The organism is Pseudomonas acericola (SeqCode), assembly GCF_053456465.1.
Genome location: NZ_JBRFJB010000004.1, coordinates 1 through 228930, shown reverse-complemented (window position 1 = coordinate 228930; position 228930 = coordinate 1). Strand labels below are relative to the sequence as shown.

Genomic DNA, 228930 nt, shown 5'->3' with positions numbered 1-228930 from the left:
CCGCGTCGGCGTGAGCGCCAACCGCCTCGGCGTGGACTTTTGCCTGGGCAGCCATGTGTGGGACCGCCAGCATAAATTCCGCATCCGCCTCGGTCCGCTCAGCCTCGACGACTACATGGGCATGTTGCCCGGCCAACAACCGTTCAACGAGCTGGTGGCGTGGGTCGCCGAGTACCTGGGCCATGAACTGGACTGGGACTTGAACCTGGTTCTGCAACAACCCGAAGTACCGGCGCTGCAACTCAATGGGCAGTTCCGCCTGGGCTTCAACACCTGGCTCGGTCAGCCCGAGCGAGACGCCAACGACCTAATCCTGGCCCGGCATTACGCCGATCACGCCACCACCTCAAGGAATCCAGAGCATGGGTGAAATCAGTCGCGCCGCGCTGTTCGGCAAACTCAACAGCGTGGCCTACAAGGCCATCGAAGCCGCCACGGTGTTCTGCAAATTGCGCGGTAACCCGTATGTGGAATTGGCCCACTGGTTTCACCAGTTGCTGCAACTGCAGGACTCGGACCTGCACCGCATCATCCGCCAGTTCAACGTGGAACCGGCGCGCCTGGCCCGCGACCTCACCGAAGCCCTGGACCGCTTGCCGCGCGGCTCGACTTCGATTACCGACCTGTCGTCCCATGTGGAAGAAGCCGTGGAGCGCGGCTGGGTCTACGGCAGCCTGATGTTTGGCGAAAGCCAGGTGCGCACCGGCTACTTGGTGCTGGGCATCTTGAAGACGCCGAGCCTGCGCCATGCGCTGCTGGGCTTGTCCGCCGAGTTCGATAAGATCAAGGCCGAAGCCCTCAGCGAGCGTTTTGACGAATACGTCGGCGACTCACCGGAAAACGCCCTGAGCGCCAGCGACGGTTTTAATGCCGGTGTTCCCGGCGAAGCCAGCGGCGCCATGGCGCCGAGTGCCATGGGCAAGCAGGAAGCCCTCAAGCGCTTCACCGTTGACCTGACCGAACAGGCGCGCAGCGGCAAGCTCGACCCGATTGTCGGCCGCGATGAAGAGATCCGCCAACTGGTGGACATCCTCATGCGTCGCCGCCAGAACAACCCGATCCTCACCGGCGAAGCGGGCGTGGGCAAGACCGCCGTAGTCGAAGGCTTTGCCCTGCGCATCGTCGCCGGTGACGTGCCGCCAGCGCTCAAGGACGTGGAACTGCGCAGCCTGGACGTCGGCCTTTTGCAAGCCGGCGCGAGCATGAAAGGCGAGTTCGAACAGCGCCTGCGCCAGGTCATCGAAGATGTGCAGTCGTCGCCCAAGCCGATCATCCTGTTTATCGACGAAGCCCATACGTTGGTTGGTGCCGGTGGCGCTGCCGGCACGGGTGACGCGGCCAACCTGCTCAAGCCCGCGTTGGCCCGTGGCACCTTGCGTACCGTGGCCGCCACCACCTGGGCCGAGTACAAGAAACACATCGAGAAAGACCCGGCGCTGACCCGCCGTTTCCAGGTGGTGCAAGTCGCCGAACCGTCGGAAGACAAGGCGCTGCTGATGATGCGCGGCGTGGCCTCGACCATGGAAAAACACCATCAGGTGCAGATCCTCGACGAAGCCCTGGAAGCCTCGGTGAAGCTGTCCCACCGCTACATCCCCGCGCGCCAGTTGCCGGACAAATCCGTCAGCCTGTTGGACACCGCCTGCGCCCGCGTCGCCATCAGCCTGCACGCGGTGCCGGCGGAAGTGGACGACAGCCGCCGCCGCATCGAAGCGCTGGAAACCGAGCTGCAAATCATCGCCCGCGAGCATGCCATCGGCATTGCGATTGGTGCGCGCCAGACCAACACCGAAGCGTTGTTGAGCGCCGAACGTGAGCGTCTTGCCACCCTGGAAAGCCGCTGGGCCGAAGAAAAAGCCCTGGTGGACGAACTGCTCGCCACCCGCGCGACCCTGCGCGAAACCGCAGGCGTGGTCGACAGCGGCAACGATGAATTGCGCGCCCAACTGGTGGACCTGCAACAACGCCTCAGCGCCCTGCAAGGCGAAACCCCGCTGATCCTGCCCACCGTGGATTACCAGGCCGTGGCCTCGGTGGTCGCCGACTGGACCGGCATCCCGGTGGGCCGCATGGCGCGCAACGAACTGGAGACGGTGCTCAACCTCGACCAGCACCTGAAAAAACGCATCATCGGCCAGGACCATGCGTTGCAGATGATCGCCAAGCGCATCCAGACCTCTCGCGCCGGCCTCGACAACCCGAGCAAGCCGATTGGCGTGTTCATGCTGGCCGGCACCTCTGGCGTGGGCAAGACCGAAACCGCCTTGGCTCTGGCCGAAGCCATGTACGGCGGCGAGCAGAACGTCATCACCATCAACATGAGCGAGTTCCAGGAAGCCCACACCGTGTCGACCCTCAAGGGCGCGCCACCGGGTTACATCGGCTACGGCGAAGGCGGCGTGCTGACCGAAGCGGTAAGGCGCAAACCCTACAGCGTGGTGCTGCTGGACGAGGTGGAAAAAGCCCACCCGGACGTGCATGAGATCTTCTTCCAAGTGTTCGACAAAGGCGTGATGGAAGACGGCGAAGGCCGGGTGATCGACTTCAAGAACACCTTGATCCTGTTGACCACCAACGCCGGTACCGAGCTGATTTCCCGCGTGTGCAAAGACCCGGCGAACGTGCCAGAGCCGGAAGAGATCGCCAAGGCCTTGCGCCAGCCGCTGCTGGAAATTTTCCCACCCGCATTGCTCGGCCGTTTGGTGACGATCCCGTACTACCCGCTGAGCGACGAGATGCTCAAGGCGATCACCCGCCTGCAACTGAACCGCATCAAGAAGCGTGTGGAGAGCACCCACAAGGTGGCGTTCGACTACGACGACGCGGTGGTCGACCTGATCGTCTCGCGCTGCACCGAGACTGAGAGCGGCGGGCGCATGATCGATACGATCCTGACCAACAGTTTGCTGCCGGACATGAGCCGTGAATTCCTCACGCGCATGCTGGAGGGCAAGGCGTTGGCGGGGGTGCGGATCAGTAGTCGGGATAACGAATTGCACTACGCCTTCAGCGACAACGAATAAAGAAGGGTGGAATGCGGTCAGTGTGGGAGCTGGCTTGTGTGGGAGCTGGCTTGCCTGCGATAGCATCACCGCGGTGTGACTGACACACCGAGGTGCCTGCATCGCGGGCAAGCCAGCTCCCACACAAGCCAGCTCCCACATTTGATCCAGTTCCGTCAGTGAAAAAGGTATTACAGGACAACCGATGCTATTCAACCAAGCCTCACGCCTGGCCAAGATCACCAGCCCCCTCGGGCCGGATGTGCTGCTGCTCAATGCCATGGGCGGCGGTGAGGAGCTGGGCCGGCTGTTCACCTATGAGCTGCAACTGACGTCCCTGGACGCCAACATCGACCTCAACCAGTTGCTCGGCAAACCCATGAGCGTCGGCTTGCAACTGGCGGACGGCGGTGAGCGGCACTTCCACGGTATCGTCGCGCGGTGCAGCCAGGACATCGACCAGGGCCAGTTCGCCAGTTACCAGGTGGTACTGCGTCCGTGGTTCTGGCTGTTGAGTCGCACCTCGGACTGCCGGATTTTCCAGAACCTGAGCATCCCGCAGATCATCAAGCAGGTGTTTCGCGACCTCGGTTTTTCCGATTTCGAAGACGCCCTGAGCCGCCCGTACCGCGAGTGGGAATACTGCGTGCAGTACCGCGAGACCAGCTTCGATTTCGTCAGCCGCCTGATGGAACAGGAAGGCATCTACTACTTCTTCCGCCATGAACAGGACCGCCATGTGCTGGTGCTGGCCGACGCCTATGGCGCCCACACCACGGTGCCGGGCTACGCGTCGATCCCGTATTACCCCAAGGACGAGCAGCAGCGCGAACGCGACCATATGCACAACTGGCACCTGGCGCAGCAAGTGCAGCCGGGCTCGCTGGAGCTCAATGACTACGACTTCCAGCGCCCCAGCGCGAGCATCGACGTGCGATCGGCGATGCCGCGCCCGCACACCGCCGGCGACTATCCGCTGTACGACTACCCCGGCACCTACGTGCAAAGCCAGGACGGCGAACACTACGCGCGCACCCGCATCGAGGCCCTGCAAACCCTGCATGAACAGATCGAGTTCAGCGGCAATGCGCGGGGCCTGGGCTCGGGGCATTTGTTCAGCCTCACCGGCTTCAGTCGCCAGGACCAGAACCGCGAATACCTGATCGTCGGCATCCGCTACCACATCACCCAGGAGAGCCTGGAAAGCGGCGGCGGCTCGGGCGCGGCGCAGTTCAGCAGCAGCCTGAACTGCATCGATGCCCAGCAAAGCTTCCGCCCGCTGGCCAGCACCCATCGGCCCATCGTCAAAGGCCCGCAGACCGCGCTGGTGGTGGGGCCCAAGGGCGAGGAAATCTGGACCGACCAGTACGGCCGCGTGAAGGTGCACTTCTACTGGGACCGTCACGACCAATCCAACGAAAACAGCTCGTGCTGGATTCGGGTGTCGCAATCCTGGGCCGGCAAGAACTGGGGTTCGATGCAGATCCCACGAATCGGCCAAGAAGTGATTGTGAGTTTTCTTGAGGGCGATCCCGACCGCCCGATCATCACCGGGCGCGTGTACAACGCCGAGCAGGCCGTGCCTTACGACTTACCGGAAAACGCCACGCAAAGCGGTATGAAAAGCCGCTCCAGCAAGGGCGGCACGCCAGCCAACTTCAATGAAATCCGCATGGAGGACAAGAAGGGCTTGGAGCAGTTGTACATCCATGCCGAGCGCAACCAGGACATCGTGGTGGAGGTGGATGAAAGCCATTCGGTGGGGCATGACCGCAACAAGAGCATCGGCCACAACGAGACGGTGACCATCGGCAACAACCGCCTGCGCATCGTCAAGCAGGAAGACATCCTCTCGGTGGGCCAGCGCAAGACCGACAGCATCAGCCAGAGCTACGTCATCGAAGTGGGCGAAAACCTGCGCCTGGTCTGCGGTGAAAGCATCCTGGAGTTGAACGCCAGCGGGCAGATCAACCTGACGGGCGTGCAGATCAGCTTCTACGCCAGCGGCGATGCCGAGTTCAACACCGGCGGCGTGCTGCACCTGAACAACGGCGGCGGCGCGGGCGCGACCCCCGATGGCCAGGGCGTGAAAGCCAGCATCGACGCCAATATCAACGCCGCGTTTCCAACGCCTAAAAGCTCCTGACGAGACCTGTTTTCCATGACGTACCGAATCAACGAATTCCAGTTCCAACTGCCGGCCGCCGAGTTGCAGGACGCGACGATCAATATCCTCAAGTTCCCCGAGTTGGGCACCTCCTTGATCATCAGCCGCAGCTTGCTGGCCGAGGGCGAAACCCTGCACGGCAACTTCGCCGACCAACTCAAGCGCCTGGAACAACAGGTGCAGGATCTGCGCTGCCAGCCGAGCACTGTCGTGCGTTTGGGCGCGGCGCAAGAGATCGAAGGCATCGAGTTGCGCAGCCAGTTCAACAAGGGCAATGACAAGGTGTTCCAGTACCAATTGGCGCTGGTGTTGCCGGGCACGCGCAAGATGCTCGCGTTGAGCTATGTGAAGGCCGAAAAGCTCGGCGATGCCGAGGCGGCGCACTGGGCATTGATCAAAAACTCATTGTCGTTCGACGCCCTGTGATGAGCCGCCTGCATGTCTGACGCACTTTGGGCGGCCCGCATGGGCGACGCCCTCGCCCACACTTCGATGATGGCCGACATCCTCGGCGGTGTGCTGGAGGTGGCGGCCAATATTGCGATCACCGCCGTGGCAACCGCTGCGGTGGTGGCCGCCACCGGCATCACCGTGGCCACAGGCGGGCTTGGCTGCTTCCTGCTGGGCGCGGTGGTGGGCACGATTGTCGGGCTGGCCATGAGCAAGACGGGGGCGGACAAAGGCCTGTCGAATTTATGCGAGAGCTTTAGCAACGCCCTGTTTCCGCCCACGGTGCAGGCGAACATTCTCACCGGTTCCACCAACACCCTGACCAATAACATCCCCGCCGCGCGCGCTGCCGGGGCGATCAGCTCCCACGTCGCGCCGGCCGGCACCGAGCTGGAAGAACCCGCGCCAGAGCCCGGTTACCTGGACATGGCCGAGAGTTTCTTCTCGCAGATGTGGCGCCCCACCGTCGCCACGCCAGCGCCAGGCGCGGTGCCCAAACCGCTGGACCTGGTGGTGTGCATGAAGCACCCGCCCATGCCGCCGCAGTTTCTGGCCGAGGGCTCGGACAAGGTCACGGTCAACGGCCAGCCGGCGGTGCGCAGCGGTGACCGCAGTACGTGCGATGCGACGGTGGTGTCGTCGGGGCTGATCTCCTCCAACGTGACGATTGGCGGCGGTTCGGTGGTGGTGCGTGAGATTCGCAGCGGCAAGACCCCGGGCGTCGGGCTGGCGGTGACGGCGCTGTTGATGCTCAAGGGTGGCAAGGGCAAGTTCTTCAGCAAGCTGCCGTGCATGCTGATCAGCGGCGCGACGTCGATGGCCGTCAGCAGCGCGATGGGGGCGATGGCGAATGCGGCGATGGGTTCGCCGAACCCCGTCCACGCCGCCACGGGCGCGAAAGTGTTGGGGGGTGTCGAAGAACTGGATTTTGTACTGCCCGGCATCCTGCCGATTGCCTGGCAACGGGCCTACAACAGCCGCGATGAACGCTCGGGCAGCCTGTTCGGCAAAGGCTGGAGCGTGGCTTATGAAGTGTGCGTCGAGAGCCTGCCCCATCCCGGTGGCGGTGAGACATTGGTCTACACCGACGAGCAGGGTCGGCCGATCGACATGGGCTCGATTCCTTTGGGCGGCGCGGTATTCAGCGCCGGTGAAGGGCTCGCGGTGCGCCGCCACCTCAATGGGCAGTTGCTGATCGAAAGCGACGATGGCCTGTACCGCTTGTTCGAGCCTACGGCCAACCCGTCGCGGCTGCGCCTGAGCCAACTGGGTGATCGTAACGACAACCGTATCTACCTCGACTACGACGAAGCCGGGCATCTGGTACGGCTGCGCGATACGTTCGATCTGGTGCAGGTTGAGCTGATGCGTGAGCAAGGCCAATTGGCACGTATCGAGCGGGTGTATCCCGATCAACGCCGGGAAGTGTTGGTCAGCTACGCCTACGACATGGCCGGGAGCCTGGCTGAAGTGCGCGACGCGACCAGCCAGGTGCAACGCCGCTTTGCCTACGACAACGGCCAGCGGATGGTCGAACATCAACTGCCCACCGGGTTGCGCTGCTTCTATGAGTGGGCATGCGTTGAAAACCTGGAATGGCGTGTGGTCCGGCATTGGACCGATGAAGGCGACGCTTACCAGTTCGACTATGACTTGCAGGCCGGTCTCACGCGCATCACCGATGGCTTGCAGCGCGTCAGCACCCGTTTGTGGAACACGCAGCACCAGATCATCCAGTACAGCGACAACCTCGGCCAGACCTGGCTGTTCGAGTGGAACGACGAACGCCAATTGCTCAGCGCCACCGATCCGCAGGGCGGGCGCTACGAATACAGCTATGACGAAGCCGGGAATCTGATCGGCGAGAGTGACCCGTTGGGGCGCAGTGATTCGACGTTGTGGCTGGAACATTGGGCGTTGCCGCAGGTGGAAACCGACGCGGCCGACAACAGCTGGCAGTATCGCTACGACCCGCGTGGCAACTGCATCGCCGAAACCGATCCGCTGGGCTACGTCACCCGCTACCGCTATGACGACCATGGCCAACCGGTGGAAATCATCGACGCCACCGGCAAGATTAAAAAACTGCGCTGGAACCCGTTCGGGCAGTTGGTGGAACACGTTGATTGCTCGGGCTATCCAACCCGCTTTGGCTACGACGCGCGCGGCAACTTGCAGGTGATCACTGACGCCCTCGGCGAGCGCACCTTGTTCAGCTATGACGCCCATGGCCGCCTGCTCGGCAGCCAACTGCCGGACGGGCGCACCGAGCAGTACCAGCGTGACGTCAGTGGGCAACTGGTGGGTTACACCGACCCGGCCGGGCACACCACGCTCTATCAACACAACCGTCGCGGCCAGGTCCGCCAGCGTACCGACGCCCACGGCCGACAGGTGCAGTTCGGTTATGACAGCTATGGGCGGCTGCAAGCGCTGATCAACGAAAACGGTGAGCGCTACCGGTTTGCCTGGGATGCCGGGGACAGGCTGACAGAACAGCAAGACCTCGACGGCAGCGCCAAGCGTTACGGTTACGACCCACTGAACAATGTGATCGCAGTGACCGCTGTTCCGGCCCCTCACGGCAACGGTCTGGCGGTAGTCCCCGAAACCCCGCCCGCCCCCATCGTCCATGCGCTGGAACGCGATGCAGTTGGCCGCCTGATCGCCAAGACTACCGACGATGGCCGTAGCGACTACGCCTACGATGCGGTGGATCAACTCACCGCCGTGACCTTCACCGACGTGAACGGCAACACCCAAGCCTTGGGCTTTGCCTACGATGCCCTCGGCCAACTGCTGTGCGAACAAAGCGCAGCGGGCGACCTGAACCACCATTACGACGAGCTGGGCAACCTGGTCCAGAGCCAACTACCCGACGGTCGCTGGCTCAATCGCCTGCGCTACGGCAGCGGCCACCTGCACCAGATCAACCTCGACGGCCAGGTCATCAGCGACTTCGAACGCGATCGCCTGCACCGCGAAGTGCTGCGCACCCAAGGCCAGCTCAATACCCGCAGTGAATACGACCGCAGCGGCCGCCTGCGCGCGCGCCAACGCCGCCACGCCAGCCAGCCGTCCCTGCTGCCCGCTGCGGCGCAAAAGCAGTTCGAGTACGACCCTGCCGATAACCTGATCGGCAAGCTCGACCAGCAACCCGCCGCGCAACATCGCCAACTGCTGCATTACGACGCCACCGGCCGCATCATCGCCAGCCAGGACAGCCTGCACGGCCAGCGCGAAACCTTCGCCTACGACGCCGCCGCCAACCTGCTCGACGGCCCGCAGGCGGGCGCCGGGTTGGTGGTGCATAACAAACTGCTGACCTATCAGGACAAGCGCTATCGCTACGATGCGTTCGGCCGCACGATTGAAAAACGCAGCGCCGCGCGGGGCGTGCAACGCTTTGCCTATGATGCTGAAAGCCGACTGATCGAAGTACGCAATGACAACGGCAGCGTGGTCAGAATGGCCTACGACCCGTTGGGCCGGCGTATCGGGAAAACCGAACACGGCAGCGATGGCTATCCGCTGGGGGAAACGCGGTTCGTGTGGGATGGCCTGCGGTTGTTGCAGGAGCACAGGCACAGCCAGACCAGTCTGTATGTCTATCAGGACGAAGGCTACGAACCCTTGGCCCGCGTTGACGGCACGGGGCCGTTGCAGAAGATCCGCTACTACCATAATGACCTGAATGGGTTGCCGGAACAGCTCACCGAAGCGGATGGGCATGACGTCTGGCGGGCGACTTATCGGGTGTGGGGCAACACGCTGGAGGAAGTGCGCGAGCCGTATTACATCGAGGAACAGAACCTGCGGTTTCAGGGGCAGTATCTGGACCGGGAGACGGGGCTGCATTTCAATACGTTCAGATTTTATGATCCGGATGTGGGGCGGTTTACTACGCCGGATCCGATTGGGTTGGCGGGGGGGATGAATGCCTACACCTACTCACCCAATCCAATATCTTGGTTTGACCCTCTGGGGTTAACACCCGTTACATTTACAGATAGCCGTGGACTGACGCTAACAGTCAACGGCTACACAGACCTGAGTCATTTGACCCCTTCCGAACTGAAGACTGTGATTTTCATGAACGGACCTGAAGCACCTCATCCATTCGGAAAATCACCTGTTGATAAGCGCCGAAATACGATTGTGCTGCATCATGACAAACAGCAAACGCAAGGACCTCTCAGCGCAATGCCCGACAAGCATCATGGCAGCCCTGAACACAACGCGGCGCAACATCCGAACGGCAACAAGAAGGGAACAGGTATCACAAACCGGGCAGCGTTCAACCTTTGGAAAAAAGAGTTCTGGACGTCCCAAGCCAAAAAAGCTCTGAAAGGCGGATGCATGAAATGAAAGAAGACCTGTTGAAAAAAATAAGCGCCCTATTCAGCACTCAGGATGGCCTTTGTGGACAACCCGCAACCGATGCTGAGATCAATGCAGCTGAAAAAAAACTTAACGTTAAATTCAATGAGCAATACGTTGAGTTCATCAAGCTCTTTGGTGGTGCGTTCGGTGGCATCGACATTCACGCATTCCAGAACGGGTCACTGATCGGCAAAGCGACCGTTACCGAGATGACGGAGAAATTCTGGAGTGTCTACGCTGACAAACTTCCAGAGAACTTAGTCGGGGCTGTAGTGATTTCAGACGATGGCTCAGGAAACCCGATCCTGATCAACACAGCGGGAGAAATCTATATCTACTTCCACGAAGAAGATGAAGCGGAGCTTTTGTATGACTCGCTTGAAGCGTTGCTGACACAGTCTTTCCCGTAAAACCCCGGGATAAATGCGGGATAAACGGGACTGATTTATTTACCATCTACCGATCTTTACAGCCCAAATAAATCCGTCCCCTTTTATCGGGCGGTGGTAAGCCAGTTATCGCTGTGACCGACATGCCAGGCACACCGGTATTGGCGAGCTACGATGCCGTAGCACCGTTCAAGATTGCCGACTCTCTCGCTGACTTCCTTCTCGCGTTCGCCAAGACTGTCGAGATCGTCCATGGAAAATTCGACATCTTTGATATCTACAATGACGACGATGAGCTTTCCAGCAAGTTCGTGAAGTTACTCAACAAGGAGGTCAGCCCGTTGTTGGGCGCAGACAATTACGCACGCTTTTTTGACTACTTCTACGGCTGAGGCAAGGCCAGCAGACAGCCACAAAAAATGGGCACCCGACGCAGTCGGCGTGCCCATTTTTTCTACCACCCCGCCTCCCTTCGAGGCGATACCGCTCTTACGGGTTGACGCTGTCTTTGAGCGACTTACCCGGCTTGAACGCAACGGTGTTGCTGGCCTTGATCTTCACCGGCTCGCCGGTTTGCGGGTTCTTGCCGGTGCGGGCGCCGCGATGGCGTTGCAGGAAGGTGCCGAAGCCAACCAGGGTGACGCTGTCCTTGCGGTGCAGGGCGCCGGTGATTTCTTCGAGAACGGCGTTGAGGACGCGGTTGGCCTGTTCTTTGGTGAGATCCGCTTTTTCAGCGATGGCGGCTGCGAGTTCTGGTTTACGCATGAGTGAAGCCTCTTTGACGGTTTTTTGTTGTTATGTCCGTGCTGCTCTCTAACGGAGCAGCGCCCAAGGCGCCGCAGGCTCTACTCTGCGGCAGACGGGAGTGAGGATGGCATGCCCTCCGACGCTGCGCCAGTGTCGCGGCGACCTTTCTGGGGGTAGGAACGTGCTGATTCCGACAGAACGACCGCTATTTACGCCAGCAACGGTGGAAGTTCTTTGTTCAGGGCCAGTTTGTCCATGACAGCGCCGCCGGTCAGCGCGTAACCCAGCAAGCGACCGCTGGTATCGCGGCACAGGGCCTTGATATCGGCGCCCTGCCCCTCGACGCTCCACACGCCTTCGCTGCCCCGTGGCGGCGGCGACACCACCAGCGGGCAGATCGGGGTTTTCACGGTGATGGGCATCGGCCCGTAGCTGACCGCCGTCGCATTGCCGGCCAACGTCTGGGCCAGGGCGCGGGCGCAGCTCATCAGTGGCATCACGTACAGCAGGTTCAAGCCATCGACCTCGGCGCAATCGCCCAGGGCGTAGATATTCGCGTGGGAGGTCTTGAGGTGGCGGTCGACCGTGACCCCGCGGCTGGTCTGCAAACCGGCAGCGGCAGCGAGGTCGACCCGTGGACGCAGGCCGATGGCCGAGACCACCAGGTCGCAGTGGATCACTTCGCCGTCCGACAGATGCGCTTCCAGGCCATCAGCGCTGCGCTGCAAGCGGTTGAGCACCGGGCCCAGGTGGAAACGCGCGCCGAGGCCTTCCAGGCCAGCCTGGACCGCAGCGGCAGCGGCCGGATGCAGCAGGGTTGGCATGACTTGCTCGCACGGTGCCACCAGGTCGATCTCGTAGCCGCCGAGGATCAGGTCGTTGGCGAACTCGCAACCGATCAGGCCGGCACCGAGCAGCAGCACGCGGCGCTTGCCGGCCGCTGCAGCGCGAAAGCGCGCGTAGTCTTCCAGGTCATTGATCGGGAAAATCAGCTCAGCCGCATCGCCTTCCACCGGTACGCGCACGGTTTCGGCGCCCCAGGCCAGGATCAGGTCGCGATAGGCCACCGCCTCCTCGCCGATCCACAGCCGCTTGTGGCCCGGGTCGATGCCGCTGATGCGGGTGTGGGTGCGCACTTCGGCCTTGAGTTGCTCGGCCATGGCGCCAGGTTCAGCCATGCTCAGGCCATCGGCGTCCTTGTTCTTGCCAAAACCGGTGGAGAGCATGGGCTTGGAGTAGGAGCGGCCGTCATCCGCAGTGATCAGCAGCAATGGGGTCTCGCTGTCGAGCTTGCGAAACTCCCGGGCCAGGTTGTAGCCGGCCAATCCGGTGCCGATGATCACGACAGGTGCGTTCATTCCCTTCTCCTTGTAGTACGTTTCTTTGCTTAAAAATTAACCGATTTCGATCATTTCGAAATCCATTTTGCCCACGCCGCAGTCCGGGCACAGCCAGTCTTCCGGGACGTCTTCCCAACGGGTGCCAGGCAGGATTCCGTCATCCGGCCAGCCGTCTTTCTCGTCGTAGATCAGGCCGCAAACTACACATTGCCACTTCTTCATTACTTGCTTCCTCAGGGTCCAGGCAGGTTGGCCGACGGTCGATAGATCCCGCGTTGCCGTACGGCTCAGGGCGTTTTGTACTGATCGGGGCGTGCAGATGCAAGCATGATCGACGCAAACGGCGACCCCACCCCGGCAAAAGGCCAGGGTGCCATGGTAAGCTCGCCGCCTCTTTTGCTGCCAATATTGACTCACCGTGCCGCACTCAATCGCCCTTCCCGATGCTTGCCAATGGCTGACCCAGAGCCTTCTGCGCCCAATGCCTGCGCCCCTGGCCGTCAATTGGCTGTTCAACGAAGACTCGCTGACGCGCCGGCTGACGTGGCTGTCCCGGGACGGTTTCAGCGTGACGCCGCTGTTCGAAGGCTGGCAGCCGCTGCGGGACGACGAATGCGCCGCCCTGGGGCTCGCCCCGGCCACCGTCGGTTGGGTGCGCGAAGTGTATTTGCGCGGCCAAGGCCAGCCCTGGGTGTTTGCCCGCAGCGTAGCGTCGCGCAGTGCGTTGCAAGGTGATGGGCTGCACATGGATGAACTGGGCAGCCGCTCCCTGGGCGAGTTGCTGTTCTGCGACCAGGCGTTCACCCGCCAGGCGATCGAGGTGTGCCATTACCCGCGCCACTGGCTGCCAACCGCCGATCAGGCCGACGGGCTGTGGGGCCGCCGCTCGCGTTTCGATCGCGGGGCCTTGAGCGTATTGGTCGCGGAAATCTTCTTGCCGAGCTTCTGGCATGCCTTGCATGCCCACCCGGAGAACTGCTGATGTATCAACGTCTGCTCAAGTCCTTGAACCACCTGAACCCCAGGGCGTGGGATTTCATCCAGTTGACGCGAATGGACAAGCCGATCGGCATCTACCTGCTGCTGTGGCCGACGTTGTGGGCGTTGTGGATCGCCGGCAAGGGCTCGCCGTCCCTGCTCAACATCGTGATTTTCGTGCTCGGCGTGGTGCTCACCCGTGCCGGCGGCTGCGTGATCAATGACTGGGCCGACCGCAAGGTCGATGGCCATGTGAAGCGCACCGAGCAGCGCCCGCTGGTGAGCGGCAAGATCAGCTCGAAAGAGGCCCTGGTGTTTTTCGCCGTGCTGATGGGCATCAGTTTCCTGCTGGTGCTGCTGACCAACGCCAGCACCATCCTGCTGTCCCTCGGCGGCCTAGCGCTGGCGGCGAGCTACCCGTTCATGAAGCGCTACACCTATTACCCGCAGGTGGTGTTGGGTGCGGCGTTTTCCTGGGGCATGCCGATGGCGTTTACCGCCGAGACCGGCAGCCTGCCTGCCACTGCGTGGCTGCTGTATATCGCCAACCTGCTGTGGACGGTGGGTTATGACACCTATTACGCCATGACCGACCGCGACGACGACTTGAAGATCGGCGTGAAGTCCACGGCCATCCTGTTTGGCGATGCGGACCGCGTGATCATCCTGACCCTGCAAGGGCTGGCGCTGGTATGCCTGTTGCTGGCGGGCGCGCGGTTTGAGCTGGGGGGCTGGTTCCACTTGGGATTGGTTGCAGCGGCGGGCTGTTTTGCCTGGGAGTTCTGGTATACGCGGGACAGGGATCGGATGAAGTGCTTTAAGGCGTTCCTGCACAACCATTGGGCAGGGTTGGCGATTTTTGTCGGGATTGTGTTGGATTACGGGTTGCGGTGATTGTTCTGACGCCATCGCGGGCAAGCCCGCTCCCACAGTTTGAATTGCGAACACCTTCAAATGTGGGAGCGGGCTTGCCCGCGATGCTTTTAGCCGCGCCGAGGGCTCAAGGTTTGATGACGTGCCACGCCCCACCCTTGCCATCCCCGGCCTTGTCCCCAGCCTTCATGTCATCCTTATAGGTGTACACCGGCTTGCCTTTGTAAGCCCACTGGCTGGTCTGGTCATCGCGGGTGATCACGGTCCAATCGCCCATCGGTTTGTCGGTGGACTCAGCCTTCAGCGGCGGCCAGTTCGTCGCGCACTGGTCCTTGCACACGGACTTGCCGTCGGCATCCTTGTCGAAGGTGTAGAGCGTCATCCCTTTGTGATCCACCAACATCCCGTCTTTCGTCATTGCCGGGTCCATCGCGAAGGCCAGGGTCGGCAGCGTCAACGCTGCCGTTACCAACAGGGCTTTCCAGGAAACAGTACGGTAAGTCATCGGAACCTTCCTTTTTTGGTTGTCAGGATTCGGACCCAAAGCGTAGTCCAGAGAGACGCGGATTGCCCAAGCGACTAAATTACTGTCACACGACTGCAATAATTCCGTTATCTAATGCGGCGCAAGACAGTTAAATGACAAGAGGATTTAGGCATGGTTGGCAGGAGCATTCTGATCGTTGACGACGAAGCGCCCATCCGCGAGATGATCGCCGTTGCGTTGGAAATGGCCGGCTACGACTGCCTGGAGGCAGAGAACTCCCAGCAGGCCCATGCCATTATCGTCGACCGCAAGCCGGACCTGATCCTGCTCGACTGGATGCTGCCCGGCACTTCCGGCATCGAGTTGGCCCGCCGCCTCAAGCGTGACGAACTGACCGGGGATATCCCGATCATCATGCTCACCGCCAAGGGCGAAGAGGACAACAAGATCCAGGGCCTGGAAGTCGGCGCCGATGACTACATCACCAAGCCGTTTTCCCCACGTGAGCTGGTTGCGCGCCTGAAAGCCGTACTGCGCCGCGCCGGCCCGACCGATGGCGAGGCGCCGATTGAAGTCGGCGGCCTGATCCTCGACCCCATCAGCCACCGCGTGACCATCGACGGCACACCGGCCGAGATGGGCCCCACCGAATACCGCCTGCTGCAATTCTTCATGACCCACCAAGAGCGCGCCTACACCCGCGGCCAGCTGCTCGACCAGGTCTGGGGCGGCAACGTGTATGTGGAAGAGCGCACCGTGGACGTGCATATCCGTCGCCTGCGCAAAGCCTTGGGCGATGCCTACGAGAATCTGGTACAAACCGTGCGCGGCACTGGCTACCGGTTTTCCACCAAGGGCTGAGCCAGCCGCTTTTTTTGACTTAAACAGCTGACAAGGACGCATGTTCAAGTGAACCAAAACTGGCATGGCACCCTGATCCGCCACATGCTCCTGTTGGTCACCGGCTGCCTGCTGGTAGGCCTGATCAGCGGCTACTACGGCTGGAGCCTGGCCATCGGCCTCGGCCTGTACCTGGGCTGGACCCTCAAGCAATTGCTGCGCCTGCATGAATGGCTGCGCCAGCACAAACCCGACGAAGCGCCACCCGACGGCTACGGCCTGTGGGGCGAGGTGTTCGACAGCATCTACCACCTGCAACGCCGCGACCAACGGGTACGCGGGCGGCTGCAGGCGGTGATCGACCGGGTGCAGGAGTCCACCGCCGCGCTGAAAGACGCAGTGATCATGCTCGACAGCGACGGCAACCTGGAATGGTGGAACCGCGCCGCCGAAACCCTGCTGGGCCTGAAGACGCCCCAGGACAGCGGCCAGCCGGTGACCAACCTGGTGCGCCACCCGCGCTTCAAGGAGTACTTCGAACAGGAGAACTACGAAGAGGCCCTGGAAATCCCCTCGCCCACCAACGACCGCGTGCGCATCCAGCTGTACCTGACGCGCTACGGCAACAACGAGCACCTGATGCTGGTGCGCGACGTGACCCGCATCCACCAGTTGGAACAGATGCGCAAAGACTTCGTCGCCAACGTCTCCCACGAGTTGCGCACGCCGCTGACGGTGATCTGCGGCTACCTGGAGACGCTGCTGGACAACGTCGACGAGATCAACCCGCGCTGGAGCCGCGCGCTGCAACAAATGCAGCAGCAGGGTTCACGCATGCAGACCCTGCTCAACGACCTGTTGCTGTTGGCCAAGCTGGAAGCCACGGATTACCCGTCGGACAACCAACCGGTGGCCGCGCAAAGCCTGTTGCAGACCATCAAGAACGACGCCCAGGCCCTGTCCGGCCAGCGTGGCCAGCAGATCACCCTGGAAGCCGACCCGCAGGTCTTGCTCAAGGGCAGCGAAGGCGAATTGCGCAGCGCGTTCTCCAACCTGGTGTTCAACGCCGTCAAGTACACCCAGGACAAGGGCACCATCCGCATCCGCTGGTGGGCCGACGACCAGGGCGCGCATTTGAGCGTGCAGGACTCCGGCATCGGCATCGACGCCAAGCACCTACCGCGCCTGACCGAGCGTTTCTACCGCGTCGATTCGAGCCGCAACTCCAACACCGGCGGCACCGGGCTCGGCCTGGCGATCGTCAAACACGTGCTGCTACGCCACCGCGCGCGCCTGGAGATCAGCAGCGTGCTGGGCCATGGCAGTACGTTTACCTGCCATTTCCCGCCGTCACAGGTGACCCGCTCGCGCGTTCTCAGCACTGACGAATAACCCCGAAGACACCACTGGGCTAAATGTGGGAGCTGGCTTTTGTGGGAGCGGCTTGCTCGCGAATGCTGTGTATCAGTCAGCACATCCTTTTCTGACAAACCGCCTTCGCGAGCAAGCCCGCTCCCACACAAGCCCGCTCCCACAGTGGATTTGCGACGTATCGGACTAGGCAAGCGCCCCATCAGCCGCTACATTGGCCGACTTGCGCCCGCTTTAGCGGCTCACCTGCCACCCCTCAATTGAACACACGGAACCTGCAAAACCCCATCATGGACCCTTCCCCTGGTATCACCCTCGCCACACTCTTCGCCGACTTCGGCATGATTCTTTTTGCACTGGTCCTGGTACTGCTCAACGGTTTCTTCGTTGCGGCGGAATTTGCCATGGTCAAACTGCGCTCCACGCGGGTCGAGGCCATCGCCCACACCAACGGCTGGCGCGGGCAGATCCTGCGCACCGTACACAGCCAGCTCGACGCCTACCTGTCGGCCTGTCAGCTGGGTATCACCCTCGCCTCCCTGGGCCTGGGCTGGGTCGGTGAGCCGGCGTTTGCGCACATCCTGGAGCCATTGCTGGGCGCCGTGGGCGTCGAGTCGCCGGAAGTGATCAAGGGCGTGTCGTTCTTTGCGGCGTTCTTCGTGATTTCTTACCTGCACATCGTGGTCGGTGAGCTGGCGCCCAAGTCCTGGGCCATCCGCAAACCCGAGCTGTTGTCGCTGTGGACGGCGGTGCCGCTGTACCTGTTCTACTGGGCGATGTACCCGGCGATCTACCTGCTCAACGCCAGCGCCAACGCCATCCTGCGGATCGCCGGCCAAGGCGAGCCTGGCCCGCACCATGAGCACCATTACAGCCGCGAAGAACTCAAGCTGATCCTGCACTCCAGCCGTGGCCAGGACCCCAGCGACCAAGGCATGCGCGTACTGGCCTCGGCCGTGGAAATGGGCGAGCTGGAAGTGGTGGACTGGGCCAACTCCCGCGAAGACCTGGTCACCCTGGACTTCAACGCCCCGCTCAAGGAAATCCTCGCGCTGTTCCGCCGCCACAAATTCAGCCGCTACCCGGTGTATGACGCGGTGCGCAACGAATTCGTCGGCCTGCTGCACATCAAGGATCTGCTGCTGGAGCTGGCAGCCCTGGACCACATCCCCGAGTCGTTCAACCTGGCCGAGCTGACCCGCCCGCTGGAGCGCGTGTCGCGGCACATGCCGTTGTCGCAGTTGCTGGAGCAGTTCCGCAAAGGCGGCGCGCACTTCGCCCTGGTGGAAGAAGCCGACGGCAAGATCATCGGCTACCTGACCATGGAAGACGTGCTGGAAGTGCTGGTGGGCGACATCCAGGACGAACACCGCAAGGCCGAGCGCGGCATCCTCGCCTACCAGCCGGGCAAGCTCTTGGTGCGTGGCGACACGCCGCTGTTCAAGGTGGAACGCCTGCTGGGCGTGGACCTGGACCACATCGAAGCGGAAACCCTGGCCGGCCTGATCTACGACACCCTCAAGCGGGTGCCGGAAGAAGAGGAAGTGCTGGAAGTTGAAGGCTTGCGGATCATCATCAAGAAGATGAAAGGGCCGAAGATCGTCCTGGCCAAGGTCCTGCTGCTGGACTGACCCTCAATTGCCCAACGCAAAGTTGGGCAAGGCGCCCACCGGCTGGTTGAACTCATACGGGATCGACACCAGCCCCGCCTCGGTGGCGCGCTGCACCACGAAATGCAAGTGTGGCCCGCTGCTGTTGCCGGTATTGCCCGACAGCGCCAGCGGGCTTCCCACCGCCACACGTTGCCCCACCCGCACGCTGACCGACCCTTTCTGGAGGTGCAGGTACACGCCCTCGGTGCCGTCATCATGGCGCACCCGCACAAAATTCCCCGACGCATCACTGCCGCGCCCGGCCTGCGCGTTCTCGGTTTTCACCACCACACCGCTGCGCGCCGCAATGATCGGCGTGCCCTCGGGCATGGCGATGTCCATGGCGTAGCGGCTTTTGCTGTCGGTGTGGCTGAAACTGCCGTTGGGCCCTTGGCTCAGGCGGAACGGACCACCGCGCCAGGGCAGCGGGTAGCGGTAGGCTTGTTGTGGATAAGTGAGCGTGGGCCTGTCGAGCAACGGGCGCGCGGGCTTGCGCTCCTGGATCACGAACGCCTGCGCGCCGGGGGTTTGCCGGTCGCTGTAGAACACGTTGCCGTTGGCATCAACGGATTTGTAGACGGTCATGGCCTGGGCCGACATGGCAACCGTGGCCAGCCCGCAGCACAGCAAGCAGCGCATGAGCATGGTGTGAACCTGCCGAGATGAAACGGCAGGCTAGCAAGGGATCATGACAAAGCTGAGTGAACCTCAGGCAGGGAGCCCGGTGAAACAAATATCTACATTCATCTGGGCTGCCGCCGACAGGTTGACCAAGGCATCCAGAGAGAGCTTGTCGATCTTGCCGGTGAGGACGTCGTTAAGTCGGGGCTGACTGATGCCCAATCTGTGTGCCGCATCTTTCTGAGAAAGCTCCCAACTGCGAATGGTCTGGCACAGCTCCAAGAGCAATTTTGAACGCAGCCGCATATTGGCGGCCTGCTGGGGCGTATCTTCCAGCGCGTCCCAAACACAGCTGAAACGTTCACCGTAAACTTTTTGATGGGTCATGGCTCAACTTAACTCCTGCAATCTGGCGCGAGCCAGTTCGATGTCCCGTGCTTCGGTTTTCTGTGTGGTCTTGCGCAACGCATGCAGCACATAAACAGCCTCAGGCCGGTTGACCACATAGAACACCCGAAACGCTCCCGACTCCTCCGTAATCCGAATCTCGCTGACGCCCCTACCAATGGTTTTCATCGGCTTGCAATCAAAAGGCTGCTCACCCTGTTGCAAGAGATCCAACTGAAAACCTGCTGCCCTTCTGGCATCGAGAGGGAACGCTTTCAGATCTTTGAGCGAGCTTCCTAAAAACACCACATCCTTGTGCCTTGGCATTGGCTTCTCCTTTCCTGGAAAGAAAAAGCGTAATCGACGATTCAGCCAGAGCTAATGATGGTTTGTTTCAAGGCATAGCAAAGGCTCGATATCGCGGAGGCGTTATCGAGAGACTATATCGAAACAGATATAAATCAAGCCAAGTACCGGGAATCAGACCGCCGGTCGATTCCCAATATTCAGGGGATTACGCACCCGGCACAAAATGCTTCTGTGCAGTACCACGGGCGATCAGCCGGGAGATGTAGTCGAGCTTCTGTGCGTCCTGGTCGATAAACCGGAAGGTCAGTTGCAGCCAGTCGCTATCGGGCTTTGGCTCGTGGGCAACGACGGCGTGCAGGTAGCCGTTGAGGCGCGCGACTTCGGCGTTGTCGCCTTGCTCCAGGTCGAGTACGGCGCTTTCCAGTACCTGAGGCAGGACTTCACCGCGACGCACCACCAGCAGCGCTTCCTTGATGCTCAAGCCCTTGATCACGCATTGCTGGGTGCCGCTGGACAGGCGCAGCTGGCCCTGGCCACGGCCGCCCGCTGGCGCGGCGGCGGGTGCTTGTACCGGCGGGCTGTTGAGCAGGCCTTTGCTGGGCGCAGGGGCCGCTGCGGCAACCGGGGCCGCACGTACGGTCTCGGCTTTGCCGCCGGTCAGGGCGCTCAGGGAGTCGTTGCCAAAGGCTGAGTTCATCTTGGTCGGCGCGCTGGCGACCAGGGCGTCGAGGCGGCCGATCTTGTGCAGGGCCTGCTTGACCTTGTTCAGCAGTTGCTCGTTGGTGAACGGCTTGCTGACATAACCGGAAACCCCGGCCTGGATCGCCTGGACCACGTTTTCCTTGTCGCCACGGCTGGTCACCATCACAAACGGCATGGCTTTGAGGTGCGGTTGCTCACGGCACCAAGTCAGCAACTCCAGGCCGGACATCTCGGGCATTTCCCAGTCGCACAGCACCAGGTCGAACGTCTCGCGCATCAGGATGGCCTGGGCCTTTTTGCCGTTCACCGCGTCTTCAAGCTTGATCCCGGGGAAGTAGTTGCGCAGGCACTTCTTCACCAGATCGCGGATAAACGAGGCGTCATCCACCACCAATACACTGACTTTACTCATCGACCCTTCATCCTATAAAAACTTCGGCACGCAAGACGCCTGACTGGTGGCATTTTGCCAAAACTCGGTAGTCACAGTCGGACTTTATTGCTTCCGCTGCGCAAAAAATTCGGAGGCCACAAACGAAAACGCCCGGCCAAAGGCCGGGCGTTTATTTCTCGGGCAATCTTACTTATCGTCAGCTTCGCCCGGAACATTAGGGATTTGATCGACCGAACCTTCAACTTCAGCCTTCATGCGCTTGAGGCCCATGTGCCGCACGTCGGTGCCACGGACCAGGTAGATCACCAGCTCCGAGATGTTGCGCGCGTGGTCGCCGATGCGTTCCAGCGAGCGCAGCACCCAGATGATGCTCAAGACCCGCGAGATAGAGCGCGGGTCTTCCATCATGTAGGTGGCCAGCTCACGCAGCGCGGTCTTGTATTCGCGGTCGATGATCTTGTCGTACTGGGCCACCGACAACGCCAGCTCGGCGTCGAAGCGGGCAAAGGCGTCCAGTGCGTCGCGCACCATATTGCGCACCTGGTCGCCGATGTGGCGCACTTCCACGTAACCGCGCGGGGCTTCGCCTTCTTCGCACAGCTGGATGGCGCGGCGGGCGATCTTGGTGGCTTCGTCGCCGATGCGCTCCAGGTCGATCACCGACTTGGAGATGCTGATGATCAAACGCAGGTCGGACGCCGCCGGTTGGCGACGGGCCAGAATGCGCAGGCACTCTTCGTCGATATTGCGTTCCATCTGGTTGATCTGGTCATCGATCTCCCGCACTTGCTGGGCCAGGCCCGAGTCGGCCTCGATCAGCGCGGTCACGGCGTCGTTGACTTGCTTCTCTACCAGACCGCCCATCGCCAGGAGGTGGCTGCGCACTTCCTCAAGCTCGGCGTTGAACTGCGCGGAGATGTGGTGGGTAAGGCCTTCTTTGCTAATCATGTTGGCGTCCTTGGAGCGTCCGGTAAGGTGCGGAGAACCGCAGCATCAGTGCAATGAGAACCACGGCTGACTAGCCGTAGCGACCGGTGATGTAGTCTTCGGTCTGCTTCTTCGCCGGATTGGTGAACAGAGTATCGGTATCACCGAATTCCACCAGCTTGCCCATGTACATGAACGCGGTGTAGTCGGAAACCCGAGCCGCCTGTTGCATGTTGTGGGTCACGATGACGATGGTGAATTTGGATTTGAGCTCGTAGATCAGCTCTTCGACTTTCAGCGTCGAGATCGGGTCAAGTGCCGAGCACGGTTCGTCGAGCAGCAGCACTTCCGGTTCCACGGCGATGGTGCGCGCGATCACCAGACGTTGTTGCTGGCCGCCGGACAAGCCGAGGGCCGAGTCGTGCAGACGGTCTTTCACTTCGTCCCACAGCGCCGCGCCTTTCAAGGCCCACTCAACGGCTTCGTCGAGAATGCGTTTCTTGTTGATGCCTTGGATGCGCAGGCCGTAGACCACGTTTTCGTAGATGGTCTTGGGGAACGGGTTCGGCTTCTGGAACACCATGCCCACACGGCGACGCAGCTCGGCCACGTCTTCGCCCTTGCGGTAAATGTTGGTGCCGTAGAGGTTGATGGCGCCATCAACGCGGCAGCCGTCCACCAGGTCGTTCATGCGGTTGAAGGTACGCAGCAGCGTGGACTTGCCGCAGCCCGACGGGCCGATGAAGGCGGTCACGCGCTGCTTGGGGATGTTCATGCTGACGTCGAACAGCGCCTGTTTTTCACCGTAGTACAGGCTCAGGCCCGGCACTTCGATGGCCACGGTTTCCTGGGCCAGGCTCAGGCTCTGCTTGTCGCGACCCAGGGCAGACATGTTGATGCCGTGGGTGTGGGTTTCATGTTGCATGGGATGCTCCCTGTGCTACCAATTCGTTGTGTTGGACCGCCGAGGCGATCTACCCAAATTCTGTGTCTGACGCTGGCCCCTGTGGGAGCTGGCTTGCCTGCGATGCAGGCGGCGCGGTGTTTCAGTCAAACCGCGGCGATGCCATCGCAGGCAAGCCAGCTCCCACAGGGGGCCGTGTTAACTATCCAACGCTTTGTATTTTTCACGCAGGTGGTTACGAATCCACACTGCCGACAAATTGAGCGTGGCGATCACCAGCACCAGCAGCAAGGCGGTGGCGTACACCAGTGGCCGTGCCGCTTCGACGTTGGGGCTCTGGAAGCCGACGTCATAAATATGGAAGCCCAGGTGCATGATCTTCTGGTCCAGGTGCAAGTACGGGTAGTTGCCATCCAGCGGCAGCGACGGCGCCAGTTTCACTACACCTACCAGCATCAGCGGCGCCACTTCACCGGCGGCGCGGGCCACGGCGAGGATCATGCCGGTCATCATCGCCGGGCTGGCCATGGGCAGCACGATCTTCCACAGCGTTTCCGCCTTGGTCGCGCCCAGTGCCAGGGAGCCTTCACGTACGGTGCGTGGGATGCGCGCCAGGCCTTCTTCGGTGGCCACGATCACCACCGGCACCGCCAGCAGCGCCAGGGTCAGCGAGGCCCACAGCAGGCCCGGCGTACCGAAGGTCGGTGCCGGCAGGGCTTCGGCGAAGAACAGGCGGTCCACCGAACCACCCAGTACATACACGAAGAAGCCCAGGCCGAACACACCGTAGACGATGGCCGGGACGCCGGCCAGGTTGTTCACGGCGATACGGATGATGCGCGTCAGGGTGTTCTGCTTGGCGTATTCACGCAGGTACACAGCCGCCAGTACGCCGAACGGGGTCACGATCATCGCCATGATCAGGGTCATCATCACGGTGCCGAAGATGGCCGGGAAGATCCCGCCTTCGGTGTTGGCTTCCCGTGGGTCATCGCTGAGGAATTCCCAGACCTTGCTGAAGTAGAAGCCGATCTTGGTAAAGGTGCCCATGGCGTTCGGCTGGTAGGCGTGCACCACTTTGCCGATGCCGATCTCCACTTCCTTGCCGTTGCCGTCACGGGCGGTCAGCGCGTCACGGTTGAACTGGGTGTGCAGGTCGGACAGGCGTGCCTCGATGTCCTGGTAACGGGCATTCAGCTCGGCGCGGTCGGCGTCCATGTCGGCCTGGGCGGCAGCGTCGAGCTTGCCTTCCAGTTCCAGCTTGCGGCCGTGCAGGCGGATGCGTTCGAGACCTGCGTTGATTGCGCCGATATCGGTTTTTTCCAGGCTCTTGAGCTGGGCAGCCAGCTTGTTCACACGGTCGACGCGGGCTTGCAGCTCCGGCCATGCGGCCTCGCCTTCGGCGATGACCTTGCCATCCTGCTTGACGTTGACCAGGGTGCCGTAGAAGTTACCCCACTCGCGACGCTCGATAGCCATCAGCTCGACCGGCTTGGTCTGGTCCTTCAACCACTCGCCGACGATCCAGGTGAAGTCGTTGCCGTTCAAGTCCCGGTTGCCGACCTTGATCAGCTCGCGGGTCATGAATTCCGGGCCTTGGTCCGGCACGGGCAGGCCAGCGCTTTTCAGGCGCTCGCGGGGCACTTCTTCCTTCTGCACCACTTCGCCGATGACGATATGGTTTTCCTGGCCAGGCACGCTGTAGTTGGCCTGGATCAGGTCGGCCGGCCAGAAGTGGCCCAGGCCACGTACGGCAATCACGGCCAGCAAACCAATGGTCATGATGACCGCGATGGACACCGCGCCACCGCTGATCCAGACGCCTGGGGCGCCGCTCTTGAACCATCCATTCAGGGAGTTCTGTTTCACAGACTTCTACCTTTCTTAAAGCGACGAGTATTTCTTGCGCAGACGCTGACGGATCAGCTCGGCGAGGGTGTTCATGATGAAGGTGAACAGCAGCAGCACCAGTGCCGAGAGGAACAGCACACGGTAGTGACTACCGCCCACCTCCGACTCCGGCATCTCCACCGCGACGTTGGCCGCCAGGGTGCGCAGGCCTTCGAACAGGTTCATCTCCATCACCGGGGTGTTGCCGGTGGCCATCAGCACGATCATGGTCTCGCCGACGGCGCGGCCCATGCCGATCATCAGGGCCGAGAAAATGCCCGGGCTGGCGGTGAGGATCACCACGCGAGTCATGGTCTGCCACGGCGTGGCACCCAGGGCCAACGAGCCCAGGGTCAGGCCGCGCGGTACGCTGAACACGGCGTCTTCGGCGATGGAGTAGATGTTCGGGATCACCGCGAAACCCATGGCCAGGCCGACTACCAGGGCGTTGCGCTGGTCGTAGGTGATGCCCAGGTCGTGGGAGATCCACATGCGCATGTCGCCGCCGAAGAACCAGGTTTCCAGGTACGGGCTCATGTACAGCGAGAGCCAGCCCACAAACAGGATCACCGGGATCAGGATCGCGCTTTCCCAGCCATCGGGAACACGCAGGCGGATCGACTCAGGCAAGCGGCTGAAGATAAAGCCGGCCACCAGAATGCCAATCGGCAACAGCATCAACAGGCTGAAAATCCCCGGTAGATGCCCCTCGACATACGGCGCGAGGAACAGGCCGGCGAAGAAGCCGAGGATCACCGTCGGCATCGCTTCCATCAGTTCGATCACCGGCTTGACCTTGCGGCGCAGGCTCGGGGCCATGAAGTAAGCGGTGTAGATGGCAGCGGCAACGGCCAGCGGTGCGGCCAGCAGCATGGCGTAGAACGCCGCCTTCAGCGTACCGAAGGTCAGTGGCGCCAGGCTCATCTTGGGTTCGAAGTCGGTGTTGGCAGCGGTCGATTGCCAGACGTATTTAGGCTCGTCGTAGTTTTCGTACCAGACCTTGCTCCACAGCGCGCTCCACGAGACTTCCGGGTGCGGGTTGTCGAGCAGCAGCGGTTGCAGCTTGCCGCCGGCCTCCACGATCACGCGGTTGGCCCGTGGCGACAGGCCGAATACGCCTTGGCCATCGACCACCGGGTCCACCAGCAAGGTGCGGTGGGCGGTGCTGTGGAACACGCCGAACTTACCGGAGGCGTCGAGGGCGGTGAAGCCTTTGCGACGTTCTTCGGCGGTGATTTCAACGATAGGCGCGGTGCCCATCTGGAAGGTGCGGATCTGCTTGAGGTGCTGCTCGCCATCCGGGTCGCGGGCCATGAACCACTGGGCCAGGCCGCCTTTGGAGTTACCGACGATCAGCGAGATACCGCCCACCAGCTGGGTGCTGGCGGTGATTTCGGCATCACCACTTTCCAATAACTTGTATCGACCGTTGAGGCTCTTGTCCCGTAGGTTGAACACATCGGCCAGGGCACGGCCGTTGATCACGTACAACCATTGCTGGCGCGGGTCGATGAAGATCGCCTTCACCGGCTCGGTCATCTGCGGCAGCTCGATACGCTTCTGCTCGCTGGTGACTTCGCCAGTCATCATGTTTTCTTCGCGGCTCAGGGACAGCACGTTCAGGTGCGAACCGGCGGAGCCAGCGACCACCAGGGTGGAATCCGTGGCGTTGAGGGCGACGTGCTCCAGCGGGCGACCGGCGTCATCGAGGACGATCGGTGTTTCACCGTAGGGGTATTCGATCGCAGGCGAAATGGTTTTCTTGCCGTCCGGGTAGGACACCTTATAGGTGTGGCGGAACACCATGGACTGGCCATTGGACAGACCCAGGATCACCAGCGGGCTGCCGGGCTGGTCTTCACCGATGGAGACGACTTGGCTACCGGCCGGCAACGGCAGGTCAACACGCTTGAGCTCGGCGCCGGTGTCCACATTGAAGAACAGTGCCTGGCCCTTGTCGGAAACCCGCATGGCGACCTGGTTCTGCTCTTCGAGCGAGATCATCAACGGCTTGCCGGCGTCCTGGATCCAGGCCGGGGTCAGTGCGTCTTCCTTGGTCAGCGAGGCGCCTTGGAACAGCGGCGCAACCACGTAGGCGAGGAAGAAGAAGATCAGTGTGATCGCACCGAGGACGGCGAGACCGCCGATCAATACATACCAACGGGTCAGGCGATCTTTGAGCGCGCGAATGCGGCGCTTGCGTTGCAGCTCAGGCGTATTGAAATCAATGCGCTTGGGAGGAGAAGTCGTCGTCATGGTGGAATTGGCCAGATCATTCATGCGCACACCCTAGCGATCCTGTATGACAGAAAGATGACAATGCAGTGACGCAAGAAATCCGCCGCGTAGCAGAGCTGGCAGCGGACTAAAAATTAGGAGGCGAGGTCCAGGTCCTGCAGACCCCGCCCGGGCCTTGAGCCATGGTGCAAACCCGGCTCAAGGCAGCTTTACCGAAGGCTTACTTGCCGCCTTCTTTCAAACCCAGGTCAGCCAGGGCCTTGGCGGCAACTTTGGCTGGCAGTGGGATGTAGCCGTCTTTCACCACAACTTCCTGGCCCTGTTTGGACAGAACCAGTTTCACGAACTCAGCTTCCAGCGGGGCCAGAGGCTTGTTCGGGGCTTTGTTGACGTAAACGTAGAGGAAACGCGACAGCGGGTATTTGCCGTTCAGGGCGTTTTCTTCGCTGTCTTCGATGAAGTCAGTGCTGCCTTTCTTAGCCAGGGCAACAGTCTTCACGCTTGCAGTCTTGTAGCCGATGCCCGAGTAACCGATGCCGTTCAGCGAGGAGCTGATCGACTGCACGACCGAAGCCGAGCCTGGTTGTTCGTTCACGTTTGGCTTGTAGTCGCCTTTGCACAGGGCTTCTTCTTTGAAGTAGCCGTAGGTGCCGGATACCGAGTTACGACCGAACAGTTGCACTGGCTTGTTGGCCAGGTCGCCGGTCACACCCAGGTCGCCCCAGGTTTTAACGTCAGCTTTGCCGCCGCACAGACGAGTCGAGGAGAAGATCGCGTCGACTTGTTCCATGGTCAGGTGCTGGATCGGGTTGTCTTTGTGTACGAACACAGCCAGGGCGTCCACGGCAACCGGGATAGCGGTTGGCTTGTAGCCGTACTTCTGTTCGAAGGCAGCCAGTTCGGTGTCCTTCATCTTGCGGCTCATCGGGCCCAGGTTGGAGGTGCCTTCAGTCAACGCAGGTGGCGCGGTGGCGGAGCCAGCGGCCTGAATCTGGATGTTTACGTTCGGGTATTCTTTTTTGTAGGACTCGGCCCACAGGGTCATCAGGTTGGCCAGGGTGTCAGAACCAACGCTGGACAAGTTGCCCGATACACCGGTGGTTTTGGTGTAGCTCGGGATAGCTGGGTCAACAGCGGCGAACGCGTTAGCAGTCGCAACGCCAGCAGCGACAAAAGTCATGGCCGCCATCAAACGCTTCAGTTTCATGCCTTACTCCTAGCAGATAGGGATAGTTGGATCGGGGCCAAGTATCGGTAGGCCGTGTGAACACTCTATGTCTGGAATATGACAATTAGATGAAAGGCCAGTATTGGTTTTAAACGCGGCAAGGCGGGGAGAGGTTCGCAAACACGGGGGTTTGGGGCAGGAGCGGCGGTGTTTCAGAAATACTCTGTAATGTGATCGTTCCTACGCTCCGCTTAGGAATGCATCCTGTGACGCTCCGCGTCACGACGTTAAGAGCGGACGCAGAGCGTCCAGTGGGGCGTTCCCACGCGGAGCGTGGGAACGATCATCAAGGCCTTAGCGGGAACGCTTCCACAGATACCCACCCACCAACATCCCCATCACGCACAGCGCGGCGACATAGTAAGCAGGGCCCATCGGGCTTTCCTTCATCAGCAACGACACCGCCAGCGGCGTCAGGCCACCAAAGATGGCGTAGGCCACGTTGTAGGAAAACGACAAGCCGCTGAAGCGCACCACCGGTGGGAAGGCTTTCACCATCACGTAAGGCACCACGCCGATGGTGCCGACGAACAATCCGGTCAGGGCGTACAGCGGGAACAGCCAGTCCGGGTGCTGGACCAGGCTGTGGTACAGCGTCCACGAGCTGCACAGCAGCAACAGGCAACCGCCGACCAGCACGCGGCCAGCGCCGAAGCGGTCAGCCAGGGCGCCGGAAAGAATGCAGCCCAGGCTCAGGGTGACGATGGCCAGGCTGTTGGCTTGCAGGGCAACGGTCGGCGCGAAGTGATAAACGGTTTGCAGCACGGTCGGGGTCATCAGGATGACCACGACGATGCCGGCCGACAGCAGCCAGGTCAGCAGCATCGACAACACGATGGCGCCACGATGGTCACGCAACACGGCGCGCAACGGCAGCTCGGCGGCCAGAGTTTTGCGTTGCTGCATCTCGGCGAAGATCGGCGTTTCATGCAACCAACGGCGCAGGTACACCGACAACAGGCCAAACACGCCGCCGAGCAGGAACGGGATGCGCCAGGCGAAATCCGAAACCTCTACCGGGGTGTACAGGGTATTGATGGCCGTCGCCACCAGCGAACCCAGGAGGATGCCGGCGGTGAGGCCGCTGGTCAGGGTGCCGCAGGCGTAGCCGATGTGGCGCGGCGGGACGTGTTCGGAGACGAACACCCACGCGCCCGGCACTTCGCCACCAATCGCCGCGCCCTGGATGACGCGCATCAGCAGCAACAGGATCGGCGCCCACAGGCCGATCTGCGCATAGGTCGGCAGCAGGCCCATGATCAGGGTCGGTACGGCCATCATGAAGATGCTCAGGGTGAACATCTTCTTGCGGCCCAGCAGGTCACCGAAGTGCGCCATGATGATGCCGCCCAGCGGGCGCGCCAGGTAGCCGGCGGCGAAGATGCCGAAAGTCTGCATCATGCGCAGCCATTCGGGCATATCCACCGGGAAGAAGAGTTTTCCGACCACGGTGGCGAAAAACACGAAAATGATGAAATCATAAAATTCCAGCGCCCCGCCCAAGGCAGACAGCGACAGGGTTTTGTAGTCGTTGCGGGTCAGCGGGCGCGAAGGTTGCGCACTGCTTGCGGGCACGGAGGACATGGCAAGGCTTCTCTTATAGTAGTCAGGACGGCAGAACCGCTGTGCTGGCAGGGCCAGGACGGGTTGGGAAAGATAGCAAATCGCTTGCAAAAGCACACCACAAGCACAGTTGCGGTAAAAAGCCGCGATACAGCGGTGAATAGCCGACCAAATCAACTACAGACGGTCGTCGCGACGCAAGGGTGTCGATATACTCGGGCCACGCACGCGCCAGACACGCAGTCTTGAGAGGCATACCCGGCATGATCGAACTCGAACAAGAAGACCCTATCCCGCAAGGCGACCTCGCCCTGCAAATCACCGCGCTTCCGCGTGAAACCAACGGTTTTGGCGATATCTTCGGCGGCTGGCTGGTCGCGCAGATGGACCTCGCCGGCACCGCCATGGCCAGCAAGGTCGCGGGTGGACGCGTGGCCACCGTGGCCATCGACCGCATGGCGTTCCTGGTGCCGGTCGCCGTGGGCGCGCAGCTGTCCTTTTATACCCAGGCCCTGGAAATCGGCCGCAGCTCGATCCAGATGATGGTTGAAGTGTGGAGCGACGACCCGCTGTCCAGCGAGTGGCGCAAGGTGACCGAGGCGGTGTTCGTGTTCGTCGCCATCGACGGTAGCGGCCGTACGCGCTCGGTTCCATCGCGCGCCCGTTAAACCTCGCCGGGTTTTAACGGTCAATTGCCCCATTGCCTGCCATTTGAGAGTGCTGTTATGCCGACGCCCCACGTTGAAACCGTGACACTGGATGAGCTGGACTGCTGGCGCATCCGCCACAACGGCGCTGAGTTGATGGTGGCCCGACAGGGCGCGCACATCTTCAGTTACCAGCGTGATGGCGAGCAGCCGCTGATCTGGCCGAACCCCGAAGCGGTGTTCAAGAAGGGCAAGGGCATTCGTACCGGCGTACCGGTGTGCTGGCCGTGGTTTGGCGTGTTTGAGCGCAACCCGCAAAGCGTCAAGGCGATGCGCCAGAGCGAGCAGCCTGCGGGCGCCCATGGCTTCGTGCGTACTGCGCTGTGGGAGTTGGCCGCGACCGCGCTTGAAGGCGACGCCTTGCGTATCGATCTGGTATTGCCTGTGCCTGCGGGCGGCTTCCCCGACTGGCCCCATCAGGTTGACCTGACCCTGAGCCTGCTGCTGGACGAGCAACTGCACATCCGCCTGACCAGCCACAACCGTGGCACCGACACCGTGACCCTCAGCCAGGCACTGCACACCTACTTCGCCGTGAGCGATGTGCGCAATGTGCAGGTCGACGGGCTGGACGGGACGGCGTATATCGACACCGCTGACGGCTGGACCGAGAAAAACCAATCCGGCTTGCTGCACTTCACCGCCGAGACGGATCGCATCTACCTCGATACGCCGGCGCAGTTGAGCATCGTCGATCAAGACTGGCAGCGTCGTATTCAGCTCAACAGCGAGGGCTCGAAGTCCACCGTGATCTGGAACCCATGGACCGAACGCGCCAAGGCCTTCGATGACATGGCCGATGATGGTTGGCAGGGGATGCTGTGCATCGAGACGGCGAATGTGCTGGATGATGTGGTGAGCCTGGCACCCGGCCAAAGCCACACCCTGGGTGTGAGCATCACCGCTACTGCCCTGTAAACCCAATCGAAACTGTGGGAGCTGGCTTGCCTGCGATAGCAATGGTGAATTCACTACCGCTATCGCAGGCAAGCCAGCTCCCACATTGATTAGTGCTCGGCGTTAGAGATCGGACTCCTTCACTACCCGCACTTTCCCCGCATCCAGCGCATACGCTGCGTCCGCCAGGTCATTGTTGACCTTCTCTACCTTCAACGTCCCTGTGACCCACAGCGGCGTATAGATATCATCCAGCTTCAACCCCTTGGGATAACGCACCAGCACCAACTGGTTGGGCGGCGGTGGCGGCACGTGGATGCACGCGCCTGGGTACGGCACCAGGAAGAACAGCGTGCTGCGGCCCTTGGCATCGGTTTCCAGCGGCACCGGGTAGCCGCCGATGCGGATGTTCTTGCCGTTCATGGCGGCCACGGTCTTGGTCGAATACATCACCGCCGGCAAGCCTTTGCTCTGCTTCAAGCCACCTTTGTCGGTGAACGTGCCTTGGGCTTCGGGGGAGTTGTGGTCGATCTCGGGCATGGTTTCGAGGGCTTTCTGGTCCGACAACGGCATCAGGTCGAGCCAGTCGGTTTCCGGCAGTTCGCCGGCGTGCGCAAGGCCTGAGCCGAGCAAGAGGAGAGTCAACAGAAGACGGCGCATGGGGAGCAGCTCGGCAAGGAAAACAGTGCCGGCATTCTAGCCCTCTGCGCCTGCGCAGCGCAGAGGGCTTTGTCGCTTAGATCATTTCTTTTTGATCAGGCCGTAGATCACCAGCAGGATGATCGCGCCGATCAGCGCGCCGATGAAGCCCGCGCCTTGACCGGCTTGGTAGATACCCAGCGCCTGGCCACCGTAGGTCGCCGCCAGGGAGCCGGCGATACCCAGCAGGATGGTCATGATCCAGCCCATGCTGTCGTCGCCAGGCTTGAGGAAACGCGCCAGCAGGCCGACGATCAGGCCGATAAAGATGGTTCCGATGATACCCATGGCATTTCCCTCTGAATGTAGGTGAGCTATGCCAAAGCCTAGTCAGGCTTTGGCATCCTGCAATCAGAGAGACGACGATCACCAATGGTTCCCGTCGGACTTGGCTTATTGCTCGGCGATCAGCGCTTCAACCTTGAGGATCTGCGCTTGCAGCGTCGCACGGTCCTTGCAACGCAGGTTGGCGTGGCCGACCTTGCGCCCGACCTTGAACGCCTTGCCGTAGTGATGCAGGTGGCAGTCGTCGATGGCGATGACTTGCTCTACCGGCGGTACAACACCGATGAAGTTGAGCATGGCGCTCTCGCCGACCTTGGCCGTGGAGCCCAGCGGCAAGCCCGCCACCGCCCGCAGGTGGTTTTCGAACTGGCTGCACTGGGCGCCTTCGGTGGTCCAGTGCCCGGAGTTGTGTACGCGCGGGGCGATTTCGTTGGCCTTGAGGCCACCGTCGACTTCAAAGAACTCGAACGCCATCACGCCGACGTAATCCAGCTGCTTGAGCACACGGCTGGAATAATCTTCCGCCAGGGCCTGCAACGGGTGGTCGGTGCTGGCTACGGACAGCTTGAGGATGCCGCTGTCGTGGGTGTTGTGCACCAAGGGGTAGAAGCGGGTTTCGCCATCACGGGCACGCACGGCGATCAGCGAGACTTCGCCGGTGAACGGTACGAAGCCTTCCAGCAGGCAGGCGACGCTGCCCAGCTCGGCGAAGGTGCCGACCACGTCAGCAGCCGTGCGCAGGACTTTCTGGCCCTTGCCGTCGTAACCCAGGGTGCGGGTTTTCAGCACGGCTGGCAGGCCGATGCTGGCGACGGCGGCGTCCAGGTCCGCCTGGGACTGGATGTCGGCGAAGGCCGGGGTCGGAATGCCCAGGTCCTTGAACATGCTTTTCTCGAACCAGCGGTCGCGAGCGATGCGCAAGGCTTCGGCGCTCGGGTACACCGGCACAAACTGCGACAGGAAGGCCACGGTTTCCGCCGGCACGCTCTCGAACTCGAAGGTCACCAGGTCAACTTCGTCAGCCAGTTGGCGCAGGTGGTCCGGGTCGCTGTAGTCAGCCCGCAGGTGTTCACCCAACGCAGCCGCGCAAGCGTCCGGCGCCGGGTCCAGGAAAGCGAAGTTCATCCCCAGCGGGGTTCCCGCCAAGGCCAGCATGCGACCCAGTTGGCCGCCACCGATTACACCGATTTTCATCGTCAACAACCTCAGGCGATGCGTGGGTCTGGATTGTCCAGCACGCTGTCTGTCTGCTCAGCACGGAATTTTTTCAGCACCGCGTGGAACTGCGGGTGCTTGGCGCCCAGGATACTGGCGGACAGCAGCGCGGCGTTGATCGCGCCGGCCTTGCCGATCGCCAGGGTCGCCACCGGAATGCCCGCCGGCATCTGCACGATGGACAACAGCGAATCCACGCCTGAGAGCATCGCCGACTGCACCGGCACGCCAAGTACCGGCAGGTGGGTCTTGGCTGCACACATGCCTGGCAAGTGCGCTGCACCGCCGGCACCGGCGATGATCACCTCGATGCCACGGGATTCTGCTTCATCGGCATACTGGAACAGCAAATCCGGGGTGCGGTGGGCAGAGACCACTTTCACTTCATACGGAATGCCGAGTTTTTCCAGCATATCGGCGGTGTGGCTAAGGGTGGACCAATCGGACTTGGAGCCCATGATCACGCCAACCAATGCACTCATCGTCGTGCCTCTTCTCTCTGGGCGCCCGCAGGCGCGTCAAAAAACAACAAGCCACGCGGGAAATCCGGCGTGGCTTGTTGTACGAAATTAGGCCGGTTGGACCGGCCGAAGGCCGCGCAGTATACCGTAATAATGCAGATAAACAGCCCCTTGGATGACCATCTGTCTAGCGGGGCAAAGTGGCGGTTTTATTGACTTTCGGGTCAGCGAAACCAACACCCACTCCCCATGGGAACTGGGTCAATGTGGGAGCTGGCTTGCCTGCGATAGCGATGGTGAATTCACTACACCTATCGCAGGCAAGCCAGCTCCCACATTGATCTTCGGCGCACTCAAGCGCCCTGCGCCGCCCCACCCTCCAACTTGCGCCACAACAACCGCACATTCGCCTTGCGCACCAACGCACAGCGATACAAACGAATCTCCAGCGGCACATGCCATTGCGGGCCTCCGCACACCACCAATTCACCACGCGCCAACTCTGCGCGCACGCTCAGTTGCGGCACCCAGGCAATGCCCAGCCCTTCCAGCGCCATGCTCTTGAGGCTGTCGGCCATGGCGGTTTCGTACACCGTGGTAAAGCGCAGCGCCCGCTGGCGCAGCAGCAGATGCACCGAGCGGCCAAGGAACGCCCCGGCGCTGTAGGCCAGCAACGGCACACTGCCCTCGCCTTCCAGATCAAACAGCGGCTTGCCATCGGCATCGGCAGCGCACACCGGGAGCATTTCGGTGTTGCCCAGGTGCAGGGAGGGGAAGATTTCCGCGTCCATCTGCATGGCCGCGTCCGGGTCGTAGAACGCCAGCATCAAGTCGCAACCGCCTTCGCGCAGGGCGTGCACGGCGTCACCGACGTTGGTGGCCACCAGCCGCGTGGCGATGTTCAGGCCTTCATTGCGCAGTTGAGCAATCCAACGCGGGAAGAAGCCCAGCGCCAGGGAGTGCGCCGCCGCCACTTGCATGACTTCGCCCTGCCCGCCTTCCAGGTGATGCAAATGGCGCAGCACTTCACCGAGCTGTTCGACCACGGTGCGCGCGGTCACCAGGAACAACTGCCCCGCCGCCGTCAATTCCACCGGCGTACGCGAGCGGTTGACCAGGGTCAGGCCCAGCGCGGCCTCCAGGCTACGGATGCGGCGGCTGAACGCCGGCTGGGTGACAAAGCGCCGTTCCGCCGCCTGGGAAAAGCTGCGGGTGGCCGCCAGGGCGCTGAAGTCTTCCAGCCATTTGCTCTCAAGGTTCATCACTTCCCTCCACGGGTACGCACCATTTTGGTACACACGCCCGCCATGATAGCCGGGTCACACCTGCATTATGCCGTTTATGCATAGCCCAGTGCTGAACAGCATTGGCCCAAAAACTCACACAAGCCTAGCATTCGCAGCGTTCCGGCCAGTTCCGGGTCCATATCGAGATGATTTCCGTCATGTCCTCCGCTGCATCTTTCCGTACCGAAAAAGACCTGCTTGGCGTACTCGAAGTACCGGCTCAAGCGTATTACGGCATCCAGACCCTGCGAGCGGTGAACAACTTCCGCCTCTCGGGCGTTCCGATTTCGCATTACCCGAAATTGGTGGTCGGTCTGGCAATGGTCAAGCAAGCGGCGGCAGACGCCAACCGCGAACTGGGTCAGCTCAGTGAAGCCAAGCACGCTGCCATCAGCGAAGCTTGTGCCCGTCTGATCCGCGGCGATTTCCACGAAGAGTTCGTGGTGGACATGATTCAAGGCGGCGCTGGCACTTCAACCAACATGAATGCCAACGAAGTGATCGCCAACATCGCGCTGGAGGCCATGGGTCACCAGAAGGGCGAGTACCAGTACCTGCACCCGAACAACGACGTGAACATGGCGCAGTCGACCAACGACGCCTACCCGACCGCGATCCGCCTGGGTCTGCTGCTGGGCCATGACGCGCTGCTGGCCAGCCTCGACAGCCTGATCCAAGCCTTCGCCGCCAAAGGCGTCGAGTTCGGCCACGTGCTGAAAATGGGCCGCACCCAATTGCAAGACGCCGTGCCGATGACCCTCGGCCAGGAATTCCGTGCCTTCGCCACCACCCTCGGTGAAGACCTGGCCCGCCTGAAAACCCTGGCGCCAGAGCTGCTGACCGAAGTAAACCTGGGCGGCACCGCCATCGGTACCGGCATCAACGCCGACCCGCGCTACCAGGCCCTGGCCGTACAACGCCTGGCCACTATCAGCGGCCAGCCGCTGGTACCGGCTGCCGACCTGATCGAAGCCACCTCCGACATGGGCGCCTTCGTCCTGTTCTCCGGCATGCTCAAGCGTACCGCCGTAAAACTGTCGAAGATCTGCAACGACCTGCGCCTGCTGTCCAGCGGCCCACGCACCGGGATCAACGAGATCAACCTGCCAGCGCGTCAGCCAGGCAGCTCGATCATGCCCGGCAAGGTCAACCCGGTGATCCCGGAAGCCGTGAACCAGGTAGCGTTCCAAGTCATCGGCAACGACCTGGCGCTGACCATGGCAGCCGAAGGCGGCCAACTGCAACTGAACGTGATGGAGCCTTTGATCGCCTTCAAGATCTTCGACTCGATCCGCCTGCTGCAACGCGCCATGGACATGCTGCGCGAACACTGCATCGTCGGCATCACCGCCAACGAAGCGCGCTGCCGCGAACTGGTGGAGCACTCCATCGGCCTGGTCACCGCACTGAACCCGTACATCGGCTATGAAAACGCCACCCGCATCGCCCGTATCGCCCTTGAAAGCGGCCGCGGCGTGCTGGAACTGGTGCGCGAAGAAGGCTTGCTCGACGACGCCATGCTCGACGACATCCTGCGCCCCGAAAACATGATCGCTCCACGTTTGGTCCCGCTGAAGGCCTAAGCGTTTGTTGCACCGCTCACCAGGTTGAGGGACTAGACACCTCTCACCTTTTGAGGGCCTGAAGGCTCGTTCTTCAGGCCCTTTTTTTTGCCTCAAGGTTGTGAAATGACGCCCATAAAAACTCCAATATCGCCCTGCAAGCCCGCCACCCTGCTGAAACCTTTAATCGCCCCGTGCAGACGGATCACGCGCTCCTAGGTATAGTGCCGCCCCTCTTCGCGCCGCGGCCGTCGGTAACGAGGCCCGGGTACACACGCGAAACCGCATGAATAACAACCCGCAAAAGGATTGGGGTCGAACTGTCGCGCACTGCCTGGTGCTAAGCGACGGCGTCGCACCGTCCTGCGTTTGCCATTAGAAAAATCAGCGAGGAACACTCCATGCTCGAAGTCATCAACGACTTCCTCTCAGGGAAAGTACTGATCGTGCTCATTGTCGGGCTCGGCGGTTATTTCACGATTCGCTCGCGTTTCGTACAGCTGCGTCACTTTTTCCACATGTTCTCGGTGTTTAAAGACAGCCTGAAGAGCAGCTCCGATCAACTCAGCTCGTTCCAGGCGCTGATGCTCAGCCTGGCCGGCCGCGTCGGTGCCGGTAACATCGCCGGCGTCGGCATTGCCGTGACCCTGGGTGGCCCGGGTGCCGTGTTCTGGATGTGGGTCACCGCGCTGGTGGGCATGTCTTCGAGCTTTATCGAATGCTCCCTCGGCCAGCTGTACAAGCGTACCGACGCTGAAGGCACCTACCGTGGCGGCCCGGCGTATTACATCCAGCACGGCCTGCACAAGCGCTGGCTGGGCATGGTCATGGCATTCCTGCTGCTGGTGACCTTCGGCTTCGCCTTCAATGGCCTGCAAGCCCACGCCGTGACCCATTCGCTGAACAACGCCTTTGGCCTCGACACCACCTACACCGGCCTGGCCCTCGCAGCATTGCTGGGCCTGGTGTTCATCGGCGGGATCAAGCGCATCGCGTCGATTGCCGACCTGCTGGTGCCGGTCAAGACCCTGGTCTACATCGCCGTGACCCTGTACGTGATCGTGCTGCAATTCGACCACGTCCCGGCCATGCTCATGACCATCGTCAAGAGCGCTTTCGGCCTCGACCAAGCCTTCGGTGGCCTGGTGGGCAGCGCGATCATCATGGGTGTGAAACGCGGCGTGTTCGCCAACGAAGCCGGTCTGGGCAGTGCGCCTAACGTGGCGGCGGTGGCTTCGGTAGAACACCCGATTGCCCAGGGCGTGGTCCAGGCGTTCAGCGTGTTCCTCGACACCTTCGTGATCTGCACCTGCACCGCGCTGCTGATCCTGCTCTCCGGTTTCTACACCCCAGGCTTTGAAGGCGACGGCATTGCCCTGACCCAGAACTCCCTGGCGGCTGTGGTCGGCGACTGGGGCCGCATGTTCATCTCCGTGGCCCTGGCGTTGTTCGTGTTCACCTCGATCATGTACAACTACTACCTCGGCGAGAGCAACCTGCGCTTCCTGGTGGGCAACAACCGCAAGGTGCTGATCGGCTACCGCACGCTGGTGCTGGTACTGATCTTCTGGGGCTCGATCGAGAACCTGAGCACCGTGTTCGCGTTTGCCGACATCACCATGACCATGCTCGCCTTCGTCAACCTGTTCGCCCTGGCGTTCCTGTTCAAGATCGCCATGCGCATCCTGAACGACTACGACAACCAGCGCGCAGCGGGTATCAAGACCCCGGTGTTCGATTCCAGCCAGTTCCCTGACCTGGACCTGGACCGCAAGGCCTGGCCGGCCAATCCGGTAAAACCGGATGCAGCGCCATCGGCTGAACTCAACGCCCAAGCCCAGCGCTAAGCGTAGAGAGATGACACGCCGCACGACCTTGGGCATGCTCGGGGCCGTGCGGCGTTTTTCGTTCAGGAGAAAATTCGATGTCCCCATCTAGCAACGTCATGGTGCTCTACACCGGCGGCACCATCGGCATGCAGGCCAGCGCCAATGGCCTGGCTCCGGCATCCGGCTTTGAAGCCCGTATGCGTGAACAGCTTGCCGGCCAGCCTGTGCCCGCGTGGCAATTCCAGGAAATGGCCCCGCTGATCGACAGCGCCAACATGACTCCCGCCTATTGGCAGCGCCTGCGCACGGCGGTGATCGATGCCGTGGACCAAGGCTGCGACGGCGTGCTGATCCTGCACGGCACCGACACCCTGGCCTACAGCGCGGCAGCCATGAGCTTCCAACTGCTGGGCTTGCCGGCGCCGGTGGTGTTCACCGGTTCCATGCTGCCGGCCGGCGTGCCGGACAGCGATGCCTGGGAAAACGTCAGCGGCGCCTTGCGGGCCTTGGGCGCAGGCCTGGCGCCGGGTGTGCACCTGCACTTCCATGGCGCGCTGATCGCACCAACCCGCTGCGCGAAAATCCGCAGCTTTGGCCGCAACCCGTTTGCCGCGTTGAACCGCCAGGGCGGCGTCGCGCGTGCCGAGTCCATTCCCCAGGCCCTGGACTATCGCCAGCCCAAGGCCCTGGCCAACGTCGGCGCACTGCCGCTGGTGCCGGGCATCGGCGCGGCGCAGTTGGACGCGATCATCGCCAGCGGCATCCAGGCGCTGATCCTCGAATGCTTTGGCAGCGGCACCGGCCCCAGCGACAACCCCGAATTCCTCGCCAGCCTCCAGCGTGCGCAGGAACGTGGGATTGTGGTGGTGGCAATCACCCAATGCCATGAAGGCGGCGTGGAGCTGGATGTCTACGAAGCCGGCAGCCGCCTGCGTGCCGTCGGCGTGTTGTCCGGCGGCGGCATGACCCGTGAAGCGGCATTCGGCAAGCTCAACGCGCTGCTCGGCGCCGGGCTCGACACCGAGGAAATCCGCCGCCTGGTGGAGCTGGACCTGTGCGGCGAGCTGCACTGAGTACCCACCGTACATAAGCACCACCGGGTCTGACCCGACGCTTCCTAGCATGGCAACGCCCCGGGGTTTCTCTGGGGCCGTTGCCATTCTTTCGTGCCAGGAAGCGCCATGACCTCATCACCGTCAACCGACCCTCACCAAAGCCTCACCGACGCGCTGATCGCGCAAATGTCCACCGGCCCCGCGTTTCGCGAAGTGGCCGCCACCTTACTGCGCGAACAACTGCAGGATCTCTATCCCACGCTGGACATCGACCCCAATACCGCCGTGGTCGGCACGCCGCAGTGGGACATTGAGGACGGCCACGTCGTACCCGTTGGCCGCCATTACCAGGTGCTCACCGATATCCTCGCCGTGCAGTCGGTCTTGGCGGTGCCGACGCTGTACATCGAAGGCGAACACTTTCTGACCCGACTGCCGATCATTGAGCCGGCGGTACACCTGCCGGTGCGCATCCTCGACATCGCCAGCATCCTCAACACCCTGGCGCCGGTGATGTTACGCGGCTATCAACAGACCCAACTGGAGTACTGGAACGGCTCCGAAGGTGACAGCGGCCCGCGCTGGCACGCGCTGTCGGCGGTGCTGCGCGACTTCTGGAACGTGCAGCAGGTGCCCGGCTGGACCGATGATGATTGCCGCATGGCGCGCCAGCTGTTTCATGCGCCGGATGCCGCGATGCGCAAGCTCGACGACCCGGAATCGGTGCGCGCCTATGTGGTCGATATCGACCACGTCGACGACACAGGCCGCATCACCCACCTGGATGAAAACCTGATCAGCGTGCTGATCGGCAAACCCAACGGCCACGAGGTGATCCTCACCCACTCGCTGCTCGCCGGCTTCAAGAAGTACAGCAGCTTGGACCAGTTGGGCCAGAACCTGCCGCTGCTGGCACAACACCAGAAGGTGCAGTGGCGCCTGGTAGAGCCTGAAGGCGACTTTTTCGATTACCTGGCCAGCGCCTTCATCGGTATCCAGATCAAGGCGATCGGAGCCATCGACTTTTCCGACCTGCGCCAGCCAGATGCCTCGCAACACAGCTTGGCCGAACCACCAACGCCCCGCTCCAAACGGAATACGCCAGCCTTGCACCACTATGTCCAGGCCCTCCCCGACTGGCTGATCAACGCCTCTGCCGCAGACCAGGATGCCTATTCACGGCACCTCAAGGACCTGGCCACCTTGCACAGCACCAACGAAGGCCGCACCTATGACGAAGGCATCAGCCCCCTCCCGCAATACGCCCTCGAACGGCTCACCGCCGAACTGCTCAAGGACCACCCCGACGCCACCCCGCAGTGGTTGGGTGACCTCGACATCGTGGTCCGCAGTCCCGTGGTCTGGGGCGCGTTCGTCGTGCCCGGGCAAATCGACACCACCGTATTCAGCCTGACGGAGCTGGCCCTGCAAAACCTGATCGCCCTGCCACTGGGTATCAAGTCCCTGCGTCTGCGCAACCCTCACACGCTGCCGGACTGGCTGACCGTCGAGTACCTGGAAGGCCTGATCAGCCGCGTGGACATCGGCAGCACCTACCCGGCACTGATTCAGCAGACCTTGCTGGAAGACCCGCAAGAGTCCGCGCGCCGCCGCTTGCTCTACGCCCAGCACCTGCGCATTCAACTGCCCTTGTTGGCGTTGCAGTGCAAGATCCGCGACGAGGATGGCATCAACGAGCAGGGTTATGCGTACGTGAAGGCCGTGATGCAGGCCGAGCCCGCCGAACGCCAGGTACAAGGCCAGGTCATTGTGCTGCGCCCGTTGGCGTTCTTGCCGACCCGGCGGCAGGACATCACCCCAGACAAGGTCACCAATATGTTTGTCATCGGGCCGCAAGACCCGGCCACCGGACCTTGCCTGCTCTACCGACCGTTGTTGGACAAACCCCTGTCCCAGTTCCCGTCCTTCAGCAACCTGCTCTATGCCTTGCAACAATCCAGAAGCCTGCGCGATTCGGTACTGGCATGGCTACCCGATGACGTGCGCAATGATTACGCTCAATACGTGTTTCCAGGCGATCTGCCGTCGCCCTGGGCGGTCGTCGACTTCCTGGTCGATCCCTTCAAGTTATGGATCATGAGCGGGCCTTTGCTGCTGAGCCAGGATGCACTGCAAGGTGATCTGCTCAGCGCACTGTACGACGCCAACGCCAATGCCCTGGTAACCCTCGCCGACCGCCAGTCGGTGTCCAACGCCGAAGCACGATGGGCCACGTTCAAGCGCGCCGGCTGGCTGATCTTCAATAGCGCGCTGCCGTTTCTGGGGCGTACCGTCGGTATTGCGGCCTGGATCTGGCAGATCATGGACCAGTTGCAGAACGTGGTTGATGCCCAGGAACATCCCGAGCAGCAATCCACTTGGGCTGCATTCGCCGAACTGCTGCTCAACCTCGGCACAGCGCTGACCCTGCACAGCGTCACCCGCAGCACGCCGCGCCGGCCCCCTCAGACCAAGCCCCTGGCGCCGCCAAGGCAGCCCTCACACTCAGCCCCCATCAGCATCATCAAATTGCCACCGATTGCCGCAGATGCACTGACCACCCACGACCGGCCGTTGTATGCCAGCGGCGCGATCAACCGCACGCCGCTGCGCCTGGCCACCGTGCTGGACAGCTTCAAGGTGAACAAGCCCGACACGCTGGGAGAGGCCAACAGCGAAGCCGGGTCTTATCAATACCTGTATCGCAGCGGACCAGACTGGTACGCGCCGGTGGGGCAGCGCTGGTTCAAAGTGCGGGTGGACGAGAACGAAGACGTGCAGATTGTCGACCCCATGCGTGCCGAACGCACCGGCCCGTTGCTGATTCACAACAACGCCGGCCAGTGGTTTATTGATACGCGCCTGCGCCTGCGAGGCGGCGGGCCCAAGCTCCTGACCGCCAAAGCCCGGGCGCAGGCCAAGCAGAAGGCACAACAACTGCGCGAACGCCTGGAAGCCTTTGAAAGCGGGAAAAAGGCCGCCCAAAACCAGTTGCAACAGGCGCGTCAGGCGTTGGACGCCGGGCCTTCCCTCTCCGCCGACGCCCTTCGGCAGACCTACATCCAGACCCTGGAGACCCAGCGCACGGAGTACGAGTCGGCCCTGCAAATGCTCAAGGAAATGAATGCTCACGAGCCCAGTGCGGAATACACGCCAAAGGCCCTCAATTACATCAAGGCCCAGGCCAAGCTGACCCAGGCGGCACTCAGTGAGATCCTCTCGCGCTTCACCCCCAAGTGGCGCACGGTCCACGAGCAATTGCAGCGCCAGACCGAAGCCCCCCAAGTGCGCCATATCGAAGACTTCCGCGAAATGCGCGAGCTGGCCGGCAAGCTGCTGATCCAGCTGGAATACATGCACGGCCGCTTCCGTGAGCTCAAGAGCCTGGCCAGAGATGGCGCGTTACTGCTCAACACCCTCAAAGGCTCAATGCCGGTTTATACCGCCGATGATCTGAAGGCGATCCGCGTGTCGCTCAACCGCAACCTGTGCCTGCCCGGCGGCACCCTTGCCACGGTGCCAGACGCCTGGATGGCGATTGACCAGATTGTCGACACCGCCGACATCGCGATCCAGTGCCTGCGCGACACCCTGGAAGAACGCAGCGACCGGCGCCTCGATGAGCGCATCGACAGCCTGAGCAGCCTGATCGAACAGTTTCAATTGCTCGACGAGCGCCTCCAGGACTTCCCTGTGGAGTTCTCCGAACAAGCCATCACCGATCAATTGCAGGAGTTGCGCCGAGAACTGACGGAATTCAAGCACCGTGCCACCAGTAACCTGGGTGTACTGAGCCTCGAAAGAACCGCCATCAGAAGCCGCCCCACACCGCCATCGACCCCGCCACGGCCCAAGAAACAATTTATCCACACCCGCTACAACGGCTTACTCATCGGCGAACCGCGCTTGAGCACCGTGGGCCTGGAAACCGGCCTGGTGGATATTCGTTCACCGCTGACTCATCAGGTATTGGCCACTTACCACGAGAAAACCAAGGGCGTCTGGGTCGTGCGCGACCGCACCCCGCCCACCTCCGCCGAGCCGGTACCCGTGGACGTGCAGCGCAGCATCACCCAAGGCCAGGCATTGCTCGATGGCTTGCCCGCGTTTCTTGGCCGCGCCCGCACCCATGCCAACCTCGTCGACCGCGCGCCCTTTGGCATCGAGTACCTGTATCACCAGCACGCCCGTCGACTGGAGCAGGCCCGCCAAGCGATCGAACACGCGCTGACGCAACGCAACATCACCGAAAGCGACGCCTTGTCCGGCCCGGCCAGTACCGTGACCAAAGCCCTCGACAGCGCCCTGGCCGACCTCTACCAGCAGAGCAACCAGTTGGTGCAACGCACACTCAAGCTACATGCGCCCACCGTGCCTGGGGTGGAATGGCTCAAGCGGCACAATGTGATTGTCATCAAGAAAACCGTGTCCCGCCGTCGAATAAAATCCGCGAAGCCAGACTACTTGGATGAGTACAGCATCTGCGATCGCGTCACGGGCCAAGTGCTGTGGTACGCGCACTTTCACTACAGCACCCACTGGACCCCAGACAAGGCTTACGTCTCTGCGCGCCTGAAAACCACGACTGAACATAGCCTGGGTGCGGCCGCCGACACGCCAAAAGGCCTGGACCCCGGGCAAACCGTCGACTTCTATCGCAGCGAAATCAGCCTGGCGCAGGCACGCGAGCTGTTTTTCGAGCGGCCCAAATCCGAGTCCGGCAGCTAACGGACGGCATGCAACTTGCTGCAAGCGGGGCACACCCTACGCAGGTTTGCCCATGCTGCATTCACACCTGACCACCCTCAATGCCGTGTCCCTGGTCCTGGCCACCTTCAAGGAGCAGGGCCTGGCGAGCGAGGTGCTGCTGGCCGGCAGCGGTATCGGCGTGGCCGACCTGAGCCACGCCGACACCCGCATCACCACCTGCCAGGAAATGCGCGTGTGCGCCAACGCCGTGGCGTTGCGCCAGGACATCGGCCTGGAACTGGGCCAGCGCATGCATGTGTCGAGCTATGGCCTGCTCGGCTATGCGCTGCTGACCAGTGCCACCTTAGGTGACGCTTTACGCCTTGCGCTGCGCTATCCGGCGCTATTGGGAACACTTTTCGACCTGAGCCTGGTGGAGGACGGCGAACAGGTCTGGCTGACCGCTGGCGACTATCGGGAAAACCCGGCGCTGGAAGCCTTCAATGTGGAGTTTTGCCTGGTCTCGATGAAAGTCATCTGTGACGACCTGCTGGGTCGCGCCCTGCCTCTGCGTGAAGCGCGCTTCAACTACCCGGCGCCGGGTTATCACGCCCGTTATGCCGAACGCTTCGATTGCCCGTTGCGGTTCGCCGCGCAGGCCAGCGGGTTTGCCTTCGACCGCGCATGCCTGCAACAGCCTCTGCCCCTGGCGGACGCCATCACCCACCGGGCCATGGCCGAACGCTGCCGCAAGCAAAACTCCGAGTTCACCGGGCGCCAGGCCTGGCTCAATCGCGTGCGCCAGTTGCTCGCCGATCAGTTGCACGCGGCGCCAGGCCTCGAAGGCTTGGCGGCACAAATGAACTGCTCGCCGCGCACCCTGCGGCGGCACTTGCACGCGCTGGGGTGCAGCTATCAGCAATTGCTCGACGAACTGCGCTTCGAGCAGGCCAAGCAGTGGCTGGCGGAGGATCGACTGCCCATTTACCGGATCGCCGAACAACTGGGCTTCAGCGAAACCGCCAGTTTCAGGCATGCGTTTGTGCGCTGGAGTGGTGTGGCGCCCAGCCTCATGCGCCATTAACAGGCGAATTACGGTCAAAGTCTTTGGCCACATTTATCCCCTTCTGGCCGCTCCTGCCATTCTCTTGCATCCCCCGCGCCGCAACACTTGAGGCACAACAACGAGCCTGCGGGGAGCACCCATGCTGACGATCTACTCCGACGATCACCACCTGCACCACGGACGCTGCGAATTGATGGACGGGCAACTGATGCCCTGCTTTGAAATGCCATCGCGCGCCGACCATGTACTGCAACGGGTCAAGGACCGCGACCTCGGCCCCGTGCAGGCGCCGCAGGATTTTGGCCTGGCGCCGCTGCAACGTATCCACAGCCGTGACTACCTCGATTTCTTCAAAGGTGCCTGGGACCGTTGGACTGAATTTGCCACGGACGGTGACTTGCTGCCCTACACCTGGCCGGCCCGCACCCTGCGCCGTGTCTTGCCCACCAGCCTGCACGGCCAACTCGGTTACTACAGCTTCGACGGCGGCGCACCGATCACCGCCGGCACCTGGCAAGCCGCGTACAGCGCAGCCCAAGTGGCGCTCACCGCACAGCAGGCGATCCAACAAGGCGCCCACAGTGCCTTCGCCCTCTGCCGCCCACCGGGGCACCACGCCGCCAGCGACTTGATGGGCGGTTATTGCTACCTCAACAACGCCGCCATCGCGGCCCAGGCGTTTCTCGACCAGGGCCACAAAAAGGTCGCGATCATCGACGTCGACTACCATCACGGCAACGGTACGCAGTCGATTTTCTATGAACGCAGCGACGTGCTGTTCACCTCGATCCACGGTCACCCGGAGGCGGAATTTCCGTTCTTCCTCGGCTATGCCGATGAGCTGGGCGAAGGTGCTGGGGAAGGGTTCAACTTCAACTACCCGTTGCCAGCAGGCTGCGGCTGGGATCAGTGGAGCGCGGCGCTGGATCAGGCATGCAAGGAAACCGAACGCTACGACGCCGACATCATCGTGGTCTCCCTGGGCGTGGACACCTTCAAGGACGACCCCATCTCGCAATTCAAGCTCGACAGCCCGGATTACCTGGCCATGGGCCGCCGCCTCGCGCGCCTGGGCAAACCGACACTGTTCGTGATGGAAGGCGGTTACGCGGTAGAAGAAATCGGCATCAACGCCGTCAACGTGCTCGAAGGTTTCGAACAACAAGGAGCTACCCGATGAAGCTGCTCACTACCCTCGCCCTCTGCACCGCTGTCGTGAGCGGCGTAGCCCAGGCCGAACAGAAACCCCTCAAGGTCTACAACTGGTTCGACTACATCACGCCCAAGGCGCTGGAAGATTTCAAGGCGCAGAACCCGCAGATCAAACTGGTCTACGACATCTTCGACACCAACGAAGCCCTGGAAGCCAAGCTGCTCACCGGCAACTCCGGCTATGACGTGGTGGTGCCGTCCAACGTGTTCCTCGCCAAGCAGATCGAAGCCGGCGTGTTCCAGCCGCTGGACCGCAGCCAGCTGCCCAACTGGAACCACCTCGACCCCAAGCTGATGAAGTTGATCGAGGCCAACGACCCCGGCAACAAATTCGCCGTGCCCTACATGTACGGCACCATCCTCATCGGCTTCAACCCGGACAAGGTCAAGGCCGCGCTGGGGCCGAATGCGCCAGTGGACAGCTGGGACCTGATCTTCAAGGAAGAGAACATCAGCAAGCTCAAGCAATGCGGCGTGGCCTTGCTTGATTCACCCTCGGAGATCCTGCCACTGGCCTTGCAGCACCTGGGCCTGGACCCCAACAGCAGCAACCCCAAGGACTACGTCAAGGCTGAAGCGCTGCTGATGAAGATCCGCCCGTACATCACCTACTTCCACTCTTCCAAGTACATGGCAGATATCGCCAATGGCGACATCTGCGTGGCCGTGGGTTACTCGGGCAGCTTCTCCCAGGCCGCCAACCGCGCCAAGGAAGCCAAGAACGGCGTAACCGTGGACATGCGCCTGCCTAAAGAAGGCGCGCCGATCTGGTTCGACATGCTCGCCATCCCCAAAGGTGCGCAAAACCCGCAGGACGCCTACACCTTCATCAACTACCTGCTGCAACCCCAGGTGATCGCACCGATCAGCGATTTTGTCGGCTACCCCAACCCTAACAAGGACGCGACCGAGCACGTAGACCCGGCGATTCGTAACAACCCCAATCTGTACCCGACCGAGGCGGCGATGGCCACGTTGTATACGTTGAAACCGCTGGGGCGTGATGCGGAACGCGCACGCACGCGCGCCTGGACCAAGATCAAGTCGGGCACCTGATCAGCCTTGCCAAGCCTGGCGCAACCGCGCCAGCGCTGTGGCGATATCGGCTTCGGGCACCGCCGCAAAACCCAGCACCAAGCCGGCACGCTGGTCCTCGGGCGTGGTCGATTGCGCCAGCCAATAGCTGCTCAAGCCGTTGATCTCGACTCCCGCCGCGTGGGCCTGCGCCAGCAACTGCTGCTCGCGGGCCAGGCTGTCCACGCGCACGGTCATATGCAGCCCTGCCGCAACGTTGGGCAGTTCGCCCATACCGGGCAAGCCGCAAGGCCAATCGGCGAGCAAGGCATTGCGTCGGCTCAACGCCGCACGGCGCATGCGCCGGATATGCCGCTGGAAGTGCCCGGCCGCCATGAATTCGGCCATCACCGCCTGGGTGCTGACTTCGGAGTGGCGCATGTCCACGGCACGCCGCCGGGAAAACGCATCCACCAACCCCGGCGGCAACACCAGGTAGCCCAGGCGCAGCGCCGGAAACGCCACCTTGCCGAAAGTGCCGACGTAGAGCACCCGGCCGCTGCGATCCAACGCCGCCAACGGTGACAGCGGCGCACCGCTGTAACGGTACTCGCCGTCGTAGTCGTCCTCGATGACCCAGCCGCCCGTGCGCTCGGCCCAGGCCAGCAACTCCAGGCGCCGCGCCAGGCTCATCACCACACCCAACGGGTACTGGTGGGACGGTGTGACGTAAGCCACACGACAGTCCTCCAGGGTGTTGAGCACCTGACAGTCGATGCCCTCGCCGTCCACCGGTACGCCGTGCAATTTCCCCCCGGCCAGGGCGAACGCATGGCCTGCCGCGCGGTAGCCCGGGTTTTCCACAGCGACGCCGTCGTCGGGCTCCACCAGCAACTGTGCACAAAGGCTAATCGCTTGCTGTGCGCCACTGGTGATTACAATTTGTTCAGCCGCGCACTGCATACCTCGCGAGCTGCGCAAATAGGCAGCGATCAAACTGCGCAGCCGTGCGTCTCCCGCGGGGTCGCCATAACACAGGAGCTGCAGGTCTGGTTTACGCCAGAAAGCCCCATTCAGCTTGGCCCACACCTCAAACGGGAACAGATCGAACGCCGGCACGCCCACGCGAAAGGCCCGTGGCGGCCCCGCGGGAGGCTGTGACAAATGGTTGGTTTTTATCCGCGCCAAACCGCCGCTGTGGATAACTTCGTTGTCCAGGTCTTCCGGCAAATTGGCCAATTTTGTGGATAAAGCTGGGGATAAGCCTGTGTGTAACCCTGTGGATACTTTTGTGGATAGTTTTTTTGCCGTCGGCAGTTGCGCAACATAAGTGCCATCACCGACCCGGCTTTCGGTAAAGCCTTCGGCATACAGCTGATCGTAGGCACGCACCACGCTGTTGCGCGAGATCGATAGCGCCGCCGCCAAGTCGCGGCTGGCGGGCAAGCGCGTGCCGCTGACCAACCGTCCGTCCAGCACCCGTTGGCGTAAGGCTTCGTACAGCTGGCGCGTCAGTCCCTGACGGCGATCCAGTTCGATGCCCGCAGGGTTAAAGGACAGCGGCGGCGTAATGGGCGACATATTGGACCTATGAAATGGGTGCCAGATGGATCTTTCAACGAACCATTAGCCTGCCTAGGATGCGGGCATTCGCCAAGGAATATTTCCATGTACACACCCCGCGCCTTTGCCCTCGATGACTTGCCCGCACTGCATCAGTTGATCCAGCACACGCGCCTGGCGCAGTTGGTGACATTTGGCGAACAGGGCCTGCTGGCCAGCCATTTGCCGCTGCTGCTCCACCCCTCCGAAGGCCCGAATGGCACGCTTCACGGGCACCTGTCGAAGGCCAATCCGCAGTGGAAAGACTTGCAGAACGGCAGCGAAGCCCTGGTGATCTTTGCCGGCGCCGACGCTTACATCAGCCCGGCGTTCTACCCGGCCAAGGCCGAGCACGGCAAAGTCGTGCCCACCTGGAACTACATCGCCGTGCACGCCTACGGCACCGCCGACGTGTTCACCGATACCGAGCGTTTGCTGGCACTGGTCAGCGCCCTCACCGAGCGTCACGAAGGCAACCGCGCCGAGCCGTGGAAAGTCAGCGACGCCCCGGCCGACTACATTGACGGCATGCTCAAGGCTATTGTCGGCTTTGCCCTGCCAATGGATCGCCTGATCGGCAAGCGCAAGCTCAGCCAAAACCGAAGCCCCGCCGACATGGCCGGAGTGCGCGCAGGCCTCGCCGCCAGCCAGGACGTGCGCGACCAGGCCCTCGGCCAATTGATACCCCAAGGAGTTGCGCAATGAGCCAGATCGATATCCGCCCAGTCACCGCCGCCGACCATGCCGCGTGGCTGCCGTTATGGCAGGCGTACTTGAAGTTCTACAACACCGAACTGCCGGACGCGGTGAACCAAAGCACCTGGCAACGCCTGATCGACGCCAGCGAGCCGACCCATTCAGCACTGGCCTGGCAGGATGGCAAGGCGGTGGGCATGGTCAACTTCATCTATCACCGGTCCAACTGGAGCATCGAGAACTCCTGCTACCTGCAGGACCTGCTGGTAGACCCGAGCCAGCGCGGCACCGGCGTGGGCCGCAAGCTGATCGAGTTCGTCTACGCCACCGCCAAGGCCGATGGCTGCTGCAAAGTGCACTGGCTGACCCACGAAACCAATGCCACGGCGATCCAACTGTACGAACGCATCGCCGAACGCCCGGGTTTCATCCAATTTCGCAAAGGCCTTTAAGGAGCACAGCATGTCCATATCTCTCGTCGACTGGAAAGGCGTCCCGGCCCCCACCGTGCAGCTGCTTGAAGGGCGCTTTATCCGCCTGGAAAAACTCGACCCGGCGCGTCACGGCGACGACCTGTTCCAGGCACTCCAAGGCCCTGGCGCCGACCCCAAGCTGTGGGACTACCTGCCTTACGGACCTTTCCCCGAGCGCAGCGCGTTCAATGACTGGCTCAACAACCACGCAGCCCACAACGACCCGTACTTTTTCAGCGTGATCGACCGCGCCACCGGCCAGGTACAAGGCATCCTCAGCCTGATGTCCATCGTGCCCGAACAAGGCCGCATCGAAATCGGCCACGTGACCTTTGGCGCACCGATGCAACGCTCGCCGAAAAGCACCGAGGCGGTGTACCTGCTGGCCAAGCATGCGTTTGATCAGGGTTATCGTCGCCTGGAATGGAAGTGCAACAACGCCAATGACCGCTCCAAGTACGCGGCCGAACGGTTGGGGTTCAGTTTCGAGGGCGTGTTCCGCCAGCACACGGTGGTGAAGGGCAAGAACCGCGATACGGCGTGGTATTCGATCATCGACGCGGAATGGCCGACGGTTGGGGCGGGGTTTGAGGCGTGGTTGTCGGACGGCAATCAAACTGCCTCAGGCCAGCTGAAAACCCTGGCCGAGTGCCGCCTCCCAGCCAACACATGACCCCTGTGGGAGCGGACTTGCTCGCAATAGCCGTGTGTCAGCTTGCACATCGGGTACTGACACACCGCTATCGCAGGCAAGCCAGCTCCCACACAAGCCCGCTCCCACATTTGGATCTCTGCGGGCTGGACTACCCCAGCTTCTGCGCCAACACTGCAATATGCTCCGGCCCAATCCCACAGCAACCACCCAGATGGCTGGCACCACGCGCCTGCCAATCAGCCGCCCAATGCAGGTAACCCGGTGGATCCAAGTCATCGCGCAACGGGTCCAGGCCATCGTTGGCCGTGGCTTCCTTGGGCTGCGGCGGGAAAGCGTTGGCGTAGGCGCCTACCTCAATCTGCACACCTAGCTTTTCGAACGTCTGGCGCGCGGCATCAATTGCATCGCCGATCACTTCGGGCTGGCTGCAGTTGAACAACAACACCTGCACACCCAACTGCGCCGCCGCTTCGGCCGCGTCCGCCACCGGCTCGCCGGAGCGTAGTCGCGGCACGTCGTCGGTGTCTTCATCCTTCAACGTAAACGACAGCCAGAACGGTTTGCCGTCCTTTGGCAGCCCGGCCTGGATGGCGCGCGCCTCGGCGATGGAGCTCTGGGTTTCCGCCAGCCACAGGTCGACAAACGGCGCCAGACCTTGCACCAGCGGCGTCAGTAACTCGGCGACGCGCTGCGGCTCGAACAGGTCGGGACGGTACGAGCCAAACAGCGGCGGCAGCGAGCCGGCCACCCGTACGGCCCTGCCGGACGCGTCCACGGCACGCCGTGCCAACTCACCGGCCAGCGCCGCCAGGGCCTGGCCTTCGGCGGCGAAACGCGCCTCGCCAATATGAAACGGCACCACCGCATAGCTGTTGCTGGTGATGACGTTGGCACCACTTTCGATATAAGCCGCGTGCACCGCTTCCACCGCCTGCGGCGCTTCGCTCAACGCCAGCGCCGACCACTCCGGCTGCCGGAATGGCGCGCCACGGCGTTGCAGTTCACGGCCCATGCCGCCATCGAGAATTACTGTTGCGTTGGCCATATGCTTTTTACTCATAAGCTTATGAAAATAACTCACTATGAGAGTCGTTCTTATAACTATTTAATACGTTCAATTCAGTACATAACAACTCTTTTTTCTAACGGTGTTCTTCATGAAACTCAAACCGCTGCTGGCCCTGGGCCTGACGATTCTGGCTGCTTCTACCCAAGCCTTCGGCGGCACCACGCTGGACCGCATCGAGCAAAAGAAAGAGTTGGTGGGCGTGCTGATGGAAAGCTACCCACCGTTTTCCTTCTTGAACGAGCAAAACCAACTGGATGGTTTCGACGTTGATGTCGCCAAAGCCGTGGCGCAAAAACTCGGCGTGAAACTGCGCCTGGAAACCCCGTCCTGGGACGTGATCGCCGCCGGCCGCTGGAGCGGGCGCTATGACATCTGCATCTGCTCCATGACCCCGAGCAAGGCCCGCGCCGAAGTGTTCGATTTCCCGGTGGAGTACTACGCGTCGCCTGCGGTGATCGTGGTCAACGCCACGGATGAGCGCATCCACGGCGCCAAGGACTTGAGCGGCAAGAAAGTCGGCCTGACCAGCGCCTCCAGCTATGAAAGCTACCTGAACAAAAACCTGGTGATCGAAGGCGCCGAAGACACCCAGTTGCAGTACCCGTTCGAGAACGTGCAGATTGCCCCGTACGACACCGACAACGTCGCCTTCCAGGACCTCGGCCTCGGTGCCGGCAAGCGCCTGGATGCAATTCTCACCAACCTGGTGACCGCTCAACCGCGCCTGAACGAAGACAAGCGCTTCAAACTCGCTGGCGAGGCGCTGTATTCGGAACCCAACTCGGTGGCCATCGAAAAAGGCGACCCGCAGTGGGACAGCAAGGTGCGTGAAGTCTTCGCCCAGCTGAAACAGGACGGCACCTTGCGCCAGCTGTCGCAAAAATGGATCGGCGCCGACATCAGCCAATGACCGCATTCCCTACACCGCCAAAGGTCAGCGAATCGCGGGTGCAGCGCCTGTTTGGCTTTCGCACCCGCCTGTACCTGACCTGGGCCGCGCTGCTGTGCCTGTTCGCCAGTTTCTTCCTGAGCTTTGACCTGAAGTTCTCGATCATCCTCGACAAGCTGCCCAACCTGGTTGGCCTGCATCTGGCGCCCAACGGTTTCCTGCAAGGCGCGGCGCTGACGCTGTTCCTGTGCCTGTGCTCCATCGGGATTTCGTCGGTACTGGGCTTCGTCACCGCGCTGGGACGCCTGTCGAAAAGCGCCGTGGCCTTTGGCATCGCCAGCTTCTACGCGTCGTTCTTTCGCGGCACGCCGTTGCTGATCCAGATCCTGCTGATCTACCTCGGCCTGCCGCAGTTGGGTTTGGTGCCGGGCGCCATCGTCGCCGGGATCATCGCGCTGTCCCTGAACTACGGCGCTTACCTGAGCGAAATCTTCCGCGCCGGCATCCTCGGCGTCGCCCACGGCCAACGGGAAGCGGCCCTGGCGCTGGGCATGCGCGACAGTGCGATCTTCTGGCACGTGACCCTGCCCCAGGCCATGCGCACCATCATCCCGCCGGCGACCAACCAGTTCATCTCGATGCTCAAGGACTCGTCGCTGATCTCGGTGATGGGCGTGTGGGAAGTGATGTTCCTGGCACAGTCCTATGGCCGGTCGAGTTATCGCTATATCGAGATGCTGACCACCGCTGCGATTATCTACTGGGTGCTGTCCCTGGGCCTGGAACTGATCCAGGCGCGGATGGAACGGCATTATGGCAAAGGCTATGTGCGCCGCAGTTGAGGGCCAGCTGTACTGACGGTGCAGCTTGACCACGCCCATTTTCACACCGAGCAACTGCCATAAAATGCAGATAAATGACGGCTGTGTGATTTTGTACGCAATAAAATGCAGATCCTATTTGAACGCGTGCCAATAGAGACAACTCCCGCACACCAGGAGCCCTTGCCCTGACAGTTATCCCCCCGCCATCTCGCTAAATTCCCGGCCTCATCCACAAGAGGTCGGGAATTCATGCCCATAACACCCCGCAGAATCGTACTTTTCATCAGCCTTGCGGTAGCCGCCAGCCTTCCCCATGCGCAAGCACGCGACGACATCAAGTACATGCCCTATTGGGCTCACCCTTACGACGCGCTGGATGACGAATGGGCGTATGAGCCCGAAATTGAAGCCGCGCCCATCGACGGCTATTTCACCCGGCAAGCCACCACGTACAACGGCTTGCAGGTCGCGAAAGTCCTGGAGCCCGCCGTGATTCGCCTGCTGGAATCCGGCAGGCTGACCTCCGAGCAACTCAAGGCCTTGCAAACACTCAACGCCGAACTTGCACAGCAACCGAATGGCTTCGGCGCGGCTTTCGAACAGTTGGCCGGTAGCCAGAATGCCAACCTCGCCGCGGCAACACAGAGCACCACCCAGCAGCTCAGCAGCCGCGTGCTCTCGGCCTTGCGCGAGCTGCCCAGCGACACCGACGGTCACTTCTGGGTCAAGAACCTCGGCAGTGAAGGCGGCCTCGATGGCCAGCGCGGCACCGCCGGCCTGAACACGGCCAACCAGGGCGTGCTCATGGGCGCAGATTGGGCCGTCGATCATGCATGGCAAGTCGGTGTGCTGGGGGCCAAGTCCAGCAGTCGTTTCGACACCCAACGCTTTGCCGCCGACCTGGACAGCTGGCACCTGGGCGGCTACGCCGTGCGCCAGGACGGCCCATTGGCGCTGCGCCTGGGGGCGATCTACAGCAGCCATGCCGGGAAGAACCGCCGCGACGTCGAGATCCTCAGTTACAAGGACACCCTCCAGGGCAACTACGACGCCACAAGCCAGACTGTGTTTGGTGAGGTGGGCTACCAACTGGGCAACGCCGGCCTCAGCATCGAGCCGTTTGCCGGGCTTGGTTACCAGCGCTACAGCCGCGACAGCTTCAAGGAAACAGGTGGGCCGGCCGCGCTGAAGGTCGAGGCGCAAACCCAGCAAAATCTGAGCAGCACTTTTGGCCTACGCCTGGCGAAGCAGATTCGGTTCGATAACCAGATGAGCCTCACGCCACACTTGAGTGCGGGCTGGAAGCACCTCTACGGCGATGTCGAGAGCAGCGTGCGTCAGTCCTTTCGCCATGGCGGCGTTGACGACTTCACCATCCAAGGCACATCCCTGGACCGCAATAGCCTCAGCTTACAGGCAGGATTGGACCTGGCGCTGTCCTCGAACCACACCGTCGGCCTGGCCTACCTCGGCGAAAACGGCACCCACAGCAGCAACCAAGGCTTGATGGGCCAGTGGCGAATGAGGTTCTAGTCCTTATTTCAGGCAAAAAAAAGGAGGGCACCTGCCCCCCCGAGGATTAAGCGGTAGTGTCGAAGGCTGGATCAGCCTTCGATTTCAATCAGGATTTCGCCCGGGTTGACCCGGTCGCCCTTGGCTACGTGAACGGCGGTCACCTTGCCGGCAATCGCGGCCTGTACTTCGGTTTCCATCTTCATCGCTTCGGTAATCAGCACGGCCTGGCCGGCCTTGACCACGTCGCCTTCCTTGACCAGCACATCGACGATATTGCCCGGCATCGCCGTGCTGACATGGCCCGGCGCAGTGGCTTGCTTGCGCTTGCTGCTGCCGCCGCCGACAAACTCGTTGAGCGGTTCGAACACCACTTCTTCCGGCATGCCGTCGATGGACAGGTAGAAGTGACGCTTGCCTTCGGCCTTCACGCCGACACCGGTGATGTCCACGCGGTAGCTTTCGCCGTGCACGTCGATGACGAATTCGGTCGGCACACCTTCGCCACCGGCACGCGCCACGCCGCCCGCCTCGGGAATCGGCAACAGCACTTCCGGCGCCAAGGTGCCGGCGTCGCGTTCTTCGAGGAACTTGCGGCCGATGTCCGGGAACATGGCGTAAGTCAGCACGTCTTCTTCGGACTTGGCCAACGCGCCGATCTCGCCGCGCAGCTTGGTCATTTCCGGCTTGAGCAGGTCAGCCGGGCGCACGTCGATCACTTCTTCGCTGCCGATGGCCTGGCGACGCAGTTGCTCGTTGACGGTGCCCGGCGCCTTGCCGTAGCCGCCTTGCAGGTAGAGCTTCACTTCGTTGGTGATGGTCTTGTAGCGCTCGCCGGCCAGCACGTTGAAGAACGCCTGGGTGCCGACGATCTGCGACGTCGGCGTGACCAGCGGCGGGAAGCCGAGGTCTTCACGCACACGCGGGATCTCCGCCAGCACTTCGCTCATGCGGTTGAGGGCGCCCTGCTCTTTCAACTGGTTGGCCAGGTTGGAAATCATCCCGCCCGGCACCTGGTTGACTTGCACACGGGTGTCGACGGCGGTGAATTCGCTTTCGAATTGGTGATATTTCTTACGCACCGCGTAGAAGTACAGGCCGATCTCTTGCAGCAGCTCCAGGCTCAGGCCGGTGTCGAATTCGCTGCCTTTAAGGGCGGCGACCATCGACTCGGTCCCCGGGTGGCTGGTGCCCCAGGCGAAGCTGGAGATGGCGGTGTCGATGTGGCTGGCACCGTTTTCGATGGCCTTGAGTTGGCACATCGCGGCCAAACCAGCGGTGTCATGGGAGTGGATGAAAATCGGCAGGGTCTGCTCGGCTTTCAGCGCCTTGACCAGTTCGCCGGTGGCGTACGGGGTCAGCAGGCCCGCCATGTCCTTGATCGCGATGGAATCGCAACCCATGGCTTCCAACTGCTTGGCCTGGGCCACGAACGCCTCGACGGTATGCACCGGGCTGGTGGTGTAGGCGATGGTGCCCTGGGCGTGTTTGCCCGCCGCTTTTACCGCTTCGATGGCCACGCGCAGGTTACGCACGTCGTTCATCGCGTCGAAGATGCGGAACACGTCGATGCCATTTACCGCAGCCTTGGCGACGAAGGCTTTGACCACGTCGTCGCTGTAGTGGCGGTAGCCCAGCAGGTTCTGGCCACGCAGCAACATTTGCAGGCGGGTGTTAGGCAAAGCAGCGCGCAGTTTGCGCAGGCGCTCCCACGGGTCTTCCTTGAGGAAACGTACGCAAGCGTCGAAGGTCGCGCCGCCCCAGACTTCCAGGGACCAGTAGCCGACTTTGTCGAGCTTGTCGCAGATCGGCAGCATGTCGTCGGTGCGCATGCGGGTCGCGAGCAACGATTGGTGGGCGTCGCGCAGGATGGTGTCAGTGACAAAGATTTTCTTGGACATTGTTGTATTCCTCACAGGCCTGCGTGGGCGGCGATGGCGGCGGCGATGGCCAGGGCCAGCTCTTCGGGTTTGCGCTTGATCGAGTAGTTGGTCAGTTCAGGGTGGGCTTCAACGAAGCTGGTATTGAACTGGCCGCTGCGGAATTCCGGGTTGCGCAGGATTTCCTGGTAGTAGGCGGCGGTGGTCTTCACGCCTTGCAGGCGCATGTCGTCCAGGGCCCGCAGGCCGCGGTCCATGGCTTCTTCCCAGGTCAACGCCCACACCACCAGTTTCAGGCACATGGAGTCGTAGAACGGCGGGATGGTGTAGCCGGTGTAGATCGCCGTGTCGGTACGCACGCCGGGACCGCCGGGGGCGTAGTAACGGGTGATCTTGCCGAAGCTGGGCAGGAAGTTGTTCTTCGGGTCTTCGGCGTTGATGCGGAACTGCAACGCAAAACCACGGTGCTGGATGTCTTCCTGTTTCACCGACAGCGGCAGGCCCGAGGCAATGCGGATCTGCTCACGAACGATGTCGATCCCGGTGATTTCTTCGGTGATGGTGTGTTCCACCTGCACCCGGGTATTCATCTCCATGAAGTACACCTCGCCCTCGGCGAGCAGGAACTCCACGGTGCCGGCATTCTCGTAGCCCACGGCCTTGGCGGCACGCACCGACAGGTCGCCGATGTAGGCGCGCTGTTCCGGGGTCAGTTGCGGGCTGGGGGCGATTTCGATGAGCTTCTGGTTGCGGCGCTGGATCGAGCAATCGCGCTCGAACAGATGCACCACGTTGCCAAAGCTGTCACCAAGGATCTGCGCCTCGATGTGCTTGGGATTGACGATGCATTTTTCCAGGAATACTTCCGCCGAACCGAAGGCCTTGGTGGCTTCGGAGATAACGCGGGGGAAGGCTTGTTCAAGTTCTTCACGGCTGTTGCAACGACGGATGCCGCGACCGCCACCACCGGAGGTGGCCTTGAGCATCACCGGGTAACCAATCCGGTCGCCTTCGGTGAGGGCCTCGGCGATGTCGGCGACGTTGCCTTCGGTGCCGGGGGTAACCGGTACACCGGCCTTGATCATGCTGCGGCGCGCTTCGGTCTTGTCGCCCATGCGGCGGATCACTTCAGCGGACGGGCCGATGAATTTGATCCCACGTTCGGCGCAGATGTCCGCCAGTTCGGCGTTTTCCGACAGGAAGCCGTAGCCGGGGTGCAACGCATCACAGCCGGTTTCCACCGCCAGGTTCACCAGCTTGCGCGGGTTCAGGTAGCCGGCCAGGGGCTCGGCACCAATGCTGTGGGCTTCGTCGGCACGCTTGACGTGCAACGCGTGGCGGTCGGCGTCGGAGTAGACCGCGACCGAGCGAATGCCCATCTCGGCGCAGGCACGCACGATTCGTACGGCAATTTCACCACGGTTGGCGATCAGGATCTTTTTTATCACTTGGAAATTCCCTTGAGCCGATTGCTGCGTTCTTCGACCCGCTAGACCCGGGTCGGCGCGTGACCAAATGTTTCATGACAGTCGCGAGACACACACTAAGCCCGTGGAGGGATTAACAAAAATCAATAATTATTGGGTCGTGCATAAGTAAAGACTTATAGTTGGCCGGACAGCCTCGGGCGAAAGGACGGTAAAAATGCGTAAGTCATTGATGCGTATGACATTGCGTCAATTGCAGATCTTCAATGAAGTGTGCGATTTACGCTCGTATAGCCGCGCCGCCGAGGAAATGTCCCTCACACAACCGGCCGTAAGCCTACAAATTCGCCAGCTGGAAGAGCTGATCGGCCAACCATTGTTCGACTACGTCGGCAAAAAGCTCTACATGACCGAGGCCGCCGAAGCCTTGCAGCGCGCCAGCCGGGACATTTTCGGGCGCCTGGAAAACCTCGACATGCAGCTGTCGGACATGCAGGGCTCATTGCAAGGCCAGTTGAAGCTGGCGATTGAATCCAGCGCCAAATACTTCGTGCCGCACCTGTTTGCCGCGTTCAAGCGCCAGCATCCCGAAGTGCAACTGCACCTGACGGTGGTCAACCGCGCCCAGGTGATTCGCAGGCTTTCGGACAACCGCGACGACCTGGTGATCATGTCCATGGTGCCCCAGGACATGGGCCTGGAGTTCTTGCCGTTCCTCAACAACCCGATCGTGGCCGTGGCGCCCCCTGATCATCCCTTGAGCCTGCAAGGCCCGCTGCGCCTGCAAGACCTGGAGCCTTACACGCTGCTGGTGCGCGAGCAGGGTTCCGGCACGCGGATGGCCTGCGAGGAGTACTTCAAGGAGAAGCGCGTGCACTTCACCCAGACGGTGGAAGTGTCATCGGCCGAGGCCCAGCGCGAATGCGTGAGCGCAGGTTTAGGCGTGGCCTTGCTGACGCGCCACGCCGTGAACCTGGAACTGGCCAGCGGCGGGCTCAAGGAGCTGCCGGTGGAAGAGCTGCCGCTGTACCGCAGTTGGTGCTTGGTGCAGGCCAAGGCCAAGCGCCTGTCACCGGTGGCCCATGCGTTCCTGGGCTTTATCCGCAGCGAACGGGCACAGATCAGCGTGTTGGCTGAGCGTTTCGCTGGGCTGCCACGGGTGCCTGCCAATGCAGTTCCGGGTAGTCACTGATGCTCTGGAGCAATTGGCGTTCTTCACAACGGTCTTCGATTGCGCGACGGAACGCCATGCGGCGCTGGTCTTCCTGCTGACGACGGGTTTTTACGGCGCTGTTGCTGTCTTCGTAGGGACGGGCCATTTCGAGTCTCCCAATGCGAGTACGGGAGTTCAGGATGGCCCTGGGCGGTTACGGTTTGGCGGCGAGCGCATGACAGGAAGATGAACATTCTCTCTGTGGGAGCTGGCTTGCCTGCGATGACGGCGGACCAGTCACTGCTGTGGCAGCTGACAGACCGCCATCGCAGGCAAGCCAGCTCCCACATTTTGATCGAGTAGGGCCTTGAGTCAGTCGTCGAGGGCTTTGACGGACTTGGGCGACAACCGCAGGCTGCGCAAGCTGCGCTTCACGCTCTTGAGGTGGTTGACCAGGCTCGGCCCGCGCGCCATGGCCACGCCCATCGCCAGCACATCGATCACCACCAGGTGGGCGATGCGCGAGGTCAGCGGCGTGTAGATCTCGGTGTCTTCATGCACATCAATCGCCAGGTTGACGGTGGACAGCTCCGCCAACGGCGTCTGGCTCGGGCACAGGGTGATCAGGGTCGCGCCGCTTTCACGCACCAGGTTGGCGGTGATCAGCAGGTCTTTGGAACGCCCCGACTGGGAAATGCAGATCGCCACGTCGGTGGGTTTCAACGTCACCGCCGACATCGCCTGCATATGCGGGTCGCTGTAGGCCGCTGCCGTAAGCAACAGTCGGAAGAATTTATGCTGGGCGTCGGCTGCCACCGCACCCGATGCGCCGAAACCGTAGAACTCGACACGCTGGGCCTGGGACATCGCGGTCACGGCTTTTTGCAGCTCGATCGGGTCGAGCTTCTCGCGCACTTCCATCAGGGTGTGCAGCGTGGTGTCGAAAATTTTCAGGCTGTAGTCGGCGACGGAATCGTCTTCGTGGATCGCAAACTGCCCGAAACTCGCACCGGCGGCCAGGCTTTGGGCCAGCTTGAGTTTCAGGTCCTGGAACCCGGAGCAACCGATGGCGCGACAGAAGCGCACGATGGTCGGCTCGCTGATGCCCACGCTGTGGGCCAGGTCGGCCATGGAACTGTGCATCACGGCCGCAGGATCAAGCAGCACGTGGTCGGCAACCTTGAGTTCCGATTTACGTAACAGGTGGCGCGACTGGGCGATATGTTGCAACAGGTTCAAAGGGCAGGACTCTTGTTATTGGCAGGTGCCAGGGATGTAGCAAGCTTGTAGTTATACTACAAGAATTGTCGTTTTGCCCGTCTGATGCATCGCTAAATCGCCCTGCTGCCCTCTGATTCAAAGGGCAGGCGCTTTGTAGCCATCGGGGCGGCCCAGCCGTCATTAAGGAAAATCTGCATTTTTCCGTAACAAATCTGCCAGCCCTTCTGCCTGCATCGGCCGGCTGATCAGATAGCCCTGCACTTCGTCACAACGCTCCTGCCGCAAGAAGTCCAACTGCTGCTGATCTTCCACACCTTCGGCCACCACTTTCAGCGCCAGGCCATGGGCCATGGCGATGATTGCCCGGGTGATGGCCGCGTCTTCACGGCCCTGACCGAGACCACGGATGAAGGTCTGGTCGATCTTCACGTAATCCACGGGGATGCGCTTGAGGTAGCTGAGGGACGAATAGCCAGTGCCGAAGTCGTCGATGGCCAGCTTCACCCCGAGGTCGCGCAACTGCTGGAAGGTGGCGATGATGTGTTCAACGCTGTCGAGCAGCTGGCTTTCCGTCAGCTCCAGCTCCAGGTATTGCGGGTCCAGCCCGGTTTCTTCGAGAACCTGGCGCACCAGGCTGACCAACTTGCCCTGACGCAACTGATGCACCGACAGGTTCACCGACACCCGGATCGGCGCCAGCCCCTGGCGCTGCCATTCGCACGCCTGCCAACAGGCCTGGCGCAGCACAAATTCGCCCAGCGGCACGATCAGGCCGGTCTCTTCGGCCAGGCCGATAAACTCGCCTGGCGGCACCATGCCCCACTGCGGATGCTCCCAGCGCACCAGCGCCTCGGCGGCGTTCAGTTTGCCAGTGGCCAGGCACAGTTTCGGTTGGTAGAACACCGTCAGCTGGCGGTCATCGATGGCTTTGCGCAGTTGGTTTTCCAGCTGCAAGCGCTCCAGGGTGCTGGCTTGCAGGCTGTCGGTGTAGAACTGGAAATTATTGCCGCCCAGGTGCTTGGCGTGTTGCATGGCCATGTTCGATTGGCTGACCAGCGCGGAAATTTCCCGCGCATTGTCCGGCAGCAGGCTGACCCCCATCGAGGCGCTGACCACCAGCTCATGCCCGTCCACCGTCACCGGCACGCGCAGCTTGGCCAGCAGCCGCGTGGCCACGCGTGCCAAGCTCGACAGGCTGCCGTAGGCGTCGAACAGCACGGCAAATTCGTCGCCGGACAAGCGCGCAATGGTGTCCGCCTCGGGCAAGGCATTGATCAAGCGCCGCGCCATTTTCTGCAACAGTTGGTCGGCGACTTCATGGCCCAGGCTGTCATTGAGCAGCTTGAAACGGTCGAGGTTGATATGCAGCAGTGCCAGGCTGCGCCCGCCCTGGCGCACCCGCGCATGGGCTTCGCGCAGGCGCTCACGGAACAGCGAACGGTTGGCCAGGCCGGTCAGCTCGTCGTAATGGGTGAGGTAGCGCATGCGCTCTTCGGATTCGCGACGCGCGGAGAGATCGGCGAAGAAGCCTACGATATGGCTGACCTTTCCCCGAACATCACGCACCACATTCAATTGCAGCCACTGCGGGTACAACTCGCCGTTCTTGCGCGTCTCCACCAGTTCGCCCTGCCAGGTGCCATGGCTGAGCAGCGCCTGGCGGATCACCGGGAAGTGGCGGCGCGCGTCGCGGCTGCTGGGCAGTTCGACGACGTTGCGCCCGAGCATGTCATCGATGTCAAAACCGGTGACGCGGCTGAAGGCCTGGTTCACCGCGATCAGCTTGTAGTCCGGGTCGAGAATCACGATACCTTCGCTGGCCGCCTCGAAGACCGTCGACGCCAGGCGCTGTTGCTCTTCCAGGACTTTACTGGCGCTGATATCGCGACGGGTGCCAAGCATGCGCGTGACCCGGCCGCTGGGCGCGCGCTCCACGGCGCGGCCACGGTCCTCGATCCAGACCCAGTGGCCGTCGCCGTGACGCACGCGGTATTCGACCTGATAGTCCTCGCTGCGGCCCTTGAGATGCTCGACCAGCGCACGCTTGAGCAGCGGCAAGTCGTCGGGGTGCAGGCGTGGCTTGAGGTGACTGAGCATCACCGTGACGTATTCGGGCTCCAGGCCGAACAACTCCTTGAGCTGGGTGTGGTGGACCTCATCGGTTTGCAGGTTCCAGTCCCACAGGCCCAGTTCGCTGGCTTGCAGCGCCATGGCCAGGCGCGCTTCGCTTTTGTTCAGGGCGAGGCTGGCAGCGTCGAGTTCCTGGCTGCGCTGGGCCACGCGGTCTTGCAGGCCGGTCTGGGCTTCGCGCAATTCCTGCTCGATCTGGCGGCGTTGCTCGACTTCGCGCACCAGCTCTTGATTCAACTGCTCGCTGCGCTGCTGCGCCTGCTGCAAGTGTTCGATCAGCGCCTGGTTCTGGAAGCGCCGCAACAGCCCGCGCTGGATCAGGCGGTTGACCTGCCACGCCACCACGCTCAAGGACGCCAGCAGGATCAGGCCGAGCACACCCCAGCCTTGTTGCTGCGGCGCGCCGTTCCAGAACAGATAGAGGATCGCCGGCACCAGGCACGGCAACGCAAACGACAGGAACGCCGGCAAGCTCACGGCGTAGGCGACGCTGGCCGACAGCGTCGCGGCGCCGATCAGGCCGAACACCCAGGCCTGCTGCATAAAGCTGTCTGCCGGCACCAGGGCGATGGCGGCGGTGGCCAGGGTCAGGCCGCTGACCGCCGAGCCGAGCATGAACATGCGCCGCCACACCGGCTGGGCCTGGCGGCTGGGCATGGCCGAATCAAAGGCCGCCACCTGGATCACGCGCATCGCTACCAGCGCCAGCAGCCAGACCAGCCAGATGCTGTCCAGCAGGTATTGTTTGGGGTTCCACAGCAGCCAGGCGCAGACCAGGCCGTTGACCAACATTAATAAGGTAGGCAACAACGAGCCCTGATACAGCAGGCGTGTGCGTTCGACCGCCATCTCAGTGGCGTAGTGCTTGCGGATAACCTGCGCGGGCGCCGCCGAGGGGCTGAGCAGGTCGGTGCTGAGGGTCATAGGCAGTGTTCTTATAATGGTGAGCCCGAAACGTGCACGGAGCATACACAAGCCGGCGCGTGGGCCAAACTGCTCTGCGTCATAAAAACCAGCGGATATTTACCCGCAAACCTCGGTGCCAGACAGCTCGGGCAAGGCGGTGCGGGGGCTGCCCCCTCTGACCGACCGGTCATCAGCCCCGACAGAATTATCGACCATCCGGCATTGGGGTTTGCCCCACTCCCCCGAGGGCCATAGAATGCGCCGATGCGCGATGATCTCTCCCTTTTGCTGAACTCCCTCAACGATGCCCAACGCCAGGCCGTAGCCGCCCCCGTTGGCCGTCAGTTGGTCCTGGCCGGTGCTGGCTCCGGTAAAACCCGAGTGCTGGTGCACCGTATCGCCTGGTTGATCCAGGTCGAAAACGCGTCCCCCCACTCCATCCTGTCGGTGACCTTCACCAACAAGGCCGCTGCCGAGATGCGCCATCGCATCGAGCAGCTGATGGGCATCAGCCCGGCCGGCATGTGGGTGGGCACCTTCCACGGCCTGGCGCACCGTCTGTTGCGGGCGCATTGGCAGGAAGCGGGCCTGGCCCAGACCTTCCAGATTCTCGACAGCGACGACCAGCAACGCCTGGTCAAGCGGGTGATCCGCGAGCTGGGGCTGGACGAGCAACGCTGGCCGGCGCGCCAGGCGCAGTGGTTTATCAACGGCCAGAAAGACGAAGGCCTGCGCCCGCAGCATATCCAGGCCAGTGGCGATCTGTTCCTGGCTACCATGCGCAGCATCTATGAAGCATACGAAGCGGCCTGCGCACGCGCCGGAGTGATCGACTTCTCCGAGCTGCTGCTGCGCGCCCTCGACCTGTGGCGTGACAATCCAGGCTTGCTGGCCCATTACCAGAAACGCTTCCGGCACATCCTGGTGGACGAGTTCCAGGACACCAACGCCGTGCAATACGCCTGGTTGCGCCTGCTGGCCAAGGGCGGCGACAGCTTGATGGTGGTGGGCGATGACGACCAGTCGATCTACGGCTGGCGTGGCGCGAAAATCGAGAACATCTACCAGTATTCCGAAGACTTCCCGGACGCGATCACCATCCGCCTGGAACAGAACTACCGCTCCACCGCCGGCATCCTCAAGGCTGCCAACGCCTTGATCGCCAACAACACCGGGCGCCTGGGCAAAGAGCTGTGGACCGACGGCGGCGAAGGCGAGGCGATCAACCTGTACGCCGCGTTCAACGAGCACGATGAAGCGCGCTACGTGGTGGAAACCATTGAAAGCGCGCTGAAGACCGGCCTGGCGCGCAGCGATATCGCCATTCTGTACCGCTCCAACGCCCAATCGCGGGTATTGGAAGAAGCCTTGCTGCGCGAACGCATCCCGTACCGCATCTATGGCGGCCAGCGCTTCTTCGAGCGCGCCGAAATCAAGAACGCCATGGCCTACCTGCGTTTGCTGGAAGGTCGCGGCAACGATGCGGCGCTGGAACGGGTGATCAACATCCCGGCCCGTGGCATCGGCGAAAAAACCGTCGAGGCGATCCGCGATCACGCGCGCCACGCCGATGTGTCGATGTGGGAAGCCATGCGCCTGCTCATCGCCAATAAAGGCCTGACCGGTCGTGCAGCCGGGGCGTTGGGGGTGTTTGTCGAGCTGATCGAGAACCTCGCCGCCAAGTGTTCGGAAATGCCCCTGCATTTAATGACGCAGACGGTGATCGAGCAGTCCGGGTTGATTGCCTACCACGAAGCGGAAAAAGGCGAGAAAGGCCAGGCTCGGGTAGAAAACCTTGAGGAACTGGTCAGCGCCGCCCGCGCGTTCGAAAACACCGAGAACGAAGAGGAGCTGACCCCGCTCGCCGCCTTCCTCGGCCATGCCTCGCTGGAAGCCGGTGACACCCAGGCTGACGAGCATGAAGACAGCATCCAGCTGATGACCTTGCACAGCGCCAAGGGCCTGGAGTTTCCGTATGTGTTCCTGGTGGGCATGGAAGAAGGCCTGTTCCCCCACAAGATGAGCCTGGAAGAACCCGGCCGCCTTGAGGAAGAACGTCGCCTGGCCTACGTGGGCATTACCCGGGCGATGCAGAACCTGGTGATGACCTATGCCGAGACCCGACGTCTGTACGGCAGCGAGACCTACAACAAGGTGTCGCGCTTCGTACGTGAAGTGCCGAAGGGGCTGATCCAGGAAGTGCGCCTGTCCAACAGCGTCAGCCGCCCGTTCGGCGGCGGCCAGCAGCAGAGCGCCAGCAGCCTGTTTGCCGGCTCCGCGATCCCGGAAACCGCGTTCAGCCTCGGCCAGCAGGTCAAGCATGCGATCTTCGGCGAAGGCGTGATCCTCAACTTCGAAGGCGCCGGCGCCCAGGCACGGGTGCAGGTGAACTTCGCCGAAGGCAGCAAGTGGCTGATGATGGGTTACGCGAAGCTTGAAGCCATCTGACACGCCTCCCTGCAGGAGCCGACTTCTGTGGCGAGGGAGCTTGCTCCCGCTGGCCTGCGCAGCAGGCCTATCTTTTGGGGCCGCTTCGCGCCCCAGCGGGAGCAAGCTCCCTCGCCACAACGACAGCGTGCCCTTGTATTCCGACAAGACGGGCCAATATCTGTAATACGTCCTACAGACCATTCAGATTTCGTCTTACGCAAAAGCCCGAAACATTATGTCGCTAGCCACTGTCACGACACCTGTGCAACATGGCGCGCGTGCAATCCACAAATGGGAATTCCCTTTATGAAACGTTTTCTTAGCATCGCCATGGCGTTGTGCATCGGCCTGACGATGAGCCTCGACGCCAACGCCAAGCGCTTCGGTGGCGGCAAAAGTTCGGGCGCAGCACCGACTCACCAAACCAGCCAGATGGCTCCATCCGCTGGCGGCATGGGCGGTGCAGCCGCTACCGCAGGCGCGGCCGGTGCTGCTGGCGCTGCTGCCAAGGCCGGCGGTGCTTCGCGCTGGTTGGGCCCTCTGGCCGGCATCGCCGCCGGTGGCCTGCTCGCTTCCATGTTCATGGGCGGCGGCTTCCAGGGCATGCAGATCTTCGACATCCTGATCATGGCGGTCATCGCCTTTGTGATCTTCCGCTTTATCGCCGCCCGTCGCCGCAAGCAGCAAGAGCACATGGCTCCAGCCGGCGCGCCGATGCAGCGTGAAGTGTTCGAGCAAAAGCCTGCCATGGGCTCGATCTTCGGTGGTTCCGCAGCCCCTGCTGCGGCCCGCCCGGTGATCAACGCACCGGCGTGGTTCAACGAAGAGCGTTTCGTCGAAGCGGCCCGCAGCCACTTCCAGTCCCTGCAACAGCACTGGGACGCCAACGAAATGGACAAGATCGCCGAGTTCGTGACCCCGCAACTGCTGGAGTTCCTCAAGCGCGAGCGCGCTGAGCTGGGCGACGCGTTCCAGTCGACCTACATCGACGACCTGCGCGTACAACTGGAAGGTGTGGATGATCGCGCCGACAAGACCATCGCCACCCTGACCTTCAGCGGCGTGTCGAAAAACTCGCGCTTTGACCAGGGCGAAGTGTTCAGCGAAAGCTGGAACATGGAACGCCCACAAGGCGAAAACCAGCCTTGGCTGGTTGCCGGTATCCGCCAGAACGGCTGATCACCTGGCGCCTTGAGCGCGCAGTAAACGACCCCGGCGGTGTAGTGAAATACACCGCCGGGGTCTTTTTTTGCCTGTCATAAATGCTTTGTTGTTTTTACTGGATTAATGAGAAACATTCTCACTATACTCGTGCCCTCTCCCGGTTCTGCCCGAGCATAGGAACGTGCCGCCGTGCTGGAAAAACTATTCAATCAACATGCATCCGCCCTGCATCGTTACCTGTTGCGGAAGAAATGCACCCCCAGCCTGGCCTCGGATCTGGTGCAGGACACGTTCCTGCGAATCGCCCAGCTGGAGAACATGGAACGCATCCTGTGCGCGCCGTCGTACCTGTTTCGCGTCGCGCACAACCTCATGATCGACCACCATCGACGCTACGGTGAAAAGCGCTTCGACAGCGACGCCGCCGCCTATTTCGACACCCTGGTGGACGAAGCCAGCGGCCCGGAAGAGCAAGCGCTCGACGCATTGGCCCTGGAGCAATTGGAAAGCCTGCTGGAACGCATGCCAGAGCGCACCCGTGACATTTTCATGCTGTGCCGGGTGGAAGGCATGACGCACAAAGAGACCGCCCGCTATTTACGGATATCCACAAGCTCTGTACAAAAACACATGGCGATGGCGCTGGCCAAGATTGGCAAGGCGCTTGATCCAGACCAAGAGGGCTAAGCCTTGGGTATCTTGAAAAGCAAGAAGGTAAACAGTCAGAACCGTGAATGCTCCCCCACAAACGACCGACCCGTTGGAGCGCAAAGCTGCCGATTGGGTGATGCGTCATCGACAAGGCCAGCTGTCGGCGCGTGAGCTAGAAGCTTTTCAGCGTTGGCAGGAAGCCGACCCCAGACATGCCGCCGCTGCCGGCCGGGCTGACCGTGCCTGGCGCGCCACCGCCTCGCTCAAACGCCACCCCGGCTATGTAAAACCGCAACGCCCGCCGCGCACCCTATGGACCCGCAACACCTGCGCCAGCGCCATCGGTGCCGCCGCACTGGGTTGCTGGATGTTGCTCGCGCCGCCCTTCTGGCTGCAAGCACTGAACAGTGACTATCACACCGGTTTCGGCGAGGTTCGCCACATCAACCTGGCGGATGGCAGCCAGATTGAGCTGGGCAGCCACAGCATCCTCAACGTCAGCTATGACGAACAAACCCGCCTGGTCAGCCTGAGCCAGGGCGAAGCAGTATTCACCCCATCGCCGATCAATGACCAGGAGCGCCGCCCCTTTACCGTGCGCGCGCCCGGCGCCGATATCACTGCACGCGGCACGCGCTATCTGGTCGGTGTCGGCCAGGATCGCGAAGGCTGGGTCGGGGTGTTGCAGCACAAGGTCGAGGTCAATCTGACGCCCGCACAGCGCGATGATGCCGCCGGCTCCGCCCTGCTGGAGCAAGGCAACAGCCTGCGCTTCAGCCCCAAGGCCGGCTTGGTGCCGCTCACCACGCGCCCGGATGAACTGGCCAGTTGGCAGGAAGGTCGCCTGGTGTTCCAACGCGAACCCCTGGGCGACGCGGTGGCGCGCATCAATCGCTATCGACCGGGGCTGGTCGTGGTCAAGGGCGATACATTGCGCGCCATGCGCATCAGCGCGGTGATGCGCCTGGACAATCTCGACGACGCCCTCAAACACCTCGCACAGCAAGCCCACGGGCGCATTCTCGACCTGCCTGGACTCACGCTGATCTACTGAAAGGCCCCGCCTGCGGGCCCTTTGACATCATGAATATATAAAACCAGATACATAGATCATAACGATCTATCGCGTTTTCGCTGCTGCTGCGTTTCTACTACATGTGAATAACTCTTATTTGCTTTAGTGAGGCCGGTTTTGCAGATGCAACAGAACAACAAGAAGCGCAAGGCAGCAAATCGCACGCGACTGAGCCTGGGCATCCAGCTCGCCGTGTTCGCGCTGGCCGCCGACGCCGCCGCCATCAACCCGGTGCAAACTCGCCCGGTCAGCAACGCTGCACAGGTGCAACCCCAAGGTGGTTACCACGACTTCGACGTACCCGCCCTGTCGCTGGACGAAGGCCTGGTGCTGCTGGCGCGCCAGGCGGGTGTCGAGGTGTACCTGGGCAGCAATGACCTCACCGGCACCTACGGCAACCCGGTCAAGGGCCGGCTGTCCCTGGAAGCCGCGCTGCAACAACTGCTCGCCAACCAGGCGCTGACCTACAGCCTGGGCAACCAGCCCGAGCGGCCGATCATCCAGGTGCAACCCGCGCCGGGCATGAGCGGCATCCAGCAAGGCGACCTGCACCCGATCTACGTGCATGGCCTGGACGGCAAAGAGTCCCGCGACGAAAAGGGCTACAACGACATCTACGATCAGGACGTGTCCTCGGTGTATTCCGGCAAGGAACAGATCGAACGCTACAAAGGCGCCGCCCCCGCCGACATGTTCAAGGGCATGCTCAACGTCTACAGCGGTGACGGCCGCAACAGCGGTGCGCTCGACCCCAACGTTCGCGGCATCCAGGGCCCCGGCCGCGTGCCGCTGACCATCGACGGCACCGAGCAGGCACTGACGGTGTATCGCGGCTACATGGGCGCCAACAACCGCAACTACATCGACCCCAACCTGATCGGCAGCATCAAGGTGCTCAAAGGCCCGAACCTGGAGCGCAACGTCTACAGCGGCGTGGGTGGCGCGGTGGTCGCCAACACCTTGAACGTGGATGACATCCTCAAGGAAGGCCAGGAATTCGGCGGCGAACTGAAGATGGAAGGCAGCAACAACTCGGTGTCGCCCAAGTTGCCGCACTTGATGACCGGCCAAAGCCCGCCCGCCGACTACCAGTACATCCCGGTGTATTCCTACTACGACCCGTCGCTGTACAAACACCCGCGCACCAGCCGCGACAACAACCTGATCACCGGGGGCGACTCGGCCTATCGCCTGGCCCTCGGCACCCGCCAGGAAAAATTCGAACTGCTCGCCGCCTACGCCTACCGCGAAAAGGGCAACCACTACGCAGGCAAGAACAAGTCCGGCTTCTACGCCACCGGCAAACAGATCAATGGCCAGTTCGACTACATCCCCAATCTGGCCAACATCTATAAGCCGGGAGATGAAGTGCCCAACACCTCCAGCAAGATGGAGTCGTGGCTGGCCAAGGCCAAGCTGAAGATCGACGACGACCAATCCCTGGAGTTCGGCTACCGCGACACCGACTCGCTGTATGGCGAAATCATGCCGTCGCGCATCTCGTTCTTCCGCCCCGGCGACCAGTTTGATGCCGAATCCAGCGGCGTACCGCAGTGGCCCCTGAGCCACGTGCAGAGCAAAGCCTACAACCTGGAATACAACCTCAAACCCGAGGGCAACCCGTGGGTGGATTTCTATTCCAATCTGTGGGCAACCAATACCCAAAGCGACACTTACACCAGCGGCGGCGTGCCGAATGCCACCAGCATCGCCGACCCAGTATTCCGCAACACCGCCGTGGCGAATGCCCAGCACGACCGCGCGGGTGTAACGGTCAGCAACAAACTCAAATTGGTCGACAGCCTGGACCTGACCTTGGGCGCCAGTTACCAACATGAGAAGTTGAGCTCCAAAGACAACTATTACGACGCTGCCATCTTCGACACCTTGCGCATGAACCCGCGCGCGGGGCGCAGGGACGAGCGGGAGTACAACTTCAACTTCGATTGGCGGCCGGTCAGTTTTGCCAAATTCACGGCGGGTGCTCGGTATTCGTCTTATTGGTCGTTTGATGATTATTTGAAGGAGACACAGGACAAGACGGGGGTGACGACGCAGTTTGAAGAATCCGGCAGGACGGTCAGTTACACGGTGCGTAAAACATTGAGCGACGCCGAATGGAATGCCAATGTCGATCAAAAAATTGCCGGCAATCAAGTGTTCTGGGACATGTTTGGCACGCCAGAAGCACAGCGCCAGGAAGAAATAGCGCTGATCAAAGAACAAACACCCCGTGTCCAAGATACCCAGTACAAGGCAAATTGGGCCAATGACGGCAAGGGTCGTTATTCGCGTGATAACAACCCGTGTATTAACGGTTTGAATGCGGGCGAAAACATCATTGCGTGCAGCGCGTTTGGCAATAACACGGGTTCGCAAAAAGATATCAGTGCCAAACATCAGAAAGACAGTGCGTGGGCGCCCAGTTTATCGGCCACGTTCTATACCTCGGAAAATGGCCGCGTGTATCTGCGCTACAGCGAAGCGATCCGCTACCCGAGCATGTTTGAAAGCACACTGGGGTTTTCCTCGGCGGTCAATCCTTGGGGACTGGAGCCAGAGCATGCCTACAACTATGAAGCCGCCTACATCCATAACCTGGCCGGCTGGGGTGGCAGCGAGCGCGCCGATGTAAAGCTGACGTATTACCACAACACCATCAAAAACGTGATTGAGCGAAGCCCACAGTTACGCTTCAGCAACCTGGAAAAACAGACGACTTCCGGCGTGGAGCTCCAGACGCGCTACGACAATGGTCGCGTATTTACTGACCTGAGCATCGCCCACGTCCTGAAAAACAAGGTCTGCGACGAAGACTCCGCGATGTCGGTCAGCACCAATGGCAGTACGCCCAATTGCGTGGACGACGGTTTCGTCGGTGGCTACTTGGTGAGCATGTCCCAACCTGAGTGGTCGGCCAACCTCGGCGCCGGCGCACGATTCTTCAACCGCAAGTTGGAAGTCGGCGGGCGGGCGATTTATTACCGCCAACACGACAGCAAGTTTTATAGCAACTACCCCGACAGTGCCATGGTCAGTTATTACATCAACACGCCCATGTCGTGGGACAAGATCATCACTTATGACGCCTACGTCAATTACAAGTTAACCGACGATGCTTCTATTGAATTGACCGGCACCAACTTGAGCAACCTTTACTACATCGACCCATTGACTCGCTCGGCCGTACCGGCACCGGGCCGTACATTAAAAATCGGCTTTACCACTACGTTCTAACTTATGAGGTGCACCATGGGAGGCTAAGAGAACTTGGCAGACGCTTGACGTGTTGACTTAATTAAAATCACTCAATGGATGATGAAATGAAAACTTTCAACTACACAGTACTGGCAGTGGCTCTTCTTGGTTTGGCTGGCGTTGCTCAAGCAGATTCTTCTTCAGGCCAAAGCTATGACGGCACCATCATCGTAGAAGGCGCGAGCGGTACCGGCAGCACCAACCACCCTGGCTCGGCGGGTCAACCTGCCGTGGGTGTGAAGGCGTTTTACAACGGTGCAAAAGTGACCTTCGCCGGCCTCAAAGGCATGGTCGCCACCGACGCCAACGGCGTCACCACCATTACCCCGGCCATGATGCCGCCGTCCCACTCCGCGCTGGGCAACTTCGACTTCAAACAAGTCGCCAGCCAGCAGGTGTACTACGGCGAGTGGTCGCAGAACGGCACCAACAACGACCCAACCCGCGTCGTGTACTACTCGGGCGACACCACCGGCCGCGTGCTGCCAACTACCAGCGTGACCTACGCGGTACAGGGCATCAACAACTACTCCGGGGCTAACGTGTTGTCCGGTGACCTGACCGCATCGTTTGGCAACGCCTCGCCAACCTTGACCGGCTCCCTGAGCAACAGCGCCCTGCGCGTCGGGATCTCGGCCAACATCAATACTGCTACCGCTGCCTTCAGTGGCACCGCTGCCGCTGTAAACCCAACCAACAACGCACTGTTGTCCACCGGCACCACCCAAGGCAGCTTCTTCGGCGCAGGCTCCACCGCGTCGCTGGCCGGTATCGCCAAGTTCGCCGACCGCAGCTACGACACCGCTTTCGGTGGCGTAGCCAAGTAACAGCGGCTTGAACTGACGTAGCACCACCAAGCAAGTGCCTGGCCTCCAGGCACTTGCTTTTGGCGTTTTGAAGCGATCCCGAGAGCCCGGTAATGCCCCAGCCCTACTGCAAGCGATCCCTCACGTTGCATGTTTTGCCCTTTTCCCTGCTGCTGTTCACGGCCCCGGCGGTATTCGCCGCCGACCAGGACACCAGCCTGCGCCTCAACCAGAGCATCGAGTACCGCGCCAACAAGCAAGAGCGCGAGTTGCTCAAGGATGAACTGCCCAGTGACGGTGCCGCGCCGTCGCTGACCATCGACGGCCAGACCTACACCGTCGGCAACAACCTCGACGAGTTGGGCCGCGCGGTCTACCTGAGTGTCGAACGCCAGCAATGGCCGAACGCCCGCGACTACCTCAAGCGCTACACCGCCCTGCCCGGTCACGACCCGATGCTCACCGCCTACGCCAACGGCGGCCTGGCCCGCGCCGATGGCGACCTGGACAGCGCCGAACGGTATTACCAGGACCTGCTGGCCATCCAGCCCGACTTCCTGCCCGGGCGCCTGGAACTGGCGCGGGTGCAGTTCGAGAACCGCAAGGACCGCGACTCCAAGGCTGTGTTCGAAAAAATCAGCAGCAGCCTCAGCCCGTCGGACGCCCAGGCGATGGGTCTGGGCAAGACCGTCGACAGTTTTATCCAGGCCCTCGACCATCGCGAAGACTGGCAAGGCTCGTTCGCCATCGGCCCGACCTGGAGCGACAACCTCAACCAGTCGTCTGAAGGCAGCGTGACTTACCGCTACCAGACCGCTGAAGAAACCTACGTGGTCAAGCAATCCCTGCCTAAGGCCGTGTCGGCCCACGGCCAGGATTACGAGGCCACGCTCAACAAACGCATCGCCATCAGCGGCCATCACGGGCTGTTCGTGCGCTCGCTTTTGTACGGCCAAGCGTACGAAAAAGAGAGCAAGTACAACGAAGCCACGGTGATCAACAACGCCGGCTACAGCTACCACGATGCGCGCAACCAGTACGCTTTCGGGCCGTCGTACGAGTTCAACACCATAGGCGACAACGCCATGTACAGCGCCTGGGGCCTGCGCGGCGAGTGGATTCACACACTGTCGGCCACACGCATGTTCAAGCTCGAAGGCGAGTACAAGGACATGACGTACAAACACCAGATCAATAGCAACCTCGACGGTGGTATCAGCTCGGTCTACGCCACCCTGTGGCAAGTCTTGCCCCGGCAGTGGACGCTGTTCGGCGGCGTCGACATCACCGAACGCAACGCCCGGGACCGCGTCGCGGCATACCTGCAAAAAGGGGTGCGTCTAGGCGTCGCCAAGGACTTCGACATCGGCGTGAGCGCCGTGCTGTTCGCCTCGTACCGCAAGCGCCAATACGATGCCTACAGCGCAATCGTCGATGGCCGACGCAATGAGGATGAGCAAGGCTACACCTTCATCCTGCGTGCCCCACGGTTGGCGGTGTACGACGTGGTGCCCAGCCTCACCGTCAAATACAACAAGGTGCAGAGCAATATCGACTGGATTTATTCCTACGACAAAAACAGCATCAGCCTAAAACTGGAGAAACAGTTCTAGTCCGCCGCTGTCACAGGGATTGTGCTTGCGCTGAGATATCTATTTCACGGTTGCACTTATAGCGAGCTACTGTATAAAACGCCCCTATAAACCGCGCCATCAGCAAGAGGATCCCGGCCGTGGAAGAAATCATCGAACAATTGCGTGAAGCCAACGAACCGGTCCCGGTTCCCCTGGAATTGCCTGACGAAGACCAACTGGTGGAAATCGAAGAACAGCTGTTCATCGACATCCCGTTTGTCTTCCGTGAGTTCCTGCTGACCGTCAGCGACGTGGTCTACGGCAGCCTGGAGCCAGTGACCGTCACCGACCCGCAGTCCCACACCTACCTGCCGGACGTGGCCGCCAACGCCTGGGATGCCGGCGTTGATCGCAGCATGATCCCGATCTGCCAGGACGGCGACGACTACTACTGCGTCGAAGAAGACGGCACCGTGGTGCTGTGGTCCGGCGAAGAAGAGCTGGTCACCGAAGAAACCTGGGAATCGGTGTGGCACTGGGCGCGGGACGTCTGGCTGGAAAGCTGAGCACTGTGTGCTCTTGTGGCGAGGGAGCTTGCTCCCGCTGGGCTGCGCAGCAGCCCCCAACACATTAGCCACTAGTGCTCTGCCGTATCCTTATGGTTATCCAGCGTCTCCAACAAGGCGACCTGCATCCGCGTATGCACGCGGATGAACCAGCGCCAGAGCACGGCCGCCACCGCCGCCGTGACCACGGCGATCAGCACCAGCAACTTGTTGGTCGGCAGAATACTGGCCGACAAGGCTGCCAATAGCAGGAAGATCACCAGCAGCGACAGGATCGGGATCAGCTCCGCGATCACCCGTCGCACGCGCTGGGTATGGCGCCCGGCCATTTCCGGTTTCACGCTCATCTCCGCCAGCAACATCGACAGTGCCTTGAGCTTGCGATACGCCGCAATCAGGAACGGCAGCGACAACAGCAACGCCCCGCCCCAGATCAATGCCTTCTGCCAGCTTGGATCGCTGATCCAACCTTCCAGGTAGCCGCCGATGCGCTTTGCAAAAAAGCTGCCGGTAAAGAAGATCGCCACCACCAGCGCCAGATTCACCCCCACTTGCAGGATGATCTTGCGGATCATCGACGCCAGCATCGCGCCCTCGCCCTGGGGCTGAATGCTGCGCAACCATTCGCCGTACATGCCAAACACCCGACTCATGCGCTTGGGCATCACCGCCGCGATCTTCAGCGACAGTGGGTCAGCGCCGCGAATCAGGTAGGGCGTGAGCAGCGTGGTAATCGCCGAAACGGCCACCGCCACCGGGTACAGGAAGTCGCTGGTCACCTGCAGCGTCATCCCCAGCGCCGCGATGATGAAGGAAAACTCACCAATCTGTGACAGCCCCATGCCAACCCGCAGCGAGGTGCGGCCGTCATTGCCGGCGATAAATGCGCCCAGGCCGCACGACAACATCTTGCCCAACACCACCGCCACGGTGATCACCGCAATCGGCCAGGCGTATTGCAGCAGGATCTGCGGGTCGATCATCAAGCCAATCGCCACGAAAAAGATCGCACTGAACATGTCGCGAACCGGCTCGATCAAGCGCTCGATCTTAATCAACTGCTTGGATTCGGCCATGATCGCGCCAATCAGAAACGCGCCCAGCACCATGCTGTATTCCAGCTTGACCACCAGCAGGCAGAAGCCGAAACACAGGCCCAGCACGGTGATCAGCAGCATCTCGTTGCTTTCGAACTTGGCCACGTAGGCCAGCAAACGCGGGACCAGCAAGATGCCGATGACCAGCGCGACGATCATGAACAGCGAGAGCTTGCCGACCGTGGAAAACACCTCGCCGGAGCTGACCGTGCCACTGACGGCGATGCTCGACAGCAAGGCGATGATGCCGATGCCAAGGATGTCTTCGACGATCAGCACGCCGAAAATCAATTGGGCGAAGCGCTGGTTTTTCATCTTCAGGTCGTTGAGCGCCTTGACGATGATGGTGGTGGAGGAGATCGCCAGGATCGCGCCGAGGAACAGCGAGTCCATGGTGTTCCAGTCGAACCACTGGCCGATCTCGTAGCCGATCCAGATCATCAGGATGATCTCCAGGAACGCCGCGATAAACGCCGTGGCGCCGACCTTGAACAGCTTGCGCAGGCTGAACTCCAGGCCCAGGCAGAACATCAGGAAGATCACCCCCAGCTCGGCGAGGGTCTTGATGGTGTCTTCGTCGTGGATCAGGCCGAATGGCGGGGTGTGCGGGCCGATGATAAAGCCGGCGACGATATAGCCCAGCACCACCGGCTGCTTGAGGCGGTGAAACAGGATGGTGACCACCCCTGCGACAAGCATGATCACGGCCAGGTCCTGGATAAAGCTGATGGCGTGCATGGCGAGGGGCTCCTTGAAGGTACCGGCGCTTTTCCCACTTCCGTGCGCGCCTTTGGAAAGTCGCAAAGTGCGGAAGGAAAAGTCTGCCTAAATCGTAAGAAATGCCCTGAGACGGGCTTTTGCAGGTTAACACCGCGACTTCCGGCAGAAAGCCGGTGCAATATATGGAAACAGATCGGCCCAGGCGTGACGGCAAGCCGCCCACCTGCGTCCCGTTATGGATGGCGCTACAAAGATTCCAGCACCCGCAGAGGTGCCCCCCAACCAATGCCTACAACCGTGAGTGTGCTATGGAACCCGGAAACGCCCAACTGTCGATGACGGTGCTGATGACCCCTGATATGGCCAACTTCTCTGGCAATGTCCACGGCGGCACCCTGCTCAAGTACCTCGACGAAGTGGCCTACGCCTGTGCGAGCCGTTATGCCGGCCGTTACGTAGTGACATTGTCCGTAGACCAAGTGATTTTTCGCGAGCCGATCCATGTCGGTGAACTGGTGACCTTCCTCGCATCGGTCAACTACACCGGCAACACCTCGATGGAGGTGGGGATCAAGGTGGTCACCGAAAACATCCGCGAGCGCTCGGTGCGTCACACCAACAGCTGCTTCTTCACCATGGTCGCCGTGGACGACCAGCGTAAACCGGCCGCCGTGCCGCCGTTGCAGCCGCACAACAGCGAAGACAAACGCCGCTTCGTGCAGGCGCAACAGCGCCGGCAGATTCGCCAGGAGCTGGAAAAGCGGTATCAGGAAATCAAGGGCTGACGACAGCCAACTCTATCCAAATGTGGGAGCGGGCTTGCCCGCGATAGCGGTGTGTCAGTACCAAATGTGCAAGCTGACACACCGCTATCGCAGGCAAGCCAGCTCCCACATTGGGTTTTGTGTGATTACAAGCCGATCGGCGTGGCTTCAAAGCGCACCCGCGGATGGGCAATACGGTCCTGAGCCCGCACCAACTCCAGCTCATAACTCGCACACGCCTGGGTTTCCAGCAGCACTTCATGCACCGCCGCTGCGGTGAACTCGAAGGCCGCCACCAGGCTGTCGCCCAGCAACACCCGCGCCAGGAACAACCCCGACGTCAGGTCGCCCACGCCCACCGGCTGACGCGGAAACGCCAGCAACGGCCGGCGCAGGTGCCAGCTGCCGTCGTTCGTCACCAGCAGCATCTCGAAACCTTCCGGCAACTTGCCCGGATAATCCAAGTGTTTAACCAATACCGCCTTCGGCCCGCGCGCCAACAAGGCCTTGGCCATGGCCAGGCAATCGAACAGCGACTGCGGCTTGCGCCCGGCAAAGCTGTCCAGTTCCAGCTGGTTGGGGCACAGGAAGTCAGCCATGGCCACGGCTTCATCCAGCAGGAAATCACTGACCTCCTGCGGCACGATGCAACCCTTTTCCGGGTGGCCCATCACCGGGTCGCACAGGTACAGGGCCTTGGGGTTGATCGCCTTGATGCGCGCCACACCGGTCAGAATCGCGCGGCCCTGGTCGGCGCTGCCCAGGTAGCCGGACAGCACCGCATCGCAGTTGCCCAACTCGCCAATCGCCGCAATGCCTTCCACCAGCGCCGGAATTTGCTGCGGCGCCAACACTTCGCCGGCCCATTGACCATACTGCGTGTGGTTGGAGAACTGCACCGTGTTCAGCGGCCAGACATTCACCCCGACGCGCTGCATGGGGAACACGGCGGCGCTGTTTCCGGCGTGGCCAAAGACCACATGAGACTGGATCGCAAGCAGATGAGGTGTGCGTTTCATGCAGGGGATTTCCGTAAAGCCGTTGAAATTCTGGCCGCGCAGTATGCGACTAAACGCAGCCTGTACGACAGACCGGCGACACAGTTAAGCTGCTCTCACTTTGTTGGAGTTTTTCGCATGCTGACCCTGGGAAATATCTTCGTGTTGATGCTGCTGGCGACCGGCGCCGCTTGGGTGTGGCACAACCACGGCCTGCGCGAACGTGCGCTGGAGCGGGTCAAGCAGCATTGCGCCAAGCTCGACATCGAACTGCTCGACGGCGCCGTGGCGCTCAAGCGCATCGGGTTTGTAAAGGATGCCAAGGGCCGCCGGCGCCTGGCACGCATCTACAATTTCGAATTCACCGTGACCGGCGAAAGCCGTCATCCGGGGACCATCACCCAATTCGGCGCCCACAGCGCGCAGATCGAACTGGCGCCCTACCCTTTCGAGATCAAGACGCCGCTGCCCAGCGCCGACGTGATCGAGCTAAGCCAATGGCGCCAGGACCACGCCAGCAAGAACCGTCACTGACGACAGGCTGCCAGCGCGGCCTGTAGCGCCGCCACGTCCTGTGGCGCGCTGAAGATCAATTCGATACGCGAATCGCGACGCCATTCGCTGGGTTGCCATGTGAGCGGGCTGTTGTCCACCGCGTTGGCGCTGATCCAGCCTTCGCCGCTGTGGATAACCAGTTTGGCGCGACGCCACTCAAGGCCCGCAAGCCACTGATGCAAGCGCTCGGCATTGAACACCTGGCTCGGGTGCCAGCGCCAACCGATGCTCCAGCCGCCCTCCTGGGCCTGGCTCAGGCAGATTGGCAGCGCGGGGTCGCTCCAGATCGCCGGCATTGGCGCGAGGTCTTTGGGTACTGCGAAGTTATCCACAGCGTTGCCCGCTTTCGCATTCAGTCCTGGCAACTGCGCCAGAGGCAACTGCGCCTGACGCGTCCAGTAATGCGGGCAATCAGGCAATTGCCGTTCGACGGCCTGGCGCTGCGCGGCGTCCAGCAATTCATCCTTGTTCAACACCAACAGCCCGGCACTGGCCAACGCTTCTTGTTGCGCCTGTGCCAAGGGTTTACCTACCGCCAGGGCCTGAGCATCCAATACGAGTACGCACGGCTGAACCGCCAGCACGTCCTGCCACGGCGCCGCCTTGAGCTGCTTGAGCAACTGCGCGGGATGGCCCAGCCCCGACGGCTCGATAAACAGCCGATCCGGCTTGGCCTTACGCAGCAAACGGCCCAGGCCGACCTGGAACGGGGCACCATTCACACAGCACAAACAGCCGCCGGCTACTTCGCCGAGGGCAATGCCGTCGTCATCCAGGGTCAGCAGCGCTGCGTCCAGGCCAATCTGCCCAAACTCGTTGATCAACACGGCCCAACGTTCGTTGGCCGGGCGTTGGGCGAGCAGGTGCTTGATCAGGCTGGTCTTGCCGGCGCCCAGGGGGCCGGCAATCACATGGGTGGGAATGTTCTGCAACATGGAAGGCATCGTTCAGGCGGTGTAGAGGGTTTGATCCTACGCGGTTATGCGAGCCAATCCAGTGTCAGGATCAAGCGGCGCTCGTCCGCTTTTAATGCCGGCGAACGGTGGATCAGGCCATGGCCTTCGTTACCGTGCCATTTGGTGCCCTTGAGCAAAGCGACTTCGCCGCAGTGGATCTGCTCGATGCGCTCGCTGGGTTCGGCGTCTGCCTGGCTCAGCTGGCGACGGTCCATCACCCCTTCACGCAACCACTGGCTGCCAATCCCCGCGTAGGTGGTGATCAGCCGCACCGGCACGTGATCGACGTGAAAACGCGGGCACATGGCCTTGTCCAACAAACGCAGGCGCACACCAATGCGCTTGGCGCCCAGCAGGCAGGCAAATGCGCTGACCAGCCACGAGACATCGGCGATAAAGCCCTCGTAGCCTTCAAGATCACGACAGCTGGACGCCAAATCCTGCAAGTTTGGCGTTGCGTCTTCGCTGTCGAGTTCGATCACCATGGAATCGGCCAACGGCTCGTTGAGCGATACCAGCAAGGCGCCGAACTCAGCGATGTGCAGGGGCAACTGGCGCTGCCACAGCGCCAGGTTCACGCCGTCTTCGAGGATATCGGACAGGGCCAGCGGGGTTTCGCCGCGGGTCTGGCGAATCACGGGACGCAGGGGGATTACCGGGGCGAGCATCAGGCGGCTGCCTCCTCATACCAAGGGCCAAAAGGATCGGCCAGCAAGCGCCAACCTTCGACGCCCAGGGCCATTTCTTCATCGTTGAGCAGGCAGGCGTCCAGTTCGGCGCGCATGGCGGCGAAGTCGATGTTCTGCCCGATAAACACCAGTTCCTGGCGGCAGTCGCCGGTGCTCAGTTGCCAGTTGCCCATGATCGCCGCGACGTTTTCTTCGTCCTGCGGCCACTGGCTTTTGGGCACGAAGCGCCACCAGCGGCCGGCAAAACCATGGCGCATCAGGCCACCGGCCTGAGACCAACTGCCGGCGTCCTGGTGCTTGCTGGCCAGCCAGAAAAAGCCCTTGGAGCGCAGCAATTTGCCGTTGACCCAAGGGCGGTCGATAAAATCGAAAAAACGCTGTGGATGGAACGGCCGGCGCGCGCGGTAAGCGGTGGACGCGATGCCGTACTCTTCGGTTTCCGGCACATGTTCACCGCGCAGTTCCTGCAACCAGCCCGGGGCCTGGGCGGCGCGTTCGAAGTCAAAACGGCCGGTGTTGAGGATCTTATGCAGCGGCACTTCGCCCATGACCATCGGGATGATTTCGGCCTGGGCGTTGAGGCGTTCGAGGATCGCCATCAGCTCTTCGCGTTCGCGGCTGCTGATCAGGTCGATCTTGCTGATCAGGATCACGTCGGCAAATTCGATCTGTTCGATCAGCAGGTCGGTAATCGAGCGCTCATCTTCTTCGCCGAGGGTTTCGCCGCGCGAGGCGAGGCTTTCGGCGGCCTGGTAGTCGAGGAGGAAGTTCATGCCATCGACCACGGTGACCATGGTGTCCAGGCGGGCGATGTCGGCCAGGCTTTGCTCGTTTTCATCGCGAAAGGTGAAGGTTTCGGCCACGGGCAGCGGTTCGGAGATGCCGGTGGATTCGATCAGCAGGTAATCGAAACGACCTTCCTTGGCGAGTTTTCCCACTTCCAGCAGCAAGTCTTCACGCAAGGTGCAGCAGATGCAGCCGTTGCTCATCTCCACCAGTTTTTCTTCGGCGCGGTTGAGGGTGACGTCGCGCTGCACTTCGCTGCCGTCGATGTTGATTTCGCTCATGTCGTTGACGATCACCGCCACCCGCAGGTTTTCGCGGTTGCGCAGGACGTAGTTGAGCAGCGTGCTTTTACCGGCGCCGAGAAAGCCGGACAACACAGTAACGGGGAGACGATTGGGCATCAGGTATTCCTCATCAGGTGGCCGGTCAAATCGCCCGTTTATGGCGTTCGCGCAGCTCTTCACGTTCTTTGGCTTCGATACACAGGGTGGCGGTAGGACGCAGCAGCAAGCGCTGTAGGCCGATGGGTTCGCCGGTTTCGCGGCACCAGCCGTATTCGCCACGGGCCAGCAGTTCGAAGGCGTCGTCGATCTTGTCCAGCAGCTTCTTTTCGCGCTCCAGCAGGCGCAGTTGCCATTGGCGCTGTTCTTCAGCGCTGCCGACATCGGCGGGGTCGCTGTTGGGTTCCTGCTCGCGCAGCAACTGGAACTCGGCGTCGATGCGCGCTTGCAGCTCATTGCGCTGGGCCAGCAACAGTTCGCGGAAGAAGCCTTGCTGGGCTTCGTTCATGTAGTCGGCGGGCGGTTGCGCTAGCAGGTCTTGTCTAGTCATGGGGAGCGGTTCACGGGTCAGGCTGTGCTTTTATGTTATAGTATAACAATACAAATAAGCCAATCCCCCTTGCTCGCCGCGACGAAGGGCGCAATGCTTGAGCACTTTCCAGCCCAGAGAAACCCTATGAAATACCTGGCGTGCGCCCTGTTATTGGCCGTGGCAGGCCCGGCCTGCGCCCAAGTGCCGAGCCTGCTGGCGACATGCACGCGCAGCGCCAACCTGCTGGCCTGCGTGGACCCGCAAGGCAATGCCTACAGCGTGGCGACGGCCGGCAGCACCACGTATTTGCGCGGTTTCGAGGTGCTCGGCAAACGCCGCTGGGCACAGACCAACAGCCGTTATGGGCAACTGACGTTTTTTACCGGGCTGGCCTCGGACGGTGAGGCGTGGGTGGGCTACACGCGGCGTGTGGGCTGGACCACGATCAACCGGTTTTCCAGCTCCGGTGGTTCCAGCGCCAAGTTCACCTGCAGCCGGATTACCGGCTGTTAGACCTGACCAGCCTTCTGCTCCTGGGCCCAGGCCATGTAGCTGTTCATCGGCGGATTCTTCTGGAAATACCGTTTCAACCCGTCGAACAAGCCGTCCGCGACCGCCTGTTGATGACGCACCGTGACCAGGCGTTCAGCGTCGCGGGTATTGGAGATAAACCCGGTTTCCACCAGGATCGACGGCACGTCCGGTGACTTGAGCACCGCGAATCCGGCCTGCTCCACGCGCTTCTGATGCAGGGTGGTGATGCCTTCCAGGCTGCCCAGGATCGAACTGCCCAGTTGCAGGCTGGAGGCGATGGTGGCATTCATCGACATATCCAGAATCACCCCCGCCAACATCGGGTCCTTGTCCTTGAGATTGAGCAGCGTGGTGGCGCCCAGCAAATCGGCACCGTTCTCACGCTGCGCCATGAAACGCGCCGTGGCCGACGTCGCGCCCCCTTCCGACAACGCATACACCGAAGCCCCCGACGCGGTCAGCCGTGGCGCGGCATCCGCATGCACCGAGATGAACATATCGGCCTTGTGCTGACGGGCAATGTCCACACGCTTGCGCAGCGGCACGAAGAAGTCGTCGTTGCGCACCAGCTTTACGTCAAAGCCCTTCTCACGCTTCAAACGCTTGGCCAGCAACTGGGCGATGGATAGCACCACGTCTTTTTCGCGCTGGCCTTTGGAGCCGATGGCACCCGGGTCTTTGCCGCCGTGGCCGGGGTCGACCACCACGATGATGTCGCGCTTGGGGTGCGCCTTGTCCGTGATGGGCGCGGGCTCAGCGGCGATTTGCCGAGGCGCGTGGGTGCTGCTGGTCAAGTCCAGCACCAAGCGATGACCCTGGCCATCCTGCGGCGGCAATAGAAAGCTGTTGAGCTGCATCGGCGCCGCCAGGTCCAGCACGATGCGCGTGTCTGCCTTGCCGAAATGCCCCGAGCGGATCGACGTGATGCCGCTGTTCTTCAAGGCCAACTGCGAAAAATCACCACTGAGCCCGGCACCGCTCAGGTCGATGATCAAGCGCTCCGGCGAGGTCAGGGAAAAGGTCTTGTATTGCACCGGCCCGCTGAGATCGAACACCAAGCGCAGCTTGTCCGCCGAGCGCCACAGGCGCGCATTGCTGATCTGCGTGGCGTGGGCGGCAAACGGCAAGGTGAACAGTGGGCTGACCAGGAGCAGGTTGAGGAGCTGACGTCTGTGCATGACAAATACCGCAGATAAAGGAGCGTCCGTACTCGACAGGGCTGAAAAAAGGCTGGAGCAGAATATTCATCGTCGATGTTATTGTTATACTATAACATGTCTAATTATTACCAACGATGGACCTGCTTATGAATGCGCTGACTCTGCCGGATATCGCCGCGCAGGCTTCACGCCAAGCCTTGCCACTCGACTGGGTGGGCATGTGCGGCATCGCCCTGCCGATCCTGATCGACGGCCAACGCCTTAGCGCCCGCGCCGATGCCGGCGTCAGCCTGGACGACGGCGAAGCCCGTGGCATTCATATGTCACGCCTATATCTGGCGCTGGAGATGCTTGAACACCAGCCGCTTACGCCTGCACTTCTGCGTAATGTACTGCAGCGTTTCCTCGACACACATGAAGGTTTATCTAAGAACGCCTACCTGCGCATCCACACCGATTTGCTACTCAAACGCCCGGCGTTGATCAGCCCTTTGGCCGGCTGGAAAGCCTACCCGGTGAGCCTCGAAGCGCGCCTGGAAAACCAGATGTTCCACGTGGAACTAAAAATTGACGTTACCTACTCATCAACCTGCCCGTGCTCGGCTGCCCTCGCCAGGCAGTTGATTCAGCAGCAATTTCTCGACGATTTCAGCAACACGCCGCTCAAGCATGAGGACGTCCTCAACTGGCTGGGCAGCGCCAGTGGCATCGTCGCCACGCCCCACAGCCAGCGCAGCACTGCGCAGTTACATGTGCACCTGCAGGGCGACGAACTGCCGTTCACCGACCTGATCAACCACGCCGAAGCCGCCCTCGGCACCGCCGTACAAACCGCCGTAAAACGTGCGGACGAACAAGCCTTCGCCCTGGCCAACGGGCAGAACCTGATGTTCTGCGAAGACGCCGCCCGCCGCTTGAACCTCGCCTTGAAACGCTCGGATGCCGTCAAAGCCTTCCACCTGAAAGTGATCCACGCCGAAAGCCTGCACGCGCACGATGCCGTGGCTGAAAGCCGCTGGACGAGACACCCTGCATGATCACCTGCACCGCACTCCGCTGGGGCGCTCCGGGCCAACCACTGACGCCCGCCCTCGATCTCACACTGCGACAAGGCAGCCTCACTGGCATCATCGGCGCCAACGGCACCGGTAAAAGCAGCTTGCTCAAAGTCATCGCCGGCCTGCAAAAGCCGCTGGCGGGTAAAGTCACGGTGGACGTTCCACGCCGTGGTGGCCTGTCGTTCCTACCCCAGCAACAGCACCTCGACCGCCAGTTCCCCATCAGCCTGCAAGAGTTGGTCGCCGCTGGTTTCTGGGGCACGAAACTCACGCCCCAACAACGCAGCCAGCGCCTGGAAGCGGTCCTGGAAGACTGGTGCCTCAGCGGCCTGCAACATCGCCCGCTGATGGCCTTGTCCGGCGGCGAACTGCAACGCGCCCTGCTCGCCCGCATGAGCCTGGCCGAAGCGCCGGTGCTGCTGCTCGACGAACCCCACGCCGCCCTCGACGAAGACGGCCAGGCGCTGTGCTGGAAACACATCCACGCCTGGCACGATGCCGGCCGCACATTGATCGTGGTCTGCCACGACCTCGCCTCGGTGCGCCAACACACCCAGCAAGTCGTGCAGATCAAAAGCACCGGCTGCGTGTTCGGCAACAGCAAAGAGCTGATCCGCCCACAAGCCCAAATGCAGGTGGCCTGATGCACTTCGCTGCTCACCTGTGGATGCCCTTCGTTGATTTCGTCTTCATGCGCCGCGCGCTGATCGGCGGGCTCGTTCTGGCGTGCAGCACCGCGCCGCTCGGCGTGTTCCTGATCCTGCGCCGCATGAGCCTGATCGGCGACGCCGTGGCCCACGGCATCCTGCCCGGCGCCGCCCTTGGCTTCTGGTTCGCCGGCCTCAGCCTGCCCGCGCTGACCATCGGCGGCCTCGGCGCCGGCCTGAGCATGGCCGGCCTGTCCGCGTGGATCACCCGCCGCACCGGCCTGCGCGAGGACGCCAGCCTCGCCGCCATCTACCCGATCTCCCTCGCTGCTGGCGTGCTGATCCTCGGCCTCGCCGGCAAGCGCCTGGATCTGCTGCACCTGCTGTTCGGCTCCGCCCTGGCAGTGGATGAGACCACCCTCACCGGCATGCTCTGGGTCACCGGCTTCAGCCTGTTCGCCATGGCGCTGATCTACAAACCGCTGCTGTTGGACACCCTCGACCCACTGTTCCTGCAAACCGTCAGCCGCCTCGGCCCGCTGGCGCATGGGTTGTTCCTGACCCTGGTGGTGCTGAACCTGGTGATCGGTTTCCAGGCCATCGGCGCCTTGATGGTGGTGGGCTTGATGATGTTGCCGGCCATCGCTTCACGTTTCTGGAGCCGGCGCTTGCCGGTGTTGATCGCGGTATCGGCGGTGCTGGGATGCCTGTCGGTATGGCTGGGCTTGTTGCTGTCGTTCTACTACTCGTTGCCCAGCGGCCCGGCCATCGTGCTGGTGGCGGGCGCCGGGTACCTGCTGTCCGTGGTCTTCGGTCCGGTGCACGGCTTGCTGCGCCGCCCGCCTTTGCTGTCATCCCAATGAGGTGTTTCCCGATGCGCGCTTTACTCGTGCTGTTCAGCCTTCTGCTACCGCTGTCGATGGCCCAGGCGGCCGACAAACTCCAGGTGGTCACCAGCTTCAGTATTCTCGATGACATCACCCACCAGATCGGTGGCGATCACATCCAGATCAGCAACATGGTAGGCCCGGACGCCGACGCCCACACCTACGAGCCCACCCCTGACGATGCCAAGGCCCTGCTCAAGGCCCGCGTCATCATCAAGAATGGCCTGGGCTTCGAGCCCTGGCTGGATCGTTTGGTCACCAGCACCGAAACCAAAGCCACGGTGGTGACCGCCAGCAAAGGCGTGATTTCCCACACCATGGACGAGGACGGCGAAACCATCCCCGACCCGCACGCCTGGCACAACCTGGCCAACGCTGAAATCTATGTGAACAACATCACCAAGGCCCTGATCGCCGCCGACCCGGCCAACAAAGCCGACTACCAGCGCAACAGCCAAACCTACCTGAAGGAAATCTACCGCCTGTTGGCCGAAGCCAAGGCCAAGTTCGGCGCGCTGCCGCCGGGCAATCGTCGCATCGTCACCTCCCATGACGCCTTCGGTTACCTGGGCCAGGCTTACGGGATCGAGTTCCTCGCGCCCCAGGGCCTGTCCACCGAACGTGAGCCGTCTGCCGCCGAAGTTGCCGCGCTGATCACCCAGATCCGCAAAGACAAGGTCAAGGCCGTGTTCATGGAAAACATCAAGGATTCGCGCCTGCTCAAGCAGATCGCTGACGAAAGCGGCGCGCAGATCGGCGGCACGCTGTACTCCGACGCCCTCGCCGCCGAAGGCCCGGCCAGCACCTTTACCGGGCTGTTCGAATACAACCTCAACACCCTGTGCGCCGCCCTGGCCAAGCCATGACCCTGAGCATGCTCGACCTGGAAGGGGCTGCCCTGGGCAGCCGCTTCCCCCTCGAAGCGGTGCTCGATGCCCTGCCGTGGAACAGCGACGGCCTCATCGCCGCCATCGCCCAACAGCACGGCAGCGGCGAGGTGCTGATGCTGGCCTGGATGAACCGCCGAGCGCTCAACGAAACCCTCGCCACCGGCCACGTCTGCTACTGGTCGCGCTCGCGCCAGCGGCTGTGGCGCAAGGGCGAAAGCTCCGGCCACTGGCAGCAACTGGTGGAAGCACGCCTGGATTGCGACGGCGACGCGGTGCTGCTGATCGTCGATCAGCAAGGCCCCGCCTGCCACACCGGCCGGCCCACCTGCTTCTACAACGCCATCGATGGCGACCACGTCCACATCATTACGGAAGCCTCAGCATGATCCGCAAGAACCCGTCCGGCGATCTGCCCGTGATTGCCGAATCGGCCTACGTCGATAAAACCGCAATCATCTGCGGCAAGGTGATCATCGGCGAGAACGTCTTCGTCGGCCCCTACGCCGTGATCCGCGCCGACGAAGTCGACGCCAGCGGCGCCATGGACCCGATCACCATCGGCGCCAATTCCAATATCCAGGACGGCGTGGTCATCCACTCCAAATCCGGCGCCGCCGTGACCATCGGTGAGTTCACCTCCATCGCCCACCGCTCCATCGTCCACGGCCCCTGCACCGTCGGCGACCGCGTGTTTATCGGCTTCAACAGCGTGCTGTTCAACTGCGCCGTGGGCAATGGCTGCGTGGTGCGCCACAACTCGGTGGTGGATGGGCGCGACTTGCCGGATGCGTTCTACGTGCCGTCCACCACCCGCATCGGGCCCAACACCGACCTGTCGCAATTCCCACCGGTGAGTGTCAGCGCCTCGGAGTTTTCCGAAGACGTGGCGCGCACCAATGTCGATCTGGTGCGCGGCTACAAAGCCCTGCAAAACGAGTTCTGAACCATGAGCCGCCTGCTGATCCGCAATGCCCGCCTGGTAAATGAAGGCCAGGAATTCGACGCCGATGTGCTGGTCGCCAATGGCCGCATCGAGAAGATCGCCAGCAGCATCGAAGGCTGCAACGCACCCGTGGCCATCGACGCCCAGGGCCAGTGGTTGCTGCCGGGGATGATCGATGACCAGGTGCACTTTCGTGAACCCGGTGCGCCGGACAAAGGCAGCTTCTACAGCGAATCCCGCGCGGCGGTGGCGGGCGGCATCACCAGTTTCATGGACATGCCCAACACCAATCCAGCGACCCTCAACCTCGAAGCGCTGGCCGATAAAAAGCGCCGAGCCGCGTTGCACTCGGTGGCCAACTACGGCTTTCACTTTGGCGTGAGCAACGACAACCTCGACACCGTCGCTGCCCTCGATCCGCGCGAAGTGGCCGGGGTGAAAGTGTTCATGGGCGCCTCCACCGGCAATATGCTGGTGGACGACCCGCGCATCCTGGAGCGCCTGTTTGCCGAAGTACCGACGATCCTGCTGGCCCACTGCGAACACACGCCGAGCATCCAGGCCAACGAACTGCGCCTGCGCGAACGCTTCGGCGAACACATCCCCGCCGTCGCCCACCCGCTGATCCGCGATGCCGAGGCCTGCTATCGCTCGTCCTCCTTTGCGGTGGAATTGGCCAAACGTCATGGCACGCGCCTGCACGTACTGCACCTGACCAGCGCCCGCGAGCTGGCGTTGTTCGAGGACAAACCGCTGTCGGAAAAACGCATTACCGCTGAAGTCTGCATACACCATTTGCTGTTCGACGACCGCGACTATCACCGCCTCGGCCATCAGATCAAATGCAACCCGGCGATCAAGACCCGTGCCGACCGCGACGCGCTGCGCCTGGCCATATTGAGTGATCGTCTGGATGTCATCGGCACTGACCATGCGCCGCATACCTGGGCGCAAAAACAGTTGGAGTATCGCCAAGCACCGTCGGGTCTGCCCCTGGTGCAGCATGCGCTGCCGGCGTTACTGGAGTTGGTGGCCGATGGGCATTTGCCCCTGACCACGCTGGTGGCGAAGACCAGTCACCGCGTGGCGGACCTGTTCGCCATTCCTGATCGCGGCTATTTGCGCGAAGGCTATTGGGCCGATCTGGTACTGATCCAGCCCGAACCGCAAGGCAAACCCGTGAGCAGCCAACCGATCCTCGGCCGGTGCGGCTGGACGCCCTTCGCCGAGCGCAGCTTCCGGCACAGCGTCAGCACTACCCTGGTCTCGGGCCACCTGGCGTGGCACAACGGCCAGGTGGTCAACAGTTGCCAGGGTTTGCCCCTGCACTTTCTGCGTTAGGCGCGGGGCTTGACCGTGCCGCAATCGGTGCCCAGCCATTGGGCGTGGGTGTCCAGGCTGCCCTTCTGCTGAATGCCGGTGGCATTGAAGGTGCCGTTGACGCTGGTGCTGAATTCCTTCTGGCTCTGGAAAGTGGCTACGCCGGTGCCTTGCGCTTTCGGACAGCTGAAGCGGAATTTCCACTGGTTGCCGGTCTTGTCGGTCACTTCCTGTTTGCAGCCCGATTGCGGGTCGGTCAGGGGGATCGAGTCAGAGGCGACCTGCGCCGGGGTGAGGCACACCTGCACACCTTTGCCGGCCATGGTGATGCCCTGTTTTTCCAGCATGGCGCGCTGTTCAGGGGTCATCTGTTGCTTGAGCTGACCGAGGATCAGCGACAAGTCCGGCAGGTCCTGGTTATCCACTTTCATATTGCTGGTGGTCAATTCCCACAAGCCTGGCGCGAGCATCTGTGCCTGTGCTGCTACGGGCAGCGCCAAACCAGTGACCATGGCCAAACAGAGCAGACGTGCATTCATCGGGTAACTCCTGGGTAATTGTGGGCGTTAGACGCCGCAAAGCCACCAGTGTTGCACGGCAAATAAAATAGCGACATTCGGCACCAGACATGGTCTGTTAGGCATTGGATTGTCTGGAGTCTCGTCGTCCATGGATTTCTTTGGCCCGCACCTGCTCGCTTACTTCATCGCCACGCTGCATTTTCTCGGGACGCTCGCCGCGATCCACGCGGTGCTGACCGTCAGGACCGCCCAAGGCTCGATCGCCTGGGCCCTGTCGCTGATGTTCATGCCCTACCTCACGCTCATCCCCTACCTGATCTTTGGCCGCAGCACCTTTGACGCCTACATCCAGGCGCGGCGCCAGGCCAACCAGGAAATGCACACCGCCATCACCGAATTGAACTGGCGACCGTGGGTCGAAGAAGCTCTCGCTGCGCGCAACTCCAGCGCCTACGCGTCCCTGCGTGCCATGCCCAAGCTGGGGCGCATGCCGTGCCTGGCCAACAATGAAGTGCGTTTGTTGATCAATGGCGACGCCACCTTCAGCGCGATTTTCGCAGCGATTCGCAACGCCAAGACTGCAGTGCTGTTCCAGTTCTTCATCATCCATGACGACGAGCTTGGCCGGCAGTTGCACGCCCTGTTGCAGGAAAAAGCCGCAGAAGGCGTCAGCATTTACGTGCTGTACGACCGCATCGGCAGCCATGCCCTGCCCCACCGTTATGTGCAATCCCTGCGTGACGCCGGGGTGCAGGTCAAGGCGTTCGCCACCCGCAGTGGCTGGCTCAACCGTTTCCAGGTCAACTTCCGCAACCACCGCAAGATCGTGGTGGTGGACGGCGTTACCGGGTTTGTCGGCGGGCATAACGTCGGCGATGAATACCTCGGCAAAAAACCGCCGCTGGCACCGTGGCGCGACACCCATGTGCAAGTCACCGGCCCGGTGGTGGCGTGCCTGCAAGAGTCGTTTGCCGAAGACTGGTTCTGGGCGGCGCGGGAGCTGCCGCCGCTGATCCTGCCGGACGCTTACCCCGACGACGGCGTGCTCTGCCAACTGCTCGCCAGCGGCCCGGCCGACCCGTATGAAACCTGCTCGCTGTTCTTCGTCGAAGCCATCCACGCGGCGACCGAACGCGTGTGGATCACCAGCCCGTACTTCATCCCCGACGAAGCCGTGTTCGCCGCCCTGCGCCTGGCGGTATTGCGCGGCGTTGACGTACGCCTGCTGCTGCCGTCGCGCCCCGACCACCGCATCGTCTACGCGGCCTCCAGCTTGTATGCGATCGAAGCCGTGCGCGCCGGCGTGCGTGTGTTCCGCTACATGCCAGGCTTTTTGCATCAGAAGGTGGTGTTGGTGGACAGCGAAATCAGCGCCATCGGCAGTGCGAATATGGACAACCGTTCATTCCGGCTGAATTTTGAAGTGATGTTGCTGACGGTGGACGAAGCCTTCGCCCGCGAAGTGGAACAGATGCTGCTGGATGACTTCGCCCTGGCCCATGAAGTCAGCCAGGAAGAAAGCCGCGAGACTCGGCGCCTGCAACAGCTGGGCATGCGCGTGGCGCGGTTGATCTCGCCGATCCTCTAACGAACACCACAGTAAAAACTGTGGGAGCTGGCTTGCCTGCGATAGCGGTTCGTCAGCCAGCTCATCTGGTTCTGATACACCGCTATCGCAGGCAAGCCAGCTCCCACATTTTTAGATCTTTGGTGCTGCTGATTCAGCGGTAGATATCCTCCCGCGTCCACGGCAGCTCATGGCTACCATCCGCATGCGGCTTCACCGCCAGAATCTGATGCAAATTGATCCAGCCCCGCGCAAACGCATACGCACACCCCGCCAAATACAACCGCCAAATCCGTAACGCCTGCTCCGGCACCATCTTCGCCGCCGCTTCCAGGTTGTCCTCCAGGCGCTCGCTCCAATGGTCCAGCGTGCGCGCGTAGTGCAACCGCAGGCTTTCCACATCGACCACTTCCAGCCCGACTTCACTGATCTCGGCGGTCATCATCGCCAAATGCGGCAACTCGCCGTTGGGAAACACATAGCGTTCGATAAAGTCACCGGCACCCCGGCCCACGGGGCGACCGTCCGTGTGTTTGGCGGTGATGCCGTGGTTCATCACCAGGCCGCCTTCACGCACCGCGCCAAACAGGGTCTGGCAGTATTGCGCCAGGTTGGCGTGGCCGACGTGTTCGAACATGCCCACACTCACCACTTTGTCGAAGCGACCGTCTTGTGGCAGGTCGCGGTAGTCGAGCAATTGCAGGTCCACTTGGTCGTCCAGGCCTTCGGCTTTCACCCGCTCACGAGCCAGGGCCAACTGTTCTTTGCTCAGGGTGATGCCAAACACCTTGACCCCAAACTCCCGCGCGGCAAACCGGGCGAGCCCACCCCAGCCACAGCCAACGTCGAGTAAATACTCGCCCGGCTGCAAGCGCAACTTGCGGCACAGGTGGCGGAATTTGTCTTGCTGGGCCTGGTCGATGGATTCGCTGCCGGTTTCAAAGTAACCGCAGGAGTACGCCATGTCCTGGTCCAACCACAGCTGGTAGAACTCGTTGGACAGGTCGTAGTGGTAGGAAATTGCCGCAGCGTCTGTAGCCTTATCGTGGATCGAGCGCACCGGACGACTCTCTTCGTCGTCTTCGACCAGGGCGAGACTCAACTCGTCGCACACGCGGATCACTTCGCTGATGGAGCCTTCCAGCTCCAATTTGCCCTCGATAAAGGCTTCGCCCAGTGAATTGAGCGTGGGATGGGTCAACTGAGGTACGACTGTGGGGTCCTTCACCACGATGGTCACACTGGGCTCGGGGCCCAAGTTGAATTCATGGCCATCCCAGAGTCGAAGACGCAGCGGCAGCTGAAGATTCTGTAAGGCCGGTGGAAGTTGCGCGAGCATGAGTAGTCCCCCCTTGTTTCAGACGTCTGAAAATAGGGTAGACCATCCCGAGACAAGTAGGAGGCTATCGATCTGATAGCCCATCGCTATGGAGGCGGCGCTCAAGCAATCCCTCCTCGATCCACTGTTTCAACCATGTAACAGCCTTCAGCGGTGCGTTCTCTGCATAAGTGATTGCCAAGTGCTCGCACAGTTCTGAAAAGCTCCAGCCGGTGGCCACCATGCCTGCCAGGGCGCAGGCCTCCTTGGGTTCCAGACTGCGGTAACGGCACACGTTGTGGTGGCGCCACACCAGGCAAATCTGCGTGGATTCCAACGCCGCACTGCCGGGAAAGTCTGCTTCATCCTTCCCCGCCCGCCAGATCGCCAGCGTATTGAAGTGACAAATCATCTGCTGCACCGAGGGCGCCAGGGTGACCTGCAAACCCGGCCATTCTTCAGGCGGCAACAGCGCCATCGCCTCCAGGCTCAGCGGCTCACCCTGAGGCGCATCAAAGGCCAGGGTGAACGCCCACTCCAACCGCGCCAACTCGGCCAGCGGCGCGCTCTGCTCCTCCATCAGGTGATCGACGATAAAGGCGGCAAAGCGCTCGCCCAGCCAGCGCAGGCTGTAATGGGCCGACGGGTAACGGCGTACATAAGCCTCGGTGAGCAGCGCAAATTCCTCATCACCCAGCCAGTACCAGATGGCGCCGAAGTCATTGCGCAACACTTCCTGCAAGCGCGCCCGGTAGGCGTTGTGGTAAATCGCCAGGCCGGTGTCCACATCCAGCGTGGGTCCGCCCAGCAACGTTGCGGCAAAACCACTGTTGGCCAGCGGGGTTTCGGCTAACAAATGCTGCTCAAAGGCCAACTGCCAATCGGTCAGGCGCATAGCGGCCTCCTGGCCAGGGCAACGGCCCCCAGTTCACGGGCCTTGCCCAACTCGGTAAGCAGTTCTTCAAACGGTGGGAAATGGTCATCGCGCTCCAACAACGTCGACACCGGCCCCAAATGCTCCAGCGTCTGTTGATAAAGCGCCCACACCGGATCGCACACCGGGTGGTCATGGGTATCGACCACATAGTCGCCGTAGTCCATATGCCCGGCCAGGTGCAGTTGGCGGATGCTCTGCGGCGGCAGATTGCGGATAAACGTCCACGCGTCGAAACCATGGTTACGCGAGCTGACATACACATTGTTCACGTCCAGCAACAGCTGGCAGCCCGACAAGTGGGCCAGGGCATTGAGAAATTCCCACTCGGTAAACTCATCCGCCTTGGCGCGCACATAGCTGGAGACATTTTCCAGCACCAGCGGACGCTGCAACACGTCCTGCACTTGGCGTACACGGGCGGCGACGTGGTAGAGACTTTCTTCGGTGTAAGGCAGGGGCAACAGGTCATGCAACTGGTGCGCGCTGCCGCGGCTCCAGCACAGGTGATCGGACACCCACGCCGGCTGGATGCGCTCGGCCAGTTGCTTGATCTGTTTCAGATAATCGATATCGAGGGCATGGGGCCCGCCGATGGACAGGGACACGCCGTGCATCACCAGGGGATAACGCTCGGCGATGGCGTCCAGGTAGTACAAGGCTTTGCCGCCCTGCACCAGGTAATTTTCGGAGATCACTTCGAACCAATCCACGGCCGGCGATTGTTCAAGGATCTGCTGGTAGTACTCGCTGCGCAGACCCAGGCCGTAACCGAGGCTTGCAAGTGAAGTGGACATAAGACACTCCTGGGCAAAGTGTCCGCAGCGGCGGTAGGCAACCGCTGCGGGTGCACTCGATTACTCGCCGACTTTGCCGCCAGCCGCATCGCAAGCGGCCTTGGTCATCGCCTTGAAGCCGTGGCCCTTGCAGACAGCCTGGCCCTTGCAGGCGTTTTCAGCGGTCTTGCAGTCGTTCATGCCTTTGCAGGAGGTCACGCCGTAGCAGTGAACAGGCGCGTCGGCGGCTTGTACCTGGGTAGCGACACCGGCAAACATGGTGGCAGCAGCGATAGCCAGGGCAGCACCGGAAACGGCGTTTTTGATGTTCATTGTTGTATTCCTCATATCAGTAGGGTGTCGGTCTGAACGGATTGTTCAGTCTCGACACACCACTAGAGAGAGGTCCCCGCCTGGCGTTACAGCACCCGCGAAAATTTATTCTTCAAGCTTCAACAACGGCTCCTGAAAGCGCAGCAAACGCCCGGCATTGCCCAGTACCAGCAAGGTGCTGAGGTTATGCAACACCGCCGCAATCATCGCCCCGGCGGCGCCCAGCCAGCCAAATGCAGCGAATACCACGATGGCCAGCGTCCAGCCCAGGCCAATGATCACATTGACCTGCAACGTCTGCCGGCACTGGCGACTCAAGCGCACGCAAGTGCCCAGGCGCCGCAGATCGCTGCCGATCAGCACCACGTCCGCCGAGGCCAGCGCGATGTCCGCACCGCCCGCGCCCATGGCCACGCCAACCACGCCGGCCTTGAGCGCCAGGGAATCGTTGATGCCGTCACCCACCACCATCGGGCGGAAACCGCTGCCGATCTCCCCCAGCACGCGGTTGAGCTTGTCTTCCGGCAACGCCTGCGCCTCGACATCGCTGATGCCCACGTCCAGCGCCAGGCTGTCGGCGACGCTTTGGCGGTCGCCGGTCAGCAGCAGTTGACGGCCCAGGCCAAGCTCGCGCAGCTCTTGCAGCGCCTGGCGGGCTTCCGGCTTGACGCTGTCGGCCAGCAGCAACCAGGCGAGGAACTGCCCGTCCAGCGCCAGCCCGGCAATCGGGCCGTCATGGTTCGGCACCGGCGTGGTGACAATCCCCAGTTGCGCGAACAACTCCGGCCGCCCCAGCGCCGCTTCGCCCTGCGCGGTCTGCGCCACCACGCCAAGGCCCTGGCGCTCACGGATATCCGTCAGCACCAACAGTTGTTCCTGCGTGGCCAACCCCGCCAACGCCCGGCTGACCGGGTGGCTGCTGGCCGAACCGAGGCTGGCCGCAAGGTTGAGCAACACCTGCCGATCCGGCGCCGTGGTTTCGATGGATTGCAGGCGCAGGGTGCCAAAGGTCAGGGTGCCGGTCTTGTCCACCACCAGCGAGGTTAGGTCCGCCAGCTCCTCCAGAAACGCAGAGCTGCGAATCAGAATCCCATGACGCGCCGCGACCGCAATCCCGGCAATCGCCGTGGCCGGCGCCGACAGCACCAACGCACACGGGCACGCCGCCACCAACACCGCCAGCATCGCCTGCGCATCGTTGGTGACAAACCAGGTGACCGCCGCCAGCAGCAACACCAACACCATGTAACTGCCGGCGTAACGCTCCAGCAGCCGCGTGATCGGCGGCTTGGAGCGCTCGGCGTTCTGCATCAGCGCGATGACCTTGCCCAAGGTCGATTCATTGCCGGTGCGGGTCACCTCCAGGCGCAACAAGCCGTCGAGGTTGATCGCCCCGCCAAACACCTGCACGCCCACACTCGCTTCCAGCGGCACCGACTCCCCGGTGATCGGCGCCGTGTCCAGGCTCGCCTGGCCCGACAGCACCACGCCATCGGCGGGCACGCGGTCGCCGGCACGCACTTCGACGATATCGCCGGTGTGCAGCGTGCCGTTATCCACCTCGACAATGCTGCCGTCGGCCTGCACCAGGCGCGCGTGGCTGCGGGTCAGTTTGCCCAGGGCGTGGATCGCTTCCTGGGAGCCGATCACGCTGCGCTCTTCAAGCACATGGCCGAAAATCATGATGATTGGCAGCAGCGCGGCGGTCAGCAGATCACCGGTGGCCCACGCGCCAAGCATGGCCAGGGCGATCAGTTGGTCGGTGATCCCGTGCAAGCTGGGAAAGCGCAGGCTGTACCACGCCGAGCGCATCACCGGCACCGCCACCAACAGCGACGCGACACCCAGCAACAGTTGGCTAACGCCAGTCTGATCCGGCGCCAACCAGCGCCACACCAGGCCCAACACCAACAAGCCGAGGGCCAACATGGCCAGGGTCAATTGTCGCGCTGCGCTGCGCTGTTCGGCGGAGGTCAGCATGGGTGCGCTCATTGTTCGGCTCCCTGAATGATCAAGCGGGAGTCGTCTTTCGGATCGACCGTGGTCACGGAACCGGCCTGGCCAAGGATCTTCGGCAGGCGTTCGCGGTATAGGCGCAGCAGTAAGCCCGGGTCTTTCACCTGGGCCAGGCTGGCGACCGTAGCGGTTTGCGCCTGGGCATTGGCCAAGCGTTCACTGGCCTGGGCGTGGGCGACTTGCACCACGCGGTCGGCCTGCTGGGTGGCGGCCTGGGTGAGTTTTTCGGCGTCGGTGCGCGCATTGGCCACGGCTTTGTCGGCCTGTTGGCTGGCGGTCAACACAGCGTTGAAGGCATTCACTGCCGGGCTCGGCAGGCTCGATTGCACATCCACGCGGGTGACTTCGATACCCAAGCCCAAGCCCGTCGAGGTCAACTCGGCGAGGCGCTTGTTGATGCCTTGCACCAGATCACCACGCAAGCGTTCGCGGCGCTCGGCGGCGCCGTTGTCGGTGCCGATCAGCTCGGGGCGCGCCACCAAAATCGTGTCGAGGTCCCGCGCGGCGGTCAGGGCCACGGCGCTGCGCGTCACCAGGCGATCCAGGGCGGACAACACATGGGCGCCCTGCAACACAAACGCGTAAGGCTCGGTGACCTTGTAGAACACCCGCACATCCAGTTGCACCACGCCGGCATCACCGGTCAGCAGGTAACCGGAACCGGCCAGGGCATCGCTCAACGGCGTGGCAAAGCTGGCCACGCGGTCGGCCTGGGTCGCCGCCTCGGAACGCAGCAGGTTCTCCACCCGCCGTTCGATCACGCGGTCGGCAGCCGGCAGCAACACCACCTGTTCGAAGGGTTGCGGCCAGGCCAGCAGCAAGCCGGCGTTCTGGATACGGTCGAGGGCGCCGAAGTGCAGGACCACGGCGCGGTTCTGCGGGTCGATCTGGCGCACATTGGAAAATGCCCAGGCCAACGCGGCCAACACGGTTACCGCGTACAGCGCCATGAAGGTCAGGCGCCCGGCCTGGATCCACGGGCTGTCCGGGCTACGCTCGGTCATGGCTGGACGTCCTTGGGCCCATCCACCAACGCACGGAACGGCGCGGCGTCGGTGCGCAGGATGATCTTGGTGCCCGGCGTGACCACCGTGCCCAAGGTATCCAGCGAGCGCAGCAGGTTATACAGCTGCGGGTTGCCGGCGTAGGCGCGGCCGTAAATCTGCGCGGCTTCGACTCGCGATTGCGCTTCGATATCGGCGGCTTTCACCGTGGCATCGGCCTGCACGATGCGCGCGTCGCGCTCGGCGGCGGAGCGGATCTGCGCCGCTTCACGCTTGCCCACGGCGGTGCGTTCGGTGGCGATGGTCTCGCGCTCGGCACGCATGCGATCAACCGTGGCCGTGAGCGTCACCGACGGCAAGGTCAGCCGTTCGATCCCAACCTGGGCCACGCGCACGCCATAGGTGGTGAGCAATTGTTGATCGATCTGTTGGCGCAACTGCGCCTCGAAATCGGCGATGCGCACCTGGCTCGCATCGGTGTTGATCAGGCTCGACAGGTCAAAACTGGCCGCCGTGGTTTCCAGCGCCGAGCCGACAAAGGTACGGATCTGCCGCGCCGCTTCATCCGGCTGGTTCTGCACCGCGCGCATAAAGCGCTGCACATTGTCGGCATCGCCCTGCACCTGCCACGCCACGTAGGCCTGCACGATGATGCGCAAGCCATCGCGGGTGCCCACGTCCTGCAAGCCGCTGGAGGTGGTGCGCAGGCGCAAGTCCACCGGGATCGCCGCTTCGAACGGCGCCGGCAGGCGCCAGCCCAGGCCCGGTTCCAACAGCACCCGCGCCGGGTTGCCGAAACGGGTGATCACCGTGGCCTCGCCGGAGCGCACTTGCACCAGGCTCGCGGCCGCGACCGCAAACAAAACCAGCAACGCCGCCCAAGCCATACGCCGCCAAGGAAATGGGCCGGCCGCTTGCTCGTCACCGTGATGATGGTGGTGGTGATGGCCATGATGATGACCGTGATCGTGGGAATGAGCGCTCAACAGACAGACTCCTTATTGAACGGCTTTGCGCGGCAGCGACGGATCGGCCGGCAAGGAAAAAGAACGCAGATCGATCGTCGGCGCGCTGTCGGCGCCCAGGCGATGATCCAGAATCAGCAATTTGGCGTGGGCCAGGCCCTGGCTGAGTTGGCCGAGGTACTGCTCCAGCACGAAGGCTTTGCCAGCGGTGGCGTAGGCCTTTTGTTCGGCGGCGAAACGCAGGTCGGCCGCTTGGGCGCCCGCATTCACTTCGCGCGCAGTGGCGGTGGCCTGGTCGCGGGCGGTGCTGGCTTGCAGCAACGCCAGGTTGGTCTGCTCGCTGGCCGCACCGCGCTCGCGGGAGATCAGCGCCTGCGCACCGATCTGCGCGGCTTGCACGCCGTGGTAGGCGTTGGCGGCGCCGGCCGGTGGGTGGATCGCTTCGACGACGGTGGCGAGAATTTCCACGCCGCTGTCGAGGCTGTGCAAGTCGGCTTGCACGGCACGGCCGATCTCGTCGGCGAGGCTGGTGCGTTGCTCGCCGAGCAATTCGTCGAGGGTGCGCGAGGCAAAGTCGTGCACCAGGATGCGACTGGCGGTGCTGCGGATCAGGGTCGGCACATCCGCGCTGTTATAGGTGGCGGCGAGCGCGGCGTGGTCGGTGAGACCGATGCGGTAGACGAAACGCACGTCCATGTTGACGATCTGGAAGCTCTGCTTGTCGCCACTGCTGCTGGCAATGACCTGGGATTTGTCATTCACGTGGCTGGCGTCCCACAAGCGGTTGGCGATCAACGGCGCCGGGCCTTCGGCGGCAGCCAGTTCCGGTGCGGCGGCTTCGCTGACGCTGGTGGCCAGTTCATGCACCACGCCGTTTTCCACGTTGATTACACGGCCCAGCGGCCACGGCAAGCCGGCATGCAGGCCGGGGCCGAACACCTCCACTGGCTTGCCGAAGCGTTCATAAATCCCACGCCCTTGCAGGGGCACTTCGTGCACGCCGGTCAGCGCCCAACCGACCGCCAGCACCACCAACAGCACCGGCAGAAACGCCCGGCGCATGTAGGTAAACGCCCAGATTTGGCGCAGATCGATGCCGAAGCGGTTGTGCAGTTCGTGCTGCAAGGCGAGCAAGGGTTGTGGCGGCCAGCGCAACAGCCCGGCGATGAAGCTTTGCGCCATCAGGCGCGGTTCGAGGCGGGGCTGGCGTGGGCTGAACAGTGAGAGCACGGCTCTTAATAGAAACTCCACGGCGACCAGCGCTGGCAGCAGACCGATCAACACCGCCAGGCGCAACGGCCACACCGATTCAGCACCCGCAAACAACAGGCAAATCGCGCTGATCAACAGGCAGATAATCGACACGCGGCTTAATTGCGCCAGTTGCGAAGCTTCCGGCCATTGCGCGGCGGTTTCCTGGGCGAGGCGGCGTTCGAACACCAGCAAGCCGAACGCCAACGCCAAGGCCATCGCGGCACCGATGCTCGCGGATTGGCCGACGATTGCGGCGGGCAACGCCAGGTTCCAGAACTCGACAATGCTGATCAGCGCCAGCAGCGACCAACCGCCAAGCCACAACACCGGGGTGCCGATCTGCTTGCCGAAGCGCCCGGCCAGGCGTGCGTAACGGCCGGTTTCTTCGACGGGAGCTTCCTGCGGCGGTTCTTCCAGCGCCTGGGCGCGCCAATCGGCGACCCACCACGCTGACTGCAAACCGGCCACCAGCAGCAGCAAGGCCGAGGCGCAGTTGATCAACACCACCGGCCAGATCGACAGCGGCGCAAACAGCGCGACAAACAGCGCCAGCACCCAGCCGCACACGGCCACAACGGTCAGGCTGATACCGGCCTGGCGCAATCGACGGGCATGGAACAGCCCTTGCTGAAAACGCGGCAGGCCCTCTACCGAAGCGCCGTCAGCTTCTAGATCCACTTGCATCCACTCAACGCCCGTTCGCACACAATTAGTTACGATATAACACGGGGCGTGAAATTTTTGTCCGCGGAATGCAGCTTTCGAACCCGACCACCGATCCCTGTGGGAGTGGGCTTGTGTGGGAGCTGGCTTGCCTGCGATTGAATCACCTCGGTTTTGCTGGAAGACCGAGTTGTCAGCATCGCAGGCAAGCCAGCTCCCACAGGGTTACATCGTTGCATTCAAGAGCGTGACTAAACCCCCATAAACACGAGCCATCACTGGTGCAGCCCAGGATTAAGCGGCACACTCCAAACCAGTTTTTCGCGGGTCCACGGACAAGGAAGCGTCACCACCCATGATTTCGATCTATCAGCTCAAGCCGCGTTTTCAAAACCTGCTGCGCCCCCTCGTGCAGCGTCTCTACGACAACGGCACCACCGCCAACCAGATCACCGTGCTCGCCGGCGTGGTCTCCCTGCTGGTGGGCCTGTTGATCGCCAGCTTCGCCCACCACCTGTGGCTGTTTGCGCTGATCCCGCTGTGGATGATCCTGCGCATGGCCCTCAACGCCATCGATGGCATGCTCGCCCGGGAATTCGGCCAGCAGTCGCGCCTGGGCGCCTACCTCAATGAACTGTGCGACGTGATCGCCGACAGCGCGCTGATCCTGCCGTTTGCGCTGATCCCCGGCGTGAGCCTGGCGCCGGTGCTGCTGGTGGCGTTGCTCGCGGTGTTCAGTGAATACGCCGGGGTGCTCGGGCCGATGGTCGGCGCATCACGGCGCTACGACGGGCCGATGGGCAAAAGTGATCGCGCCTTTGTGCTCGGCGTGCTGGCCACCGGCGTGGCCCTGGGCTGGCTGGGCGCAGGTTGGGTGGATGGGGTGATGTGGCTGGTGGCCGCCTTGCTCGCCTACACCCTGGCCAATCGGGTGCGCCAAGGTCTCAAAGAACCGACTTCCCCTTCTGCATAAGGATTTTGCGATGCGTGAACAACAAGATCACACCTTCAGCACCCACGATGGCGTCGAGCTGTTCTACCGCCACTGGCCGGCCACCGCGAACGACGGGCCGCGCAAGGCCATCGTGTTGTTCCATCGCGGCCACGAGCATTCGGGGCGTATCGCGCACCTGGTGGATGAGCTGGGCCTGCCGCAGTTCGACTTCTTCGCCTGGGACGCCCGCGGCCACGGCCAATCCCCCGGCGAGCGCGGCGACAGCCCCAGTTTCGCCACCAGCGCCCGCGATGTGCAGACCTTTTCCGACCATATCGGCGCCACTTACGGCATTGAAGAAGAAAACTTCGCGGTCATCGCACAAAGCGTCGGCGCGGTGATCGCGGCCACGTGGGTGCACGACTACGCGCCGAAGATCCGCGCCCTGGTGCTCGCCTCGCCGGCCTTCAAGGTCAAGCTCTACGTGCCCTTCGCCCGCCCGGGCCTGGCGTTGATGCGCAAGTTTCGCGGCAACTTTTTCGTCAACAGTTATGTAAAAGCCAAGTTCCTCAGCCATGACCCCGAGCGCGTGGCGTCCTACGACAGCGACCCGCTGATCACCAAGGCGATCTCGGTGAATGTGCTGCTCGGCCTGTACGAAGCGGCTGACCGGGTTGTAGCCGATGCGCAGGCGATCCAGGTGCCGACCCAATTGCTGGTGTCCGGCTCGGACTTCGTGGTGCATCGCAAACCCCAGCAGCAATTTTTCGACCGCCTCGGCAGCCTGAAAAAAGAGCTGCATATCCTCCCCGGTTTCTTCCACGACACCCTCGGCGAACGCGACCGCGCCACCGCCGTGAGCAGCGCCAAGCGCTTTATCCTACAAAACTTCGCCCACCCACTGGACCGCGCCTCGCTGCTGGACGCCGACAAGATCGGCGCCACCTGCGCCGAGTCCGAAGCCCTCGCCGCGCCGCTGCCGCGCAACTCCCTGCGCGACCTGTATTGGCGCCTGACCCGCGCCAGCATGGGCCTGGGCAAGAACCTATCGGACGGCGTGAAACTGGGCTTCGACACCGGCTTCGACTCCGGCAGCACCCTGGATTACGTGTACCGCAACAAACCCACCGGCAAGGGCGGGCTGGGGCGGATGATCGACACCAACTACCTCAACTCCATCGGCTGGCGTGGCATTCGCCAGCGCAAGTTGAACGTCGAGGAACTGCTGCGCCTGGCCATGGCCAAGTTGCGTGGGGACGACCGCGAAGTGCGCATCGTCGATATCGCCGCCGGCCACGGGCGCTACATCCTGGAAGCCTTGCAGGGTGTGTCGCCGCTGCCGGAATCGATCCTGCTGCGCGACTACAGCGACATCAACGTGCGCGACGGTGGCGCGCTGATCCGCGAAAAAGGCCTGGGGGATATCGCCCAATTCGTCAAAGGCGATGCATTTGACCGGGCCGACCTGGCGGCGCTGGAACCCAAACCGACGTTGGCGGTGGTGTCCGGGCTGTACGAGTTGTTTGCCGATAACGCGATGGTCGGTGGTTCGCTGGCCGGCCTTGCCGAAGCCGTGGAGCCCGGTGGCTATCTGGTCTACACCGGCCAGCCATGGCACCCGCAGCTGGAACTGATCGCCCGCGCGCTGACCAGCCACCGCCAGGGCCAGGCCTGGGTGATGCGCCGCCGCAGCCAGGCAGAGATGGATCAACTGGTCGAGGCGGCGGGCTTTCGCAAGATCACCCAGCGGGTAGATGAGTGGGGCATTTTCACCGTGTCCCTGGCACAGAAGATCTGAGCATGCGCGAACCCGGCTTATTGAAACCCGCGTTCCTCTGGCTGCTGCTGTTGGCGCCGCTGTTTTTCAGCACCTACGGCTTTGCCACCTGGGTCACCAGCCAGCGCAGCGACGTCGGCACGCTGGTGTTCGGCTGGGAAACCCATATGCCGTTTTGGGCGTGGACCATCGTGCCCTACTGGTCCATCGACCTGCTTTACGGGTTCTCACTGCTGCTGCCCAACACCCGGCATGAATTGAAGCAACACGCGTTGCGGCTGCTCTCGGCGCAGGTGATTGCCGTGAGCTGCTTCCTGATCTGGCCGCTGCGCTTCACCTTCGAGCGGCCGGAACTGGACGGCGTATTCGGCTGGCTGTTTGCCGTGCTGGCGGGCTTCGACAAACCCTTCAACCAAGCGCCGTCGCTGCATATCGCCCTGCTGGTGATCCTGTGGGTCATGTACCAGCGCCATACCCAGGGTATGTGGCGCTGGCTGGTGCATGGCTGGTTCGCGTTGATCGGTATTTCGGTGCTGACCACTTATCAACATCACTTTATCGACTTACCCACAGGCGCCCTCGCGGGGTGGATTTGTGTGTGGTTGTGGCCGGTGGAGCATCCCAGCCCGCTGCTGAATGCCTCACTGACGCGGAAGCGCAAACGCTGGCAGCTCGGCGTGCGTTACGGCCTGGGGGCTTTGGCTTTGGCGGTCCTGGCGTTTGTCATGGGCGGCGGCTGGCTGTGGCTACTGTGGCCCGCGGTTTCCCTGGCCTTGATCAAGGCGAACTATTTTGTGCTGGGCGCGGCGGGCTTCCAGAAGCGCGCCGATGGCCGACTCACACCCGCAGCACGCTGGCTGTATGCGCCGTATCTGGCAGCGGCGTGGATCAACTCGCGCCTGTGGACACGCAAACATCCACAGCCTGACCTGATTGTGGATAACGTCTGGCTCGGGCGTATTCCTACGACGCGTGAGCAAGAACCCTTCAAGGCCATCGTCGATCTCTGCGCCGAATTGCCGATTGATCCACAGGGTCACGCCTATCAATCCATCCCCGTGCTGGACCTGATCGCACCGACGCCCGCCGAATGCCTGCACGCCGCACAAGCCATCGAACGCCTGCGTGCCAGCGGCCCACTGCTGGTGTGCTGCGCCCTCGGTTATTCGCGCAGCGCCACCGCCGTGGCCGCGTGGCTGCTGCACAGCGGTCGCGCCGCGACGGTGGAAGAGGCGCTGACTATTATTCGTACAGCGCGGGCCGATGTAGTCCTGCACCCCGCTCACCGTGAAGCTTTGGAGGGTTTGCCCCATGCCCGCTGATATGGAACTCCAGGTCGTCGCCAGCCTGCTGCGCCGTGGCCGTTCGCTGGATCAGTTATCCACAGGCCTGACTCTGCTGGGCGTCCTGTTCGGCCTGGCCCAGCTGTTGATGGCCAGTATTACGCCGATCTGCCTGCTGCTCAGCCTGTGGATGATTATCCTCGGCCTGCTGCAAAAGTACTGGGCGCTGCGCGTGGCCTTCGACGCCGACCTGTTCGCCCTGCTCGCCCGCGACATTGAACGCACCGCCGACCTCGACCAGGCCCTGCAAACCCTTGGCCTGCAAGCGCCCAAGCGCGCCGGCCGACCATGGACCGAACGCCGTCGCGGCGCCCTCAAACTGCTGCGCAAACAAGCCTGGCTGCTGGGCGCGCAAGCGCTGCTGACCCTGGGCGTGATCCTCGCCAGCCCTTGGCTGCCTTTCGCCGGATAAGGAATTCCCATGTTCGAACCCGTGGTCGCCACGCTGATAACCTCCATGGCCCGCACCGTCACCGGCGCCCGCAGCCTGTGGCTCGGCTGCGCGCCGGTGCCGGTGCAACGCATCTACTTCGCCAACCACAGCAGCCACGGCGATTTTGTGTTGCTGTGGGCCTCGTTGCCGCAGAACCTGCGCAAATTCACGCGCCCGGTGGCCGGCAGCGACTACTGGAGCAAGAGCGCCCTGCGCCGCTACATCATCAACCGCGTGTTCAACGGCGTGCTGATCGACCGCGAGCGCAAGGACCCTGTGGATAACCCCTTGCAACCGATGCTGGCCGCGCTGGAAGGAGGCGACTCGCTGATCCTGTTCCCCGAAGGCACGCGCAACCTGGAAGACGGCCTGCTGCCGTTCAAAAGCGGCCTTTACCACCTGGCAAAAAGTTACCCACAGGCCGAGCTCGTGCCCGTGTGGATAGCCAACCTGAACCGGGTCATGCCCAAGGGCCGCGTGCTGCCGCTGCCTTTGTTGTGCACCACCAGCTTCGGCGCGCCGTTGCACCTGGAAGAAGGCGAAGACAAGAGCGCCTTCCTCGCCCGCGCCCGCGACGCCCTGCTCGCCCTCGCCCCGGAGCATTCCTGATATGCATAGCCAGACCATAATGCTGTTCGGCGGCATCGGCGCGATCCTGGTGCTCGCCTCGCTGATCGGCCTGATCCTCAAACTGCGCACCCGTGGCACGCCCAACGCGGTGATCGACAACCTCAACGCACGCATCAACGCCTGGTGGGTGATGGTGGTGGTGATCGGCATCGCCTTCTGGCTCGGCACGGGCGCGGTGATCCTGCTGTTCTACGCAGTGTCGTTCTACGCCCTGCGCGAATTCCTCACCCTCACCCCGACCCGCCGCAGCGACTACCCGGCGCTGGTGGCGGCGTTCTACCTGGCGCTGCCGTTGCAGTACCTGCTGATCTTCGCGGACTGGTACGGGCTGTTCTCGATCTTCATCCCGGTGTACGTATTCCTGCTGCTGCCGATCCTCGCTTCGCTGGGCGGCGACAGCACGCACTTCCTGGAGCGTGCATCGAAGGTGCAATGGGGCCTGATGATCGCGGTGTTCTGCGTATCCTTCGTGCCCGCCCTGCTCACCCTCGACATCCCCGGCTACGAAGGTCGCAACCTGCTGCTGATTGCCTACCTGGTGATCGTGGTTCAGCTGTCGGACGTGCTCCAGTACGTATGTGGGAAGTTGTTCGGCAAACACAAGATCGCGCCCAACCTGTCGCCGTCCAAAACCGTAGAAGGCTTTGTCGGCGGGATTCTGCTGTCATCCCTGATCGGCGCGGCACTGTGGTGGACCACGCCGTTCAACCCGTGGCAGTCGTTCCTGATCGCGCTGTTGATCAACCTGCTGGGGTTTGCCGGCGGCATCGTGATGTCGGCCATCAAGCGCGACCGGGGCGTGAAGGATTGGGGGCATATGATCGAGGGGCACGGCGGCATGCTGGATCGGTTGGATTCGGTGTGTTTTGCGGCGCCGATTTTCTTCCACCTTGTGCGCTTCTGGTGGACCTGACCCCACCATTCTCAAGCCATCCAAAAATCAAAAATGTGGGAGCGGGCAAGCCCGCTCCTACAAATAACCTGGCGCCTCCACGTCATCTTTTGTATCAAAGACGCTGTAAGATACGCCGCACTTAGCCAGGGATGCTCACCATGTTCGACTCGTTCAAAACGATCTGCCGCCGTTTATTCGGTGCATTAGCGACGGTGGTGGGTGCCCTGTTCGGCCAATGGCGTCCGCCGTTCTGGCTGCGTGCCATCGGCGATGGCGTGCTGGCGCTCGGCCACAAGGCGCGCGCTTATCCGCGCCAGGCCGGGGCTGGCGTGTTGGGCCTGGTGCTGCTGGCTGCCGCCGGCTTCTACGGCTGGCAGTGGTACTCCCATCTGCCCAAGCCGCATACCGTGAGTTATTCGCTGCATAAGCCCAACCTCACCGATTACACCCAGCCAACGCCGGTTGTGGATAACGTGCAGGTGCGTTTCGCCGAGTCCGTGGCCCCGCTGGCGGCGATTGGCAAGCCGGTGAGCGCAGGCATCACCCTCAAACCGAGCGTGGCGGGCACGTGGCGCTGGTCCGATGACCGCACCTTGCTGTTCGTGCCGGAGAAAGACTGGCCCATCGACGCCGGTTACACCCTGGACCTGGCGAAGAAAAACCTGTTGGCCGACGGCGTATTGCTCGACCAATACAGTGCGCAGTTCTCCACCCAACCGTTCCGCGCCACCCTGGCGCAAAACGAGCTGTATCAAGACCCGTCCAACCCGACGCTGAAACAGCTGGTGGCCACCTTCCATTTTTCCCACCCGGTGGATGAAGACAGCCTACGCAAACGCGTGACGGTCACCCTCGGCAAAGGCCTGGCCTACCGCGACGCCCAGTTACCCAACCGCCCGGAAATCACCTTCGACGAGAAAAAACTCAACGCCTACGTGCGCTCCGCCGCCCTCGCCACCCCGCTGGAAAGCACCCCGGTCAGCGCCAAGCTCGACGAAGGCCTCAAGGCCCGCGACGGTGGCAACGCCAGCACTGCACCGCTGGTGGCCGAAGTCACCGTGCCCGGGCGTTATCGCCTGACCTTTACCGGCGCGGAAGTAAGCTTTGTCGACAATGAACGCGGCGAACCGGAGCCGGTGCTGATGTTCAGCAGCTCCAGCGCTGTAGCCGATGACACCATCGCCGGTAAGGTCCAGGCCTGGCTGCTGCCGGAAAAAGCCGAAGACGACACGCGCCCCTACAACAGCAACGACATCGACGATGCCCTGCTCGCCCGCAGCACCAAGGTCAACCTGACCCACGTGCCCAGCGTCGAACCGCTGAACACCCTGCACGCCTTCAAGTTCAAGGCGCCAGCTGGCCGCGCTATCTATGTACGCGTGCCCGCCAACCTGGAAGCCATCGGCGGCTATTTGGCGAAGAATCCTACGGCGTCGCTGATCAGCATGCCGGCGTATCCGCGCACGTTGCAGTTCCTGTCTGACGGCGCATTGCTCAGTCTCAATGGCGAAAAACGCCTGGGCTTCATGGCCCGTGGCGTGCCCGGCGCCCATGTGGAAATCGCCCGTCTGCTGCCCAACCAGTTGCAACACCTGGTGGACCAGAGCAGCGGCAGCTTTGCCCGGCCGAATTTCGGCAACGAGTACTTCGACCGCATGGTGGAGCGTCAGTCGCTGGACATTGCGCTGTCGTCCAATGACCCGGCGAAAACCGTGTACGACAACGTCGACCTGGGCCACTACCTCACCGCCAACGGTGGCCGACGCGGCATCTTTGTACTCAAGCTCAGCCCGCAGGATGAGCCGGTCGAGCGCACCTTCGAGTACGACCGCAGCAGCACCAGCGACCTGCGGTTTATTGTGGTGACGGACCTGGGCATCATCGCCAAGCGCTCCAGCGATGGCAGCCATGACGTGTATGTGCAATCCATCGGCAACGGTTCACCGGTGTCGGATGCGCAAGTCGACATCATCGGCCGCAACGGCTTGCCGGTCAGCAGCGGGCGCACCGACGCCGAAGGCCACGCACACTTCGCCAAGCTGGATGAACTGCGCCGTGAGAAAACGCCGCTGATGTATGTCGTCACTCGCGGCAATGACCAATCCTTCCTGCCGATTGCCCGTCAGTCCCAGCAGCTGGATTTGTCGCGTTTCGATGTAGGCGGTTTGGAAGAGGACGGCGCGACTGATCGCCTCAGCGCCTACCTGTTTACCGATCGCGGCCTGTACCGGCCGGGCGAAACCGCGCACCTGGGCATGATCGTGCGCAGCGGCAACTGGCAAGGCGCCTTGCAAGGCCTGCCGGTGGAGCTGCAAATCACCGACCCGCGCGGCCTGGAAGTGATCCGCCAGCCGCTGAAGCTGTCCGCCAGCGGTTTTGAGACCTTTGATTTCCCCAGCAGCGAAGTCGCCCCCGCCGGGGAATACACCGCGACCTTGCAGTTGATTGGCCAGAAGCAGACCCGCACCGACCTGGGCAGCGTGAGCTTCAAGGTCCGCGACTTCGAACCGGACCGCATGAAGGTCAGCCTGAGCCTGCACGACACACCGGTGCTGGGCTGGATTCCCCCCGACCAGGTGGTGGCCAAAGTCACCGCGATGCACCTGTTCGGCGCCCCGGCCGCTGGCCGCCGGGTCACCGCAAAAATGTCCCTGAGCCCAACGCTCGCGGCCTTCGAGCGCTACCCCGACTACCGCTTCCGCCTCAACGATGGCCTGGAAGACGCCAGCACCGAAGACCTCGCCGAAACCACCGTGGACGACAACGGCCAGGCCGTGCTTGACCTCAACCTGCAACGCTTCGCCAACAGCACCTATCGCTTGCAGGTGATGACCCAGGTGTTCGAGGCCGAGGGCGGTCGCAATGTGGCGGCGCAAAGCGCGTTGCTGGTGTCGTCCGCACCTTACCTTGTGGGTGTGAAAAGTCAGGATTCGCTGTCGTACGTCGCCAAGGATGCGCCGCGCCAAGTGCAATGGCTGGCCGTCGCGCCAGACCTTTCGCCTGTAGCAGTGGACGGCCTCACCAGCGAAGTGATCGAGCACCGCTACGTGTCGGTGCTGGTGAAACAGTCCAACGGCACCTACAAGTACGAGTCGCGCATCAAGAACATCAGCCAGCCGGCCTCACCGCTGGTGATGACGAAAGAAGGCGCCAAGCAGGCCCTGAACACTTCAACGCCGGGGGATTTCACCCTGCAACTGAAAGACGCCAACGGCAACCTGCTCAACCAGATCGACTACAGCGTGGCCGGGCGTGGCAACACCTCGCGCTCCCTGGAACGCAACGCCGAGCTGCAACTGCGCCTGGATAAACGCAGCTACGCCAGCGGTGACGAGATTGCGATCAGCATTCGTGCGCCCTACACCGGCGCTGGCTTGATCACCATCGAACGGGACAAGGTCTACACCCAGCAGTGGTTCAAGGCCGACAGTACCAATAGCGTGCAACATATCCGCGTGCCTGCGGGGCTTGAAGGCAATGCCTACGTCAACGTGCAGTTTGTGCGGGACATGGGCTCGGCCGAGGTGTACATGAGCCCGCTGTCCTACGGCGTGGTGCCGTTCAGCATCAACCTGGATGCGCGGCGTATGGCGCTGAAGGTCGAAGGCCCGGCGAAGATCGAGCCGGGGCAACTGCTCGATATCAAGGTCAACGCCGACCGGCCAGGCCGTGCGGTGGTGTACGCAGTGGACGAAGGCATCCTGCAAGTGGCGCGCTACCAGACGCCGGACCCGCTTGGTTTCTTCTTCCAGAAGCGTGCGCTGGAGGTCGGCACCAGTCAGATCCTTGACCTGATCCTGCCGGAATTCAGCCGCTTGCTCAGTGGGGCTGCGCCCGGTGGCGATACAGAAGGCGCCCTGGCCAATCATCTGAACCCGTTCAAGCGTAAACATCAGCCACCCGTGGCGTGGTGGTCCGGTTTGGTGGACTTGCCGGCCGGTGAAACCGTGCTGCATTACCAGGTGCCGGACAGCTTCAACGGCAAGCTGCACCTGTTTGCGGTGGCGGTGGACAGCGACAGTGTGGGCGTCAGCGAAGCCACGACCGACGTGCGCGGGCCGATTGTGATCACGCCAAACGTGCCGGCCTTTGTCGCGCCGGGGGATGTGTTCAACGTCAGCGCCGGGGTATTCAGCAACCTCGACGCGGCGGCGGACGTGAAGTTTGAAGTGCAGACCAGCGACGGCCTCAAGGTACAGGGCGACAAGGGCAGCACCCTGTCCCTGCAACCGCGCAAGGAAGGCACCGCCGAGTTCAAGATCAAGGTCGGCGACACCCTCGGTTCGGCGGACCTGCGCTTTGTCGCGGTGTTGCCGGACGGCAAGCGCATCCAGGTGGCCGAGACCACGTCGATTCGCCCGCTGAGCGAGCATCGTGTGGCCTTGAGCCTGGGCCGCTTCGACAGCGCCAGCAAAGAGTTGAAACCGACCCGCGAGCTGTTCAGCCAACTGCGCGACGTGCAACTGGGTGTGGCGGCCTCGCCGCTGGTGTGGGCCAACGGCCTCAAGCATTACCTGGATGACTACGGCTACGCCTGCACCGAGCAATTGGTGTCCAAGGCCATGCCCGCGTTGATCTGGGGCGGCAACGCGCCGCAAGCCGAGCAAGCCTTCAACAGTGCGGTGCGCATGCTGCGTCAACGCCAGAACCAGGCCGGCGGCTTTGGTCTGTGGGCAGCCAACCCGGATGTGGCGCCGTACGCCAGCCTGTACGCCACCGACTTCCTGATCGAAGCCAAGGAGCGCGGTCTGCCAGTGCCGGAAGACCTGCTGGTGCGCTCGAACGCGTATCTGACAGACCTGGCCAACGGTCCTAGCGAAGGCCTGTCGGAATTGCGCAACCGCGCCTACGCCAGTTACCTGCTGAGCCGTCAGGGGATTCTGGTGAGCGGTGCCTTGAGCGATATCCGCGAGCGCTACGAGAGCTACTTCAAGGACAGCTGGCAGAACGACCTGGGCGCCGCTTACCTGGCCGCCAGCTACAAGTTGCTCAAGCAGGATCGCCAGGCCGATACGCTGTTCCGCAAGGTTCCCTGGCGCTCCCTTGTGGATAAGTGGGCCAGCGACGGCCTGTATTACGACCCGCTGGTACACGATGCCGAACACCTGCACCTGCTGGCGCGCCACTTCCCCGAGTTACTCGATGATGTGCCCGTGGCGCTGCTGGATAAGCTCGGCAAGCGCCTGAACGAGCAGCGCTACAACTCGCTGTCGGCGGCGCTGTTGCTGCGCGCCCTGGACAACTATGGCCAGCGTGCGCAAAGCGACATGACCCTCAAGGCCACCGCCTGGTTGGGTGACAAGCAGCAACAACTGCTGGAGATGGCCGGCCAGCCGCCGCGTGCTGCGGTGCCGGGCACCACGCAAAAACTGGTCATGGAAAAATCCGACGGCCCAGCCGCCTTTTACATGCTCAGCGAGGCCGGTTTCGACAAGGGCGCCAAGCTCAAGCCGATCAGCAATGGCCTGGAAATCATCCACGAGTACCTCGACCTCAAGGGTGAGCCGGTGAGCAAAGTCGCGGTGGGCGATGAGTTCCTGGTGCGCTTGCGCCTGCGGGCGACCGACCGCGACCAGGTGCAGCAAGTGGCCGTGGTCGATCTGCTGCCGGGTGGCGTCGAGCCTGTGTATAACTTGCCGCCGGAGCCGGAAGCCGCCAGTTCCGAGGACAGCGAAGAGTCTGAATACGTCGAAGAAGACAGCCAGGAAGAACCGACCTGGCAAGCGCCCATCGGCGAAACGGAGCTGAGCAACTGGCAACCGGACTACGTAGACGTACGCGATGATCGAGTGGTGTTGTACGGCACTGCACTGCGCGATGTAGGCACGTTCGTGTACCGCGTGCGCGCCACCAACGCCGGCACGTTCAAAACGCCACCGGCCTACGCCGAAGGCATGTACGAAACCACCCTGCAAGGGCGCGGCAAAGTAGGCGAGCTTGAAATTACCAAGCCTTAAGCGCCTGACACTGCCGCTGTTCGCAGCGGCGGTGGTCCTGGTGGGGCTGCGGCTGTGGCCCCATGCTCCGCTGGAACAAGCGGTGACCTCATCGCGAGTGGTGCTGGCCGATGACGGCGCGCTGCTGCGCATGACGTTGGCGGATGACGGGCAATACCGGCTTTGGCTACCGCTGGAGCGGATTTCTCCTTCGTTGGTCGAAGCGTTGCTGCTCAAGGAAGACCGCAATTTCTACTGGCACCCGGGGATCAATCCCCCGGCCTTGCTGCGCGCGGCCATGGCCACCTACAGCGGTGGCCAGCGCCAGGGCGGTTCGACCTTGAGCATGCAATTGGCGCGGCGCCTGTGGGATCTGAACACCCGCCAAGTGCCGGGCAAGGTGCAGCAGATGGCCTTGGCGTTATGGCTGGAAGCGCGCTACAGCAAGCACGACATCCTTGAGGCCTACCTGAACCTGGCGCCCATGGGCGGCAATATTGAAGGCGCCGAGGCCGCCAGCCGTATCTACTTTGCCAAGGCAGCGGCGCAGTTGTCGTTGTCCGAAGCGCTGGCGCTGGCGGTGATTCCCCAGCAGCCGGGGCGGCGTGCACGCTTCGGGCCGTCGCTGCAAAACGCGCGGCTGCGCTTGATGGCCGACTGGCGCGAGACTTATCCACAAGACCCGCGTAACGACAGTTTGCTGGAGTTGCCGCTCGAAGCGCGCAGCCGCCAGCAGATCCCGTTTCTGGCGCCGCATTTGAGTGAACAGTTGCTGGCGTCCCAGCCCGGCAATGAGCTGAACAGCACCCTCAACCTGCCCTTGCAGCAATTGCTCGAACGGCTGATCAGCGGCTTTATCGCCGAACGGCGCAGCACCGGGGTGGAGAACGCCACGGCGATCCTGATCGACAGCCGCGACCAGAGCGTCAAGGCGCTGGTGGGCTCGGCGGACTACTTATCCACAGGCATTCACGGCCAGGTCAATGGCGTACTGTCGCGGCGCTCGCCGGGCTCGACGCTCAAACCCTTCCTGTATGGGCTGGCGTTGGACCAGGGGGTGATCCACCCCATGAGTATCCTCAAGGATTTGCCCAGTAACTTCGGCTACTTCCAGCCGGAAAACTTCGACGGCAGTTTTGTCGGCCCGCTGACGGCACGGGATGCGTTGATCCGTAGTCGCAATATCCCAGCGGTGTGGCTGGCCAGCCAGGTGAAGTCGCCGTCCTTGTATGGATTACTGCAACGCGCCGGCATCAAGGGCCTGCGCGACGAAAGCCATTACGGCCTGGCCCTGGCCCTCGGCGGCGGCGAGATGACCCCGGAAGAACTGGCGCGGCTGTATGTAATGCTGGCCGGTGATGGGCATCTGCGGCCGTTGCGCTATTTACAGGAGCAGCCGCCATCCTCCGGTGCGCAACTGCTCACACCGCAAGCCGCCTTTATGGTGCGCGACATGCTGCGCCGCAACCCGCGCCCGGACGGCTTGCCTGGTCGCCATTGGCGCACAGCGTGGAAGACCGGCACGTCGTGGGGGTTCCACGATGCCTGGAGCGCCGGGCTGGTGGGCCCTTACGTGTTGGTGGTGTGGGTGGGCAACTTCGATGGCCGGCCGAACCCGGCGTTTATCGGCGCCAAGACCGCCGCGCCGCTGTTCTTTCGCATCGCCGACGCCCTGCCGCTGGCCTTGCCCAACGTGGTCATCAAGCCGGACAAGCCGCCGGCCGGGCTGGTGCGTATCGAGGTCTGCGCGGCGTCCGGCGAATTGCCCAACCGCTGGTGCCCGCAAACCCGCAAGACCTGGTACATCCCCGGCGTCTCACCGATTCGCGTGTCCAACCTGCACCGCCCGGTGCTCATCGACACACGCACCGGCAAAGCCGCCTGCCCGCCGTTCGAGGCGCAGTACACCCGTGAAGAAGTCTTCGAGTTCTGGCCCAGCGACGTGCAGCGCCTGTACCGCGCCGCCGGCCTGCCCCGGCGTACGCCGCCTAGCGTGATGAAAAACTGCCAGCCCAACCGTATCGGCGACCAAAGCGAAGCGCCGCAAATCCGCTCGCCGCTGACCCAGGTGAGTTATCAGTTACGCCTGTCCCAACCCCAGGAAAGCATCCCGCTGAATGCCAACGCGGCCAGCGATGCGGCGACGCTGTACTGGTTTGCCGACCAAACGCTGATCGGCCAGGGCCCGCCGCAAGCCACGCTGAACTGGCGGCCGGGCAAGTCCGGGGAGTATCGGTTGCGGGTTACGGATGATCAGGGCCGCAGTGCGGGGCGGGGGTTGCGGGTGGAGTTTGTGCCGTGATCGGGCGGCTAAGCGACAACCTCTACGTAGCTGGACTCGCCGCCTCCGGTTGCACCCGACAACCAACCCCACACGAAGGCCAGGGTGGTACGCCCGGCATCATCAACGCTGACCGTGCCGCGAGACCAGCCCGCCAACAACTCGCCCTCAGTGGTCAGGCATTGAAAGAGCAGCTCTATGGTGTCCGGGCCGGTTACCCGCCCGACCTGCTGGCCAGTGCGAATCCGCCCGCCTTGGTAGGTGCTGGAGATGGCCTCTCCCTCGACTAGGTAGTGAAATACCGTACCGGTGCCGGAGAGCCCTTGGGAGTTGTTCGCTACCGCAAATCGGCGATCGTGCAACCGTTCGCGCAAATAGGAAAAGTCCGTCTGCATGGGTATCGCGTCCTTTCGTCGTGGGGATCCGTTTTGGCGTCAGCCGTGAACCATCACTGTCGCTGTGCAACCGCCTGCGTATAGAGCTCGGCATAGGCCTGCCCTAGCCCTTCAGCGGTGAAGACTTCCAGATAGCGCGCGCGGGCAGCCTCGCCGTAGCGCTGGGCCAGTGCGGGGTCATCCCAAAGTGTCTGCATCGCCGCGCGCAGGGCGCTGGCATCCATTGGCGGTACGACAATGCCCGTCGAGCCGTGCTGGTTGATAAAGCTGGTACCTGTGCCGATTTCGCAGCAGATAAGCGGCTTGCCGAACATCGCGCCTTCCAGCAGGCCAATACCGAATGCCTCGGAGCGCAGGTGCGACGGAAAGACCACCGAATAGCAGGCCTGCATCAGGTTGACCTTTTGCTGCTCATCGACACTGCCGAGGAAGTGCACGTTGGTCAGGTTGGCGCGGGCCGCGATGCGCATCAGTTCCTGCTCCAGCGGGCCGGCACCGACGATCAGCAACGGCCAAGGCGATGCTTGCATGGCGTCCAGCAGGAAGTGCAGCCCCTTGTAGTAGCGCTGCACGCCGACAAACAAGAAAAAGCGCTCGCCGTAACGTCGCCGCAAATCCAATACCGCCTGAGCGTCTGGCTCTGGATACAGTGACTGGGCCAGGCCGATGGGAATCGACTGTGCCTTGTCCTGATAACGCTGCAGGACGGACGAGCTTTGCAGGTAGTTCGGGCTGGTCGCCGCAATTGCATCGACCCGCTTGAGGAAGGCGTGCATCAATGGCCGGTAGACCTGAAACAACACCTTCTGGCGCACGATATCGGAGTGGTACGTCACCACACTGGGTTTGCCCAGCCCCTTGGCCAGGTGGACCAGGTCCATGAACGGCCACGGGTAGTGGTAATGGATCACGTCCGCCTGCTCCGCCAGACGGGCAAAATCCGCAAACGCCGACCAGGAGAAACCGGTCCTGGCGAGGTTGAGGTTTTGCCTGGACTGGAACATGCGGTAGCTGGAGGTTTCCTGGGGTGGCAGCGGGTCATCTGCCAGGGAGAGCACAGTATTCTGATAGCCCTGGGCTGATGTCGCGTGCGTCAGGTGCCGGATGAACATCTCCACGCCCCCGAACTGGTCCGGGCCGAAGGTCTTGTAGAAGTGCAAAACTCTCACGAAAAATGTGCTCCCCGCAACATCAGCCTTGCGCCGACAGTTTGGTCCACTGACCGTCGACTTTCTGGATCGGGCACTGCGCGTTGAAATCTTGTGTTTCGGTACGCACGGCCGTCATTACGTTGGCGTTGTCTTGGACTTTCGTGAACGAGATCAGGCCGCAATCCTTGATGCGCACGACCAGCGGGCTGACGTCCGGGAACACATTCGACGTGACGCTGAAGCCAGGGTAACCACTGATCACTTTGGTCACTTTGCCCATGACGCGGGCGGCTTCCAGGCGGGTTTCGCCGTCTGGCATCTGAATAAAGCGCAGGTATTGGCCTTCCTGTTGCGGGATCTGGACCGGCACCGGTTTGGCAGCCGCCTGAGGCGCTGGGGCGGCAGGTTTGTCGCAGCCGACGAGGGTCAACAGTACAGCGCCAACGAAGAACATCTTGTTCATGCGGCGATACTCCTAGGGATGATTGGAAAGTAAGGGTTGGGTGGTAATCAGGGTGTGCATTCAGGTGCGTCCCGCCTCGCAGAAGCGTCGGTACGCGGTGCGTGCAGCAATGGCCATACGCGGTGAAAACGAGAACAGCAGCAACGACGACACCGACACCAGCCAGCGCCGGCGAAACCAGCAGAGTGCGTATTTGTTGAGCAGCAGGTGCAGGTAGCGCCCCGTCTTGTGCCGCTTCGTACGGCGGGCGCGCAGGCTGTGCAGGTCAGCGGCGGTCAGGATCGTTTCCGGGGCATAAGGTTCTGTGAGGAACCGCTGCGGCGGAGTCACGCCAAGGCTCTGCCAGTCGTGGACCTCGAAATTGTCCAGCAGCAGGTCTTCCCACGCACAGAACAGGTCGAAACGAGTGTGCGAAATGTGTTCAAGGTCCAGCGCCAGGCCGCAGGTCTGCAAGAAACGCAGCAGGATGGCCTGCTCGGGCAGCAAGCGAAACGAGGTGTAGCCCTGGAACGTGCCGATCGGATTGATCCGTGGGCCACCTGCCAGGTACACAAATTCAGCGGGAAGCGGGCCGATATTCCACAGCCGTCGAAGGTCGTCGGTGCGGCCGAACTGCAGCGTGTCACTCAGGTGAAACAGGTAGCAGAGTTTGATCGGATTACGCAGGAACAGGTTCGAAACGCCAACCCTCGCTGCCAGCAAGCTTGCAGGTTGCTCATCACCCATCAGGCTCAATAGCGCGCTGCTGCACAGCACATGATCGGTGCGCAGTTTGAGCGCGTACTCGCGCGTGGCCAGGGCCAAGCCATTAGCGACGGTGCTGATGAGCTTGTTGACGTTGTTGATGTTGCCGCTGGCGTCTGCAAAATGCGTGGCCGATGCATCGGCCACGCATTGCACGCCTTCAAATGAAACACCCGTGCAGTCGTCCGTGGTCGACAGAATGATCTGCGCCCCCGGCAAGTGCTGGCGCACCGACTCGATTGCACGCGCCGCGATATCCACCGGCCCGTCCTTCAAGCGGCCCTGGAGAATGACCGTCAGCCTGCTGGCGTCGATGCTCATGCGTGCTTGTTCAACTGGTGGGCCAGCATCAGGGCCAGGGCCACGACCGTCACTGTCGGGTTACGTGATCCGCACCGCGGAAACAGCGAAGAGCCGGCGACGTAGACGTTTTCCGTACCGATGACACGGAAGTCCTTGTCCACCACCGCGTTCTCACCCGCGCTCATGTTCAACATGCCGACCAAGTGATGGGTACCGAAGACATATTGGTAATGCGCTTGTTCGGCTTCGCGCACAGGCACCACACCCAGCGCTTCCATCTTCGCGTAGATGGCGGCAATCACGGCGTCATAACGATGCTTGTTGCCGTGGTAGCCATCGGTATCCATGCGCACGGAACCGCCCTCGTAAAACAGCGAGACGTCCCATTGCGGCGGAATTTCCAGGAGGATGTACAGGCTCAGGATGCTGGCCAGGTCTTCGACCGATTCCTGTACCGCCCAGTTGTTCAGCTTTTTCAGGTCCAGGGAGCCAGTCAGGGCTGCATCGCTGGCCGAGGTCATCAGGCCCAGCGTGGTGTACTCGATCCCATCAAGCTCGCCGGACAGCTCCGGGATGACCACCTGCGCGGCGGTGTTGACCTGGAAAAACGGGATTTTCGCCTGCGGCAAGCGACAGGCTAGCTCGGCCACGGCGTGGTCCTGGCAGTAACGCCCGATGAACGCCTGTGGCGTTTCGTCCGGCAGGTTGCTCTTCCACAGCAGTTTCAATGATTCAACGCCGTGCGCGGCGATGACCACTCGATTGAAACGGATGCTCAGTGGCCCGTTGGGGGTATGGCAAATCGCCTCGACGGCTTTGTCACCTTCGAAGCGCAAGTGATCGACCAGCACCTCATTCAGCACTTTGGCGTGGTTACGGATATGCAACGAGCGGGTCTTGGCGTCCATCGGGCACAGCTCGCAGTCCCCCGCTCCCATGCAGAGGCCTTGCCCGTCGAGGTTTTCCACCGACAGGTTATGGGCCTGCGCCCCAATGTAGGCTTGTGGGAAATACGGCGACAAGGCGCGGTTCCAGCGACGTGAGCCTTTGATTTCCGACAGAGGGTTGCGCTCCTCGGGATCACGAGGATCAGCACTGATGCGCAGCAACTGCTCGGCAGTGCGGTAGTAGGGTTGCAGCGTCTGGTAGTCGAAGGGCCAGCGAAATGCGTCGGCCGATTGGTCGAACACCGCCTCTGAAAGACGGAAGCTCAAGCCACCCCAGTGGTTGGAACAGCCGCCATCCACGAGGATGTAGTCGGAAACGCAATCGTCTGGCAGATCTTCGGGCACATTGAAGGCGTGCACCGACTCATAAGAGCGGCGGATCAATGCATCGTGGCGGTCCACCTGTTCCATCTCGTTGAAGCGGGCGCGTCGTTCAAAGATGTTGAACTTCTCGCCACGGTCAACAATGAGGCAGGGGCCCTTCAAAGCATGGGCAACGGTACGTCCGGCAAAACCGTTGCCGATAATCAGCGTTTCAACAAACATTAGCCTGTAACTCTGTAAAAGCCGGGCGTACCCAACGTACGGGTCTGGGGCGCTACCACGAACAACGAACGGTTATGGTTGACCAAGTGGTAAAGGAGGGATTCGCGGTCTTCATCCTTGAGGTTGCGCGAGTAAAGTTTTATCAGCAGGTCGGGGGGCATGTGGCGAAACTTCACATGTATGTTGCCTTCCCGGATCGCTTGAAAATCCAGGGGCGGCCCCATCGACTGGCGGCCTAGCCAACCGCCTAGCGCAATGCCACCGACGAACACACCGAGCCCCGCAACAAACTGTCTACGCTTCATCGGCTCACGTTCTCACGCGGACGATCCGCTGATAGAAAAAGCGCACCAGTTGACGCAACCTGGAAACCGGCCATGCAATCAAGGGCGAGCTGAGCAGGGCCTTTTCCAGCAATGTGGAAAGCAAGAACATCTGGAAGCGGTTCGCTTCCGCTGCCGAGCCCGCATTGCTTGCCGTACTGTTGAACAAACTGTTGGCGTAGCGTGCCATGTAGCCGAGTTTCAGACGCGGCATCAGCAACACGATGTTCTTGTCACGCAGGCCTTTGAACAGAAACGTGAACGAGGCCAGCTTGCGGACAAAATCCGTCGTGACCTGATCCTGGTGCAAGCCAAAGTCGATGAGCAGCCAGGACTCGGACGCCGTGCTCAATTTTGTGCCGATCACATTGGCGTCGGCAATGAACTCGCCATTGTTGACACTGCCCCTTTCATGCAGGAAATCATCCAGCTGGAAGGTTTTGAGCGGCGGCGCAGGTTGCGCTTGCGGCGCCGCCCATGCGCACTCACCGATCACCACGACTTGGGTGAGCAACGAGGGCTGCAGTTCTATCTGCGACAGAAAGACCGCCAGTTGGGCTTGCTTGCCCTGTGCCGCGTCCTGGGAAATCAGAAAGATGTTCATTTCCTGCGCTCCACATAGCTATCGAAAGGCGTGGAGTTGTGGATCGCCCGCACACAATCGCGAAAACTCGAGAAATAGAAGACTTCGCCGTTTCGACGGTACAGCTTGAGCGCCGACAACAAGGTGCCAGGCAACGCCAGGAGGCGAGGATGGAAGTACTCGTCCAGGCCTTTGTAGAACCAGCTTTGCAATGGACGCTGGCGCAGCATGTTGCGGAACTCGGAGCTGCCAAAGACCAGGTTGCGCTTCGCCTCGCGAGGATTGGTCATGAATTCCAGGGCAATCGACTCGATGAAGGTGTTCGGCAATTGATCCAGAAGCACCCACTTTTCAAAGTCGCGGATGAAGGCCATCACGGACTCCAGGTCATTGCCGAAGCCACAACCTTGCACCACCTCGTCTACCAGCTTCAGCCACGCGCGCGAGCTGATGGTCTTCAGGCCGGTCGGAATATGAAGAAGCGTATCGCCGACCGCGTACTTGTTGGCGAAGCGTTGCAAGCGGATAAGCGCCTCGTCCGCCGACATGCGGATCAGGGGTTTTTTGCGCAGGAGTGAAAACTGCGAAGGGCCTGTATGCGCGTAGCGACCGTTGCACGATTCGACTGGCGATCCGGTGCCGAGCAGCGCCCGGGACGTCACCGACTGGGCCACGCCATAGGGGTTGACCCGCGAAGGGACGCCGCCCTTGGACGCACGAATGCCATGCTCGATGTCTTCGAATTCGGCCCACAACAGGGATTCGTCGAGGGGGAACGCCTGCCACACTTCCTTGCGGCAGATGTACATGCTGCCAGTAGGGTAGCTGACGTCTTTGCCGTATCGCATTGGGCTGGCAAAGCAGAAGCCTGTCCGTTCAATTTCCGCAAACAGCACAGGTGCGATACTGACCACCGTGTTGTCGCTGCGGTGCATGCCCTTCATGCCATCGGCAATCACACCCATCGCCATGCCGTAGTCCGAATAGCGGCGCGGCCCGAAATTGCGCACGTTGTCGAAGAACAGGCTTTGCAGGGTCATCAACGGGTAGCGCGGGCCGAAACGGCGGACCATTTCACCGAAATGCGCAGGCAGGAACACCCGGTCATGCAGGATGACCAGGTTGTTGTAGCGCGCTTCATCGACGAGGCGATTCTTCTTCTTGCAGATCTGCACAGGCGGCGCGGTGATGTCTTCACCGACGATGCGCACCTGGTCGAAGTAGCGGAAGTTCTTGCCTGGCGTGCCGCATAGCAGGATTTCCTTGTTGGGGATATCCAGCTCAAGGATGCGCTGCACCACGGCATTGAGCACCGTGGCGTCTTCGGGGCCTACCGGGATGCCGAACGTCCAGCTGTCCAGGTCATCGTCGGTCTGCGCCGGCAGCACGGCGGCCTTGCGGTACACCACGCGGTTGGCGCTGCGTTCTTCGCACACCAGGGCCGTGTTGAAGTAGGCACGGTCCAGGTAGCTCTCTACGGCGGAGTCTTCAATGACGGTGAGTGTTTCGCCCACGGCCAGAAAATGCGCAGCGTCCCACAGCAGCAAAGGGCTCAGCTGCGAGTCGCTTTGCACGCCGTAAAAACAGTACGAGCCAGGACCATAGATATCCAGCGGGCGTTTGGCTGCATGCAGCCCTTTGACCGTGGTATCAGGAACGCCTTGCTTGAAGCGACGGAAGGAAAACAGCGTCTGGCTGCCTTCCGTCACGCTCAGGTCTGCCGGGATCGGGCGCAATTGCTTGGGCCCGAGGTAACCCAGCTTTGAATCGTGTTGCAGTTCTATCGTTTTCATTCTTCTACGACATATTTGTCATTCAGCGCGCCGGGCACCTTGACCACAACGGTCACTGCGTCGCTGAGTGCCTTGAAGGCCGTGATGTCGCCTGGCTCGAGCACGACGATTTCGCCGGCGCCCCAGGTCTTGCCACACATCTCGACTTCGCCGGACAGGATCAGCGTCACTTCCGTGGCGATCTTGTGATAGTGAGCCGCCTCGGCATCACCCGCCGCGTACGGCTTGACGGCCACTTCACAGGCTTGTGTGCTGAACGCAGTCGGCGTGAAACCACCGACAAACCAGCCCTTGACCATGTCTTTCAGATTGGCGGTGTTCATCGTGGGCCTACATTCTCGAACGCGTGCAGCTGGTGATGGCTCTTGAGCGGGTGGTACTGGCTCGGGTCCACACGGTGGGTACCGATCTTCTTGTGCAGCAGCACCAGTTCGTTGAGCGCCGGCGCAATGTAGAACGCATCGTTGACCTTGAAGTCCTTGCGGATCATTTCCTTCACGGCCTCGACAAACACACTGCCCTTGGCAAACCAGTACAGACCGGCCACGGCGTGGTTGCTGATCGGGTTCTTCTCAGCAGCCTCGACCACATACCCCTGCGGGTTCTTGCGTACGAACGAGTAGCGCGGGTGCAGCGACTTGAATACCACGACGCCGGCATCGCACTCGTCGCGACGGAAGTCTTCGACGATATTGCCCAGCGCCGCATCGAGCAGTTCGTTGCAGCTGAGGATCAGCAGTTCATCGTCGTTGTCGATGCTCTCGGCGGCCAACAGCGCGGTGCAGGCAGCGCCCATGGTCAAGGTGTGTACCGCGTGAATAGAGGCGATCGGACTCATCTGCTGCAACATGTTGCGCAGGTGGTACTTGGCGACGTCAGCCTTGGGCAGCATGCAGGAGATGCTGGCCGGGTTGAGCTCCAGACACTTTTCGACCAGGTCCTGGATCAACGGAATGCCATCGCGTTCGGTCAGGTAGCCTGGGTAGTTGCTTTCGGATATGACCGAAGTGGTATCGCCACCGGCGAGCAGTATGATGTTCAACTTGCGCACAACATTTCCTCCAGCTCTGGAGCCTTGGCGTTGATCTGTTCAATCCGGGCAGTGATGTTGTCCAGGTTCACATCGGCGACATCCTCGACCACCAGTACGTGAGCGCCGGAAGCACGGGCGGCACGGATGCCGTTCTCGTTGTCTTCCACGATCAGGCACTCTTCAGGCAACAGCCCAAAGGACTCGATGGCCTTGATGTAGATATCGGGTGCAGGCTTGGCGTTGGGCACGTCTTCGTTGGAAAACTTGCGGTCCAGGTACTGATCCAGACGCGACTTTTCCATCATCACTTCGACGGTGTTGCGGATCGAGTTGGACGCCACGGCCAGCTTGTAGCCCTGGCTCTTGAGCGACGACAGCGCGTACTGGTGAACGAAGGTTGGCTTGCACTGGGCGTAGACGATTTCCATCGTGTACATCTGCTTCATTTCGTTGATGAACTGGTGCAGTTCCACCGGCAAGTCACGCTCGACGCTGAGGATGTCCAGCTTGCGCGAGGTTGGCAGACCATCGTAGGTGGTCAGGTGTTCATGGCGGCTGATGGTATGGCCGAACAGGTTCAGCGCCTTGTTCAGCGCTTCGTAGTGCCAATCTTTCGCTTCGATCAGCACACCGTCCATGTCGAAAATCACGGCTTTAATCATGATGTCATTCCTTGAAGAAAGAGCGAGCTGCTTCGGGCAGGTCGGTGCATAACGTCAGGTTGTTGGCGCCCTGGAATTGGGCGAGGAGTCGCCACAAGGACATGTGTTCGCGGCCGTGCAGTTCCGAAGACACCACACACACCTGTTTGCCCTGACCCAGCAGGTCAGCGAGCTGGGCGGACGAGTACCACTCGGCACCGAAGCTATCCAGCCAGATACCGTCAGCCTCGTTCAGCCACGCGGGTACCGGCTCGACCTCACTCTGGCGGGTATAGCTGCATACACCGCTGGCGAGATAGCTGCGCATATCGGGCACAGCCATGTCGAAGACAAACCAGTTGCTGTGACCATGGGCTTCGAACGCCGCCTTCAGCGGAGCACAAAGGCCGTCGGCCTTGATGTTCATCGCCAGTGGCAAGTTGCGCCCAGCCATGATTGCCAGCAGTTCGTCCAGCGACATTTCGCTGCCGTCAGGCATATCGTGGGAAATAACCAGACGCCCGCCGATGTCGCGTACGTCGGTTTCCGTGCCGAAGCCCAGGTCGAAAGAGCGCTCGAAGGCTACTCGCTGGTTACGCTCGGGCTTTTGCAGCCAGTAGCCGCGGTGACTGATGATCTGCATGATCGATCAGCGCCCTGCACACGCTGCGCGGCTGACCGGCAGATCGAGGAACAGGTTCAAGTCCGCCGGGATACCCAGGCCATACATGCCTTTGCCTTCCGAACCGACGTTGTAATGGATGACCTTGGCCTGGTCTTCGATCATCTCGTTGTAGGCCGGCGCAACGTAGAACTCGCCATTGACCCGCAGGTCTTTGTCGAACATCGCTTCAATGGCGCCGATCAACTGGCGACCGCTGCGGAAGTTGTAGATGCCCACGGTGGCTTCATCGGAAATCACTTCCTTTTCAACCACCGAGTTGATGCTTCCATCATCGGCAAAACCGACAAAGGACCACTTCGGGTCGTTCGCCTTCATCGTCATGATCAGGCCATCGGCATCTTGTGCCTGCATGGCACTCAGGTAGTCGTTGATGTCGACATCAACGTACTGATCGCTGTTGGCGATCATTACCGGGTGCTCGGAGTCGATCAGATCCTTTGCCGTATACACGGTGCACGCTGCACCTTCTGTAACGCCGTTCAACTCGACAATGGCGCAACCTGGCGCCCAAGCCTGCAGCTTGTCTTTCAGGCCGTAAGCCTCAACGTGCGCCGCCTGGCAGATAAAAATGAAACGGTGCTCGCAGGCGGGGGTGAGGTTGTCGATGACCACTTTAATCATCGGCACCGAGTGCACAGGGATCAGCGGTTTCGGATCGGCGTAGCCTGCCACTGCGAAGCGGCTGCCGGCACCTGCCATGGGAACGACTATGTTAAGCATTTGAACTCCTTTACCTACGTACTAGGTACTCTTCATACGCATCAATGACTTCACTGGCCGGGCCAATCATTTGAACCCGTCCGTCCTTGAGCCAGCACACGCGGTTGCATAGCTCCCTGACTCGTTGTGAGTCGTGCGAGACAAATACGACAGTCTGGTTACCCATCATCATTTCTCGCATGGTGGCTTCGGCCTTCTCACGAAAGTGGCCGTCGCCGACACTGAGCACTTCATCCAACAGGATCACATCGGGCCGTGAGTACTTGGAGATGGCAAAGCCGAGGCGCGCCTTCATACCAGTGGAATAGCTGCGCACAGGCACTGCGGCGCTGGCTTGGAGTTCGGCGTAGTCGAGAATCTCGTCGCTCAATTCGCGCATGCGCTTGCGGCTCATGCCCATGAGCATGCCGCTGAGGACAATATTGTCGCGGGCATCGAGGTTTTCATCGAAACCCAGTTGCAGATTGAGCAGCGACACGCTGGAGACAGACTGGGTCAAGCTGCCACGGGTGGGCTGGTAGATACCCGCCAGCACCTTGAGCAACGTGCTCTTGCCGGCACCATTGCTGCCGACTATCCCGAACGTATCGCCACGGCCAATCGAAAAAGACAGATCGTGCAATACCGTGGTGGAGGCACGCGACAGCAAGCGCAGACCGTTGCGGAAGGTCAGCGACAGGGAGTTGATGGTCATAGCTGCCGGTATCGTCATTTGCTCAGCGCCATCGCATAGGCGTTCTTGTTCCGGGACAGGAACAGGACAGCCAGAATCAACAACACCAGCGCACCGCCGGCCAGGGTCAGCAAGTCACCTAGTACCGGGGCACGCCCGTACATCAACACATCGCGGTACATTGAAATCAATGCGGCCAACGGGTTGATATCCAGCAGGAAACCCAGCTCGGCAGGGATATTGGCTTTTGCGTAGAACACGCCGGAGGCAAACATCAGAAATTGCAGGCCGGTGGAGATCAGGATGCGCAGGTCCGGCATGAATGGAATCAGCCCGGCAACGAACACCCCCACCGCAGCGGTAATAATCAACTGCACGAAGGCGATCAGCGGGACGTACAACCAAAGCCAGCTGGGCGTATTACCCAGAGCACACAGAAGCAACAGCAACAAGACAACGACCAGTGACTCTTTCACCAGGTCCTTGAATATTGAAGTCATCGGGAAGATCAGAGGGTCAACCTTGCAATGCTCGAGAATGTGCTTTTTCTCGTAAATTGCATCGGTGCAATTCATCACGCTCTTGTTGAACCAGGTCCAGAACGTGACGCCGATAATCAGGAAAACTGCGAAGTTTTCGACCTGAATGCGCAGCAAGTGGCCAAAGACGCTGTAGTAGATGCCGAGCAGAAGCATCGGTTCAAGCACCCACCAGGCAAGGCCCAGACGGGTTCGTGTCGATTCTGATTTAAGCCCAAGGCGGGCACGCTCCATCGACACTTGGAGTGTCGACCAGACGTTCAGACTTCCGTGTCGCCAACGCATCACACAGCCTCAGCAAAAAAACAATCGAAAATTCTATAGGAATAATGGCATTTAGCCCAGCAACCAATACCTATTTCTTACAGAAAAGTTCAATATTTCTGACATATGGTGATGCCGTCCACGACAAAACGCCGCCACTGCAACGCTGGTGGATTCTGAGGATTGGGCTGAAAAAAGGAGTGCGATCGGAGCAATAGAGGCCCGCCCGCCGGCGGACCTCCAGGTGACGGTCTGTTACTCCACCGTCACCGACTTCGCCAGGTTGCGCGGCTGGTCAACGTCTGTGCCCTTGAGCACAGCGACGTAGTACGACAGCAGTTGCAATGGGATGGTGTAGAGGATCGGCGACAGGATGTCGTTGATGTGCGGCATGTTGATCACATGGGTGCCTTCGCCGTTGGTCATGCCGGCTTTTTCGTCGGCGAACACCACCAGTTGGCCGCCACGGGCGCGCACTTCCTGCAGGTTGGACTTGAGCTTCTCCAGCAGTTCGTTGTTCGGCGCTACGGTGACCACCGGCATGTCGTCATCCACCAGGGCCAGTGGGCCGTGCTTCAGCTCGCCGGCCGGGTAGGCTTCGGCGTGGATGTAGGAGATTTCCTTGAGCTTGAGCGCGCCTTCCATTGCCACTGGGTATTGCGCGCCACGGCCGAGGAACAGGGTGTGGTTCTTGTCGGCGAACAGCTCGGCGACTTTTTCCACGGTGCTGTCCATGGCCAGGGCTTCGCCGAGGCGGGTTGGCAGGCGGCGCAGTTCTTCGACCAGGGTGGCTTCGACGCCGGCGGCGAGGGTGCCGCGCACTTGGCCCAGGGACAGGGTCAGCAACAGCAGGCCAACGAGCTGGGTGGTGAAGGCTTTGGTCGAGGCCACACCGATTTCACGGCCGGCCTGGGTCAGCAGGGTCAGGTCGGACTCACGCACCAGGGAGCTGATGCTCACGTTGCAGATCGCCAGGCTGGCCAGGAAGCCCAGCTCTTTGGCGTTACGCAGGGCGGCCAGGGTGTCGGCGGTTTCGCCGGATTGGGAAATGGTCACGAACAGCGTGTCGGGCTGCACCACCACCTTGCGGTAGCGGAATTCGCTGGCGACTTCGACCTGGCACGGGATACCGGCCAGTTCTTCCAGCCAGTAACGGGCAACCATGCCGGCGTGGTAGCTGGTGCCACAGGCGACGATCTGCACGTTGCGTACGTTGGCGAACAGCTCGGCGGCTTGTGGGCCGAAAGCGTTGACCAGCACCTGATTCTGGCTCAGGCGACCTTCCAGGGTGCGTTGCACCACAGCCGGTTGCTCGTGGATTTCCTTGAGCATGAAGTGGCGGAACTCGCCTTTGTCGGCCGCTTCGGCGCCGTCGCGGTACTGCACGGCTTCGCGCTCGACGGTGTTGCCGTTTACGTCCCAGATCTGCACGCTTTCACGGCGGATGTCGGCAATATCGCCTTCTTCCAGGTACATGAAGCGGTCGGTGACCTGGCGCAGGGCCAGTTGGTCGGAGGCGAGGAAGTTTTCCCCCAGGCCCAGGCCAATCACCAACGGGCTGCCACTGCGGGCGGCGACCACGCGGTCGGGTTGGCTGGCGCTGACCACGGCCAGGCCGTAGGCGCCGTGCAGTTCCTTGACCGTGGCCTTGAGGGCGGTGGTCAGGTCGCTGTGGTCCTTGAGCTTGTGGTTGAGCAGGTGGGCGATGACTTCGGTGTCGGTGTCCGAGGTGAACACGTAGCCCAGGCCCTTGAGTTGTTCGCGCAGCACTTCGTGGTTTTCGATGATGCCGTTGTGCACCACCGCCAGGTCGCCGGAGAAGTGTGGGTGGGCGTTACGCTCGCACGGCGCGCCGTGGGTGGCCCAGCGGGTGTGGGCGATGCCCAGGCGACCGACCAGCGGCTCGCCAGCCAGGGCTTGTTCCAGCTCGCTGACCTTGCCCGGACGACGCATGCGCTCCAGCTTGCCGGCGTTGGTGAAGACCGCCACACCGGCGCTGTCGTAGCCACGGTATTCGAGGCGCTTGAGGCCTTCGAGCAGGATGGCGGTTACGTTACGTTCGGCGACTGCGCCAACAATTCCACACATGATGTTTCTCCTAGATGATTGCCGCGCATATCAGCGTAATGCCGCGGGCTTGGATCTGGTCGCGGGCCTCAAGCGGCAGGCGATCATCGGTAATAAGGGTATGGACGCTGCTCCAGGGCAGTTCCAGGTTGGGGATCTTGCGACCGATCTTGTCGGATTCGACCATCACCACCACTTCCCGCGCGACCTCGGCCATTACGCGGCTCAAGCCCAGCAGTTCGTTGAAGGTGGTGGTACCGCGCTGCAAATCGATACCGTCGGCACCGATAAACAGCTGATCAAAGTCATAGGACCGTAGCACCTGCTCGGCGACCTGGCCCTGGAACGAATCCGAGTGCGGGTCCCAGGTGCCGCCGGTCATCAACAGCACCGGTTCATGTTCCAGTTCGCTCAAGGCTCTGGCCACGTGCAGGGAATTGGTCATCACCACCAGGCCGGGCTGGTGGCCCAGTTCGGGGATCATCGCGGCGGTGGTGCTGCCGCTGTCGATAATGATGCGCGCGTGCTCGCGCAGGCGCATCACGGCGGCACGGGCGATGGCGCGCTTGTACACCGAGATGGGTTGGGCGGCGTCGCCGACCAATTCCTGGGGCATGGTGATGGCGCCACCGTAGCGACGCAGCAGCAGGCCGTTGCTTTCGAGGGCAGCGAGGTCCTTGCGGATGGTCACTTCCGACGTTTCGAAATGCTTGGCCAACGCGTCCACGCTGACTTCGCCCTGTTCATTGAGCAAGGCCAGGATATTGTGGCGGCGTTGGGGTGTATTTCGTTTCGACATGGCAGTTATAAGTTTCGTTTCGAAAGATAACGAAGGCAATCAAAACCTATTGGCGAAAGATCGTCAAGCGGGGCGTAGTAAATTTTGGGAAAAATCCCCAATCAAATGTGGGAGCTGGCTTGCCTGCGATAGCGGTGTATCAGTTTGCACATCAGTGACTGATAGACCGCTATCGCAGGCAAGCCAGCTCCCACAGGGGATCGTGTTGGCCAGGTGAGACTGTGGATAACTCAGGTCTTTTTGATTTTGACCGGACGCTTCCAGCCGTCGATGTTGCGTTGGCGGGCGCGGGCCACGCCGAGCTGCAAGTTATCCACATCCTGGTTGATGGTGGAGCCCGCCGCCGTGGTGGCACCATCGCCCACTTTCACCGGGGCCACCAACGAGTTGTTGGAGCCGATGAACACGTCTTCGCCCAACACGGTGACGTGCTTGTTGGCGCCATCGTAGTTACAGGTGATGGTGCCGGCACCGATGTTGGTGCGCGCGCCGATCACGGCATCGCCGAGGTACGTCAGGTGGCCGGCCTTGGCGCCTTCGCCCAGGTGGGCGTTTTTCAGTTCGACAAAGTTACCCACATGGGCCTTGGCCTCTAGCACGCTGCCAGGGCGCAGGCGGGCGAACGGGCCGGCATCGCTGCCCTCGCCCATCACGGCACCTTCCAGGTGGCTGTTGGCCTTGACCACCACGCCTTTGCGCAGGGTACTGTCCTTGATCACGCAGTTCGGGCCGATCACCACGTCGTCTTCGATGATCACGCGGCCTTCAAGGATCACGTTGATGTCGATCAGCACGTCGCGGCCCACGGTCACTTCGCCACGCACGTCGAAACGCGCCGGGTCGCGCAGGGTCACGCCCTGAGCCATCAGGCGGCGGCCTTCACGCAGTTGGTAGTGACGCTCCAGCTCGGCCAATTGCTTGCGGTCGTTGGCGCCCTGCACTTCCATGGGGTCGAGGGGCTGCTCGGTAGCGACCAGCAGGCCATCGCTCACGGCCATCTCAATGACGTCGGTGAGGTAGTACTCGCCCTGGGCGTTGTGGTTGGACAGACGGCTCATCCAGTCGGCGAGCTTGTTGGCCGGCACCGCCATGATGCCGGTGTTGCCTTCGGTGATGGCGCGCTGGGCTTCGCTGGCATCTTTATGCTCGACGATGGCCGCGACCTTGCCGTCAGCGTTGCGCACGATACGGCCATAGCCGGTGGGATCATCCAGCTCGACGGTGAGCAGGCCCATCTGGCCTGGCACGACGTGCTTGAGCAGACGTTGCAGGGTTTCCACTTCGATCAGCGGTACATCACCGTAGAGGATCAGTACGGTGTCGGCGGTAATGAATGGCACGGCTTGCGCGGTGGCGTGGCCGGTGCCGAGTTGCTGGTCTTGCAATACGAAATTCAGGTCGTCGGCGGCCAGGCGTTCACGCACCACGTCGGCACCGTGGCCGATCACCACGTGAATGCGCTGTGGATCGAGCTGCCGGGCGCTGTGGATAACATGGCCAAGCATGGAGTTGCCGGCAACCGGATGCAGCACCTTGGGCAGGGCCGAACGCATGCGGGTGCCTTGGCCTGCGGCGAGAATGACGATTTCAAGAGACATGAATGGCTACCAATCCTGGGCGGTCCGACGTCAGACCAGAGAAGTGTATGGCTGAAAAAGAAAAAGGGTAGCCGAGGCTACCCTTTTTAATCAATCGCACATGAAACAAGACGGCGTGGCCGCTTACTTCTTGCGGATCTGCTGGAGCGTGCGCAGCTGGGCTGCAGCCTCGGCCAGACGTACAGCAGCAGCGCTGTAGTCGAAGTCCGCACCCTTTTCGTTCAGGGCCTTCTCGGCAGCCTTGACGGCTTCCTGAGCGGAGGCTTCATCCAGGTCGCCAGCACGTTGCACGGTGTCGGCAAGTACCGTGACCTTGTTCGGCTGAACTTCGAGGAAACCACCGGAGATATAAAACACCTCCTTTTCCCCGTTTTGCTGGGTCAGAGTGATCGGACCTGGCTTGAGATCAGTAAGCAGCGGGGCGTGACCCATGGCGATACCAAGATCACCTAAGCCGCCGTGCGCTACTACCATCTCGATCAGGCCGGAATAGATTTCTCCTTCCGCGCTGACGATATCGCAATGGACTGTCATAGCCATCTGATTGCCTCAACCTGATGAGCGCCCGTTTCCGGGCGCTTGGATTACAGTTTCTTGGCTTTCTCGATCGCTTCTTCGATGCCGCCAACCATGTAGAACGCTTGTTCTGGCAGGTGGTCGTAGTCACCGTTGAGGATGCCTTTGAAGCCAGCAATGGTGTCTTTCAGGGAAACGTATTTACCCGAAGCACCGGTGAAGACTTCAGCCACGAAGAACGGCTGCGACAAGAAACGCTGGATCTTACGAGCACGGTTTACCAACTGCTTGTCGGCTTCCGACAGCTCGTCCATACCCAGGATCGCAATGATGTCCTTCAGTTCTTTGTAACGCTGCAGCACGTACTGAACGCCGCGAGCGGTGTCGTAGTGCTCCTGGCCGATCACGTTCGGGTCCAGCTGGCGCGAAGTCGAGTCGAGTGGATCGACCGCTGGGTAGATACCCAGGGAAGCGATGTCACGGGACAGAACGACGGTGGCGTCCAAGTGGGCGAAGGTGGTCGCTGGCGACGGGTCAGTCAAGTCATCCGCAGGTACGTATACCGCTTGGATCGAAGTGATCGAACCTTCCTTGGTCGAAGTGATACGTTCTTGCAGAACGCCCATCTCTTCGGCCAGGGTCGGCTGGTAACCTACTGCGGAAGGCATACGGCCCAGCAGTGCGGATACTTCAGTACCGGCCAAGGTGTAACGGTAGATGTTGTCGACGAACAGCAGAACGTCGTTACCTTCGTCACGGAACTTCTCGGCCATGGTCAGGCCAGTCAGTGCTACGCGCAGACGGTTACCCGGCGGCTCGTTCATCTGACCGTAAACCAGTGCCACTTTGTCCAGAACGTTGGAGTCCTTCATCTCGTGGTAGAAGTCGTTACCCTCACGGGTACGCTCGCCCACACCGGCGAACACGGAATAACCGCTGTGCTCGATGGCGATGTTACGGATCAGTTCCATCATGTTTACGGTCTTGCCTACACCGGCACCACCGAACAGACCGACTTTACCGCCTTTGGCGAACGGGCAAACCAGGTCGATAACCTTGATGCCGGTTTCCAGCAGGTCGTTGCCGCCAGCTTGTTCCGCGAACGAAGGTGCTGGACGGTGAATGCCCCAACGCTCTTCGGTGTCGATCGGACCAGCTTCGTCAATCGGGTTGCCCAGTACGTCCATGATCCGGCCCAAGGTCGCTTTACCGACCGGTACGGAGATGGCTGCGCCAGAGTCGACAACGTCCAGACCGCGCTTCAAGCCTTCGGTGGAACCCATCGCAATGGTACGAACTACGCCGTCGCCCAGCTGTTGCTGAACTTCCAGAGTAGTGTCCGCGCCTTGTACTTTCAGCGCGTTGTAGATGCTCGGTACGCTGTCGCGTGGAAATTCCACGTCGATAACGGCGCCGATGATTTGAACGATACGTCCGCTACTCATAGCTGGATCCTCTGAATATTTGAACCGTTAAACCGCGGCAGCGCCGCCGACGATTTCCGAGATCTCTTGGGTGATCGCAGCCTGACGCGCCTTGTTGTAGATCAGCTGCAAATCGCTGATCAGATCACCGGCGTTATCGGTAGCGTTTTTCATCGCGATCATCCGCGCCGCTTGTTCAGCTGCGTTGTTCTCGACCACCGCCTGGTACACCTGCGACTCCACGTAGCGCACCATCAAGCCGTCAAGCAGCTCTTTGGCGTCTGGTTCGTAGAGGTAGTCCCAGTGGTGCTTGAGTTCCTGATCCGGGGTCGCCACCAGTGGAATCAATTGCTCCACGGTTGGCTGCTGGGTCATGGTGTTGATGAACTTGTTGGATACCACGGAGAGGCGGTCAATCCGGCCTTCCAGGTATGCATCCAGCATCACCTTCACACTGCCGATCAAATCATTGATCGACGGCTCTTCACCCAGGTGGCTGATAGCTGCTACGACGTTGCCGCCGAAGTTACGGAAAAAGGCCGCACCCTTGCTACCAACTACACACAGATCGATCTCGACGCCGTTTTCGCGGTTTACCGCCATGTCCTTGACCAGGGCCTTGAACAGGTTGGTATTCAAACCACCGCACAAACCACGGTCACTGCTCACAACCACATAACCCACACGCTTAACTTCGCGGTCGATCATGAATGGGTGGCGGTATTCCGGGTTGGCGTTGGCCAGATGCCCAATTACCTGGCGGATACGCTCCGCATAAGGACGGCTAGCAGCCATGCGCATTTGTGCCTTGCGCATTTTGCTGACCGCCACTTTTTCCATGGCGCTGGTAATTTTTTGCGTGCTTTTGATGCTCGCAATCTTACTGCGAATCTCTTTTGCGCCTGCCATGTAACACCTATCAGGTTAGCAAGCGGGAGCCTTGCGGCCCCCGCTGCGGCTTACCAGGTTTGGGTGGCCTTGAACTTCTCGATACCGGCTTTCAGGCCAGCGTCGATTTCGTCATTGAAGTCACCCTTCACGTTGATCTTGGCCAACAAGTCGGCGTGATCGCGGTTGAAGTAAGCAATCAGCGCTTGTTCAAAGCTGCCAACCTTGGCGATTTCGACGTCAGTCAGGAACCCACGCTCAGCGGCATACAGCGACAACGCCATGTCAGCGATCGACATTGGGGCGTATTGCTTCTGCTTCATCAGCTCGGTAACGCGCTGACCATGCTCAAGTTGCTTACGGGTCGCTTCGTCCAGGTCAGAAGCGAACTGGGCGAATGCCGCCAGTTCACGGTACTGAGCCAGAGCGGTACGGATACCACCGGAGAGCTTCTTGATGATCTTGGTCTGAGCGGCACCACCCACACGGGATACCGAAACACCGGCGTTCACTGCAGGGCGGATGCCCGAGTTGAACATGGCCGATTCCAGGAAGATCTGACCGTCGGTGATGGAAATCACGTTGGTCGGAACGAACGCGGAAACGTCGCCAGCCTGGGTTTCGATGATCGGCAGTGCGGTCAGGGAACCGGTTTTGCCGGTCACTGCGCCGTTGGTGAACTTCTCTACGTACTCTTCCGAAACGCGGGATGCGCGCTCCAGCAGACGGGAGTGGAGATAGAACACGTCGCCTGGGTAAGCTTCACGGCCTGGTGGACGGCGCAGCAGCAGGGAAATCTGGCGGTAAGCCACTGCTTGCTTGGACAGATCGTCATAAACGATCAGCGCGTCTTCACCGCGGTCGCGGAAGAATTCACCCATGGTGCAACCGGCATACGGAGCCAGGTATTGCAGCGCAGGAGATTCCGAAGCACTGGCAGCCACGATAATCGTGTTCTTCAGTGCGCCGTTCTCTTCCAGCTTGCGAACCACGTTGGCGATGGTCGATTGCTTCTGACCGATGGCTACGTAGACGCAGAAAATGCCGCTGTCTTTCTGGTTGATGATCGCGTCGATGGCCAGAGCGGTTTTACCGATCTGACGGTCACCGATGATCAGCTCACGCTGGCCACGGCCGACAGGGATCATGGCATCGACAGCCTTGTAGCCAGTCTGTACAGGCTGGTCTACCGACTTACGCCAGATCACGCCTGGAGCAACTTTCTCGACCGCGTCGGTCTCGGTGTTGCCCAGTGGACCTTTACCGTCAACAGGGTTACCCAGTGCGTCGACTACGCGACCGAGCAGTTCCTTACCAACCGGAACTTCCAGGATACGGCCAGTGCACTTGGCGCTCATGCCTTCAGCCAGGGACTGGTATGCGCCGAGAATAACGGCACCTACGGAGTCCTGCTCCAGGTTGAGGGCCATACCGAAGACGCCGCCCGGAAACTCGATCATCTCGCCGGACATTACGTCGGCCAGACCGTGAATCCGCACGATACCGTCAGATACGCTGACGACAGTGCCTTCGTTACGGGCTTGGGAGGTCACATCGAGCTTGTCGATGCGGCCCTTGATAATTTCACTTATTTCGGAAGGATTGAGTTGCTGCATTGCTCTGCTGCCCCTTCAAACTCAAGATTTCAATGCTTCGGCAAGATTCGCGAGTTTGCCGCGAATCGAGCCATCGATAACCAGGTCGCCGGCGCGAATGACAATGCCCCCAATGAGGGATTTGTCTTCCGCAACTTGCAGGCGCACTTCCCGGTCGAGTCGTGCACTGAGAACCTTGGCGAGTTTGTCTTGCTGTTCTTGGTTCAATGCGAAAGCACTGGTCACTTCAACGTCTACCGATTTCTCTTGCTCGGCCTTGTACAGGTCGAACAGAGCGGCAATCTCCGGCAGAAGCAGGAGACGGTCGTTTTCGGCAACAACGTGCAAGAAGTTCTGCACTTTCACATCAAACTTGTCGCCGCACACTTCAATAAAAGTGGCGGCCTTGTCTGCGCTCGTCAGTCGCGGGGCCTTGAGCACGCGCTGCATGGTGTCGTCTTGCGACACTGCTGCAGCCAGGCCGAGCATGGCTGACCAAGAGGCCAGCTGCTGGTGGGCCTGGGCGTGCTCGAAGGCTGCCTTAGCGTAAGGTCGGGCCAACGTGGTCAATTCTGCCATGATCGCCCTCGCTTAAATTTCAGCAGCCAGTTTGTTAACCAGCTCCGCGTGCGCGTTTTGATCGATTGTGGCACCCAGGATCTTCTCAGCACCGCCAACGGCCAGGGCACCCAGTTGGGCACGCAGCGCGTCTTTGACACTATTCAGTTCCTGCTCGATCTCGGCCTGAGCCTGAACCTTCACACGGTCAGCGTCGATACGGGCTTTTTCAACAGCCTCTTCAACGATCTGGTTACCGCGTTTCTTGGCTTGCTCAATGATTTCGGCTGCTTGAGCTTTCGCTTCGCGCAGTTGTTGACCCGCTTTATCTTGGGCCAACTCCAGGTCGCGAGCTGCTCGTGCTGCAGCGTCCAGCCCATCCGCGATCTTCTTCTGACGTTCGTGCAGAGCTGCGATGACCGGAGGCCATACGAACTTCATGCAGAAAACGACAAAAATCAAGAACGCTAAGGACTGACCAATAATGGTTGCATTAATGTTCACGCCAATACCTCGCTCATTCGTTGCACAACACACCAATCACTCGAAAAGACGAGTGATTAACCGGCGAGTTGACCAACGAAAGGGTTCGCGAAGGTGAAGAACAGAGCGATACCAACACCGATCATGGTCACGGCGTCGAGCAGGCCGGCGACGATGAACATTTTAACTTGCAGCATTGGAACCATTTCTGGCTGACGCGCTGCGCCTTCCAGGAACTTGCCGCCCAGCAGGCCGAAACCAATGGCAGTACCCAGGGCGCCCAGGCCGATCAACAGTGCAACAGCGATAGCGGTTAGACCAACTACAGTTTCCATCTTTCCTCCCGACTTTTACGTCGTATGGTTTAGGTTTTTTAGATTTTAAAGCGGTAAAACAAATCGTTTCATAGCCCGGTAGGGCCTACCTTCCCGTTTGACCGGGAAGGACATCAGACTAGTCGAGACTGGTCTTAATGGTTCTCTTCGTGCGCCATCGACAGGTAGACGATGGTCAGCATCATGAAGATGAAGGCCTGCAGGGTGATGATCAGGATGTGGAACACAGCCCACGCCCACTGCAGAACAATGCCCAGGCCGCTAAGCCAGAGCAGGCCGCTGCCGAACATCACAGCGATCAGAATGAACACCAGCTCGCCGGCATACATGTTGCCGAACAGTCGCAGAGCCAGGGAGATCGGCTTGGCGATCAGGGTCACGAATTCCAGCAGGAAGTTCACCGGGATCAGCAGGGCTTGAACGAAGATGTTCTTGCTGCCGAACGGGTGCAAGGTCAGTTCGCCGATGAAGCCGCCGATGCCCTTGATCTTGATGCTGTAGAAAATGATCAACGCGAATACCGACAGGGCCATGCCCAGGGTAGCGTTAGGGTCAGTGGTCGATACGGCACGGAATGGGATGTGCGGGTCGCCGCTGATCGCCATGGCGAGCTGAGGAATCCAGTCAACCGGGATCAGGTCGACGGCGTTCATCAGGAACACCCAGACGAAGATGGTCAGTGCCAGCGGTGCAATCACCGGGCTACGGCCATGGAAGCTGTCTTTCACGCTGCCATCGACGAATTCGACCAATACTTCAACGAAGTTCTGCAAAGCACCTGGCTGACCGGAAGTCGCCTTCTTTGCCGCCATGCGGAAAATCAGGACGAAGATCAGACCCAATGCGACCGACCAACCCAGAGTATCCAGGTGGAAAGCCCAGAAGCCCATTTCTTTGGCCTCTGCTGCGGAGTGGGCAAAGCCCCAGCCGCCATTAGGAAGCTGACCGAAGGTCAGGTTCTGCAAGTGGTGCTGGATATAGCCCGAAGCGGTTGTTTCTGCCATGGTTGCCTCAAACGCCCTAAGGTTTCGAAAGTCTTGTTTTCATTAGCAGGGGAGCGAACCAGCTGACCAGTTGGGTCAACACGAAGACGCCGAATACAGCCAGCGGCGCCAATGGCTTCACACCTGCAAAGGTCAATGCAAACAGCACTGCCGTCAAAATCAGTTTCCCTGCTTCGCCGGCATAAAATGACCGGACGATCGCCTGGGCTGCTCGGGCGCCGGAAAACCGAAAGGCCCTGTGAGCAAAATACATATTGGGCAGCAAGGCTATCAGGCCTCCGCAGAGTCCTGAATATCCGGCTACGACTCCATGCCAGTACCAAAGCGCCAAAGCGGCGATCAGCAAAATGACAAATTGAGCCAATAAAACCGGAAAAACGGCCAAGCGATGGAACGGCAACGTGTTTGGCGTGCGGGTTTCCATCACTCTTGCTCCTCAATGGTCGGCTGCCGGAAATCAATAACTTGGCATAATTTGTGCCGACAAAATGCGCGCAGAGTATAGGGGCGGTTCTGCCCCTATTCAACTGCCGGGTAGTGATTTCCGATCACACGCTACATGAGTAAATGTTTCAGCGGATGTGGGCAAGGACGCCCTGCAGCTCATCGAGAGAGTTATAGCCGATGACCAATTGGCCTTTGCCTTTCTTCCCGTGGCGAATCTGCACCGCAGAGCCTAGGCGTTCGGCCAGGCGCTGCTCGAGACGGGCGATATCCGGATCAGGTTTGCTCGTTTCGGCCGGTGCAGGTTTGCCGCTCAACCACTGGCGAACCAGGGCCTCGGTCTGACGAACGGTGAGCCCTCGTGCGACAACGTGTCGCGCCCCTTCAACCTGTTGATTTTCCGGCAGACCGAGCAAAGCACGGGCATGACCCATTTCCAGGTCGCCATGGGACAGCATGGTCTTGATGACTTCCGGCAATGCGATCAGGCGCAGCAGGTTGGACACGGTCACGCGGGACTTGCCCACTGCGTCGGCCACTTGCTGCTGGGTCAGCTGGAACTCCTGCTGCAAACGCTGCAACGCGATCGCTTCTTCGACCGGGTTGAGGTCTTCACGCTGGATGTTCTCGATCAGCGCCATGGCGATCGCGGTTTCATCCGGCACATCGCGCACCATCGCCGGGATCGTTTCCTTGCCGGCCTGCTGGCTGGCACGCCAGCGGCGTTCACCGGCGATGATCTCAAAGCGCCCGCCACCGATCGGGCGGACCACGATCGGCTGCATCACGCCCTGGGCCTTGATCGAATTGGCCAGTTCTTCCAGCGCCTGGGGGTCCATGTCCCGGCGTGGCTGGTATTTGCCACGCTGGATCAGGTCCAGGGGCAGGTGTTGCAGCTCGCGCTCGTCGGCCTGCACCGCTTGCTCTTCAAGCGACGTGACAGTCGGACCACTCAGCAGTGCATCCAGTCCACGTCCGAGACCTCGTTTCTTGACGGCCATGGGGATTCCTTAAGTTGGCTGGGCTGCAGCGGTGCGTGAGTTGCGGCGTTGACGGCGAACCATCTCGCCGGCCAGGGCCAGGTAGGCAATGGCGCCACGCGAGGATTTGTCGTACGCCAGCGCAGGCATGCCGTAGCTTGGCGCTTCGGCCAGACGGATGTTGCGCGGGATCACTGTGTCGTAGAGCTGGTCGCCAAAGTGTTCCTTGAGCTGCGCCGACACGTCGTTCATCAGGCTCAGGCGCGGATCGAACATGGTCCGCAACAGGCCTTCGATCTGCAGGTTCGGGTTGAGCAGCTCGGCGATACGCTTGATGTTATCCACAAGGTCGCTCAAACCTTCCAGTGCGTAGTACTCGCACTGCATGGGGATAATTACCCCATCTGCCGCCACCAACGCGTTCAGCGTGAGCATCGACAACGACGGCGGGCAGTCGATCAAAATGTAATCGTAATTCTCGCGGATCGGCGCCAAAGCGCTGCGCAGACGACTTTCTTTCATCTGCATTTCCAGCAGCACCACTTCCGCCGCGGTCAAATCGCGGTTGGCCGGCAGCAGTTGGTAACCACCGTGTTCGGAGAAGTGCATGGCCTGGGCCAGGTCGCACTCGCCGATCAGCAAGTCGTAGACCGAGTTTTCCAGGCCGTGTTTATCCACACCGCTACCCATGGTGGCGTTGCCCTGTGGATCGAGATCGATCAACAGCACCCGGCGCTTGGTAGCCACCAGGGATGCTGCGAGGTTGATGCAGGTGGTGGTTTTGCCCACGCCACCTTTCTGGTTCGCTATCGCGAATACCTTAGCCATTCTTGCTTGTGTTCCCAATCATGCCGTGCGGCGCAGTATCAGCAGATGGCGTTGGCCTTGGCAACCGGGTACGGCCAAGGCGTGTTCGCTATCGAGGTGGAAGTCTGCCGGCAATGCTAACAGCTCGTCGCTTGGATGGACGCCCTTCATTGCCAGCCAGCGGGTGTCACGGTCGCCGAGGTGGCGAGTCCAGTTGCTGAAGTTCTCCATGCTGCTGAAGGCCCGGGAAACAATTCCGTTGAAGGGCTGTTCAGGCGTAAAGGCTTCTACGCGACTGTGGATAACTTGCAGGTTGTCCAACTTGAGTTCGAGTTTGACCTGGGTCAGGAAGCGGGTTTTCTTGCCGTTGCTGTCCAGGCAGGTCACTTGCGCCTCGGGAAACAGGATCGCCAGGGGAATTCCCGGCATGCCGCCGCCACTGCCGACGTCGAGCCAGCGACCGTTTTCGATAAACGGCATCACGCTCAAGCTGTCGAGCAAGTGACGCGACACCATTTCGTCGGGATCGCGCACCGCAGTCAGGTTGTAGGCCTTGTTCCATTTGATCAACAGGGCCAGGTAACCCAGCAGCAATTCGTGCTGGGCCGGGGTCAGGTCGACGCCCAACTGGCGTGCACCTGTGGATAACTCTTCGGCGTGTTGCGAGGTGACCAACGAACTCAAGCGCTTTGCTCCAACTGACGGCCCGCGCCGCGTTTTTTCAAATGAATCATCAACAGCGAAATGGCTGCCGGGGTGACACCGGGGATGCGTGAAGCCTGGCCCAGGGTTTCTGGCCGAGTTATCCCCAGCTTGCTTTGAATTTCTTTCGACAACCCGGAAATACCGGTGTAATCGATATCCACAGGCAGCTTGGTGTCTTCACTGGCGCGCAGGCGAGCGATCTCATCCTGCTGGCGATCAATGTAACCGGCGTACTTGGTCTTGATCTCGACCTGTTCGGCGACCTGTGGATCTTCTGCGCCGCCACCGGTCACTTCGACCAGACCAGCGTAGTCGATTTCCGGACGGGACAGCAGGTTGAGCAAGTTGTACTCGTGGGTCAGCGGCGTGCCGAATTTTTGCGCAATCGCATCGCCTTGCTCGGTACCCGGGCGAACCCAGGTGCTTTTCAGGCGTTGCTCTTCCAGCGTGATGCTTTCGCGTTTCTTGCAGAAGGCTTCCCAACGCGCGTCATCGACCAAGCCCAGCTCGCGGCCTTTTTCGGTCAAGCGCAGGTCGGCGTTGTCTTCGCGCAGAATCAGGCGGTATTCCGCCCGGGAAGTGAACATCCGGTACGGTTCCTGGGTACCCAGGGTGATCAGGTCATCCACCAACACGCCGATGTACGCTTCGTCGCGACGCGGGCACCAGCTGTCTTTGCCCTGTGCACGCAGTGCGGCGTTGGTCCCGGCCAGCAAACCTTGGGCGCCGGCTTCTTCGTAACCGGTGGTGCCGTTGATTTGTCCGGCGAAGAACAAACCGCCGATGACTTTGGTTTCCAGGCTGTACTTCAGGTCACGCGGATCGAAGTAGTCATACTCGATGGCGTAGCCCGGACGCACGATGTGCGCGTTTTCCATGCCGCGAATCGATTGCACGATCTGGATTTGCACGTCGAACGGCAGGGAAGTGGAAATGCCGTTCGGGTACAGCTCATGGGTAGTCAAGCCTTCGGGCTCGATAAAGACCTGGTGGCTTTCCTTGTCGGCAAAGCGGTGGATCTTGTCTTCGATCGACGGGCAATAACGCGGGCCAATACCTTCGATCACCCCGGAATACATCGGCGAACGGTCGAGGTTGGCCGCAATGATTTCGTGGGTGCGGGCGTTGGTGTGGGTAATCCAGCAGCTCACCTGTTTCGGGTGCTGCTCTTTGGAACCCATGAACGACATCACCGGAATCGGTGTATCGCCGGCTTGTTCGGTCATCACCGAGAAATCCACAGAACGCCCGTCGATACGCGGCGGGGTCCCGGTTTTCAGGCGACCGACGCGCAACGGCAATTCACGCAGGCGTTTTGCCAGGGCAATCGACGGCGGATCACCGGCACGACCGCCGGAATAGTTCTGCATGCCGATGTGGATAAGTCCGCCGAGGAACGTACCGGTGGTCAACACCACGGATTCTGCGAAGAAACGCAGGCCCATCTGGGTGACAACACCACGTACTTGATCTTGTTCAACGATCAAGTCATCCGCAGCCTGCTGAAATATCCACAGGTTCGGTTGGTTTTCCAGGGTTTCGCGTACGGCCGCCTTGTACAGGATGCGGTCGGCTTGTGCCCGAGTGGCACGCACGGCCGGGCCTTTACGGCTGTTCAGCACGCGAAATTGAATACCACCCTTGTCGGTAGCCATGGCCATTACGCCGCCAAGGGCGTCGATTTCCTTGACCAGATGGCTCTTGCCGATCCCACCAATGGCGGGGTTGCAACTCATTGCACCGAGGGTTTCCACGTTGTGCGTGAGCAACAGGGTTTTTACGCCCATGCGTGCTGACGCCAGTGCTGCCTCGGTACCGGCATGACCGCCGCCGATGACGATCACTTCAAAACGGGAAGGGAAATCCACCACGCACCTCGTGCCTGCTTATGTAGGTAATCAGGAATTGTCTGTTGAAAGGGTTTTGGAGCTTTGGCGGCAAGTATAGGGACTTAGCCCTTCCTAAAGAACCCTTTGCACAAAATTTAACCAGCTGTGGATGAATCACAGACAATAGAAATTAAAAGAGAGAAATTTATTAAATCTTTGTTTTTATGTTTATTTCTACTGAGCCTACTTTCTGTGGATAGATCTCTACAGGCCTTTATTTACGTTGCGTACATCGATTCAAAAGTCTGTGGTCATGTGCCAATGAGGCCCTTGGATAAGTGCTTTAAGCCTGTGGATTAAACAGGTGGTTATCCACAGACGGGTTTATCTTCAGTTTTCAGGCCCTGTTATCAACTGGGCACAGGGGCGGTTATTCACAGGGCTTAATCCACAGAAATCGATGAATCGCTGAGTATTTCGGGCGTGACGAAGCCGCCGCAATCGTTCGATTCGCAGCTGGGCCCGTAAAAGAGAGACCTATTGTGAGAAAACCGTAGTGCAGTTAATAATAGCGATTATCATTAACCTGCCTGTCGCGCCCTATGTCCCCTCCTTCACACACGGCCGCCGTCCAGCACATCTACGAACAGCACCATTCGTGGCTACAGGGATGGCTCAAAGGTAAATTGCATAACGCTTGCGATGCGGCCGACGTCGCGCACGATACGTTCGTGCGAATCCTGGGCGGCCGCCATGCCGCGCAGATCATGGAACCGCGTGACTACCTGGCGACCATTGCCAGAGGCTTGGTGATTGATCGTTATCGCCGGCACGCCGTCGAACAGGCTTATAAGCAAACCCTGGCCGAGCGCCCTGACGCCACTGCCATCAGTGAAGAAGACAAGGCAATCATCATCGAAACCCTGGTGGCTGTGGATAAAGCACTGTCTGGCCTAGGGGAGCGAGCGCGGCGGATTTTCATGCTGTCGCAGATAGACGGACTGACTTATCAACAAATCGCCGATCAACTGCAGGTTTCCCTGACCACCGTGAAAAAACACATGGTCCGCGCGCTGACCGAGTGCGCGTTGATCATGGCCAGCCTCTGATGGCAGCGCCTGACCGCAAGACCTTCGAGGCGGCTGCCAGTTGGTATGTGCAGTTTCAGTCCCAGCCGCCGACACCTGCCGAACGATACGCCTGGCAACAATGGCTCAATGGCGATCCGTCCCATCAGGCTGCGTGGAACCAGATGGAACAATTGCAACGCAGTCTCGGTGCCCTGCCCCAGGACGTTACCCGCCGTGCATTGTCGACCACGCAACAACGCCGGCAGGTGCTCAAGTGGATGCTGGTACTCGGTAGCACGGGGTATCTCGGTTGGAATGTTCAGCAACATACGTCCCTGGGCAATGCATGGGCCGACTACCGGACTGCTGTAGGACAGCGGCGGCGTATCGAACTGGCCGACGGTACGCAGATTGACCTCAATACCGGCACCGCCATCGATGTCGCGTTCGATGGACGCCAGCGTCTGATTCGCCTGCGCGAAGGTGAAGTACTTATCCACACCGGCAAATTGGGTGGCCAAACGCCCTTTTTTGTCGACACTCGCCAAGGTCGGGTCCAGGCATTGGGTACGCGGTTCAGCGTGCGCCAACTGGCGGATTCCACCCGGGTCGGTGTGTTGGAGGACACGGTAAGCGTGTCGCCAGGTGATCAGCCTGCACACCGGCGTGTGCTCGTCGCCGGCGAAAGTGCTGACTTCGATCGGCAAAACGTAGGACCGGATCAACCGTATTTTCGTACTCAAGCGGCTTGGGTTGATGGCCAGTTGATCGTTTTAGACGCGCGCCTCGGTGACGTCATCGACGAACTGGCCCGTTACCGCCCCGGCACCCTCCAGTGCGACCGGGCTGCGCAACGCCTGCGCGTGTCCGGGACGTTCCGCCTGGATTCCACCGATGCCGTGCTGGCCAACCTGCAGGCGACGCTGCCGATCCAGGTGAAATACTTCACCCGCTATTGGGTGTCGGTGCAGCGAATCGGCTGACAAAAAATAGTCCACAAGGGGGTTATCTTTTTTCTACCTGGCGCGGCCCTACAGGTAATTACGACGCAACCTTCAGGGCTTCCTCACACATGCGCCTTCCTAACCAGCTTCGCCAGCGACTCTCCTGCCACGGCATTACGTACGGTCTACTGTTGAGCACCGCCACTGCCGTCGGGGTGTTCCTGCCTTCCAGTGTGATGGCTGCGCACTACAGCATTGCCGCCGGCCCGCTAGACAGCGCCTTGAGCCAATTCGCCGCCAGAGCCAATATCATTCTGTCTTTTTCCCCACAGCAAACCGCACGATTGCGCAGTCCGGGGTTGGTTGGGGATTACTCGGTAGAGCAGGGTTTCGCACAGCTGCTGCGTGATTCTGGCCTACAGGCCGTCGTCCAGGCGCCGGGCAGTTATGTATTACAAGCCGCACCCACCGGGGAATTAACGTTGGCCCCGACCACCATCAGTACTTATCAACAGGGTGGTTTCACTCAAGAGATCGCCGGGGACGTCGGCTATAAGGCGCAAAACAGCCGGGTCGGCACTAAGACCAGTACGCCTTTGTCGGAAACCCCGCGTTCGGTATCAGTAGTCACCGGCCAGCGCATCAAGGACCAGAAGTCCCAGACCCTGACCGAAGTGCTCGGTTATGTGCCCGGTATCTTCGCACCGCCGTTCGCTGCCGGTGATGGTCTGGCGGGTGACCTGTTTTTCATTCGCGGTTTCAACGCCACCGATTACGGCTACGGATTGCTGCGCGATGGCCTACGCGTACAAGGCAATCGGTACGACACTACCAGCGAGCCCTATGGCCTGGAACGGGTCGAGATCTTCCGTGGCCCGTCGTCCCTGCTTTATGGCGAAAACGCTCCCGGCGGCCTGGTGAACCTGGTGAGCAAGCACCCAACCGCTGCGCCACAGGGCGAGGTGCAACTGGGTTACGGCTCGAATAACCGTCGCCAACTGGGTGTGGATATCTCCGGTCCGCTCACGGATGCCGGCAACATCCTGGGCCGTGTGGTGATGCTTGGCCGCAAGTCCGACACCCAGACGGACCACGTGCCGGATGATCGCCTCTACATCGCGCCGTCCCTGACCCTGAATTTCGATGATTACAACACCCTGACGCTGTTGGCCAACTACCAGAAAGACCACACCAACCTGGAGCTTGGCTTACCCGCCGCTGGTACTTTGCTGACCAACCCGAATGGCAAGTTATCCAAGCACACCATGCTCGGCGACCCGAATTGGAACACTTTTGAGCGTGAAGCCTGGAGCACCGGCTACGAGTTCAGCCACAGCTTCAATGACGAATGGCAGTTCCGCCAGAACTCGCGTTACATGCAGTCACGCATCAACCGCCATGAGACCTGGCCGGGCGACCTGAACAATCAGGGCTTCGGCACCCGGCTGAACATGAACGCCTACGACCGCTACAACAAGTCGATGGTGTACTCCCTGGATAACCAACTGGAAGGAAAATTCCAGCTAGGCGAGCTGGAAAACACGGTCCTGTTCGGCGCGAGCTACGATCGGACCTCATTTAACCAGGACTGGGACGCGGGTTTCGCCGGGACCATCAACGTGTATAACCCAGTTTACTTGCGCGAACCGACCACACCGCTGGCTATCCAAAACACCTTGCTCGAACAGCAGATGAAAGGCGTTTATGCACAGGTCCAGAGCAAGTATGACCACTGGTTGTTCTTGCTCGGCGGCCGGCAGGACTGGGTCGACAGTGATTTCCGTGACAAGGTGAAGCCTTCGACCGACTCCAGCACCACGGAACAGAAGTTCACCTACCAAGGTGGCGTGATGTACCAATTCGACAACGGCCTGACGCCGTATGTGAGCTACTCCACCGCATTCGTGCCGGTGCAGCAGATATCGGTGACGGGCTCACCGCTCAAGCCCATCACCAGCCGTCAATACGAAGTGGGTTTGAAGTACGAGCCGATTGGCTGGGACACCGCGATGACACTGTCGGTGTATGACTTGCGCAAGGAGTACGATACCTACCTCGATTCCACTACCAACACCTACCGCCAAGTGGGCGAGAGTCGCGCCAAAGGTGCGGAAGTCGAGATCAACAGCAACCTCACGCCGAACCTGAACGTGACGGCGGCTTACACCTATACCGACGCTCGGATAACCAAGGATACGGTCGGTTCGCTGGTAGAAGGGCGGCAGATGACGGGAGTTCCCCGCAACCAGGCGTCGATCTGGGGTAAATACCGCATGCTCGATGGCCACCTCAAGGGACTGTCTTTTGGCGGCGGCGTGCGTTACTTCGACAGCGCGTTTTCCTACAGCAAGCCGAGCTTGTACGGCAAGCTCGACCCTGGAAGCCTCACCTTGGTGGATGCGGTTGTGGGTTATCAGATCGACCCACACTGGTCGGTGGACCTGAACGCCAAGAACCTGTTCGACAAAGAATATGTGTCGGGTTGCAACGATGCAGGGCGTTGCTACTGGGGCGACAGCCGTACCTTGCTTGGTACGGTGTCGTATAACTGGTAAAGCGCTGTGGATAACTCGGCTATTTGCCGATGCAGAAACTGGAAAAGATCCGCCCCAACAAATCATCGGAGCTGAATGCGCCGGTGATTTCCCCCAACAGCTGCTGGGCTTGACGTAAATCTTCGGCCAGCAGCTCTCCAGCGCCCGCCAGGGTCAGCTGTGCCCGACCATGCTCCAGCGCCGCGCTGGCATGGCGCAGCGCCTCCAGGTGCCGGCGCCGAGCACTGAAGCTGCTTTCCGAGGTCTGCTCGTAGCCCATGCAGGCCTTGAGATGGTCACGCAGCAGTTCCAGGCCGTCCCCCGCCGACTTGGCGCTCAGGCTGATGGTGACGTGGCCATCCTCGCTGGTTTCCATGGCAATCGCCTCGCCCGTCAGGTCAGCCTTGTTGCGGATTAAGGTGACTTTGCCCGGGTCTGGCCGCTGTTCGAGGAATTCCGGCCACAGGGCAAAGGGGTCCAGCGCTTCTGGCGCGGTGGCATCCACCACGAGCAGCACGCGATCGGCCTCACTGATGGCCTTGAGCGCCCGTTCCACGCCGATCTTTTCGACCTGGTCATCCGTATCCCGCAAACCGGCGGTGTCGACCACATGCAGCGGCATGCCATCGATGTGGATATGTTCGCGCAGGATATCCCGCGTCGTGCCGGCAATCTCAGTGACGATGGCCGCTTCGCGCCCGGCCAGGGCGTTGAGCAGGCTGGATTTGCCGGCATTGGGCCGCCCGGCGATCACCACGGTCATACCGTCACGCAACAAGGCGCCCTGCCCGGCTTCGCGCAGCACTGTGGATAATTCCTCGCGGACTTTATCCAGCATCGCCAACACGTGGCCATCGGCGAGGAAGTCGATTTCCTCCTCGGGAAAATCAATCGCCGCCTCGACATAGATGCGCAGGCTGATCAGTTGCTCGGTCAAGTTATGCACACGCAGGGAAAACGCCCCTTGCAACGAGCGCAACGCATTGCGTGCAGCCTGTGCAGAACTGGCCTCGATCAAGTCGGCAATTGCTTCGGCCTGGGCCAGGTCGAGCTTATCGTTCAGGAACGCGCGTTCGCTGAACTCCCCCGGCCGCGCCAGGCGGCAGCCCAATTGCAGGCAGCGCTGCAGCAACATGTCCAGGACGACCGGGCCGCCGTGGCCCTGCAATTCCAGGACATCTTCACCGGTAAACGAATTCGGCCCAGGGAAATAGAGGGCCAGGCCTTCGTCCAACACACTTTGGTCAGCATCTAGGAAGGCGCCGTAATGTGCGTAGCGCGGTTTCAGCTCGCGCCCGCTGATGGCCAGGGCAGCCACGCCGGCAAGCGGCCCGGAAATACGCACAATACCGACACCGCCGCGACCTTGAGCGGTAGCGACAGCAGCGATGGTTTCACGAGGAGCACTCATCAGCAGGTTCCAGAACAAAAGTGACGGAAAGCAAAACGCCCCACTAGGGGGCGTCTTGAGTGGTTACCCACAGAGTAAATTACGCTTCGGCTTTTTTGGTAGCCGCTTCGATTTTACGTGTGATGTACCACTGTTGAGAGATCGACAACACGTTGTTGACTACCCAGTACAGCACCAGACCAGCTGGGAACCACAGGAAGAAGAAGGTGAAGATGATTGGCATCATTTTCATGACCTTGGCCTGCATCGGATCCGGCGGAGTCGGGTTCAGACGCTGCTGGATAAACATGGTCGCGCCCATGATGATCGGCAGGATAAAGAACGGGTCCTTGATCGACAGGTCAGTAATCCACAGGATGAACGGCGCCTGACGCATTTCCACGCTTTCCAGGAGAACCCAGTAAAGCGACAGGAACACCGGCATCTGTACCAGAATCGGCAAGCATCCACCCAGCGGGTTGATCTTCTCTTTCTTGTACAGCTCCATCATGGCCTGCGACATTTTCTGCCGGTCGTCACCATGTTGCTCTTTCAACGCGGCCAGTTTCGGCGCCACGGCACGCATGCGCGCCATCGACTTGTAGCTGGCTGCCGACAGAGGGAAGAAGATCCCTTTGATCAGCATGGTCAAGAAGATGATCGAGAAACCCCAGTTACCGACGATGCTGTGGATATGTTGCAGCAGCCAGAAAATCGGCTGGGCAATGAACCACAGAATGCCGTAGTCCACAGTCAGTTCCAGACCTGGGGACAACTCTTTGAGCACAGCCTGGCTTTTCGGGCCGGCGTACAGAGTGGCGCTGGTTTCAGCCTTGGCACCTGGTGCGACGGTCAACGCCGGGCCAGTGTAGCCAATGATGTAATTGCCTTTGGTGTCCTTGCGCGCCGCGACCAGGTTGTTCTGGCCAGGCTGAGGAATCCACGCAGTCACGAAGTAGTGTTGCAACCAAGCAACCCAGCCGCCGTTCACGTTATAGGTGATCGGTGCCTTTTGTTTGTCTTCGGCAACCTTGTCGATATCTTTCATCGACACTTTTTTGTACGGCTCCGAACTTGTCCACAGGGCAGCGCCCAGGTAAGTCGCGGTGCCAGTCGCAGTGCTGGACGACGGATCGGAGCTGGCATCACGCTTGAGCTGGGCAAACATTGCGCCAGTCCAAGGCTGCGCGCTCTGGTTGTCGATCAAGTAGGTGACAACGATGTCGTACAGGCCGCGTTTCAGCGTGAAACGCTTGATGTAGTTGACGCCGTCCTTGCTGAACTTCAGGTCGACGACCAACTGGTCCTGGCCATCAGCCAGTTGATAACTCTTCTTCTCCGAGGAGAAAACCGGACGACCGGTAGGGCTCGCATCAGGGCCGTTGGTGCCGATCAAGCCACTTTGCGCTTGATAAACACGTTCGCCACCGTTATCGAACAACTGGAATGGAATTTCCGGGTGATCCTGACGACGCGGATACAGCGGAAGAGTCAGTTTGGCGACATCGCCACCTTGCGGGTCGATAGCCAGGTCCAATACATCCGTTTTTACCTGGATGAGGTCTGTGCTGGCGGCAACTGGTACTTCTGCGGGTGCGTTTGTTTCGCCCGCTGCGCGTGGAATGTCATCACTGGCGGCAGTGTTGGTGCCACTCACTGTATCGGGAAGCCCCGCTGGAACAGCATTGGCAGCAACATTCTGAGTCGGCAGGGCAGCTTGGCCGTAGTCCTGGTTCCAATTAAGGACCATGACGTAGGACACGATTGCCAGGGCGACGATCAGGATCGTGCGTTTAATATCCATGATTACTCGGCCATCGAAGAAGAACGGGAGGTAGGGATAGGCGGAACCGGGTCATAACCACCGGGATTCCACGGATGACAGCGACCTAAACGACGAAAGGTCAGCCAGCCACCGCGCAGAAGACCATGATTTTCTATGGCCTCTAACGCGTAGCAGGAACAACTGGGGTAGAAACGACAGTGGTTGGCCATCAGGGGACTAATGGCATAGCGGTAAAACTGGATCGGAACGATTGCCAGTTTACGCATCAGGACTGTCTACCCCTACAGTTTCGGTGCTGACTGCTGGTGCTGGCTTGTTGGTACGCGCCAAACGTTTCCAGAGCTTGCCGAAATGCTGAATCAATTCGGGGTTTTCTACGTCCCCCAAGCCTTTGCGCGCGACGATAACAATATCCCAACCAACCAGAGTGTCCTGGTGGAGGCGAAACGATTCGCGCATCAGACGCTTGAGGCGATTGCGCTCAACGGAGAGCTTTACGCTCTTCTTGCCGATCACCAACCCGAGACGGGGGTGATCCAGATCGTTGTTACGCGCAAGGAGCAGGAGATTTTTCCCCGGAACCTTGCCGGTGGGGGAGTCAAAGACTGCCTTGAAGTGCCGGGGGGTTAGCAGACGCTTTTCCCGACTGAAGTCCTGACTCACCACAGGTACCGGATTATCAAACTGCCAGACGTGCACGACCTTTGGCGCGACGACGCGACAGGACAGCACGGCCGTTCTTGGTAGCCATGCGAGCACGGAAACCGTGAGTGCGGGCGCGTTTGATGGTGCTTGGTTGGAAAGTACGTTTCATGGCGTTGTTACCTGGTTCGTCCACAACGGGCCGGAATGGCCCCCGTTTTAAGAGACCGGCGATTCTAGAGAAAGCAAGCCTCTAGGTCAATTTCCAACCAGCTTTTCCTGCAATTAGATCTCTATACGTCAAAGCGTCCTTTTCCATCCGCTCGGCTTTCATGGGCAATGCGATAGATATAAAAATAAAGAAGGAAGTTATTTAAAGCTTTTCTGTAAAGCTTATAAAAGCTAGGGCGGCGATCATCTGTGGATAACTACCTTGAGGCCATATTCCACGTGATGTACAGAGAATGACAACACGGGGGAGAAACTGGGCTCTGCCTGTGCTGCACTGTCGGATAAGCTGTGGGTGGAATGGGTTGTTATCCACAGGCCAGTTACCCACAGACTTTCGCCCCCACTTGTACAACGACCTTAGGTGCGCTTATCCACAGAGCTTATGCACAGACCATTGGTCGCTTTTTTTGTGGTTAACGCATTGATTTTGGCTGCCTTGTGAGCAACCTACATGTGGATAAGTGGCCGGCGCGCCGCTACAATGGCGGCTGTTTTTGCCTCACCGGCTTTCAACTTAGGGGATATCCGTGTCAGTGGAACTTTGGCAGCAGTGCGTGGAGCTTTTGCGCGAGGAGCTGCCTGCCCAGCAATTCAACACCTGGATCCGTCCACTACAAGTCGAAGCCGAAGGCGACGAGTTGCGTGTCTACGCACCCAATCGGTTTGTTCTCGACTGGGTCAACGAGAAGTACCTGAGCCGCGTTCTCGAGTTGCTCGACGAACACGGCAACGGCGTCGCGCCTGTGCTTTCCTTATTAATAGGTAGCAAACGTAGCTCCGCCCCTCGTGCTGCGCCGAATGCGCCGCTGGCGGCTGCCGCGTCGCAAGCCCAGGTCGCGACTGCACCGCCAGCGCCCGCTCCAGCACCCGTGGCGTCCAAGTCCTCCGCGCAAAAAAGCGCGCCTGAGAACGAGGAGCCGTCACGCGACAGCTTCGACCCGATGGCCGGCGCCAGCTCCCAGCAAGCACCGGTTCGCGCCGAACAGCGCACCGTGCAAGTCGAAGGCGCGCTCAAGCACACCAGCTACCTGAATCGCACCTTTACCTTTGAGAACTTTGTCGAAGGTAAATCCAACCAGCTGGCTCGCGCCGCTGCTTGGCAAGTAGCCGATAACCCCAAGCACGGTTACAACCCGCTCTTCCTTTATGGTGGCGTTGGCTTGGGTAAGACTCACTTGATGCATGCTGTGGGTAACCATCTATTAAAGAAGAATCCGAATGCCAAGGTCGTGTACCTGCACTCGGAGCGCTTCGTGGCTGACATGGTCAAGGCCTTGCAGCTGAACGCCATCAACGAGTTCAAACGGTTCTACCGCTCGGTTGATGCCTTGCTGATCGATGACATTCAATTCTTCGCGCGCAAGGAACGTTCCCAGGAAGAGTTCTTCCACACCTTCAACGCCCTGCTCGAAGGCGGCCAACAGGTCATCTTGACCAGTGACCGCTACCCGAAGGAAATCGAAGGCCTGGAAGAGCGTTTGAAGTCGCGCTTCGGCTGGGGCCTGACCGTTGCGGTAGAGCCGCCGGAGCTGGAAACCCGCGTTGCGATCCTGATGAAAAAGGCCGACCAGGCGAAGGTCGACCTGCCCCACGACGCCGCTTTCTTTATCGCCCAGCGCATTCGTTCCAACGTGCGTGAGCTGGAAGGCGCACTCAAGCGGGTCATCGCCCACTCGCACTTCATGGGCCGCGACATCACCATCGAGTTGATTCGCGAATCCCTGAAAGACCTGCTGGCGCTGCAAGACAAACTGGTGAGTGTGGATAACATTCAGCGCACGGTTGCCGAATACTACAAAATCAAGATTTCCGACCTGCTGTCCAAGCGCCGTTCGCGCTCGGTGGCACGTCCACGGCAAGTGGCCATGGCGCTCTCCAAAGAGCTGACCAACCACAGCCTGCCGGAAATCGGTGATGTGTTTGGTGGCCGCGATCACACCACTGTGCTGCACGCGTGCCGCAAGATTAACGAACTCAAGGAATCCGACGCGGATATTCGCGAGGACTACAAGAACCTGCTGCGTACACTGACTACGTGATGACTCCAGCGCAGCTTATTAAGGCAAGGGACTAGACCATGCATTTCACCATTCAACGCGAAGCCCTGTTGAAACCCCTGCAACTGGTCGCAGGCGTCGTCGAGCGCCGACAGACCTTGCCGGTGCTTTCCAACGTATTGCTGGTGGTCGAAGGCCAGCAATTGTCCCTGACCGGTACCGACCTGGAAGTCGAGCTGGTTGGTCGTGTGCAGTTGGAAGAGCCCGCCGAACCTGGCGAGATCACCGTGCCGGCGCGCAAGCTGATGGATATCTGCAAAAGCCTGCCGAACGACGCGCTGATCGATATCAAAGTTGATGACGCCAAGCTGGTGGTCAAGGCCGGCCGTAGCCGTTTCACCCTGTCCACCCTGCCAGCCAATGACTTCCCAACCGTGGAAGAAGGCCCGGGCTCGCTGACCTGCAGCCTGGAGCAAAGCAAACTGCGTCGTTTGATCGAGCGCACCAGCTTCGCCATGGCGCAACAGGACGTGCGTTACTACCTCAACGGCATGCTGCTGGAAGTGTCTGAAGGCATCATCCGCGCCGTGGCCACCGACGGTCACCGTCTGGCCATGTGCTCGATGAAAGCCGACATTGGCCAGCCGGACCGCCACCAGGTCATCGTGCCGCGCAAAGGTATCCTCGAACTGGCGCGCCTGCTCACCGAGCCGGACGGCAATGTCAGCATCGTCTTGGGCCAACACCACATCCGCGCCACCACCGGCGAGTTCACCTTCACCTCCAAGCTGGTTGACGGCAAGTTCCCGGATTACGAGCGCGTACTGCCCAAGGGCGGCGACAAGCTGGTGATCGGCGATCGTCAGGCCTTGCGTGAAGCGTTCAGCCGTACGGCGATCCTGTCCAACGAGAAGTACCGTGGTATTCGTCTGCAACTGGCCAATGGTCAGCTGAAAATCCAGGCCAACAACCCGGAGCAGGAAGAAGCGGAAGAAGAAGTGGGCGTTGACTACAACGGCGGCTCCCTGGAAATCGGCTTCAACGTGAGTTACTTGCTCGACGTGCTGGGTGTGATGACCACCGAACAGGTTCGCCTGATTCTGTCGGACTCCAACAGCAGCGCCCTCGTGCAGGAATCCGATAACGACGACTCGGCTTACGTTGTTATGCCGATGCGCCTGTAATAGAAGCTAGATGTCCCTTAGTCGCGTCTCGGTCACCGCGGTGCGCAATCTGCACCCGGTGACCTTCTCCCCCTCCCCCCGCATCAATATCCTCTACGGCGCCAACGGCAGTGGCAAAACCAGCGTGCTGGAAGCCATCCACTTGTTGGGGCTTGCCCGTTCCTTCCGCAGTGCCCGCTTGTTACCGGTTATCCAGTACGAGCAATTGGCGTGCACGGTATTTGGCCAAGTCGAACTGGCGGAAGGCGGCAACAGTGCCTTGGGGATATCCCGTGATCGCGGCGGTGAGTTCCAGATCCGCATTGATGGCCAAAACGCACGCAGTGCGGCCCAGTTGGCGGAAATTCTGCCACTGCAACTGATCAACCCCGACAGTTTTCGCCTGTTGGAAGGTGCGCCAAAGATCCGCAGGCAGTTCCTCGATTGGGGAGTGTTCCACGTGGAACCGCGTTTCATGGCCACTTGGCAGCGCCTGCAGAAGGCCCTGCGGCAGCGGAACTCGTGGCTGCGGCATGGTACACTTGACGCCGCTTCGCAAGCGGCCTGGGACCGGGAACTGTGCCTGGCCAGCGACGAAATAGATGAATACCGCCGCGCCTATATCAAAGCCTTGAAACCAGTCTTTGAGCAGACCTTGAGCGAGTTGTTGGATCTCGAAGGGCTGACACTGAGCTACTACCGTGGCTGGGACAAAGAGCGTGAACTGAGTGCAGTGCTCGCGACGTCCTTGCATCGGGACCAGCAAATTGGCCACACCCAGGCCGGCCCCCAACGGGCTGATCTGCGCCTTAGATTAGGCGCACATAATGCCGCGGATATCTTGTCCCGCGGTCAGCAGAAGTTGGTGGTGTGCGCGCTGCGTATCGCCCAGGGCCATTTGGTTAGCCAGGCCCGACGCGGTCAGTGTATTTATCTGGTGGATGACTTGCCGTCTGAACTCGACGAGCAACACCGCCGTGCGTTATGCCGCTTGTTGGAAGACTTACGCTGCCAGGTGTTTATCACCTGTGTAGACCACGAATTATTGAGGGAAGGCTGGCAGACGGAAACGCCAGTCGCTTTGTTCCACGTGGAACAGGGCCGTATCACCCAGACCCACGACCATCGGGAGTGAAGGCATGAGCGAAGAAAACACGTACGACTCGACCAGCATTAAAGTGCTGAAAGGTTTGGATGCCGTACGCAAACGTCCCGGTATGTACATTGGCGACACCGATGATGGTAGCGGTCTGCACCACATGGTGTTCGAGGTGGTCGATAACTCCATCGACGAAGCGCTGGCCGGTCACTGCGACGACATCAGCATCATCATCCACCCGGATGAGTCCATCACCGTGCGCGACAACGGTCGCGGCATTCCGGTCGATGTGCACAAAGAAGAAGGCGTTTCGGCGGCAGAGGTCATCATGACCGTGCTCCACGCCGGCGGTAAGTTCGATGACAACTCCTACAAAGTCTCCGGCGGTTTGCACGGTGTAGGTGTGTCGGTGGTGAACGCACTGTCCGAAGAGTTGATTCTGACCGTTCGCCGCAGCGGCAAGATCTGGGAACAGACCTACGTCCACGGTGTTCCACAAGAGCCGATGAAAATCGTTGGCGACAGCGAAACCACCGGTACGCAGATCCACTTCAAGCCATCGGCTGAAACCTTCAAGAATATCCACTTCAGCTGGGACATCCTGGCCAAGCGTATTCGTGAACTGTCCTTCCTCAACTCCGGTGTGGGTATCGTCCTCAAGGACGAGCGCAGCGGCAAGGAAGAGCTATTCAAGTACGAAGGCGGCCTGCGTGCGTTCGTTGAATACCTGAACACCAACAAGACTGCGGTCAACCAGGTGTTCCACTTCAACATCCAGCGTGAAGACGGCATCGGCGTGGAAATCGCCCTGCAGTGGAACGACAGCTTCAACGAGAACCTGTTGTGCTTCACCAACAACATTCCACAGCGCGACGGCGGTACTCACCTGGTGGGTTTCCGTTCCGCGCTGACGCGTAACCTGAACACCTACATCGAAGCCGAAGGCTTGGCCAAGAAGCATAAGGTTGCCACCACCGGTGACGATGCCCGTGAAGGCCTGACTGCGATTATCTCGGTAAAAGTGCCGGACCCTAAGTTCAGTTCCCAGACTAAAGACAAGCTGGTGTCTTCCGAAGTGAAGACCGCAGTGGAACAGGAGATGGGTAAATACTTCTCCGACTTCCTGCTGGAGAACCCAAACGAGGCCAAGCTGGTCGTCGGCAAGATGATCGACGCCGCACGTGCCCGTGAAGCCGCGCGTAAGGCCCGTGAGATGACCCGCCGTAAAGGCGCATTGGACATTGCTGGCTTGCCGGGCAAACTGGCTGACTGCCAGGAGAAAGACCCTGCCCTTTCCGAGCTGTACCTGGTGGAAGGTGACTCTGCTGGCGGTTCCGCCAAGCAGGGTCGTAACCGTCGCACCCAGGCCATCCTGCCGTTGAAGGGTAAGATCCTTAACGTTGAGAAGGCACGCTTCGACAAGATGATTTCCTCCCAGGAAGTCGGCACCTTGATCACAGCGTTGGGCTGCGGTATCGGCCGTGACGAGTACAACATCGACAAGTTGCGTTATCACAACATCATCATCATGACCGATGCTGACGTCGACGGTTCGCACATCCGTACCCTGCTGCTGACCTTCTTCTTCCGTCAGTTGCCGGAGCTGATCGAGCGCGGCTATATCTACATCGCCCAGCCGCCCTTGTACAAAGTGAAAAAGGGCAAGCAAGAGCAATACATCAAAGACGACGACGCCATGGAAGAGTACATGACGCAGTCGGCCCTGGAAGATGCCAGCCTGCACCTGAACGACGAAGCCCCGGGTATCTCCGGTGAGGCGCTGGAGCGCCTGGTCAACGACTTCCGCATGGTGATGAAGACCCTGAAGCGTCTGTCGCGCCTGTACCCTCAGGAGCTGACCGAGCACTTCATCTACCTGCCAGCCGTAAGCCTGGAACAGTTGGGCGATCACGCCGCGATGCAAGATTGGCTGGCTCAGTACGAAGTGCGCCTGCGCACCTCCGAGAAGTCCGGCCTGGTTTACAAAGCCAGCCTGCGTGAAGACCGTGAACGTAATGTCTGGCTGCCAGAGGTCGAACTGATCTCCCACGGCCTGTCGAACTACGTCACCTTCAACCGCGACTTCTTCGGCAGCAACGACTACAAAACCGTGGTGACCCTGGGCGCTCAACTGAGCACCCTGTTGGACGACGGCGCGTACATCCAGCGTGGCGAACGCAAGAAGCAGGTCAAGGAATTCAAAGAAGCCCTCGACTGGCTGATGGCCGAAAGCACCAAGCGCCACACCATCCAGCGATACAAAGGTCTGGGTGAAATGAACCCGGATCAGCTGTGGGAAACCACCATGGACCCAAGCCAGCGTCGCATGCTGCGCGTGACCATCGAAGACGCCATTGGCGCAGACCAGATCTTCAACACTCTGATGGGTGATGCGGTCGAACCTCGCCGTGACTTCATCGAGAGTAATGCGTTGGCGGTTTCCAACCTGGATTTCTGATCCTGGTCCACCGCTAAACCAAAAAGGCCAACGCTTAGCGTTGGCCTTTTTTATTGGGTGAAAACACAGCCTATTCGAAAATGCTCCACGTGGAACATCACGGCGAAGTCGCCGCCACACTCTCCAACCGGTACCCATACCCGTAGATCGTCAACAGCTGCCAACCCCTGTCCGCCGTGAGCCCCAGCTTGTTGCGCAGCCGGTAGATATGCGTGTCCAGCGGCCGCGATGACACCATCTCTTCGTGGGTCCAAAACCGCTCATACAGGTACTCACGGGACAACGGTCGCGCCAGGTTGGCAAACAGACAGCTCGCCAATCGGTATTCACGCTCAGTGAGGTTGATCGGCTTCCCCGCGCGGGTCACGGTCAATTCGGCATCGTCAAAGGTCAGGTCATTGAAGCTCTGCACTTCATGGGTCGCCGACTTTTGCAGGCCATGCCGACGCAAAACCGCTGCAACCCGGGCCTTCAGTTCGTTGGGCCGAAAGGGCTTGCTGACGTAGTCGTCGGCGCCGCTGTTCAATGCGGTGACGATGTCGCTCTCCGCATCACGGCTGGTGAGCATGATGACTGCAGGCGGCGACTCCATGTGTTCGCGGGTCCAGCGCAGCAACGCGATGCCGGTGATGTCCGGTAGTTGCCAGTCGAGGATCAGCAGGTCGAAGGTTTCCCGGCGCAGTTGGCGCAGCAGGTCTTCACCGCGTTCAAAGCAGTGCAGGGTCCAAGGCTGTTCGGCGGTGCTGGGGATCTGTCGCAGTGTCTGTTCCACCCGGCGCAGTTCGGCGGGCTCGTCATCCAGTATTGCGACACGCATGGGTGGTCCTTTCGTCTTGAAGAGTATGCAGTCGTCAGCCTGTTTTGAATAAGGGCGCGCGCTGCGTAGATGCCGGTCGTTGAATCTGAAGAATTGTGCGCAGATTCATCGACCCCTTGGATCTCTCGGTACGCTGGATCAATCAGCGGTTAAGCCTTTGAAAGTCCTCGGTACCAGTGTGGGAAAGATACCGGCTCCTGACCGTAAGTAAAAGGATCAGCCGACGCGTGCGCTGTCGTAAACTCCAGTGTCATCCTACGATGAGCAAAGTCGCGGTCCATGACATCGTCCACCACTCGACAACAGCACAGGCACGTTGACCTATGATGCTCTGGGGCAAGCCCGAAAAGCGCCAACCCACCCACGCCCAACGGCTGTTCCATGGCCTGGTACGCGAATGGTTGTGGATTGGTCTGCTGTTGCTGCCGATCACTGCCTACTTGTCTCTGAGCCCAGGCTTGGCGTTGAACAACCCGCTTTACGACAGCCTTCGCCGCCTCACGCCCCTGCCGGTAGACCCGCGCATCCTGTTGGTGACCATCGACGGCCCCAGCCTCAAAAAGCTGGGGCAATGGCCTTGGCCACGCAGCTTGCATGCTGACCTGATCGACCGCCTTAGCGCCGCGCAACCCACCGCGATCCTGTTCGATGTTGTCTTCAGCGAGCCGGGCAACCCAGCCAATGACAAGCGCCTGGCCGACGCGGTATGCAACGCTGGCAACGTGCTGTTGCCGTTGCTGCGTGAAGGGCCGGCGAGTTACATCCAACCCGCTGAGCAAATGCAGCCGCTGCTTAAATGCGCCAAGGGCGTGGGACATATCAATGTCGAAGCGGACAACGATGGCGTGGTGCGCAGCCTGTATTTGCGTGAAGGCCCGCTGGATGCCATGGCACCGCAACTGGCTTGGCTGGCCTATCAGATGGGCACCCAGGAGCCCACGCCGATGCCCGCTGAATCCCATGGCAAAGTCAGCGAACAATGGCACCGTGAGCACGGCATTCGCATTCCGTTTATCGCGGCTAACAACCACTTCCCCAGTGTGTCCTACGTCAGCGTATTGCGCGGTGAAGTCTCTCCCGAGTTGCTGCGCAATCGTCTGATCCTTGTCGGTGCGACCGCTTCTGGAATGGGGGATCGTTTTGCCACACCCATTTCGTCCACGCTTGGCACCACGGCCGGTGTCGAGATCCAGGCCAACGTGCTTAACGGTTTGCTGCAAGAGCGCAGCATTGTTGATCTGCCAGGGTGGCTGGCGGCGCTGATGGCGACGTCCGTGGTGGCGTTGCTGCTCGGCCTGTTGCTCTATCGCCCTCGTTACGCACTGTGGATGACGCTGGGCTGTATGGCCGCTGCGCTGCTTGGGTCCCTGGCATTGTTGCGCCTGGGCCACTGGTGGTCGCCTGCCGCCTGCCTGATCGGTTTGCTGCTCAGCTACCTGATCTGGAACTGGCGGCGCCTGAGCGTGATCCTGGCCTACTTCGGCTGGGAACTGGCACGCCTGGACAACGAGCCCAAAGTGCTGCCCGAACGCCGCCGCGCGCCCGCTAGCAAAGGCGATGTCTTGCAGGGCCGTATCTTCGCCCTGGAGCAAGCCGTCAGCCGCACGCGCGACACCCGCCGCTTCATGGCCGATGGCCTGGAGTGTTTGCCGGTGGCAACACTGATTACCGACCCCAAGGGCAATATCCTGCTGGCCAACCGCATCGCCCGCGAAGTGTTCGGCAGCGACCTGGTCACCGACAACCTGCTGGAGCAATTGGCTGACCTCGGCTATCCACCGCTGCACAACGGTGTGCGCCCTGCCCTTTCGGCGTTGGAGTTGGTTGAGTTCCGGGATATCCACCAGCGCAGCTTGCGCATGGAGCTGGCGCCGCTGCTGCCAGCCGAAGGTGACGTGGCACTGGGCTGGCTGCTGAGCCTGACGGATTTGAGCAAGGAGCGCGAAGCCCAGCAGCACCGCGAGACGATGCTGCGCTTTCTTTCCCACGACTTGCGTGCGCCGCACTCGGCAATCCTTGCGCTGCTGGATGTACACGGCAGCGAGTCGCCGGTATTCGCCCAGATCGAGCAACAGGTACGCCGTGCCTTGAACCTCACCGAATCCTTTGTGCAGTTGGCCAAGGCCGAGGCGGACGGCTACCACTTCCAGCCGACATTGTTCGCCATGCTGGTGATGGATGCGTTTGACCAAGTCGCGTTGCTGGCCCAGCTCAAGGGCATTCATCTGGTCCATGACCTGGATGAGGCCGATGAGGGCATGGTGTCGGCCGATCAATCGCTGCTGACCCGTGCGTTGTTCAACGTGCTGGAAAACGCCATCAAGTATTCGCCTTCCGGCACCACCGTCAGGTTGCGTCACGGCACTACGGAGGGCTGGCTGGAATGCCGCATCAGCGATCAGGGCCCGGGGATTGCCGCCGAGGATTTACCGGAGTTGTTCAGCCAATACCGCCGGTTCGAATCGGCCCAGGGTAGCGATGGCCTGGGGTTGGGGTTGACCATGGTCAAGGCCGTCGTGGAACGCCATGGCGGTCGTATCAGCTGCGAAAGCGTGGTGGGCAAGGGCACTACGTTCAGCCTGCAACTGCCGCTGCTGGAAGACTGAAAAACGTACTTTTTCGCTGTGCATAAAAAACCGGTCACAAGGACCGGTTTTTTTATGCGGGAAAAAACTTATGCACCTTTTTCCGAATTTTATGACCTCGAGAAATATGTAAGTAAATCAGCTTGTTATGAAGCAAAAAAGCCAATTCGCCAACATTCCGTACACAGGTTATCCACAGATGCTCAAGCCGCTGGCACCTGCGCCACAACGGGCTCCGGTGGCAGCGAGCCCATGGCGCGTTGCTGAGCCTCATTCCAGGCCGCAGCCCGGTCATTCAGCGCAGCGATAGCCCGTGGGCCTTCGCCTTCGGCATACATCGGTTCACCAATCACCACGGTGATGGTACCGGCGCGCTTGGCCCAGCCTTCCTTGGGCCAGAACTTGCCGGCGTTGTGTGCAATCGGCAGTACCGGCAGGTTGGCATTGACCGCCAATGCCGTACCGCCCCGGGAGAACTTGCCCACGGTGCCAAACGGCACCCGTGTACCTTCCGGGAAGATCAGCACCCACACACCGTCCTTGAGCAGCTCGTCGCCCTTCTTGGCCACGTGCTTGAGCGCAGCCTTGGGGTTGTCACGGTCGATCGCAATCGGCCGCAGCATGGCCATGGCCCAGCCAAAGAACGGCACATACAGCAACTCACGCTTGAGCACCTGGCTCAGGGGCGAGAAGTACGCCGAGAGGAAGAACGTCTCCCAGGTGCTCTGGTGGTTCGACAGAATCACGCAGGGCTGGTCCGGGACGTTTTCAGCGCCCTTGATCTCGAAGCGAATGCCCAGGAACACCTTGGACAGCCACAACGCACAGCGGCACCAATAAACGTTGATAAAGCGATAGCGCGCCTTGAACGGCAAAAAGGGCGCAATAAAAAAGCTCAGGGTGCACCAGAGAAACGAACTGGTGCCCAGCAGCAGGTAAAAGAAAAAGGTTCTGATGGCCTGCAAGATCGACATGGCGGCATTTACCGTTGCGGGGCATGGCCCGCCTGTTAAAAGCGCACTCCCGAACACTCCTTGGTCAGGATGTCGAGGGCGACTAGTTGTTGATAAGTTCTGCGGCAACCGCCGCCAGATCGTCAAAAATCAAGGTGCCCACCGGCAGGTTTTTCGCCTGGGTCTTTTCGCCTTTTCCGGTCTTCACCAAAACTGGCTGAGAATCGACGGCTTTGGCCGCCTCCAGGTCACCGAGGCTGTCCCCGACGAACCATATCCCAGCCAACGGCACCTTGTAATGTTCTGCAATGATTTTCAACATGCCAGGTTTGGGCTTGCGGCAATCGCAGCCCTCATCCGGCCCGTGGGGGCAGTACACCACCAACCCCACCTCACCGCCCTGCTCGGCCACCAACGTGCGCAAGCGCGCGTGCATGGCGTCCAGGGTGGCGATGTCGTAGTAACCGCGGGCGATGCCGGACTGGTTGGTGGCGATGGCCACCGTCCAGCCGGCTTTGCTCAACTGCGCGATGGCCTCGATCGAACCGGGCAGTGGCACCCACTCCGCCACCGACTTGATGTAAGCGTCGGAGTCGTAATTGATCACCCCGTCCCGATCGAGAATCAGCAGTTTCAACATGGTCAGCTCAGCGTCGAAATGTCAGCGATGTTGACGAACAGACCACGCAGGCGCGCCAGCATGGCGTAGCGGTTTTTACGCACGCCAGCGTCTTCGGCATTGATCATCACGGCTTCGAAGAACGCATCCACCGGGTCACGCAAGGTGGCCAGGCGCGCCAGCGCTTCGGCATAGTTGCGCTCGGCGATCAGCGGTTTCACCGCCGTCTCTGCCTTGGCAATGGCCGAGTTCAGCGAGAACTCCTTGGCGTCGGCAAACAGGCCAGGGTCGACGTCCGCATTGCCCAGGCCTTCGGCCTTGCTCAGCAGGTTCGACACACGCTTGTTCACAGCGGCCAGGGCGTCGGCTTCCGGCAGTTTGCGGAAGGCCTGCACGGCTTGTACGCGCTGATCGAAGTCCAGCGCCGAACCCGGTTGCAGGGCACGTACCGCCAGGTACACCGACACGTCCACGCCTTCGTCTTCGTAGCGCGCACGCAGGCGGTCGAACACGAATTCCAGCACTTGCTCGGCCAGGCCGACTTGCTTGACCTTGGCACCGAACTGGCCAACCGCGAACACCACGGCCTGGGTCAGGTCGAGGTCGAGCTTCTTGTCGATCAGGATGCGCAGCACGCCCAGGGCCGCACGGCGCAGGGCATACGGGTCTTTGCTGCCGGTAGGCAACATGCCGATACCGAAGATACCGACCAGCGTGTCCAGCTTATCGGCAATGGCCACGGCCGCACCGGTCAGGGTGCTTGGCAGCTCAGCGCCAGCACCGCGCGGCATGTACTGCTCGTTCAGGGCCAGGGCCACATCGTCCGGCTCGCCGTCGTTGAGGGCGTAGTAGTAGCCGGCAACGCCTTGCATCTCCGGGAACTCGCCGACCATCTCGGTGGCCAGGTCGCACTTGGACAGCAGGCCCGCACGCGCGGCCCAGGCGGAATCACCGCCGATGCGTGGCGCAATGTAGGCCGCCAGCTTGGAAACGCGCACGGCCTTGTCGTAGACGCTGCCGAGCTTCTCCTGGAACACCACGTTCTGCAGGCGCAGGTTGAAGTCTTCCAGCTTCTGCTTCTTGTCTTGCTTGAAGAAGAACTCGGCGTCGGTCAGGCGCGGGCGCACGACTTTTTCGTTACCGGCGATGATCTGCTGTGGGTCCTTGCTTTCGATGTTGGCCACGGTGATAAAGCGCGGCAGCAACTTGCCGTCCACATCCAGCAGGCAGAAGTACTTCTGGTTGTCCTGCATGGTGGTGATCAGGGCTTCTTGCGGCACGTCGAGGAAACGCTCTTCGAACGAGCACACCAGCGGCACCGGCCATTCAACCAGGGCGGTCACTTCGTCCAGCAGGCTTGGCGGCACGATGGCGGTGCCTTCCTGCAAGCGGGCCAGTTCTTCGGTGCGCTTGCTGATCAGTTCGCGACGCTCATTGGCATCAGCCAACACGTAGGCAGCGCGCAGGTCAGCGGCATAGTTGGCCGGCGACGTGATGCGTACCGCTTCTGGATGGTGGAAACGATGGCCACGAGACTCACGACCCGCCTTCTGGGCGAGTATGGTGCAGTCGATGACCTGGTCACCGAGCAGCATCACCAGCCATTGGGTCGGACGCACGAACTCTTCCTTGCGCGCACCCCAGCGCATGCGCTTGGGGATCGGCAGGTCGTTCAGGGAATCTTCAACGATGGTCGGCAACAGGCTCGCGGTCGGCTTGCCGGTGATCACCTGGCTGAAGCGCAGTTTCGGGCCGCTCTGGTCGATCTCGCTGAGCTCGACGCCGCACTTCTTGGCGAAGCCCAGTGCGGCTTGAGTCGGGTTGCCTTCGGCATCGAAAGCCGCCTGGCGTGGCGGGCCGTCGAGGTTGATGCTGCGGTCCGGCTGCTGGGTTTCCAGTGCGGTCAGCAACACAGCCAGGCGACGTGGCGCGGCGTAGACTTTTTTCGCGGCGAACTTCAAGCCAGCGCTGTGCAGGCCTTTTTCGATACCGGCCAGAAACGCGTCGGCCAGGGTGTTCAGTGCCTTGGGTGGCAGCTCTTCGGTGCCCAGTTCAACCAGGAAATCTTGAGCACTCATTGTGCAGCCTCCAGCTTAGCCAACACTTCATCACGCAGGTCCGGGGTAGCCATCGGGAAGCCCAGCTTGGCGCGAGCCAGCAGGTAGGCTTGGGCGACGGAACGCGCCAGGGTGCGTACACGCAGGATGTATTGCTGACGCGCGGTCACCGAGATTGCCCGGCGCGCATCCAGCAGGTTGAAGGTATGGGACGCCTTCAACACCATTTCGTAGCTTGGCAACGGCAGCGGCTGGTCGAGCTCGATCAGGCGCTTGGCTTCGCTTTCATAGAAGTCGAACAGTTCGAACAGCTTCTCGACGTTGGCGTGCTCGAAGTTGTAAGTGGATTGCTCCACTTCGTTCTGGTGGAACACGTCGCCGTAGGTCACTTTGCCGAACGGGCCGTCAGCCCACACCAGGTCGTAGACCGAGTCCACGCCTTGCAGGTACATGGCCAGGCGCTCGAGGCCGTAGGTGATTTCGCCGGTAACCGGGTAGCACTCGATGCCGCCCGCTTGCTGGAAGTAAGTGAACTGCGTCACTTCCATGCCGTTGAGCCAGACTTCCCAGCCCAGGCCCCAGGCGCCGAGCGTTGGCGATTCCCAGTTGTCTTCGACGAAACGGATGTCGTGGACCAGCGGGTCCAGGCCGACATGCTTGAGCGAGCCCAGGTACAGTTCCTGGAAGTTGTCCGGGTTCGGCTTCAGTACCACCTGGAACTGGTAGTAGTGCTGCAGACGGTTCGGGTTTTCGCCGTAGCGGCCGTCAGTCGGGCGACGACTGGGCTGCACATAAGCGGCGTTCCAGGTTTCCGGGCCGATGGCCCGCAGGAATGTAGCGGTGTGGAAAGTGCCGGCGCCTACTTCCATATCGTAGGGCTGAAGTACCACACAACCTTGCTCGGCCCAGTATTGCTGGAGGGCGAGGATCAAGTCTTGGAAGGTACGCACGGCTGGCGTAGGCTGGCTCACGAAATTCACCTGTTACTTGGGCTGCGATTTAAAGAGCGGGAGTATACCCGATTCGGCCGCGCCACCATCCCCTGGAGCCTTATGCCACGCTGCTTTTGGTGTTCTGAAGATCCGCTGTACATGGCATATCACGATCAGGAGTGGGGAACGCCGCTGCGCGATGCGCAGGGCTTGTTCGAGTTGCTTTTACTCGAAGGGTTCCAGGCGGGCCTTTCCTGGATCACCGTTTTACGCAAACGCGAGCATTATCGAAAGGTCTTGTTTGGTTTTGATGCACAACGCTTGGCGCGGCTCACCGATGGCGAAATCGAAGCGCTGATGCTCGACCCGGGCATCGTGCGCAATCGCCTCAAGCTCAACGCTACCCGGCGCAATGCCGCCGCCTGGCTGGCACTGGAGGACCCGGTAAAGTTGCTCTGGTCGTTTGTCGGCGGCGTGCCCAAGGTCAATCACTTCAAGGACCGCAGCGAAGTCCCGGCCATCACCCCCGAGGCCGAAGCCATGAGCAAAGCCTTGAAAAAGGCCGGTTTTACCTTTGTCGGCCCGACCATTTGCTACGCGTTCATGCAGGCCAGCGGCATGGTCATGGACCACACCCAGGACTGCGACCGTTACGCGGACCTGGCCAACGCCGGTTAGAATGCCGGCTTTGCGCACCACACACGATCAGGAGTGACCTGTGGAAAAGTTTAAAGGCGCCTTGCTGGTAGGCGCTCTCCGGTTATTTGCCCTGCTGCCTTGGCGCGCCGTCCAGGCCGTCGGCACGGCCATTGGCTGGGTCATGTGGAAAACCCCCAACCGCTCCCGCGACACGGTGCGGATCAACCTGTCCAAGTGCTTCCCCGACATGGACCCGGCCGCCCGCGAGCGCCTGGTGGGCCAGAGCCTGATGGACATTGGCAAATCCCTTACCGAAAGCGCCTGCGCCTGGATCTGGCCGGCTCAACGCTCGATTGACCTGGTCCGCGAAGTCGAAGGCCTGGAAGTGCTGCACCAAGCCCTGGCCTCGGGCAAAGGCGTGGTCGGCATCACCAGCCACCTGGGCAACTGGGAAGTGCTGAACCACTTCTATTGCAGCCAGTGCAAGCCGATCATTTTCTACCGCCCGCCCAAGCTCAAGGCGGTGGATGAACTGCTGCGTAAACAGCGCGTGCAGTTGGGCAACCGCGTGGCGGCATCGACCAAGGAAGGCATTCTCAGTGTGATCAAGGAAGTGCGCAAAGGTGGCCAGGTGGGTATTCCTGCCGACCCGGAGCCGGCCGAATCTGCAGGCATCTTCGTGCCGTTCTTCGCCACCCAGGCCCTTACCAGCAAGTTCGTGCCGAACATGCTCGCCGGCCACAAGGCCGTGGGTGTTTTCCTGCACGCCCTGCGGCTGCCGGACGGTTCGGGTTACAAAGTGATCCTGGAAGCAGCACCGGAAGACATGTACAGCACCGACACCGCCACGTCCTGCGCGGCGATGAGCAAGGTGGTGGAGCGTTATGTCGGCGCGTATCCGAGCCAGTACATGTGGAGCATGAAGCGCTTCAAGAAGCGCCCGCCGGGTGAGGAGCGGTGGTACTGAGTGCCCCGATCTATAGGCCAATGAAGTCCTAATGTGGGAGCTGGCTTGCCTGCGATAGCATCACCTCGGTGTAACTGAAAGACCGAGTTGCCAGCATCGCAGGCAAGCCAGCTCCCACAGGGATCACCTCAGGCCTGGCGGTCGAGTTTCTTTAGGAACACCGTCATCTCTTTTTCGGCCTGTTTGTCGCCATGGGCCTGAGCCGCCACGATCCCTTGTTCCCAGGCCAGCCGTGCTGCTGCACGATCCTCCAAACCCAGTTGGGCCTTGCCCAACAGCTTCCACGCCGCCGAATACTTCGGATCGAACTCGACGCATTTCTGCAAATGCTCCGCCGCCTTGGCGTTGTCCTTCAAGTCCAGATAGCCCTTGCCCAAACCAAATCGCAGCAACGAGCTATCCACACCCTTGGCGAGCATTTTTTCCAGGGAATCGAGCATGTCGGTCACTCCGTCAAATCAGAAAAAGCTCAGGCCCACGTGGAACAGCTTCTCCACATCGCGGATATGTTTTTTATCCACAAGAAACAGGATCACATGGTCACCGGTCTCGATCACCGTATCGTCGTGGGCAATGATCACCTCTTCATCACGAATAATCGCGCCGATGGTTGTGCCCGGCGGTAGGCCGATATCGCGGATGGCCTTGCCGATCACCTTGCTCGATTTCGCGTCACCGTGGGCAATCGCCTCGATGGCTTCCGCCGCGCCCCGGCGCAGGGAGTGCACGCTGACGATGTCGCCACGGCGTACGTGGGCGAGCAAGGTGCCGATGGTGGCCAGCTGCGGGCTGATGGCGATGTCGATATCGCCGCCCTGGATCAGGTCGACGTAGGCCGGGTTGTTGATGATGGTCATCACCTTCTTCGCCCCCAGCCGCTTGGCCAGCAGCGACGACATGATGTTGGCCTCGTCGTCGTTGGTCAGGGCCAGGAAGATGTCGGCGTCGGCGATGTTTTCTTCCATCAGCAGGTCGCGGTCGGAAGCACTGCCTTGCAGTACGACGGTGCTGTCGAGGGTGTCGGACAAATGCCGGCAGCGTGCCGGGTTCATCTCGATGATCTTCACCTGGTAGCGGCTTTCGATGGCTTCGGCCAGGCGTTCGCCAATCTGCCCGCCCCCGGCGATGACGATGCGCTTGTAGCTCTCGTCGAGCCGGCGCATTTCACTCATGACCGCGCGAATATTCGCCTTGGCGGCGATGAAAAATACTTCGTCGTCCGCTTCGATCACCGTATCACCCTGGGGCAGGATCGGCCGGTCACGGCGGAAGATGGCCGCCACGCGGGTCTCCACATTCGGCATGTGTTCACGCAGCTGGCGCAGTTGCTGGCCCACCAACGGCCCGCCGTAGTAAGCCTTCACGGCGACCAGTTGCGCCTTGCCCTCGGCGAAGTCGATCACTTGCAAGGCGCCGGGGATTTCGATCAGGCGCTTGATGTAGTGGGTCACCACCTGTTCTGGGCTGATCAGCACGTCCACCGGAATCGCGTCGTTGTCGAACAGGCCGGCGCGGGTCAGGTAGGCGGCTTCGCGCACGCGGGCGATCTTGGTCGGGGTGTGGAACAGGGTGTGGGCGACCTGGCACGCGACCATGTTGGTCTCGTCGCTGTTGGTCACGGCCACCAGCATGTCGGCGTCGTCGGCACCGGCCTGGCGCAGCACCGTGGGGAACGAGGCGCGGCCTTGCACGGTGCGGATGTCGAGGCGGTCGCCGAGGTTGCGCAGGCGCTCGCTGTCGGTGTCGACCACGGTGATGTCATTGGCTTCGCTGGCCAAATGTTCGGCCAGCGTGCCGCCGACCTGCCCTGCCCCAAGGATGATGATTTTCATCCGGTCACTCCCTTAAACCCGTTTCAGCCGCGCGCGGCGGCGATCTTGATCAGTTTGGCGTAGTAGAAGCCGTCGTGTCCGCCTTCTTGCGCGAGCAATTGGCGGCCATGGGGCTGCTTGATGCCGGCCGCGGTCGCGAGGTCCAGCTCCCGTGCGCCGCTGGTGCGGGCGAGGAAGGCTGCGATCACTTCGGTATTTTCCGTCGGCAAGGTCGAGCACGTGGCGTAAAGCAGGATGCCGCCGACTTCCAGGGTTGGCCACATCGCGTCGAGCAGTTCGCCTTGCAGCACGGCCAGGGCGGCGATGTCGTCGGGTTGGCGGGTGAGCTTGATGTCCGGGTGGCGGCGGATCACGCCGGTGGCGGAGCATGGCGCGTCGAGCAGGATGCGCTGGAAGGGCTTGCCGTCCCACCAGGTGGCGGTGTCGCGGCCATCGGCGGCGATCAACTCGGCGCTGAGGCCCAGGCGGGCGAGGTTCTCTCGTACGCGCACCAGGCGCTTGGCTTCCAGGTCGACGGCGACTACACCGGCGAGGTCTTTTTCGACCTCAAGGATATGACACGTCTTACCGCCCGGTGCGCAGCAGGCGTCGAGCACACGCTGGCCGGGCGCCAGGTCGAGCAGGTCGGCGGCCAGTTGCGCGGCTTCGTCCTGCACGCTGATCCAGCCTTCGGCAAAACCCGGCAGGCTGCGCACGTCGGTGGCGGCTTCGAGCACGATGCCGTCAACGCTGTACACGCACGGCGTGGCGTTGATGCCGGCGGCGGTGAGCAATTGCAGGTAGGCGTCACGGCTGTGATGGCGACGGTTGACCCGCAGGATCATCGGCGGGTGCGCATTGTTCGCCGCGCAAATGGCTTCCCATTGCTCCGGCCAGAACGCCTTGAGGGATTTTTGCAGCCAGCGCGGGTGGGAGGTGCGCACCACCGGGTCATGTTCCAGCTCGGCCAGCAGCGCTTCGCTTTCACGCTGGGCACGGCGCAGCACGGCGTTGAGCAGGGCCTTGGCCCAGGGCTTTTTCAGCTTGTCGGCGCAACCGACGGTTTCGCCGATGGCGGCGTGGGCGGGCACGCGGGTGTATAGCAACTGATAGAGGCCGACCAGCAGCAGCGCTTCCACATCGGCGTCCGCTGCCTTGAACGGCTTTTGCAGCAACTTGGCCGCCAGCGCCGACAAGCGTGGCTGCCAACGGGCGGTGCCAAACGCCAGGTCCTGGGTAAAACCACGGTCGCGGTCTTCGACCTTGTCCATCTGCGTGGGCAACGAACTGTTCAGTGACGCCTTGCCATTGAGGACGGCGGCGAGAGCCTTGGCGGCAGCCAGACGTGGGTTCATTGCGCGACCACCCCGAGCACGGTGCCCACGGCAAATTTCTCACGGCGGCTGTTGAACAAATCGCTGAAACTCAGCGCCTTGCCACCGGGCAATTGCAGACGGGTCAGGCACAGCGCTTGTTCACCGCAGGCGACCAGCAGGCCGTCCTTGCTGGCGCCGATGATTTCACCGGGGGCGCCGTTGCCTTCGGCCAAGGTCGCGGCCAGCACTTTCAGGGCTTCGCCGTTAAGGGTGCTGTGGCAGATCGGCCACGGGTTGAACGCACGCACCAGGCGCTCCAGCTCCACGGCCGGGCGGCTCCAGTCGATGCGCGCTTCATCTTTGTTCAGCTTGTGGGCGTAGGTGGCGAGGCTGTCGTCCTGCACTTCGCCTTCCAGGGTGCCCGCCGCAAGGCCGGCGATGGCCTGCAGCACGGCCGGTGGGCCCAGCTCGGCGAGGCGATCGTGCAGGCTGCCGCCGGTGTCCTGCGCGGTGATCGGGGTGGTGACTTTGAGCAGCATCGGGCCGGTGTCCAGGCCCAGTTCCATGCGCATCACGGTCACGCCGCTTTCGCTGTCGCCGGCTTCTACGGCACGCTGGATCGGCGCCGCACCGCGCCAGCGTGGCAGCAGCGAGGCGTGGCTGTTGATGCAGCCCAGGCGTGGGATATCCAGCACCACTTGCGGCAGGATCAAGCCATAGGCCACCACCAACAGCAGGTCCGGTTGCAGCGCCGCCAGTTCGGCCTGGGCCTCGGCGTTGCGCAGGGTCGGCGGTTGCAGCACGGGAATGTTGTGCTCCAGCGCCAGCTGTTTGACCGGGCTCGGCATCAGTTTTTGCCCGCGACCGGCCGGGCGATCCGGCTGGGTGTACACCGCGACGATGTCATAAGGGCTGGCAAGCAGCGCCTTGAGGTGTTCGGCGGCAAATTCGGGTGTACCGGCAAAAACAATGCGCAGTGGCTCGGTCATGGGAGGTCTCGGTTAAAAGCAGTCACAAAAGAAAAAGGCTTGCCGCAGCAAGCCTTTGGAAGACGGGCATCAAGCTTGCTGGCGATGCTTCTTTTCCAGCTTCTTCTTGATCCGGTCACGCTTGAGCGTGGACAGGTAATCGACAAACAGCTTGCCGTTGAGGTGGTCGCATTCGTGCTGGATGCACACCGCCAGCAGGCCTTCGGCAATCAGCTCGAACGGCTTACCGTCGCGGTCCAGGGCCTTGATCTTCACGCGCAGCGGGCGCTCGACGTTCTCGTAGAACTCCGGCACCGACAGGCAACCTTCCTGGTACTCGCCCATCTCTTCGGTCAGCGGTTCGAACTCTGGGTTGATGTACACCATCGGCTCGCTGCGATCTTCCGACAGGTCCATGACCACGACACGCTGATGCACGTTGACCTGGGTCGCGGCGAGGCCGATGCCCGGGGCTTCATACATTGTTTCAAACATGTCATCGACCAACTGACGAACCTTGTCGTCCACTACGGCCACCGGTTTGGCGACAGTGCGCAGGCGCGAGTCGGGGAATTCGAGGATGTTCAAAATAGCCATAAGCGTAATTGCTGCACATGTGAGGTAAAGGCAAATCGGCGTTGGGATGGACCCAAACGACCGGTGTGAAACCCTTAAAAGCCGCGAAGGCCAAGGCATTTCACGCGAACGCACATAATAAAGGAGATTCACCCCATGAGGAAATCGCTGCTCGTCTTACTGCTGTGGGCCCCGTTCGCCATGGCCCTGCTGCCAGCGCCCGGCCAACGTCTGGATCAGCCGACGCTACAGGCCATCCAGGGCTTTTTATTGCACAACCGCATCCTTGATACCCCTCAGGACCTGGACAACGCGCCCTACATCGTCGCAGCGGACGCCGGCCGGGTGCTGGGCGCGCCGGGTGAGCAGGTGCATGCGCGAGGCGTCCTGGACCCTTCCCAACCGATCTACGGAATATTCCGACACGGCGAGGCCTACACCGATCCACAGACCCACGAACTGCTGGGCAGCAACGCCGATGACATCGGCACCGCGCGCTTTGTGACGGCGGGCGACCTCTCCACCCTGGCCGTGCAGCGGGTGACCCAGGAAATTCGCCCAGGCGACCGCTTGCTCCGTGCCCAGCCACCCATAGATCTGACACGCCTGGAGGTGTCGGAGCCTGCGACCTTCATTGCAGGAAAAATCATCGATATCCCCAGAGGCGTTACCCAGATCGGCGTGCTGGATGCCGTGACCCTGAACAAAGGCCGGCGCGATGGCATGGTTGAGGGGCACCTGCTCGCAGTGATCAAGACGGGCGCCACCGTTCGCGACGCCCTCACCGGTGTCCCTACGAAGCTTCCCGATGAGCGCGCCGGCACTCTGCTGGTGTTTCGCACCTACGAAAAGCTCAGTTACGGCCTTGTCCTCAGTGCTTCACGCCCCCTGGCTGTGATGGACCGTTTCGAGACTGCCCATCAAAGGCAATAAATAGCCTGCTAAATAAGTTACCAACAGAGTTATCCACAGCTTGTTCCGGTCAAGGATGATCAGATGTATCCGACAAACAGTCATGAAATATCCCCAGCAGAACTGGAAGCGCGACTACGCTTGCACAGGCTGCCGGAATTGGGTCCCAAGCGGTTTTGCCGGTTGATCGAAGCATTCGGTTGCGCGTCAAAGGCCATCAGTGCCCCCGCCAGTGCCTGGCGTTCCCTCGGGTTGCCAGCCATCAGTGCGGATGCCCGGCGCAGCCATGAGGTGCGCGATGGCGCCAGCGCTGCATTGGCCTGGCTGGCGCGCCCGGCCCAGCATTTGCTGATGTGGGACCAGCCCGAGTACCCCGCTTTGCTCGCCCAGATCGACGACGCACCGCCCTTGTTATTCGTCGCCGGCGACCCTGGAATCCTGGAAAAGCCGCAATTGGCGGTGGTCGGCAGTCGTCGTGCTTCACGCCCTGGCATGGACACCGCAGCCGCGTTTTCGCGCAGTTTGGCCAGCGCTGGTTTTGTCATCACCAGCGGCCTTGCACTGGGGATTGATGGCGCGGCGCATCAGGCGGCATTGGATGTCGGGGGGCAGACAATCGGCGTGCTCGGCACCGGCCTCGAAAATTTTTATCCACAGCGCCACAAGCGACTCGCCGCGACGATGATTGCGCAGGGCAGCGCCGTGGTTTCCGAGTTCCCGCTGGACACTGCGCCCCAGGCCGGCAACTTTCCCCGGCGCAACCGGATCATCAGCGGCCTGTCCCTCGGCGTGCTGGTGGTGGAGGCCAGCACGGCCAGCGGTTCGCTGATCACCGCGAAGCTTGCTGCCGAGCAAGGCCGCGAGGTGTATGCGATCCCGGGCTCCATCCACCATCCCGGCGCCAAGGGCTGTCACCAACTGATCCGCGAGGGTGCGGTGCTGGTGGAAACCATCGAGCACATCCTGGAAGGCTTGCGCGGCTGGCAGGCGTTGTCGCGCCCGGCACCGGTGCCGGTGACGCATCCGTTTGTGGCGCTGCTGCACGCGGCGCCCCACACCAGCGAAGCCCTGGCGATTGCCAGTGGGCGGCCGTTGTCCCAGGTGCTGGCGACCCTTACCGAGCTGGAGCTGGAAGGCCGCGTGACCTGTGAAAGCGGGCACTGGCTCGCGCGCTGCTAGGTTTTGTAACAGAGATCGGTAAACTGCCCAGAGCTTTGGTCTGGAGAGTAAACAATGGTCAACAGGTGGCGTGTGCTGGAAGCCGCACGAGAAATTCGCGCAGGTGCGGTGATTGCCTACCCAACCGAGGCGGTGTGGGGCCTGGGCTGCGACCCGTGGAATGAAGAAGCGGTGGACCGCTTGCTGGCGATCAAGAACCGTTCGGTAGACAAGGGTTTGATCGTGGTCGCCGATAGCATTCACCAGTTCGACTTTTTGTTCGAAGACTTCCCGCAAGACTGGATCGATCGCATGGCCAGCACCTGGCCGGGGCCTAACACATGGTTGGTACCCCATCAGGGTTTGCTGCCGGAGTGGGTCACCGGTGTGCACGACACGGTGGCGTTGCGGGTCAGCGATCACCCGTTGGTGCGGGATTTGTGCGCAGAGGTGGGGCCGTTGATTTCCACCTCGGCCAACCCGCAGGGCCGCCCGGCGGCGCGTACGCGGATTCGCGTGGAGCAGTATTTCCGTGGCCAGGTGGACCTGGTGTTGGGTGGCGCCCTGGGTGGGCGCAAGAACCCGAGCCTGATTCGCGATTTGGCCACGGGTAAGGTTGTTCGACCGTCCTGAGACCGAGGTGCGGCCATCGCGGGCAAGCCCGCTCCCACAGGTTGATCGGGTTCCAACTGGAGAAACTCGGTCAAATGTGGGAGCGGGCTTGCCCGCGATGAGGCCCTTGAATCAGTAGAGTCCTGAAGCCTTACGGCAACAGAATCGTCGACCCCGTCGTGCGCCGCCCCGACAACTCCGTCTGCGCCTTCGCCGCATCCGCCAGCGCATACCGCTGGTTGATATCAATGCGCACCTTGCCGCTCTTGATCATCGAGAACAGATCATCCGCCATCGCCTGCAAATTCTGCGGGTTGTTGGCGTAGGTGGCCAAGGTCGGCCGGGTCACGTACAGCGAACCTTTCGCCGACAAAATCCCCAGGTTCACCCCATCCACTGCGCCCGACGCATTGCCGAAACTTACCACCAGCCCGCGCGGCGCCACGCTGTCCAGTGAGGTCAGCCACGTGTCCTTGCCCACACCGTCGTACACCACTGGCACTTTTTTGCCGTCGGTCAATTCCAGCACGCGTTGTGCGACGTTTTCCTTGCTGTAGTCGATGGTTTCCCAGGCACCGAGGGATTTGGCCAGGGCGGCTTTTTCCGGCGAGCTGACCGTACCGATCAGCTTCACGCCCAAGGCCTTGGCCCACTGGCAGGCCAGGGAACCCACACCACCGGCAGCGGCGTGGAACAGGATGGTTTCGCCACCCTTCAACTCATAGGTCTGGCGCAGCAGGTATTGCACGGTCAGGCCCTTGAGCATGGCGCCAGCCGCTTGTTCGAAGCTGATCTCGTCCGGCAGGTGCACCAGGTTGGCGGCCGGCAGCACATGCAGTTCGCTGTACGCACCCAGCGGCCCGCTGCCGTAGGCCACACGGTCGCCGACCTTGAATTGGGTGACTTCGCTGCCGACGGCATCGACCACACCGGCGCCTTCCGCGCCCAAGCCGGATGGCAACGCAGGCGGCGCGTACAAACCGCTGCGGAAGTAGGTGTCGATAAAATTCAGGCCGATGGCCTGGTTACGTACGCGAACCTGCTGTGGGCCGGGTTCCGCAGGCGTGTAGTCCACATACTCAAGCACGTCGGGACCGCCATGGGCGCTGAACTGGATACGTTTTGCCATCTGCCTTCTCCTTGGGTCGAATTCGCGTAGTCGGCTATCGAACTCCTAAGCTTGATCTTCGTCAACTGCGGCGCAACGGGGTGCGGTGGTATCCTGTGCGCCCATTTGCCGCCGACGCCCAATGGCCTCGCGTAGCTTTGCCCGATTCAAGGTGATGCCATGACTACCCGCACCGAGGCTGTAAAGGCCTACCTGCTTGACCTGCAAGACCGCATTTGCAGCGCCCTGGAAACCTTCGAGACGGACACTCGCTTTATCGAAGACGCCTGGACCCGGCCTGCCGGCGGCGGCGGTCGTACCCGTGTGATTGCAGACGGTGCGGTGATCGAAAAAGGCGGCGTTAACTTTTCCCACGTGTTTGGTAGCGGTCTCCCACCGTCCGCCAGTGCCCACCGCCCTGAACTGGCCGGCCGTGGCTTTGAAGCCCTGGGCGTGTCGCTGGTGATCCACCCGCACAACCCTCACGTACCGACGTCCCACGCAAACGTGCGCTTTTTCATCGCCGAAAAAGAAGGCGAAGAGCCGGTGTGGTGGTTCGGTGGCGGCTTTGACCTCACGCCCTACTACGCCAACGAAGAAGACTGCATCCACTGGCACCGCGTGGCCGAGCAGGCCTGCGCGCCGTTCGGCCCGGACGTTTATTCGCGTTACAAAGCCTGGTGCGACACCTACTTCCACATCAAGCATCGCAATGAACCGCGTGGCATCGGCGGCCTGTTCTTCGACGACTTGAACGAATGGGACTTCGACACCTGCTTCGCCTTCATCCGCGCCATCGGTGACGCCTATATCGACGCCTACCTGCCGATCGTGCAGCGCCGCAAGGCCACCGCGTACACCGAGCAACAGCGCGAATTCCAGGAATTCCGCCGTGGCCGCTACGTTGAGTTCAACCTGGTCTACGACCGTGGCACCCTGTTTGGCCTGCAATCGGGTGGGCGCACCGAGTCGATCCTGATGTCGCTGCCGCCACAAGTGCGCTGGAGCTACGACTGGAAAGCCGAGGCCGGCAGCGAAGAAGCGCGGCTCACCGACTACTTCCTGCAAGACCGTGACTGGCTCGGCCTTGCCGCACCCAAGGCGGCAGTCTGATGGACCGTTATGTGGTATTCGGCAACCCCATCGGCCACAGCAAGTCGCCGCTGATCCACCGGATGTTCGCCGAGCAGACCGGCGAACAACTGGACTACAGCACTTTGCTGGCGCCGCTGGAGGATTTCACCGGCTGTGCCCGTGAGTTTTTTCAGCACGGTCGTGGCGCCAACGTCACCGTACCGTTCAAGGAAGACGCCTATCGGCTGGCCAACAGCCTCACCGAACGGGCCCAACGTGCTGGCGCGGTGAACACCTTGAGCAAGCTCGCCGATGGCAGCCTGCTGGGTGACAACACCGACGGCGCCGGCCTGGTGCGCGACCTCACGGTCAACGCCGGGCTGAGCCTGCAAGGCAAGCGCATCTTGCTGCTGGGCGCTGGCGGCGCCGTACGTGGCGCGCTGGAACCGTTGCTGGCCGAGCGGCCGGCCTCGCTGATCATTGCCAACCGCACCGTGGAAAAAGCCGAAATGCTCGCCGAGTTGTTTGACGACTTGGGCCCGGTGTCTGCCAGCGGTTTCGACTGGCTGCGTGAGCCAGTGGACGTGATCATCAATGCCACGTCCGCCAGCCTGTCAGGCGATGTACCACCGATTGCCAGCAGCCTGATCGAGCCGGGCAAGACGTTTTGCTACGACATGATGTACGGCAAGGAGCCCACTGCGTTTTGCCGTTGGGCGACAGAGCAAGGTGCCGCCGTGGCGATGGATGGCTTGGGGATGTTGGTGGAGCAGGCGGCGGAGGCGTTTTTCCTGTGGCGCGGTGTGCGCCCGGAGTCGGCGCCGGTGTTGGCCGAGCTGCGTCGCCAGTTGGCTTAACTCCAACCTAAGTGGGCACAGCCAGCTCCCACAGTTTTGACCGCATTCAGTCTTCGAAGTGGATGGGGCACCTGTCGGCCCCTTCCAGTTTTTTCAGCTCTTCAACGACCTGCGGCCTGGCCCGGCGCAATGTCAAACTCCTCCCCAACCCCCGCAACCGCCGCGCCTCCTGATGCAACATCTCCACCCCGGAATAATCGATAAAGTTGATCTGCTGCGACTCAATCACCACCCGCTCGCCCTGTAACCGTTGCAGGCGCACTTGCAGGTAATGGCTGGCGCCAAAAAAGATCGAGCCGCCCACCCGCAGCACATCCTCATCACCATCGCGCCACTGCTGCACTCGCGGCTGCGACGTGCGCTTGAGGTAGAAAAACAACGACGCCAGCACCCCTGCATAAATCGCTGTTTGCAACTCCAGCAGCAAGGTCGCGACGCAGGTCAGGCCCATCACCACAAACTCGGCGCGGCTCACGCGAAACAGGGCGCGAATGCCTCGGTGATCCACCAGCCCCCAGCAAATCAGGAGGATGCTCGCCGCCATGCTCGGGATCGGGATATGGGCGATCAATGCCGCGCCAAACAGCGCAAACAACGCCACCCACAGGGCAGAAAACACCCCGGCCAGGGGTGAGCACGCGCCGGCTTCATAGCTGAGACCGGAGCGGGTAAAGGAACCGGCTGACAAGTACCCGGAGAAAAATCCGCCGACGATATTGGATAAGCCCTGCGCGCGGACTTCCTGGTTGGCGTCGAGCAATTGTTGCGAACGGGCCGACAGCGAGCGGGCAATCGACAGGCTGGTCACCAGCCCCAGCATGCCCACCGCCACGGCGCTGGGCAGCAGGCGCAGGAGCATGTCCAGGTCCATCGGCAGCGGGCTGAACGGCGGCAGCTTGCCCACGAACGAACTGACCCGCGCCACATGGCCGAACATCGCCGGCCACAGCCACGCCACCAGGCTGCCAAGCGCCAAGGCGATCAGCAGCGTCGGCCAACGTGGCAGCAGGTATTTGAGCAATGCGCCCACCAGCAATGTGCCCAGGCCCAGGGCAAGCGAGGCGTGGTCCCATTCGCCGCCGTGATCCACCAGCGCCAGCAGACTCTTGATCGCGGTGGCCTGGCTCGGTAGATCCAGCCCCAGCAGGTTGGGCAACTGCCCCAGGGCAATCACCACGGCGGCGCCCAGGGTGAAGCCCAGCACCACCGAATGGGAGACGAAATTCACCAGCGCGCCGAAGCGCAGCATGCCCAGCAACCACTGGAAAACCCCGGCGAGGAAGGTCAGCAACAGGATCAGGGTGATGTAGTCCTGCGACCCCGGCACGGCCAATGGGCTAACGCTGGCGTACAGCACGATGGAGATTGCCGCCGTGGGGCCGCAGATCAGGTGCCAGGACGAACCCCACAGGCACGCGATCAGCACCGGAATGATCGCGGCATACAGCCCGTATTCCGGTGGGAGACCGGCGATCAGTGCGTAGGCAATCGACTGCGGCAAGGCCAGCACCGCGCCGCTGAGGCCGACGATGGCATCCCGGCCGACACTGGCGCGGGTTTGGCGCGGCAACCAGCGCAGGAAGGGGAAGAGGGTGTGGCGGGTGGGCCGGGGCATCGCAGACTCGGGTAGAAAGGTTTGACTCAGGGTATCAGCACACACAGGCCCCTGTGGGAGCTGGCTTGCCTGCGATGCAGACACCGCGGTACTTCAGGTACACACAGGTGATGCTATCGCAGGCAAGCCAGCTCCCACACAAGCCAGCTCTCACAAAGGCCTTAGAGTTTGGCTTTTACCGCTGGCAACGCATCCTTGCCATCCACGGTCTTCACCCCCTCCAACCACTTATCCAACACCGCTGGATTCGCCTTGATCCACGCCTTCGCCGCCTCGGCATTGCTGACCTTGTTGTTGGCCACCTCGGCCATGATGCTGTTCTCCATCTCCTGGGTGAAACTCAGGTTGGTCAGCAGTTTTCCTACGTTCGGGCAGGCTTGTGCGTACCCCTTGCGCGTCAGGGTGTACACGCTGCCGGTGTCGCCGAAGTACTTCTCGCCGCCCTTGAGGTAGTGCATTTTCAACTGCACGTTCATCGGGTGCGGCGTCCAGCCGAGGAAGGTGACGAAGCGCTGTTTCTTCACCGCCCGCGACACTTCGGCGAGCATCGCCTGTTCGCTGGACTCGATCAGCTTCCACTGGCCAAGGTCGAAGTCGTTCTTCTTGATGATCTCCTGCAACGAGATATTCGCCGGCGCGCCGGAGCCGATGCCGTAGATCTTCTTGTCGAACTTGTCGGCAAATTTGTTCAAGTCGGCAAAGTCATGCACCCCGGCGTCCCACACGTAGTCCGGCACGGCGAGGGTGAATTCGGTGCCGTCGAGGTTTTTCGCCAGTTGCACCACATCGCCATTGGCCACGAACTTGTCATAGAAGCCCTGCTGCGCTGGCATCCAGTTGCCGAGGAACACATCCACCTGGCCGTCCTTGAGCCCGCCAAAGGTGATCGGCACCGCCAGGGTATCGACCTTGGGTTTGTAGCCCATGCCCGTCAGCAGAAAACCGGTGATGGCATTGGTCGCGGCGATATCGCTCCAGCCCGGATCGGCCATTTTCACCGTGTCACAGCTTGTGTCCGCGTACACATTGGCGCTGCCGAGCGCCAACATGCCCAGTATCACAGTCAACTTTTGCATGGCCTTCCCTCAGTTTTATTGGTGTTGGCAGGGTTGTGGATAACGTGCCTTGCGCTCCAGGTCGTCGAGGTCGATATGGTTGCGCATGTATTGCTGACTGGCGTCTACCAGTGGCTGGTGATCCCAGCTCTTCAGCTTGCCCTGGGTCAGTGCTTCAAACACCAGGCGACGGCGGCGTTGGCTGGCGAGCACCTGTTGGTGGATCGCCGGGATGTCCCATTTGGCCCGCGCCTCATTCAAAAACGCCTCGAACAGTGGCCGGTGTTCCGGTGACTGGCTGAGGTTTTCCCGCTCGTGCGGGTCATTGCGCACATCGAACAGCAGACAAGGGTCGTCTTCGCTGTAGATGAATTTATAGGCGCCCCGGCGAATCATCATCAGCGGGCTGATCGTGCCTTCGGCCATGTATTCGCCAAACACTTCGTCGTGCCCGTCCTGCCCCTGCAAGTGCGGGACCAGTGAGCGGCCGTCCAGTGGCAGGCGCGGGTCGAGCGTGCCGCCGGCCAGTTCCACCAACGTTGGCAACAGGTCGGCGGTGGACACGGCCTGGCTGACACGCCCCGACGCAAATTGCCCCGGCGCACTCACCAGCAGCGGTACGCGGGCGGCCATTTCAAACCAGTGCATTTTGTACCAGAGGCCGCGCTCGCCAAGCATGTCGCCATGGTCACCGGAGAAAATGATGATGGTGTCGTCGGCCAGGCCGGTGTCTTCCAGGGTTTGCAGGAGTTTTCCGACATTGCTATCGATGTAACTGCACGCGCCGAAGTAGGCCCGGCGTGCATCGCGGATCTTATCCACAGGCAGCGGCTTGTCCCACAGGTCGTAGACCTTGAGCAGGCGCTGGGAATGCGGGTCGAGATCTTCTTGCGCTGGCGTCGTAGGCAATGGGATATCGGCGTCGTCGTACAGGTCCCAGAACGGCTTGGGAATGGTGTACGGGTCATGGGGATGGGTCATCGACACGGTCAGGCAGAACGGTTGGTCGCCGTCCTCGCGGATATGGTCGAACAGGTACTGCTGGGCCTTGAACACCACCTCTTCGTCGAAATCCAGCTGGTTGGTGCGCACGCACGGGCCGGCTTGCAGCACCGACGACATGTTGTGGTACCAGCTGGGGCGCACGTCCGGTTCATCCCAGTTCACCGCCCAGCCGTAGTCGGCGGGGTAGATGTCGCTGGTCAGGCGTTCTTCGTAGCCGTGCAACTGGTCGGGGCCGCAGAAATGCATCTTGCCCGACAGCGCCGTGCGATAGCCGAGGCGACGCAAGTAGTGGGCATAGGTCGGCACATCGGCGGGGAAATCCGCCGCGTTGTCGTAGGCGCCGATCTTGCTCGGCAACTGCCCACTGACCAGGGTAAAACGCGACGGCGCGCACAGCGGGCTGTTGCAATAGGCGGCGTCGAACACCACGCCCTGTGCGGCGAGGCGGCTCAAATTGGGCAACTTGATCGGCGAAGAACCGTAGAACGGCAGCAGCGGCGCGGCCATTTGATCGGCCATGATGAAAAGAATGTTCTTGCGCTTCATGGGTTGTCGGCATTCCATAGGCGGTGTTTATGCGAATGAGCATGCAGCCCATGGAAATTGGGGTAAAGCCCATAAAAAGCAATGTCTAGGATAAGCACAGCTTATGTATGAAGCCCTTGGTGACGTGTCCCTCGACCTGTTGCGCGCCTTTGAAGCGGCCGCGCGACACCGCAGCTTTACTGCCGCCGCGATGGAGTTGGGCACCACCCAGCCGGCCATCAGCCAGCAGATCAAGCGCCTGGAGGAACAGCTGGCGATTCGCCTGTTTGATCGCATCTATCGCGGCATCGAGCTGACCGACGCCGGCGCGCTGCTGTTCGACCATGTGCAGGGCGGCTTGCAGAGCATCAACGCCGGCCTGAGTGCCATCACCCAGCAGGACCAGCATGAAGTGCTACAAGTGGCCACCGACTTTGCCTTCGCCGCCTATTGGTTGATGCCGCGCCTGCACCGCTTCCACCAGGCCAACCCGCAAGTCGATGTGAGCCTGGTGACCAGCGAGCGCAACCACGCCACTCTGCGCAGCGATATCGACGTGGCGGTGCTGTTTGGCGACGGCCGTTTCAAGCAAGGCGAGAGCCTGTGGCTGTTCAACGAGGAAGTGTTCCCGGTGTGCAGCCCGCAATGGCTGAAAGAGCAGGTCACGCCACTGACTGTACAAAATTTGCACGATTTCCCCCTGCTGCACCTGCGCCAGGAAAACAATAGCCAGTGGTTCGACTGGAGCGGCGTGTTCCGCGAACTGGGCATCAGTGTCGCGCCCACCCCCGGCCAACTGCGCTTCGACAACTACACCTTGCTGATCCAGGCGGCGATCGCCGGCCAGGGCGTGGCCATCGGCTGGCGCCACCTGGTGGACAACCTGCTGGAGCAGAACTGGCTGTGCCGGCCGGTCGGCGACACGGTGATTTCGCGGTTTGGCTATTACGTGGTGCAGCCCCAGCGCAAACGCCGGGGCCAGTTGGTGGAGCGCTTTGTCGAGTGGCTGCTGGCCGAGCAAGCCAGCAGCGCGCAGTCGTTGACCGGGCTGGCCCTGCCGTCGATTGCGGTCTAGGATTTGGCGCTTATTGGATTGGGAGTCCGTCATGCAACGTATCAAGGGCTACCACGCCCATATCTACTTCGACGCGAACACTATCGAACAAGCGCGCACCTTGTGCGAAGACGCCGCCAAACTGTTCCCGCTGCGCATGGGCCGTGTCCACGAAAAACCCGTCGGCCCGCACCCGGACTGGAGCTGCCAGCTGGCCTTTGATCCCGAGTACATCGGCGTGGTGCTGCCGTGGCTGGTGATCCATCGCAATGGGCTGGTGGTGTTCCTGCACCCCGATACCGGCGATGACCTGAAGGATCACACCGACTACGCGGTCTGGATGGGGGCGATGCGGGAACTGAACTTGTCAGCTTTCTCTTAATTAAAATCCCTAAATATGGGATTGATATTTATATATTGAGACTTGCGCTCGCGTAGGTTTATATTCCTGCATCCGCTCAGAACTCAGGTGAAGCGATGCAGGCGCAATTGATCGCGCTCGATTGGGGAACCAGTTCCCTTCGTGCTTACAAACTCGGCCCGGCAGGCGTCGTGCTGGAACACCGCGCGCTGGCGTGCGGGATCATGCATTTGCCCAGCGAACCCCGGGACATTGCCGGCGTGCGTTGCAGCGATGGCTTCGAACTGGCTTTCGACGCAGCCTGCGGGGATTGGCTCGACGCCCAGCCCGGCCTGCCGGTGATTGCCTGTGGCATGGTCGGTAGCGCCCAAGGCTGGAGCGAGGCGGCCTATCGCAACACACCAGTGGATGTCGCCCGCCTGGGCCAGGCGTTGCACCGCGTGCGCAGCTTGCGCGGTGTCGATGTGCACATCGTGCCCGGCGTGATCGAGCAGGCCGGTTTGCCCAATGTGATGCGCGGTGAAGAAACCCAGGTGCTGGGCGTGCTGCAAGGCCTCGGTGCCGAGGTGTTGATCGGCCTGCCGGGCAGCCATTCCAAGTGGGTCGAGGTGGTCGACGGCTGCATTACCCACTTCGATACCTTCATGACCGGCGAAGTCTTCGCGGTACTGAGCAAACACAGCATCCTTGGGCGCACCCAGAAGACCGGCGAGCACTTCCAGGCCGACGCGTTTGACCGTGGCGTGCAGGTGGCGCTCTCGGAAGATGGGCTGCGCGGCGTGCTGTCCACCTTGTTCAGCGCGCGCACCCTTGGCCTGACCGGCGAACTCGCCCCTGAGCAGCAGCCGGATTACCTCTCCGGGTTGCTGATCGGCCATGAACTCGCCGGCCTGCCGGCACGCTCCAGGCAGCAGCCGATCATCCTGGTCGGCGCCGCTGCGCTCTGCGCCCGCTATCAACGCGCCCTCGCCCTCTGCGGCTTCGCCCACGTCAGCCTGGCGCCGGAGGCCAGCGAGCGTGGCCTGTGGCAATTGGCCGTGGCCGCCGGGCTCACTCAACCTGCATCGGAGGCCTGACATGCTCAAGCACGCACTCGCACAAAACGGTTTGATCGCCATCCTGCGCGGTATCCGCCCGGACGAAGCCCAGGCCGTCGGCCAGGTGTTGTACCAGGCCGGGTTTCGCGTGATCGAAGTGCCGCTCAATTCGCCCGACCCGTACACCAGCATCCGCACCCTGCGCGACAGCCTGCCCGCCGATTGTTTGATCGGCGCGGGCACGGTGTTGACGCCCGAGCAGGTCGAGCAGGTCAAGGCGGCCGGTGGCCAGGTGATCGTCATGCCCCACAGCGATGCCAAGGTGCTGCGCGCGGCGAAAGCGGCAGGCCTGTTTTTGTCGCCGGGCGTTGCCACGCCCACCGAAGCCTTCGCCGCCCTGGCCGAAGGTGCCGACGTATTGAAGCTGTTCCCCGCCGAGCAAATGGGCCCGGCGGTGATCAAGGCGTGGCTGGCGGTGCTGCCGGCGGGCACGTTGCTGCTGCCGGTGGGCGGCATTACCCCGGACAACATGCAGGTGTTTGTCGACGCCGGCGCCAAGGGGGTCGGGCTGGGTTCCGGGTTGTTCAAACCGGGCATGACAGTGGATCAGGTAGCGAGCCGCGCCCAGGCTTATGTCGCCGCCTGGAAAGCCCTGAGCTGAGATCAAGTTTCGCGCCCACAGGCGCTGCATCTATAAGAGAGATAACAGATGAAAATCACCAAACTGACGACCTTTATCGTCCCGCCGCGCTGGTGCTTCCTCAAGGTCGAGACCGACCAGGGCGTGACCGGCTGGGGCGAACCCGTGGTCGAAGGCCGCGCTCACACCGTTGCCGCTGCCGTTGAAGAACTGTCCGACTACCTGATCGGCAAAGACCCACGCAACATCGAAGACATCTGGACGGTGCTCTATCGCGGCGGCTTCTACCGTGGCGGCGCGGTACACATGAGCGCCCTCGCCGGCATCGACCAGGCGTTGTGGGACATCAAGGGCAAGGCCCTCGGCGTGTCGGTCAGCGATCTGCTCGGCGGCCAGGTGCGCGACAAGATCCGCGTGTATTCGTGGATCGGCGGCGACCGCCCTGCCGACACCGCCCGCGCCGCCAAAGAGGCCGTGGCCCGGGGTTTCACCGCGGTGAAAATGAACGGCACCGAAGAATTGCAGTTCGTCGACAGCTTCGAAAAGGTTGACCTGGCCCTGGCCAACGTCGCCGCCGTGCGTGACGCGGTGGGCCCGAACGTCGGCATCGGCGTGGACTTCCATGGCCGGGTGCACAAGCCCATGGCCAAGGTGCTGATGAAAGAACTGGACCCGTACAAGCTGATGTTTATCGAAGAGCCGGTGCTCAGCGAAAACTACGAAGCGCTCAAAGAGCTGGCGCCGCTGACCAGCACGCCGATTGCCCTCGGCGAGCGCCTGTTCTCGCGGTGGGATTTCAAGCGCGTGCTCAGCGAAGGCTACGTTGACATCATCCAGCCCGATGCTTCCCACGCCGGTGGCATCACCGAAACCCGCAAGATCGCCAACATGGCCGAAGCCTACGACGTGGCCCTGGCCCTGCACTGCCCGCTGGGCCCGATTGCCCTGGCCGCGTGCCTGCAACTGGACGCGGTTTGCTACAACGCGTTTATCCAGGAGCAAAGCCTGGGCATTCACTACAACGAGAGCAATGACCTGCTCGACTATGTGAAAGACCCGGGCGTGTTCGATTACGACCAAGGTTTTGTGAAAATCCCCAACGGGCCGGGCCTGGGTATCGAGATCAATGAGGAATACGTGATCGAACGCGCGGCCATCGGCCACCGCTGGCGCAACCCGATCTGGCGCCATGCCGACGGCAGCTTCGCCGAGTGGTGATATTTCCCTGACGGAACCGGCTCAAAAATGTGGGAGCTGGCTTGCCTGCGATAGCGGTGGGTCAGCTTGCATCTCTGGCACTGATACACCGCTATCGCAGGCAAGCCAGCTCCCACACTGACCGCGTTCCTCCAGTGAGTTTTTCCTCAGTCCTCAATAAACATAAGAAGAGGCAACCCCTCATGCATCCTGAATCCTTCACCGGGCAGGCTTCTTTAGTCACGCCTACCAGAAAGCGTTACTTCATCATGGTGCTGCTGTTTATCACCGTGGTGATCAACTACCTCGACCGCAGTAACCTGTCCATCGCCGCCCCCGCCCTGACCAGCGAACTGGGGATCGACCCGGTGCACGTCGGCCTGATTTTTTCGGCGTTCGGCTGGACTTACGCCGCCATGCAAATCCCCGGCGGCTGGCTGGTGGACCGCGTGCCGCCGCGCATTCTCTACACCGCTGCCCTGCTGCTGTGGTCCATCGCCACCGTGATGCTCGGCTTTGCCGCCAGCTTTATCGCGCTGTTTGTGCTGCGCATGGCCGTCGGTGCGCTGGAAGCGCCGGCCTACCCGATCAACAGCCGCGTGGTCACCACGTGGTTCCCGGAACGTGAACGGGCCACGGCGATTGGTTTCTACACCTCCGGGCAGTTTGTCGGGCTGGCGTTTCTCACGCCGGTGCTGGCCTGGTTGCAGCACGCATTCGGCTGGCACATGGTGTTTGTGGTCACCGGTGGCGTGGGCATTTTGTGGGCGGCGATCTGGTACGCGGTGTACCGTGAGCCGAAGGATTTCAAAGGCGCCAACGCAGCAGAAATCGAACTGATCCGCGAAGGCGGCGGCCTGGTGGACATGCAGGAAAAAGCCGCCAAAGCGCCGTTCAGCTGGGTGGACCTGGGCATCGTGTTGAGCAAGCGCAAGCTCTGGGGCATCTACCTGGGGCAGTTCTGCCTGAACTCCACGCTGTGGTTTTTCCTGACGTGGTTCCCCACCTACCTGGTGAAATATCGCGGCATGGACTTCATCAAGTCCGGCCTGCTGGCGTCGCTGCCGTTTCTCGCCGCGTTTGTCGGCGTGCTGTGTTCCGGGATCTTTTCCGACTGGCTGATTCGCCGGGGCGCCTCGGTGGGCTTTGCGCGCAAGTTGCCGATCATTGGCGGACTGCTGATTTCCACGGCGATCATCGGTGCCAACTATGTGGACTCGACGGCGTGGGTGATCGCGTTCCTGGCGGTGGCGTTCTTTGGCAATGGGTTGGCGTCGATTACCTGGTCGTTGGTGTCGACCCTGGCCCCGGCGCGCCTGTTGGGGCTGACCGGTGGGGTCTTCAACTTCATCGGCAACCTGTCGGCGATTGCTACGCCGATCGTGATTGGCTTTCTCGCCAGTGGTGATTCGTTTGCGCCGGCGATTACCTACATCGCAGTGCTGGCGTTGCTTGGGGCGCTTTCCTACATATTGCTGGTGGGTAAGGTCGAGCGGATCGAACTGGATAAATGAATCTGTAGCGAGTGCGCTTGTTGTGGCGAGGGAGCTTGCTCCCGCTGGGCTGCGAAGCGGCCCCAAAATCTTGGGAGCGCTGCGCACTCCAGCGGGAGCAAGCTCCCTCGCCACAGGGTCAGTGCTCAGTTGAGCACGCCGTCGAGGATCTCGTAGACGATGCCGGTTCCTACGGCGATCAACACCACATCTGGCCCCGAACGGCGCCATTCGTAACCCTGGTACACCGGCAAGCGTGCCAGGGCGCGGCTGTCCAGGCGTTCGCCGTAGTAGCCATGGGGCAGTGGCTTGCCGCGTTCCAGGCGTACATTGCGCGGTGGCGGTGCGCCACGGGAGAACTGGTCGTGATGGTCGCGGATCACTTGGCGTACCGGGCCGAAGTCCTGGGGCGGGCCGCCGCGACGGTTGTCCTGCGGGCCGCGATGGTCGTCGCCACGCTGCTGCTCGTGCTGGCCTTGCGGGCCGCCACGGTCAGGGCCGCCCTGATCATTCGGCGCGGCCTGCACCAGGGCGCTGGCGCCCAGGACCAGCACGCCAAGGCTGGCAATCACGGTTTTAGGCATTTTCATGGGGGGCTTCCTCAACTGCACAAACAACAAAAAGGGATTTCGAACTGGGTTCGAAATCCCTTGGTCTTGTCAGTTTAGGTAGCGGATCGACAGGATGATTCCTCTGTATCAGGAACTTTACCTACCGCTTACGAGCCGCTTACTTACGGGCGTTGCGGACACCTTCCGACAGCGCTGCGCACAGCCCCAGCACGCCATCAATCGCCTGCTGATCATTTTTCGCAGTGGCAATGTGATCGATCAACGCCGAACCGACCACTACGCCGTCAGCCAAACGGGCGATAGCCGCCGCTTGCTCCGGGGTACGGATACCAAAACCGATGCTGATCGGCAGGTCGGTGTGGCGACGCAGGCGGGTCACGGCCTCTTCGACGTGTTCCAGGGTCGCGGCACCGGCACCGGTCACCCCGGCCACCGACACGTAGTACACAAAGCCGGAGCTGCCGTTGAGTACGGTCGGCAGGCGCACGTCGTCGGTGGTCGGCGTGGTCAGGCGGATAAAGTCGATACCTGCGGCCTGGGCCGGGTCGCACAGCTCGCCGTTATGCTCGGGTGGCATGTCGACCACGATCAGGCCGTCTACGCCGGCTTCCTTGGCGTCGGCGATGAATTTCGGCACGCCGTATTTGTGGATCGGGTTGAAGTAGCCCATCAACACCAGCGGGGTTTCGCTGTTGTCCTTGCGGAACTCGCGGACCATTTGCAAGGTTTTCAGCAGGTTCTGCTTGGCTTCCAGCGCGCGGATGTTGGCCAGTTGGATCGCCGGGCCGTCGGCCATTGGGTCGGTGAAGGGCATGCCCAACTCGATCACGTCGGCGCCAGCGGCAGGCAAGCCCTTGAGGATGGCCAGCGAGGTGTCATAACCCGGGTCGCCGGCGGTGACGAAGGTCACCAGGGCGGCGCGGTTTTGTTCTTTAAGCTGGGCGAAGCGGGTTTGCAGGCGGCTCATTAGTGTTTCTCCTGCTGAGACTGTTCCATGTGGTGCATCACGGTCTGCATGTCTTTGTCGCCACGGCCGGAAAGGTTAACCACCATCAGGTGATCCTTCGGCAGCGTCGGTGCGCGTTTGAACACTTCGGCCAGGGCGTGGGCGCTTTCCAGTGCGGGAATAATCCCTTCCAGGCGGCAGCATTTGTGGAAGGCGTCGAGGGCTTCGTCGTCGGTCACCGAGGTGTACTGGACGCGGCCGATGTCATGCAACCACGCGTGTTCCGGGCCGATGCCCGGGTAGTCGAGGCCGGCGGAGATCGAGTGGGCGTCGATGATCTGGCCGTCGTCGTCCTGCAACAGAAAGGTACGGTTGCCGTGCAGTACGCCGGGTACGCCGCCGTTGAGGCTGGCAGCGTGCTTGCCGGTTTCGATGCCGTGGCCGGCGGCTTCAACGCCAATGATTTCCACGCTCTTGTCGTCGAGGAACGGGTGGAAGAGGCCCATGGCGTTGGAACCGCCGCCGATGCATGCGACGAGGCTGTCCGGCAGACGGCCTTCCTGGGCTTGCAGTTGGGTGCGGGTTTCCTTGCCGATTACGGCCTGGAAGTCGCGGACCATTGCCGGGTAAGGGTGCGGGCCGGCCACGGTGCCGATCAGGTAGAAGGTGCTGTCGACGTTGGTCACCCAGTCGCGCAGGGCTTCGTTCATCGCATCCTTGAGGGTGCCGGTGCCGGCGACTACCGGGATCACTTCCGCGCCCAGCAGCTTCATGCGGAACACGTTGGCCTGCTGGCGTTCGATGTCGGTGGTGCCCATGTAGATCACACATTGCAGGCCGAAACGCGCCGCCACAGTGGCAGTGGCCACACCGTGCATGCCGGCGCCGGTCTCGGCGATGATGCGTTTCTTGCCCATGCGCCGTGCCAGCAGGATCTGGCCAATGCAGTTGTTGATCTTGTGCGCGCCGGTGTGGTTCAGCTCTTCGCGCTTGAGGTAGATCTTGGCGCCGCCGCAGAATTCGGTCAGGCGTTCGGCGAAATACAGTGGGCTTGGGCGGCCTACGTAGTCCCGTTGGAAGTAGGCCAATTCCTCGTTGAACGCCGGATCAATCTTGGCCGCTTCGTATTCGCGGGCTAGGTCGAGGATCAACGGCATCAGGGTTTCAGCGACGTAGCGGCCGCCGAACGCGCCAAACAGGCCGTTGGCGTCTGGGCCGTTGCGTAGGTCGGTCTGGGACTGAGTCATGGGACGCTCCAGGAAAGAATGGGTGTAGGAAACAATGACGGCCACTCTACCCCTCACGCTGTGGCCTGAAAACCGATAAGATCGCCGCAACCTGTCAGGAAAACTCACAGATGAGCCGAGACCTACCGCCCCTCAATGCCCTGCGGGCATTTGAAGCCACCGCGCGACTGAACAGCGTAAGCCAGGCAGCCGAGCAATTGCACGTAACCCACGGTGCGGTCAGCCGGCAGTTGAAAGTGCTGGAAGAGCACCTGGGCGTGAGCCTGTTCATCAAGGATGGGCGCGGCCTTAAACTCACAGATGCCGGTGTCCGCCTACGGGACGCCAGCGCGGAGGCGTTCGAGCGCTTGAGGGATGTTTGCGCAGAACTGACCCAGGCCAGTGCCGAGGCGCCCTTCGTCCTCGGGTGTTCGGGGAGTTTGCTGGCGCGCTGGCTGATCCCGCGCCTGGGCCGCTTGAACGCGGACCTGCCGGACCTGCGTTTGCACTTGTCAGCCGGTGATGGCGACCTTGACCCCCGTCGCCCAGGCCTGGACGCCCTGCTGGTATTCGCCGAGCCACCGTGGCCGGCGGATATGCAGGTATATGAACTGGCCAGCGAACGCATCGGCCCGGTGATGAGCCCGCGTTTCGCCGGCTATGAGCGCTTGCGCCACGCGCCAGCTTTGGCCCTGTGCGCCGAGGCGTTATTGCACACCACCTCCCGCCCGCAAGCCTGGCCCAGTTGGGCGCAGCAACACGGCATCGCGCCCGGCGCGTTGAAACACGGCCAGGGGTTTGAGCATTTGTATTACTTGCTGGAGGCGGCGGTAGCGGGGTTGGGGGTGGCGATTGCGCCCGAGCCGTTGGTAGCCGAGGACGTGCGCGCAGGCCGGCTGGTGGCACCGTGGGGTTTCAGCGAAACCCCGGCGCACCTGGCGTTGTGGCTGCCCAAGCGCGCCGCAGACGGGCGCGCCGGGCAACTGGCGCAGTGGCTCAAGACTGAGCTGTTGCGCCAGCCGGATTAGTCACCGCGTTTGCACAGCAAGTACGCGGCCAGCAGGCCCAGCGCACCTACAGCAACACCGGCTGTAGTCCATGGGTGTTCCTGGGCGTAGTCCCGGGTAGCAACACCGGTTTCGCGGATTTTCACTTTGCTTTCTTCGTAGGCATCGCTGATCAGGTGACGGGAATGCTTGAGGGCATTCTCGGCATTGCTTTTCAGGGCCTTCAAGGTCTTGCGCGACTCGTCAGATGCATCGTCCTTGAGGCTTTCCAGAGACTTGAGCAGGCTCGAAATCTCGGCTTCCATGCTTTCCAGCGACGCTTTGCGTAAAGAAGTGTTGGCCATGTGGACTCTCCTGAAGTGATTGAGTGACGTGTGTAGATACCGACTCCCGTGGTTTCAGAAAGTGCAGTAAATCTGAACTTTCGCGTAGGAACGGTCGCCAGAAGCAGTATGAACATTGACTGCTAGGCTTTATTGACGACCCTCAGGAGAAACCTCATGTCTGATCATCACACCTACAAGAAAGTCGAATTGGTGGGCTCGTCCACCTCCAGCATCGAAGATGCCATCAACAATGCCCTGGCCGAGGCCAACAAAAGCATCAAGCACCTGGAATGGTTCGAGGTGGTTGATACCCGTGGCCACATCAAGGACGGCAAGGCTGCGCACTTTCAGGTCACGCTCAAGGTGGGATTCCGAATTGCCAGTAGTTGAACTTTGCTGACTGGCTGATTGCCATAACCTGCGCTACAACCAATGGGTGCCGATGCCACGAGCGTCGGCACGCTCTTTTTGATCAGCGCAAGGAAGTAACGGATGAAGAAGTTTCTGTTAGCGGTAGGTTTGTTGAGCATTGCGGGCACTGCCCTGGCGGCGGGCAAGCCTTGTGAAGAGCTGAAAAGCGAGATTGCAGCGAAAATCGACGCCAAGGGCGCCAAGCACTATTCACTGGAAGTGGTTGAGAAAGGTGCTTCTACCGACGCTAAAGTGGTCGGTAGCTGTGAAGGCGGCACCAAGGAAATCGTCTACAAGCGCGGTTGATCCCGTGTTGCAGACACTTGTGGCGAGGGAGCTTGCTCCCGCTGGGCTGCGCAGCGGCCCCAAAATCTTGGGAGCGCTGCGCACTCCAGCGGGAGCAAGCTCCCTCGCCACATTTAGCCCTTCATCAACTGCGCCAGCAGCTCGTAGGAATGAATCCGGTCGGCGTGTTCGTACAGGTCGCAGGTAAAGATCAGCTCGTCGGCACCGGTTTGTTCCACCAGCACTTCCAGCTTGGCGCGGATTTTTGCCGGGCTGCCGACCATCGCCAGGCCAAGGAAACTACCCACCGCATCTTTTTCATGGGGCAGCCACAGGCCTTCCATGCTCTTCACCGGCGGGCGCTGCACCAGGCTTTGCCCGCGCATCAGCGCGAGGATGCGCTGATACACCGAGGTGGCCAGGTAGTCGGCCTGCTCATCGGTGTCGGCGGCGACCAAGGGAATGCCGAGCATCACGTAGGGCTTATCCAGAACCGCTGAAGGCTTGAAGTGATTGCGGTAGACGCGAATCGCCTCGTGCATCAAGCGCGGTGCGAAATGGGAGGCGAAGGCGTAGGGCAAACCGCGCTCACCGGCCAATTGCGCGCTGAACAGGCTGGAGCCCAGCAGCCACACCGGTACGTTGGTACCGGTGCCGGGTACGGCAATGATGCGTTGGTCCGGGGTGCGTGGGCCGAGGTAGGCCATCAGCTCGGCGACGTCTTCGGGGAACTCGTCGGCGCTGCCGGAGCGCTCACGGCGCAGGGCGCGAGCGGTCATCTGGTCGGAGCCGGGCGCGCGGCCCAGGCCCAGGTCGATCCGCCCGGGGTAGAGGCTTTCCAGGGTGCCGAACTGTTCGGCGATCACCAATGGCGCATGGTTGGGCAGCATCACGCCGCCGGAACCGACGCGAATCGTCGAAGTGCCACCGGCCAGGTAGCCGAGCAACACCGAGGTGGCCGAGCTGGCGATGCCGTCCATGTTGTGGTGTTCAGCCACCCAGAAACGGTTGTAGCCGAACTTTTCCACGTGCTGGGCAAGGTCCAGGGAATTGCGCAACGACTGCGCCGGGCTGCCGTTGGCGCGCACGGGCACGAGGTCGAGGGTCGAGAACTTCACGTCGGACAGCGATTTCATAAGCCTGCTTCTCCAAGGGGGCGCGCAGGCTGTTTAGACGAATCAAAACCTGCCGCTTCATGTGCATGGTCTATGCAATGAGGGCATATACCCGAGATTCAATAGCTGACCTGGAAATTTCCTACTGGATCGCTAGGTTTCTCCGACAGGATGAACTTTGTCGGGCCGACTATCCTCAGAACCCTTACGTAAGCAAAAACCACCGTTCGAGGAGACCGCTATGAGTATCGTGAAAAAAGCATCCGCGCATTGGGAAGGTGATTTGAAGACGGGCCTGGGTTCCATCTCCACGGAAACCGGGGTGTTGCGCGAAGCGCCCTACGGCTTCAAGGCACGTTTCGAGGGTGGCAAGGGCACCAACCCTGAGGAATTGATCGGCGCGGCGCATGCTGGCTGTTTCTCCATGGCGTTCTCCATGATTCTCGGCGACGCCGGGCTCAAGGCTGACAGTATCGACACCCAGGCCGAAGTGACCCTGGATCAGGTCGATGGCGGCTTTGCGATCACGGCGGTGCACCTGATCCTCAAGGCCAAGATCCCCGGCGCGAGCCAGGCGCAGTTCGAAGAACTGAGCAAAAAGGCCAAGGAAGGGTGCCCGGTGTCCAAGGTGCTGAATGCAAAAATCAGCCTGGATGCGACGCTGGTTAACTAACCAAGTCCAGGTAACAGCACAAGTTGAATGTAAAAGCTGACTTGTGTGGGAGCTGGCTTGCCTGCGATGCAGACACCTCGGAGTTTCAGTAATACCGAGGTGATGCTATCGCAGGCAAGCCAGCTCCCACATAAGTGCAGTTCCCACCTTTAATTCTGCGTTAAATCAGAACTCGCGTTTCAGTAATGTGGTCCTATAGCCATCACTGCCTAGGCGCACACCCGTGCGCAGTGCATTCAGGGAGCTACACACATGAAACGTTTTGCCTTGGCGATCATCTGCGGCGTGTTGGCCACTTCGGCCGTGGCCGCGCCAAAAGACTGTGAAGAGCTCAGGAAAGAGATCGAAGTCAAGATCCAGGCGAACGCCGTGCCGTCCTACACCTTGGAGATCGTGACCAAGGAAGAAGCCGACAAGCACGACGTAGCCATGGTCGTCGGCAGCTGTGAGAACGGCACCAAGGCCATCATCTACCAGAAGAACAACGACTGATCAGATGCAGTTGACGCTGCGTTCCTCCGCCAGCAACTGACGCGCCGGGTTGTACAGCCGGATATTCGGCGTGTAGGCCAGTGAACGGCCTTCCAGTACATAGCGTTGGCCCGCCTGGAAGTGGTCGTACTGCAACGTCATGAAGCACGTGCGCTCGGTGGTCTGCCCCAGCCCGCCGAAGCCGCTGCCCGTTGGCACCTCGAAATCGAAGCGCACCATCAACTCGTGGCTGCCGGGTGGCATCTGGAAGAATCGACCGTCATTGAGGTTCTTACCGTCCAGGCGCTGGGCCATCACCAGCTTGGCGCCCGGTGTCGGGGTGGCGAAATCGACCCAGGCCTGCTGCGGATCGACCGCTGGCAACGGCGTCAAAGCGCATGCGCTGAGAGACAGGACGGTGATGGCAAGCAAGAGCTGGCGCATGGCGGGTACTCAATGGGCGAAAAGAAATGGGCCTGACGCAGCAGGCTCCCCTTGAGTATAAACACCACATGGCGTGGAAAAGTCCCAGGAGCAATTGGTGCATGGTCAGGCGTTTTTTCCCAGGGTTGATGGTTGTGCTGCTCAGCGGCTGCTCAAGCATCAGTTATTACGGGCAGTTGGCCAGCGGCCAATGGCAATTGTTGCGGGCTCGCGAGCCGGTTGCCCAGGTCATCGCCGACCCCGCGCGGCCGCCGCTGCTGCGTGAGCATCTGGCGCAGTCACAGAAGGCGCGCACGTTTGCCAGTGAACACCTGCATTTGCCCGACAACCAGAGTTACCGGCTGTACGCCGATATTGGTCGGCCTTATGTGGTCTGGAATGTTTTCGCCACGACAGAGTTTTCGCTCTCGCCTGAAACCCACTGCTTCCCGATCGCCGGTTGCGTGGCCTATCGCGGCTATTACAACCAAGGCGCGGCGCGCGGTGAGGCTGCATTGTTGCGTCTGCGGGGCATGGACGTGTCGATTGGCGGCGTCGAGGCCTATTCCACCCTGGGCTGGTTCAACGACCCGATCCTCAACTCGATGATGAACTGGGGTGATGAGCGCCTGGCCACGCTGATTTTCCATGAGCTGGCGCACCAGCGTTTTTATGTGAAGGACGACACCGAGTTCAACGAGTCATTTGCCAATTTCGTCGAGCAGGAAGGCACGCGGCAATGGCGTGCGGCGCGTGGGCTGGCGCCGGCCAACGTGTCGGCTTCCAAGCAGCGTGATCAGTTTATCCAGCTGATCCTCGATACCCGTCAGCGGTTGGAAAAGGTCTACGCCCAACCTTTGGCGGCCGATGCGATGCGCGCGGCCAAAGCGGCGGAGTTTGAGCGCTTGCGCGGTGATTATCGGCAGATGCGTGACAGCCAGTGGGCGGGTGATAAGCGTTATGACGCGTGGATCAACTTGCCGATGAACAATGCGCGGTTGTTGCCGTTTGGGCTGTATGACCAATGGGTGCCGGCGTTTGCGGCGTTGTTTCGGCAGGAAGGGGGGGATTGGCTGAGGTTTTATGCGGCGGTGGAGAAGATGGGTGGGTTGCCGGTGGCGCAGCGCAAGGCGGCGTTGAGGCAGTTGGAGATGGGTGGCCTTTAGGGCCTCATCGCAGGCAAGCCAGCTCCCACAGTTTGATTTGTGAATACCTTCAAATGTGGGAGCTGGCTTGCCTGCGATAGCAGTCTCAAGGCTGCCGCAAAAACGCCTGATGCATCTCGGCCAACGTCTCAAAATGCCAAGTCGGCGCCTCGGCATTCAGTTCTTCAAAGCTGCCAAACCCATACCCAACCGCCGCCGAATCCAGGCCATTGCTGCGGGCGCCGATCAGGTCGTGCTTGCGGTCACCAATCATCAGGGTGGTCGCCGGGTCCAGGCCTTCTTCGCGCATCAGATGGGCAATCAACTCGACCTTGTTGGTGCGCGTACCGTCCAGCTCGCTGCCGTAGATCACCTTGAAGTGCTTGGCAAAATCGAAATGCCTGGCGATCTCACGGGCAAATTCCCACGGCTTGGAGGTGGCGACATACAGTTGGCGACCTTGGCTGTTCAGCTCTTCCAGCAGCGGCAATACGCCGTCGAAGACGCGGTTTTCATACAGCCCGGTAACCTTGAAGCGCTCGCGGTAGAAATTCACCGCTTCCCACGCCTTGGCTTCATCGAAGCCATAGAACTGCATGAACGCTTGCAGCAACGGCGGGCCGATAAAGTGTTCGAGCTTGGTCAGGTCCGGCTCGTCAATGCCGAGTTTGGCGAGGGCGTACTGGATCGAGCGGGTGATGCCTTCACGCGGATCGGTCAGGGTGCCATCCAGGTCGAAGAGGACGGTGGGGTAATGCAGGGTCATTGATCGAATCCTTCAGCCAGGTGCAGGTCTTTGAGTTTCACGTAGTTCGCCGCGCTGTAGGTGAAAAACGCGCGTTCCTTGTCAGTCAGTGGGCGGATCTGTTTAACCGGGCTGCCCACGTACAAGTAGCCGCTTTCAAGCTTCTTGCCCGGCGGCACCAGGCTGCCGGCGCCGATGATCACGTCATCTTCCACCACTGCGCCGTCCATCACGATGCTGCCCATGCCGATCAGGATGCGGCTGCCCACCGTGCAGCCATGCAGCATGACCTTGTGGGCGATGGTCACGTCGTCGCCGATCAACAGAGGGAAACCGTCCGGGTTGAACGGGCCGGCATGGGTGATGTGCAGCACGCAGCCATCCTGCACGCTGGTGCGTGCGCCGATGCGGATGCGGTGCATGTCGCCGCGAATCACGGTCAGTGGCCAGACGGAACTGTCGGTGCCGATTTCGACATCGCCGATCACCACCGCCGAAATATCGACAAAAGCCCCGGCGCCCAGGGTTGGCGTGTGGTTCTGATAGGTGCGAAGGGTCACGATAGCCTCTCTCTCTTCTGCTGATAGCTGCGGTGGGCGTTGATTGTAATTAAGATGGCCCCATCTTTGTTCTTACATGTCTTCAGCCAAGGTACCCACCGTGAGCGCGAACAACCCTCTTCTGCAGTCCTACGACCTGCCGCCGTTCTCGGCGATCCGTGCCGAGCACGTGCAACCGGCCATCGAACAGATCCTCGCCGACAACCGTGTCGCCATCGAAGGCATCCTGCAAAGCCAGGGGAAAAATCCGACGTGGGCCGGTCTGGTCCTGGCCATGGACGAACTGAATGACCGCCTGGGTGCCGCCTGGAGCCCGGTCAGCCACCTCAACGCCGTGTGCAACAGCGCCGAATTGCGTGAGGCCTATGAAAGCTGCCTGCCGGCATTGAGCGCCTACTCCACCGAGATGGGCCAGAACCGTGAACTGTTCCAGGCCTTCGAAGCCCTGGCCAACAGCCCGGAAGCCGCCGGTTTCGACGTGGCGCAAAAAACCATCCTGGAACACTCCCTGCGCGACTTCCGCCTGTCGGGTATCGACTTGCCGCCCGAGCAGCAAAAACGCTACGCCGAAGTGCAGAGCAAACTGTCCGAGCTGGGCAGCAAGTTCTCCAACCAGTTGCTGGACGCCACCCAGGCCTGGACCAAACACGTTACTGATGAAGCCACCCTCGCCGGCCTGACCGATTCGGCCAAGGCCCAGATGGCCGCCGCTGCCCAATCCAAAGCCTTGGATGGCTGGCTGATCACCCTGGAATTTCCGAGCTACTACGCGGTAATGACCTACGCCCACGACCGCGCCCTGCGCGAAGAAGTCTACGCGGCCTACTGCACCCGTGCGTCGGACCAAGGCCCGAATGCCGGTCAGAACGATAACGGCCCGGTGATGGAACAGATCCTCGACTTGCGTCAGGAACTGGCCAAGCTGCTGGGCTACGCGTCCTTCTCCGAGCTGAGCTTGGCCACCAAGATGGCTGAGTCCAGCGACCAGGTATTGAGCTTCCTGCGTGACCTGGCCAAGCGCAGCAAGCCGTTTGCCGCCCAGGACCTGCAACAGCTCAAGGCTTACGCCGCCGAACAAGGTTGCGCCGACCTGCAAAGCTGGGACAGCGGTTTCTACGGCGAAAAACTCCGTGAGCAGCGTTACAGCGTGTCCCAGGAAGCCCTGCGCGCCTACTTCCCCATCGACAAAGTGCTCGGTGGTCTGTTTGCCATCGTGCAACGCCTGTACGGCATCGAGATCGTCGAACTGAAGGGTTTCGACACCTGGCACCCGGATGTGCGCCTGTTTGAAATCAAGGAAAACGGCCAGCACGTCGGCCGCTTCTTCTTCGATCTGTACGCCCGCGCCAACAAGCGTGGCGGCGCGTGGATGGACGGCGCGCGCGACCGTCGCCGCACCATTGACGGTGTACTGCAAAGCCCGGTGGCCAACCTGGTGTGCAACTTCACCCCGGCCGACAGCGGCAAGCCTGCCCTGCTGACCCATGACGAAGTGACGACGCTGTTCCACGAATTCGGCCACGGCCTGCACCACCTGCTGACCCGCGTTGAACACGCTGGTGTGTCCGGTATCAACGGCGTGGCGTGGGATGCGGTGGAGTTGCCGAGCCAGTTCATGGAGAACTGGTGCTGGGAGCCGGAAGGCCTGGCGCTGATCTCCGGTCACTATGAAGGCGGTGAGCCGCTACCCCAGGACCTGCTGGAAAAAATGCTCGCGGCGAAGAATTTCCAGTCCGGCTTGATGATGGTGCGCCAGTTGGAATTCTCGCTGTTCGACTTTGAACTGCACGCCACCCACGGTGATGGCCGCAGCGTGGCCCAGGTGCTGGAAGGCGTGCGCGATGAGGTCTCGGTAATGCGTCCGCCGGCCTACAACCGTTTTCCCAACAGCTTTGCGCACATTTTCGCCGGCGGTTATGCGGCGGGGTACTACAGCTACAAGTGGGCCGAAGTGCTGTCGGCCGATGCCTTCTCCAAGTTTGAAGAAGAAGGCGTACTGAATGCCGAGACCGGCCGCGCTTTCCGCGAGGCAATCCTGGCCCGTGGCGGTTCCCAGGCGCCGATGGTGTTGTTCGTCGATTTCCGCGGACGTGCGCCGTCGATTGACGCACTCTTGCGCCACAGCGGCCTGAGTGAGGACGCGGCAGCATGAGTGAAGGGCCTGTGATTACCAAAAAGCAATTTATCGCCGGGGCGGTCTGCCCGGCGTGCAGCGAGCCGGACAAGTTGAAGATGTGGACCGAAGACAGCGTGCCGCACCGTGAGTGTGTGGCCTGCGGTTATACCGACACGTTGAATGACCAAGGTCTGTCAGTGCCCAAGGAATTGGGCACGCGGGTCAATACGTCGGCGTTGAAGGCGCCGGCTGACCCGAAGGTGCAGGCGGTGCAGTTTTTCCCCAACCCCAAGCTGAAAAAAGACTGACGCCCGTCTAGGGTTTTACCGTCAGTCCAGTCTCGCTGTTTGGCTCGGCACGGCTTGTTCCCGCCGTGTTGAGCCAACTGTTCATCGAGCACAGTGCAAACGCACTGGTGCTGCAATCGCCATTCGCCAAGGCTGTACGCAACTTGTCGATATCGGCCTTCATCATGTAGCGAACGCCGTCCTTGAAGCCATTACTGGTGCCAAAACCGCCCAGGGTCATCTCGTTCAGCGCATCTTCCTTGCTCCATCCCTGAACCACCACGCGATACATCGCCGCCATCAGGCCGGTGCGGTCGGAGCCGTGTTTGCAGTGCATCAGCACCGGGCCGTTGGCTTCGGCTTCCTTGATCGCCCTGAGTGCCGCCAGCACGTCGGAATCATCTACATGGTTGGTGCGATAACTCAGCTGAACTTGACGGATGCCGGGGGCTTTCAGCCAGTTGGCGTCGGACTCCGGCAGGAAGTTGATCACGGTGCCGATCTTCAGTTGTTCCAGCAGCGGCACCGCGCTGCTGTCCGGTAAAGCACTGCGGTACAGGGTGGGCGTCATCTGGTGCAGGTTGTATTGGCTGCCCACGGGTTGGGCCCATTCGGGCGAGCGAATGGACGTGGACTCGTCGGCCTGGGCAGGCACAAGTGTGAACAAGGCCACGAGCGCGAGGCCAAGAGCCGACAGCCATTGATGCTTGAACATGGGTGACGTTAACCAGACATGAGGGTTGGGGAATGGCCCACAGGTTGGTTTACGGGGGGTCAACGGGGTGTGAGGCGGTCGTCAAAGATTTGTGAATCCTCAGTCTTTAGTCGCTGAAACGATTCCTCTCGATTCTTAGGCTGCTATCATTTGTAACCATTGATTGCCAAAAAATCACAAGCCGCTCCCCAGAAGCGGCTGTTCAACCCGTGACCACATGATGAGGTGCACCCATGTCTGATCAAGATCAAGACAACCCCCGGCGTGACTTTCTGCGCAAATCCTTGACCTTGATCCCGGTGGTCACGGTTGCCAGCACTGGCCTTGGCGGCTCGATGCTGATGGCCACGCCCGAGCCGGCCCAGGCCGCTCCCGCCAAGCCTGCGGCCAGCGAAAAAGCCTACGAGCCAAGTTACTTCACGGCCGAAGAGTGGGCGTTTATCAACGCCGCCGTGGCGCAGTTGATCCCGGCGGATGCCCAAGGCCCAGGCGCCCTGGAAGCCGGCGCCCCGGAATACATCGACCGCCAGATGAACACCCCGTACGCCAGTGGCGCCCTGTGGTTTATGCAAGGTCCGTTCAACGCCGATGCACCGCCCGAGATGGGCTGGCAGAGCAAACTGGTGCCCAAGGACATCTATCGCCTGGGTATCGCCGCGACGGATGCGTGGTCGAAAGCGTTCAACGGTAAAGCTTTTGCTGCGCAAGACAGCGCTACCCGAGACGATATGCTGCGTCGCCTGGAGGCAGGCGGCAGTGAAGTGGCCGCGCATTTTCAGGCGGTGCCGCCGAAGATTTTCTTCAACCTGCTGCTGCAAAACACCAAGGAAGGGTTCTTCTGCGACCCGATCCACGGTGGCAACAAAGGCATGGTCGGCTGGACCATGATCGGCTTCCCCGGCGCCCGCGCCGATTTCATGGACTGGGTTGAACGCAACGAGCAATACCCCTTCCCGGCAGTTTCCATCCGCGGCGAGAGGGCATAAACGTGGCGACCATCATGAAGAAAGTGGATGCGGTGATTGTCGGTTTCGGCTGGACCGGCGCGATCATGGCCAAGGAGCTGACGGAAGCAGGCCTCAACGTGGTAGCGCTGGAGCGCGGCCCGATGCAGGACACTTATCCGGACGGCAACTATCCCCAGGTCATCGACGAACTGACCTACAGCGTGCGTAAAAAACTCTTCCAGGATATCTCCAAGGAGACGGTGACCATTCGCCATAGCGTGAATGACGTCGCCCTGCCCAACCGTCAGCTGGGTGCGTTCCTGCCGGGCAATGGCGTCGGTGGCGCGGGCCTGCATTGGTCGGGCGTGCACTTTCGTGTCGACCCGATCGAGTTGCGCATGCGCAGCCATTACGAAGAGCGCTACGGCAAAAACTTCATTCCCAAGGACATGACCATCCAGGACTTCGGCGTCAGCTATGAAGAGCTGGAGCCGTTTTTCGACTACGCGGAAAAAGTCTTCGGCACCTCCGGCCAGGCCTGGACCGTGAAGGGACAGTTGGTGGGCGAAGGTCGTGGCGGCAACCCGTATGCGCCGGACCGTTCCAACCCGTTCCCCTTGGAATCGCAGAAAAACACCGTCTCCGCGCAGCTGTTTCAGAAAGCCGCTGCCGAGGTCGGTTACAAACCCTACAACCTGCCGTCAGCCAATACTTCGGGGCCGTACACCAACCCCTACGGCGCACAGATGGGCCCGTGCAACTTCTGCGGTTTTTGCAGCGGTTACGTGTGCTACATGTATTCCAAGGCGTCGCCGAACGTGAACATCCTGCCGGCGCTGCGCCAGGTGCCGAACTTCGAGTTGCGGCCCAATTCCCACGTGCTCAAGGTCAACCTCGACAGCACCAAGCGCAAGGCCACCGGCGTGACCTACATCGACGCCCAGGGCCGCGAATGCGAGCAGCCGGCCGACCTGGTGATTCTCGGCGCGTTCCAGTTCCACAACGTGCGCCTGATGCTGCTGTCGGGCATCGGCAAGCCTTACGACCCGATCACCAATGAGGGCGTGGTGGGCCGGAACTTTGCCTACCAGAACATGGCCACCATCAAGGCGTTCTTCGACAAGGACACCCACACCAACAACTTCATCGGTGCCGGCGGCAATGGCGTGGCCATCGATGACTTCAATGCGGACAACTTCGACCACGGGCCCCATGGCTTTGTGGGTGGCTCGCCGATGTGGGTCAACCAGGCCGGCAGCCGGCCGATTGCCGGCACGTCCAACCCACCGGGTACGCCGACCTGGGGCAGTGCGTGGAAGCGTGCGACCGCCGATTACTACACCCACCAGGTGTCGATGGATGCCCACGGTGCGCATCAATCCTACCGGGGCAACTACCTGGATCTGGACCCGGTGTACCGCGATGCCTACGGTCAGCCGTTGCTGCGGATGACGTTCGACTGGCAGGAAAACGACATCAAGATGAACCGCTTCATGGTCGAGAAAATGGGCAAGGTCGCCGAGGCGATGAACCCCAAGGCGATTGCCGTGCTCGGCAAAAAGGTCGGTGAGCACTTCAACACCGCGTCGTACCAGACCACTCACCTCAACGGTGGCGCGATCATGGGCACCGATCCCAAGACCAGTGCGTTGAACCGTTACCTGCAATGCTGGGATGTACACAACGTGTTTGTCCCCGGCGCGTCCGCTTTCCCACAAGGCTTGGGCTACAACCCTACCGGCCTGGTGGCGGCGCTGACCTATTGGTCGGCCCGTGCGATCCGCGAGCAGTACCTGAAAAACCCCGGCCCACTGGTTCAGGCATAAGGAGCGATGACCATGAAAGCATTTGTTATCGCCTCTCTGGCGCTGTTCAGCAGTTGCTCGGTAAGCGCTGCGGAGACCGACCTGATCAAGCAGGGCGAATACCTGGCCCGCGCCGGTGACTGCGTGGCTTGCCACACCGCCAAGGGCGGCAAGCCGTTCGCCGGTGGCCTGCCGATGGAAACGCCGATTGGCGTGATCTACTCCACCAACATCACCCCGGACAAGAGTGGCCTGGGCGACTACAGCTTCGAAGACTTCGACAAGGCCGTGCGCCATGGCGTCGCCAAGAGCGGTAGTACCCTTTACCCGGCCATGCCCTATCCGTCTTACGCGCGCGTCAGCGATAGCGATATGCAGGCGTTGTATGCGTACTTCATGAAGGGCGTGGAGCCGGTTGCGCAGGACAACAAGGCCAGTGATATTCCATGGCCGTTGAGCATGCGCTGGCCGTTGGCCGCGTGGCGCTGGATGTTTGCGCCTGAGGTTGCCGAAGCGCCGTCAGCCGCGCAGGCCGACCCGGTGATCAGCCGTGGCGCCTATCTTGTGGAAGGTCTCGGCCACTGCGGCGCCTGCCACACGCCGCGAGCCCTGACCATGCAGGAAAAAGCCCTGAGTGCCAGCGAGGGTAGCGCGTTCCTGTCCGGCAGTGCGCCGCTGGAAGGCTGGATCGCCAAAAGCCTGCGCGGTGACCACAAGGACGGCCTCGGCAGCTGGAGCGAGGAGCAACTGGTGCAATTCCTCAAGACCGGCCGCAGCGACCGTAGCGCGGTGTTTGGTGGCATGAGCGATGTGGTCGTCCACAGCATGCAGTACATGTCGGAAAATGACCTGACGGCTATCGCCCGTTACCTCAAGAGCCTGCCGGCGGTAGATCCCAAGGATCAGCCGCACCAGTACGACAAACAGGTCGCTGAGGCCCTGTGGAAAGGCGACGACAGCCAGCGCGGTGCCTCTGTGTACATCGACAACTGCGCCGCTTGCCACCGCACCGATGGGCATGGCTATACACGGGTATTCCCGGCCCTGGCCGGCAACCCGGTGTTGCAGACGGCGGATGCTACGTCGTTGATCAACATCGTGTTGAACGGCGGCACCTTGCCGGCGACCCACGCGGCGCCGTCCACCTTCACCATGCCGGCGTTCGCCTGGCGCTTGTCGGACCAGGAGGTGGCGGATGTCGTCAGTTTCATCCGTGGCAGTTGGGGCAATAAAGGTGCGCCGGTGAAAGCCGGCGACGTGGCGGACTTGCGCGAAAAGCACTGATGTTTCCCTGACCGCCAAACGGCACTGGTCAGAAACCGCGCGCCTCGATACTGTATATAAAAACAGTATTGAGGCGTTTTTATGTCTACTGCGCTGCCGCCCCGTGGCCGGGGCACGGCCACCAACCTGCATAACCGCTTTGCGCCCACCGTCAGCGTGGCCGAGGACGACGGCTGGTACCAGGAAGTGCCGCCGACCCAGGGCACCGAAGTGCGTATCGAAACGGCCAAGACCATCATCACCCGTAACAACTCCCCGGACTTGCCGTTTGATCGCTCGATCAACCCTTATCGTGGCTGCGAGCACGGCTGCATCTACTGTTATGCGCGGCCCAGCCATGCCTATTGGGATATGTCGCCGGGGCTGGATTTCGAGACCAAGCTGATCGCCAAGAGCAACGCCGCCGAGGTGCTGGAGCAGCAACTGTCGAAGCCGGGTTACGTGTGTGCGCCGATCAACCTGGGGTCCAACACCGACCCTTATCAGCCCATCGAGCGCGAGTACCGCATCACCCGGCAAACCCTTGAGGTGCTGCTGCGTTATCGGCACCCGGTGACCATCATCACCAAGGGCTCGCTGATCCTGCGCGATCTCGACCTGCTCACCGAGTTGGCCAAGCAACGGCTGGTGGCCGTGATGATCAGCCTCACCAGCCTGGATGACGAACTCAAGCGCATTCTGGAGCCGCGCACGGCGGCGCCCAAGGCGCGGTTGCGGGCGATTCGAGTGATGCGTGAGGCGGGTATCCCGGTGGGCGTGTTGTGTTCGCCGATGATCCCGATGATCAACGACAGCGAGCTGGAAAGCCTGCTCAGCGAAGCCCACGCTGCCGGCGCGCAAAGTGCGGCGTACATGATGCTGCGCCTGCCGCTGGAGGTGGCGCCGTTGTTCGAGGAGTGGCTGGCGGCGCATTACCCGCAACGCGCGGCCCATGTGATGAGCCTGGTGCGCCAGGTGCGTGGCGGTGAGGTGTATGACAGCCGCTTCGGCGTACGCATGCGCGGCGAGGGGCCGTTTGCCGATCTGCTGGCCCAGCGTTTCAGCAAGGCGATCAAACGCCTGGGGCTCAACCGTCGGGAAGGGTTTAATCTGGATTGTACGGCGTTCTGTCCGCCGGGCAGGCAGATGGCGTTGTTGTAGACTGTTGAGGTTAGGTGCGCATTTCTTGTAGGAATAGTCTCACTTTGACATCACTGAAACCCGCGTTCTAGAGCGGTTCATTCAGTTTGAGTTAAGTTTCGGCGGCTACCTTGTCCAGCGAGTGACTGATGAGTCGGCGGGCTGTTTTTTGGCGTTTGCAACGATTGCACTGGCCAGGCGTCGAACGCATTTGAACACTCCCCTGCATTAACCAAGAGGATGAATCATGAGTGATAAGGATAAACAGCCGTTGGCTGCGTCGGCTTCAGCCCCTGAGGTGGCGGAAACCGCCGATGCAGCGCTAAAGCATATCGTTGACGGCTTTTTGCATTTCCATCACGACGTCTTCCCCCAGCAGGAAGAACTCTTCAAGAAACTCGCCACGGCCCAGAGCCCACGGGCGATGTTCATTACCTGCGCCGATTCGCGCATCGTCCCCGAGCTGATTACCCAGAGTTCGCCGGGCGACCTGTTCGTGACCCGTAACGTCGGCAACGTGGTGCCGCCCTACGGCCAGATGAACGGCGGTGTTTCCACGGCCATCGAGTACGCGGTACTCGCCCTGGGCGTGCAGCACATCATTGTCTGCGGGCACTCCGACTGTGGCGCGATGCGCGCGGTGCTCAACCCCGACAGCCTGGAAAAAATGCCGACGGTAAAGGCCTGGCTGCGGCATGCCGAGGTCGCCAAGACCATGGTCCATGACAACTGCGACTGCGCCAACGAAAGCGAAAGCATGAAGGTGCTGACCGAAGAAAACGTCATCGCCCAGTTGCAACACTTGCGCACCCACCCTTCCGTGGCTTCGCGCATGGCCAATGGACATTTGTTTATCCATGGCTGGATCTACAACATCGAGACCAGCGAAATCCGCGCCTACGATGCCGATCAGTCCACGTTCAGACCCTTGAACGGCGAAGGGCCAATCCCTTGCGCGACGCCTAAAGCGCGCTTCTAAAACACTTCCCTGCCGGGTAAAGCGGTGGCTGCCATGGATGCAGCCAGGCTTTGCCGCGCCCGGCGAATGCCTCGGGAGAGTCATCATGCGTGCTGCTCAATTGAAAGCTGTATTGCCACGGGAGCTGCTCGCCTCGGTGGTTGTGTTCCTGGTCGCCCTGCCCTTGTGCATGGGCATTGCGATTGCGTCCGGCATGCCGCCGGCCAAGGGTTTGATCACCGGGATCATCGGTGGCCTGGTGGTCGGGTGGCTGGCGGGTTCGCCGCTGCAAGTCAGCGGCCCGGCGGCAGGCTTGGCGGTGTTGGTGTTTGAGTTGGTGCGCCAACACGGAATGATGATGCTGGGGCCGATCCTGCTGTTGGCGGGCTTCCTGCAACTGGTGGCCGGGCGGTTGCGCCTGGGCTGCTGGTTCCGCGTAACGGCGCCGGCGGTGGTGTACGGCATGTTGGCGGGCATCGGCGTGCTGATTGTGCTGTCGCAGATCCATGTGATGCTCGACGGTGTGCCCAAGCCTTCGGGGTTGGATAACCTGGCGGGTTTTCCGGCAGCAGTGGCGCAGGCGATTCCGAGCGTTGGTTGGCAGGCGGGCTTGCTTGGGTTGTCGACGATGCTGGTGATGTATGTGTGGGATCAATTTCGCCCGAAAACCTTGCGCTTTGTTCCTGGCGCGTTGCTGGGAGTGGGCCTGACCACGCTGGTTAGCCTGATGCTGGCGTTGCAGGTCAAGCGTGTGGAAGTCCCGGAAAACCTCGCGGACGCCATCGACTGGCTGCGCCCCAGCGACCTCTTGAACCTGGCCGATCCTCAGCTGTTGATCGCGGCATTCGCCGTGGCCTTTATCGCCAGCGCCGAGACCTTGCTTTCTGCCGCAGCGGTTGACCGTATGCACAACGGCCAGCGTTCGGATTTCGACAAGGAATTGTCCGCGCAAGGTGTAGGCAACATGTTGTGCGGCCTGGTCGGCGCCCTGCCGATGACCGGCGTGATCGTGCGCAGCTCCGCCAATGTGCAGGCCGGTGCGACCACGCGCTTATCGGCGATGTTCCACGGGCTGTGGCTGTTGGCCTTCGTGTTGTTGCTGTCGAGTGTGCTGCAAAGCATCCCGGTGGCGAGCCTGGCGGGCGTGCTGGTGTACACCGGGATCAAGCTGGTGGACATCAAGGCATTCAAGGCGTTGGGACGTTATGGACGCATGCCGATGTTCACCTATGCGGCGACGGCGCTGGCGATCATCTTTACCGACCTGCTGACCGGTGTGCTGGTGGGCTTTGGGCTGACGCTGGTCAAGCTGGCGTTCAAGGCTTCGCGCTTGAAGGTGAGCCTGATCGACCTGCCCCAGGACGGTGAAATGGAACTGCGCTTGAGTGGTGCGGCGACCTTCCTGAAAGTACCGGCGTTGACCCAGGTGCTGTCGACGGTGCCGGCGGGGACGACCGTGCATGTGCCGCTGAACAACCTGAGTTACATCGACCACTCCTGCCTGGAGTTGCTGGAGGAATGGGCGCGGGCCAATGCGGCGAAGGGCTCGAAGCTGGTGATCGAGGCGCGTGGGTTGAAGCGCCGGTTGGAAGGCCGAGTGCGGATGACGACGGGGATAGGTTCGGCGGCATCGACTGGCTGACGAAACCGGATCAACAGTGTGGGCACCGGCTTTTGTGGGAGCCGGGCTTGCCCGCGATGCAGGCACCTCGGTGTTTCAGTTGCACTGAGGTGATGCTATCGCAGGCAAGCCAGCTCCCACAGATGTCAGCTCCCACACCCATTTGTCCGCTATCGGCTTCAAGAATCAGGCCGGCTGATCCAACGCCAACTCCACACCCAACTGCCGCGACAGGCACGGCCAGCGCTTCCACGCCGCTTCCGTGTCCGGGCTCTTGAGCGTTTCGCGATAAGCCTCCACCGACTCCAGCGCAAAGCTGTCTTCGTTGAGCATCTCATCGACCGCCAGATGCACGGCCTCATCCAGGCTGTTGGCAAACTCTTCGCCGATCAGCTGGTGCGCAATCAGGTTGGCCACGGTGGTGTCCGCCGGGATCAACGGCTGGCCGAAATGCTTGATATACAGATCGTTTACTTCTTCCACCAGGCGATGGGCCAGGTAGGCCTCGTCCAGCAGGCCATCGAGGCCGATATGCCCGGCGAGGATCGCGGGCGGTTGCAGGAAGAATTGCTCGGCGATTTTCAGCACCGGCTTGATCTGGCTTTCGATGCCAGCCTCGCGGGCCACGTCGTTGGCGGCGTCGAGCAGGTCCGGGACGAGGTCGATGTAGGCTGTGACAAAGCGCGTCATGACAATGTTGCGATCACCGTCAGCCAAAGTGATGGCCGAATGCAGGTGCGGCAATTGGGTTTCCAGTTGCTGGGCAAGCTGGCCCGTGCTGGCTTCGTGTTGATGGGCACGGGAAATCTGCTCGCGCAATGCGGCGGTGTTCATGAGGGCTCCAGTGATGCAGGCGTAGGAAAAGGGAGAGGATAAGGTAGCTCGTTTATACGAGCGCCTCAGACGCATTTGTCATAATTATTTCATGGTTATGCGCCTGCGTTATATCGAAATGCCATCGTTCGTCGGATAAACGATTCCGCTCCCGGTTTTATTGGCTCCGCCCGTCTGTTTTTGCTGATTTGTCCCCACACATTGCGGGGTTGCAGGTGCTGTCTATACTCGGTTTTGTAAGCAATTAGCTGATGACGCCAGACTGCATAAGCAGGTGAGGCTAAGCGGTTGTAAGCAGTATGGAAGCCGCTCCCTTCGACGCAGGTGCAAACCGGCGGGATAACAAGAACGATAAGGGGAACCCGCAATGACGCGACATCCACACGTTTGGATGGGCCTTCTGTTGTGGTCGGTATTCGGCCAGGCGCACGCCGCCTGGACCACGAATATGGCGCCAGGGGCGACTGAAGTCAGCCACGCTGTGTTTGACCTGCACATGACCATTTTCTGGATCTGTGTGGTGATCGGCATCATCGTGTTTGGCGCGATGTTCTGGTCGATGATCCTGCACCGCCGGTCCACGGGCCAGGTGGCGGCCAAGTTCCACGAGAGCACCACCGTGGAGATCCTCTGGACCGTGGTGCCCTTGCTGATCCTTGTCGCGATGGCCATTCCGGCGACCAAGACCCTGATCAATATCTACGACAGCAGTGAGTCGGATATCGATATCCAGGTCACCGGCTACCAGTGGAAGTGGCACTACAAATACCTGGGCCAGGACGTGGAGTTCTTCAGCAACCTGGCCACCCCCGCCGAGCAGATCCATAACCAGGCGACCAAGGGCGAGCACTACCTGCTGGAAGTCGATCAACCGCTGGTGCTGCCGGTGGGCGCCAAGGTGCGCTTCCTGGTGACCGCCGCCGACGTGATCCACTCCTGGTGGGTGCCGGCCTTTGCGGTCAAGCGCGACGCTATCCCCGGCTTCGTCAATGAGGCCTGGACGCGCGTCGAGAAGCCCGGCATCTACCGTGGCCAATGCGCTGAGCTGTGTGGCAAGGACCACGGCTTCATGCCGATCGTGGTCGAGGTCAAGTCCAAGGCCGACTACGACACCTGGCTGGCTGAGCGCAAAGACGAAGCCGCCAAGCTCAAGGAATTGACCTCCAAAGAGTGGACGCTGGAAGAACTGGTGGCCCGTGGCGACAAGGTCTACCACACCGCCTGCGTGGCCTGTCACCAGGCTGAAGGCCAGGGCCTGCCGCCGATGTTCCCGGCGCTCAAGGGCTCGCCAATCGCCACCGGGCCCAAGGAAGACCACTTGCACCGCGTCTACTTCGGCAAGCCCGGCACCGCCATGGCGGCGTTCGGCAAGCAGCTGTCGGAAGTGGATATCGCCGCCGTTGTCACCTACGAGCGCAACGCCTGGGGCAACAACAAAGGCGACATGGTCACGCCGAAAGACGTGCTGGCCATCAAGCAGGCGGAAAGCAAATGACTGACTTCAGAGCGTCTACCTCGACCGGCCCCGCCCACTCGCCTGCAGGAGAACGGCCATGAGCACTGTGATCGATGACCATGGTCACGCCGACCACGCCCACGGCCCCGCCAAAGGCCTGATGCGTTGGGTGCTGACCACCAACCACAAAGACATCGGCACGATGTACCTGTGGTTCGCCTTCACCATGTTTCTGCTCGGCGGCTCGTTCGCCATGGTGATCCGCGCCGAACTGTTCCAGCCCGGCCTGCAGATTGTCGAGCCGGCGTTCTTCAACCAGATGACCACCATGCACGGACTGATCATGGTGTTCGGCGCGGTGATGCCGGCGTTTGTCGGCCTGGCCAACTGGATGATCCCGCTGATGATCGGCGCGCCGGACATGGCCTTGCCGCGCATGAACAACTTCAGCTTCTGGCTGCTGCCCGCGGCATTCCTGCTGCTGGTCTCGACCTTGTTCACGCCTGGCGGCGGGCCGAATTTCGGCTGGACCTTCTACGCCCCGCTCTCCACCACCTATGCGCCGGAAAGCGTGACGTTCTTCATCTTCGCCATTCACCTGATGGGCATCAGTTCGATCATGGGCGCGATCAACGTGGTCGCCACCATCCTCAACCTGCGCGCGCCGGGCATGACCCTGATGAAAATGCCGCTGTTCGTCTGGACCTGGCTGATCACCGCGTTCCTGTTGATTGCGGTGATGCCGGTGCTGGCGGGTTGCGTGACCATGATGCTGATGGACATCCACTTCGGCACCAGCTTCTTCAGCGCGGCCGGTGGCGGTGACCCGGTGCTGTTCCAGCATGTGTTCTGGTTCTTCGGCCACCCCGAGGTGTACATCATGATCCTGCCGGCGTTTGGCGCCGTCAGCTCGATCATCCCGACCTTCTCGCGCAAGCCATTGTTCGGCTACACCTCGATGGTGTACGCCACGGCGAGCATCGCGTTTCTGTCGTTTATCGTGTGGGCGCACCACATGTTCGTGGTCGGCATTCCGCTGGTGGGCGAGTTGTTCTTCATGTACGCGACCTTGCTGATCGCCGTGCCGACGGGGGTGAAGGTGTTCAACTGGGTCAGCACCATGTGGCAAGGCTCGCTGACCTTCGAGACGCCGATGCTGTTTGCTGTGGCCTTTGTGATCCTGTTCACCATCGGCGGCTTCTCCGGGCTGATGCTGGCGATTGCTCCGGCGGACTTTCAGTACCACGACACCTACTTTGTGGTGGCGCACTTCCATTACGTACTGGTGCCCGGCGCGATCTTCGGCATCTTCGCCTCGGCCTACTACTGGCTGCCGAAATGGACCGGCCACATGTACGACGAAACCCTGGGCAAGCTGCACTTCTGGTTGTCTTTCGTGGGCATGAACATGGCGTTCTTCCCGATGCACTTTGTGGGATTGGCCGGCATGCCGCGGCGGGTGCCGGACTACAACCTGCAGTTCGCCGACTTCAACATGGTGTCGTCGATTGGCGCGTTCATGTTCGGCGCCACGCAGATCTTCTTCCTGTTTATCGTGATCAAGTGCATCCGTGGCGGCCCGCCAGCACCGGCCAAGCCGTGGGATGGCGCCGAAGGGCTGGAGTGGAGCGTGCCTTCGCCGGCGCCGTACCACACCTTTACTACGCCGCCGGAGGTCAAATGAACACCCCACTCGCCAAGCCACCCCAAATCCCCTGTGGGAGCGGGCTTGCCCGCGATAGCGGTGTGCCAGGCGCTGCAAATGTCGGCTGTGAGGCCCTCATCGCGGGCAAGCCCGCTCCCACATTGATCGAGTTCACTTTGGGTGGTTGTTATGGCTGAGTCGGTGCCGCTTAAACGCCTGGTCACCCGCCTGCTGATCCTGGTGGTCGCCATGTTCGCCTTCGGCTTCGCCCTGGTGCCGATCTACGACGTGATGTGCAAGGCGTTCGGCATCAACGGCAAGACCGCCGGGCAGTACGAAGGCTCGCAGGTGGTGGACCCGTCGCGCCAGGTGCGCGTGCAGTTCCTCTCCACCAATGCCATCGACATGGTCTGGGAGTTCCACGCCAAGGCCGATGAAGTGGTGGTCAACCCCGGTGCCGTGACCGAGATGCTGTTCGTGGCCTACAACCCCACGGACAAGGCCATGACCGCCCAGGCCGTGCCGAGCATTTCCCCGGCGGAAGCGGCGATGTACTTCCACAAGACCGAATGTTTTTGCTTTACCCAGCAGGTGTTGCAGCCGGGCCAGCGCATCGAGATGCCGGTGCGTTTTATCGTCGATCGCGACATGCCCAAGGATGTGAAGCATTTGACCCTGGCGTACACGCTGTTTGATATCACTGCGCGCCAACCGCCGGTGGCCGTCCGCAGCGGCGGCTAGCTACTGTTTGCCCCCTCAATCAGGAGAGCGAATACATGTCGTCTCATGATACGTACTACGTACCAGCGCAAAGCAAATGGCCAATAATTGCCACCGTTGGCATGCTGGTCACGGTGTACGGCCTGGCCGTGTGGTTCAACGATCTCAAGGCCGCGCGCCCGGAATCCCACGGGCCGTGGATCTTTTTCGTCGGCGGGTTGTTGCTGGCCTACATGTTGTTTGGCTGGTTCGGCGCGGTGATCAAGGAAAGCCGCGCCGGTTTGTACAGTCCGCAGATGGACCGCTCGTTTCGCTGGGGCATGACCTGGTTCATCTTTTCCGAGGTGATGTTCTTTATCGCATTCTTCGGTGCACTGTTTTATGTCCGGCACATGTCGGCGCCGTGGCTGGCGGGCGAGGGCTCAAAAGGCATCGCGCACATGCTGTGGCCGAACTTCGAGTTTGCCTGGCCGTTGCTCAACAACCCTGACCCAAAACTGTATCCCGCGCCCGAAGGCACGATCAGCCCGTGGGGCCTGCCCCTGGTCAACACCATCTTGCTGGTGAGTTCCAGCGTGACCATCACCATCGCCCACCACGCGCTGCGCAAAGGTCATCGCGGTGCGCTGAAGATCTGGCTGGCGCTCACCGTGCTGCTGGGCTTGGCGTTTCTCGGGTTCCAGGCCGAGGAATACATCCACGCCTATAAAGAGCTGGGCCTGACCTTGGGCTCGGGGGTGTACGGCGCGACGTTCTTCATGCTCACCGGTTTCCACGGCGCCCACGTGACCATCGGCACGATCATTCTGTTTGTGATGCTGATGCGCATCCTCAAGGGGCATTTCAATGCCGAGCATCAGTTCGGCTTCGAAGCGGCGAGCTGGTATTGGCACTTTGTGGATGTGGTGTGGATCGGCCTGTTTTTCTTCGTCTATGTGCTGTGAGGCGTCTTACCACGGCGCGTGAGAAACCAGTTGGCCGCTGAAAAACCCCCAGGTGATCAACGCCAGGGTGATGACAGCGAACACGACACGCACGGTCAAGGCAGTGACGAGGCGATTGGAGTTGCCCTCGTCCTTGACCAGAAAGAACAAGCCACTGAACAGGCTCACAACGGTCGCGATCAGCATCAGGGCAATAGCGGCTTTGAGCATGGTCGGGCTCCAATGGGATGGGCGGGCAATGAAAACAAGTATAGCCAGCGCCATAAAATGCTTTAGTCCCGGGATCGCGCCGACACTGGTGGTGTTGGTGCTGCTGCCGTTGATGGTGGGCCTGGGGTTTTGGCAGCTGTCTCGCGGCCATGAAAAGCAGCTGCTGGTGGACAGTTACGCCGAGCGGCGCGCGGCGGAGCCGATCAGTAGCGCGCAACTCAACGACATGCCTGACCCGGCCTTTCGCCGCGTGCGCTTGCGCGGCCAATTTGACGCCGAACACAGCGTGTTGCTCGACAACCGCATGCGCGACGGCAAGGCCGGCGTAGAGCTGCTGCAACCCTTCCACGACCAGGCCAGCGGCTTATGGCTGCTGCTCAATCGCGGCTGGCTGCCCTGGCCAGACCGGCGCACCCCGCCCGCCTTCACTACGCCGGCCACGCCGATCAATCTCGACGCCTGGGTGTATGTCGCTCCCGGCGAAACCTTCCAGCTGCATGCCGACCCGGCGACCGCGCAATGGCCGCGCCTGCTGACGGCCTTGCACCCTGGCGTGTTGTGGGCGGAATTGGATCGCAGCGGCTTTGCCTACGAGCTGCGCGCCGAAGCCGGTCTTGGCACGTACGACACCACCTGGGCCGTGGTCGCCATGGGCCCGGAAAAACATCTCGCCTACGCCGTGCAATGGTTCGCCATGTCGCTGGCGTTGCTGGCGCTGTACCTCTATCTCGGCTGGCATAACAAAAAGGAGAAGTCCCATGGGAGCGGCCATGAATCCACTCAACATGTCTGAGGCGCCGGACCGGCGCAAAGGCCGCTGGCAGTTGATCCTGATCCTGATGATGGTGATCGGGCCGATGGCGTTGGCCACGTTCATGTACAAATTGCAGTTCTGGGTGCCGGAGAGTCGCAGCTACCACGGCGAGATGATCGGCAACGGTCAGACCCGCGCCGATATCGGCGTGCAGGCTGATGAGGAGCGCTGGCAGCTATTGGTCACCGCGCCCGCCGCTTGCGCTGCCGATTGCCAGCAACTGGTGTACCTGGCGCGTCAGCTGCAAATCGGCCTGGGGCGTGATGCGTCCCGCGCCAGCCATGCCTTGGCCAGCGCGCAGCCAGTGAGCGCTGAGTACGAGGCCAAGTTGAAAGCTGAATACCCGCAACTGCAACGCTATCCGCTGGACTTGCCGACGTACGGCAAGCACGCGGCCGCGCCGGGCGATGCGCAGCTGTGGATCGTCGACCCCCACGGCAACCTGGTGTTGCGCTACGACGCCACGGTCAAGGGCAAGGACTTGCTCAACGACCTGCGCCACCTGCTGAAACTGTCGAATATCGGATAAGGGCATCGTCATGGCCAAACCTGGATTTCGCCTCGCGTTGTTTGCCACCTTGCTGGCGTTGATCGTCGTGTTGCTCGGCGCCTATACCCGCCTGACCCACGCCGGCCTCGGTTGCCCGGACTGGCCGGGTTGCTACGGCTTTATCAGCGTGCCGCAAAGCGAAACCCAGCTGGCCCATGCCGAATTGCACTTCCCCGACACACCGGTGGAGGCGGACAAGGGCTGGAGCGAGATGATTCATCGCTACTTCGCCGGCACCTTGGGGCTGCTGATCGTAGTGCTGGCCGCGCGCTCGTGGAGCCATCGCCGGGATCCGGGCCAGCCGGTGAAGCTGCCGCTGTTCCTGCTGGCGGTGGTGTTCGCCCAGGCCGCGTTTGGCATGTGGACGGTGACGCTGAAGCTGTGGCCGCAGGTGGTGACCGGGCATCTGCTGGGCGGCTTTGCCACCTTGAGCCTGCTGTTTCTGCTGACGCTGCGCCTGTCCGGCGTGCTGCCTGCGCTGATCGTGCCCAAGCGCCTGCAATATTGGGCGACGGCCGGGTTGGTGCTGGTGATCGGGCAGATTGCGCTGGGCGGCTGGGTCAGCTCCAACTATGCGGCGGTGGCCTGCATCGATCTGCCGACCTGTCATGGCGAGTGGTGGCCGGCGGCGGACTTTGCCAATGGCTTTCATCTGACCCAGCACATCGGGCCCAACTATTTGGGCGGGCAACTGGACAGCGAGGCGCGCACGGCGATTCACCTGACCCATCGCCTGGGCGCAGTGGTGGTTTCGCTGGTGTTGCTGGGGCTGGCCTGGCAACTGCGCGCCGTGGGCATGAGCCGTTTGGCCGGCCTGCTGCTGATCGCCCTGGGTGCGCAAATCTGCCTGGGCTTGAGCAATGTGTATTTCCACCTGCCGCTGCCGGTGGCGGTCGGGCATAACGCCGGCGGCGCGGCGTTGCTGCTGACGCTGGTGCTGGTCAACTACCACGCCCGTACCAGCCTGGTGCGGGTGCGCAATCAGCTGCCGTTTGGCTGGCGTTTTATCCCGCGCAAACACGTCTCGGGCCTCATCACCCTTAAAGGAGAGATGCCATGGCGACCTTGATCGGCGCGCATCAAAGCCAGGCGATCTGGCGTGATTACCTTGAGCTGACCAAGCCGAAAGTGGTGGTGCTGATGCTGGTCACCTCGCTGGTGGGGATGTTCCTCGCCACCCGCGCCGGCGTGCCGTGGGCGGTGCTGGTGTTCGGTAACCTGGGGATTGCCCTGTGTGCCGGCGGTGCGGCGGCGGTCAACCATGTGGTGGACCGGCGCATCGATGCGGTGATGGCGCGCACCCACAAAAGGCCGCTGGCCGAAGGGCGCGTGTCGCCCGTGGCGGCGCTGGTCTTTGCATTGCTGCTGGCGGTGGCAGGGTTGGCCCTGTTGCTGGCGTTTACCAACCCCTTGGCGGCGTGGCTGACCCTGGCTTCGCTGTTGGGTTATGCGGTGATCTACACCGGCTTTCTCAAGCGCGCGACGCCGCAGAATATCGTGATCGGCGGCTTGGCCGGTGCGGCGCCGCCGCTGCTGGGTTGGGTTGCCGTCACCGGCCATATCAGCGCCGAGCCTTTGCTGCTGGTGCTGATCATCTTCGCCTGGACCCCGCCGCACTTCTGGGCCCTGGCCATCCATCGCAAGGAGGAATACGCCAAGGCGGATATCCCGATGCTGCCGGTCACCCACGGCGAGCACTACACCAAGGTGCATATCCTGCTCTACACCTTCGCCTTGCTGGCGGTGAGCCTGATGCCCTTTGTCATCCACATGAGCGGCCTGCTCTACCTTGTGTGTGCACTGCTATTGGGCGCGCGCTTTCTGCAATGGGCCCTGGTGTTGTACCGTGGCGCTCAGCCGCACGCGGCGATCAACACCTTCAAGTACTCTATCTGGTACCTGCTGCTGCTGTTTATCGCCCTGCTCGTCGACCATTACCTACTGTTGAGCCTATGACCCGTACTCAAAAAACCGTCTTTATCCTGGTGGCCATTGTCGCGTTGATCATGGGCCTGACCGTCAACAAAGTGCTCAATGGCAAAGGCCAGGGCGACCCCACCGCGCTGATCGACGCCGGCATCATCCTGCTGCCGCAAAGCCGCCAACTGCCGCCAGTGACCATGACCAATCAGGAAGGCCAGCCGGTGCTGGTCAATGAGTTGAAGGGCAAGTGGAGCCTGCTGTTCTTCGGCTACACCTTCTGCCCGGACATTTGCCCGACCACCCTCGCCCAGCTGCGCCAGATCAAGAGCGAACTGCCCAAGGAGGCGGTGGATAAGTTGCAGGTGATCCTGGTCAGCGTTGACCCCAATCGCGACACGCCGACCCAGCTCAAGCAGTACCTGGGCTACTTCGACCCGCAGTTTGTTGGCCTGACCGGCGCGAATGTGGAGGAGGTGCAGAAGGTCTCGAATGCGGTGAGCATCCCGTTCATTCCGGCGGATACCAGCAAGCCGAACTACACGGTGGACCACAGCGGCAACCTGGCGCTGATCGGGCCGGACGGGACCCAGCGCGGGTTTATCCGGGCGCCGTTGAATAATCAGAAGTTGGTGGTGCAGTTGCCGGTGCTGTTGCAGCGCCAATAACCAGCAACACAAAACAAATGTGGGAGCCGGACTCATGTGGGAGCTGGCTTGCCTGCGATTGCATCACCAGGGTGTGACTGACACACCTCGGTGCCTGCATCGCAGGCAAGCCAGCTCCCACACAAGCCCGCTCCCACATTATTTGATCTCCGGTGTTTGGGAGATCGAGTCAGATCAGAACGCCGGCTTGATCGCGCCTTTGTACTTCTCTTCGATGAATTTCTTCACTTCAGGCGTGTGCAGGGCTGCCACCAGCTTCTTCACCGCGTCCGAATCCTTGTTGTCTTCGCGGGTCACCAGGATGTTCACGTAAGGCGAGTCGCTGCCTTCGATGACCAGTGCGTCCTTGGATGGGTCCAGCTTGGCTTCCAGGGCGTAGTTGGTGTTGATCAGTGCCAGGTCAACCTGGGTCAGTACGCGCGGCAGGGTGGCGGCTTCCAGTTCGCGGAACTTCAGTTTTTTGCTGTTACCGGTGATGTCCTTGATGGTCGACAGGATGTTGGTCGGGTCCTTCAGGGTGATCAGGTTGTGCTTGGCCAGCAGCAGCAGCGCGCGGCCGCCGTTGGTGGCGTCGTTCGGGATCACCACGTTGGCGCCGTCCGGCAACTCGGCGAGGGTCTTGTACTTGCTGGAGTAAGCGCCCAGGGGTTCCAGGTGCACGGCGCCAACGCTGACCAGGTGCGTGCCCTTGGCCTTGTTGAACTCATCCAGGTACGGCTGGTGCTGGAAGAAGTTGGCGTCCAGGCGCTTTTCCGCGACCTGTACGTTTGGCTGCACGTAGTCGGTGAAGACCTTGACCTGCAGATCCACGCCTTCTTTGGCCAGGGCAGGTTTCACGAATTCGAGGATTTCCGCGTGCGGCACCGGCGAGGCCGCGACCGTGATGGTCTCGGCGTGGGCGGAAAACGCGGCAACGGCGGCGAAAGCAACCAGTAGTTTTTTCATCCAGCAAGCTCCTTGTTCGGGCATGTGCCGGCTTTGAGCCGGCAATGGCCGTTATTTTCGAGAAAAGTGCACCACCAGCTTGTCGCCGACGGTTTGCAGAATTTGCACCAGGATCAACAGCATCACCACGGTGACTACCATCACATCGGTCTGGAAACGCTGGTAACCGAAGCGGATCGCCAGGTCGCCCAGGCCACCGGCGCCAACCACACCGGCCATCGCCGTGTAGGAAACCAGTGTAATCGCCGTCACCGTAATCGCCGCGAAAATGCCGGGGCGGGCTTCGGGCAGCAAGGCGTTGGTGATGATCTGTCGCGTCGTGGCGCCCATCGACTGGGTGGCTTCGATGATGCCGCGGTCCACTTCACGCAGGGCGGTTTCCACCAGGCGCGCGAAGAACGGCGTCGCACCGACCACCAGCGGCGGAATGGCACCGGCCACGCCCAGCGACGTGCCGGTGATCAGCACGGTGAACGGGATCATCACGATCAGCAGGATGATGAACGGCAGCGAACGCAGAATGTTCACGATCAGCGACAGCAGCGCGTACAGGCCTTTCTGTTCGAACAGTTGGCGCGGGCTGCACAGGAACAGCAGCACGCCCAAGGGCAGGCCGAGCAGCACGGTGAAGAACAGCGAACCGAACAGCATGATCATGGTATCGCCGGTGGCGAGCCAGATTTCCGACCAGTCGATATTGGCGAAGAAACTCAACAGGACTTCCATTAGCGCAGGACCTCCATGTGGACGTCTGCGGCGGTGAAGCGCGCAAACGCGGCGTCCATGTCGCCGCCGGTGACGGCGAGGGTCAATTGCCCGTAAGGGATGTCTTTGATGCGGTCGATACGACCGGCGAGGATGCTGTAGTCCACACCCGTTTCACGGGCGACGGTTCCCAGCAGCGGCGCGTAGGTCGCGTCGCCCTGGAACGTCAGGCGCACGATGCGGCCGGGGACGTGGGCGAAGTCATCGCGCTGCTCGTTTTCATCGACCTGTTCGGACTCTTGCACGAAACGCTTGGTGGTCGGGTGCTTGGGGTGCAGGAACACGTCGGCCACCGAGCCTTGCTCGACGATGACGCCGGCGTCCATCACGGCCACCTGGTCGCAGACGCGGCGGATCACGTCCATTTCATGGGTGATCAGCACGATGGTCAGCTTCAGCTCGCGGTTGATCTCGGCCAGCAGTTGCAGGACCGACGCGGTGGTTTGCGGGTCGAGGGCGCTGGTGGCTTCGTCGCACAGCAGGATCTTTGGCTTGGTCGCCAGGGCGCGGGCGATGCCGACGCGCTGTTTCTGGCCGCCGGACAATTGCGCCGGGTACTTCTTGGCGTGATCCGACAGGCCGACGCGGGCCAGCAGCTCGGCGACGCGCAGGTCGATTTGCTTGCGCGACAGTTCGCCGGCCAGGGTCAGTGGCAGCGCCACGTTGTCGGCAACGGTCTTGGAAGCGAGCAGGTTGAAGTGCTGGAAGATCATCCCGACCTGCTGGCGGAAACGGCGCAGGCCATTGGCGTCCAGGGCGGTGACTTCTTCACCATCGACAGTGATCTGACCGCCGCTGGGTTGTTCTAGGCGGTTGATCAGACGCAAAAGGGTACTTTTTCCCGCGCCGGAGTGGCCAATCAGGCCAAACACCTGGCCGTTCTCGACGCGCAGGCTGGTGGGGTGCAGCGCGGGGATTTCCTTACCGGCGACGCGGTAGGTTTTATGGACGTTATGAAACTCGATCACGTAGCGAACCTTGTGGGGCGCATGGAAAAGGGATCAGCGGTTAGCCGGGCGCGCATTTTAGCCTGTCCGTATAGCGTTTCTTAGCATTTATTTCGCATTCATCCAGCGATTTGGCAATAACGCGATCAAAGGTCATAAAAAAGGAACGGCTCAAAACCCCATCAGTCACTACTCAAGCAATGCGCTTCCCGGGTGCCGTGCCTGGGTCTGAATAAGGAGTTTTGACTGATGAGTACGAAAAAGCCAAAGAGCGAACTCGCCGGAACCGACACCCTGGACCGTAAGAACACCAATGCCAAGCTAGAGGCCTTGGAAGAATTCCGCTCCGACGCCACCGGCCAAGCCCTGCGTACCAACCAAGGCGTGAAGATCTCCGACAATCAGAACAGCTTGAAGGTCGGTGCGCGCGGGCCTTCGCTGCTCGAAGATTTCATCATGCGGGAAAAGATCACGCATTTTGACCACGAGCGCATTCCGGAGCGCATCGTGCATGCGCGCGGCACCGGTGCCCATGGTTACTTCCAGACCTATGAAAACCATTCTGCACTGACCAAAGCCGGCTTCCTGCGCGACCCCGGTCATAAAACCCCGGTATTCCTGCGTTTTTCCACGGTGCAGGGCCCGCGTGGCTCCGGTGATACGGTGCGCGACGTACGTGGTTTTGCCGTGAAGTTCTTCACCGACGAAGGTAACTTCGACCTGGTCGGCAACAACATGCCGGTGTTTTTCATTCAGGACGCGATCAAGTTTCCTGACTTTGTCCACGCGGTAAAACCTGAGCCCCACAACGAGATTCCTACAGGCGGTTCGGCCCACGACACCTTCTGGGACTTCGTGTCGCTGCAGCCGGAATCGGCGCATATGGTGATTTGGGCAATGTCCGACCGGGCGATTCCTAAAAGCCTACGGGCCATGCAGGGTTTTGGGGTGCACACCTTTCGCTTCATTAACGCCGAAGGCACGTCCAACTTCGTTAAATTCCACTGGCGTCCTACGGCCGGCACCTGCTCGCTGGTGTGGGACGAAGCGCAAAAGCTCGCAGGTAAAGATACCGACTACCACCGCCGCGATCTCTGGGAAGCGATTGAGACGGGCGACTACCCCGAGTGGGAATTGGGCGTGCAGGTGATTCCCGAGGAGAAGGAGCATGCGTTCGACTTCGATATTCTCGACCCGACCAAGCTGATCCCCGAAGAACTGGTGCCGATCACGCCGTTGGGCAAGATGGTGCTGAATCGCAACCCGGATAACTTTTTCGCTGAAGTCGAGCAGGTCGCCTTCTGCCCAGGCCATATCGTGCCGGGTATCGACTTCTCCAATGACCCGTTGTTGCAGGGCCGTCTGTTTTCCTACACCGATACGCAGATCAGCCGACTCGGTGGCCCGAACTTTCATGAGTTGCCGATCAACCGCCCGGTGGCGCCGTTCCATAACGGCCAGCGCGATGCCATGCATCGCACCACTATCGATAAAGGGCGTGCGGCGTACGAACCCAACTCCATCGATGGCGGCTGGCCGAAGGAAACCCCGCCCGCTGCGCAGGACGGTGGCTTTGAGTCCTACCATGAGCGCATCGATGCCCATAAGGTGCGCGAGCGCAGTGAGTCATTTGGCGATCACTTCTCCCAGGCGCGCCTGTTTTTCCACAGCATGAGCAAGCACGAGCAAGAGCACATCATCGCGGCGTACAGCTTTGAGCTGGGCAAGGTGGAGCGTGAATACATCCGTGTGCGCCAGGTGAATGAGATCCTCGCCAACATCGACCTGGAGTTGGCCAAGCGTGTGGCGCAGAACCTGGGCTTGCCAGTGCCGAAGAAAGGTACGGTGCCGGAGCGCAAAACCTCCTTGGCTCGCTCGCCGGCGTTGAGCCAGGCCAATCTGCTGTCGGGCGACATCAAGACGCGCAAAGTGGCGATCCTGGCCGCGAATGGCGTGGACGGTGCTGCAATCGACGCCTTGAAGAAAGTGCTGAAGGCCGAAGGCGCCCACGCCAAATTGCTCGGGCCGACCTCGGCACCGGTCACTACGGCGGATGGCAGGAGTTTGCCGGTGGATGCGTCCATGGAAGGCTTGCCGTCGGTGGCGTTCGACGCGGTGTTTGTGCCCGGCGGCGCCAAGTCGGTGAAGGCGTTGAGCGAAGATGGCGTGGCGCTGCATTACCTGCTGGAGGCTTACAAGCATTTGAAAGCGATTGCGGTGGTGGGCGAGGCAAAGCAGTTGCTGGAGCTGTTGAAGCTGGAGGCGGATGCGGGGTTGATCGTCGGCGGGGATGCCAAGGCATTGAAGGCGTTTGTGGCGGCGATTGCCCAGCATCGGGTTTGGGAGCGGGAGCCGAGGGCTAAGGGGATTCCGGCTTAAGTCATTGGTTGTTGGTTGGATCGCTATCGCGGGCAAGCCCGCTCCCACAGTTTGATTTGTGAACACAGTCAAAATGTGGGAGCTGGCTTGCCTGCGATGGCTTTATTGCGCCTTGCGCGGAATCAACACAACCTGCGCCGGGATCTTCTTCAGGATCTGCCGGTGCAGTTTCAGGTCATACGCCGAATCAATACGCTTGACCCGCTTGGTCAGCAGCGTCGCCAACCATGGATAGTCTTCGGTGCGCGGCACCTGAATGCTCACATCACACTGGTAATTCACCACATCGGTGGCGATCGCATCCAGTTGATGACGAAGTTCCTCAATGTCGCGCAGGTTCAACGCCACGGTGGTGCTTTCGGCCGTCGGGTCGATGACCTTGGCCACCGGCTTGGCTTCGGCGGCTTTCAGGGCGGCTTCGGCTTGGTCCAGTTCGGCTTTGCGGGCGTGGCTGATGGCGCTGTTCACGCCGCCGGTCAGTGCCGGCGCCTTGGGCATCAGGGCGCGGGCGCGGCTGAGGGCAGTGGCGGCGGCATTGACGTCGCCTTTTTGCAGGACGATCTGGCTGCGCTGCAGGTAGGCTTCGGCCAATTGGCGTTGGTATGGCTCCAGCGCCGGATCGTTGGGCGACTGGGCTTGCAGTGCGGCCAACTGGTCTTCGGCGGTGGCCAGCTCACTGCTGGCGAGGTTTTGCTCCAGCTGTGCGATGGCCGTAGCGCGTGCGTCCGGGGCCTGGACGGCGGCGGGCGGTGTGCTTTGACAGGCGCCCAGCAGCAGGGAAAATGCGGCAAGGAGCAGATAACGGGAGGTGAACGGCTTCATTCCTGCGACTCTCTATTTGCGCAAAAAGCGAGCAAGTCTACACCCCTCGACGGGGCAGGACAAAACTCAGCAGAAACAGCGCGGCGGCCGTGACCACAATCGACGGCCCGGCCGGCGTGTCCTTGAACCAGGACAGCGCCAGGCCTCCGCACACGGCGAGCATCCCCAGCAGGCTGGCGCCAATCGCCATCTGCTCCGGTGAGCGGGCATGGCGCTGGGCGGCGGCTGCGGGAATGATCAGCAGCGACGTGATCAACAATACGCCGACAATCTTCATCGCGACAGCAATCACCACGGCGATCAACAACATCAGGGCCATGCGCAAGGTCGGCACGGGCAGGCCTTCGACGGTGGCCAGTTCTTCATGCACGGTGATGGCCAGCAGCGGGCGCCACAGGGCGATCAGCAATACCAGCACGACCGCGCTGCCGCCGAGGATCCAGCCCAGGTCGGTGCTGCTGATCGCCAGCAGGTCGCCGAACAGGTAGGCCATCAGGTCGATGCGCACTTCGTGCATGAAGCTCAGCACCACCAGGCCCAGAGACAAGGTGCTCGGCGCGAGGATGCCGAGCAGGGTGTCGGAGGCCAGCGGCTGGCGCTGTTGCAGGGTCACCAGCAGCACCGCCAGCAACAGGCAGCCGACGGTGACGGCGATGGTCGGGCTGACATCCAGCAAAAAGCCCATGGCCACGCCCAGGAGCGCAGCGTGGGACAGCGTGTCGCCAAAATAGGCCATGCGCCGCCAGACGACGAACGAGCCCAACGGGCCCGCCACCAGCGCCAAAGCCAAGCCTGCCAGCAGGGCGTAGAGCAGAAAATCAGCCATGCTTGCAGCTATCTCCGTGAACGTGGGTATGGGATGCGGCGGGATCGTCGACGACTTCGCCGTGCAAATCGTGGGCGTGGTCGTGATGGTGATGGTAGATCGCCAGGCTCTGTGCGTTCTTGCCGAACAGTTCGACGAACGCCGGGTCGCCGCTGACCTGTTCCGGGTGGCCGGAGCAGCACACGTGGCGGTTGAGGCACACCACTTGGTCGGTGGTGCTCATCACCAGGTGCAGGTCGTGGGACACCATCAGCACGCCGCAGCCATGGCGGTCACGCAGGCGGGTGATCAGGCTGTACAGCTCGGCCTGGCCGGCGACGTCGACGCCTTGCACCGGTTCATCCAGCACCAGCAGCTCCGGCTCGCGCAGCAAGGCGCGGGCCAGCAGCACGCGCTGCATTTCGCCGCCGGAGATGCTTTGCACCGGGCTGTCGATGACTTGCTCGGCGCCGACTTCCTTGAGCGCGGCCTGGGCGCGGGCGCGGTCGACACCGGGCACCAGGCGCAGGAAACGCAGTACAGACAGCGGCAGGGTCGGGTCGACGTGCAGTTTTTGCGGCATGTAGCCCACACGCAGCTTGGGCTTGCGCCACACGCTGCCGGTGTCGGGCTTGAGCAGGCCAAGCACGGCGCGCACCAGGGTGGTCTTGCCGGCGCCGTTGGGGCCGATCAGGGTGACGATTTGCCCAGGCTCGACGCTCAGTGCGATGTTATCCAGCACGGCTTGCCCGGCGAACGTGACCCCGACCTGTTCCAGGCGGATTAACGCATTGCTCATCAAGCCCCCTGGCAGCCCGAGCACAGGCCGACCACTTCGACCGTTTGCCCTTCGACCCGGAAACCGACGTCGGCAGAGCTCTTGATGATGGCGTCGCTGATGCTTTTTTGTTCAAGCTCGATGGCGGCGTGGCACTCGCGGCAGATCAGGAACTGGCCCTGGTGCGCGTGTTCCGGGTGGTTGCAGCCGACAAACGCGTTGAGCGAAGCGATGCGGTGCACCAGGCCGTTCTCCAGCAGGAAATCCAGCGCGCGGTACACGGTCGGCGGTGCCGCGCGGCGGCCGTCCTGCTCGCTGAGCACGCCGAGGATGTCGTAGGCGCCCAGCGGCTTGTGGCTCTGCCACACCAGTTCCAGCACGCGGCGACGCAAGGCGGTCAGGCGCAGGCCCTTCTGTGCGCACAGGGTGTCGGCTTCCGACAGCGCGGTATGCACGCAGTGAGAGTGGTCGTGGGGACGGCTGGCAAGCGGTGTTTTAGGCATGAGCGGCGACAGATATTTGATAGAGACGTTATTATGTTACCTGTTCCTACGCCATTGAGTGGTCATCGTGTCCCGACTTTTTCCCGTTTTTGTCGTATTTGTCGCCAGTTTGTTCGTAACCGGCGCCGCTCAGGCCGAGATCAAGGTGCTGACCAGCATCAAGCCGCTGCAGTTGATCGCCGCCGCTGTGCAGGACGGCGTGGCCGTTCCAGAGGTGCTGTTGCCACCGGGCGCGTCGCCGCATAACTACGCATTGCGTCCATCCGACGTACGGCGCGTGCAGTCAGTCGACCTGCTGTATTGGATCGGTCCGGACATGGAGAGCTTCCTGCCGCGCGTATTGAAAGGTCGTACAGCGACGACGGTGGCGGTGCAGGACCTTCCAGGGATGAAACTGCGTCGTTTCGCCGAAGATAGCCACTCCCACGCCGACGAAGCCGACGAGCATGACCACGATCACCGCCCGGGCAGCCTGGATGCGCACCTGTGGTTGTCCACGGTGAATGCGCGGGTGATTGCGGCGCGAATGGCGGCTGATCTGGCCACTGCCGATCCGGCGAATGCTGCGCGTTACCAGAGTAACGTCAAGGCGTTCAATGAGCGCCTGGATGCGCTGGATGCGCGTTTGAAGACGCGTCTGGCGTCGATTGGCGACAAACCCTATTTCGTCTTCCATGAAGCCTTCGATTATTTCGAAGATGCCTACGGGCTCAAGCACACCGGTGTGTTCAGCGTTGCCGCTGAGGTGCAGCCTGGTGCCCAGCATGTGGCCGCGATGCGTACGCGCTTGCAGGAAGTGGGCAAGACTTGTGTGTTCAGTGAGCCGCCGTTGCGTCCGCGATTGGCTGAGACGCTGGTGGCTGGCTTGCCGGTGAAGTTGGCGGAGTTGGATGCGCTGGGTGGTTACACGCCGGCCACGGCTCAGGGGTATGAGCAGGTGCTGGAGAAGCTGGGGAATGATCTGGCGGGTTGCCTGGAGTCGCTCTGACAGCCAACACAAAACCCATGTGGGAGCGGGCTTGCCCGCGATAGCGGTCTGTCAGTTCACACATTTGGTGACTGATATATTGCTATCGCAGGCAAGCTGAACTGGTCCAGTAATTTCGGACATTCTTTTCGGTTCTCACGCCGCTAACTTTTCTGCTGCTATTGGCGAATGGTATCCGTTGTAGCTGTGGCGCCTTACGCTGTTGTAGCGC

Annotated in this window: 211 protein-coding genes (1 of these 211 only partly in view); 101 read left to right on the top strand and 110 right to left on the bottom strand. The window is 61.2% G+C overall.

Going from position 1 to position 228930, the window contains the following annotated elements:
- The 7 genes from tssG to ACU688_RS17250 form a co-directional block, all read left to right on the top strand.
- Positions 1-370, top strand: the 3' portion of a protein-coding gene (gene tssG, locus ACU688_RS17280; RefSeq protein WP_207040526.1) for a type VI secretion system baseplate subunit TssG. 674 nt of this gene lie to the left of the window's left edge; 370 of the gene's 1044 nt are visible here — the last part of the coding sequence; its start codon lies off the left edge, out of view; its stop codon occupies positions 368-370.
- On the top strand, positions 363-3023 hold the full coding sequence (tssH, locus tag ACU688_RS17275; RefSeq protein WP_448185726.1) for a type VI secretion system ATPase TssH: 2661 nt from the start codon (positions 363-365) through the stop codon (positions 3021-3023). The genes tssG and tssH overlap by 8 nt, the downstream gene beginning before the upstream one ends.
- A gap of 184 nt (positions 3024-3207) precedes the next feature.
- A complete protein-coding gene (locus ACU688_RS17270; protein ID WP_448185725.1) occupies positions 3208-5148 on the top strand; it encodes a type VI secretion system Vgr family protein in 1941 nt (646 codons plus the stop codon).
- 15 nt (positions 5149-5163) lie between these two features.
- The gene (locus tag ACU688_RS17265; protein ID WP_448185724.1) at positions 5164-5595 is read left to right on the top strand and encodes a DcrB-related protein; all 432 of its coding nucleotides are present in this window, start codon (positions 5164-5166) and stop codon (positions 5593-5595) included.
- 12 nt (positions 5596-5607) lie between these two features.
- Complete coding sequence (locus tag ACU688_RS17260) at positions 5608-9987, top strand: RHS repeat-associated core domain-containing protein (protein WP_448185723.1); 4380 nt, start codon at positions 5608-5610, stop codon at positions 9985-9987.
- The gene (locus ACU688_RS17255; RefSeq protein ID WP_448185722.1) at positions 9984-10412 is read left to right on the top strand and encodes an SMI1/KNR4 family protein; all 429 of its coding nucleotides are present in this window, start codon (positions 9984-9986) and stop codon (positions 10410-10412) included. The genes ACU688_RS17260 and ACU688_RS17255 overlap by 4 nt, the downstream gene beginning before the upstream one ends.
- 122 nt (positions 10413-10534) lie before the next feature.
- The gene (locus ACU688_RS17250; RefSeq protein ID WP_448185721.1) at positions 10535-10783 is read left to right on the top strand and encodes a hypothetical protein; all 249 of its coding nucleotides are present in this window, start codon (positions 10535-10537) and stop codon (positions 10781-10783) included.
- A gap of 97 nt (positions 10784-10880) precedes the next feature.
- Here the strand turns inward: ACU688_RS17250 and ACU688_RS17245 are convergent, their stop codons facing one another.
- The 3 genes from ACU688_RS17245 to ACU688_RS17235 all read right to left on the bottom strand — a co-directional run bounded on the left by ACU688_RS17245 (position 10881) and on the right by ACU688_RS17235 (position 12700).
- A complete protein-coding gene (locus tag ACU688_RS17245; RefSeq protein ID WP_003213368.1) occupies positions 10881-11156 on the bottom strand; it encodes an HU family DNA-binding protein in 276 nt (91 codons plus the stop codon).
- 191 nt (positions 11157-11347) lie between these two features.
- Complete coding sequence (locus ACU688_RS17240) at positions 11348-12496, bottom strand: NAD(P)/FAD-dependent oxidoreductase (protein WP_448185720.1); 1149 nt, start codon at positions 12494-12496, stop codon at positions 11348-11350.
- Between the two features lie 36 nt (positions 12497-12532).
- Positions 12533-12700: a rubredoxin gene (locus ACU688_RS17235; RefSeq protein WP_015886569.1), complete on the bottom strand. Its 168-nt coding sequence runs from the start codon at positions 12698-12700 to the stop codon at positions 12533-12535.
- Between the two features lie 196 nt (positions 12701-12896).
- Between ACU688_RS17235 and ACU688_RS17230 the strand changes: the two genes are divergently transcribed.
- Both ACU688_RS17230 and ubiA read left to right on the top strand, forming a co-directional pair.
- Positions 12897-13460 (top strand): chorismate--pyruvate lyase family protein, encoded by a 564-nt coding sequence (locus ACU688_RS17230; protein ID WP_448185719.1) that lies wholly within the window; start codon positions 12897-12899, stop codon positions 13458-13460.
- Complete coding sequence (ubiA, locus tag ACU688_RS17225) at positions 13460-14350, top strand: 4-hydroxybenzoate octaprenyltransferase (protein ID WP_124526954.1); 891 nt, start codon at positions 13460-13462, stop codon at positions 14348-14350. The genes ACU688_RS17230 and ubiA overlap by 1 nt, the downstream gene beginning before the upstream one ends.
- A gap of 106 nt (positions 14351-14456) precedes the next feature.
- On the opposite strand, the gene ACU688_RS17220 is transcribed toward ubiA, so the two are convergent.
- On the bottom strand, positions 14457-14834 hold the full coding sequence (locus ACU688_RS17220) for a COG4315 family predicted lipoprotein (RefSeq protein ID WP_207040308.1): 378 nt from the start codon (positions 14832-14834) through the stop codon (positions 14457-14459).
- A gap of 153 nt (positions 14835-14987) precedes the next feature.
- Between ACU688_RS17220 and phoB the strand changes: the two genes are divergently transcribed.
- From phoB to ACU688_RS17205, 3 genes are all read left to right on the top strand, one after another.
- Complete coding sequence (gene phoB / locus ACU688_RS17215) at positions 14988-15677, top strand: phosphate regulon transcriptional regulator PhoB (RefSeq protein ID WP_003231714.1); 690 nt, start codon at positions 14988-14990, stop codon at positions 15675-15677.
- Positions 15678-15761: 84 nt separating this feature from the next.
- Positions 15762-17048, top strand: a complete 1287-nt coding sequence (phoR, locus tag ACU688_RS17210) for a phosphate regulon sensor histidine kinase PhoR (protein ID WP_448186024.1) — start codon at positions 15762-15764, stop codon at positions 17046-17048.
- A gap of 269 nt (positions 17049-17317) precedes the next feature.
- A complete protein-coding gene (locus tag ACU688_RS17205) occupies positions 17318-18658 on the top strand; it encodes a hemolysin family protein (protein WP_017738989.1) in 1341 nt (446 codons plus the stop codon).
- Between the two features lie 3 nt (positions 18659-18661).
- On the opposite strand, the gene ACU688_RS17200 is transcribed toward ACU688_RS17205, so the two are convergent.
- The 10 genes from ACU688_RS17200 to ACU688_RS17155 form a co-directional block, all read right to left on the bottom strand.
- On the bottom strand, positions 18662-19324 hold the full coding sequence (locus tag ACU688_RS17200; protein ID WP_448185718.1) for a M23 family metallopeptidase: 663 nt from the start codon (positions 19322-19324) through the stop codon (positions 18662-18664).
- Between the two features lie 63 nt (positions 19325-19387).
- On the bottom strand, positions 19388-19687 hold the full coding sequence (locus tag ACU688_RS17195) for a helix-turn-helix domain-containing protein (RefSeq protein ID WP_448185717.1): 300 nt from the start codon (positions 19685-19687) through the stop codon (positions 19388-19390).
- Between the two features lie 3 nt (positions 19688-19690).
- Positions 19691-20014 (bottom strand): type II toxin-antitoxin system RelE/ParE family toxin, encoded by a 324-nt coding sequence (locus ACU688_RS17190; RefSeq protein WP_448185716.1) that lies wholly within the window; start codon positions 20012-20014, stop codon positions 19691-19693.
- Between the two features lie 187 nt (positions 20015-20201).
- On the bottom strand, positions 20202-21110 hold the full coding sequence (locus ACU688_RS17185; protein WP_017738991.1) for a response regulator: 909 nt from the start codon (positions 21108-21110) through the stop codon (positions 20202-20204).
- Positions 21111-21278: 168 nt separating this feature from the next.
- Positions 21279-22040, bottom strand: a complete 762-nt coding sequence (phoU, locus tag ACU688_RS17180) for a phosphate signaling complex protein PhoU (protein WP_017738992.1) — start codon at positions 22038-22040, stop codon at positions 21279-21281.
- A 70-nt stretch (positions 22041-22110) separates the two neighbouring features.
- Positions 22111-22944 carry a phosphate ABC transporter ATP-binding protein PstB gene (pstB, locus tag ACU688_RS17175; RefSeq protein WP_017738993.1) on the bottom strand — a complete coding sequence of 278 codons (834 nt, stop codon included), beginning with the start codon at positions 22942-22944 and terminating at the stop codon, positions 22111-22113.
- Positions 22945-23121: 177 nt separating this feature from the next.
- Positions 23122-24792, bottom strand: a complete 1671-nt coding sequence (gene pstA / locus ACU688_RS17170) for a phosphate ABC transporter permease PstA (RefSeq protein ID WP_124526957.1) — start codon at positions 24790-24792, stop codon at positions 23122-23124.
- Between the two features lie 15 nt (positions 24793-24807).
- Positions 24808-26841 carry an ABC transporter permease subunit gene (locus ACU688_RS17165; protein ID WP_177325359.1) on the bottom strand — a complete coding sequence of 678 codons (2034 nt, stop codon included), beginning with the start codon at positions 26839-26841 and terminating at the stop codon, positions 24808-24810.
- A gap of 430 nt (positions 26842-27271) precedes the next feature.
- Positions 27272-28258: a phosphate ABC transporter substrate-binding protein PstS gene (locus ACU688_RS17160; RefSeq protein WP_017738996.1), complete on the bottom strand. Its 987-nt coding sequence runs from the start codon at positions 28256-28258 to the stop codon at positions 27272-27274.
- 315 nt (positions 28259-28573) lie between these two features.
- Positions 28574-29863, bottom strand: coding sequence for an MFS transporter (locus ACU688_RS17155; protein WP_017738997.1), 1290 nt, complete (start codon positions 29861-29863; stop codon positions 28574-28576).
- 242 nt (positions 29864-30105) lie between these two features.
- Here ACU688_RS17155 and ACU688_RS17150 point away from each other — a divergent pair, with 242 nt between their 5' ends.
- Together ACU688_RS17150 and ACU688_RS17145 are read left to right on the top strand one after the other, a co-directional pair.
- Positions 30106-30510, top strand: coding sequence for an acyl-CoA thioesterase (locus ACU688_RS17150; protein WP_003176975.1), 405 nt, complete (start codon positions 30106-30108; stop codon positions 30508-30510).
- A 57-nt stretch (positions 30511-30567) separates the two neighbouring features.
- Positions 30568-31467, top strand: a complete 900-nt coding sequence (locus ACU688_RS17145; protein ID WP_448185715.1) for a D-hexose-6-phosphate mutarotase — start codon at positions 30568-30570, stop codon at positions 31465-31467.
- A gap of 102 nt (positions 31468-31569) precedes the next feature.
- On the opposite strand, the gene ACU688_RS17140 is transcribed toward ACU688_RS17145, so the two are convergent.
- The 5 genes from ACU688_RS17140 to ACU688_RS17120 form a co-directional block, all read right to left on the bottom strand.
- Positions 31570-32106, bottom strand: a complete 537-nt coding sequence (locus ACU688_RS17140; RefSeq protein ID WP_017738999.1) for a DUF3299 domain-containing protein — start codon at positions 32104-32106, stop codon at positions 31570-31572.
- A gap of 81 nt (positions 32107-32187) precedes the next feature.
- Positions 32188-32433, bottom strand: coding sequence for a GlsB/YeaQ/YmgE family stress response membrane protein (locus ACU688_RS17135; RefSeq protein WP_017739000.1), 246 nt, complete (start codon positions 32431-32433; stop codon positions 32188-32190).
- 105 nt (positions 32434-32538) lie between these two features.
- Positions 32539-33624: a 5-(carboxyamino)imidazole ribonucleotide synthase gene (locus ACU688_RS17130; RefSeq protein WP_448185714.1), complete on the bottom strand. Its 1086-nt coding sequence runs from the start codon at positions 33622-33624 to the stop codon at positions 32539-32541.
- A gap of 11 nt (positions 33625-33635) precedes the next feature.
- Positions 33636-34127 (bottom strand): 5-(carboxyamino)imidazole ribonucleotide mutase, encoded by a 492-nt coding sequence (gene purE, locus ACU688_RS17125; RefSeq protein ID WP_003176980.1) that lies wholly within the window; start codon positions 34125-34127, stop codon positions 33636-33638.
- A 332-nt stretch (positions 34128-34459) separates the two neighbouring features.
- Positions 34460-35368, bottom strand: coding sequence for a LysR substrate-binding domain-containing protein (locus ACU688_RS17120; protein ID WP_192298058.1), 909 nt, complete (start codon positions 35366-35368; stop codon positions 34460-34462).
- Positions 35369-35550: 182 nt separating this feature from the next.
- Between ACU688_RS17120 and aspA the strand changes: the two genes are divergently transcribed.
- The 7 genes from aspA (at position 35551) to ACU688_RS17085 (ending at position 47861) form a co-directional block, all read left to right on the top strand.
- The gene (aspA, locus tag ACU688_RS17115) at positions 35551-36975 is read left to right on the top strand and encodes an aspartate ammonia-lyase (RefSeq protein ID WP_017739004.1); all 1425 of its coding nucleotides are present in this window, start codon (positions 35551-35553) and stop codon (positions 36973-36975) included.
- 380 nt (positions 36976-37355) lie between these two features.
- Entirely contained in the window at positions 37356-38801 is a 1446-nt protein-coding gene (locus ACU688_RS17110) for an alanine/glycine:cation symporter family protein (RefSeq protein WP_448185713.1), read from the top strand.
- A gap of 77 nt (positions 38802-38878) precedes the next feature.
- Positions 38879-39856, top strand: coding sequence for an asparaginase (locus tag ACU688_RS17105; protein WP_448185712.1), 978 nt, complete (start codon positions 38879-38881; stop codon positions 39854-39856).
- Between the two features lie 108 nt (positions 39857-39964).
- A complete protein-coding gene (locus tag ACU688_RS17100) occupies positions 39965-44566 on the top strand; it encodes a hypothetical protein (protein ID WP_448185711.1) in 4602 nt (1533 codons plus the stop codon).
- Positions 44567-44618: 52 nt separating this feature from the next.
- The gene (locus ACU688_RS17095; RefSeq protein ID WP_448185710.1) at positions 44619-45611 is read left to right on the top strand and encodes an AraC family transcriptional regulator; all 993 of its coding nucleotides are present in this window, start codon (positions 44619-44621) and stop codon (positions 45609-45611) included.
- Between the two features lie 121 nt (positions 45612-45732).
- Positions 45733-46773, top strand: a complete 1041-nt coding sequence (locus ACU688_RS17090; protein WP_448185709.1) for a histone deacetylase family protein — start codon at positions 45733-45735, stop codon at positions 46771-46773.
- Positions 46770-47861 carry a polyamine ABC transporter substrate-binding protein gene (locus ACU688_RS17085; RefSeq protein WP_448185708.1) on the top strand — a complete coding sequence of 364 codons (1092 nt, stop codon included), beginning with the start codon at positions 46770-46772 and terminating at the stop codon, positions 47859-47861. Before ACU688_RS17090 ends, ACU688_RS17085 begins: the two co-directional genes overlap by 4 nt.
- Here the strand turns inward: ACU688_RS17085 and pdxR are convergent, their stop codons facing one another.
- Positions 47862-49400, bottom strand: a complete 1539-nt coding sequence (gene pdxR / locus ACU688_RS17080) for a MocR-like pyridoxine biosynthesis transcription factor PdxR (protein WP_448185707.1) — start codon at positions 49398-49400, stop codon at positions 47862-47864. It lies immediately after the preceding gene.
- A gap of 87 nt (positions 49401-49487) precedes the next feature.
- Here pdxR and ACU688_RS17075 point away from each other — a divergent pair, with 87 nt between their 5' ends.
- Genes ACU688_RS17075 through ACU688_RS17065 form a run of 3 tightly spaced genes read left to right on the top strand, consistent with a single transcriptional unit; the run spans position 49488 to position 51263 of the window.
- On the top strand, positions 49488-50126 hold the full coding sequence (locus ACU688_RS17075) for an FMN-binding negative transcriptional regulator (RefSeq protein WP_448185706.1): 639 nt from the start codon (positions 49488-49490) through the stop codon (positions 50124-50126).
- Complete coding sequence (locus ACU688_RS17070) at positions 50123-50569, top strand: GNAT family N-acetyltransferase (protein WP_448185705.1); 447 nt, start codon at positions 50123-50125, stop codon at positions 50567-50569. Before ACU688_RS17075 ends, ACU688_RS17070 begins: the two co-directional genes overlap by 4 nt.
- Before the next feature lie 10 nt (positions 50570-50579).
- Entirely contained in the window at positions 50580-51263 is a 684-nt protein-coding gene (locus tag ACU688_RS17065) for a GNAT family N-acetyltransferase (protein ID WP_448185704.1), read from the top strand.
- Between the two features lie 130 nt (positions 51264-51393).
- On the opposite strand, the gene ACU688_RS17060 is transcribed toward ACU688_RS17065, so the two are convergent.
- Entirely contained in the window at positions 51394-52290 is an 897-nt protein-coding gene (locus tag ACU688_RS17060) for a homocysteine S-methyltransferase family protein (protein ID WP_448185703.1), read from the bottom strand.
- 112 nt (positions 52291-52402) lie between these two features.
- On the opposite strand from ACU688_RS17060, the gene ACU688_RS17055 reads away from it, so the two are divergent.
- The 3 genes from ACU688_RS17055 (at position 52403) to ACU688_RS17045 (ending at position 55560) form a co-directional block, all read left to right on the top strand.
- Positions 52403-53224 carry an ABC transporter substrate-binding protein gene (locus tag ACU688_RS17055; RefSeq protein WP_448185702.1) on the top strand — a complete coding sequence of 274 codons (822 nt, stop codon included), beginning with the start codon at positions 52403-52405 and terminating at the stop codon, positions 53222-53224.
- The gene (locus ACU688_RS17050) at positions 53221-54045 is read left to right on the top strand and encodes an amino acid ABC transporter permease (protein ID WP_448185701.1); all 825 of its coding nucleotides are present in this window, start codon (positions 53221-53223) and stop codon (positions 54043-54045) included. The genes ACU688_RS17055 and ACU688_RS17050 overlap by 4 nt, the downstream gene beginning before the upstream one ends.
- Positions 54046-54276: 231 nt before the next feature.
- Positions 54277-55560 (top strand): autotransporter outer membrane beta-barrel domain-containing protein, encoded by a 1284-nt coding sequence (locus ACU688_RS17045; RefSeq protein ID WP_448185700.1) that lies wholly within the window; start codon positions 54277-54279, stop codon positions 55558-55560.
- A gap of 71 nt (positions 55561-55631) precedes the next feature.
- On the opposite strand, the gene oadA is transcribed toward ACU688_RS17045, so the two are convergent.
- Positions 55632-57440, bottom strand: a complete 1809-nt coding sequence (gene oadA, locus ACU688_RS17040; protein WP_017739020.1) for a sodium-extruding oxaloacetate decarboxylase subunit alpha — start codon at positions 57438-57440, stop codon at positions 55632-55634.
- A gap of 11 nt (positions 57441-57451) precedes the next feature.
- Positions 57452-58867, bottom strand: coding sequence for an acetyl-CoA carboxylase biotin carboxylase subunit (locus ACU688_RS17035; protein WP_049710865.1), 1416 nt, complete (start codon positions 58865-58867; stop codon positions 57452-57454).
- A 196-nt stretch (positions 58868-59063) separates the two neighbouring features.
- Between ACU688_RS17035 and ACU688_RS17030 the strand changes: the two genes are divergently transcribed.
- Entirely contained in the window at positions 59064-60038 is a 975-nt protein-coding gene (locus ACU688_RS17030; RefSeq protein ID WP_257781674.1) for a LysR family transcriptional regulator, read from the top strand.
- Here ACU688_RS17030 and ACU688_RS17025 read toward each other — a convergent pair.
- The 3 genes from ACU688_RS17025 to ACU688_RS17015 all read right to left on the bottom strand — a co-directional run bounded on the left by ACU688_RS17025 (position 59968) and on the right by ACU688_RS17015 (position 64274).
- Positions 59968-60165: a PA3496 family putative envelope integrity protein gene (locus tag ACU688_RS17025; RefSeq protein ID WP_122485268.1), complete on the bottom strand. Its 198-nt coding sequence runs from the start codon at positions 60163-60165 to the stop codon at positions 59968-59970. The genes ACU688_RS17030 and ACU688_RS17025 overlap by 71 nt on opposite strands.
- Before the next feature lie 206 nt (positions 60166-60371).
- Positions 60372-61238: a transcriptional regulator HexR gene (gene hexR / locus ACU688_RS17020; protein WP_017739023.1), complete on the bottom strand. Its 867-nt coding sequence runs from the start codon at positions 61236-61238 to the stop codon at positions 60372-60374.
- A 162-nt stretch (positions 61239-61400) separates the two neighbouring features.
- Positions 61401-64274: a putative bifunctional diguanylate cyclase/phosphodiesterase gene (locus tag ACU688_RS17015; protein WP_448185699.1), complete on the bottom strand. Its 2874-nt coding sequence runs from the start codon at positions 64272-64274 to the stop codon at positions 61401-61403.
- 246 nt (positions 64275-64520) lie between these two features.
- Between ACU688_RS17015 and uvrD the strand changes: the two genes are divergently transcribed.
- The 8 genes from uvrD to ACU688_RS16975 all read left to right on the top strand — a co-directional run bounded on the left by uvrD (position 64521) and on the right by ACU688_RS16975 (position 75780).
- Positions 64521-66704, top strand: a complete 2184-nt coding sequence (gene uvrD / locus ACU688_RS17010) for a DNA helicase II (RefSeq protein WP_448185698.1) — start codon at positions 64521-64523, stop codon at positions 66702-66704.
- A gap of 288 nt (positions 66705-66992) precedes the next feature.
- Entirely contained in the window at positions 66993-67865 is an 873-nt protein-coding gene (locus tag ACU688_RS17005) for a Tim44 domain-containing protein (protein WP_124526980.1), read from the top strand.
- A 174-nt stretch (positions 67866-68039) separates the two neighbouring features.
- On the top strand, positions 68040-68537 hold the full coding sequence (locus ACU688_RS17000; RefSeq protein ID WP_124526981.1) for an RNA polymerase sigma factor: 498 nt from the start codon (positions 68040-68042) through the stop codon (positions 68535-68537).
- Positions 68538-68580: 43 nt separating this feature from the next.
- Positions 68581-69555, top strand: a complete 975-nt coding sequence (locus ACU688_RS16995; RefSeq protein WP_448185697.1) for a FecR family protein — start codon at positions 68581-68583, stop codon at positions 69553-69555.
- 144 nt (positions 69556-69699) lie between these two features.
- Positions 69700-72813, top strand: a complete 3114-nt coding sequence (locus ACU688_RS16990; protein WP_448185696.1) for a TonB-dependent receptor domain-containing protein — start codon at positions 69700-69702, stop codon at positions 72811-72813.
- 86 nt (positions 72814-72899) lie between these two features.
- Positions 72900-73661 carry a Slam-dependent surface lipoprotein gene (locus ACU688_RS16985; protein WP_448185695.1) on the top strand — a complete coding sequence of 254 codons (762 nt, stop codon included), beginning with the start codon at positions 72900-72902 and terminating at the stop codon, positions 73659-73661.
- Positions 73662-73795: 134 nt separating this feature from the next.
- Positions 73796-75253, top strand: a complete 1458-nt coding sequence (locus ACU688_RS16980) for a surface lipoprotein assembly modifier (protein ID WP_448185694.1) — start codon at positions 73796-73798, stop codon at positions 75251-75253.
- 119 nt (positions 75254-75372) lie between these two features.
- A complete protein-coding gene (locus ACU688_RS16975) occupies positions 75373-75780 on the top strand; it encodes an SMI1/KNR4 family protein (RefSeq protein WP_017739032.1) in 408 nt (135 codons plus the stop codon).
- A gap of 71 nt (positions 75781-75851) precedes the next feature.
- On the opposite strand, the gene ACU688_RS16970 is transcribed toward ACU688_RS16975, so the two are convergent.
- Positions 75852-77615: a cation:proton antiporter gene (locus ACU688_RS16970; RefSeq protein WP_017739033.1), complete on the bottom strand. Its 1764-nt coding sequence runs from the start codon at positions 77613-77615 to the stop codon at positions 75852-75854.
- 290 nt (positions 77616-77905) lie between these two features.
- Between ACU688_RS16970 and ACU688_RS16965 the strand changes: the two genes are divergently transcribed.
- Positions 77906-78382, top strand: coding sequence for an acyl-CoA thioesterase (locus tag ACU688_RS16965; protein WP_017739034.1), 477 nt, complete (start codon positions 77906-77908; stop codon positions 78380-78382).
- 125 nt (positions 78383-78507) lie between these two features.
- Here the strand turns inward: ACU688_RS16965 and pdxY are convergent, their stop codons facing one another.
- A complete protein-coding gene (pdxY, locus tag ACU688_RS16960) occupies positions 78508-79380 on the bottom strand; it encodes a pyridoxal kinase PdxY (protein ID WP_448185693.1) in 873 nt (290 codons plus the stop codon).
- Between the two features lie 117 nt (positions 79381-79497).
- Between pdxY and ACU688_RS16955 the strand changes: the two genes are divergently transcribed.
- Complete coding sequence (locus ACU688_RS16955) at positions 79498-79893, top strand: DUF3301 domain-containing protein (protein WP_017737585.1); 396 nt, start codon at positions 79498-79500, stop codon at positions 79891-79893.
- Here ACU688_RS16955 and ACU688_RS16950 read toward each other — a convergent pair.
- The 4 genes from ACU688_RS16950 to dksA are packed head-to-tail and all read right to left on the bottom strand — an operon-like array spanning position 79887 to position 83176.
- Positions 79887-80849 carry a CobW family GTP-binding protein gene (locus ACU688_RS16950; protein WP_448185692.1) on the bottom strand — a complete coding sequence of 321 codons (963 nt, stop codon included), beginning with the start codon at positions 80847-80849 and terminating at the stop codon, positions 79887-79889. The two genes, ACU688_RS16955 and ACU688_RS16950, sit on opposite strands and share 7 nt — an antisense overlap.
- Positions 80850-80893: 44 nt before the next feature.
- On the bottom strand, positions 80894-81538 hold the full coding sequence (locus ACU688_RS16945) for a DUF1826 domain-containing protein (protein ID WP_448185691.1): 645 nt from the start codon (positions 81536-81538) through the stop codon (positions 80894-80896).
- Positions 81538-82746: a zinc metallochaperone GTPase ZigA gene (gene zigA / locus ACU688_RS16940; protein WP_026136887.1), complete on the bottom strand. Its 1209-nt coding sequence runs from the start codon at positions 82744-82746 to the stop codon at positions 81538-81540. Before zigA ends, ACU688_RS16945 begins: the two co-directional genes overlap by 1 nt.
- Before the next feature lie 25 nt (positions 82747-82771).
- Positions 82772-83176 carry an RNA polymerase-binding protein DksA gene (gene dksA / locus ACU688_RS16935; RefSeq protein WP_257782897.1) on the bottom strand — a complete coding sequence of 135 codons (405 nt, stop codon included), beginning with the start codon at positions 83174-83176 and terminating at the stop codon, positions 82772-82774.
- A 126-nt stretch (positions 83177-83302) separates the two neighbouring features.
- Here dksA and ACU688_RS16930 point away from each other — a divergent pair, with 126 nt between their 5' ends.
- Complete coding sequence (locus tag ACU688_RS16930; protein ID WP_448185690.1) at positions 83303-83671, top strand: glutamine synthetase; 369 nt, start codon at positions 83303-83305, stop codon at positions 83669-83671.
- Here the strand turns inward: ACU688_RS16930 and ACU688_RS16925 are convergent.
- A complete protein-coding gene (locus ACU688_RS16925) occupies positions 83668-84870 on the bottom strand; it encodes an N-acetylmuramoyl-L-alanine amidase (protein WP_448185689.1) in 1203 nt (400 codons plus the stop codon). The genes ACU688_RS16930 and ACU688_RS16925 overlap by 4 nt on opposite strands.
- Positions 84871-84998: 128 nt before the next feature.
- Between ACU688_RS16925 and folE2 the strand changes: the two genes are divergently transcribed.
- From folE2 to ACU688_RS16890, 7 genes are read left to right on the top strand one after another with little or no spacing between them, the layout of a single operon-like run.
- Complete coding sequence (gene folE2, locus ACU688_RS16920; RefSeq protein ID WP_448185688.1) at positions 84999-85889, top strand: GTP cyclohydrolase FolE2; 891 nt, start codon at positions 84999-85001, stop codon at positions 85887-85889.
- On the top strand, positions 85886-86554 hold the full coding sequence (locus ACU688_RS16915) for a metal ABC transporter ATP-binding protein (RefSeq protein ID WP_448185687.1): 669 nt from the start codon (positions 85886-85888) through the stop codon (positions 86552-86554). Before folE2 ends, ACU688_RS16915 begins: the two co-directional genes overlap by 4 nt.
- A complete protein-coding gene (locus ACU688_RS16910; RefSeq protein WP_448185686.1) occupies positions 86554-87420 on the top strand; it encodes a metal ABC transporter permease in 867 nt (288 codons plus the stop codon). Before ACU688_RS16915 ends, ACU688_RS16910 begins: the two co-directional genes overlap by 1 nt.
- A gap of 11 nt (positions 87421-87431) precedes the next feature.
- The gene (locus ACU688_RS16905) at positions 87432-88310 is read left to right on the top strand and encodes a metal ABC transporter substrate-binding protein (RefSeq protein ID WP_448185685.1); all 879 of its coding nucleotides are present in this window, start codon (positions 87432-87434) and stop codon (positions 88308-88310) included.
- Positions 88307-88720, top strand: coding sequence for a phosphoribosyl-AMP cyclohydrolase (hisI, locus tag ACU688_RS16900; RefSeq protein ID WP_448185684.1), 414 nt, complete (start codon positions 88307-88309; stop codon positions 88718-88720). Before ACU688_RS16905 ends, hisI begins: the two co-directional genes overlap by 4 nt.
- Positions 88717-89277, top strand: a complete 561-nt coding sequence (locus tag ACU688_RS16895; protein ID WP_448185683.1) for a gamma carbonic anhydrase family protein — start codon at positions 88717-88719, stop codon at positions 89275-89277. Before hisI ends, ACU688_RS16895 begins: the two co-directional genes overlap by 4 nt.
- Positions 89278-89280: 3 nt before the next feature.
- Positions 89281-90618, top strand: a complete 1338-nt coding sequence (locus ACU688_RS16890) for a dihydroorotase (protein WP_448185682.1) — start codon at positions 89281-89283, stop codon at positions 90616-90618.
- Here ACU688_RS16890 and ACU688_RS16885 read toward each other — a convergent pair.
- Positions 90615-91136, bottom strand: coding sequence for a DUF3617 domain-containing protein (locus tag ACU688_RS16885; protein ID WP_257782906.1), 522 nt, complete (start codon positions 91134-91136; stop codon positions 90615-90617). The genes ACU688_RS16890 and ACU688_RS16885 overlap by 4 nt on opposite strands.
- Before the next feature lie 130 nt (positions 91137-91266).
- Here ACU688_RS16885 and cls point away from each other — a divergent pair, with 130 nt between their 5' ends.
- The gene (cls, locus tag ACU688_RS16880) at positions 91267-92706 is read left to right on the top strand and encodes a cardiolipin synthase (protein ID WP_448185681.1); all 1440 of its coding nucleotides are present in this window, start codon (positions 91267-91269) and stop codon (positions 92704-92706) included.
- A 133-nt stretch (positions 92707-92839) separates the two neighbouring features.
- Here cls and cfaB read toward each other — a convergent pair whose 3' ends face one another.
- From cfaB to hflK (ACU688_RS16840), 8 genes are all read right to left on the bottom strand, one after another.
- Complete coding sequence (gene cfaB, locus ACU688_RS16875; protein WP_448185680.1) at positions 92840-94024, bottom strand: C17 cyclopropane fatty acid synthase CfaB; 1185 nt, start codon at positions 94022-94024, stop codon at positions 92840-92842.
- Between the two features lie 64 nt (positions 94025-94088).
- On the bottom strand, positions 94089-94898 hold the full coding sequence (locus ACU688_RS16870) for an HvfC/BufC family peptide modification chaperone (protein WP_448185679.1): 810 nt from the start codon (positions 94896-94898) through the stop codon (positions 94089-94091).
- A complete protein-coding gene (gene bufB / locus ACU688_RS16865) occupies positions 94889-95734 on the bottom strand; it encodes an MNIO family bufferin maturase (protein ID WP_448185678.1) in 846 nt (281 codons plus the stop codon). The genes ACU688_RS16870 and bufB overlap by 10 nt, the downstream gene beginning before the upstream one ends.
- Positions 95735-95794: 60 nt before the next feature.
- Complete coding sequence (bufA2, locus tag ACU688_RS16860; protein ID WP_017737604.1) at positions 95795-96046, bottom strand: BufA2 family periplasmic bufferin-type metallophore; 252 nt, start codon at positions 96044-96046, stop codon at positions 95795-95797.
- A 105-nt stretch (positions 96047-96151) separates the two neighbouring features.
- Positions 96152-98038 (bottom strand): cation-translocating P-type ATPase, encoded by a 1887-nt coding sequence (locus tag ACU688_RS16855; protein WP_448185677.1) that lies wholly within the window; start codon positions 98036-98038, stop codon positions 96152-96154.
- Positions 98035-99066 (bottom strand): protease modulator HflK, encoded by a 1032-nt coding sequence (gene hflK / locus ACU688_RS16850; protein WP_448185676.1) that lies wholly within the window; start codon positions 99064-99066, stop codon positions 98035-98037. Before hflK (ACU688_RS16850) ends, ACU688_RS16855 begins: the two co-directional genes overlap by 4 nt.
- Positions 99063-100055: a protease modulator HflC gene (hflC, locus tag ACU688_RS16845; RefSeq protein ID WP_448186023.1), complete on the bottom strand. Its 993-nt coding sequence runs from the start codon at positions 100053-100055 to the stop codon at positions 99063-99065. The genes hflK (ACU688_RS16850) and hflC overlap by 4 nt, the downstream gene beginning before the upstream one ends.
- 9 nt (positions 100056-100064) lie before the next feature.
- Positions 100065-101969 carry a protease modulator HflK gene (hflK, locus tag ACU688_RS16840; RefSeq protein WP_448185675.1) on the bottom strand — a complete coding sequence of 635 codons (1905 nt, stop codon included), beginning with the start codon at positions 101967-101969 and terminating at the stop codon, positions 100065-100067.
- A gap of 334 nt (positions 101970-102303) precedes the next feature.
- On the opposite strand from hflK (ACU688_RS16840), the gene ACU688_RS16835 reads away from it, so the two are divergent.
- The 8 genes from ACU688_RS16835 to pbpC all read left to right on the top strand — a co-directional run bounded on the left by ACU688_RS16835 (position 102304) and on the right by pbpC (position 116198).
- Positions 102304-102921 carry a CDP-alcohol phosphatidyltransferase family protein gene (locus ACU688_RS16835; RefSeq protein WP_448185674.1) on the top strand — a complete coding sequence of 206 codons (618 nt, stop codon included), beginning with the start codon at positions 102304-102306 and terminating at the stop codon, positions 102919-102921.
- A gap of 10 nt (positions 102922-102931) precedes the next feature.
- The gene (locus ACU688_RS16830) at positions 102932-104680 is read left to right on the top strand and encodes a bifunctional alpha/beta hydrolase/class I SAM-dependent methyltransferase (protein ID WP_448185673.1); all 1749 of its coding nucleotides are present in this window, start codon (positions 102932-102934) and stop codon (positions 104678-104680) included.
- Between the two features lie 2 nt (positions 104681-104682).
- Positions 104683-105981 carry a phosphatase PAP2/dual specificity phosphatase family protein gene (locus ACU688_RS16825; RefSeq protein ID WP_448185672.1) on the top strand — a complete coding sequence of 433 codons (1299 nt, stop codon included), beginning with the start codon at positions 104683-104685 and terminating at the stop codon, positions 105979-105981.
- Positions 105971-106414, top strand: coding sequence for a hypothetical protein (locus ACU688_RS16820; protein ID WP_448185671.1), 444 nt, complete (start codon positions 105971-105973; stop codon positions 106412-106414). The genes ACU688_RS16825 and ACU688_RS16820 overlap by 11 nt, the downstream gene beginning before the upstream one ends.
- Before the next feature lie 9 nt (positions 106415-106423).
- Positions 106424-107044: a lysophospholipid acyltransferase family protein gene (locus ACU688_RS16815; protein WP_448185670.1), complete on the top strand. Its 621-nt coding sequence runs from the start codon at positions 106424-106426 to the stop codon at positions 107042-107044.
- A gap of 1 nt (position 107045) precedes the next feature.
- Positions 107046-107978 (top strand): phosphatidate cytidylyltransferase, encoded by a 933-nt coding sequence (locus ACU688_RS16810; RefSeq protein WP_017737614.1) that lies wholly within the window; start codon positions 107046-107048, stop codon positions 107976-107978.
- Positions 107979-108118: 140 nt separating this feature from the next.
- Positions 108119-113917 (top strand): alpha-2-macroglobulin, encoded by a 5799-nt coding sequence (locus ACU688_RS16805; RefSeq protein WP_448185669.1) that lies wholly within the window; start codon positions 108119-108121, stop codon positions 113915-113917.
- On the top strand, positions 113898-116198 hold the full coding sequence (pbpC, locus tag ACU688_RS16800) for a penicillin-binding protein 1C (protein ID WP_448185668.1): 2301 nt from the start codon (positions 113898-113900) through the stop codon (positions 116196-116198). The genes ACU688_RS16805 and pbpC overlap by 20 nt, the downstream gene beginning before the upstream one ends.
- A gap of 8 nt (positions 116199-116206) precedes the next feature.
- Here the strand turns inward: pbpC and ACU688_RS16795 are convergent, their stop codons facing one another.
- The 31 genes from ACU688_RS16795 to mnmG all read right to left on the bottom strand — a co-directional run bounded on the left by ACU688_RS16795 (position 116207) and on the right by mnmG (position 144051).
- Positions 116207-116572: an avidin-fold protein gene (locus ACU688_RS16795; RefSeq protein ID WP_448185667.1), complete on the bottom strand. Its 366-nt coding sequence runs from the start codon at positions 116570-116572 to the stop codon at positions 116207-116209.
- A 53-nt stretch (positions 116573-116625) separates the two neighbouring features.
- Positions 116626-117741 carry a glycosyltransferase gene (locus ACU688_RS16790; protein ID WP_448185666.1) on the bottom strand — a complete coding sequence of 372 codons (1116 nt, stop codon included), beginning with the start codon at positions 117739-117741 and terminating at the stop codon, positions 116626-116628.
- Between the two features lie 22 nt (positions 117742-117763).
- A complete protein-coding gene (locus ACU688_RS16785) occupies positions 117764-118186 on the bottom strand; it encodes a hypothetical protein (protein ID WP_448185665.1) in 423 nt (140 codons plus the stop codon).
- Positions 118187-118246: 60 nt separating this feature from the next.
- Positions 118247-119251: a WavE lipopolysaccharide synthesis family protein gene (locus tag ACU688_RS16780; RefSeq protein ID WP_448185664.1), complete on the bottom strand. Its 1005-nt coding sequence runs from the start codon at positions 119249-119251 to the stop codon at positions 118247-118249.
- Positions 119248-120726 (bottom strand): GMC oxidoreductase, encoded by a 1479-nt coding sequence (locus ACU688_RS16775; RefSeq protein WP_448185663.1) that lies wholly within the window; start codon positions 120724-120726, stop codon positions 119248-119250. Before ACU688_RS16775 ends, ACU688_RS16780 begins: the two co-directional genes overlap by 4 nt.
- Complete coding sequence (locus ACU688_RS16770) at positions 120726-121031, bottom strand: hypothetical protein (RefSeq protein ID WP_448185662.1); 306 nt, start codon at positions 121029-121031, stop codon at positions 120726-120728. The genes ACU688_RS16775 and ACU688_RS16770 overlap by 1 nt, the downstream gene beginning before the upstream one ends.
- A gap of 4 nt (positions 121032-121035) precedes the next feature.
- Positions 121036-121653: a hypothetical protein gene (locus ACU688_RS16765; RefSeq protein ID WP_448185661.1), complete on the bottom strand. Its 618-nt coding sequence runs from the start codon at positions 121651-121653 to the stop codon at positions 121036-121038.
- A complete protein-coding gene (locus tag ACU688_RS16760; protein ID WP_448185660.1) occupies positions 121650-123425 on the bottom strand; it encodes a hypothetical protein in 1776 nt (591 codons plus the stop codon). The genes ACU688_RS16765 and ACU688_RS16760 overlap by 4 nt, the downstream gene beginning before the upstream one ends.
- On the bottom strand, positions 123422-123748 hold the full coding sequence (locus tag ACU688_RS16755; RefSeq protein WP_448185659.1) for a cupin domain-containing protein: 327 nt from the start codon (positions 123746-123748) through the stop codon (positions 123422-123424). The genes ACU688_RS16760 and ACU688_RS16755 overlap by 4 nt, the downstream gene beginning before the upstream one ends.
- Entirely contained in the window at positions 123745-124476 is a 732-nt protein-coding gene (locus ACU688_RS16750; protein WP_448185658.1) for a glycosyltransferase family 2 protein, read from the bottom strand. The genes ACU688_RS16755 and ACU688_RS16750 overlap by 4 nt, the downstream gene beginning before the upstream one ends.
- Positions 124464-125120: an HAD family hydrolase gene (locus ACU688_RS16745; protein WP_017737634.1), complete on the bottom strand. Its 657-nt coding sequence runs from the start codon at positions 125118-125120 to the stop codon at positions 124464-124466. Before ACU688_RS16745 ends, ACU688_RS16750 begins: the two co-directional genes overlap by 13 nt.
- A 4-nt stretch (positions 125121-125124) precedes the next feature.
- Positions 125125-125742 (bottom strand): PI-PLC domain-containing protein, encoded by a 618-nt coding sequence (locus ACU688_RS16740; protein ID WP_448185657.1) that lies wholly within the window; start codon positions 125740-125742, stop codon positions 125125-125127.
- A gap of 6 nt (positions 125743-125748) precedes the next feature.
- The gene (locus ACU688_RS16735) at positions 125749-126504 is read right to left on the bottom strand and encodes a glycosyltransferase family 2 protein (RefSeq protein ID WP_448185656.1); all 756 of its coding nucleotides are present in this window, start codon (positions 126502-126504) and stop codon (positions 125749-125751) included.
- Positions 126505-126514: 10 nt separating this feature from the next.
- Positions 126515-127198: an ABC transporter ATP-binding protein gene (locus ACU688_RS16730; RefSeq protein WP_448185655.1), complete on the bottom strand. Its 684-nt coding sequence runs from the start codon at positions 127196-127198 to the stop codon at positions 126515-126517.
- Between the two features lie 14 nt (positions 127199-127212).
- Positions 127213-128001: an ABC transporter permease gene (locus ACU688_RS16725; RefSeq protein WP_448185654.1), complete on the bottom strand. Its 789-nt coding sequence runs from the start codon at positions 127999-128001 to the stop codon at positions 127213-127215.
- 234 nt (positions 128002-128235) lie between these two features.
- On the bottom strand, positions 128236-130068 hold the full coding sequence (glmS, locus tag ACU688_RS16720) for a glutamine--fructose-6-phosphate transaminase (isomerizing) (RefSeq protein ID WP_448185653.1): 1833 nt from the start codon (positions 130066-130068) through the stop codon (positions 128236-128238).
- Between the two features lie 10 nt (positions 130069-130078).
- Positions 130079-130846, bottom strand: coding sequence for a DeoR/GlpR family DNA-binding transcription regulator (locus ACU688_RS16715; protein ID WP_448185652.1), 768 nt, complete (start codon positions 130844-130846; stop codon positions 130079-130081).
- Between the two features lie 230 nt (positions 130847-131076).
- The gene (glmU, locus tag ACU688_RS16710; protein WP_448185651.1) at positions 131077-132444 is read right to left on the bottom strand and encodes a bifunctional UDP-N-acetylglucosamine diphosphorylase/glucosamine-1-phosphate N-acetyltransferase GlmU; all 1368 of its coding nucleotides are present in this window, start codon (positions 132442-132444) and stop codon (positions 131077-131079) included.
- A gap of 123 nt (positions 132445-132567) precedes the next feature.
- Positions 132568-132984, bottom strand: coding sequence for a F0F1 ATP synthase subunit epsilon (locus ACU688_RS16705; RefSeq protein ID WP_029290129.1), 417 nt, complete (start codon positions 132982-132984; stop codon positions 132568-132570).
- A 44-nt stretch (positions 132985-133028) separates the two neighbouring features.
- Positions 133029-134405: a F0F1 ATP synthase subunit beta gene (gene atpD / locus ACU688_RS16700; RefSeq protein WP_010207684.1), complete on the bottom strand. Its 1377-nt coding sequence runs from the start codon at positions 134403-134405 to the stop codon at positions 133029-133031.
- A gap of 27 nt (positions 134406-134432) precedes the next feature.
- Complete coding sequence (gene atpG / locus ACU688_RS16695; RefSeq protein ID WP_010565870.1) at positions 134433-135293, bottom strand: F0F1 ATP synthase subunit gamma; 861 nt, start codon at positions 135291-135293, stop codon at positions 134433-134435.
- 50 nt (positions 135294-135343) lie between these two features.
- Positions 135344-136888 (bottom strand): F0F1 ATP synthase subunit alpha, encoded by a 1545-nt coding sequence (gene atpA / locus ACU688_RS16690; RefSeq protein ID WP_010207686.1) that lies wholly within the window; start codon positions 136886-136888, stop codon positions 135344-135346.
- A gap of 21 nt (positions 136889-136909) precedes the next feature.
- Positions 136910-137446, bottom strand: coding sequence for a F0F1 ATP synthase subunit delta (locus ACU688_RS16685; RefSeq protein WP_017736229.1), 537 nt, complete (start codon positions 137444-137446; stop codon positions 136910-136912).
- Positions 137447-137458: 12 nt separating this feature from the next.
- Positions 137459-137929 carry a F0F1 ATP synthase subunit B gene (locus ACU688_RS16680; protein ID WP_017736230.1) on the bottom strand — a complete coding sequence of 157 codons (471 nt, stop codon included), beginning with the start codon at positions 137927-137929 and terminating at the stop codon, positions 137459-137461.
- Positions 137930-137985: 56 nt separating this feature from the next.
- Positions 137986-138243, bottom strand: coding sequence for a F0F1 ATP synthase subunit C (gene atpE / locus ACU688_RS16675; protein ID WP_002555987.1), 258 nt, complete (start codon positions 138241-138243; stop codon positions 137986-137988).
- Positions 138244-138377: 134 nt separating this feature from the next.
- Positions 138378-139247, bottom strand: coding sequence for a F0F1 ATP synthase subunit A (gene atpB / locus ACU688_RS16670; protein WP_017736231.1), 870 nt, complete (start codon positions 139245-139247; stop codon positions 138378-138380).
- 16 nt (positions 139248-139263) lie between these two features.
- Entirely contained in the window at positions 139264-139671 is a 408-nt protein-coding gene (locus tag ACU688_RS16665; protein ID WP_010565865.1) for a F0F1 ATP synthase subunit I, read from the bottom strand.
- Between the two features lie 148 nt (positions 139672-139819).
- Entirely contained in the window at positions 139820-140692 is an 873-nt protein-coding gene (locus ACU688_RS16660) for a ParB/RepB/Spo0J family partition protein (RefSeq protein WP_448185650.1), read from the bottom strand.
- A gap of 9 nt (positions 140693-140701) precedes the next feature.
- Positions 140702-141499, bottom strand: coding sequence for a ParA family protein (locus tag ACU688_RS16655; protein WP_017736233.1), 798 nt, complete (start codon positions 141497-141499; stop codon positions 140702-140704).
- 18 nt (positions 141500-141517) lie between these two features.
- The gene (gene rsmG / locus ACU688_RS16650; RefSeq protein ID WP_448185649.1) at positions 141518-142162 is read right to left on the bottom strand and encodes a 16S rRNA (guanine(527)-N(7))-methyltransferase RsmG; all 645 of its coding nucleotides are present in this window, start codon (positions 142160-142162) and stop codon (positions 141518-141520) included.
- Positions 142159-144051, bottom strand: a complete 1893-nt coding sequence (gene mnmG, locus ACU688_RS16645; RefSeq protein ID WP_207040241.1) for a tRNA uridine-5-carboxymethylaminomethyl(34) synthesis enzyme MnmG — start codon at positions 144049-144051, stop codon at positions 142159-142161. The genes rsmG and mnmG overlap by 4 nt, the downstream gene beginning before the upstream one ends.
- A 563-nt stretch (positions 144052-144614) precedes the next feature.
- Here mnmG and ACU688_RS16640 point away from each other — a divergent pair.
- From ACU688_RS16640 to ACU688_RS16630, 3 genes are all read left to right on the top strand, one after another.
- On the top strand, positions 144615-145121 hold the full coding sequence (locus ACU688_RS16640; protein WP_448185648.1) for a sigma-70 family RNA polymerase sigma factor: 507 nt from the start codon (positions 144615-144617) through the stop codon (positions 145119-145121).
- Positions 145121-146065, top strand: coding sequence for a FecR domain-containing protein (locus ACU688_RS16635; RefSeq protein ID WP_448185647.1), 945 nt, complete (start codon positions 145121-145123; stop codon positions 146063-146065). Before ACU688_RS16640 ends, ACU688_RS16635 begins: the two co-directional genes overlap by 1 nt.
- Positions 146066-146154: 89 nt before the next feature.
- Positions 146155-148581, top strand: coding sequence for a TonB-dependent siderophore receptor (locus tag ACU688_RS16630; RefSeq protein WP_448185646.1), 2427 nt, complete (start codon positions 146155-146157; stop codon positions 148579-148581).
- A gap of 19 nt (positions 148582-148600) precedes the next feature.
- Here ACU688_RS16630 and mnmE read toward each other — a convergent pair whose 3' ends face one another.
- The 5 genes from mnmE to rpmH all read right to left on the bottom strand — a co-directional run bounded on the left by mnmE (position 148601) and on the right by rpmH (position 152550).
- A complete protein-coding gene (mnmE, locus tag ACU688_RS16625) occupies positions 148601-149971 on the bottom strand; it encodes a tRNA uridine-5-carboxymethylaminomethyl(34) synthesis GTPase MnmE (protein WP_448185645.1) in 1371 nt (456 codons plus the stop codon).
- A 79-nt stretch (positions 149972-150050) separates the two neighbouring features.
- Positions 150051-151754 (bottom strand): membrane protein insertase YidC, encoded by a 1704-nt coding sequence (yidC, locus tag ACU688_RS16620; RefSeq protein ID WP_124527025.1) that lies wholly within the window; start codon positions 151752-151754, stop codon positions 150051-150053.
- A gap of 2 nt (positions 151755-151756) precedes the next feature.
- The gene (gene yidD / locus ACU688_RS16615) at positions 151757-152002 is read right to left on the bottom strand and encodes a membrane protein insertion efficiency factor YidD (protein WP_080752880.1); all 246 of its coding nucleotides are present in this window, start codon (positions 152000-152002) and stop codon (positions 151757-151759) included.
- Positions 151995-152399, bottom strand: coding sequence for a ribonuclease P protein component (gene rnpA, locus ACU688_RS16610; RefSeq protein ID WP_207040237.1), 405 nt, complete (start codon positions 152397-152399; stop codon positions 151995-151997). The genes yidD and rnpA overlap by 8 nt, the downstream gene beginning before the upstream one ends.
- Before the next feature lie 16 nt (positions 152400-152415).
- Complete coding sequence (gene rpmH, locus ACU688_RS16605) at positions 152416-152550, bottom strand: 50S ribosomal protein L34 (RefSeq protein WP_003213577.1); 135 nt, start codon at positions 152548-152550, stop codon at positions 152416-152418.
- Between the two features lie 586 nt (positions 152551-153136).
- On the opposite strand from rpmH, the gene dnaA reads away from it, so the two are divergent.
- Genes dnaA through gyrB form a run of 4 tightly spaced genes read left to right on the top strand, consistent with a single transcriptional unit; the run spans position 153137 to position 159326 of the window.
- Complete coding sequence (gene dnaA, locus ACU688_RS16600) at positions 153137-154648, top strand: chromosomal replication initiator protein DnaA (RefSeq protein WP_448185644.1); 1512 nt, start codon at positions 153137-153139, stop codon at positions 154646-154648.
- Between the two features lie 38 nt (positions 154649-154686).
- Positions 154687-155790 carry a DNA polymerase III subunit beta gene (dnaN, locus tag ACU688_RS16595; RefSeq protein ID WP_017736244.1) on the top strand — a complete coding sequence of 368 codons (1104 nt, stop codon included), beginning with the start codon at positions 154687-154689 and terminating at the stop codon, positions 155788-155790.
- Positions 155791-155800: 10 nt separating this feature from the next.
- Complete coding sequence (recF, locus tag ACU688_RS16590; RefSeq protein WP_448185643.1) at positions 155801-156904, top strand: DNA replication/repair protein RecF; 1104 nt, start codon at positions 155801-155803, stop codon at positions 156902-156904.
- Between the two features lie 4 nt (positions 156905-156908).
- The gene (gene gyrB / locus ACU688_RS16585; RefSeq protein WP_017736246.1) at positions 156909-159326 is read left to right on the top strand and encodes a DNA topoisomerase (ATP-hydrolyzing) subunit B; all 2418 of its coding nucleotides are present in this window, start codon (positions 156909-156911) and stop codon (positions 159324-159326) included.
- 97 nt (positions 159327-159423) lie between these two features.
- On the opposite strand, the gene ACU688_RS16580 is transcribed toward gyrB, so the two are convergent.
- Positions 159424-160143, bottom strand: coding sequence for a response regulator transcription factor (locus tag ACU688_RS16580; protein ID WP_017736248.1), 720 nt, complete (start codon positions 160141-160143; stop codon positions 159424-159426).
- Positions 160144-160466: 323 nt separating this feature from the next.
- Between ACU688_RS16580 and ACU688_RS16575 the strand changes: the two genes are divergently transcribed.
- Positions 160467-162749 carry a CHASE2 domain-containing protein gene (locus tag ACU688_RS16575; protein WP_448185642.1) on the top strand — a complete coding sequence of 761 codons (2283 nt, stop codon included), beginning with the start codon at positions 160467-160469 and terminating at the stop codon, positions 162747-162749.
- A 182-nt stretch (positions 162750-162931) separates the two neighbouring features.
- Here the strand turns inward: ACU688_RS16575 and ACU688_RS16570 are convergent, their stop codons facing one another.
- The 4 genes from ACU688_RS16570 to glyQ all read right to left on the bottom strand — a co-directional run bounded on the left by ACU688_RS16570 (position 162932) and on the right by glyQ (position 167328).
- The gene (locus ACU688_RS16570) at positions 162932-163702 is read right to left on the bottom strand and encodes a lysophospholipid acyltransferase family protein (protein ID WP_257780481.1); all 771 of its coding nucleotides are present in this window, start codon (positions 163700-163702) and stop codon (positions 162932-162934) included.
- Between the two features lie 82 nt (positions 163703-163784).
- Positions 163785-164321 carry a D-glycero-beta-D-manno-heptose 1,7-bisphosphate 7-phosphatase gene (gmhB, locus tag ACU688_RS16565; RefSeq protein WP_163011762.1) on the bottom strand — a complete coding sequence of 179 codons (537 nt, stop codon included), beginning with the start codon at positions 164319-164321 and terminating at the stop codon, positions 163785-163787.
- 2 nt (positions 164322-164323) lie between these two features.
- Positions 164324-166378 (bottom strand): glycine--tRNA ligase subunit beta, encoded by a 2055-nt coding sequence (gene glyS / locus ACU688_RS16560; RefSeq protein ID WP_448185641.1) that lies wholly within the window; start codon positions 166376-166378, stop codon positions 164324-164326.
- Positions 166375-167328, bottom strand: coding sequence for a glycine--tRNA ligase subunit alpha (gene glyQ, locus ACU688_RS16555; RefSeq protein WP_003213601.1), 954 nt, complete (start codon positions 167326-167328; stop codon positions 166375-166377). Before glyQ ends, glyS begins: the two co-directional genes overlap by 4 nt.
- A gap of 81 nt (positions 167329-167409) precedes the next feature.
- On the opposite strand from glyQ, the gene ACU688_RS16550 reads away from it, so the two are divergent.
- Together ACU688_RS16550 and ACU688_RS16545 are read left to right on the top strand one after the other, a co-directional pair.
- Entirely contained in the window at positions 167410-167967 is a 558-nt protein-coding gene (locus ACU688_RS16550) for a DNA-3-methyladenine glycosylase I (protein WP_448185640.1), read from the top strand.
- Positions 167968-168007: 40 nt separating this feature from the next.
- Positions 168008-168895, top strand: a complete 888-nt coding sequence (locus ACU688_RS16545; RefSeq protein ID WP_448185639.1) for a lysophospholipid acyltransferase — start codon at positions 168008-168010, stop codon at positions 168893-168895.
- A gap of 128 nt (positions 168896-169023) precedes the next feature.
- Here the strand turns inward: ACU688_RS16545 and ACU688_RS16540 are convergent, their stop codons facing one another.
- The 5 genes from ACU688_RS16540 to def form a co-directional block, all read right to left on the bottom strand.
- Positions 169024-169335 carry a hypothetical protein gene (locus tag ACU688_RS16540; RefSeq protein ID WP_448185638.1) on the bottom strand — a complete coding sequence of 104 codons (312 nt, stop codon included), beginning with the start codon at positions 169333-169335 and terminating at the stop codon, positions 169024-169026.
- An 18-nt stretch (positions 169336-169353) separates the two neighbouring features.
- The gene (trkA, locus tag ACU688_RS16535) at positions 169354-170727 is read right to left on the bottom strand and encodes a Trk system potassium transporter TrkA (protein ID WP_017736256.1); all 1374 of its coding nucleotides are present in this window, start codon (positions 170725-170727) and stop codon (positions 169354-169356) included.
- A 23-nt stretch (positions 170728-170750) separates the two neighbouring features.
- Positions 170751-172061, bottom strand: a complete 1311-nt coding sequence (rsmB, locus tag ACU688_RS16530) for a 16S rRNA (cytosine(967)-C(5))-methyltransferase RsmB (RefSeq protein ID WP_448185637.1) — start codon at positions 172059-172061, stop codon at positions 170751-170753.
- Positions 172058-173011: a methionyl-tRNA formyltransferase gene (gene fmt / locus ACU688_RS16525; protein ID WP_448185636.1), complete on the bottom strand. Its 954-nt coding sequence runs from the start codon at positions 173009-173011 to the stop codon at positions 172058-172060. Before fmt ends, rsmB begins: the two co-directional genes overlap by 4 nt.
- A 69-nt stretch (positions 173012-173080) precedes the next feature.
- Positions 173081-173587, bottom strand: coding sequence for a peptide deformylase (gene def, locus ACU688_RS16520; RefSeq protein WP_017736259.1), 507 nt, complete (start codon positions 173585-173587; stop codon positions 173081-173083).
- Positions 173588-173722: 135 nt separating this feature from the next.
- Between def and ACU688_RS16515 the strand changes: the two genes are divergently transcribed.
- The 3 genes from ACU688_RS16515 (at position 173723) to tsaC (ending at position 176269) form a co-directional block, all read left to right on the top strand.
- Positions 173723-174499 carry a peptidoglycan-binding protein gene (locus tag ACU688_RS16515; protein ID WP_448185635.1) on the top strand — a complete coding sequence of 259 codons (777 nt, stop codon included), beginning with the start codon at positions 173723-173725 and terminating at the stop codon, positions 174497-174499.
- A gap of 63 nt (positions 174500-174562) precedes the next feature.
- On the top strand, positions 174563-175657 hold the full coding sequence (dprA, locus tag ACU688_RS16510) for a DNA-processing protein DprA (protein ID WP_448185634.1): 1095 nt from the start codon (positions 174563-174565) through the stop codon (positions 175655-175657).
- A gap of 54 nt (positions 175658-175711) precedes the next feature.
- Positions 175712-176269 carry an L-threonylcarbamoyladenylate synthase type 1 TsaC gene (gene tsaC, locus ACU688_RS16505; RefSeq protein ID WP_448185633.1) on the top strand — a complete coding sequence of 186 codons (558 nt, stop codon included), beginning with the start codon at positions 175712-175714 and terminating at the stop codon, positions 176267-176269.
- Positions 176270-176399: 130 nt separating this feature from the next.
- Here tsaC and ACU688_RS16500 read toward each other — a convergent pair whose 3' ends face one another.
- Complete coding sequence (locus tag ACU688_RS16500; RefSeq protein WP_257781908.1) at positions 176400-177377, bottom strand: NADPH:quinone reductase; 978 nt, start codon at positions 177375-177377, stop codon at positions 176400-176402.
- 159 nt (positions 177378-177536) lie between these two features.
- On the opposite strand from ACU688_RS16500, the gene hemF reads away from it, so the two are divergent.
- Together hemF and aroE are read left to right on the top strand one after the other, a co-directional pair.
- Entirely contained in the window at positions 177537-178469 is a 933-nt protein-coding gene (gene hemF, locus ACU688_RS16495; protein WP_448185632.1) for an oxygen-dependent coproporphyrinogen oxidase, read from the top strand.
- Positions 178469-179287: a shikimate dehydrogenase gene (aroE, locus tag ACU688_RS16490; protein WP_448185631.1), complete on the top strand. Its 819-nt coding sequence runs from the start codon at positions 178469-178471 to the stop codon at positions 179285-179287. The genes hemF and aroE overlap by 1 nt, the downstream gene beginning before the upstream one ends.
- 46 nt (positions 179288-179333) lie before the next feature.
- On the opposite strand, the gene ACU688_RS16485 is transcribed toward aroE, so the two are convergent.
- The 3 genes from ACU688_RS16485 to betC form a co-directional block, all read right to left on the bottom strand.
- Positions 179334-180902, bottom strand: a complete 1569-nt coding sequence (locus ACU688_RS16485; RefSeq protein WP_448185630.1) for a SulP family inorganic anion transporter — start codon at positions 180900-180902, stop codon at positions 179334-179336.
- Between the two features lie 161 nt (positions 180903-181063).
- Positions 181064-181978, bottom strand: coding sequence for a choline ABC transporter substrate-binding protein (gene choX, locus ACU688_RS16480; RefSeq protein WP_448185629.1), 915 nt, complete (start codon positions 181976-181978; stop codon positions 181064-181066).
- Between the two features lie 15 nt (positions 181979-181993).
- Positions 181994-183508, bottom strand: coding sequence for a choline-sulfatase (gene betC, locus ACU688_RS16475; protein WP_448185628.1), 1515 nt, complete (start codon positions 183506-183508; stop codon positions 181994-181996).
- Between the two features lie 103 nt (positions 183509-183611).
- On the opposite strand from betC, the gene ACU688_RS16470 reads away from it, so the two are divergent.
- From ACU688_RS16470 to ACU688_RS16445, 6 genes are all read left to right on the top strand, one after another.
- A complete protein-coding gene (locus ACU688_RS16470) occupies positions 183612-184562 on the top strand; it encodes a choline sulfate utilization transcriptional regulator (protein WP_448185627.1) in 951 nt (316 codons plus the stop codon).
- 31 nt (positions 184563-184593) lie between these two features.
- On the top strand, positions 184594-184923 hold the full coding sequence (locus ACU688_RS16465) for a DOPA 4,5-dioxygenase family protein (protein WP_448185626.1): 330 nt from the start codon (positions 184594-184596) through the stop codon (positions 184921-184923).
- Positions 184924-185018: 95 nt separating this feature from the next.
- The gene (locus ACU688_RS16460; RefSeq protein WP_448185625.1) at positions 185019-185978 is read left to right on the top strand and encodes a 2-dehydro-3-deoxygalactonokinase; all 960 of its coding nucleotides are present in this window, start codon (positions 185019-185021) and stop codon (positions 185976-185978) included.
- A 1-nt stretch (position 185979) separates the two neighbouring features.
- A complete protein-coding gene (locus tag ACU688_RS16455) occupies positions 185980-186600 on the top strand; it encodes a 2-dehydro-3-deoxy-6-phosphogalactonate aldolase (RefSeq protein ID WP_448185624.1) in 621 nt (206 codons plus the stop codon).
- A gap of 48 nt (positions 186601-186648) precedes the next feature.
- Positions 186649-187797: a galactonate dehydratase gene (gene dgoD / locus ACU688_RS16450; protein WP_017734735.1), complete on the top strand. Its 1149-nt coding sequence runs from the start codon at positions 186649-186651 to the stop codon at positions 187795-187797.
- 182 nt (positions 187798-187979) lie between these two features.
- Complete coding sequence (locus ACU688_RS16445) at positions 187980-189290, top strand: MFS transporter (protein WP_448185623.1); 1311 nt, start codon at positions 187980-187982, stop codon at positions 189288-189290.
- Between the two features lie 125 nt (positions 189291-189415).
- On the opposite strand, the gene ACU688_RS16440 is transcribed toward ACU688_RS16445, so the two are convergent.
- The 3 genes from ACU688_RS16440 to trpB all read right to left on the bottom strand — a co-directional run bounded on the left by ACU688_RS16440 (position 189416) and on the right by trpB (position 192034).
- Positions 189416-189859 (bottom strand): anti-virulence regulator CigR family protein, encoded by a 444-nt coding sequence (locus tag ACU688_RS16440; protein WP_448185622.1) that lies wholly within the window; start codon positions 189857-189859, stop codon positions 189416-189418.
- 139 nt (positions 189860-189998) lie between these two features.
- Entirely contained in the window at positions 189999-190808 is an 810-nt protein-coding gene (trpA, locus tag ACU688_RS16435) for a tryptophan synthase subunit alpha (protein ID WP_017734732.1), read from the bottom strand.
- A complete protein-coding gene (gene trpB / locus ACU688_RS16430; RefSeq protein WP_448185621.1) occupies positions 190808-192034 on the bottom strand; it encodes a tryptophan synthase subunit beta in 1227 nt (408 codons plus the stop codon). The genes trpA and trpB overlap by 1 nt, the downstream gene beginning before the upstream one ends.
- Positions 192035-192144: 110 nt before the next feature.
- Between trpB and ACU688_RS16425 the strand changes: the two genes are divergently transcribed.
- A complete protein-coding gene (locus ACU688_RS16425) occupies positions 192145-193041 on the top strand; it encodes a LysR family transcriptional regulator (RefSeq protein ID WP_448185620.1) in 897 nt (298 codons plus the stop codon).
- On the opposite strand, the gene ACU688_RS16420 is transcribed toward ACU688_RS16425, so the two are convergent.
- Complete coding sequence (locus tag ACU688_RS16420) at positions 193038-193364, bottom strand: ElaB/YgaM/YqjD family protein (RefSeq protein WP_003170746.1); 327 nt, start codon at positions 193362-193364, stop codon at positions 193038-193040. The two genes, ACU688_RS16425 and ACU688_RS16420, sit on opposite strands and share 4 nt — an antisense overlap.
- Before the next feature lie 156 nt (positions 193365-193520).
- Here ACU688_RS16420 and ACU688_RS16415 point away from each other — a divergent pair, with 156 nt between their 5' ends.
- Positions 193521-193736, top strand: coding sequence for a dodecin (locus ACU688_RS16415; RefSeq protein ID WP_003220389.1), 216 nt, complete (start codon positions 193521-193523; stop codon positions 193734-193736).
- Between the two features lie 102 nt (positions 193737-193838).
- Positions 193839-194063, top strand: a complete 225-nt coding sequence (locus tag ACU688_RS16410) for a DUF1161 domain-containing protein (protein ID WP_448185619.1) — start codon at positions 193839-193841, stop codon at positions 194061-194063.
- A 113-nt stretch (positions 194064-194176) separates the two neighbouring features.
- Here the strand turns inward: ACU688_RS16410 and ACU688_RS16405 are convergent, their stop codons facing one another.
- Complete coding sequence (locus tag ACU688_RS16405) at positions 194177-195178, bottom strand: LLM class flavin-dependent oxidoreductase (RefSeq protein WP_017734727.1); 1002 nt, start codon at positions 195176-195178, stop codon at positions 194177-194179.
- Positions 195179-195398: 220 nt separating this feature from the next.
- Between ACU688_RS16405 and ACU688_RS16400 the strand changes: the two genes are divergently transcribed.
- Complete coding sequence (locus ACU688_RS16400; RefSeq protein WP_021491415.1) at positions 195399-195830, top strand: OsmC family protein; 432 nt, start codon at positions 195399-195401, stop codon at positions 195828-195830.
- A 252-nt stretch (positions 195831-196082) separates the two neighbouring features.
- Entirely contained in the window at positions 196083-196322 is a 240-nt protein-coding gene (locus tag ACU688_RS16395; protein ID WP_448185618.1) for a DUF1161 domain-containing protein, read from the top strand.
- Here ACU688_RS16395 and ACU688_RS16390 read toward each other — a convergent pair whose 3' ends face one another.
- Positions 196323-196745: a PA0061/PA0062 family lipoprotein gene (locus ACU688_RS16390; RefSeq protein ID WP_448185617.1), complete on the bottom strand. Its 423-nt coding sequence runs from the start codon at positions 196743-196745 to the stop codon at positions 196323-196325.
- Between the two features lie 101 nt (positions 196746-196846).
- Here ACU688_RS16390 and ACU688_RS16385 point away from each other — a divergent pair, with 101 nt between their 5' ends.
- Complete coding sequence (locus tag ACU688_RS16385; RefSeq protein WP_448185616.1) at positions 196847-197890, top strand: aminopeptidase; 1044 nt, start codon at positions 196847-196849, stop codon at positions 197888-197890.
- Positions 197891-197975: 85 nt separating this feature from the next.
- Here ACU688_RS16385 and ACU688_RS16380 read toward each other — a convergent pair whose 3' ends face one another.
- Positions 197976-198635 (bottom strand): HAD family hydrolase, encoded by a 660-nt coding sequence (locus ACU688_RS16380; protein ID WP_207045623.1) that lies wholly within the window; start codon positions 198633-198635, stop codon positions 197976-197978.
- A complete protein-coding gene (locus ACU688_RS16375) occupies positions 198632-199174 on the bottom strand; it encodes a gamma carbonic anhydrase family protein (protein ID WP_448185615.1) in 543 nt (180 codons plus the stop codon). The genes ACU688_RS16380 and ACU688_RS16375 overlap by 4 nt, the downstream gene beginning before the upstream one ends.
- Before the next feature lie 100 nt (positions 199175-199274).
- On the opposite strand from ACU688_RS16375, the gene prlC reads away from it, so the two are divergent.
- Together prlC and ACU688_RS16365 are read left to right on the top strand one after the other, a co-directional pair.
- Positions 199275-201326 carry an oligopeptidase A gene (gene prlC / locus ACU688_RS16370; RefSeq protein ID WP_448185614.1) on the top strand — a complete coding sequence of 684 codons (2052 nt, stop codon included), beginning with the start codon at positions 199275-199277 and terminating at the stop codon, positions 201324-201326.
- The gene (locus tag ACU688_RS16365; RefSeq protein WP_017528719.1) at positions 201323-201598 is read left to right on the top strand and encodes a YheV family putative zinc ribbon protein; all 276 of its coding nucleotides are present in this window, start codon (positions 201323-201325) and stop codon (positions 201596-201598) included. The genes prlC and ACU688_RS16365 overlap by 4 nt, the downstream gene beginning before the upstream one ends.
- Before the next feature lie 7 nt (positions 201599-201605).
- On the opposite strand, the gene ACU688_RS16360 is transcribed toward ACU688_RS16365, so the two are convergent.
- Complete coding sequence (locus ACU688_RS16360) at positions 201606-202292, bottom strand: phosphatase domain-containing protein (RefSeq protein ID WP_448185613.1); 687 nt, start codon at positions 202290-202292, stop codon at positions 201606-201608.
- Positions 202293-202525: 233 nt separating this feature from the next.
- Between ACU688_RS16360 and ACU688_RS16355 the strand changes: the two genes are divergently transcribed.
- From ACU688_RS16355 to ACU688_RS16330, 6 genes are all read left to right on the top strand, one after another.
- Positions 202526-203278 (top strand): gluconate 2-dehydrogenase subunit 3 family protein, encoded by a 753-nt coding sequence (locus tag ACU688_RS16355; protein ID WP_448185612.1) that lies wholly within the window; start codon positions 202526-202528, stop codon positions 203276-203278.
- Between the two features lie 2 nt (positions 203279-203280).
- On the top strand, positions 203281-205065 hold the full coding sequence (locus ACU688_RS16350) for a GMC family oxidoreductase (RefSeq protein WP_448185611.1): 1785 nt from the start codon (positions 203281-203283) through the stop codon (positions 205063-205065).
- 12 nt (positions 205066-205077) lie between these two features.
- Entirely contained in the window at positions 205078-206328 is a 1251-nt protein-coding gene (locus ACU688_RS16345; RefSeq protein WP_448185610.1) for a c-type cytochrome, read from the top strand.
- 81 nt (positions 206329-206409) lie between these two features.
- Positions 206410-207468: a PA0069 family radical SAM protein gene (locus tag ACU688_RS16340; RefSeq protein WP_448185609.1), complete on the top strand. Its 1059-nt coding sequence runs from the start codon at positions 206410-206412 to the stop codon at positions 207466-207468.
- A gap of 226 nt (positions 207469-207694) precedes the next feature.
- Positions 207695-208426 (top strand): carbonic anhydrase, encoded by a 732-nt coding sequence (locus ACU688_RS16335; protein WP_124527067.1) that lies wholly within the window; start codon positions 207695-207697, stop codon positions 208424-208426.
- A gap of 85 nt (positions 208427-208511) precedes the next feature.
- Complete coding sequence (locus tag ACU688_RS16330) at positions 208512-210047, top strand: SulP family inorganic anion transporter (RefSeq protein WP_448185608.1); 1536 nt, start codon at positions 208512-208514, stop codon at positions 210045-210047.
- Positions 210048-210212: 165 nt separating this feature from the next.
- On the opposite strand, the gene ACU688_RS16325 is transcribed toward ACU688_RS16330, so the two are convergent.
- Positions 210213-210860, bottom strand: a complete 648-nt coding sequence (locus ACU688_RS16325) for a hypothetical protein (RefSeq protein ID WP_448185607.1) — start codon at positions 210858-210860, stop codon at positions 210213-210215.
- 367 nt (positions 210861-211227) lie between these two features.
- On the opposite strand from ACU688_RS16325, the gene coxB reads away from it, so the two are divergent.
- The 4 genes from coxB to ACU688_RS16305 all read left to right on the top strand — a co-directional run bounded on the left by coxB (position 211228) and on the right by ACU688_RS16305 (position 215625).
- A complete protein-coding gene (coxB, locus tag ACU688_RS16320; protein ID WP_448185606.1) occupies positions 211228-212355 on the top strand; it encodes a cytochrome c oxidase subunit II in 1128 nt (375 codons plus the stop codon).
- A 58-nt stretch (positions 212356-212413) separates the two neighbouring features.
- Complete coding sequence (gene ctaD / locus ACU688_RS16315; RefSeq protein WP_017734710.1) at positions 212414-214000, top strand: cytochrome c oxidase subunit I; 1587 nt, start codon at positions 212414-212416, stop codon at positions 213998-214000.
- Positions 214001-214150: 150 nt separating this feature from the next.
- Positions 214151-214702 (top strand): cytochrome c oxidase assembly protein, encoded by a 552-nt coding sequence (locus ACU688_RS16310; RefSeq protein ID WP_448185605.1) that lies wholly within the window; start codon positions 214151-214153, stop codon positions 214700-214702.
- A gap of 35 nt (positions 214703-214737) precedes the next feature.
- Positions 214738-215625: a cytochrome c oxidase subunit 3 gene (locus tag ACU688_RS16305; protein ID WP_448185604.1), complete on the top strand. Its 888-nt coding sequence runs from the start codon at positions 214738-214740 to the stop codon at positions 215623-215625.
- Positions 215626-215631: 6 nt separating this feature from the next.
- Here ACU688_RS16305 and ACU688_RS16300 read toward each other — a convergent pair whose 3' ends face one another.
- Positions 215632-215835 carry a twin transmembrane helix small protein gene (locus ACU688_RS16300; protein ID WP_017734707.1) on the bottom strand — a complete coding sequence of 68 codons (204 nt, stop codon included), beginning with the start codon at positions 215833-215835 and terminating at the stop codon, positions 215632-215634.
- Between the two features lie 28 nt (positions 215836-215863).
- Here ACU688_RS16300 and ACU688_RS16295 point away from each other — a divergent pair, with 28 nt between their 5' ends.
- From ACU688_RS16295 to ACU688_RS16275, 5 genes are read left to right on the top strand one after another with little or no spacing between them, the layout of a single operon-like run.
- Positions 215864-216628: an SURF1 family protein gene (locus tag ACU688_RS16295; RefSeq protein ID WP_448185603.1), complete on the top strand. Its 765-nt coding sequence runs from the start codon at positions 215864-215866 to the stop codon at positions 216626-216628.
- Positions 216594-217178: a PA_0111/PP_0108 family redox-active disulfide protein gene (locus ACU688_RS16290; protein ID WP_448185602.1), complete on the top strand. Its 585-nt coding sequence runs from the start codon at positions 216594-216596 to the stop codon at positions 217176-217178. The genes ACU688_RS16295 and ACU688_RS16290 overlap by 35 nt, the downstream gene beginning before the upstream one ends.
- A 10-nt stretch (positions 217179-217188) precedes the next feature.
- On the top strand, positions 217189-218268 hold the full coding sequence (locus ACU688_RS16285; protein WP_448185601.1) for a COX15/CtaA family protein: 1080 nt from the start codon (positions 217189-217191) through the stop codon (positions 218266-218268).
- The gene (gene cyoE, locus ACU688_RS16280) at positions 218256-219155 is read left to right on the top strand and encodes a heme o synthase (protein ID WP_448185600.1); all 900 of its coding nucleotides are present in this window, start codon (positions 218256-218258) and stop codon (positions 219153-219155) included. The genes ACU688_RS16285 and cyoE overlap by 13 nt, the downstream gene beginning before the upstream one ends.
- Positions 219152-219787 (top strand): SCO family protein, encoded by a 636-nt coding sequence (locus tag ACU688_RS16275; RefSeq protein WP_448185599.1) that lies wholly within the window; start codon positions 219152-219154, stop codon positions 219785-219787. The genes cyoE and ACU688_RS16275 overlap by 4 nt, the downstream gene beginning before the upstream one ends.
- Positions 219788-219961: 174 nt before the next feature.
- Here ACU688_RS16275 and ACU688_RS16270 read toward each other — a convergent pair whose 3' ends face one another.
- From ACU688_RS16270 to ACU688_RS16260, 3 genes are read right to left on the bottom strand one after another with little or no spacing between them, the layout of a single operon-like run.
- Positions 219962-220732 (bottom strand): MetQ/NlpA family ABC transporter substrate-binding protein, encoded by a 771-nt coding sequence (locus ACU688_RS16270; RefSeq protein ID WP_017734701.1) that lies wholly within the window; start codon positions 220730-220732, stop codon positions 219962-219964.
- 51 nt (positions 220733-220783) lie between these two features.
- Complete coding sequence (locus tag ACU688_RS16265) at positions 220784-221458, bottom strand: methionine ABC transporter permease (RefSeq protein WP_124527079.1); 675 nt, start codon at positions 221456-221458, stop codon at positions 220784-220786.
- Positions 221458-222465 carry a methionine ABC transporter ATP-binding protein gene (locus ACU688_RS16260; RefSeq protein WP_017734699.1) on the bottom strand — a complete coding sequence of 336 codons (1008 nt, stop codon included), beginning with the start codon at positions 222463-222465 and terminating at the stop codon, positions 221458-221460. The genes ACU688_RS16265 and ACU688_RS16260 overlap by 1 nt, the downstream gene beginning before the upstream one ends.
- A 228-nt stretch (positions 222466-222693) precedes the next feature.
- On the opposite strand from ACU688_RS16260, the gene katE reads away from it, so the two are divergent.
- The gene (gene katE / locus ACU688_RS16255; protein ID WP_448185598.1) at positions 222694-224823 is read left to right on the top strand and encodes a catalase HPII; all 2130 of its coding nucleotides are present in this window, start codon (positions 222694-222696) and stop codon (positions 224821-224823) included.
- Positions 224824-224925: 102 nt separating this feature from the next.
- On the opposite strand, the gene ACU688_RS16250 is transcribed toward katE, so the two are convergent.
- From ACU688_RS16250 to zur, 4 genes are read right to left on the bottom strand one after another with little or no spacing between them, the layout of a single operon-like run.
- A complete protein-coding gene (locus ACU688_RS16250) occupies positions 224926-225645 on the bottom strand; it encodes a PA5502 family lipoprotein (RefSeq protein ID WP_207045660.1) in 720 nt (239 codons plus the stop codon).
- 37 nt (positions 225646-225682) lie between these two features.
- Positions 225683-226471, bottom strand: coding sequence for a zinc ABC transporter permease subunit ZnuB (gene znuB, locus ACU688_RS16245; RefSeq protein ID WP_017734696.1), 789 nt, complete (start codon positions 226469-226471; stop codon positions 225683-225685).
- Positions 226464-227249, bottom strand: coding sequence for a zinc ABC transporter ATP-binding protein ZnuC (gene znuC, locus ACU688_RS16240; protein WP_448185597.1), 786 nt, complete (start codon positions 227247-227249; stop codon positions 226464-226466). The genes znuB and znuC overlap by 8 nt, the downstream gene beginning before the upstream one ends.
- A complete protein-coding gene (gene zur / locus ACU688_RS16235) occupies positions 227249-227731 on the bottom strand; it encodes a zinc uptake transcriptional repressor Zur (protein WP_026136513.1) in 483 nt (160 codons plus the stop codon). Before zur ends, znuC begins: the two co-directional genes overlap by 1 nt.
- A gap of 58 nt (positions 227732-227789) precedes the next feature.
- Between zur and ACU688_RS16230 the strand changes: the two genes are divergently transcribed.
- The gene (locus ACU688_RS16230; RefSeq protein WP_448185596.1) at positions 227790-228719 is read left to right on the top strand and encodes a zinc ABC transporter substrate-binding protein; all 930 of its coding nucleotides are present in this window, start codon (positions 227790-227792) and stop codon (positions 228717-228719) included.
- Positions 228720-228930 lie beyond the last annotated feature (211 nt).

What these genes read in the sequence shown, in the direction of transcription:
- ACU688_RS16665 (WP_010565865.1), bottom strand. Translation starts at nt 139,671, where the DNA reads ATGGAAACCCGCACGCCAAACACGTTGCCGTTCCATCGCTTGGCCGTT.
- ACU688_RS17140 (WP_017738999.1), bottom strand. Translation starts at nt 32,106, where the DNA reads ATGCGCCGTCTTCTGTTGACTCTCCTCTTGCTCGGCTCAGGCCTTGCG.
- ACU688_RS17250 (WP_448185721.1), top strand. Translation starts at nt 10,535, where the DNA reads ATGCCAGGCACACCGGTATTGGCGAGCTACGATGCCGTAGCACCGTTC.
- def (WP_017736259.1), bottom strand. Translation starts at nt 173,587, where the DNA reads ATGGCTATTTTGAACATCCTCGAATTCCCCGACTCGCGCCTGCGCACT.
- bufB (WP_448185678.1), bottom strand. Translation starts at nt 95,734, where the DNA reads ATGTCCACTTCACTTGCAAGCCTCGGTTACGGCCTGGGTCTGCGCAGC.
- ACU688_RS16755 (WP_448185659.1), bottom strand. Translation starts at nt 123,748, where the DNA reads ATGAACACCGCCAATCTGAAAGACATGGTCAAGGGCTGGTTTGTCGGT.
- cfaB (WP_448185680.1), bottom strand. Translation starts at nt 94,024, where the DNA reads ATGCTCGCGCAACTTCCACCGGCCTTACAGAATCTTCAGCTGCCGCTG.
- ACU688_RS16630 (WP_448185646.1), top strand. Translation starts at nt 146,155, where the DNA reads ATGCGCCTTCCTAACCAGCTTCGCCAGCGACTCTCCTGCCACGGCATT.
- hflK (WP_448185676.1), bottom strand. Translation starts at nt 99,066, where the DNA reads ATGACCGAGCGTAGCCCGGACAGCCCGTGGATCCAGGCCGGGCGCCTG.
- trpB (WP_448185621.1), bottom strand. Translation starts at nt 192,034, where the DNA reads ATGACTCAGTCCCAGACCGACCTACGCAACGGCCCAGACGCCAACGGC.
- ACU688_RS16910 (WP_448185686.1), top strand. Translation starts at nt 86,554, where the DNA reads ATGCACTTCGCTGCTCACCTGTGGATGCCCTTCGTTGATTTCGTCTTC.
- hflK (WP_448185675.1), bottom strand. Translation starts at nt 101,969, where the DNA reads ATGCAAGTGGATCTAGAAGCTGACGGCGCTTCGGTAGAGGGCCTGCCG.
- ACU688_RS16485 (WP_448185630.1), bottom strand. Translation starts at nt 180,902, where the DNA reads ATGCCCCGGCCCACCCGCCACACCCTCTTCCCCTTCCTGCGCTGGTTG.
- dprA (WP_448185634.1), top strand. Translation starts at nt 174,563, where the DNA reads ATGTATCCGACAAACAGTCATGAAATATCCCCAGCAGAACTGGAAGCG.
- ACU688_RS16390 (WP_448185617.1), bottom strand. Translation starts at nt 196,745, where the DNA reads ATGCGCCAGCTCTTGCTTGCCATCACCGTCCTGTCTCTCAGCGCATGC.
- ACU688_RS16305 (WP_448185604.1), top strand. Translation starts at nt 214,738, where the DNA reads ATGTCGTCTCATGATACGTACTACGTACCAGCGCAAAGCAAATGGCCA.
- ACU688_RS16295 (WP_448185603.1), top strand. Translation starts at nt 215,864, where the DNA reads ATGAAAACAAGTATAGCCAGCGCCATAAAATGCTTTAGTCCCGGGATC.
- ACU688_RS16885 (WP_257782906.1), bottom strand. Translation starts at nt 91,136, where the DNA reads ATGAATGCACGTCTGCTCTGTTTGGCCATGGTCACTGGTTTGGCGCTG.
- rpmH (WP_003213577.1), bottom strand. Translation starts at nt 152,550, where the DNA reads ATGAAACGTACTTTCCAACCAAGCACCATCAAACGCGCCCGCACTCAC.
- ACU688_RS17060 (WP_448185703.1), bottom strand. Translation starts at nt 52,290, where the DNA reads ATGGCCAACGCAACAGTAATTCTCGATGGCGGCATGGGCCGTGAACTG.
- ACU688_RS16825 (WP_448185672.1), top strand. Translation starts at nt 104,683, where the DNA reads ATGCGCGAACCCGGCTTATTGAAACCCGCGTTCCTCTGGCTGCTGCTG.
- ACU688_RS17145 (WP_448185715.1), top strand. Translation starts at nt 30,568, where the DNA reads ATGCCGACGCCCCACGTTGAAACCGTGACACTGGATGAGCTGGACTGC.
- phoR (WP_448186024.1), top strand. Translation starts at nt 15,762, where the DNA reads ATGCTCCTGTTGGTCACCGGCTGCCTGCTGGTAGGCCTGATCAGCGGC.
- ACU688_RS16395 (WP_448185618.1), top strand. Translation starts at nt 196,083, where the DNA reads ATGAAACGTTTTGCCTTGGCGATCATCTGCGGCGTGTTGGCCACTTCG.
- ACU688_RS16345 (WP_448185610.1), top strand. Translation starts at nt 205,078, where the DNA reads ATGAAAGCATTTGTTATCGCCTCTCTGGCGCTGTTCAGCAGTTGCTCG.
- atpB (WP_017736231.1), bottom strand. Translation starts at nt 139,247, where the DNA reads ATGGCAGAAACAACCGCTTCGGGCTATATCCAGCACCACTTGCAGAAC.
- ACU688_RS16830 (WP_448185673.1), top strand. Translation starts at nt 102,932, where the DNA reads ATGCGTGAACAACAAGATCACACCTTCAGCACCCACGATGGCGTCGAG.
- ACU688_RS17055 (WP_448185702.1), top strand. Translation starts at nt 52,403, where the DNA reads ATGAAACTCAAACCGCTGCTGGCCCTGGGCCTGACGATTCTGGCTGCT.
- trkA (WP_017736256.1), bottom strand. Translation starts at nt 170,727, where the DNA reads ATGAAAATCATCATCCTTGGGGCAGGGCAGGTCGGCGGCACGCTGGCC.
- ACU688_RS16515 (WP_448185635.1), top strand. Translation starts at nt 173,723, where the DNA reads ATGAGGAAATCGCTGCTCGTCTTACTGCTGTGGGCCCCGTTCGCCATG.
- ACU688_RS17155 (WP_017738997.1), bottom strand. Translation starts at nt 29,863, where the DNA reads ATGTCCTCCGTGCCCGCAAGCAGTGCGCAACCTTCGCGCCCGCTGACC.
- ACU688_RS16725 (WP_448185654.1), bottom strand. Translation starts at nt 128,001, where the DNA reads ATGCGTTGGCGACACGGAAGTCTGAACGTCTGGTCGACACTCCAAGTG.
- ACU688_RS16685 (WP_017736229.1), bottom strand. Translation starts at nt 137,446, where the DNA reads ATGGCAGAATTGACCACGTTGGCCCGACCTTACGCTAAGGCAGCCTTC.
- ACU688_RS17120 (WP_192298058.1), bottom strand. Translation starts at nt 35,368, where the DNA reads ATGAACCTTGAGAGCAAATGGCTGGAAGACTTCAGCGCCCTGGCGGCC.
- ACU688_RS16925 (WP_448185689.1), bottom strand. Translation starts at nt 84,870, where the DNA reads ATGCACAGACGTCAGCTCCTCAACCTGCTCCTGGTCAGCCCACTGTTC.
- ACU688_RS16465 (WP_448185626.1), top strand. Translation starts at nt 184,594, where the DNA reads ATGCAACGTATCAAGGGCTACCACGCCCATATCTACTTCGACGCGAAC.
- katE (WP_448185598.1), top strand. Translation starts at nt 222,694, where the DNA reads ATGAGTACGAAAAAGCCAAAGAGCGAACTCGCCGGAACCGACACCCTG.
- ACU688_RS17185 (WP_017738991.1), bottom strand. Translation starts at nt 21,110, where the DNA reads ATGAGTAAAGTCAGTGTATTGGTGGTGGATGACGCCTCGTTTATCCGC.
- ACU688_RS17195 (WP_448185717.1), bottom strand. Translation starts at nt 19,687, where the DNA reads ATGACCCATCAAAAAGTTTACGGTGAACGTTTCAGCTGTGTTTGGGAC.
- ACU688_RS16930 (WP_448185690.1), top strand. Translation starts at nt 83,303, where the DNA reads ATGAAATACCTGGCGTGCGCCCTGTTATTGGCCGTGGCAGGCCCGGCC.
- ACU688_RS17190 (WP_448185716.1), bottom strand. Translation starts at nt 20,014, where the DNA reads ATGCCAAGGCACAAGGATGTGGTGTTTTTAGGAAGCTCGCTCAAAGAT.
- ACU688_RS16740 (WP_448185657.1), bottom strand. Translation starts at nt 125,742, where the DNA reads ATGCAGATCATCAGTCACCGCGGCTACTGGCTGCAAAAGCCCGAGCGT.
- ACU688_RS17265 (WP_448185724.1), top strand. Translation starts at nt 5,164, where the DNA reads ATGACGTACCGAATCAACGAATTCCAGTTCCAACTGCCGGCCGCCGAG.
- ACU688_RS16965 (WP_017739034.1), top strand. Translation starts at nt 77,906, where the DNA reads ATGGAACCCGGAAACGCCCAACTGTCGATGACGGTGCTGATGACCCCT.
- ACU688_RS16445 (WP_448185623.1), top strand. Translation starts at nt 187,980, where the DNA reads ATGCATCCTGAATCCTTCACCGGGCAGGCTTCTTTAGTCACGCCTACC.
- glmU (WP_448185651.1), bottom strand. Translation starts at nt 132,444, where the DNA reads ATGTCTCTTGAAATCGTCATTCTCGCCGCAGGCCAAGGCACCCGCATG.
- ACU688_RS16540 (WP_448185638.1), bottom strand. Translation starts at nt 169,335, where the DNA reads ATGCTCGATTCCCTGGAAAAAATGCTCGCCAAGGGTGTGGATAGCTCG.
- ACU688_RS16760 (WP_448185660.1), bottom strand. Translation starts at nt 123,425, where the DNA reads ATGAAAACGATAGAACTGCAACACGATTCAAAGCTGGGTTACCTCGGG.
- ACU688_RS16775 (WP_448185663.1), bottom strand. Translation starts at nt 120,726, where the DNA reads ATGTTTGTTGAAACGCTGATTATCGGCAACGGTTTTGCCGGACGTACC.
- atpD (WP_010207684.1), bottom strand. Translation starts at nt 134,405, where the DNA reads ATGAGTAGCGGACGTATCGTTCAAATCATCGGCGCCGTTATCGACGTG.
- ACU688_RS16795 (WP_448185667.1), bottom strand. Translation starts at nt 116,572, where the DNA reads ATGCAGACGGACTTTTCCTATTTGCGCGAACGGTTGCACGATCGCCGA.
- ACU688_RS16340 (WP_448185609.1), top strand. Translation starts at nt 206,410, where the DNA reads ATGTCTACTGCGCTGCCGCCCCGTGGCCGGGGCACGGCCACCAACCTG.
- trpA (WP_017734732.1), bottom strand. Translation starts at nt 190,808, where the DNA reads ATGAGCCGCCTGCAAACCCGCTTCGCCCAGCTTAAAGAACAAAACCGC.
- ACU688_RS16570 (WP_257780481.1), bottom strand. Translation starts at nt 163,702, where the DNA reads ATGTCGATCTTGCAGGCCATCAGAACCTTTTTCTTTTACCTGCTGCTG.
- hisI (WP_448185684.1), top strand. Translation starts at nt 88,307, where the DNA reads ATGACCCTGAGCATGCTCGACCTGGAAGGGGCTGCCCTGGGCAGCCGC.
- oadA (WP_017739020.1), bottom strand. Translation starts at nt 57,440, where the DNA reads ATGTCCAAGAAAATCTTTGTCACTGACACCATCCTGCGCGACGCCCAC.
- ACU688_RS16405 (WP_017734727.1), bottom strand. Translation starts at nt 195,178, where the DNA reads ATGAAATCGCTGTCCGACGTGAAGTTCTCGACCCTCGACCTCGTGCCC.
- ACU688_RS17130 (WP_448185714.1), bottom strand. Translation starts at nt 33,624, where the DNA reads ATGAAAATCGGTGTAATCGGTGGCGGCCAACTGGGTCGCATGCTGGCC.
- betC (WP_448185628.1), bottom strand. Translation starts at nt 183,508, where the DNA reads ATGAAGCGCAAGAACATTCTTTTCATCATGGCCGATCAAATGGCCGCG.
- ACU688_RS16410 (WP_448185619.1), top strand. Translation starts at nt 193,839, where the DNA reads ATGAAGAAGTTTCTGTTAGCGGTAGGTTTGTTGAGCATTGCGGGCACT.
- ACU688_RS16420 (WP_003170746.1), bottom strand. Translation starts at nt 193,364, where the DNA reads ATGGCCAACACTTCTTTACGCAAAGCGTCGCTGGAAAGCATGGAAGCC.
- ACU688_RS16640 (WP_448185648.1), top strand. Translation starts at nt 144,615, where the DNA reads ATGTCCCCTCCTTCACACACGGCCGCCGTCCAGCACATCTACGAACAG.
- ACU688_RS16895 (WP_448185683.1), top strand. Translation starts at nt 88,717, where the DNA reads ATGATCCGCAAGAACCCGTCCGGCGATCTGCCCGTGATTGCCGAATCG.
- ACU688_RS16635 (WP_448185647.1), top strand. Translation starts at nt 145,121, where the DNA reads ATGGCAGCGCCTGACCGCAAGACCTTCGAGGCGGCTGCCAGTTGGTAT.
- ACU688_RS16715 (WP_448185652.1), bottom strand. Translation starts at nt 130,846, where the DNA reads ATGTCGAAACGAAATACACCCCAACGCCGCCACAATATCCTGGCCTTG.
- dgoD (WP_017734735.1), top strand. Translation starts at nt 186,649, where the DNA reads ATGAAAATCACCAAACTGACGACCTTTATCGTCCCGCCGCGCTGGTGC.
- cls (WP_448185681.1), top strand. Translation starts at nt 91,267, where the DNA reads ATGGATTTCTTTGGCCCGCACCTGCTCGCTTACTTCATCGCCACGCTG.
- ACU688_RS16360 (WP_448185613.1), bottom strand. Translation starts at nt 202,292, where the DNA reads ATGTTCAAGCATCAATGGCTGTCGGCTCTTGGCCTCGCGCTCGTGGCC.
- ACU688_RS16300 (WP_017734707.1), bottom strand. Translation starts at nt 215,835, where the DNA reads ATGCTCAAAGCCGCTATTGCCCTGATGCTGATCGCGACCGTTGTGAGC.
- ACU688_RS16575 (WP_448185642.1), top strand. Translation starts at nt 160,467, where the DNA reads ATGATGCTCTGGGGCAAGCCCGAAAAGCGCCAACCCACCCACGCCCAA.
- ACU688_RS16550 (WP_448185640.1), top strand. Translation starts at nt 167,410, where the DNA reads ATGCCACGCTGCTTTTGGTGTTCTGAAGATCCGCTGTACATGGCATAT.
- ctaD (WP_017734710.1), top strand. Translation starts at nt 212,414, where the DNA reads ATGAGCACTGTGATCGATGACCATGGTCACGCCGACCACGCCCACGGC.
- recF (WP_448185643.1), top strand. Translation starts at nt 155,801, where the DNA reads ATGTCCCTTAGTCGCGTCTCGGTCACCGCGGTGCGCAATCTGCACCCG.
- ACU688_RS16990 (WP_448185696.1), top strand. Translation starts at nt 69,700, where the DNA reads ATGCAACAGAACAACAAGAAGCGCAAGGCAGCAAATCGCACGCGACTG.
- ACU688_RS17095 (WP_448185710.1), top strand. Translation starts at nt 44,619, where the DNA reads ATGCTGCATTCACACCTGACCACCCTCAATGCCGTGTCCCTGGTCCTG.
- ACU688_RS17260 (WP_448185723.1), top strand. Translation starts at nt 5,608, where the DNA reads ATGTCTGACGCACTTTGGGCGGCCCGCATGGGCGACGCCCTCGCCCAC.
- aspA (WP_017739004.1), top strand. Translation starts at nt 35,551, where the DNA reads ATGTCCTCCGCTGCATCTTTCCGTACCGAAAAAGACCTGCTTGGCGTA.
- ACU688_RS17135 (WP_017739000.1), bottom strand. Translation starts at nt 32,433, where the DNA reads ATGGGTATCATCGGAACCATCTTTATCGGCCTGATCGTCGGCCTGCTG.
- ACU688_RS17200 (WP_448185718.1), bottom strand. Translation starts at nt 19,324, where the DNA reads ATGCTCATGCGCTGCTTGCTGTGCTGCGGGCTGGCCACGGTTGCCATG.
- bufA2 (WP_017737604.1), bottom strand. Translation starts at nt 96,046, where the DNA reads ATGAACATCAAAAACGCCGTTTCCGGTGCTGCCCTGGCTATCGCTGCT.
- yidC (WP_124527025.1), bottom strand. Translation starts at nt 151,754, where the DNA reads ATGGATATTAAACGCACGATCCTGATCGTCGCCCTGGCAATCGTGTCC.
- pdxR (WP_448185707.1), bottom strand. Translation starts at nt 49,400, where the DNA reads ATGTCGCCCATTACGCCGCCGCTGTCCTTTAACCCTGCGGGCATCGAA.
- dnaN (WP_017736244.1), top strand. Translation starts at nt 154,687, where the DNA reads ATGCATTTCACCATTCAACGCGAAGCCCTGTTGAAACCCCTGCAACTG.
- ACU688_RS16265 (WP_124527079.1), bottom strand. Translation starts at nt 221,458, where the DNA reads ATGGAAGTCCTGTTGAGTTTCTTCGCCAATATCGACTGGTCGGAAATC.
- ACU688_RS17075 (WP_448185706.1), top strand. Translation starts at nt 49,488, where the DNA reads ATGTACACACCCCGCGCCTTTGCCCTCGATGACTTGCCCGCACTGCAT.
- ACU688_RS16310 (WP_448185605.1), top strand. Translation starts at nt 214,151, where the DNA reads ATGGCTGAGTCGGTGCCGCTTAAACGCCTGGTCACCCGCCTGCTGATC.
- yidD (WP_080752880.1), bottom strand. Translation starts at nt 152,002, where the DNA reads ATGCGTAAACTGGCAATCGTTCCGATCCAGTTTTACCGCTATGCCATT.
- ACU688_RS16470 (WP_448185627.1), top strand. Translation starts at nt 183,612, where the DNA reads ATGTATGAAGCCCTTGGTGACGTGTCCCTCGACCTGTTGCGCGCCTTT.
- ACU688_RS16425 (WP_448185620.1), top strand. Translation starts at nt 192,145, where the DNA reads ATGAGCCGAGACCTACCGCCCCTCAATGCCCTGCGGGCATTTGAAGCC.
- ACU688_RS16950 (WP_448185692.1), bottom strand. Translation starts at nt 80,849, where the DNA reads ATGTTGCAGAACATTCCCACCCATGTGATTGCCGGCCCCCTGGGCGCC.
- ACU688_RS16660 (WP_448185650.1), bottom strand. Translation starts at nt 140,692, where the DNA reads ATGGCCGTCAAGAAACGAGGTCTCGGACGTGGACTGGATGCACTGCTG.
- ACU688_RS17005 (WP_124526980.1), top strand. Translation starts at nt 66,993, where the DNA reads ATGAAACGTTTTCTTAGCATCGCCATGGCGTTGTGCATCGGCCTGACG.
- phoU (WP_017738992.1), bottom strand. Translation starts at nt 22,040, where the DNA reads ATGATTAGCAAAGAAGGCCTTACCCACCACATCTCCGCGCAGTTCAAC.
- ACU688_RS16780 (WP_448185664.1), bottom strand. Translation starts at nt 119,251, where the DNA reads ATGAGCATCGACGCCAGCAGGCTGACGGTCATTCTCCAGGGCCGCTTG.
- ACU688_RS16735 (WP_448185656.1), bottom strand. Translation starts at nt 126,504, where the DNA reads ATGCTTAACATAGTCGTTCCCATGGCAGGTGCCGGCAGCCGCTTCGCA.
- ACU688_RS17015 (WP_448185699.1), bottom strand. Translation starts at nt 64,274, where the DNA reads ATGACCCTCAGCACCGACCTGCTCAGCCCCTCGGCGGCGCCCGCGCAG.
- mnmE (WP_448185645.1), bottom strand. Translation starts at nt 149,971, where the DNA reads ATGAGTGCTCCTCGTGAAACCATCGCTGCTGTCGCTACCGCTCAAGGT.
- ACU688_RS16810 (WP_017737614.1), top strand. Translation starts at nt 107,046, where the DNA reads ATGCATAGCCAGACCATAATGCTGTTCGGCGGCATCGGCGCGATCCTG.
- ACU688_RS16785 (WP_448185665.1), bottom strand. Translation starts at nt 118,186, where the DNA reads ATGAACAAGATGTTCTTCGTTGGCGCTGTACTGTTGACCCTCGTCGGC.
- folE2 (WP_448185688.1), top strand. Translation starts at nt 84,999, where the DNA reads ATGAATGCGCTGACTCTGCCGGATATCGCCGCGCAGGCTTCACGCCAA.
- ubiA (WP_124526954.1), top strand. Translation starts at nt 13,460, where the DNA reads ATGTATCAACGTCTGCTCAAGTCCTTGAACCACCTGAACCCCAGGGCG.
- ACU688_RS16765 (WP_448185661.1), bottom strand. Translation starts at nt 121,653, where the DNA reads ATGAACATCTTTCTGATTTCCCAGGACGCGGCACAGGGCAAGCAAGCC.
- ACU688_RS17245 (WP_003213368.1), bottom strand. Translation starts at nt 11,156, where the DNA reads ATGCGTAAACCAGAACTCGCAGCCGCCATCGCTGAAAAAGCGGATCTC.
- ACU688_RS16745 (WP_017737634.1), bottom strand. Translation starts at nt 125,120, where the DNA reads ATGATTAAAGCCGTGATTTTCGACATGGACGGTGTGCTGATCGAAGCG.
- ACU688_RS17045 (WP_448185700.1), top strand. Translation starts at nt 54,277, where the DNA reads ATGCCCATAACACCCCGCAGAATCGTACTTTTCATCAGCCTTGCGGTA.
- ACU688_RS16705 (WP_029290129.1), bottom strand. Translation starts at nt 132,984, where the DNA reads ATGGCTATGACAGTCCATTGCGATATCGTCAGCGCGGAAGGAGAAATC.
- atpA (WP_010207686.1), bottom strand. Translation starts at nt 136,888, where the DNA reads ATGCAGCAACTCAATCCTTCCGAAATAAGTGAAATTATCAAGGGCCGC.
- tsaC (WP_448185633.1), top strand. Translation starts at nt 175,712, where the DNA reads ATGGTCAACAGGTGGCGTGTGCTGGAAGCCGCACGAGAAATTCGCGCA.
- ACU688_RS17205 (WP_017738989.1), top strand. Translation starts at nt 17,318, where the DNA reads ATGGACCCTTCCCCTGGTATCACCCTCGCCACACTCTTCGCCGACTTC.
- zur (WP_026136513.1), bottom strand. Translation starts at nt 227,731, where the DNA reads ATGCCTAAAACACCGCTTGCCAGCCGTCCCCACGACCACTCTCACTGC.
- cyoE (WP_448185600.1), top strand. Translation starts at nt 218,256, where the DNA reads ATGGCGACCTTGATCGGCGCGCATCAAAGCCAGGCGATCTGGCGTGAT.
- ACU688_RS17100 (WP_448185711.1), top strand. Translation starts at nt 39,965, where the DNA reads ATGACCTCATCACCGTCAACCGACCCTCACCAAAGCCTCACCGACGCG.
- ACU688_RS16805 (WP_448185669.1), top strand. Translation starts at nt 108,119, where the DNA reads ATGTTCGACTCGTTCAAAACGATCTGCCGCCGTTTATTCGGTGCATTA.
- uvrD (WP_448185698.1), top strand. Translation starts at nt 64,521, where the DNA reads ATGCGCGATGATCTCTCCCTTTTGCTGAACTCCCTCAACGATGCCCAA.
- ACU688_RS16330 (WP_448185608.1), top strand. Translation starts at nt 208,512, where the DNA reads ATGCGTGCTGCTCAATTGAAAGCTGTATTGCCACGGGAGCTGCTCGCC.
- ACU688_RS16270 (WP_017734701.1), bottom strand. Translation starts at nt 220,732, where the DNA reads ATGAAAAAACTACTGGTTGCTTTCGCCGCCGTTGCCGCGTTTTCCGCC.
- ACU688_RS16945 (WP_448185691.1), bottom strand. Translation starts at nt 81,538, where the DNA reads ATGCTCGCCCCGGTAATCCCCCTGCGTCCCGTGATTCGCCAGACCCGC.
- ACU688_RS16275 (WP_448185599.1), top strand. Translation starts at nt 219,152, where the DNA reads ATGACCCGTACTCAAAAAACCGTCTTTATCCTGGTGGCCATTGTCGCG.
- ACU688_RS16460 (WP_448185625.1), top strand. Translation starts at nt 185,019, where the DNA reads ATGCAGGCGCAATTGATCGCGCTCGATTGGGGAACCAGTTCCCTTCGT.
- ACU688_RS16820 (WP_448185671.1), top strand. Translation starts at nt 105,971, where the DNA reads ATGCCCGCTGATATGGAACTCCAGGTCGTCGCCAGCCTGCTGCGCCGT.
- gmhB (WP_163011762.1), bottom strand. Translation starts at nt 164,321, where the DNA reads ATGTTGAAACTGCTGATTCTCGATCGGGACGGGGTGATCAATTACGAC.
- ACU688_RS16380 (WP_207045623.1), bottom strand. Translation starts at nt 198,635, where the DNA reads ATGACCCTGCATTACCCCACCGTCCTCTTCGACCTGGATGGCACCCTG.
- ACU688_RS17025 (WP_122485268.1), bottom strand. Translation starts at nt 60,165, where the DNA reads ATGGCCCGTCCCTACGAAGACAGCAACAGCGCCGTAAAAACCCGTCGT.
- ACU688_RS16915 (WP_448185687.1), top strand. Translation starts at nt 85,886, where the DNA reads ATGATCACCTGCACCGCACTCCGCTGGGGCGCTCCGGGCCAACCACTG.
- ACU688_RS17110 (WP_448185713.1), top strand. Translation starts at nt 37,356, where the DNA reads ATGCTCGAAGTCATCAACGACTTCCTCTCAGGGAAAGTACTGATCGTG.
- ACU688_RS16955 (WP_017737585.1), top strand. Translation starts at nt 79,498, where the DNA reads ATGCTGACCCTGGGAAATATCTTCGTGTTGATGCTGCTGGCGACCGGC.
- ACU688_RS16580 (WP_017736248.1), bottom strand. Translation starts at nt 160,143, where the DNA reads ATGCGTGTCGCAATACTGGATGACGAGCCCGCCGAACTGCGCCGGGTG.
- ACU688_RS16500 (WP_257781908.1), bottom strand. Translation starts at nt 177,377, where the DNA reads ATGGCAAAACGTATCCAGTTCAGCGCCCATGGCGGTCCCGACGTGCTT.
- ACU688_RS17160 (WP_017738996.1), bottom strand. Translation starts at nt 28,258, where the DNA reads ATGAAACTGAAGCGTTTGATGGCGGCCATGACTTTTGTCGCTGCTGGC.
- ACU688_RS16285 (WP_448185601.1), top strand. Translation starts at nt 217,189, where the DNA reads ATGGCCAAACCTGGATTTCGCCTCGCGTTGTTTGCCACCTTGCTGGCG.
- ACU688_RS16870 (WP_448185679.1), bottom strand. Translation starts at nt 94,898, where the DNA reads ATGCGCCTGACCGATTGGCAGTTGGCCTTTGAGCAGCATTTGTTAGCC.
- coxB (WP_448185606.1), top strand. Translation starts at nt 211,228, where the DNA reads ATGACGCGACATCCACACGTTTGGATGGGCCTTCTGTTGTGGTCGGTA.
- glmS (WP_448185653.1), bottom strand. Translation starts at nt 130,068, where the DNA reads ATGTGTGGAATTGTTGGCGCAGTCGCCGAACGTAACGTAACCGCCATC.
- ACU688_RS16355 (WP_448185612.1), top strand. Translation starts at nt 202,526, where the DNA reads ATGTCTGATCAAGATCAAGACAACCCCCGGCGTGACTTTCTGCGCAAA.
- hemF (WP_448185632.1), top strand. Translation starts at nt 177,537, where the DNA reads ATGACTACCCGCACCGAGGCTGTAAAGGCCTACCTGCTTGACCTGCAA.
- ACU688_RS16250 (WP_207045660.1), bottom strand. Translation starts at nt 225,645, where the DNA reads ATGAAGCCGTTCACCTCCCGTTATCTGCTCCTTGCCGCATTTTCCCTG.
- ACU688_RS17070 (WP_448185705.1), top strand. Translation starts at nt 50,123, where the DNA reads ATGAGCCAGATCGATATCCGCCCAGTCACCGCCGCCGACCATGCCGCG.
- ACU688_RS16905 (WP_448185685.1), top strand. Translation starts at nt 87,432, where the DNA reads ATGCGCGCTTTACTCGTGCTGTTCAGCCTTCTGCTACCGCTGTCGATG.
- ACU688_RS17270 (WP_448185725.1), top strand. Translation starts at nt 3,208, where the DNA reads ATGCTATTCAACCAAGCCTCACGCCTGGCCAAGATCACCAGCCCCCTC.
- ACU688_RS16365 (WP_017528719.1), top strand. Translation starts at nt 201,323, where the DNA reads ATGAGTGAAGGGCCTGTGATTACCAAAAAGCAATTTATCGCCGGGGCG.
- ACU688_RS16415 (WP_003220389.1), top strand. Translation starts at nt 193,521, where the DNA reads ATGTCTGATCATCACACCTACAAGAAAGTCGAATTGGTGGGCTCGTCC.
- ACU688_RS16655 (WP_017736233.1), bottom strand. Translation starts at nt 141,499, where the DNA reads ATGGCTAAGGTATTCGCGATAGCGAACCAGAAAGGTGGCGTGGGCAAA.
- ACU688_RS16970 (WP_017739033.1), bottom strand. Translation starts at nt 77,615, where the DNA reads ATGCACGCCATCAGCTTTATCCAGGACCTGGCCGTGATCATGCTTGTC.
- rsmB (WP_448185637.1), bottom strand. Translation starts at nt 172,061, where the DNA reads ATGAACCCACGTCTGGCTGCCGCCAAGGCTCTCGCCGCCGTCCTCAAT.
- ACU688_RS17235 (WP_015886569.1), bottom strand. Translation starts at nt 12,700, where the DNA reads ATGAAGAAGTGGCAATGTGTAGTTTGCGGCCTGATCTACGACGAGAAA.
- phoB (WP_003231714.1), top strand. Translation starts at nt 14,988, where the DNA reads ATGGTTGGCAGGAGCATTCTGATCGTTGACGACGAAGCGCCCATCCGC.
- gyrB (WP_017736246.1), top strand. Translation starts at nt 156,909, where the DNA reads ATGAGCGAAGAAAACACGTACGACTCGACCAGCATTAAAGTGCTGAAA.
- ACU688_RS16440 (WP_448185622.1), bottom strand. Translation starts at nt 189,859, where the DNA reads ATGAAAATGCCTAAAACCGTGATTGCCAGCCTTGGCGTGCTGGTCCTG.
- dksA (WP_257782897.1), bottom strand. Translation starts at nt 83,176, where the DNA reads ATGACTAGACAAGACCTGCTAGCGCAACCGCCCGCCGACTACATGAAC.
- glyS (WP_448185641.1), bottom strand. Translation starts at nt 166,378, where the DNA reads ATGAGTGCTCAAGATTTCCTGGTTGAACTGGGCACCGAAGAGCTGCCA.
- tssH (WP_448185726.1), top strand. Translation starts at nt 363, where the DNA reads ATGGGTGAAATCAGTCGCGCCGCGCTGTTCGGCAAACTCAACAGCGTG.
- ACU688_RS17240 (WP_448185720.1), bottom strand. Translation starts at nt 12,496, where the DNA reads ATGAACGCACCTGTCGTGATCATCGGCACCGGATTGGCCGGCTACAAC.
- ACU688_RS16400 (WP_021491415.1), top strand. Translation starts at nt 195,399, where the DNA reads ATGAGTATCGTGAAAAAAGCATCCGCGCATTGGGAAGGTGATTTGAAG.
- ACU688_RS16325 (WP_448185607.1), bottom strand. Translation starts at nt 210,860, where the DNA reads ATGAACACCGCCGCATTGCGCGAGCAGATTTCCCGTGCCCATCAACAC.
- pstB (WP_017738993.1), bottom strand. Translation starts at nt 22,944, where the DNA reads ATGCAACATGAAACCCACACCCACGGCATCAACATGTCTGCCCTGGGT.
- atpE (WP_002555987.1), bottom strand. Translation starts at nt 138,243, where the DNA reads ATGGAAACTGTAGTTGGTCTAACCGCTATCGCTGTTGCACTGTTGATC.
- ACU688_RS16890 (WP_448185682.1), top strand. Translation starts at nt 89,281, where the DNA reads ATGAGCCGCCTGCTGATCCGCAATGCCCGCCTGGTAAATGAAGGCCAG.
- ACU688_RS17065 (WP_448185704.1), top strand. Translation starts at nt 50,580, where the DNA reads ATGTCCATATCTCTCGTCGACTGGAAAGGCGTCCCGGCCCCCACCGTG.
- znuC (WP_448185597.1), bottom strand. Translation starts at nt 227,249, where the DNA reads ATGAGCAATGCGTTAATCCGCCTGGAACAGGTCGGGGTCACGTTCGCC.
- ACU688_RS17105 (WP_448185712.1), top strand. Translation starts at nt 38,879, where the DNA reads ATGTCCCCATCTAGCAACGTCATGGTGCTCTACACCGGCGGCACCATC.
- ACU688_RS17220 (WP_207040308.1), bottom strand. Translation starts at nt 14,834, where the DNA reads ATGACTTACCGTACTGTTTCCTGGAAAGCCCTGTTGGTAACGGCAGCG.
- pdxY (WP_448185693.1), bottom strand. Translation starts at nt 79,380, where the DNA reads ATGAAACGCACACCTCATCTGCTTGCGATCCAGTCTCATGTGGTCTTT.
- aroE (WP_448185631.1), top strand. Translation starts at nt 178,469, where the DNA reads ATGGACCGTTATGTGGTATTCGGCAACCCCATCGGCCACAGCAAGTCG.
- fmt (WP_448185636.1), bottom strand. Translation starts at nt 173,011, where the DNA reads ATGACCGAGCCACTGCGCATTGTTTTTGCCGGTACACCCGAATTTGCC.
- ACU688_RS16455 (WP_448185624.1), top strand. Translation starts at nt 185,980, where the DNA reads ATGCTCAAGCACGCACTCGCACAAAACGGTTTGATCGCCATCCTGCGC.
- ACU688_RS17090 (WP_448185709.1), top strand. Translation starts at nt 45,733, where the DNA reads ATGCTGACGATCTACTCCGACGATCACCACCTGCACCACGGACGCTGC.
- ACU688_RS16335 (WP_124527067.1), top strand. Translation starts at nt 207,695, where the DNA reads ATGAGTGATAAGGATAAACAGCCGTTGGCTGCGTCGGCTTCAGCCCCT.
- purE (WP_003176980.1), bottom strand. Translation starts at nt 34,127, where the DNA reads ATGAGTGCATTGGTTGGCGTGATCATGGGCTCCAAGTCCGATTGGTCC.
- atpG (WP_010565870.1), bottom strand. Translation starts at nt 135,293, where the DNA reads ATGGCAGGCGCAAAAGAGATTCGCAGTAAGATTGCGAGCATCAAAAGC.
- ACU688_RS16730 (WP_448185655.1), bottom strand. Translation starts at nt 127,198, where the DNA reads ATGACCATCAACTCCCTGTCGCTGACCTTCCGCAACGGTCTGCGCTTG.
- ACU688_RS17085 (WP_448185708.1), top strand. Translation starts at nt 46,770, where the DNA reads ATGAAGCTGCTCACTACCCTCGCCCTCTGCACCGCTGTCGTGAGCGGC.
- ACU688_RS17255 (WP_448185722.1), top strand. Translation starts at nt 9,984, where the DNA reads ATGAAAGAAGACCTGTTGAAAAAAATAAGCGCCCTATTCAGCACTCAG.
- choX (WP_448185629.1), bottom strand. Translation starts at nt 181,978, where the DNA reads ATGCAAAAGTTGACTGTGATACTGGGCATGTTGGCGCTCGGCAGCGCC.
- ACU688_RS16855 (WP_448185677.1), bottom strand. Translation starts at nt 98,038, where the DNA reads ATGAGCGCACCCATGCTGACCTCCGCCGAACAGCGCAGCGCAGCGCGA.
- ACU688_RS16835 (WP_448185674.1), top strand. Translation starts at nt 102,304, where the DNA reads ATGATTTCGATCTATCAGCTCAAGCCGCGTTTTCAAAACCTGCTGCGC.
- ACU688_RS17150 (WP_003176975.1), top strand. Translation starts at nt 30,106, where the DNA reads ATGATCGAACTCGAACAAGAAGACCCTATCCCGCAAGGCGACCTCGCC.
- ACU688_RS16290 (WP_448185602.1), top strand. Translation starts at nt 216,594, where the DNA reads ATGGGAGCGGCCATGAATCCACTCAACATGTCTGAGGCGCCGGACCGG.
- ACU688_RS17050 (WP_448185701.1), top strand. Translation starts at nt 53,221, where the DNA reads ATGACCGCATTCCCTACACCGCCAAAGGTCAGCGAATCGCGGGTGCAG.
- ACU688_RS16815 (WP_448185670.1), top strand. Translation starts at nt 106,424, where the DNA reads ATGTTCGAACCCGTGGTCGCCACGCTGATAACCTCCATGGCCCGCACC.
- ACU688_RS17030 (WP_257781674.1), top strand. Translation starts at nt 59,064, where the DNA reads ATGCGTAAGTCATTGATGCGTATGACATTGCGTCAATTGCAGATCTTC.
- ACU688_RS16385 (WP_448185616.1), top strand. Translation starts at nt 196,847, where the DNA reads ATGGTCAGGCGTTTTTTCCCAGGGTTGATGGTTGTGCTGCTCAGCGGC.
- znuB (WP_017734696.1), bottom strand. Translation starts at nt 226,471, where the DNA reads ATGGCTGATTTTCTGCTCTACGCCCTGCTGGCAGGCTTGGCTTTGGCG.
- zigA (WP_026136887.1), bottom strand. Translation starts at nt 82,746, where the DNA reads ATGCCCAATCGTCTCCCCGTTACTGTGTTGTCCGGCTTTCTCGGCGCC.
- ACU688_RS16770 (WP_448185662.1), bottom strand. Translation starts at nt 121,031, where the DNA reads ATGAAGCGTAGACAGTTTGTTGCGGGGCTCGGTGTGTTCGTCGGTGGC.
- ACU688_RS16985 (WP_448185695.1), top strand. Translation starts at nt 72,900, where the DNA reads ATGAAAACTTTCAACTACACAGTACTGGCAGTGGCTCTTCTTGGTTTG.